At 61.7% G+C, this 229,561-nt stretch carries 198 protein-coding genes, 3 tRNA genes, 36 pseudogenes and 1 CRISPR repeat array; of the genes and pseudogenes, 113 read left to right on the top strand and 124 right to left on the bottom strand.

What is annotated here, in order from left to right; translation table 11 throughout:
- Nucleotides 1-353: 353 nt before the first annotated feature.
- Complete coding sequence (locus AC0L7P_RS09910; protein ID WP_473432668.1) at nt 354-623, top strand: hypothetical protein; 270 nt, start codon at nt 354-356, stop codon at nt 621-623.
- Between the two features lie 359 nt (nt 624-982).
- On the opposite strand, the pseudogene AC0L7P_RS09905 reads toward AC0L7P_RS09910, so the two are convergent.
- A pseudogene (locus AC0L7P_RS09905) lies at nt 983-1,228 on the bottom strand (transposase); the annotation flags it as partial.
- Between the two features lie 24 nt (nt 1,229-1,252).
- Here AC0L7P_RS09905 and AC0L7P_RS09900 point away from each other — a divergent pair.
- Nucleotides 1,253-2,098, top strand: a pseudogene (locus tag AC0L7P_RS09900) (IS5 family transposase).
- A 104-nt stretch (nt 2,099-2,202) separates the two neighbouring features.
- Here AC0L7P_RS09900 and AC0L7P_RS09895 read toward each other — a convergent pair.
- Together AC0L7P_RS09895 and AC0L7P_RS09890 are read right to left on the bottom strand one after the other, a co-directional pair.
- On the bottom strand, nt 2,203-2,952 hold the full coding sequence (locus AC0L7P_RS09895; protein WP_473432667.1) for a DUF5681 domain-containing protein: 750 nt from the start codon (nt 2,950-2,952) through the stop codon (nt 2,203-2,205).
- Complete coding sequence (locus AC0L7P_RS09890; RefSeq protein WP_473432666.1) at nt 2,949-4,256, bottom strand: site-specific DNA-methyltransferase; 1,308 nt, start codon at nt 4,254-4,256, stop codon at nt 2,949-2,951. The genes AC0L7P_RS09895 and AC0L7P_RS09890 overlap by 4 nt, the downstream gene beginning before the upstream one ends.
- A gap of 130 nt (nt 4,257-4,386) precedes the next feature.
- Here AC0L7P_RS09890 and AC0L7P_RS09885 point away from each other — a divergent pair, with 130 nt between their 5' ends.
- The 9 genes and pseudogenes from AC0L7P_RS09885 (at nt 4,387) to cas2 (ending at nt 13,479) form a co-directional block, all read left to right on the top strand.
- Nucleotides 4,387-4,716 carry a helix-turn-helix domain-containing protein gene (locus AC0L7P_RS09885; RefSeq protein WP_473432665.1) on the top strand — a complete coding sequence of 110 codons (330 nt, stop codon included), beginning with the start codon at nt 4,387-4,389 and terminating at the stop codon, nt 4,714-4,716.
- Nucleotides 4,717-4,719: 3 nt separating this feature from the next.
- Nucleotides 4,720-5,496, top strand: coding sequence for an ImmA/IrrE family metallo-endopeptidase (locus tag AC0L7P_RS09880; RefSeq protein ID WP_473432664.1), 777 nt, complete (start codon nt 4,720-4,722; stop codon nt 5,494-5,496).
- 682 nt (nt 5,497-6,178) lie between these two features.
- Entirely contained in the window at nt 6,179-6,493 is a 315-nt protein-coding gene (locus tag AC0L7P_RS09875) for a hypothetical protein (RefSeq protein WP_473432663.1), read from the top strand.
- Nucleotides 6,494-6,516: 23 nt separating this feature from the next.
- Nucleotides 6,517-7,570 (top strand): annotated as a pseudogene (locus tag AC0L7P_RS09870) (IS5 family transposase).
- A gap of 153 nt (nt 7,571-7,723) precedes the next feature.
- Nucleotides 7,724-10,921 (top strand): type II CRISPR RNA-guided endonuclease Cas9, encoded by a 3,198-nt coding sequence (gene cas9 / locus AC0L7P_RS09865; protein ID WP_473432662.1) that lies wholly within the window; start codon nt 7,724-7,726, stop codon nt 10,919-10,921.
- Nucleotides 10,869-11,579 (top strand): type II CRISPR-associated endonuclease Cas1, encoded by a 711-nt coding sequence (gene cas1 / locus AC0L7P_RS09860; RefSeq protein WP_473432661.1) that lies wholly within the window; start codon nt 10,869-10,871, stop codon nt 11,577-11,579. The genes cas9 and cas1 overlap by 53 nt, the downstream gene beginning before the upstream one ends.
- A 29-nt stretch (nt 11,580-11,608) precedes the next feature.
- A protein-coding gene (locus AC0L7P_RS09855) for an IS3 family transposase (protein ID WP_473432659.1) occupies nt 11,609-12,762 on the top strand; the annotation gives its coding sequence in 2 pieces (ribosomal slippage) (nt 11,609-11,858 and nt 11,858-12,762; 1,155 coding nt in all).
- A gap of 31 nt (nt 12,763-12,793) precedes the next feature.
- Nucleotides 12,794-13,138, top strand: a pseudogene (locus AC0L7P_RS09850) (CRISPR-associated endonuclease Cas1); the annotation flags it as partial.
- On the top strand, nt 13,135-13,479 hold the full coding sequence (gene cas2, locus AC0L7P_RS09845) for a CRISPR-associated endonuclease Cas2 (RefSeq protein WP_473432660.1): 345 nt from the start codon (nt 13,135-13,137) through the stop codon (nt 13,477-13,479). The pseudogene AC0L7P_RS09850 and the gene cas2, both read left to right, overlap by 4 nt.
- A 73-nt stretch (nt 13,480-13,552) precedes the next feature.
- Nucleotides 13,553-14,710: direct repeats of the CRISPR family, unit length 36 nt; unit sequence ATCATAGCTATTCAGAAACCGAGGTCCAGCCGCAAC.
- A 75-nt stretch (nt 14,711-14,785) separates the two neighbouring features.
- Here cas2 and AC0L7P_RS09840 read toward each other — a convergent pair.
- Both AC0L7P_RS09840 and AC0L7P_RS09835 read right to left on the bottom strand, forming a co-directional pair.
- A protein-coding gene (locus AC0L7P_RS09840; RefSeq protein ID WP_473432659.1) for an IS3 family transposase occupies nt 14,786-15,939 on the bottom strand; the annotation gives its coding sequence in 2 pieces (ribosomal slippage) (nt 14,786-15,690 and nt 15,690-15,939; 1,155 coding nt in all).
- A gap of 360 nt (nt 15,940-16,299) precedes the next feature.
- Nucleotides 16,300-17,351: pseudogene (locus tag AC0L7P_RS09835) on the bottom strand (IS5 family transposase).
- A 30-nt stretch (nt 17,352-17,381) separates the two neighbouring features.
- Here AC0L7P_RS09835 and AC0L7P_RS09830 point away from each other — a divergent pair.
- The 9 genes from AC0L7P_RS09830 to AC0L7P_RS09790 all read left to right on the top strand — a co-directional run bounded on the left by AC0L7P_RS09830 (nt 17,382) and on the right by AC0L7P_RS09790 (nt 26,270).
- Nucleotides 17,382-17,984 (top strand): ImmA/IrrE family metallo-endopeptidase, encoded by a 603-nt coding sequence (locus AC0L7P_RS09830; protein WP_473432658.1) that lies wholly within the window; start codon nt 17,382-17,384, stop codon nt 17,982-17,984.
- 1,018 nt (nt 17,985-19,002) lie between these two features.
- The gene (locus tag AC0L7P_RS09825; protein ID WP_473432657.1) at nt 19,003-20,277 is read left to right on the top strand and encodes a cobyrinate a,c-diamide synthase; all 1,275 of its coding nucleotides are present in this window, start codon (nt 19,003-19,005) and stop codon (nt 20,275-20,277) included.
- 27 nt (nt 20,278-20,304) lie between these two features.
- Nucleotides 20,305-21,522, top strand: a complete 1,218-nt coding sequence (locus tag AC0L7P_RS09820) for an MFS transporter (protein WP_473432656.1) — start codon at nt 20,305-20,307, stop codon at nt 21,520-21,522.
- A gap of 80 nt (nt 21,523-21,602) precedes the next feature.
- A tRNA-Val gene (locus AC0L7P_RS09815) sits at nt 21,603-21,677 on the top strand.
- A 178-nt stretch (nt 21,678-21,855) separates the two neighbouring features.
- A complete protein-coding gene (locus AC0L7P_RS09810) occupies nt 21,856-23,001 on the top strand; it encodes a DNA cytosine methyltransferase (RefSeq protein WP_473432655.1) in 1,146 nt (381 codons plus the stop codon).
- The gene (locus tag AC0L7P_RS09805; protein WP_473432654.1) at nt 22,998-23,204 is read left to right on the top strand and encodes a hypothetical protein; all 207 of its coding nucleotides are present in this window, start codon (nt 22,998-23,000) and stop codon (nt 23,202-23,204) included. Before AC0L7P_RS09810 ends, AC0L7P_RS09805 begins: the two co-directional genes overlap by 4 nt.
- 34 nt (nt 23,205-23,238) lie before the next feature.
- Nucleotides 23,239-23,922, top strand: a complete 684-nt coding sequence (locus AC0L7P_RS09800) for a hypothetical protein (RefSeq protein WP_473432653.1) — start codon at nt 23,239-23,241, stop codon at nt 23,920-23,922.
- A gap of 396 nt (nt 23,923-24,318) precedes the next feature.
- Nucleotides 24,319-24,879 (top strand): TRAP transporter small permease subunit, encoded by a 561-nt coding sequence (locus tag AC0L7P_RS09795; RefSeq protein WP_473435433.1) that lies wholly within the window; start codon nt 24,319-24,321, stop codon nt 24,877-24,879.
- Nucleotides 24,879-26,270 (top strand): TRAP transporter large permease, encoded by a 1,392-nt coding sequence (locus AC0L7P_RS09790; protein WP_473432652.1) that lies wholly within the window; start codon nt 24,879-24,881, stop codon nt 26,268-26,270. The genes AC0L7P_RS09795 and AC0L7P_RS09790 overlap by 1 nt, the downstream gene beginning before the upstream one ends.
- A 72-nt stretch (nt 26,271-26,342) precedes the next feature.
- On the opposite strand, the gene AC0L7P_RS09785 is transcribed toward AC0L7P_RS09790, so the two are convergent.
- The gene (locus AC0L7P_RS09785) at nt 26,343-27,437 is read right to left on the bottom strand and encodes a TRAP transporter substrate-binding protein (RefSeq protein WP_473432651.1); all 1,095 of its coding nucleotides are present in this window, start codon (nt 27,435-27,437) and stop codon (nt 26,343-26,345) included.
- 278 nt (nt 27,438-27,715) lie between these two features.
- Nucleotides 27,716-28,834, bottom strand: coding sequence for an ROK family protein (locus AC0L7P_RS09780; protein ID WP_473432650.1), 1,119 nt, complete (start codon nt 28,832-28,834; stop codon nt 27,716-27,718).
- Nucleotides 28,835-28,954: 120 nt separating this feature from the next.
- Here AC0L7P_RS09780 and AC0L7P_RS09775 point away from each other — a divergent pair, with 120 nt between their 5' ends.
- The 5 genes from AC0L7P_RS09775 (at nt 28,955) to AC0L7P_RS09755 (ending at nt 33,694) form a co-directional block, all read left to right on the top strand.
- The gene (locus tag AC0L7P_RS09775) at nt 28,955-29,938 is read left to right on the top strand and encodes an extracellular solute-binding protein (protein WP_473432649.1); all 984 of its coding nucleotides are present in this window, start codon (nt 28,955-28,957) and stop codon (nt 29,936-29,938) included.
- 84 nt (nt 29,939-30,022) lie between these two features.
- Nucleotides 30,023-31,105: an ABC transporter ATP-binding protein gene (locus AC0L7P_RS09770; RefSeq protein WP_473432648.1), complete on the top strand. Its 1,083-nt coding sequence runs from the start codon at nt 30,023-30,025 to the stop codon at nt 31,103-31,105.
- Nucleotides 31,102-32,376, top strand: coding sequence for an ABC transporter permease (locus tag AC0L7P_RS09765; RefSeq protein ID WP_473432647.1), 1,275 nt, complete (start codon nt 31,102-31,104; stop codon nt 32,374-32,376). Before AC0L7P_RS09770 ends, AC0L7P_RS09765 begins: the two co-directional genes overlap by 4 nt.
- Nucleotides 32,376-32,762, top strand: coding sequence for an ABC transporter permease (locus AC0L7P_RS09760; RefSeq protein ID WP_473435432.1), 387 nt, complete (start codon nt 32,376-32,378; stop codon nt 32,760-32,762). Before AC0L7P_RS09765 ends, AC0L7P_RS09760 begins: the two co-directional genes overlap by 1 nt.
- A 5-nt stretch (nt 32,763-32,767) precedes the next feature.
- The gene (locus AC0L7P_RS09755) at nt 32,768-33,694 is read left to right on the top strand and encodes a hypothetical protein (protein ID WP_473432646.1); all 927 of its coding nucleotides are present in this window, start codon (nt 32,768-32,770) and stop codon (nt 33,692-33,694) included.
- Between the two features lie 63 nt (nt 33,695-33,757).
- Here the strand turns inward: AC0L7P_RS09755 and AC0L7P_RS09750 are convergent, their stop codons facing one another.
- The 3 genes from AC0L7P_RS09750 to AC0L7P_RS09740 are packed head-to-tail and all read right to left on the bottom strand — an operon-like array spanning nt 33,758 to nt 35,908.
- Entirely contained in the window at nt 33,758-35,011 is a 1,254-nt protein-coding gene (locus AC0L7P_RS09750; protein ID WP_473432645.1) for a divergent polysaccharide deacetylase family protein, read from the bottom strand.
- Complete coding sequence (locus AC0L7P_RS09745; protein ID WP_473432644.1) at nt 34,944-35,249, bottom strand: hypothetical protein; 306 nt, start codon at nt 35,247-35,249, stop codon at nt 34,944-34,946. Before AC0L7P_RS09745 ends, AC0L7P_RS09750 begins: the two co-directional genes overlap by 68 nt.
- A complete protein-coding gene (locus AC0L7P_RS09740; protein ID WP_473432643.1) occupies nt 35,207-35,908 on the bottom strand; it encodes a hypothetical protein in 702 nt (233 codons plus the stop codon). The genes AC0L7P_RS09745 and AC0L7P_RS09740 overlap by 43 nt, the downstream gene beginning before the upstream one ends.
- Nucleotides 35,909-36,066: 158 nt before the next feature.
- Between AC0L7P_RS09740 and AC0L7P_RS09735 the strand changes: the two genes are divergently transcribed.
- Nucleotides 36,067-36,648 carry an anthranilate synthase component II gene (locus AC0L7P_RS09735; protein ID WP_473432642.1) on the top strand — a complete coding sequence of 194 codons (582 nt, stop codon included), beginning with the start codon at nt 36,067-36,069 and terminating at the stop codon, nt 36,646-36,648.
- Nucleotides 36,645-37,664, top strand: a complete 1,020-nt coding sequence (gene trpD / locus AC0L7P_RS09730) for an anthranilate phosphoribosyltransferase (RefSeq protein WP_473432641.1) — start codon at nt 36,645-36,647, stop codon at nt 37,662-37,664. Before AC0L7P_RS09735 ends, trpD begins: the two co-directional genes overlap by 4 nt.
- A gap of 69 nt (nt 37,665-37,733) precedes the next feature.
- Here the strand turns inward: trpD and AC0L7P_RS09725 are convergent, their stop codons facing one another.
- Both AC0L7P_RS09725 and AC0L7P_RS09720 read right to left on the bottom strand, forming a co-directional pair.
- Nucleotides 37,734-38,048 carry an ADP-dependent NAD(P)H-hydrate dehydratase gene (locus tag AC0L7P_RS09725; RefSeq protein ID WP_473432640.1) on the bottom strand — a complete coding sequence of 105 codons (315 nt, stop codon included), beginning with the start codon at nt 38,046-38,048 and terminating at the stop codon, nt 37,734-37,736.
- Nucleotides 38,045-39,274 (bottom strand): NAD(P)H-hydrate epimerase, encoded by a 1,230-nt coding sequence (locus tag AC0L7P_RS09720; protein WP_473432639.1) that lies wholly within the window; start codon nt 39,272-39,274, stop codon nt 38,045-38,047. The genes AC0L7P_RS09725 and AC0L7P_RS09720 overlap by 4 nt, the downstream gene beginning before the upstream one ends.
- A 153-nt stretch (nt 39,275-39,427) precedes the next feature.
- On the opposite strand from AC0L7P_RS09720, the gene AC0L7P_RS09715 reads away from it, so the two are divergent.
- Nucleotides 39,428-39,766 carry a P-II family nitrogen regulator gene (locus AC0L7P_RS09715; RefSeq protein WP_473432638.1) on the top strand — a complete coding sequence of 113 codons (339 nt, stop codon included), beginning with the start codon at nt 39,428-39,430 and terminating at the stop codon, nt 39,764-39,766.
- Between the two features lie 63 nt (nt 39,767-39,829).
- Nucleotides 39,830-41,236 (top strand): annotated as a pseudogene (gene glnA / locus AC0L7P_RS09710) (type I glutamate--ammonia ligase).
- A 56-nt stretch (nt 41,237-41,292) separates the two neighbouring features.
- Here the strand turns inward: glnA and AC0L7P_RS09705 are convergent.
- Nucleotides 41,293-42,240 carry an ADP-ribosylglycohydrolase family protein gene (locus AC0L7P_RS09705; RefSeq protein ID WP_473432637.1) on the bottom strand — a complete coding sequence of 316 codons (948 nt, stop codon included), beginning with the start codon at nt 42,238-42,240 and terminating at the stop codon, nt 41,293-41,295.
- Nucleotides 42,241-42,402: 162 nt separating this feature from the next.
- On the opposite strand from AC0L7P_RS09705, the pseudogene AC0L7P_RS09700 reads away from it, so the two are divergent.
- Nucleotides 42,403-43,637 (top strand): annotated as a pseudogene (locus AC0L7P_RS09700) (bifunctional alpha/beta hydrolase/OsmC family protein).
- On the opposite strand, the gene coaD reads toward AC0L7P_RS09700, so the two are convergent.
- The 3 genes from coaD to AC0L7P_RS09685 all read right to left on the bottom strand — a co-directional run bounded on the left by coaD (nt 43,634) and on the right by AC0L7P_RS09685 (nt 45,575).
- Nucleotides 43,634-44,128, bottom strand: coding sequence for a pantetheine-phosphate adenylyltransferase (gene coaD / locus AC0L7P_RS09695; protein ID WP_473432636.1), 495 nt, complete (start codon nt 44,126-44,128; stop codon nt 43,634-43,636). The pseudogene AC0L7P_RS09700 and the gene coaD sit on opposite strands and share 4 nt — an antisense overlap.
- Nucleotides 44,129-44,190: 62 nt before the next feature.
- The gene (locus AC0L7P_RS09690) at nt 44,191-44,622 is read right to left on the bottom strand and encodes a CBS domain-containing protein (protein ID WP_473432635.1); all 432 of its coding nucleotides are present in this window, start codon (nt 44,620-44,622) and stop codon (nt 44,191-44,193) included.
- Between the two features lie 62 nt (nt 44,623-44,684).
- A complete protein-coding gene (locus AC0L7P_RS09685; protein WP_473432634.1) occupies nt 44,685-45,575 on the bottom strand; it encodes a LysR family transcriptional regulator in 891 nt (296 codons plus the stop codon).
- A 108-nt stretch (nt 45,576-45,683) separates the two neighbouring features.
- Here AC0L7P_RS09685 and AC0L7P_RS09680 point away from each other — a divergent pair, with 108 nt between their 5' ends.
- The 4 genes and pseudogenes from AC0L7P_RS09680 (at nt 45,684) to mmsB (ending at nt 50,244) form a co-directional block, all read left to right on the top strand.
- Nucleotides 45,684-47,180 (top strand): CoA-acylating methylmalonate-semialdehyde dehydrogenase, encoded by a 1,497-nt coding sequence (locus tag AC0L7P_RS09680; protein WP_473432633.1) that lies wholly within the window; start codon nt 45,684-45,686, stop codon nt 47,178-47,180.
- 21 nt (nt 47,181-47,201) lie between these two features.
- Complete coding sequence (locus AC0L7P_RS09675; RefSeq protein ID WP_473432632.1) at nt 47,202-48,341, top strand: acyl-CoA dehydrogenase family protein; 1,140 nt, start codon at nt 47,202-47,204, stop codon at nt 48,339-48,341.
- A pseudogene (locus AC0L7P_RS09670) lies at nt 48,338-49,373 on the top strand (enoyl-CoA hydratase/isomerase family protein). The gene AC0L7P_RS09675 and the pseudogene AC0L7P_RS09670 overlap by 4 nt, the downstream one beginning before the upstream one ends.
- Nucleotides 49,370-50,244 (top strand): annotated as a pseudogene (gene mmsB, locus AC0L7P_RS09665) (3-hydroxyisobutyrate dehydrogenase). Before AC0L7P_RS09670 ends, mmsB begins: the two co-directional pseudogenes overlap by 4 nt.
- Nucleotides 50,245-50,354: 110 nt before the next feature.
- On the opposite strand, the gene AC0L7P_RS09660 reads toward mmsB, so the two are convergent.
- From AC0L7P_RS09660 to AC0L7P_RS09635, 6 genes and pseudogenes are all read right to left on the bottom strand, one after another.
- Nucleotides 50,355-50,954, bottom strand: a complete 600-nt coding sequence (locus AC0L7P_RS09660; protein ID WP_473432631.1) for a superoxide dismutase — start codon at nt 50,952-50,954, stop codon at nt 50,355-50,357.
- A gap of 115 nt (nt 50,955-51,069) precedes the next feature.
- Nucleotides 51,070-51,642 carry a sarcosine oxidase subunit gamma gene (locus AC0L7P_RS09655; protein WP_473432630.1) on the bottom strand — a complete coding sequence of 191 codons (573 nt, stop codon included), beginning with the start codon at nt 51,640-51,642 and terminating at the stop codon, nt 51,070-51,072.
- Nucleotides 51,635-54,621 (bottom strand): annotated as a pseudogene (locus AC0L7P_RS09650) (sarcosine oxidase subunit alpha family protein). Before AC0L7P_RS09650 ends, AC0L7P_RS09655 begins: the two are co-directional and overlap by 8 nt.
- Before the next feature lie 61 nt (nt 54,622-54,682).
- Nucleotides 54,683-55,003, bottom strand: a complete 321-nt coding sequence (locus AC0L7P_RS09645; RefSeq protein WP_473432629.1) for a sarcosine oxidase subunit delta — start codon at nt 55,001-55,003, stop codon at nt 54,683-54,685.
- A 78-nt stretch (nt 55,004-55,081) separates the two neighbouring features.
- Nucleotides 55,082-55,303 carry a hypothetical protein gene (locus tag AC0L7P_RS09640; RefSeq protein ID WP_473432628.1) on the bottom strand — a complete coding sequence of 74 codons (222 nt, stop codon included), beginning with the start codon at nt 55,301-55,303 and terminating at the stop codon, nt 55,082-55,084.
- Nucleotides 55,304-55,376: 73 nt separating this feature from the next.
- Nucleotides 55,377-56,624, bottom strand: a complete 1,248-nt coding sequence (locus tag AC0L7P_RS09635) for a sarcosine oxidase subunit beta family protein (RefSeq protein WP_473432627.1) — start codon at nt 56,622-56,624, stop codon at nt 55,377-55,379.
- A gap of 206 nt (nt 56,625-56,830) precedes the next feature.
- Between AC0L7P_RS09635 and ccmI the strand changes: the two genes are divergently transcribed.
- The 5 genes from ccmI to AC0L7P_RS09610 are packed head-to-tail and all read left to right on the top strand — an operon-like array spanning nt 56,831 to nt 58,766.
- Complete coding sequence (gene ccmI / locus AC0L7P_RS09630; RefSeq protein ID WP_473432626.1) at nt 56,831-57,667, top strand: c-type cytochrome biogenesis protein CcmI; 837 nt, start codon at nt 56,831-56,833, stop codon at nt 57,665-57,667.
- A 25-nt stretch (nt 57,668-57,692) separates the two neighbouring features.
- Nucleotides 57,693-57,920: a hypothetical protein gene (locus tag AC0L7P_RS09625; RefSeq protein WP_473432625.1), complete on the top strand. Its 228-nt coding sequence runs from the start codon at nt 57,693-57,695 to the stop codon at nt 57,918-57,920.
- A gap of 14 nt (nt 57,921-57,934) precedes the next feature.
- Nucleotides 57,935-58,057 carry a hypothetical protein gene (locus tag AC0L7P_RS09620; RefSeq protein WP_473432624.1) on the top strand — a complete coding sequence of 41 codons (123 nt, stop codon included), beginning with the start codon at nt 57,935-57,937 and terminating at the stop codon, nt 58,055-58,057.
- Nucleotides 58,054-58,530 carry a Holliday junction resolvase RuvX gene (ruvX, locus tag AC0L7P_RS09615; RefSeq protein WP_473432623.1) on the top strand — a complete coding sequence of 159 codons (477 nt, stop codon included), beginning with the start codon at nt 58,054-58,056 and terminating at the stop codon, nt 58,528-58,530. Before AC0L7P_RS09620 ends, ruvX begins: the two co-directional genes overlap by 4 nt.
- The gene (locus AC0L7P_RS09610) at nt 58,527-58,766 is read left to right on the top strand and encodes a DUF1289 domain-containing protein (RefSeq protein ID WP_473432622.1); all 240 of its coding nucleotides are present in this window, start codon (nt 58,527-58,529) and stop codon (nt 58,764-58,766) included. Before ruvX ends, AC0L7P_RS09610 begins: the two co-directional genes overlap by 4 nt.
- Nucleotides 58,767-58,839: 73 nt before the next feature.
- Here the strand turns inward: AC0L7P_RS09610 and dusA are convergent.
- Nucleotides 58,840-59,795, bottom strand: a pseudogene (dusA, locus tag AC0L7P_RS09605) (tRNA dihydrouridine(20/20a) synthase DusA).
- Nucleotides 59,796-60,147: 352 nt separating this feature from the next.
- Between dusA and AC0L7P_RS09600 the strand changes: the two are divergent.
- The 5 genes and pseudogenes from AC0L7P_RS09600 to aat all read left to right on the top strand — a co-directional run.
- Nucleotides 60,148-60,359: pseudogene (locus AC0L7P_RS09600) on the top strand (hypothetical protein); the annotation flags it as partial.
- 171 nt (nt 60,360-60,530) lie between these two features.
- Complete coding sequence (locus AC0L7P_RS09595; protein WP_473432621.1) at nt 60,531-60,875, top strand: hypothetical protein; 345 nt, start codon at nt 60,531-60,533, stop codon at nt 60,873-60,875.
- A 110-nt stretch (nt 60,876-60,985) separates the two neighbouring features.
- Nucleotides 60,986-61,476 (top strand): annotated as a pseudogene (gene accB / locus AC0L7P_RS09590) (acetyl-CoA carboxylase biotin carboxyl carrier protein).
- A gap of 12 nt (nt 61,477-61,488) precedes the next feature.
- Nucleotides 61,489-62,835: an acetyl-CoA carboxylase biotin carboxylase subunit gene (accC, locus tag AC0L7P_RS09585; RefSeq protein WP_473432620.1), complete on the top strand. Its 1,347-nt coding sequence runs from the start codon at nt 61,489-61,491 to the stop codon at nt 62,833-62,835.
- Nucleotides 62,836-62,838: 3 nt separating this feature from the next.
- Nucleotides 62,839-63,486, top strand: a complete 648-nt coding sequence (gene aat, locus AC0L7P_RS09580) for a leucyl/phenylalanyl-tRNA--protein transferase (RefSeq protein ID WP_473432619.1) — start codon at nt 62,839-62,841, stop codon at nt 63,484-63,486.
- Here aat and AC0L7P_RS09575 read toward each other — a convergent pair.
- The 7 genes and pseudogenes from AC0L7P_RS09575 to glpD all read right to left on the bottom strand — a co-directional run bounded on the left by AC0L7P_RS09575 (nt 63,453) and on the right by glpD (nt 70,051).
- Nucleotides 63,453-63,830, bottom strand: a complete 378-nt coding sequence (locus AC0L7P_RS09575) for a DUF2155 domain-containing protein (protein ID WP_473432618.1) — start codon at nt 63,828-63,830, stop codon at nt 63,453-63,455. The two genes, aat and AC0L7P_RS09575, sit on opposite strands and share 34 nt — an antisense overlap.
- Before the next feature lie 65 nt (nt 63,831-63,895).
- Complete coding sequence (locus tag AC0L7P_RS09570) at nt 63,896-64,279, bottom strand: NADH:ubiquinone oxidoreductase subunit NDUFA12 (protein WP_473432617.1); 384 nt, start codon at nt 64,277-64,279, stop codon at nt 63,896-63,898.
- A gap of 118 nt (nt 64,280-64,397) precedes the next feature.
- Nucleotides 64,398-64,784, bottom strand: coding sequence for a Rid family hydrolase (locus AC0L7P_RS09565; protein ID WP_473432616.1), 387 nt, complete (start codon nt 64,782-64,784; stop codon nt 64,398-64,400).
- Nucleotides 64,785-64,789: 5 nt separating this feature from the next.
- Nucleotides 64,790-66,054, bottom strand: a pseudogene (gene clpX / locus AC0L7P_RS09560) (ATP-dependent Clp protease ATP-binding subunit ClpX).
- 133 nt (nt 66,055-66,187) lie between these two features.
- Entirely contained in the window at nt 66,188-66,817 is a 630-nt protein-coding gene (locus tag AC0L7P_RS09555; protein WP_473432615.1) for an ATP-dependent Clp protease proteolytic subunit, read from the bottom strand.
- Between the two features lie 135 nt (nt 66,818-66,952).
- Complete coding sequence (glpK, locus tag AC0L7P_RS09550; RefSeq protein ID WP_473432614.1) at nt 66,953-68,437, bottom strand: glycerol kinase GlpK; 1,485 nt, start codon at nt 68,435-68,437, stop codon at nt 66,953-66,955.
- Nucleotides 68,434-70,051: pseudogene (gene glpD / locus AC0L7P_RS09545) on the bottom strand (glycerol-3-phosphate dehydrogenase). Before glpD ends, glpK begins: the two are co-directional and overlap by 4 nt.
- Before the next feature lie 162 nt (nt 70,052-70,213).
- Between glpD and AC0L7P_RS09540 the strand changes: the two are divergent.
- Both AC0L7P_RS09540 and AC0L7P_RS09535 read left to right on the top strand, forming a co-directional pair.
- Nucleotides 70,214-71,227 carry a glycosyltransferase family 2 protein gene (locus AC0L7P_RS09540; protein ID WP_473432613.1) on the top strand — a complete coding sequence of 338 codons (1,014 nt, stop codon included), beginning with the start codon at nt 70,214-70,216 and terminating at the stop codon, nt 71,225-71,227.
- Complete coding sequence (locus AC0L7P_RS09535) at nt 71,224-72,171, top strand: glycosyltransferase family 2 protein (protein ID WP_473432612.1); 948 nt, start codon at nt 71,224-71,226, stop codon at nt 72,169-72,171. The genes AC0L7P_RS09540 and AC0L7P_RS09535 overlap by 4 nt, the downstream gene beginning before the upstream one ends.
- Nucleotides 72,172-72,176: 5 nt before the next feature.
- On the opposite strand, the gene AC0L7P_RS09530 is transcribed toward AC0L7P_RS09535, so the two are convergent.
- The gene (locus AC0L7P_RS09530) at nt 72,177-72,929 is read right to left on the bottom strand and encodes a WecB/TagA/CpsF family glycosyltransferase (protein WP_473432611.1); all 753 of its coding nucleotides are present in this window, start codon (nt 72,927-72,929) and stop codon (nt 72,177-72,179) included.
- 161 nt (nt 72,930-73,090) lie between these two features.
- On the opposite strand from AC0L7P_RS09530, the gene AC0L7P_RS09525 reads away from it, so the two are divergent.
- The 9 genes and pseudogenes from AC0L7P_RS09525 (at nt 73,091) to AC0L7P_RS09485 (ending at nt 90,613) form a co-directional block, all read left to right on the top strand.
- The gene (locus AC0L7P_RS09525; protein ID WP_473432610.1) at nt 73,091-74,062 is read left to right on the top strand and encodes a hypothetical protein; all 972 of its coding nucleotides are present in this window, start codon (nt 73,091-73,093) and stop codon (nt 74,060-74,062) included.
- Complete coding sequence (locus tag AC0L7P_RS09520; RefSeq protein ID WP_473432609.1) at nt 74,025-74,543, top strand: hypothetical protein; 519 nt, start codon at nt 74,025-74,027, stop codon at nt 74,541-74,543. The genes AC0L7P_RS09525 and AC0L7P_RS09520 overlap by 38 nt, the downstream gene beginning before the upstream one ends.
- A 252-nt stretch (nt 74,544-74,795) precedes the next feature.
- A pseudogene (locus AC0L7P_RS09515) lies at nt 74,796-81,193 on the top strand (type I polyketide synthase).
- 2 nt (nt 81,194-81,195) lie between these two features.
- Nucleotides 81,196-82,194, top strand: a complete 999-nt coding sequence (locus AC0L7P_RS09510; RefSeq protein WP_473432608.1) for a glycosyltransferase family 2 protein — start codon at nt 81,196-81,198, stop codon at nt 82,192-82,194.
- A pseudogene (locus AC0L7P_RS09505) lies at nt 82,191-86,683 on the top strand (MupA/Atu3671 family FMN-dependent luciferase-like monooxygenase). Before AC0L7P_RS09510 ends, AC0L7P_RS09505 begins: the two are co-directional and overlap by 4 nt.
- The gene (locus AC0L7P_RS09500; protein WP_473432607.1) at nt 86,680-87,402 is read left to right on the top strand and encodes a 4'-phosphopantetheinyl transferase family protein; all 723 of its coding nucleotides are present in this window, start codon (nt 86,680-86,682) and stop codon (nt 87,400-87,402) included. The pseudogene AC0L7P_RS09505 and the gene AC0L7P_RS09500 overlap by 4 nt, the downstream one beginning before the upstream one ends.
- 7 nt (nt 87,403-87,409) lie before the next feature.
- A complete protein-coding gene (locus AC0L7P_RS09495) occupies nt 87,410-89,311 on the top strand; it encodes a hypothetical protein (protein ID WP_473432606.1) in 1,902 nt (633 codons plus the stop codon).
- Nucleotides 89,284-89,790 carry a hypothetical protein gene (locus AC0L7P_RS09490; RefSeq protein ID WP_473432605.1) on the top strand — a complete coding sequence of 169 codons (507 nt, stop codon included), beginning with the start codon at nt 89,284-89,286 and terminating at the stop codon, nt 89,788-89,790. Before AC0L7P_RS09495 ends, AC0L7P_RS09490 begins: the two co-directional genes overlap by 28 nt.
- Nucleotides 89,763-90,613: pseudogene (locus AC0L7P_RS09485) on the top strand (glycosyltransferase family 2 protein). Before AC0L7P_RS09490 ends, AC0L7P_RS09485 begins: the two are co-directional and overlap by 28 nt.
- On the opposite strand, the gene AC0L7P_RS09480 reads toward AC0L7P_RS09485, so the two are convergent.
- Nucleotides 90,610-91,818, bottom strand: coding sequence for a glycosyltransferase (locus AC0L7P_RS09480; RefSeq protein WP_473432604.1), 1,209 nt, complete (start codon nt 91,816-91,818; stop codon nt 90,610-90,612). The pseudogene AC0L7P_RS09485 and the gene AC0L7P_RS09480 overlap by 4 nt on opposite strands.
- A 201-nt stretch (nt 91,819-92,019) precedes the next feature.
- On the opposite strand from AC0L7P_RS09480, the gene AC0L7P_RS09475 reads away from it, so the two are divergent.
- The gene (locus tag AC0L7P_RS09475; protein ID WP_473432603.1) at nt 92,020-92,796 is read left to right on the top strand and encodes an oligosaccharide flippase family protein; all 777 of its coding nucleotides are present in this window, start codon (nt 92,020-92,022) and stop codon (nt 92,794-92,796) included.
- Complete coding sequence (locus AC0L7P_RS09470; protein ID WP_473435431.1) at nt 92,753-93,388, top strand: MATE family efflux transporter; 636 nt, start codon at nt 92,753-92,755, stop codon at nt 93,386-93,388. Before AC0L7P_RS09475 ends, AC0L7P_RS09470 begins: the two co-directional genes overlap by 44 nt.
- 11 nt (nt 93,389-93,399) lie before the next feature.
- Here the strand turns inward: AC0L7P_RS09470 and AC0L7P_RS09465 are convergent, their stop codons facing one another.
- From AC0L7P_RS09465 to AC0L7P_RS09450, 4 genes are all read right to left on the bottom strand, one after another.
- Nucleotides 93,400-94,704 (bottom strand): GumC domain-containing protein, encoded by a 1,305-nt coding sequence (locus AC0L7P_RS09465; protein ID WP_473432602.1) that lies wholly within the window; start codon nt 94,702-94,704, stop codon nt 93,400-93,402.
- A gap of 109 nt (nt 94,705-94,813) precedes the next feature.
- The gene (locus AC0L7P_RS09460; protein ID WP_473432601.1) at nt 94,814-95,167 is read right to left on the bottom strand and encodes a hypothetical protein; all 354 of its coding nucleotides are present in this window, start codon (nt 95,165-95,167) and stop codon (nt 94,814-94,816) included.
- The gene (locus AC0L7P_RS09455) at nt 95,119-95,778 is read right to left on the bottom strand and encodes a P-loop NTPase family protein (RefSeq protein ID WP_473432600.1); all 660 of its coding nucleotides are present in this window, start codon (nt 95,776-95,778) and stop codon (nt 95,119-95,121) included. Before AC0L7P_RS09455 ends, AC0L7P_RS09460 begins: the two co-directional genes overlap by 49 nt.
- A 132-nt stretch (nt 95,779-95,910) precedes the next feature.
- Nucleotides 95,911-96,549 (bottom strand): sugar transferase, encoded by a 639-nt coding sequence (locus AC0L7P_RS09450; protein ID WP_473435430.1) that lies wholly within the window; start codon nt 96,547-96,549, stop codon nt 95,911-95,913.
- Nucleotides 96,550-97,313: 764 nt separating this feature from the next.
- On the opposite strand from AC0L7P_RS09450, the gene AC0L7P_RS09445 reads away from it, so the two are divergent.
- Entirely contained in the window at nt 97,314-97,979 is a 666-nt protein-coding gene (locus AC0L7P_RS09445; RefSeq protein ID WP_473432599.1) for a D-lyxose/D-mannose family sugar isomerase, read from the top strand.
- Here AC0L7P_RS09445 and AC0L7P_RS09440 read toward each other — a convergent pair.
- Nucleotides 97,973-99,115 carry a pyridoxal phosphate-dependent aminotransferase gene (locus tag AC0L7P_RS09440; RefSeq protein WP_473432598.1) on the bottom strand — a complete coding sequence of 381 codons (1,143 nt, stop codon included), beginning with the start codon at nt 99,113-99,115 and terminating at the stop codon, nt 97,973-97,975. The genes AC0L7P_RS09445 and AC0L7P_RS09440 overlap by 7 nt on opposite strands.
- A gap of 218 nt (nt 99,116-99,333) precedes the next feature.
- Here AC0L7P_RS09440 and AC0L7P_RS09435 point away from each other — a divergent pair, with 218 nt between their 5' ends.
- A complete protein-coding gene (locus AC0L7P_RS09435; protein WP_473435429.1) occupies nt 99,334-100,005 on the top strand; it encodes a DsbA family protein in 672 nt (223 codons plus the stop codon).
- A gap of 60 nt (nt 100,006-100,065) precedes the next feature.
- On the opposite strand, the gene ispG is transcribed toward AC0L7P_RS09435, so the two are convergent.
- The 3 genes from ispG to AC0L7P_RS09420 all read right to left on the bottom strand — a co-directional run bounded on the left by ispG (nt 100,066) and on the right by AC0L7P_RS09420 (nt 103,403).
- Complete coding sequence (ispG, locus tag AC0L7P_RS09430) at nt 100,066-101,199, bottom strand: flavodoxin-dependent (E)-4-hydroxy-3-methylbut-2-enyl-diphosphate synthase (RefSeq protein ID WP_473432597.1); 1,134 nt, start codon at nt 101,197-101,199, stop codon at nt 100,066-100,068.
- A gap of 84 nt (nt 101,200-101,283) precedes the next feature.
- Nucleotides 101,284-102,516: a helix-turn-helix domain-containing protein gene (locus AC0L7P_RS09425; RefSeq protein ID WP_473432596.1), complete on the bottom strand. Its 1,233-nt coding sequence runs from the start codon at nt 102,514-102,516 to the stop codon at nt 101,284-101,286.
- A gap of 305 nt (nt 102,517-102,821) precedes the next feature.
- Nucleotides 102,822-103,403 (bottom strand): 5-aminolevulic acid synthase, encoded by a 582-nt coding sequence (locus AC0L7P_RS09420; protein WP_473432595.1) that lies wholly within the window; start codon nt 103,401-103,403, stop codon nt 102,822-102,824.
- Between the two features lie 134 nt (nt 103,404-103,537).
- On the opposite strand from AC0L7P_RS09420, the pseudogene AC0L7P_RS09415 reads away from it, so the two are divergent.
- The 4 genes and pseudogenes from AC0L7P_RS09415 to AC0L7P_RS09400 all read left to right on the top strand — a co-directional run bounded on the left by AC0L7P_RS09415 (nt 103,538) and on the right by AC0L7P_RS09400 (nt 107,966).
- A pseudogene (locus tag AC0L7P_RS09415) lies at nt 103,538-104,912 on the top strand (M20/M25/M40 family metallo-hydrolase).
- Between the two features lie 84 nt (nt 104,913-104,996).
- Nucleotides 104,997-105,938 carry a nucleoside hydrolase gene (locus AC0L7P_RS09410; protein WP_473432594.1) on the top strand — a complete coding sequence of 314 codons (942 nt, stop codon included), beginning with the start codon at nt 104,997-104,999 and terminating at the stop codon, nt 105,936-105,938.
- Nucleotides 105,935-106,378, top strand: a complete 444-nt coding sequence (locus AC0L7P_RS09405) for a GNAT family N-acetyltransferase (protein WP_473432593.1) — start codon at nt 105,935-105,937, stop codon at nt 106,376-106,378. Before AC0L7P_RS09410 ends, AC0L7P_RS09405 begins: the two co-directional genes overlap by 4 nt.
- A gap of 163 nt (nt 106,379-106,541) precedes the next feature.
- Nucleotides 106,542-107,966, top strand: coding sequence for a protein adenylyltransferase SelO (locus AC0L7P_RS09400; protein WP_473432592.1), 1,425 nt, complete (start codon nt 106,542-106,544; stop codon nt 107,964-107,966).
- Here AC0L7P_RS09400 and AC0L7P_RS09395 read toward each other — a convergent pair.
- The 3 genes from AC0L7P_RS09395 to AC0L7P_RS09385 form a co-directional block, all read right to left on the bottom strand.
- Entirely contained in the window at nt 107,941-108,936 is a 996-nt protein-coding gene (locus tag AC0L7P_RS09395) for a DMT family transporter (protein ID WP_473432591.1), read from the bottom strand. The two genes, AC0L7P_RS09400 and AC0L7P_RS09395, sit on opposite strands and share 26 nt — an antisense overlap.
- A 113-nt stretch (nt 108,937-109,049) precedes the next feature.
- Nucleotides 109,050-109,604, bottom strand: a complete 555-nt coding sequence (locus AC0L7P_RS09390; RefSeq protein ID WP_473432590.1) for a peptidylprolyl isomerase — start codon at nt 109,602-109,604, stop codon at nt 109,050-109,052.
- On the bottom strand, nt 109,597-110,103 hold the full coding sequence (locus AC0L7P_RS09385; protein WP_473432589.1) for a peptidylprolyl isomerase: 507 nt from the start codon (nt 110,101-110,103) through the stop codon (nt 109,597-109,599). Before AC0L7P_RS09385 ends, AC0L7P_RS09390 begins: the two co-directional genes overlap by 8 nt.
- Before the next feature lie 136 nt (nt 110,104-110,239).
- Between AC0L7P_RS09385 and AC0L7P_RS09380 the strand changes: the two genes are divergently transcribed.
- The 4 genes from AC0L7P_RS09380 (at nt 110,240) to yczE (ending at nt 115,025) form a co-directional block, all read left to right on the top strand.
- Nucleotides 110,240-111,427: a phosphoglycerate kinase gene (locus AC0L7P_RS09380; RefSeq protein ID WP_473432588.1), complete on the top strand. Its 1,188-nt coding sequence runs from the start codon at nt 110,240-110,242 to the stop codon at nt 111,425-111,427.
- Nucleotides 111,428-111,514: 87 nt separating this feature from the next.
- On the top strand, nt 111,515-113,146 hold the full coding sequence (locus AC0L7P_RS09375) for a hypothetical protein (protein ID WP_473432587.1): 1,632 nt from the start codon (nt 111,515-111,517) through the stop codon (nt 113,144-113,146).
- 164 nt (nt 113,147-113,310) lie between these two features.
- The gene (locus tag AC0L7P_RS09370; RefSeq protein ID WP_473432586.1) at nt 113,311-114,240 is read left to right on the top strand and encodes a class I fructose-bisphosphate aldolase; all 930 of its coding nucleotides are present in this window, start codon (nt 113,311-113,313) and stop codon (nt 114,238-114,240) included.
- Nucleotides 114,241-114,431: 191 nt separating this feature from the next.
- Nucleotides 114,432-115,025: a membrane protein YczE gene (gene yczE / locus AC0L7P_RS09365; protein ID WP_473432585.1), complete on the top strand. Its 594-nt coding sequence runs from the start codon at nt 114,432-114,434 to the stop codon at nt 115,023-115,025.
- Between the two features lie 95 nt (nt 115,026-115,120).
- Here yczE and AC0L7P_RS09360 read toward each other — a convergent pair whose 3' ends face one another.
- Nucleotides 115,121-115,444 carry a DMT family transporter gene (locus tag AC0L7P_RS09360; protein ID WP_473432584.1) on the bottom strand — a complete coding sequence of 108 codons (324 nt, stop codon included), beginning with the start codon at nt 115,442-115,444 and terminating at the stop codon, nt 115,121-115,123.
- Between the two features lie 338 nt (nt 115,445-115,782).
- Between AC0L7P_RS09360 and AC0L7P_RS09355 the strand changes: the two genes are divergently transcribed.
- The 5 genes and pseudogenes from AC0L7P_RS09355 to AC0L7P_RS09335 all read left to right on the top strand — a co-directional run bounded on the left by AC0L7P_RS09355 (nt 115,783) and on the right by AC0L7P_RS09335 (nt 120,258).
- The gene (locus tag AC0L7P_RS09355) at nt 115,783-116,085 is read left to right on the top strand and encodes an FtsB family cell division protein (protein WP_473432583.1); all 303 of its coding nucleotides are present in this window, start codon (nt 115,783-115,785) and stop codon (nt 116,083-116,085) included.
- Between the two features lie 85 nt (nt 116,086-116,170).
- The gene (gene pdhA / locus AC0L7P_RS09350) at nt 116,171-117,187 is read left to right on the top strand and encodes a pyruvate dehydrogenase (acetyl-transferring) E1 component subunit alpha (protein WP_473432582.1); all 1,017 of its coding nucleotides are present in this window, start codon (nt 116,171-116,173) and stop codon (nt 117,185-117,187) included.
- A complete protein-coding gene (locus AC0L7P_RS09345) occupies nt 117,187-117,570 on the top strand; it encodes a VOC family protein (protein ID WP_473432581.1) in 384 nt (127 codons plus the stop codon). The genes pdhA and AC0L7P_RS09345 overlap by 1 nt, the downstream gene beginning before the upstream one ends.
- Nucleotides 117,571-117,572: 2 nt before the next feature.
- Nucleotides 117,573-118,927: pseudogene (locus tag AC0L7P_RS09340) on the top strand (pyruvate dehydrogenase complex E1 component subunit beta).
- A gap of 56 nt (nt 118,928-118,983) precedes the next feature.
- On the top strand, nt 118,984-120,258 hold the full coding sequence (locus AC0L7P_RS09335; protein WP_473432580.1) for a pyruvate dehydrogenase complex dihydrolipoamide acetyltransferase: 1,275 nt from the start codon (nt 118,984-118,986) through the stop codon (nt 120,256-120,258).
- Nucleotides 120,259-120,268: 10 nt separating this feature from the next.
- Here the strand turns inward: AC0L7P_RS09335 and cysE are convergent, their stop codons facing one another.
- The 24 genes and pseudogenes from cysE to AC0L7P_RS09215 form a co-directional block, all read right to left on the bottom strand.
- Nucleotides 120,269-121,081 carry a serine O-acetyltransferase gene (gene cysE, locus AC0L7P_RS09330; RefSeq protein WP_473432579.1) on the bottom strand — a complete coding sequence of 271 codons (813 nt, stop codon included), beginning with the start codon at nt 121,079-121,081 and terminating at the stop codon, nt 120,269-120,271.
- 62 nt (nt 121,082-121,143) lie between these two features.
- Nucleotides 121,144-121,410 (bottom strand): DUF7742 family protein, encoded by a 267-nt coding sequence (locus AC0L7P_RS09325; protein ID WP_473432578.1) that lies wholly within the window; start codon nt 121,408-121,410, stop codon nt 121,144-121,146.
- A 13-nt stretch (nt 121,411-121,423) separates the two neighbouring features.
- Nucleotides 121,424-125,325: pseudogene (locus tag AC0L7P_RS09320) on the bottom strand (baseplate multidomain protein megatron).
- A complete protein-coding gene (locus AC0L7P_RS09315) occupies nt 125,325-125,771 on the bottom strand; it encodes an NlpC/P60 family protein (RefSeq protein WP_473432577.1) in 447 nt (148 codons plus the stop codon). Before AC0L7P_RS09315 ends, AC0L7P_RS09320 begins: the two are co-directional and overlap by 1 nt.
- A pseudogene (locus AC0L7P_RS09310) lies at nt 125,768-126,668 on the bottom strand (DUF2163 domain-containing protein). Before AC0L7P_RS09310 ends, AC0L7P_RS09315 begins: the two are co-directional and overlap by 4 nt.
- Nucleotides 126,668-127,300: a phage distal tail protein, Rcc01695 family gene (locus AC0L7P_RS09305; RefSeq protein WP_473432576.1), complete on the bottom strand. Its 633-nt coding sequence runs from the start codon at nt 127,298-127,300 to the stop codon at nt 126,668-126,670. The pseudogene AC0L7P_RS09310 and the gene AC0L7P_RS09305 overlap by 1 nt, the downstream one beginning before the upstream one ends.
- A 10-nt stretch (nt 127,301-127,310) precedes the next feature.
- Nucleotides 127,311-127,970, bottom strand: coding sequence for a phage tail tape measure protein (locus tag AC0L7P_RS09300; protein WP_473432575.1), 660 nt, complete (start codon nt 127,968-127,970; stop codon nt 127,311-127,313).
- Complete coding sequence (locus tag AC0L7P_RS09295) at nt 127,951-128,163, bottom strand: rcc01693 family protein (protein WP_473432574.1); 213 nt, start codon at nt 128,161-128,163, stop codon at nt 127,951-127,953. Before AC0L7P_RS09295 ends, AC0L7P_RS09300 begins: the two co-directional genes overlap by 20 nt.
- The gene (locus AC0L7P_RS09290; protein WP_473432573.1) at nt 128,153-128,461 is read right to left on the bottom strand and encodes a gene transfer agent family protein; all 309 of its coding nucleotides are present in this window, start codon (nt 128,459-128,461) and stop codon (nt 128,153-128,155) included. Before AC0L7P_RS09290 ends, AC0L7P_RS09295 begins: the two co-directional genes overlap by 11 nt.
- 23 nt (nt 128,462-128,484) lie before the next feature.
- Nucleotides 128,485-128,896, bottom strand: a pseudogene (locus tag AC0L7P_RS09285) (phage major tail protein, TP901-1 family).
- 24 nt (nt 128,897-128,920) lie between these two features.
- Complete coding sequence (locus AC0L7P_RS09280) at nt 128,921-129,331, bottom strand: DUF3168 domain-containing protein (protein WP_473432572.1); 411 nt, start codon at nt 129,329-129,331, stop codon at nt 128,921-128,923.
- A complete protein-coding gene (locus AC0L7P_RS09275) occupies nt 129,328-129,666 on the bottom strand; it encodes a head-tail adaptor protein (RefSeq protein ID WP_473432571.1) in 339 nt (112 codons plus the stop codon). The genes AC0L7P_RS09280 and AC0L7P_RS09275 overlap by 4 nt, the downstream gene beginning before the upstream one ends.
- The gene (locus tag AC0L7P_RS09270; RefSeq protein WP_473432570.1) at nt 129,663-130,253 is read right to left on the bottom strand and encodes a head-tail connector protein; all 591 of its coding nucleotides are present in this window, start codon (nt 130,251-130,253) and stop codon (nt 129,663-129,665) included. The genes AC0L7P_RS09275 and AC0L7P_RS09270 overlap by 4 nt, the downstream gene beginning before the upstream one ends.
- 174 nt (nt 130,254-130,427) lie before the next feature.
- Entirely contained in the window at nt 130,428-131,606 is a 1,179-nt protein-coding gene (locus AC0L7P_RS09265) for a phage major capsid protein (protein WP_473432569.1), read from the bottom strand.
- A gap of 55 nt (nt 131,607-131,661) precedes the next feature.
- A complete protein-coding gene (locus AC0L7P_RS09260) occupies nt 131,662-132,210 on the bottom strand; it encodes an HK97 family phage prohead protease (RefSeq protein ID WP_473432568.1) in 549 nt (182 codons plus the stop codon).
- Between the two features lie 2 nt (nt 132,211-132,212).
- Nucleotides 132,213-133,387, bottom strand: a pseudogene (locus AC0L7P_RS09255) (phage portal protein).
- A 168-nt stretch (nt 133,388-133,555) separates the two neighbouring features.
- Nucleotides 133,556-134,929: pseudogene (locus AC0L7P_RS09250) on the bottom strand (DNA-packaging protein).
- Nucleotides 134,850-135,179, bottom strand: coding sequence for a hypothetical protein (locus AC0L7P_RS09245; protein ID WP_473432567.1), 330 nt, complete (start codon nt 135,177-135,179; stop codon nt 134,850-134,852). The pseudogene AC0L7P_RS09250 and the gene AC0L7P_RS09245 overlap by 80 nt, the downstream one beginning before the upstream one ends.
- A 209-nt stretch (nt 135,180-135,388) precedes the next feature.
- Nucleotides 135,389-136,543: an endolytic transglycosylase MltG gene (mltG, locus tag AC0L7P_RS09240; RefSeq protein WP_473432566.1), complete on the bottom strand. Its 1,155-nt coding sequence runs from the start codon at nt 136,541-136,543 to the stop codon at nt 135,389-135,391.
- Nucleotides 136,543-137,803, bottom strand: a pseudogene (fabF, locus tag AC0L7P_RS09235) (beta-ketoacyl-ACP synthase II). Before fabF ends, mltG begins: the two are co-directional and overlap by 1 nt.
- A gap of 180 nt (nt 137,804-137,983) precedes the next feature.
- A complete protein-coding gene (locus AC0L7P_RS09230; RefSeq protein ID WP_066009325.1) occupies nt 137,984-138,217 on the bottom strand; it encodes an acyl carrier protein in 234 nt (77 codons plus the stop codon).
- Nucleotides 138,218-138,430: 213 nt separating this feature from the next.
- Nucleotides 138,431-139,168: a 3-oxoacyl-[acyl-carrier-protein] reductase gene (fabG, locus tag AC0L7P_RS09225; protein WP_473435428.1), complete on the bottom strand. Its 738-nt coding sequence runs from the start codon at nt 139,166-139,168 to the stop codon at nt 138,431-138,433.
- A gap of 22 nt (nt 139,169-139,190) precedes the next feature.
- Nucleotides 139,191-140,123 (bottom strand): ACP S-malonyltransferase, encoded by a 933-nt coding sequence (gene fabD, locus AC0L7P_RS09220; protein WP_473432565.1) that lies wholly within the window; start codon nt 140,121-140,123, stop codon nt 139,191-139,193.
- A gap of 213 nt (nt 140,124-140,336) precedes the next feature.
- Nucleotides 140,337-141,071 carry a hypothetical protein gene (locus tag AC0L7P_RS09215; RefSeq protein ID WP_473432564.1) on the bottom strand — a complete coding sequence of 245 codons (735 nt, stop codon included), beginning with the start codon at nt 141,069-141,071 and terminating at the stop codon, nt 140,337-140,339.
- A gap of 151 nt (nt 141,072-141,222) precedes the next feature.
- On the opposite strand from AC0L7P_RS09215, the gene rpsF reads away from it, so the two are divergent.
- Genes rpsF through rplI form a run of 3 tightly spaced genes read left to right on the top strand, consistent with a single transcriptional unit; the run spans nt 141,223 to nt 142,453 of the window.
- Nucleotides 141,223-141,576, top strand: a complete 354-nt coding sequence (gene rpsF, locus AC0L7P_RS09210) for a 30S ribosomal protein S6 (protein ID WP_473432563.1) — start codon at nt 141,223-141,225, stop codon at nt 141,574-141,576.
- 17 nt (nt 141,577-141,593) lie between these two features.
- Nucleotides 141,594-141,821 (top strand): 30S ribosomal protein S18, encoded by a 228-nt coding sequence (rpsR, locus tag AC0L7P_RS09205; RefSeq protein WP_099823931.1) that lies wholly within the window; start codon nt 141,594-141,596, stop codon nt 141,819-141,821.
- Nucleotides 141,822-141,832: 11 nt separating this feature from the next.
- Nucleotides 141,833-142,453, top strand: coding sequence for a 50S ribosomal protein L9 (rplI, locus tag AC0L7P_RS09200; RefSeq protein WP_473432562.1), 621 nt, complete (start codon nt 141,833-141,835; stop codon nt 142,451-142,453).
- A gap of 81 nt (nt 142,454-142,534) precedes the next feature.
- On the opposite strand, the gene AC0L7P_RS09195 is transcribed toward rplI, so the two are convergent.
- From AC0L7P_RS09195 to AC0L7P_RS09135, 13 genes and pseudogenes are all read right to left on the bottom strand, one after another.
- Nucleotides 142,535-142,810, bottom strand: a complete 276-nt coding sequence (locus AC0L7P_RS09195; RefSeq protein WP_473432561.1) for an FHA domain-containing protein — start codon at nt 142,808-142,810, stop codon at nt 142,535-142,537.
- Entirely contained in the window at nt 142,774-143,406 is a 633-nt protein-coding gene (locus AC0L7P_RS09190; protein ID WP_473432560.1) for an adenylate/guanylate cyclase domain-containing protein, read from the bottom strand. The genes AC0L7P_RS09195 and AC0L7P_RS09190 overlap by 37 nt, the downstream gene beginning before the upstream one ends.
- Nucleotides 143,407-143,552: 146 nt before the next feature.
- Nucleotides 143,553-144,881, bottom strand: coding sequence for a trigger factor (gene tig / locus AC0L7P_RS09185; RefSeq protein WP_473432559.1), 1,329 nt, complete (start codon nt 144,879-144,881; stop codon nt 143,553-143,555).
- Nucleotides 144,882-145,102: 221 nt separating this feature from the next.
- Entirely contained in the window at nt 145,103-145,435 is a 333-nt protein-coding gene (locus AC0L7P_RS09180) for an L-rhamnose mutarotase (RefSeq protein ID WP_473432558.1), read from the bottom strand.
- A gap of 185 nt (nt 145,436-145,620) precedes the next feature.
- Nucleotides 145,621-146,202, bottom strand: coding sequence for a peroxidase-related enzyme (locus AC0L7P_RS09175; protein ID WP_473432557.1), 582 nt, complete (start codon nt 146,200-146,202; stop codon nt 145,621-145,623).
- Entirely contained in the window at nt 146,195-146,680 is a 486-nt protein-coding gene (locus AC0L7P_RS09170) for a hypothetical protein (RefSeq protein WP_473432556.1), read from the bottom strand. The genes AC0L7P_RS09175 and AC0L7P_RS09170 overlap by 8 nt, the downstream gene beginning before the upstream one ends.
- A 191-nt stretch (nt 146,681-146,871) precedes the next feature.
- A pseudogene (locus AC0L7P_RS09165) lies at nt 146,872-147,651 on the bottom strand (SDR family oxidoreductase).
- The gene (locus AC0L7P_RS09160; protein ID WP_473432555.1) at nt 147,636-149,858 is read right to left on the bottom strand and encodes a molybdopterin-dependent oxidoreductase; all 2,223 of its coding nucleotides are present in this window, start codon (nt 149,856-149,858) and stop codon (nt 147,636-147,638) included. Before AC0L7P_RS09160 ends, AC0L7P_RS09165 begins: the two are co-directional and overlap by 16 nt.
- Nucleotides 149,859-150,794 carry a dihydrodipicolinate synthase family protein gene (locus tag AC0L7P_RS09155; protein ID WP_473432554.1) on the bottom strand — a complete coding sequence of 312 codons (936 nt, stop codon included), beginning with the start codon at nt 150,792-150,794 and terminating at the stop codon, nt 149,859-149,861.
- Between the two features lie 12 nt (nt 150,795-150,806).
- Nucleotides 150,807-152,096 (bottom strand): TRAP transporter large permease, encoded by a 1,290-nt coding sequence (locus AC0L7P_RS09150; protein ID WP_473432553.1) that lies wholly within the window; start codon nt 152,094-152,096, stop codon nt 150,807-150,809.
- Nucleotides 152,093-152,563, bottom strand: a complete 471-nt coding sequence (locus AC0L7P_RS09145; protein WP_473432552.1) for a TRAP transporter small permease — start codon at nt 152,561-152,563, stop codon at nt 152,093-152,095. Before AC0L7P_RS09145 ends, AC0L7P_RS09150 begins: the two co-directional genes overlap by 4 nt.
- Before the next feature lie 48 nt (nt 152,564-152,611).
- On the bottom strand, nt 152,612-153,199 hold the full coding sequence (locus AC0L7P_RS09140) for a TRAP transporter substrate-binding protein (RefSeq protein WP_473432551.1): 588 nt from the start codon (nt 153,197-153,199) through the stop codon (nt 152,612-152,614).
- A 116-nt stretch (nt 153,200-153,315) separates the two neighbouring features.
- Nucleotides 153,316-153,474: pseudogene (locus AC0L7P_RS09135) on the bottom strand (hypothetical protein); the annotation flags it as partial.
- 240 nt (nt 153,475-153,714) lie between these two features.
- Here AC0L7P_RS09135 and AC0L7P_RS09130 point away from each other — a divergent pair.
- Nucleotides 153,715-154,587 carry a LysR substrate-binding domain-containing protein gene (locus tag AC0L7P_RS09130; protein WP_473432550.1) on the top strand — a complete coding sequence of 291 codons (873 nt, stop codon included), beginning with the start codon at nt 153,715-153,717 and terminating at the stop codon, nt 154,585-154,587.
- 116 nt (nt 154,588-154,703) lie between these two features.
- Nucleotides 154,704-155,852, top strand: coding sequence for a lytic murein transglycosylase (locus AC0L7P_RS09125; RefSeq protein WP_473432549.1), 1,149 nt, complete (start codon nt 154,704-154,706; stop codon nt 155,850-155,852).
- Nucleotides 155,853-156,091: 239 nt separating this feature from the next.
- Here AC0L7P_RS09125 and AC0L7P_RS09120 read toward each other — a convergent pair.
- The 4 genes and pseudogenes from AC0L7P_RS09120 to pdxH all read right to left on the bottom strand — a co-directional run bounded on the left by AC0L7P_RS09120 (nt 156,092) and on the right by pdxH (nt 157,945).
- A tRNA-Pro gene (locus tag AC0L7P_RS09120) sits at nt 156,092-156,168 on the bottom strand.
- Nucleotides 156,169-156,208: 40 nt separating this feature from the next.
- Entirely contained in the window at nt 156,209-156,706 is a 498-nt protein-coding gene (locus AC0L7P_RS09115) for a DUF192 domain-containing protein (RefSeq protein ID WP_473432548.1), read from the bottom strand.
- Nucleotides 156,676-157,161 (bottom strand): cold-shock protein, encoded by a 486-nt coding sequence (locus AC0L7P_RS09110; protein ID WP_473432547.1) that lies wholly within the window; start codon nt 157,159-157,161, stop codon nt 156,676-156,678. Before AC0L7P_RS09110 ends, AC0L7P_RS09115 begins: the two co-directional genes overlap by 31 nt.
- Nucleotides 157,162-157,340: 179 nt before the next feature.
- Nucleotides 157,341-157,945 (bottom strand): annotated as a pseudogene (gene pdxH, locus AC0L7P_RS09105) (pyridoxamine 5'-phosphate oxidase).
- Nucleotides 157,946-158,040: 95 nt separating this feature from the next.
- On the opposite strand from pdxH, the gene fabI reads away from it, so the two are divergent.
- From fabI to AC0L7P_RS09070, 7 genes and pseudogenes are all read left to right on the top strand, one after another.
- On the top strand, nt 158,041-158,847 hold the full coding sequence (fabI, locus tag AC0L7P_RS09100; RefSeq protein ID WP_473432546.1) for an enoyl-ACP reductase FabI: 807 nt from the start codon (nt 158,041-158,043) through the stop codon (nt 158,845-158,847).
- A gap of 102 nt (nt 158,848-158,949) precedes the next feature.
- Complete coding sequence (locus AC0L7P_RS09095) at nt 158,950-159,336, top strand: hypothetical protein (protein WP_473432545.1); 387 nt, start codon at nt 158,950-158,952, stop codon at nt 159,334-159,336.
- Nucleotides 159,302-159,760, top strand: a pseudogene (locus tag AC0L7P_RS09090) (phospholipase D-like domain-containing protein); the annotation flags it as partial. The gene AC0L7P_RS09095 and the pseudogene AC0L7P_RS09090, both read left to right, overlap by 35 nt.
- Nucleotides 159,681-160,364, top strand: a complete 684-nt coding sequence (locus tag AC0L7P_RS09085) for a phospholipase D-like domain-containing protein (protein ID WP_473435427.1) — start codon at nt 159,681-159,683, stop codon at nt 160,362-160,364. The pseudogene AC0L7P_RS09090 and the gene AC0L7P_RS09085, both read left to right, overlap by 80 nt.
- Nucleotides 160,361-161,059 carry an endonuclease/exonuclease/phosphatase family protein gene (locus AC0L7P_RS09080; RefSeq protein WP_473432544.1) on the top strand — a complete coding sequence of 233 codons (699 nt, stop codon included), beginning with the start codon at nt 160,361-160,363 and terminating at the stop codon, nt 161,057-161,059. Before AC0L7P_RS09085 ends, AC0L7P_RS09080 begins: the two co-directional genes overlap by 4 nt.
- A 61-nt stretch (nt 161,060-161,120) precedes the next feature.
- The gene (gene gpt / locus AC0L7P_RS09075) at nt 161,121-161,627 is read left to right on the top strand and encodes a xanthine phosphoribosyltransferase (protein ID WP_473432543.1); all 507 of its coding nucleotides are present in this window, start codon (nt 161,121-161,123) and stop codon (nt 161,625-161,627) included.
- Between the two features lie 6 nt (nt 161,628-161,633).
- A complete protein-coding gene (locus AC0L7P_RS09070) occupies nt 161,634-163,085 on the top strand; it encodes a DarT ssDNA thymidine ADP-ribosyltransferase family protein (RefSeq protein ID WP_473432542.1) in 1,452 nt (483 codons plus the stop codon).
- On the opposite strand, the gene AC0L7P_RS09065 is transcribed toward AC0L7P_RS09070, so the two are convergent.
- A complete protein-coding gene (locus AC0L7P_RS09065; protein ID WP_473432541.1) occupies nt 163,082-164,050 on the bottom strand; it encodes an anhydro-N-acetylmuramic acid kinase in 969 nt (322 codons plus the stop codon). The genes AC0L7P_RS09070 and AC0L7P_RS09065 overlap by 4 nt on opposite strands.
- A 69-nt stretch (nt 164,051-164,119) precedes the next feature.
- Here AC0L7P_RS09065 and tyrS point away from each other — a divergent pair, with 69 nt between their 5' ends.
- Genes tyrS through AC0L7P_RS09045 form a run of 4 tightly spaced genes read left to right on the top strand, consistent with a single transcriptional unit; the run spans nt 164,120 to nt 167,836 of the window.
- Nucleotides 164,120-165,382 carry a tyrosine--tRNA ligase gene (tyrS, locus tag AC0L7P_RS09060; RefSeq protein ID WP_473435426.1) on the top strand — a complete coding sequence of 421 codons (1,263 nt, stop codon included), beginning with the start codon at nt 164,120-164,122 and terminating at the stop codon, nt 165,380-165,382.
- Nucleotides 165,379-166,185 carry an indole-3-glycerol phosphate synthase TrpC gene (gene trpC, locus AC0L7P_RS09055; RefSeq protein WP_473432540.1) on the top strand — a complete coding sequence of 269 codons (807 nt, stop codon included), beginning with the start codon at nt 165,379-165,381 and terminating at the stop codon, nt 166,183-166,185. Before tyrS ends, trpC begins: the two co-directional genes overlap by 4 nt.
- Nucleotides 166,185-166,658 carry a cyclic pyranopterin monophosphate synthase MoaC gene (moaC, locus tag AC0L7P_RS09050; RefSeq protein WP_473432539.1) on the top strand — a complete coding sequence of 158 codons (474 nt, stop codon included), beginning with the start codon at nt 166,185-166,187 and terminating at the stop codon, nt 166,656-166,658. The genes trpC and moaC overlap by 1 nt, the downstream gene beginning before the upstream one ends.
- Nucleotides 166,655-167,836 (top strand): molybdopterin molybdotransferase MoeA, encoded by a 1,182-nt coding sequence (locus AC0L7P_RS09045; protein WP_473432538.1) that lies wholly within the window; start codon nt 166,655-166,657, stop codon nt 167,834-167,836. The genes moaC and AC0L7P_RS09045 overlap by 4 nt, the downstream gene beginning before the upstream one ends.
- 50 nt (nt 167,837-167,886) lie before the next feature.
- On the opposite strand, the gene AC0L7P_RS09040 is transcribed toward AC0L7P_RS09045, so the two are convergent.
- From AC0L7P_RS09040 to dctP, 5 genes and pseudogenes are all read right to left on the bottom strand, one after another.
- Nucleotides 167,887-168,633 (bottom strand): DUF2264 C-terminal domain-containing protein, encoded by a 747-nt coding sequence (locus AC0L7P_RS09040; RefSeq protein ID WP_473435425.1) that lies wholly within the window; start codon nt 168,631-168,633, stop codon nt 167,887-167,889.
- A gap of 18 nt (nt 168,634-168,651) precedes the next feature.
- Nucleotides 168,652-169,583: pseudogene (locus AC0L7P_RS09035) on the bottom strand (DUF2264 domain-containing protein); the annotation flags it as partial.
- Nucleotides 169,584-169,676: 93 nt separating this feature from the next.
- On the bottom strand, nt 169,677-171,194 hold the full coding sequence (locus AC0L7P_RS09030; protein WP_473432537.1) for a TRAP transporter large permease: 1,518 nt from the start codon (nt 171,192-171,194) through the stop codon (nt 169,677-169,679).
- A gap of 11 nt (nt 171,195-171,205) precedes the next feature.
- Entirely contained in the window at nt 171,206-171,589 is a 384-nt protein-coding gene (locus AC0L7P_RS09025) for a TRAP transporter small permease (protein ID WP_473432536.1), read from the bottom strand.
- A gap of 58 nt (nt 171,590-171,647) precedes the next feature.
- Nucleotides 171,648-172,637: a TRAP transporter substrate-binding protein DctP gene (gene dctP, locus AC0L7P_RS09020; RefSeq protein WP_473432535.1), complete on the bottom strand. Its 990-nt coding sequence runs from the start codon at nt 172,635-172,637 to the stop codon at nt 171,648-171,650.
- Between the two features lie 223 nt (nt 172,638-172,860).
- Here dctP and AC0L7P_RS09015 point away from each other — a divergent pair, with 223 nt between their 5' ends.
- Together AC0L7P_RS09015 and AC0L7P_RS09010 are read left to right on the top strand one after the other, a co-directional pair.
- The gene (locus tag AC0L7P_RS09015; protein ID WP_473432534.1) at nt 172,861-173,703 is read left to right on the top strand and encodes a glycoside hydrolase family protein; all 843 of its coding nucleotides are present in this window, start codon (nt 172,861-172,863) and stop codon (nt 173,701-173,703) included.
- Nucleotides 173,696-175,195: a LacI family DNA-binding transcriptional regulator gene (locus AC0L7P_RS09010; protein ID WP_473432533.1), complete on the top strand. Its 1,500-nt coding sequence runs from the start codon at nt 173,696-173,698 to the stop codon at nt 175,193-175,195. The genes AC0L7P_RS09015 and AC0L7P_RS09010 overlap by 8 nt, the downstream gene beginning before the upstream one ends.
- Before the next feature lie 218 nt (nt 175,196-175,413).
- Here AC0L7P_RS09010 and AC0L7P_RS09005 read toward each other — a convergent pair.
- Nucleotides 175,414-175,501: transfer RNA gene (locus tag AC0L7P_RS09005), tRNA-Ser, on the bottom strand.
- Between the two features lie 251 nt (nt 175,502-175,752).
- Between AC0L7P_RS09005 and AC0L7P_RS09000 the strand changes: the two genes are divergently transcribed.
- From AC0L7P_RS09000 to gph, 9 genes are all read left to right on the top strand, one after another.
- Entirely contained in the window at nt 175,753-176,640 is an 888-nt protein-coding gene (locus tag AC0L7P_RS09000) for an SPOR domain-containing protein (RefSeq protein ID WP_473432532.1), read from the top strand.
- Between the two features lie 48 nt (nt 176,641-176,688).
- Nucleotides 176,689-177,858 (top strand): D-alanyl-D-alanine carboxypeptidase family protein, encoded by a 1,170-nt coding sequence (locus tag AC0L7P_RS08995; RefSeq protein ID WP_473432531.1) that lies wholly within the window; start codon nt 176,689-176,691, stop codon nt 177,856-177,858.
- Nucleotides 177,855-178,487 (top strand): dTMP kinase, encoded by a 633-nt coding sequence (gene tmk, locus AC0L7P_RS08990; protein WP_473432530.1) that lies wholly within the window; start codon nt 177,855-177,857, stop codon nt 178,485-178,487. The genes AC0L7P_RS08995 and tmk overlap by 4 nt, the downstream gene beginning before the upstream one ends.
- A complete protein-coding gene (locus AC0L7P_RS08985; RefSeq protein ID WP_473432529.1) occupies nt 178,480-179,604 on the top strand; it encodes a DNA polymerase III subunit delta' in 1,125 nt (374 codons plus the stop codon). The genes tmk and AC0L7P_RS08985 overlap by 8 nt, the downstream gene beginning before the upstream one ends.
- Nucleotides 179,605-179,611: 7 nt before the next feature.
- The gene (locus AC0L7P_RS08980) at nt 179,612-180,409 is read left to right on the top strand and encodes a TatD family hydrolase (RefSeq protein ID WP_473432528.1); all 798 of its coding nucleotides are present in this window, start codon (nt 179,612-179,614) and stop codon (nt 180,407-180,409) included.
- Nucleotides 180,406-181,206, top strand: a complete 801-nt coding sequence (locus AC0L7P_RS08975; protein WP_473435424.1) for an MBL fold metallo-hydrolase — start codon at nt 180,406-180,408, stop codon at nt 181,204-181,206. The genes AC0L7P_RS08980 and AC0L7P_RS08975 overlap by 4 nt, the downstream gene beginning before the upstream one ends.
- A gap of 30 nt (nt 181,207-181,236) precedes the next feature.
- Nucleotides 181,237-182,166 (top strand): AEC family transporter, encoded by a 930-nt coding sequence (locus AC0L7P_RS08970; protein ID WP_473432527.1) that lies wholly within the window; start codon nt 181,237-181,239, stop codon nt 182,164-182,166.
- 265 nt (nt 182,167-182,431) lie between these two features.
- Nucleotides 182,432-182,995 carry a thioredoxin family protein gene (locus AC0L7P_RS08965; RefSeq protein WP_473435387.1) on the top strand — a complete coding sequence of 188 codons (564 nt, stop codon included), beginning with the start codon at nt 182,432-182,434 and terminating at the stop codon, nt 182,993-182,995.
- On the top strand, nt 182,986-183,633 hold the full coding sequence (gene gph, locus AC0L7P_RS08960; RefSeq protein WP_473435386.1) for a phosphoglycolate phosphatase: 648 nt from the start codon (nt 182,986-182,988) through the stop codon (nt 183,631-183,633). The genes AC0L7P_RS08965 and gph overlap by 10 nt, the downstream gene beginning before the upstream one ends.
- Here the strand turns inward: gph and AC0L7P_RS08955 are convergent, their stop codons facing one another.
- Together AC0L7P_RS08955 and AC0L7P_RS08950 are read right to left on the bottom strand one after the other, a co-directional pair.
- A complete protein-coding gene (locus AC0L7P_RS08955) occupies nt 183,634-185,079 on the bottom strand; it encodes a caspase family protein (protein WP_473435385.1) in 1,446 nt (481 codons plus the stop codon).
- A 141-nt stretch (nt 185,080-185,220) separates the two neighbouring features.
- Nucleotides 185,221-186,111: a M15 family metallopeptidase gene (locus AC0L7P_RS08950; protein WP_473435384.1), complete on the bottom strand. Its 891-nt coding sequence runs from the start codon at nt 186,109-186,111 to the stop codon at nt 185,221-185,223.
- A 167-nt stretch (nt 186,112-186,278) separates the two neighbouring features.
- On the opposite strand from AC0L7P_RS08950, the gene AC0L7P_RS08945 reads away from it, so the two are divergent.
- Entirely contained in the window at nt 186,279-186,848 is a 570-nt protein-coding gene (locus tag AC0L7P_RS08945; RefSeq protein ID WP_473435383.1) for an OmpA family protein, read from the top strand.
- A 37-nt stretch (nt 186,849-186,885) separates the two neighbouring features.
- Nucleotides 186,886-189,006: a serine/threonine-protein kinase gene (locus tag AC0L7P_RS08940; RefSeq protein ID WP_473435382.1), complete on the top strand. Its 2,121-nt coding sequence runs from the start codon at nt 186,886-186,888 to the stop codon at nt 189,004-189,006.
- A 456-nt stretch (nt 189,007-189,462) separates the two neighbouring features.
- Here AC0L7P_RS08940 and AC0L7P_RS08935 read toward each other — a convergent pair whose 3' ends face one another.
- The 5 genes and pseudogenes from AC0L7P_RS08935 to tssK form a co-directional block, all read right to left on the bottom strand.
- The gene (locus AC0L7P_RS08935; RefSeq protein WP_473435381.1) at nt 189,463-190,176 is read right to left on the bottom strand and encodes a PP2C family protein-serine/threonine phosphatase; all 714 of its coding nucleotides are present in this window, start codon (nt 190,174-190,176) and stop codon (nt 189,463-189,465) included.
- A pseudogene (tagF, locus tag AC0L7P_RS08930) lies at nt 190,173-190,828 on the bottom strand (type VI secretion system-associated protein TagF). The gene AC0L7P_RS08935 and the pseudogene tagF overlap by 4 nt, the downstream one beginning before the upstream one ends.
- Nucleotides 190,810-194,388 carry a type VI secretion system membrane subunit TssM gene (gene tssM / locus AC0L7P_RS08925; RefSeq protein ID WP_473435380.1) on the bottom strand — a complete coding sequence of 1,193 codons (3,579 nt, stop codon included), beginning with the start codon at nt 194,386-194,388 and terminating at the stop codon, nt 190,810-190,812. Before tssM ends, tagF begins: the two are co-directional and overlap by 19 nt.
- Nucleotides 194,385-195,752 (bottom strand): type IVB secretion system protein IcmH/DotU, encoded by a 1,368-nt coding sequence (icmH, locus tag AC0L7P_RS08920; protein WP_473435379.1) that lies wholly within the window; start codon nt 195,750-195,752, stop codon nt 194,385-194,387. The genes tssM and icmH overlap by 4 nt, the downstream gene beginning before the upstream one ends.
- A 28-nt stretch (nt 195,753-195,780) precedes the next feature.
- A pseudogene (gene tssK / locus AC0L7P_RS08915) lies at nt 195,781-197,008 on the bottom strand (type VI secretion system baseplate subunit TssK).
- Between tssK and AC0L7P_RS08910 the strand changes: the two are divergent.
- Complete coding sequence (locus AC0L7P_RS08910) at nt 196,943-197,098, top strand: hypothetical protein (protein WP_473435549.1); 156 nt, start codon at nt 196,943-196,945, stop codon at nt 197,096-197,098. The pseudogene tssK and the gene AC0L7P_RS08910 sit on opposite strands and share 66 nt — an antisense overlap.
- Nucleotides 197,099-197,131: 33 nt before the next feature.
- Here AC0L7P_RS08910 and tagH read toward each other — a convergent pair whose 3' ends face one another.
- The 14 genes from tagH to tssA form a co-directional block, all read right to left on the bottom strand.
- A complete protein-coding gene (gene tagH, locus AC0L7P_RS08905; RefSeq protein ID WP_473435378.1) occupies nt 197,132-198,118 on the bottom strand; it encodes a type VI secretion system-associated FHA domain protein TagH in 987 nt (328 codons plus the stop codon).
- On the bottom strand, nt 198,097-198,591 hold the full coding sequence (locus AC0L7P_RS08900) for an FHA domain-containing protein (protein ID WP_473435377.1): 495 nt from the start codon (nt 198,589-198,591) through the stop codon (nt 198,097-198,099). The genes tagH and AC0L7P_RS08900 overlap by 22 nt, the downstream gene beginning before the upstream one ends.
- Before the next feature lie 7 nt (nt 198,592-198,598).
- Nucleotides 198,599-198,898 carry a PAAR domain-containing protein gene (locus tag AC0L7P_RS08895; protein ID WP_473435376.1) on the bottom strand — a complete coding sequence of 100 codons (300 nt, stop codon included), beginning with the start codon at nt 198,896-198,898 and terminating at the stop codon, nt 198,599-198,601.
- Complete coding sequence (locus AC0L7P_RS08890) at nt 198,895-199,503, bottom strand: DUF6931 family protein (protein ID WP_473435375.1); 609 nt, start codon at nt 199,501-199,503, stop codon at nt 198,895-198,897. The genes AC0L7P_RS08895 and AC0L7P_RS08890 overlap by 4 nt, the downstream gene beginning before the upstream one ends.
- A gap of 10 nt (nt 199,504-199,513) precedes the next feature.
- Nucleotides 199,514-201,658, bottom strand: a complete 2,145-nt coding sequence (locus AC0L7P_RS08885; protein ID WP_473435374.1) for a type VI secretion system Vgr family protein — start codon at nt 201,656-201,658, stop codon at nt 199,514-199,516.
- 79 nt (nt 201,659-201,737) lie between these two features.
- Nucleotides 201,738-204,449 (bottom strand): type VI secretion system ATPase TssH, encoded by a 2,712-nt coding sequence (gene tssH / locus AC0L7P_RS08880; protein ID WP_473435373.1) that lies wholly within the window; start codon nt 204,447-204,449, stop codon nt 201,738-201,740.
- Nucleotides 204,446-205,501 (bottom strand): type VI secretion system baseplate subunit TssG, encoded by a 1,056-nt coding sequence (gene tssG, locus AC0L7P_RS08875; RefSeq protein ID WP_473435372.1) that lies wholly within the window; start codon nt 205,499-205,501, stop codon nt 204,446-204,448. The genes tssH and tssG overlap by 4 nt, the downstream gene beginning before the upstream one ends.
- Nucleotides 205,465-207,342: a type VI secretion system baseplate subunit TssF gene (tssF, locus tag AC0L7P_RS08870; RefSeq protein WP_473435371.1), complete on the bottom strand. Its 1,878-nt coding sequence runs from the start codon at nt 207,340-207,342 to the stop codon at nt 205,465-205,467. Before tssF ends, tssG begins: the two co-directional genes overlap by 37 nt.
- Before the next feature lie 5 nt (nt 207,343-207,347).
- Nucleotides 207,348-207,845, bottom strand: coding sequence for a type VI secretion system baseplate subunit TssE (tssE, locus tag AC0L7P_RS08865; protein ID WP_473435370.1), 498 nt, complete (start codon nt 207,843-207,845; stop codon nt 207,348-207,350).
- Complete coding sequence (locus AC0L7P_RS08860; RefSeq protein ID WP_473435369.1) at nt 207,835-208,641, bottom strand: type VI secretion system accessory protein TagJ; 807 nt, start codon at nt 208,639-208,641, stop codon at nt 207,835-207,837. The genes tssE and AC0L7P_RS08860 overlap by 11 nt, the downstream gene beginning before the upstream one ends.
- A 75-nt stretch (nt 208,642-208,716) precedes the next feature.
- On the bottom strand, nt 208,717-209,205 hold the full coding sequence (locus tag AC0L7P_RS08855; RefSeq protein ID WP_473435368.1) for an Hcp family type VI secretion system effector: 489 nt from the start codon (nt 209,203-209,205) through the stop codon (nt 208,717-208,719).
- An 85-nt stretch (nt 209,206-209,290) separates the two neighbouring features.
- Entirely contained in the window at nt 209,291-210,784 is a 1,494-nt protein-coding gene (tssC, locus tag AC0L7P_RS08850; protein ID WP_473435367.1) for a type VI secretion system contractile sheath large subunit, read from the bottom strand.
- A 12-nt stretch (nt 210,785-210,796) separates the two neighbouring features.
- Nucleotides 210,797-211,309, bottom strand: coding sequence for a type VI secretion system contractile sheath small subunit (tssB, locus tag AC0L7P_RS08845; protein ID WP_473435366.1), 513 nt, complete (start codon nt 211,307-211,309; stop codon nt 210,797-210,799).
- Between the two features lie 68 nt (nt 211,310-211,377).
- Complete coding sequence (gene tssA / locus AC0L7P_RS08840; RefSeq protein WP_473435365.1) at nt 211,378-212,400, bottom strand: type VI secretion system protein TssA; 1,023 nt, start codon at nt 212,398-212,400, stop codon at nt 211,378-211,380.
- A 320-nt stretch (nt 212,401-212,720) separates the two neighbouring features.
- Here tssA and AC0L7P_RS08835 point away from each other — a divergent pair, with 320 nt between their 5' ends.
- From AC0L7P_RS08835 to AC0L7P_RS08820, 4 genes are all read left to right on the top strand, one after another.
- Nucleotides 212,721-213,485 carry a hypothetical protein gene (locus tag AC0L7P_RS08835; protein WP_473435364.1) on the top strand — a complete coding sequence of 255 codons (765 nt, stop codon included), beginning with the start codon at nt 212,721-212,723 and terminating at the stop codon, nt 213,483-213,485.
- Nucleotides 213,486-213,495: 10 nt separating this feature from the next.
- Nucleotides 213,496-214,263, top strand: coding sequence for a hypothetical protein (locus AC0L7P_RS08830; protein ID WP_473435363.1), 768 nt, complete (start codon nt 213,496-213,498; stop codon nt 214,261-214,263).
- A gap of 149 nt (nt 214,264-214,412) precedes the next feature.
- Nucleotides 214,413-215,444: an OmpA family protein gene (locus AC0L7P_RS08825; RefSeq protein WP_473435362.1), complete on the top strand. Its 1,032-nt coding sequence runs from the start codon at nt 214,413-214,415 to the stop codon at nt 215,442-215,444.
- A 1-nt stretch (nt 215,445) separates the two neighbouring features.
- Nucleotides 215,446-216,948, top strand: coding sequence for a caspase family protein (locus tag AC0L7P_RS08820; RefSeq protein ID WP_473435361.1), 1,503 nt, complete (start codon nt 215,446-215,448; stop codon nt 216,946-216,948).
- 7 nt (nt 216,949-216,955) lie between these two features.
- Here the strand turns inward: AC0L7P_RS08820 and AC0L7P_RS08815 are convergent, their stop codons facing one another.
- The 8 genes from AC0L7P_RS08815 to AC0L7P_RS08780 are packed head-to-tail and all read right to left on the bottom strand — an operon-like array spanning nt 216,956 to nt 220,863.
- The gene (locus tag AC0L7P_RS08815) at nt 216,956-218,467 is read right to left on the bottom strand and encodes a DUF4384 domain-containing protein (protein ID WP_473435360.1); all 1,512 of its coding nucleotides are present in this window, start codon (nt 218,465-218,467) and stop codon (nt 216,956-216,958) included.
- The gene (locus AC0L7P_RS08810; RefSeq protein ID WP_473435359.1) at nt 218,464-219,003 is read right to left on the bottom strand and encodes a hypothetical protein; all 540 of its coding nucleotides are present in this window, start codon (nt 219,001-219,003) and stop codon (nt 218,464-218,466) included. Before AC0L7P_RS08810 ends, AC0L7P_RS08815 begins: the two co-directional genes overlap by 4 nt.
- Nucleotides 219,000-219,404, bottom strand: a complete 405-nt coding sequence (locus AC0L7P_RS08805) for an ExbD/TolR family protein (protein WP_473435358.1) — start codon at nt 219,402-219,404, stop codon at nt 219,000-219,002. Before AC0L7P_RS08805 ends, AC0L7P_RS08810 begins: the two co-directional genes overlap by 4 nt.
- A complete protein-coding gene (locus tag AC0L7P_RS08800) occupies nt 219,401-219,583 on the bottom strand; it encodes a hypothetical protein (RefSeq protein ID WP_473435357.1) in 183 nt (60 codons plus the stop codon). Before AC0L7P_RS08800 ends, AC0L7P_RS08805 begins: the two co-directional genes overlap by 4 nt.
- A complete protein-coding gene (locus tag AC0L7P_RS08795; protein ID WP_473435356.1) occupies nt 219,520-219,804 on the bottom strand; it encodes an ExbD/TolR family protein in 285 nt (94 codons plus the stop codon). Before AC0L7P_RS08795 ends, AC0L7P_RS08800 begins: the two co-directional genes overlap by 64 nt.
- A gap of 12 nt (nt 219,805-219,816) precedes the next feature.
- Complete coding sequence (locus AC0L7P_RS08790; protein ID WP_473435355.1) at nt 219,817-220,203, bottom strand: MotA/TolQ/ExbB proton channel family protein; 387 nt, start codon at nt 220,201-220,203, stop codon at nt 219,817-219,819.
- Entirely contained in the window at nt 220,092-220,439 is a 348-nt protein-coding gene (locus AC0L7P_RS08785; protein WP_473435354.1) for a hypothetical protein, read from the bottom strand. The genes AC0L7P_RS08790 and AC0L7P_RS08785 overlap by 112 nt, the downstream gene beginning before the upstream one ends.
- A 4-nt stretch (nt 220,440-220,443) precedes the next feature.
- Nucleotides 220,444-220,863: a hypothetical protein gene (locus AC0L7P_RS08780; protein ID WP_473435353.1), complete on the bottom strand. Its 420-nt coding sequence runs from the start codon at nt 220,861-220,863 to the stop codon at nt 220,444-220,446.
- Nucleotides 220,864-221,002: 139 nt separating this feature from the next.
- Between AC0L7P_RS08780 and AC0L7P_RS08775 the strand changes: the two genes are divergently transcribed.
- The 4 genes and pseudogenes from AC0L7P_RS08775 to AC0L7P_RS08760 all read left to right on the top strand — a co-directional run bounded on the left by AC0L7P_RS08775 (nt 221,003) and on the right by AC0L7P_RS08760 (nt 224,318).
- Entirely contained in the window at nt 221,003-221,749 is a 747-nt protein-coding gene (locus tag AC0L7P_RS08775) for a glycoside hydrolase domain-containing protein (RefSeq protein WP_473435352.1), read from the top strand.
- Between the two features lie 130 nt (nt 221,750-221,879).
- Nucleotides 221,880-222,555 (top strand): annotated as a pseudogene (pth, locus tag AC0L7P_RS08770) (aminoacyl-tRNA hydrolase).
- A 23-nt stretch (nt 222,556-222,578) separates the two neighbouring features.
- Nucleotides 222,579-222,959 (top strand): DUF2237 family protein, encoded by a 381-nt coding sequence (locus AC0L7P_RS08765; protein ID WP_473435351.1) that lies wholly within the window; start codon nt 222,579-222,581, stop codon nt 222,957-222,959.
- A 64-nt stretch (nt 222,960-223,023) separates the two neighbouring features.
- Nucleotides 223,024-224,318 (top strand): annotated as a pseudogene (locus AC0L7P_RS08760) (O-acetylhomoserine aminocarboxypropyltransferase/cysteine synthase family protein).
- 43 nt (nt 224,319-224,361) lie between these two features.
- Here AC0L7P_RS08760 and AC0L7P_RS08755 read toward each other — a convergent pair.
- Together AC0L7P_RS08755 and AC0L7P_RS08750 are read right to left on the bottom strand one after the other, a co-directional pair.
- Complete coding sequence (locus tag AC0L7P_RS08755; RefSeq protein WP_473435350.1) at nt 224,362-224,727, bottom strand: SIMPL domain-containing protein; 366 nt, start codon at nt 224,725-224,727, stop codon at nt 224,362-224,364.
- A gap of 52 nt (nt 224,728-224,779) precedes the next feature.
- Nucleotides 224,780-224,932 (bottom strand): annotated as a pseudogene (locus AC0L7P_RS08750) (SIMPL domain-containing protein); the annotation flags it as partial.
- Between the two features lie 294 nt (nt 224,933-225,226).
- On the opposite strand from AC0L7P_RS08750, the gene AC0L7P_RS08745 reads away from it, so the two are divergent.
- The 3 genes from AC0L7P_RS08745 (at nt 225,227) to AC0L7P_RS08735 (ending at nt 228,300) form a co-directional block, all read left to right on the top strand.
- Entirely contained in the window at nt 225,227-225,424 is a 198-nt protein-coding gene (locus tag AC0L7P_RS08745; RefSeq protein WP_473435349.1) for a hypothetical protein, read from the top strand.
- An 819-nt stretch (nt 225,425-226,243) separates the two neighbouring features.
- Entirely contained in the window at nt 226,244-227,464 is a 1,221-nt protein-coding gene (locus tag AC0L7P_RS08740; RefSeq protein WP_473435348.1) for a hypothetical protein, read from the top strand.
- A complete protein-coding gene (locus tag AC0L7P_RS08735) occupies nt 227,422-228,300 on the top strand; it encodes a hypothetical protein (RefSeq protein WP_473435347.1) in 879 nt (292 codons plus the stop codon). Before AC0L7P_RS08740 ends, AC0L7P_RS08735 begins: the two co-directional genes overlap by 43 nt.
- A 56-nt stretch (nt 228,301-228,356) precedes the next feature.
- On the opposite strand, the gene hppD is transcribed toward AC0L7P_RS08735, so the two are convergent.
- The gene (gene hppD / locus AC0L7P_RS08730; RefSeq protein ID WP_473435346.1) at nt 228,357-229,451 is read right to left on the bottom strand and encodes a 4-hydroxyphenylpyruvate dioxygenase; all 1,095 of its coding nucleotides are present in this window, start codon (nt 229,449-229,451) and stop codon (nt 228,357-228,359) included.
- Nucleotides 229,452-229,561 lie beyond the last annotated feature (110 nt).

Below are 229,561 nucleotides of genomic sequence, written 5' to 3'. Positions count from 1 at the left end.
GAAGAAACACTGAAGACTACGACCATCAGTATAACGAGCAGCAGCCTCGAGCGCGCCGCCATGCTGCCGGACTTACTCAATCAGATTCCCCGGGACCATGCACTGCGGCCGGTCGGCTAGGGCCTAACGGGTTGGATCCACGGCGACGTCCTCGCCCCATATTCGCCGCAGGGAGGTATGCAAAGAACTGCCGACGTTAGCGTTGCAATTATTTCCCGGAAGCAGTGGAATACATACTTTAGTTTTAAAATATACATGCTATAGTAATTATCACATACTTTTGACGAAGGCGTCTGGAGCCCCTTTTGCAGAGGTTCTGGGGCAATGACATGCAATTCAAATGAGGTATTACAATGGCTGCAATTGATCGCTTCGAAACTGAAAATTTCATGCATCATGACGTCCCGGTTGCCGATATAGAGCGGGACTCAGCCCCTTTGATCGGCATTGTGTTGGTAGGCGCAATCAGTTCCTTTATTGTCGTTGTGACGGCGCTCCTGATGGGGGCAGGAATCGGAACGTTGGTACTTGTCTATCTTCTGTCCGGCGTATTTGCCATTGCATGTTTGGCCATTCTGTTCGTGCTTCGGTCAGCCATTCTGTGCATCCTCCGGTCGGATTGATGATTGAAGACAAGCGCAGAGTGTTGACTCAACCCGCAGGCCACCTCGATCCTACGTCAACGAAAGCAGATCGGCAAAATCCGACGCCCGCCTTTGCCCTTCATGTAGTTCATTCTGAACAACGACTTCGGGCGGTGATTTACAGTTTCTGATGGTGACCAACGCCCTGCGTGAAGCCATGCGGCAGTGTGATCAGCCAGATGAACTGGCACAAAAAGACCCACAGGTGACGCACCTTAGCATGTCGGTGCCGTAACAGATTAGCGGCTGTTGACGTTCAGGTTTCCCAAATCGGTTGTGTCTCAAGTCTGGTGGAAATTCTCTGGCGTAGTTCTCCGAGCATGTGGATTTGGGCCTGATCAGGCCGCGAGGTCAAGGCTGATCGGGGCGATGGGCTGAGCCAAGGTTTCCCCGCCATCGACTTTTCGCATTTGGATCTGGCCCGATGCCATCAGCGCCCAGAGGAGCATCGGCACGGTTTCAGCACAGGGCAGCACGGTCTGGGTCTTGATGCGGCGGCGGAATTCCTCGTTCAAGCGATCGATGGCATTTGTGGTTCGAGCGGACTTCCACTGCGACGGGTCCAGGGGTGTCCACATCATCAAGGTTGCAAACAGAGGAGAGCAGCCTTGACCCGAAGAGTTTTAACCGGCGCGCAATGGGCCACGATCGAACTGTATTGTCTTGGGAAGGTTGCCGATTCGGGACAGACTGGGCGTGATCCCCGCTTGTTCGTGGAAGCGGCCCTGTGGATCGTCCGCACCGGGGCGCAGTGGCGTGAATTACCGATCGAATTTGGCAAATGGAACAGCGTGTTCAAGCGGTTCCGCAGATGGGTTGGCGCGGCTGTTTTCCATCGGATGTTCAAAGAGTTATCTTCAGACGCCGACTTGGAACACGCGATAATCCCCTCTCATTGATTGCTCCGCAATCAACTGCCGGGCAACGGACGGAATGATCGTGAAGGTCCACCGCTCGGGTCAGGGCGCAAATGGGGGACTCTTTGCCAGGCCATCGGGCGTTCCCGCGGAGGCATAACGACGAAAATTCTGGCCCTGACCGATGCACTCGGCAATCTTGTTGATTTCTGCCTGATGCCCGGACAGGCACATGACTTGCGCGAAACCGATGAGTTGATCCGCAACCTTTCCGCCGGACATCTGCTGGCTGACCGGGCTTTCGACGCGGATTGGCTGCGAAATGACCTGCTGGAACGCGACATCATCCCGGTCATACCGCCGAAATCCAATCGAAAGTTTCCCGCAACCTTCGACAAGGAAACCTACAAATGGCGACACCTGATCGAAAACTACTTCGGCAAGTTGAAGGAAAACAGAGGTATAGCCATGCGCTCATGTAAGACCGACCAGAACTTCAAAGCCTTCATCTCAATTGCCGCAGCGATTATTCAAACCCGGGGAACGTCAACAGCCCCTAATTGCTGCACACACGAAAGATGTTCAAGCATTCATTAAAATGGTCTCTGCGGCGAGGGCAAACACAAGAACCATCCCGGCGCCCGGCGTTTAATATCAATTCCGACCCATCTTTTCGTATCGACGCCGTCAGGGGAATGTCATCAAAGCCCTGCGAAGCCGACGTCCACACCCTCGCTGAATGCCAGCTGTGCAAGCAGTTTACCGATGATATCAAGGACATCCGCGAACTCTTGCTTTTCGTTATTCAGAGCGGCGATACGCTCGGGTCTTCTGGCGCGTTTGAGGGCACGGCGCGTTCTGACAAGCTCGGCTTTAAACATGGCCTCACGCTCCCGCCACAGTTCGACCTGCGCGACTTGGTCTTTCGTGGCGGGCCCCACGATGTGGGCGACGCCCGTGTTCATGTCGATCTTCACTTGGTCTGGATGGGGCAACGGAGCGGGTAGATCGGTGATGCCCAATTTTTCGCGACGATGCAGTTCGCGATCCCATTCAACCTTGTATTCGATTGCGGTGTGCAGCCATTCATCGGCCAGCGCCTTGTTCTGACGTTCGGTGCTGGACAGCAGTTCCGCAAACAGGCGCTGTGCGCGGTGCTGGCCCTTAGCGGCATTCACAGCCATCGACCGGACGACGGCCTGTGCCATCGGGATAGAGATATTGCGATGGCCGTCACGCACGGTGATACTGCGGTAAGCCTCTTGCAGAATTATCCCCTTGAGCCGTTCCTCGTTCAACGCCGGGACCTTGTTTTTCGATCCACGCGGCCGACCCTTCGGATTGCCCGAGCGCCCCGGTACGAACTGGGTATGACTTGGTGGTTTGGCGTAACCGACATCATAATCCGGCTCCTGACGGCGGGCCGGAAGATCAAGCTTGCGATCCGTCACTCTGCGGCCTCCATCTGCTGGGCGCGCGCCGGGGGTGTCCAGCCACAGAGAATCTGCTCGGCGTCGTCCTTGGCGAAGACCTCATAGCGCCTCAGAATCCGATCGCAGTAAACGGTATCCAGTTCGCACAGATAGGCCCGGCGTCCAGTCTTCTCGGCCGCGATCAGGGTCGTTCCGGAACCTGCGAAGATATCGAGGACAATATCACCGCGCCCTGACACGTCGCGAATGGCATCGGCGATCATCTGCACCGGCTTGACCGTGGGATGCAGCGCCAGTTCCTCCATCCGCCCGGCCCGCATGGTGTTGACCCCGCGGTACTGCCAGACATTGGTGCGATAGCGCCCATGCTGACCCAGCTCGAACGTATTGATGTGAGCGGCCGTCCCCTTCTTGAACACGAAGATCAACTCGTGGCGCGAGCGATAGAATGTGCCCATGCCACCATTGTCCTTTGCCCAGACGATCAGGTTCTTCATCTCGTTATAGACCCCCTGCCCCGCCGCCAGCATTTCCGTCATATGGCGCCAATCCATGCACAGAAAATGAATCGAGCCGTCAGCGCTGTGGTTTGCGAGGTTCTGGAATGCCGCCGTGAAAAAATCCGTGAATTCGGCGGACGACATCTCACCCGATGCCATCGCGAACTCCCGGTGCTGGGTCTTGCCGGAATTGCCGACGTGGCCGTCGATCGGCACGTTGTACGGGGGATCCGAGAACACCATGCGGGCGACCGCGCCATCCATGAGGTCCGAAACCACAACAGGATCCAATGCATCACCACAGACCAGACGATGCCGCCCCAGCTGCCAGATGTCGCCGATATGGACCCTTACCGGCGCATCGGCGGGCAACTGGTCATCCTCAGGGTCGCCCAGATCTTCCGGTGCGACGGTTTCCATGAGAGTGTCGATCTCGGGAATGGAAAAGCCGGTCACCCCGATGTCGAATCTGAGGTCATCGCTCATCAGCGCGCCCAGTTCCGCGGCCAGGAGATCCTCGTCCCAGCCTGCGTTCAGCGCTAACTTGTTGTCGGCCAAGACATAGGCCCGCTTCTCTTGTTCGGACATGTGATCAAGCCGCAAACAGGGCACATCCGCCAATCCGAGCAGTTTCGCAGCTTCGACCCGTCCATGACCCGCAAGAATCGTCCGTTTCTCGTCGATCAATATAGGGTTGGTAAATCCAAATACCTCAATGCTGTCAGCGATCTGACGTATCTGCTTCTTCGAATGGCTCCGGGCGTTGCGTGCCCAAGGTGTCAGATCGCGAATTGCGATATGCTCGATATTCTGTCTGGCCATGATGGCCTCCTCTTTTGACCCACCGATGGGATGATATTAATCGGCCGCTTCTGTAAGATATATCTTACGTCTGGTCATCTGTCAAACGAAGGCGTACGCTGGCGTCAGACGCATCGGACAGGAGGCAAGCATGCAGATCGGAGAGAGGTTGTTCAGCCTGCGGCAAAAGAGCGGGGAGTCCCTTCAGGCAGTCGCTGACAAAGTCGGCGTATCAAAGGCCCACGTGTGGGATTTGGAGAAAGGCCGGACCAGCAATCCGTCTTTCGACTTAGTCCGCAAACTGGCAGGACACTACAATGTAAGTATTGCTGTGATTACAGGTGACATGGCTGAACCAAGTTCGCAAAATCTGCAAATCGAACGCATTGATCGCGGCCTTGATTCCCTCTCCGAACGCGACCGGTCGATCGTCGAGCAGATGATCAAGTCGATGGCGCAGAAGACACCCGGCCAGGACTAGACTTTGCAACTTGATCGCATCGAACTCGCAGACATTCATGCCCCGAAACGTTTGGCAAACGCCATTCACGCTCAACTGGGCCCGGTCGAGACAGCAATTCCAGTGGCTGAGATCGCTTTGGCACTGGGCGTCTCCAACGTAAAAGTGGATAAATTCGACGGCTTCGAGGGAATGCTGCTGACGGATCGTGTCCGCAGTCAGGGTATCATTCTGGCCAACGCCTCAAAAGGACACTATCGAGCACGGTTCACCGTTGCCCATGAACTTGGCCATTTTCTGATGGAACGACACCAATTGTCCGATACGACGGGCTTCCGGTGTTTGACGGGCGACATGAGAGAGTCCCGTGAGGGGCGCCAACATCTTCTTCAGGAAACACAGGCGAACACGTTTGCTATCGAATTGCTGGCACCCGGTTCGATGGTGGATCATCTATTGCGCAACGAACCTGATCTACGAGATGCACAGCGCTTGCGCAATTTACTCGATATCAGTCTCGAGGCCGCGGTTCGGCGGATGATAGAGCGCCGCATTGATTTGATAGCCGCAATCTGGTCCTTCAAAGGCCGTATACGATATGCTGTGAGGGGGGCGGCTTTCCCTTCATCACGTGCAAGACAGGCACGAAGTTCTCACAATCGACCGCCGCCTTTCGTGCCATCGCAACAGGAACTCGCGGATTTACGTCAGTCGTCGAAACCCCTGCCACTGCGTGGACATCAAATCCGGACCTGGAACTGTACGAACAGACAAAGCTGGCCGACAGCGGACACGCAGTGACCCTGCTTTGGGCAAAGCTTCCTGACGACGACAAAGCGCAGTGTCCAAGCGAACTTGGTCGGCCAACCTTTCGATAAGGTTGCCGCTCATTGCCACGGTCCCTGCTTTTGCTGAAAACTTCCCTGTTCTTCCGTGATCGTTCCCTGTTCGGTGCGAGAAGATTCCCTGTTCTTCGATAACAGGGGACTCTCACCTAACCATCTGTATTAATTAAATTATAGACGTCAAAAATAGGAGATTTCGGACCGTTTGGATCAGAAAATGCCGGATTTCCCTGATAATTCCCTGTAGACCGTCTTCAGAAAGTCCAGACCCGATAGCCCGGGACTGGCCGCACAGCCAGTTTTTCTGAATTATCGTTTTAGATCAAGCAGCCCGCCTTATTGGCTGGGATGATCTGAAGTTTTGCGGCGCAGGTGTTTGCACAGATGTTTACACAAGTGTTCACACAAAAAGCCTCCCGAGGCGCCTTGGGACCAAAATTTCCCTCCTGAACAGTGACCAGAATCGAGGTCACTATGGACAGATTTTTTTACCTTACCAGACGGCGAGAAACGTGGTTTTATCGCCGTCGCCTGCCTGGTTTGTCCACAGAAAAACGCCCGGTGATGCTGTCCTTAGGGACGACAGATCGCAAATTGGCCCTTAAATCCTGTCAAAGCTCACCGCGCACATGGACCAAATGCTGGACAACGATCTTCATATGACACTGCCCGAAACGGAGGTCGCCACCTTTTTCAAGGCCGAGCTACGCCGTATCCTGCGCGACCTTAGGGTTGAACGCATGGTCGAGCATGTCGACGGGCCCATGACAGCATGCAAGGCCCGCCAAAATCATCTGAAAGCAACCATTCTGTCCAGCATGGCCGAAGATGGCCTGTCTAAAGAGATGCCGCAGACGAGGCTGGCGCAAATTGATCCGTCCCTGCGCGATGAAGCACTGTCTTTGCACCGGGCGTTGTTGCAGAACTCAGACTGCCAAGGATTCACAACGTGAATCCATGCGGTTAGACGGGGTGGATGAACAAGCCAACACCCGCCCGCTACCGCACCACGAACTGGTCTGACTACAACGCTGCGCTCAGAAAGCGCGGATCGCTGCTGATCTGGGTGGACAAGGAGATGGCCTGGGCTCGCACCGCATGAGGGGCGCCTCGGGCGCCCGCCGGTCTTTTCGAACGCGGCGATCCAAGTCTGCCTGTCGATCAAGGTGCTGTTCAAGCTGCCGCTGAGACAGACCGCGGGAATGGTCGCCAGCCTCTTGCGACTGGCCGGGCTGGACTGGCCAGTCCCTGACTATTCTACCTTGTGCCGGAGGCAGAAGACCTTGGCCGTCCAAATCCCCTACCGCCGTGCCGACGGGCCGCTCAACCTGCTCGTCCCCTCTCGTGACATCACTGCGTGATGCACTGCCGGGCAGTGGACAGCACCGGGATCAAGTTCCTCGGCGATGGTGAGTGGCAGGTTCGCAAGCACGGGGTGCAGGGCCGACGGCGAGCCATGTCGCGCCATCGGTCCGAGCGACGATGGCGAGCGGCGCAAGGTCCATCTGGCCATGGATACTGCCACGTCCGACATCCGCGCCGTCGAATTCACTCCCAGCCGCGACGGCGACAGCCCAGTGCTGCCAGACCTGCTCGACCAGATCCCGGAGGGCGAACCGATCGGCACTGTAACCGCCCCCTCTCGGCCGATTGCTCCGCAATCGCCTGCCGGGCAATGGACGGGGCCTATGACACGCGCCGTTGCCATTCCGCCATCATCGAGCGAGATGCCGTTCCGATCATTCCGATCCGCAAGAACGGGCGGGAGTGGAAAGAAGACTGCCCGGCAGCAAGGTCTCGAAACGAGACCCTGCGAGCCCACCCGGCACTATGGCAGGGCGTTCTGGAAACGCTAGACTGGATACCACGCCCGCAGCCGGATCGAGGCAAAGATGCGCTGCCTCAAGGCATTCGGCGAACGCATCGCCGCACGAGATCCCGACCGACAGACCGCCGAAATCCACATCCGCATCGCCCTCATGAACCGCTTCAACGCCCTCGGTACCGCCGAGATCGTTCGCGTCGCATGACGTCAGTGGGGAAAGGGGAGGTCACGCCTCAAGCGTGAATGCTGCAACAACGCCCCCTACATCGCACCCCCTTGGACTTTCAGGCAACAATAACGTTCGACACAGGGACACACTCGCGACAATATCGCCCAGTATTATTTAAAGGATTTTCCCATGCTTCGTCTCGGCCTTGATATTGGCAGCAATTCCATCGGATGGTGGATATATGAAATTGCACAGGGCCGACCCGTCGCGGTTATTGATGGCGGTGTGCGAATATTCTCCAGTGGGCGGGATGCTAAAACCGGCGCATCACTGGCAGTGGATCGGCGCAATGCACGGGCGATGCGTCGGCGGCGGGATCGTTATTTGCAACGCCGCGCAACGTTAATGAAACGGCTGGCCGCCGCCGGTTTAATGCCCAGCAATCCGGAACTGGCCAACGCACTGACATCGCTAGATCCGTTCGCTTTGCGCGCTCAAGGGTTGGATCAGGCGCTACCGCTCACCCATTTGGGCCGCGCCTTTTTTCATATTAATCAGCGCCGGGGATTCAAATCCAACCGCAAGACCGATCGCGGCGATAATGAGGGTGGGAAGATCAAAGACGGCACCGCCCGGCTGGATATGGCGATGCTGGCGGCGAATGCCCGCACCTATGGTGAGTTTTTGCACAAACGCCGCGCCTCAGCTCAAAGTCTGCGTAAAATTCCGGCAGTGCGTACGCGCCTTACCCTGCGACTAGATGAATCCTCCCGCAAGTCCGAGCCGGGCTATGATTTCTACCCAGACCGCCGCCATCTGGAGGATGAGCTTCACGCGCTTTGGGATGCCCAAGAACCGCATCATCCGGTTCTGACCGAGACATTGCGCGACCAGTTGTTTGAAACCATTTTTTATCAGCGCCCATTGAAGGCGCCCAAGGTCGGCCGTTGTTCTTTCTACCCCGAAGATCGTCTGCCCAAAGCACATCCACTGACTCAGCAGCGTGTTTTATATGAAACAGTGAATAACCTGCGCATAACGGCCAATGGACGCGCAGCCAGAGCTTTGACCCTGGAGCAGCGCGATCAACTCATCACCCTGTTAAATGCCAAAGAGCCGTTAAAATCACCGGGTGGCACCAAACTGACCTTGGTGGCCTTGGCCAAGGCACTAAAGCTGAAAGACGAACGCTTCACATTAGAGACTGCGACGCGCGATGCAATCGCCTGCGACCCGGTACGCGCCAGCCTTGCGCATAAGGGCCGTTTTGGTTCGCGTTGGTCTATGCTAAGCTGGGAGCAACAATGGGAAGTGATCCAGCGCCGCCAGAACGCCGAAAGCGAGCAGGAGGCGCACGATTTGATTGACTGGCTCGTGGCAACATATCAGCTGCCTCTAGACAATGCCAAAGCCACCGCAGATGCCCCATTGCCCGAAGGATACGCCCGTCTTGGCATGACGGCGACCAAGGCGCTTTTGGCCGTGCTGAAATCCGACGTGCTGACCTATGACAAAGCGGTTGCGGCTATTGGGCTGCATCACTCAGATCAGCGCACGGGCGTGGTGCTGGATAAGCTTCCATATTACGGCCAAGTCCTAGAAAGCCACGTCATTCCCGGCACTTTAAATCCTGAACATGATGATATAACGCGCTATGGCCGCATCACAAACCCAACGGTGCATATCGGGCTCAACCAGATACGGCGGTTAATAAACAAGATTATCGAAGTTCACGGCAAACCCGAAGAAATCGTTGTGGAGCTGGCCCGCGAGCTGAAACAAAGCGCCGATCAAAAAGCCGAGACCGAACGCAGGATCAAGAAAAACACCGCTGCTGCCATTCAGCGCGGTGAAAAGCTGATTGAACTGCGGCAAGTCAATAATGGCGCAAACCGTGCGGTTTTGCGGATATGGGAAGAGATGAACCCCGATCCTATGAAACGGTTTTGTCCTTACACAGGTACGCTTATTTCACCTTCTATGCTGTTTGATGGCAGCTGCGACATCGACCATATCCTGCCTTATTCTCGCACGCTCGATGATGGGAACGCAAATAAAACACTATGCATGAAAGAAGCAAACCGGCTTAAACGCAATAAATCTCCGTCTGAAGCGGCGCATGATGGTATGGATATCTGGGCGTTGCAGGGCGAAAACCTGAAACACATTCCTACCAACAAAGCTTGGCGTTTTGCCCCCGACGCCATGACAAAATTCGAAGGAGAACGCGATTTTCTTGATCGCGCTTTAGTAGACACCCAATACCTTTCACGCATCGCCCGTGAATACCTGGACAAGCTGTATGATGGCGACGATGAAAAAAGCCACGTCTGGGTTGTTCCCGGTCGCCTGACAGAAATGCTCAGACGACACTGGGGGCTGAATAGACTGCTCCATGACGACCAGCGCGATGTCAACAAAGCCAAAAACCGTATGGATCACCGTCATCACGCGCTGGATGCTGCGGTGATTGCCGCCACTGATCGCAGCCTTATCCAAAGAATGGCTAATCAGTCAAAACGCGATGCTGGGCAGGGTCTTGATGACCTTGCTTCGCGCGTGCTGCCCCCATGGGAAGGGTTTCGTGACGCCGTAAAGGCTCAAATAAACCACATGACCGTCAGCCACCGTGCGGATCATGGAACACTCTCGCCCTCAATACGTGCTATGGGCAAGGATAGCACGACGGGCCGGCTACATAACGCCACAGCCTATGGCCTTACAGGGCAATCGCTAAAAGATGTGCCGCTGGTTGTGACGCGCAAACCCCTTGACGGCTTGACCCCCGCAATGATTGGTAAGCTGCGCGATGCCCCGCTGGCAGAAGCGCTAAGACAGGCCACCAAAGGCAAGGATGGCAAAGAGTTTCAAACCGCCCTGCAGCGATTTGCCGCCCAACCCGGCCCCTATCAGGGTATTCGCCGCGTCAGGATCATCGAACCGGTAGATATTATTGAAATAAAAGACAATAAAGGCGTATCTTACAAAGGCTACAAAGGCGACAGTAATCAACGCTATGAGGTGTGGCAAATGCCCGATGGGAGCCACAAACACGTTGTCATCTCGACCTTTGATGCACATAGGGACGTTGATCATCGCCCCCACCCGGCCGCCAAAAGGCTGATGCGCCTGCATAAAAATGACATGGTGCGATTAGAGGAAAGCAAATTTGGTCCTGTGACCGTGACTGTTGAGAAATTTAACGTCAATGGTCAGGTGTCTATGGTTGCCCACAATCAGGGAAATCCAGATCAACGCTATCGCAAGGACAAGGAAGACCTCTATATCCGTATGCAAGCCTCAGCGTTGATAAAAAGCGGCGCACGGCGCATCCATGTTGATGAAATGGGCCGCATCAAAGACCCTGGCCCACCTAAAAAAGCCTGAAATCCGCCCCAATCGTCCAATACAATATCCAATAAGGAACGTACTGGATGCTGTTTTGGATCAGGTTGTTGATATCACACAGGATGGCCGTCACCTTTCGCGAGATCGTGGCTTTCTGAAAGTTGAGGAAGGCGGCCAAACTATTGGCCGCGTCCCTCTCGATCAGATTGCCGCTGTGATCGTCCACGCTCATGGTGTGACTTGGACCAATTCCATTCTAGTCGAACTCGCTGAACGCGGAGCGCCTGTTGTGCTTTGCGCAGCCAATCATCAACCCCGTGGGGTGTTGATGCCACTTGAAGGACACCATGCACAAGGTGCTAGGATGCGGGCACAATGGGCCGCGCCCGAGCCATTGCGTAAGCAGGCTTGGAAGCAGGTCGTCATCGCCAAGATCAAGATGCAAGCGGGGGCATTGGCCGCTGTCGGCCAGCCCCATGCGCCGCTTGATTACTTGGCACGCTCTGTGCAATCAGGCGACAGGAGCAACACCGAAGCGCAAGCCGCACGTCTCTATTGGCCCATGTTCATGGGACCCGATTTTCGGCGCGACCCAAACCGTAATGATGTAAATGGATTGCTTAACTACGGTTATACCGTTTTGCGTGCGGTCACTGCCCGTGACCTGCCCCCCGGAAGTTCCCTCAATCTGATGTAGAGTCTGCCCAACCTGAAGGAGCAGACGAGATGAGGAAAAGCCGTTTTACCGATGCGCAGATAATCGGGATGATCAAAGAGCAGGAGGCTGGTTTGCCAACCGCTGATCTGTGCCGGAAGCATGGCCTGAGCCCTGCGACGTTCTACAAGCTGAAGGCCAAGTATGGCGGGATGGATTTGTCCGATGCTAAGCGGCTGAAGCAGCTCGAGGATGAGAACGCGAAGCTGAAACGCCTAGTGGCAGATGTCATGCTGGACAATGTTGTGCTGAAGGATCTCCTGGGAAAGCCCTGACGACGCCGATGCAACGGCGGGACGCAGCGCTGCGGGCGATGCGGGATCATCCGATCTCTCAACGCCGGGTCTGCGTCCTGATCGGTGTCGATCCCAAGACCGTGCGGCGCGAAAGATCGCCCGATAATCCGGAGGTCCGCCTGGAAATGAACAAGATTGCTGAGAAACGGCGCCGGTTCGGTTACCGGCGCATTGGCGTCCTGCTGGAGCGCGTGGGCATGATTATGAACGAAAAGAAACTTTACCGAATTTACCGGGAAGAGGGTCTGTCAGTGCGCCGCCGTAGAGGCCGGAAACGGGCGCGAGGCAGCCGCACACCGATGCCAGTGCCATTGCGCCCGAACCAGCGCTGGTCCTTGGACTTCCTGTCCGACACCTTCGGAGCCTGTCGCAAATTCCGCATCCTGGCTGTGAACGACGATTGCTGCCGCGAAAACCTATGCCTGGTCCCGGACACGAGCATCTCCGGGGCCAGGGTCGCACGGGAGTTGGATGCGCTGGTCCGGATCTATGGGAGGCCCGCCTGCATTGTCTCGGACAATGGCACCGAGTTTACCAGCAAAGCGATCCTGAAATGGGCAAACGACAACAAGGTCGAGTGGCATTACATCGATCCCGGCAAGCCGCAGCAGAACGGCTACATCGAGTCATTCAACGGCAGCCTCCGCGATGAATGCCTGAACGAAGAGATCTTCGACACCTTGGCAGATGCCCGCCGAACGCTGGCCCTCTGGCGCTACGATTACAACAACGTCAGGCCACACTCATCGCTCGGCAACAAGACCCCAGCAGAAGCGCGCCGGGCGCTTGACCTACATGATGGCACCGCGCCCGGCGCGCTTGCCACACCCGAAATCGACGACTATCAAACCCAAGGACTCTCGTTATGAATGAGGGACGACCGGGGGGCAGGTCACCCGCTCTATCGTCGCGTCAGGACTTAATCCGACCATAGGTATTTTTCACAGCAACCGTAGCAACGCCTTTGCTCTTGCCGATGACCTTATGGAGCCTTTCCGCCCCTTGGTCGACCTGACGGCACGCGCGATCATGGCTCAATCCGGGCCTGACGTTACATCGGCAGCTAAACAGTCTTTGACCCGCCTCATCTCTTTCGATCTGACACTGAATGGTGAGACCAGCCCCGTTTCCGTCGCGATATCGCGCCTCACGACATCGCTGGCCCAAAGCTTTGAAAACCAAAAGCTGGCATTGGCGCTGCCCGAGCCCCCTCCCCCCGACTTTCTAACGGCCCTTACACCATGAATGTGCCGATCACTCACCTCAGTGGATATAGGCTTATGTGGATTCTTGTCATGTTCGATTTGCCAACGGAAACCAAGCCGCAACGCAAAGCGGCGAGCGATTTCCGGAACTTCTTACTGGATCAAGGGTATGAGCGTTCACAATTCTCAGCTTACACCCGCTTCGCAAATGGGAAAGAAGCAGTGATAACCCGGATAAATCAAATAGAACGGGCTCTACCAGCTTGGGGGGATGTGCAAATACTCAACTTCACAGACCGCCAATTCCGCGATATAGTTCATTTCTCCGATCAAGGTCGCCGTAGCCCCAGAAAAAACCCAGAGCAGTTGGCGTTGTTTTGACCATGATTCGCACAGTTTTCAAAAATGGTGAGCCGGTAAAAATCGGCCAAAACAAAGCTCTACCAGTCCATCTATCATAGCTATTCAGAAACCGAGGTCCAGCCGCAACAAAGGCGAGAAGTAATGCTTCAAGGTGTCTATCATAGCTATTCAGAAACCGAGGTCCAGCCGCAACTCAAGACCGGAGTGACTTCTTCCAGCCAACATCATAGCTATTCAGAAACCGAGGTCCAGCCGCAACCGTCGCACGGAATCGCACAACAGCGCCGGGATCATAGCTATTCAGAAACCGAGGTCCAGCCGCAACCATTTCAGCAAGCGCGCAATCGTCATGCGTATCATAGCTATTCAGAAACCGAGGTCCAGCCGCAACTGAACCGCAGCTTCGTCCATATCGCGGTTTATCATAGCTATTCAGAAACCGAGGTCCAGCCGCAACCGCAGCGCGGACCTTGGGTGTGTTCACGCCATCATAGCTATTCAGAAACCGAGGTCCAGCCGCAACCGACAGCAAGTACGCTTATCCTGTTGCTTCATCATAGCTATTCAGAAACCGAGGTCCAGCCGCAACCCGGTGGAGCGGCCGCCTACGTCCCCAAAGATCATAGCTATTCAGAAACCGAGGTCCAGCCGCAACAGAGCGGTTCGCCGCCTGAGCGCCCACGGAATCATAGCTATTCAGAAACCGAGGTCCAGCCGCAACGAAAGCCTGCAAGGTGAGGACGTGCAATTCATCATAGCTATTCAGAAACCGAGGTCCAGCCGCAACTTTGCGTGGTCTGTGATCTTTTTAATGAGGATCATAGCTATTCAGAAACCGAGGTCCAGCCGCAACGGTTCGGCAACGGGGCCGTTTGGGGCGCAGATCATAGCTATTCAGAAACCGAGGTCCAGCCGCAACCTAAATAATGAGGTGACATTTGTCCCATCTGATCATAGCTATTCAGAAACCGAGGTCCAGCCGCAACTGGCGCGAACGCATCGCAACAGAGTTGCGGATCATAGCTATTCAGAAACCGAGGTCCAGCCGCAACCGCGCATACTTCCAATCCGTGACGTTCACAATCATAGCTATTCAGAAACCGAGGTCCAGCCGCAACCGTGCCGTTTGGTTTCAGGGTTCAGAGAAATCATAGCTATTCAGAAACCGAGGTCCAGCCGCAACTGTCCTGCCCGGTGTGTGGCCATGGGCGCGATCATAGCTATTCAGAAACCGAGGTCCAGCCGCAACTGCTGTCCGTCGCTGGCCCTTGTTTCCAAGATCATAGCTATTCAGAAACTGACCTGCCCCCCGGTCGTCCCTCATTCATAACGAGAGTCCTTGGGTTTGATAGTCGTCGATTTCGGGTGTGGCAAGCGCGCCGGGCGCGGTGCCATCATGTAGGTCAAGCGCCCGGCGCGCTTCTGCTGGGGTCTTGTTGCCGAGCGATGAGTGTGGCCTGACGTTGTTGTAATCGTAGCGCCAGAGGGCCAGCGTTCGGCGGGCATCTGCCAAGGTGTCGAAGATCTCTTCGTTCAGGCATTCATCGCGGAGGCTGCCGTTGAATGACTCGATGTAGCCGTTCTGCTGCGGCTTGCCGGGATCGATGTAATGCCACTCGACCTTGTTGTCGTTTGCCCATTTCAGGATCGCTTTGCTGGTAAACTCGGTGCCATTGTCCGAGACAATGCAGGCGGGCCTCCCATAGATCCGGACCAGCGCATCCAACTCCCGTGCGACCCTGGCCCCGGAGATGCTCGTGTCCGGGACCAGGCATAGGTTTTCGCGGCAGCAATCGTCGTTCACAGCCAGGATGCGGAATTTGCGACAGGCTCCGAAGGTGTCGGACAGGAAGTCCAAGGACCAGCGCTGGTTCGGGCGCAATGGCACTGGCATCGGTGTGCGGCTGCCTCGCGCCCGTTTCCGGCCTCTACGGCGGCGCACTGACAGACCCTCTTCCCGGTAAATTCGGTAAAGTTTCTTTTCGTTCATAATCATGCCCACGCGCTCCAGCAGGACGCCAATGCGCCGGTAACCGAACCGGCGCCGTTTCTCAGCAATCTTGTTCATTTCCAGGCGGACCTCCGGATTATCGGGCGATCTTTCGCGCCGCACGGTCTTGGGATCGACACCGATCAGGACGCAGACCCGGCGTTGAGAGATCGGATGATCCCGCATCGCCCGCAGCGCTGCGTCCCGCCGTTGCATCGGCGTCGTCAGGGCTTTCCCAGGAGATCCTTCAGCACAACATTGTCCAGCATGACATCTGCCACTAGGCGTTTCAGCTTCGCGTTCTCATCCTCGAGCTGCTTCAGCCGCTTAGCATCGGACAAATCCATCCCGCCATACTTGGCCTTCAGCTTGTAGAACGTCGCAGGGCTCAGGCCATGCTTCCGGCACAGATCAGCGGTTGGCAAACCAGCCTCCTGCTCTTTGATCATCCCGATTATCTGCGCATCGGTAAAACGGCTTTTCCTCATCTCGTCTGCTCCTTCAGGTTGGGCAGACTCTACATCAGATTGAGGGAACTTCCGGGGGGCAGGTCAGATTGAGTGTTCGCTTGCGCGTCTCGGGGATCATAGCTATTCAGAAACCGAGGTCCAGCCGCAACTTTGCCATTATCCGGTGCATGAATACCTTGATCATAGCTATTCAGAAACCGAGGTCCAGCCGCAACTCCAGAAGGCTTGCATCCAGTACCAGCGGGATCATAGCTATTCAGAAACCGAGGTGCAGCCGCAACCGCGGCCTCGCGCATGGCCGCTGCCGCCTCGATCATAGCTATTGGCGTTGTTGCAGAATTCACGCTTGAGGCGTGACCTCCCCTTTCCCCACTGACGTCATGCGACGCGAACGATCTCGGCGGTACCGAGGGCGTTGAAGCGGTTCATGAGGGCGATGCGGATGTGGATTTCGGCGGTCTGTCGGTCGGGATCTCGTGCGGCGATGCGTTCGCCGAATGCCTTGAGGCAGCGCATCTTTGCCTCGATCCGGCTGCGGGCGTGGTATCCAGTCCAGCGTTTCCAGAACGCCCTGCCATAGTGCCGGGTGGGCTCGCAGGGTCTCGTTTCGAGACCTTGCTGCCGGGCAGTCTTCTTTCCACTCCCGCCCGTTCTTGCGGATCGGAATGATCGGAACGGCATCTCGCTCGATGATGGCGGAATGGCAACGGCGCGTGTCATAGGCCCCGTCCATTGCCCGGCAGGCGATTGCGGAGCAATCGGCCGAGAGGGGCGGTTACAGTGCCGATCGGTTCGCCCTCCGGGATCTGGTCGAGCAGGTCTGGCAGCACTGGGCTGTCGCCGTCGCGGCTGGGAGTGAATTCGACGGCGCGGATGTCGGACGTGGCAGTATCCATGGCCAGATGGACCTTGCGCCGCTCGCCATCGTCGCTCGGACCGATGGCGCGACATGGCTCGCCGTCGGCCCTGCACCCCGTGCTTGCGAACCTGCCACTCACCATCGCCGAGGAACTTGATCCCGGTGCTGTCCACTGCCCGGCAGTGCATCACGCAGTGATGTCACGAGAGGGGACGAGCAGGTTGAGCGGCCCGTCGGCACGGCGGTAGGGGATTTGGACGGCCAAGGTCTTCTGCCTCCGGCACAAGGTAGAATAGTCAGGGACTGGCCAGTCCAGCCCGGCCAGTCGCAAGAGGCTGGCGACCATTCCCGCGGTCTGTCTCAGCGGCAGCTTGAACAGCACCTTGATCGACAGGCAGACTTGGATCGCCGCGTTCGAAAAGACCGGCGGGCGCCCGAGGCGCCCCTCATGCGGTGCGAGCCAGGCCATCTCCTTGTCCACCCAGATCAGCAGCGATCCGCGCTTTCTGAGCGCAGCGTTGTAGTCAGACCAGTTCGTGGTGCGGTAGCGGGCGGGTGTTGGCTTGTTCATCCACCCCGTCCAACCGCATGGATTCACGTTGTGAATCCTTGGCAGTCTGAGTTCTGCAACAACGCCGCCAACGCCTCAAAAGGACACTATCGAGCACGGTTCACCGTTGCCCATGAACTTGGCCATTTTCTGATGGAACGACACCAATTGTCCGATACGACGGGCTTCCGGTGTTTGACGGGCGACATGAGAGAGTCCCGTGAGGGGCGCCAACATCTTCTTCAGGAAACACAGGCGAACACGTTTGCTATCGAATTGCTGGCACCCGGTTCGATGGTGGATCATCTATTGCGCAACGAACCTGATCTACGAGATGCACAGCGCTTGCGCAATTTACTCGATATCAGTCTCGAGGCCGCGGTTCGGCGGATGATAGAGCGCCGCATTGATTTGATAGCCGCAATCTGGTCCTTCAAAGGCCGTATACGATATGCTGTGAGGGGGGCGGCTTTCCCTTCATCACGTGCAAGACAGGCACGAAGTTCTCACAATCGACCGCCGCCTTTCGTGCCATCGCAACAGGAACTCGCGGATTTACGTCAGTCGTCGAAACCCCTGCCACTGCGTGGACATCAAATCCGGACCTGGAACTGTACGAACAGACAAAGCTGGCCGACAGCGGACACGCAGTGACCCTGCTTTGGGCAAAGCTTCCTGACGACGACAAAGCGCAGTGTCCAAGCGAACTTGGTCGGCCAACCTTTCGATAAGGTTGCCGCTCATTGCCACGGTCCCTGCTTTTGCTGAAAACTTCCCTGTTCTTCCGTGATCGTTCCCTGTTCGGTGCGAGAAGATTCCTGTTCTTCGATAACAGGGGACTCTCACCTAACCATCTGTATTAATTAAATTATAGACGTCAAAAATAGGAGATTTCGGACCGTTTGGATCAGAAAATGCCGGATTTCCCTGATAATTCCCTGTAGACCGTCTTCAGAAAGTCCAGACCCGATAGCCCGGGACTGGCCGCACAGCCAGTTTTTCTGAATTATCGTTTGAACTCAGTGCCTACAGCAAGTTAGCTGGGGTGATCTGAGGATTTGGTCGCACAGGTGGTGACACGCGCCGCGCCGTGACCACCGCGCAACCGCCGCGTCGCCCGCCCGGAAGAACCGGTTCAAAGTGCTGGTCCCGGAAAGTCTGGCGGAGGACGGATTGCGCCAGGATTTCCCGAGTGCCCGCATCGAGGGTCTTGCGCCGGTCGAGCGCTGGCATGCGCATTGCCGGTTTCAACCTCCGATCCGCACGCCGGGCAGATTTTCGTTGGGCGACAGACTTCGAGAGGATCGGATGGCAGAAGCCTTCCATGTTGCTTGCGCTTGCGAGAGCCGGACGTAGCGCGTTTCAGATTGCGGGGCGGCTTGGTTATGGAAAAACAAGGCGTCATCGGTCGCGCGATCAAGATGTCCGGCGGAACCCGCCTGACCGCGTTCAAAACCTTGCTGGCCACTGGCTGACGGTTTATGACCGCGACGGGGGCGCCAGTGAACGGTTTTTCACCTCGCTATGGCGTTTGGAAATTTGCTTTGGATACCCCGGAAACGGATGATCTTGATGCAACGTGACGTGGTACGGGGAACCGAGACTTGATCGACAACGACCCGCAAAGACCGCCGGAGGCTCTCGCACTCTTCCCCCACGCCCCGATCCCGTGTTGAGCACGGGCATCATCGTCGCCGCCCCCCAGTCGGGCAGCGGCAAGACCACGATCACCCTCGGGTTGCTGCGCGCCCTGACACGGGCCGGGCACCATGTGCGCGGCGCCAAATCCGGCCCCGATTACATTGATCCAAGATTTCACGAGGCGGCGTGTGGCGCGCCCTGCCGCAATCTTGATGCCTGGGCCATGGCGCCCGCCCGCATCCGCGATCTGGCGCAGGGCGACGGCATGGTGATCGTCGAGGGCGCAATGGGGCTGTTCGATGGCGCGCCGCCTGACGGGCGCGGCGCCACTGCCGATCTGGCGCGCATTCTGGGGCTGCCCGTGGTGCTGGTGGTTGATGCCGGGCGGATGGCCCATTCCATCGCGCCGCTGGTTGCCGGGTTCGCCTGCCACGACAGTGCCGTCACCATCGCCGGTGTGATCCTGAACAACGTCGGATCTGACCGCCATGACCGGATGCTGCGCGCTGCTTTGGCCCCCGGCGGCATTCCCGTTCTGGGCACTTTGGCGCGCGCCCCGGCCCTTGGCCGTCCCGCCCGCCACCTGGGGCTGGTGCAGGCGGGCGAACACCCCGACCTTGACGCCTTTTTGAACACCGCCGCCGATGCCGTTGAGGCGGGAATCAATCTCTCTGCCCTTTTGGCCTGCGCCGCCCCATTGCCCCCCGGTTCAAACGCCCCGCGCCTGCCGCCCCCCGCCCAGAACATTGCCATCGCCCAGGACCACGCCTTTTCCTTTGCCTATCCGCATATGCGCGACGACTGGCATGCCGGTGGCGCTGCGATCACCACGTTTTCGCCCCTGGCAAATGATCCGGTGCCGCCTTGCGATCTGGTGATCCTTCCCGGCGGCTATCCCGAATTGTTCGCGGGTCGGCTGGCCGCAAACACCACATTCATGCACAGCCTGAGGAATGCCGCACAAACAACTGATATATATGGAGAGTGTGGCGGATACATGGTGTTGGGCGAAACCCTGACCGATGCTGATGGTCAAACCCATCCCATGGCGGGGCTTCTGCCCCTTGATACCAGCTTTGCCACCCGCCGCCTGCATCTTGGGTATCGCCACCTTGCCGCCGCCCATGGCCGGTTCGCGGGCAATTGGGGCGGTCATGAGTTTCACTATGCCACCACCCTGCGCGCCGAAGGGCCGGCCCTGTTCACCGCCCGCGACGCCGAAGGCACCGCCCTGCCCGACATGGGCCTGCGCCAAGGTCACGTCAGCGGCAGCTTTGCCCATCTGATTGATCGCCCTCTTCCCTAAACGCAAATGCCGGAGTATGGCAGAGCGATGACCCAAGCACTCCCCAAGAAAACCGCCGTCCGCAATGTCGGAATCCTCGTGGCCGCGCAGGCGCTTCTTGGCGCCCAGATGCCGATGCTGTTCACCATCGGCGGGCTGGCCGGGCAATCGCTTGCCACCAACCTGTGCTTTGCCACCCTGCCGATTTCAATGATCGTGCTGGGCAGCATGCTGTGCGCCACACCGATGTCGGGCTTCATGCAGCGGCACGGGCGGCGCGCGGGGTTCTGGCTGGGCACCTTTGGCGGTGCCATGGGCGCGGCGATCGGGGCATGGGCGCTGGCCATTGCCAGCTTTCCACTGTTTCTGGTCGGTTCGCTGTTTACCGGGATCTATATGTCGGCACAGGGGTTTTACCGCTTTGCCGCCTCTGACAGCGCCGACGAGGCGTTCCGCCCCAAGGCGATTTCCTATGTCATGGCAGGCGGTCTGTTTTCGGCTGTTATCGGGCCGCAACTGGTGAAGGTGACGGCCGATTCCATGGTGGTGCCGTTTTTGGGCAGCTATCTTACTGTGATCGGGCTGAACATGGTCGGCTCGCTGTTGTTCTTCGGCCTGAAAATCGCCAAACCGCCCGTCCCCAAGGCCGGCGATGATCTGGGCCGCAGCCGTTGGCAACTGCTCACCACGCCGCGCGTTGCGGTGGCGATCATATGCGCCATGGTGTCCTATGCGCTGATGAATCTGGTGATGACCTCCACCCCCCTTGCCGTCGTCGGCTGTGGGTTCACCAAGAACAACGCCGCCGATGTGGTGTCCGGTCATGTTCTGGCCATGTTCATCCCGTCGTTCTTTACCGGCCACCTGATCGCCCGGTTCGGAGTTGAACGGATTGTCGGCACAGGTCTGGTCATTCTGGCGGGGGCCGGGGTTGTTGCCCTGTCCGGCGTCGAGCTGGAGAACTTTTTCCTTGCCCTGATCCTGCTGGGGCTTGGCTGGAACTTTGGCTTTATCGGCGCCACCACCATGCTTGCGGGCGCCCATACCGCCGCCGAACGGGGCCGCGTACAGGGCATGAACGACATGATCGTGTTTGGCTGTGTCACCTTGGCCAGTCTTGCGTCGGGGGGATTGATGAATTGCTCCGGCGGCACCCCTCAGGCGGGCTGGCATGCGGTCAACTATGCGATGATCCCGTTCCTGATTCTTGCAGGTGGGTCGCTGATCTGGCTGGTGGCGCGTGGACGGCGGGGCCTGACGACCTGACCCGCCACCAACCGGCACGGGTGATTTTCATCAACCGCCCCACTTGCACCCCCGCCAACTGCCGCTAAACCCCCGCCAGCGGGTGATTAGCTCAGTGGTAGAGCGCTTCGTTCACATCGAAGATGTCAGGGGTTCAAATCCCTTATCACCCACCATCCCCCCGCACAGTGATGTCGTGATCGAAATCATCGGTTGGTGGATTACATGGTCAGGCGGGCCGGTTTTGTACGGTCGATGCATCGTGATGCCAATCGGGTGATGGATCGGCTGACTATTGATGCAGATGACTCCACGGTCTACTCTGCATTGTGTTCGGTTGAAGCGGAGAGCGGGATGATTCACGAAAGGCCAATTGCCATTGACCTCTTCGCCGGGTGCGGTGGCATGTCGCTCGGGTTCGAGCAGGCAGGCTTTGATGTGGTTGCCGCGATCGAGATCGACCCGGTTCATGCTGCTGTTCACAAGTTCAACTTTCCCGACTGTGCAATATTGCCCCAAAGCGTCGTCGGCCTGACCGGTGCGGCAATCAGGAAAGCAGCCGGGATAGGCGATCAACGTGTTGATGTGGTCTGTGGTGGCGCCCCCTGCCAAGGGTTCTCGCTGATCGGCCAGAGGGCCATCGACGACCCCCGGAACCTTTTGGTCAAGGAATTCGTGCGCATCGTGTGCGAACTCGATGCCCGGGCCTTTGTTTTCGAGAACGTGAAGGGGCTGACCCTTGGTCAGCATCGTCGTTTCCTCGATGAGCTGATCACGGAATTCGGCACTGCCGGATACGTGGTGGTCACGCCGACAAAGGTGTTGAACGCTGCCAATTTCGGTGTTCCGCAATCGCGCGAAAGGCTGTTCCTGATCGGGATGAAGGCGGGCGAGGCCGCTGCGCGGTATCCGGCGCCGATCACCGCCATACCGGGAAAACGTGACCAGCGCGATCTGCCGTTGGGACCGACGTGTGCTGACGCGCTGGACGATCTGCCCGACGCCGAGGACTTTGCGACCCTCATCACGACCGATCAGGTCCGCACGACGCGCTATGGCGCGCGCGGCGCAAGCCCGCTGAGCGCATATGCAACCGAGATGCGATGCCTGTCGAACGACGCGTGGCATTATGGCAAGGTGCGTTCCTGGGATCCTGCAATACTGACATCCAGCATCCGCACAGATCATACAGAAATCTCCAGACGGCGGTTTGCCGAGGCGAACCCCGGGTCCAATGAACCCATTTCACGGCTGTTCAAGCTGCCGCCTGATGGCGTGTCCAACACGTTGCGGGCGGGCACGGACGCGGCCCGTGGTGCATTCACCAGCCCACGTCCGATCCACTATGCCAGGGCCCGTTGCGTGACCGTGCGCGAGATGGCGCGACTTCATGGTTTCCCGGACTGGTTCCGGTTGCACAGGACAAAGTGGCACGGCGCACGCCAGATCGGCAATGCGGTTCCGCCCCCTTGGCACGGGCGGTCGCAGGAAGCGTCATGAAGGCGTTGGGCGACATTCCCGCAGGGGCCGAGGCTGTGCTTGCCCTGGGCGACCCTGCCCTTTTGCGAATGGATATGGGGCAGGCAGCGGCCTATTGGGGCGTTCAGGCTCCGTCGTCCAGACGGGACCGGAAAAGCGGCGCAACAAAGCGCAAGCAGGTCGATATCGAAGCAATGCGGCTGGCCGCGTTAGCCGCAGAGTAGAATATTGGCCGCACAGAACAGGTATCATGCGCTGGTGGAGAAGATTTTCTTCGACCGCTATTCCGACGGCGACACGGATCTGCCCTGGGCGCGAACGGATCTGGAACAAGCGGCGATCGATCTCGACATCGTCTTGCCAAAGAATCTGGGCGATGTGGTTTATTCGATCCGCTATCGCAGCCCGATGCCCCAAAGCATCCTCGATACCCAGCCCGAGGGCATGGAATGGATCATCTCGGGTGAAGGGCGCGCTCGCTACAGCTTTCGGCTGGTCCCGTTCAACCGCATCCGCCCAAACGAAAACCTGATCGCGATCAAGATACCCGATGCCACCCCCGAGATTATCGGCGCATATGCGGTCAGCGACGAACAGGCATTGCTGGCAAAGGTCCGCTATAACAGATTGATCGACATCTTTCTGGAACTGGCGGCGTATTCGTTGCAGAACCATTTGCGCACGACAGTTGCCGGTGTCGGGCAGATCGAGATCGACGAGATTTATGTCGGGGTGGACAAGCGTGGGCGGCAGTTCATCGTGCCGGTGCAGGCCAAGGGGGGAACGACCAGCTCAGCGTCGTTCAGACCGAACAAGACCTCAGGTGCTGCGCCGAAAAATACCCCAACCTCGTGGCGCGGGCGGTCTCGGCGCAGTTCATGGATGATGATCTTATTGCACTGTTCGAACTCGCGGTCGAAAACAGTCAGGTCAAGGTCGTAGAGGAACGGCACTACAGGCTGGTGCCCGCCGGCATGATCGAAGTGGCGGATTTGGAACGCTATAGCCGGGGCTGAGACATTGGGCCGACAGCAGCCCGGCAACGTCACTCTCATACCCTGCGGCGGCTTGGCGATCGGGCACTGGCGTGTTCCATGGGGCATGGGTTCCTCCGGCTACCGACCTCACCACAAGGGGCTCTGGGGCGCGCTGACCGCCCCCTTTGTCTGCGCCTCAGGTGTGCATTTGACAGCGGTGATCGGTGCGGGCGATGAACATCCGGCGCACATACAGGGCCACGCCGGGGTTTTCGCGGGGATTTCCAAACGGGCTGTATTGTAGAAACGTCACTTTCGTGGCAACAAACGCCACACTGTTTTATCCACAGGAGCGAGCATGATGCGCGTACTAGCGGCGGTGGTTCGGGCAATATGCGGACTGAATACACTTATCGGACAAGTCTTTTCCTGGCTTTCGCTGGGTATCGTGATCATCTGCTTTACCGTTGTGGTACAGCGCTATCTTTTCGCGATCAGTTACGTCTGGATGCAGGATCTTTATATCTGGCTGAACGGCGCGATGTTCACCGCTGTGGCGGGGTTTGCCATGATGCGCGGCGATCATGTGCGCGTTGACATTTTCTATCGCCCTGCCACCCCGCGCACCAAGGCGATCGTGGATCTGATCGGGTCGGTCCTGTTTCTGCTGCCGTTCTGTGCGGTGGTTTATACCTATTCAATGCCCTTTGTTCAGCGCGCCTGGGGCTATCACGAAGGGTCGGCCAATGTCGGGGGCATGCCGGGGCTGTATATTCTCAAGACGTTCATCCTCGCTTTCGTCGCCCTGCTTGCCCTTCAGGGCATAGCGATGATTGCGCGCTCTGTTCTGGTGCTGGCCAGCCGCGCCGATCTTTTGCCCCCTTCGCAACGTTATGACGCCGACAGCGAAGGAGCTGCGTAATGGATCCTGTCGCAATCGGAGAACTTCTCGCCGGGTTGATGTTCTTTGGCATTATCGGGTTTTTGCTGCTTGGCTTTCCGGTGGCGTTCACGCTGGCGGGTGTGTCGCTGATGTTTGGCGCCGTGGGCATGTCGTTCGGCGTGTTCGATCCGTCAAATTTCGGCGCCCTGCCCAACCGCTATATCGGGTTCATGACCAACGAAGTGTTGGTCGCCGTGCCGCTGTTCATCTTCATGGGCGTGATGCTGGAGCGATCCAACATCGCCGAGCAACTTCTGCTGACCATGGGCAAGCTGTTCGGCAATCTGCGCGGCGGTCTTGGCATGTCGGTGATTGTCGTGGGTGCGCTTCTTGCGGCCTCTACCGGTGTTGTCGGGGCCACGGTGGTGACCATGGGCCTGATTTCACTGCCGGCGATGCTGCGGGCCGGGTATGATCCGAAACTGGCCACCGGTGTGATCTGCGCCAGCGGCACCCTGGGGCAGATCATTCCGCCTTCGACCGTGCTGATTTTCATGGGCGATATGCTGTCGGGCATCAATTCGCAGGTTCAGATGGCCAAGGGCAATTTTGCCCCCACCGCCGTGTCTGTGGGTGATCTGTTTGCCGGGGCGTTGTTGCCGGGGTTCATGCTGGTCGGTCTGTACCTTGCCTATACCATCTTCAAGGCGATCACCGATCCTGAAAGCTGCCCCGCGACGCCGGTTCCTGCGGACGAGAAAAAGGATCTTTTGCGCGACGTCTTTGTGTCGCTGGTGCCGCCGCTTTTGCTGATCCTGTCGGTGCTCGGGTCGATCCTTGGCGGTATCGCCACCCCGACCGAGGCCGCCTCGGTGGGGGCGGTGGGCGCGATGATCCTGGCCGCCATACGCTGGCGGCTGTCATTCGCCATTCTGCGCGAAACGGTTATCGCCACGGCCACGATCACCTCGATGGTGTTTGTGATCCTGCTGGGGGCTTCGGTGTTCTCGGTCGTGTTCCGGCTGATGGGCGGTGACAATCTGGTGCATGAATTCCTGTCCAGCCTGCCCGGCGGTGTGTTGATGCCCGTTGCCGTCGTCATGGCGATCATGTTTGTGCTGGGTTTCATTCTTGACACCTTCGAGATCATTTTCATCGTCATTCCGATCACGGCGCCAATTCTGCTGGCGCTGGATGTCGATCCGGTCTGGCTTGGGGTATTGGTGGGGGTGAACCTGCAAACCTCGTTCCTGACCCCGCCCTTTGGCTTTGCGCTGTTTTATCTGCGCGGGGTCGCGCCCGCCGATTTGCCGACCTCGGCGATCTACAAGGGCATCCTGCCATTCGTCGTGCTTCAGATCATCGCCATCGCCATATTGTTCGCGTTCCCGGGCATCGTGACATGGCTGCCCCGCTTGATCGCGGGTTAACGCGACACCCGTGAAACCAAAAATGGCCCGGCGATGACGCCGGGCCATTTTCGTTTCGCCACGCGGGTGAAATCAGTACTTGAGATACTTTTGACGTGCGACCTGATAGGGCAGATCGATCATTTCGGTCCGCTCACGCACAAGGCTCAGACCGTCAAGGAAACTTTCGGTCACCTTCTTGACCAGCGGATCGTCGCTGTTGCGCAACTCCTCGATCACTTCTTTCGAAGCCACAGCACCCGCCTGCATGATGTCATCGGGGAACGCCCGCACCGTCACGCCGTGATCGTTCACCAATGTGCGCAGGGCGCGCGGATCGTTGGCATAGAAATCAGCCGCGACCTGATCGTATTCGGCCTGACAAACATCCCGGATGATGGCCTGCAAATCGTCCGGCAGCGCCTGATATTTGGCCTTGTCCACCACCAGTTCCGTCGCCAGCCCGGATTCAACAAAGCTGGGCATATAGTAGTTTTTGGCAACCTGATGGAACCCCAGCGCCAGATCGTTGTAAGGGCCAACGAATTCGGCGGCATCCAGCGTGCCGGACTGCAACGCCTGGAAGATTTCGCCAGCCGCCAGGTTTGTCACCGTGGCGCCCAGTTTTTCCCAAACGCGCCCGCCAAGGCCGGGCGTACGGAACCGAACGCCTTTCAGGTCATCGACGCTTTTGAGTTCATTCTTGAACCAACCGCCGGCCTGCGTGCCGGTGTTGCCCGACAGAAAGCCCTGAACGCCGAACTGGTCATACACCTCATCCCAGATTTCCTGACCACCAAGATAGCGCATCCACGCCGTCAGTTCGGGGGTCGTCATCCCGTAGGGAACGCCCGTAAAGAATGACAGGGCCGGTGATTTGTTCTGCCAGTAATAGGCGGCGCCATGGCTCATTTCGGCGGTGCCGTCGATGACAGCATCCAGCGATTGCAATGGCGGCACCAGTTCACCCGCAGAATAAACCTGTACGGTCAGGCGGCCACCCGACGCGGCGGTAACGCGATCGGCCAAACGCTGCGCGCCAACACCCAGACCCGGAAAATTCTTGGGCCAGGTGGTGACCATGCGCCAGGTGATGTTGCCCTGCGCGATGGCCGGGCTGGAAAGGCCCGCGGCAGTTGCCCCTACGCCCGCAACGCCTGCGCGCTTGATAAAAGAACGACGATCCATTCTTACCTCCCTAAACAATGGATAACACTCTGCCGGATTTCAAACCTGCCAAAGTGGCGACCTTAACGATCAACAACAACAGGTAAGTCGTTGTAGCGCCTGTTGTCCAGACAGCCCGCACCCGAAACGTGGTGATATTCACAGGCGATCAGAAAGGACCAAAGCATTTGCCGGGGGTGGCCGAACCAACCCGCACCGCAAACCACTGATCCCCCTATGTGCGCCGGGACGGGGTTAGCGGCTTTTGCTGACGTTGCCGGCAAATGTCGCCGGATTCATCAGGTAATGAATTGGCAGGGCCGCGGCGCCCATTTGCGGCAGGTCATCGCGCATGGCCCGCAGGATACGGGGGAAATCATGTAATCCTCTCCCAGGCGCGGCTGGTTCGCGATATGGGTGATGAAACCGTCGATCAGACTGGGGTGCAGCGTGCCCCCGAACACGATCGCATCGGGGGCAAAGGTACGGGCAATGACAAGGCACAGCCAGCGCAATTGTTCGGCCGCCCGGTCGCGCCACGCGCCGACCAATGGCTGTGACAGGTGGGCATCGGTGAAATCGGCCAAGCGGGCAATCCCGGCCCCTGCCCGTTCCAGCGTATCCAGCAAATCCTGCCCCGACGGGCGCGGCGCCGATTTGGGAAACATGCCGCCCCATTCCGCCGCGCCGTTGTTGCGCCCAAGATAGGGGCGATGATCAACCACTGCCGCCCCGCCGATGCCGTGGGACAGCCAGACATGGCAGAAATTCCCCACATCCTGACAGGCGCCGTGATAAAGTTCGCCAAGACAGGCGGCCTTGGCATCGTTCATGTGGCGCACGGGCATGCCGAAATATGGCGAAAGATCGCGCTCGACATCCACACTGGGCCAGTCGGCGAACTGGCGAATCCGCATCACGCGGGTCGGGTCTTCGCTGTATTGGCCCGGATAGCTGACGCCGCAACCCGCCATGCGCGCCTTTTCGATCCCGAGGGTCGCGATCTGGCGCGCAACACTTTCGGCGGCCACGGTCATGATGGCAACGAAAGACCGGTCAGGCACGGCCACCTCGTCGTGCGAGGCAACGCCGCCGGTCAGATCCGAAATGCAGGTCATGATGCGGTCAGGGTCGATATAGACCCCCGCCGTGAACAATCCGCCCGGGCGGATGAACAGCGCCCGCGCAGGATAGCCGCGCTGTTTTTCCCGCCGCTCGCCGTCGCGTTCACCAAGCAACCCGTAATCGATCAGCAGGCCGCACAGACGGGTGACAGTGGGCGGGGTAAGATCAAGCGCGCGGGCAAGATCGGCCCGCGATTGCGGCCCGCCAGCGCGCAATCGCGACAGGATTCGGCGGGCGTTAAAGCTGAGTTTGATATGATCCGCCATATTTTTCACCATAATATCAAATCCCATGGCGCCGATAGCCATCAAAACCGTTGACTCCGATTATATTTTGGAAAGTAATATAATGCGAGACTGTATGTGACGGGCCTGCGACTCTGCCCGGCACCGACACAACCCCCGGGAGGACACATGAAAAAACTTTTTGGAATGACCGCGCTGGCATCGACGATGGCCCTGACGGCAACCATGGCGCTGGCCGATGGCAAAGTGACGGTCTATACCGCCGTGCCGCAAAACTTTATCGACGCACTGGTGCCGGTCTTTGAGGAAGACACAGGAACCTCGGTCGAAATCATCAAGGCGGGGTCGGGCGAATTGCTCAACCGTCTGAACGCCGAAAAGGAAAGCCCCGCCGCCGATGTGCTGTGGAGCGTGGACGGCACCGTGATCGACTTTAACCCCGATCTGTTCGCGCCGTACAACACCGCCGGGTCCGATGCGCTGGCCCCCGGGATGAAGCAAAGCGACCTGTGGACACCCTTCACCGCCGTCGTGATGGTGTTTATCGTGAACGAAGGAAAGCTGAACGGCCTGCCCGTGCCCGACAGTTGGAAATCGCTGGCCGATCCGCAGTACAACGACATGATCTCGTCGGCCCGGGCCGAGGCATCGGGTTCTGCCTATATTCAGCTTGCCAACGTGCTTCAGGCCTTTGACACCGAGGAAGAAGGCTGGGACGTGTATAAGGGCATGTTGGGCAATTTCGTGCTGTCCGACAGTTCGGGCGCCGTGCCGCGTTTCGTGAACGACGGCGAACTGCCCATCGGTGTAACGCTGGAAGACGCGGCGCTTCGTTATGTCGAAGGCGGCGGTCCGGTTCAGATCGTCTATCCTGCCGAAGGCACGGCGATCGCCCCCGATGCGATGGCCCTGATCAAGGGCGCGCCGGACGAAGACAACGCCAAGGCGTTCCTTGATTTCATGCTGTCCGAAAAGGCACAGACCATCGTTGCCGAACAGGGCCGCCGCCCGGTGCGTGGCGATGTCGATTCAAATCCGGTTCTGACGCCCTTGGCCGAGGTGAACTCGGTCGGGTATGACGCCGCATGGGCCGCCGAAAACCGCGAACGCCTGGTCGACAAATGGAAAGATATGGTGCTGGACGTGCAATAAACGCACCCCTCACCCATCAGGCGTGCCGCCCATTCCGGCGGCCCGCCGTCTTTTGCGCCCAAGACACTTGCAAGGAATCCCCCCATGGCCTCAGTCGATATCACCGAGCTGCGAAAGCTTTACGGTGACGTGGTCGCCCTGTCCGACATTTCGATTTCGATTCCTTCGGGGTCGTTCTTTACGCTGCTTGGCCCGTCGGGCTGTGGCAAAACCACCCTGTTGCGCACCATTGCCGGGTTTCACGCACAGACGGCCGGAACGATACAGGTCGACGGAAACTCCATCGAAAACCTTCCCGCGCACCGGCGCGATGTGGCGATGGTGTTTCAGGATTACGCCGTGTTTCCCCATCTCAGCGTGCGCGACAACGTCGCCTTTGGGCTGAAACAGCGCCGGATCGCCAGCCGCGAAATCACCCAGCGGGTGAACGAGGTGCTGGAGGTTGTGCAGCTTGGCCATCTGGCCGAACGGATGCCCCACGAATTGTCGGGCGGACAACAACAGCGCGTCGGGCTTGCCCGCGCCATCGTGGTGCGCCCCAAGGTGTTGCTGATGGATGAACCCCTGTCCAACCTTGACGCCAAGCTGCGCGTCGATCTGCGCGCCGAACTGCGCCGCATTCAGCGCGATCTGGGGGTAACGACCGTCTATGTGACCCACGATCAGGAAGAAGCCCTGGCCATGTCTGACACGGTCTGTGTCATGTATCGCGGCGTGATTCAGCAAGCGGCAAGCCCGCTGGACATTTACCTGCGTCCCACCAACCGGTTTGTTGCCGCCTTTGTGGGGGCCAATAATTTTCTCAGGGTCAAACGCGACGGCGATCAGCATGTTCTGGCGGCCAATGGCGCGCCTGTCACCTTTGGCGGCGATGGCACGGTCGATGCAGTCTGCGCCCTGCGCCCCGAAGAATGCCGGGTTCTGACCGACGCCGCACAGGCGGGGCCAGACGATCTGGTGATCCCCGTGCGCACCACCCAAAGCAGTTTCATCGGGCGCGAGGTTGAAGTGTTCGCCGTCACCGACACCGATGAAGACATCAAGGCGGTGATCCGCCCCGACCCGGCGATCATCGCACTGGAACCGGGCAGCCGCGCCTTTTTCGCCGTCCCCCGCGCCGGGCTTTCATTTTTCGAGGATACGGAAACCGGAGGGCGCTTGTCATGACCATTGCCGGGCGCACCTTCCGCCCCGATTTCTGGACGGGTGTCACAGTTCTGGTCATCCTTGTGCTGGCGATCCTGCTGATCCTGCCCATCCTCAGCGTGGCGGCACTCAGCTTTGTGGATGACAAGACCGGGGACTTTACGCTGGGCAATTTCGTTCAGGTGTTCACCCGGAATTATTACCTCAACGGGTTGAAAAACACCCTGTTCGTCGGGGTACTTGGCACCGTGGGGGCCTGTCTGATCGGTATTCCGCTGGCGTTTTTCACTTCGCGGTTCGTGATCCGCGGGCGGGTCTGGATTTCGACCCTGGCGATCCTTGTTCTGGTCGCACCGCCGTTTATCGGTGCCTATGCCTGGATCATGATGTTGGGGTCTAACGGGTTTATCACCAACTTTTTCGGATATTTCGGCATTACGATCCCGACGATTTACGGCGCACACGGAATCATTCTGGTGTTCACTCTCAAATTCTTTCCGTTCATTTTTCTGATGACCCAGACGGCGTTGAACGGGTTGAACAAGTCCTATGAGGATGCGGCGTCAAACCTGGGCTGCACCCCCTGGCAACGGTTTACCAAGATCACCCTGCCGCTGGTGTTTCCGGCGGTCAGCACCGGCGCGATCATCTGTTTCGTGCTGTCGATTGCCGATTTCGGCACGCCCGCCATTCTGGGGCGTGGGTTTCGCACACTTTCGACCATCGCCCTGGCAGCCTATAAATCAGAGTTGGGCGGGCGGCCGACCATGGCTGTCACCGTATCGATGGTGATGATGGTTATTTCCATGCTGGCGCTTGTGGCGCAACGGCGCATTCTGGCCAAACGCCGCTATGCCAGCGCGCTGACCAATCCGCCGGTAAAGGTGAAACTGGACGGCTGGCGCAACATGGGCGTGCATGTTTTCAGCCATGGCATTGTTTTGCTGGCCATGCTGCCCATGGCGGTGGTTGTCTATACGTCGTTTCTGAAAACCAACGGGCCGGTTTTTGTGGGCGGTTTCGGGTTTGAAAGCTATCAGCGGATCTGGCGCGTCGCCCCCGAAGCGATCGGCAACAGTTTCCTGTTTTCGATCCTTGCTGTCATCCTGATCACGGTGTTTTCCGGGCTTATCAGCTATATCATCGTGCGGCGCGAAAATGCCGCCTCGGGGGCGATCGATTTTCTGATGATGGTGCCCTATCTTGTGCCGGGGGTTGTGATGGCCATCGGGTTTGTCACCTCGTTTCGGGGGGGCCTCTTGATATTTTCGGGGCGGCGGGGTTGTTGGTGATGGTCTATTTCATCCGCCGCATTCCTTACGGCGTGCGGTCAACCACCAACAGCCTGCGACAGATCAAACCCTCGGTCGAAGAGGCGGCGATCAACCTCGGCGCCTCACCCCTGCGCGCGTTTCTCAAGGTGACGGTGCCGCTGATCCTGCCGGGGCTGATCGTCGGATCATTGATGAGCTTCATCACCGCGATCAACGAATTGTCCAGCACCCTCATCATCTACAGTTCGGGAACAATCACCATGCCGGTCAAAATCTATCTGGCGGTTCTGGATGGCGAATTCGGGTTGGCCGCCGCCCTGTCCACGGTGCTGCTGGCCTGTACCGGGGCCTGCGTTTATGCCGTGTTCCGCTTTGCCGACAACCGCGATTCAGCGTTTATGTGAGTGCCATGAAAATCGAGCTGGAAAACCACGCAAAGTATCGCGCCCCCGGACAGCAAGGCGACGACGTGCCGCTGATCCTGCCCGGGGTTGTCTTTGGCATATTTGACGGCGCCACCGATGCCCACGGAACGGTGATGGACGGTGTCGGCATGGGGCGGATCGCGGCGCTGACCGTGGCGCAGGCCGCCACCTCTCTGTTGCTGGACCCGACGGCGCGGCGCCTGCCGCTGGCCCGGATTCTCGACCATCTGAGCGAGGCTCTCGCCGCACGCTGCGCGCCGCTGTCGGTGCCGATTTCACCATCGACAACGGTGGCAATGGCCATTGATTGTGGCGATTCCTGGCGGTTCATCACCCTGGGCGACACCGGGATCCGGGTAAACGGGGGCGAAATTCTGCGCCATGAAAAAATCATTGATGCCGTATCGGCCCACGCCCGTGTCGCGCTGTTTCATCACTTTGCAAGCACCACAACCGACCCTGACGCCATCGAAGCCGCGGCACGGCGCGGAATCCTTCTGGGGCTGGACAATGCCGTCACCGAGGGCCATCTGACCCCGCGACAGATGGATGACATCATCACCAAAGCCGCCTCTGCCAACGGGTTGGACCATGCCATCGACGACGTGCGCGCCTTTCTGCGCGGGGGCATTCGCGTTCAGCACCGGCTGGCCAACGGCACCGGCAACGCCCTGAACTTTGATCTCGATGAATGGTGTGACACCGGGCCTGAGCGAAGTCGCGGATCAAACCCGCGCAAAAGACGCCGTGCATTCGATCGAAATCTTTACCGACGGCTATCCCGACGTGCCGCGCGCCATTTCGGCTGCGGCGTGGGAACAGGCCTTTGCCGACGCCGAGAAAACCGATTTTCACAAGATCGGCGCCTTTGCCACGGTCAAGGGATCGACCAGCACCCAATATTTCGATGACCGGAGCGTGCTGGTGCTGGACGGGCTGACCGCCAACACCTGACCCCTACCGGCGCGGGTGCCCTATGGGGTTATCGTCGCCCTGAGCGCCGCCGATACCGGTGCAAGGGCCACGCTTGCCGCGCGGTTGCCAAGGGACCATTCCATCAGCGCGGCCAGGGTTTCGGGGCGGTTGTGGCCCACCAGAATCACCGCGTTCATTTGCCGTGCCCGGAACGCCGCCTGATCAAGGAACCGTTTCACCGCCTTCAGATCCTGCCCGTCACTGTCGATTTCACGAAACACCAATTCCGCCGCAACTCCGCCGCGCACCGCCACCTGCTGCGCCGTGTTCAACCCCTTGGGATAGGTAATCAGCCCATGGCCGGTGTCGGCCAACTCGCTCACCACCTGCCCCAGCGCCTCGCGATTGCCCAGGGTCGTTCCGTCGGGCGTATTGATCAACGCCACGGCATCGGGAATGCGGGCAAAGATATCCTCAAGCGCGACCGATACATCGCTGGCCCGCGCCCCTTGGGGAAAGGCCGGAATCAACACCACCTCGACCCCGGCCGCCCGATAGGCGGCCGCGCGCGCAGCGGCGTCCGGCGCCCCGGCATCAATGGCAACCGACACCGCAAACGGAAGCTTCACCACCGGCCCGCCCTGATCCAGCAGGATCACCGCCACGATGGGCCGCCCGTCGGGGTTGTCAAAGGCAACGGCGTTGCGGGTCAGCGCATCGGCTGCGATCACCTCGTCCGTGGCCTTTGGGGCCTCGGGTTCGGGGGCCGCCTCGGGGGTGTCGCCAATCCGGGGCAAACGGTCGGTGATGACGACAGGTTGCTCTGGCACCAGTTCAGGCGCCACCGGGGGCAACGTGCCATCGGCGGGCAAGGCGGGATCGGGTGCGACCCGCGCAATGGGGGCGTCAGGGGCCGCGGGCTGTGCCGGAACACTGTCACCGCTCGGTGCGTCTGATTGGGCTGGCGGCAGCACAGGCGTGGGCAACCCAGGGGCGGCAGAGGGGACAGTCGGCGCCGGAACCGGGTCGGGCTGCACCACCGCCACGGGGTCGCGCCCGGCTGCGGCGGGCACGCGGGGGGCGTCGCCCTGCAACGGCGCCTCGGCCACATCGACCGCCACCTCGGGTGCAGGTTCGGGCGCGGCAGTGGCATCAAGCGCCAGCGCCCCGCCGTCTGTCTGGGCCGGGGACATCGGGCCGGGGCCGTCCAGCGTGGCAGGCTCGGCGATCCGGCCCGGGACATCATCACCCGACGGCACACGGGGCGCCGCCCCCCGGCCCAGCGTCAGGCGCCAGCGGCGCGTCAGCCACAACCACCGGGCCGGGGCCGGGCGGCAAGGCCGTGGGCGGGCCGCCAACCAACGGCGGCTCTGCCCCCTGCCCCTGTCCCGGGGTCGGCAGCGCCGGTTGCATCACCCGCCCCGGTTCAGCGGTTTCATCGGTCACAAGGCCCGGCACAAGATCGGCGTTTTCCGCAACAGCCCGCAATCCACCCGGAGCCTCGGCGATCACAACAGGAATCGCCCCGGCACCATCGGAATCAGGCGCCACATCCCCCCGGCAGGCGGCACAAGCGGCGCAACGGTTTCAGGCGCCACCGGGTTTTCCCCAGCGTCACCAAATTCGGGCGCCCCTTCCGCTCCGTCCGGTGCCACAAGTGGTTCCACAGCATCGGGCGCCCTCGGGATCACCCCGGCGTCACCGGCATCAGGCACCGCATCCGCCCCGGCAGGCGGCGCAAGCGGCGCAACGGTATCGGGTGCCGCAGGGATCGCCCCGGCGTCACCGGATTCAGGCGCCGCATCCACCCCGGCAGGCGGCGCAAGCGGCGCAACGGTATCGGGTACCGCAGGGACCGCCCCGGCGTCACCGGCATCAGGCACCGCATCCGCCCCCGCAGGCGGCACGAGCGGCGCAACGGTATCGGGTGCCGCCGGTGCATCAGACGGCACCGCTTCATCATCGCCCGCCTTGCCGGCGGGAACCAATGGCGATTCGTCCGCAGGGGGCTGCGCATCCGGTGTTTCCGGTGCCACCACGGCAACCTCGGGTGTCGGGGTATCATCAACGCCGTCAACCGCCGTTTCAGGCACAACAACGGGTGGGACAGGCGCAATCGCCCGCCGCTCGGCCTGCTGACTGACCACCGCCAGAATCAGCCCCGAGACGAAAAGCCCCAAAAATCCACCAGAAACAAATGCGCGACCCACGTTCAAATACTCCGTTTCCGATGCGCCAACAGCGCTTGACCCCCGGGCGCGCCTGCGGCCATGTATAGCGCGACACTCCGGCAGGTTCACCCCCTTGCCACCGCACCCCCGGTCGCGGCACATCGTTGCCGCCCCACTTGCTCAAAGGAACCCGCCCCGTGCTCCTGCTGATCGACAACTACGACAGTTTTACCTACAACCTTGTGCACTATCTTGGCGAACTCGGCACCGACGTTCAGGTGCATCGCAATGACGCGCTGAATGTGCAAGAGGCGATCGCGCTTGCCCCCTCCGCAATTCTGCTGTCCCCCGGCCCCTGCGACCCCGACAAGGCCGGAATTTGCCTGCCGCTGATCCACGCCGCAGCCGCGCGGGGCATTCCGCTTTTGGGGGTATGTCTGGGCCATCAGGCGATCGGTCAGGCCTTTGGCGGCAAGGTGGTACGCGCCCCCGATATCGTGCATGGCAAGGCCGGGGTGATCCGCCACAACGGGCGCGGCGTTTTTGCCGGGCTGCCCACGCCGTTCTCGGCCACCCGCTATCACTCGCTGACGGTGGACCGGGCCAGCCTGCCCGATACGCTCGAAATCACCGCTGACCTGGAGGATGGCACGATCATGGGCCTGTCACACCGCACGCTTCCCGTTCACGGGGTGCAGTTCCACCCCGAATCCATCGCCTCGGAACATGGTCATGCCCTGTTGCGCAACTTTCTGGCCGATGTAACGGTGGCGGCATGACCTCGGAAATCAAACCGCTAATCGCTGCCGCTGTCACCCGCCCCCTGACCCGCGCCGAGGCCGAACAGGCGTTTTCGCTGCTGTTCACCGGCGAAGCCACGCCAAGCCAGATCGGCGGCTTTCTGATGACCCTGCGCACCCGGGGCGAAACGGTGGATGAATACGCCGCCGCCGCCGCCGTGATGCGCGCCAAATGCCGCCCCGTGCGCGCCCCCGAGGGCGCGATCGACATTGTCGGCACCGGGGGCGACGGCAAGGGAACCCTGAACATTTCCACCGCCACCGCCTTTGTGGTGGCCGGTGCCGGGGTGGTGGTGGCCAAACACGGCAACCGCAACCTCAGTTCCAAATCCGGCGCCGCCGATGCCCTGGGGCAGATGGGAATCGACGTGATGGTCGGTCCTGCCGTGGTGGAACAGGCCCTGCGCGACATCGGCATCGGCTTCATGATGGCCCCCATGCACCACCCGGCAACGGCCCATGTAATGCCCACCCGCTCGGAATTGGGAACGCGGACGATTTTCAACATCCTTGGCCCGCTGACCAACCCCGCTGGTGTGAAACGCCAGTTGACCGGCGCCTTTTCCGCCGATGTCATCCGCCCCATGGCCGAAACCCTCGGCGCGCTGGGGGCAGAAAAGGCGTGGCTGGTGCATGGCGGCGACGGCACAGATGAAATCTCGATCGCGGCCCCCACCCAGGTGGCCATTCTGGACAATGGGCAGATCACGGAAACCGAAATCAACCCCGAAGATGCGGCCCTGCCCGTCCACCCCTTCGAGGCGATCATGGGCGGCACCCCCGAGGACAACGGCCGCGCTTTCCGCGCGTTGCTGGACGGCGCACCGGGCGCCTACCGCGATGCTGTCCTGCTGAACGCCGCCGCTGCGCTGATCGTCGCTGACAAGGTGAAAACCTTGCCAGAAGGCGTTGAAATCGCAAAAGAAAGCATCGATTCCGGCGCCGCCCGTGATAAAATCACGGCGCTGGCCAAACTCACACCCATCAAACCCTGACCACCGCCAACTTTTTACTGATCATAAATACTCCCGCCGGAGGCTCCCGCCCCCACAGCCCGCGCCACATCAAAGATGGCGCAGCACCCGGGGCAGGGTTTCCGGCAAATCCTCGGCGATCAACCCCGGGCCAAAGGCCCGCGCGCATTCCACATGCAACCATGCGGCAGAACAGGCTGCCTCGAACGGGTCGTTGCCCCGGGCCAGCAGCCCGGCAATGAACCCGCTCAGAACATCACCCGCCCCGGCGGTGGCCAGCCAGGGCGCGGCGCGGCCATAACAGGCGCCGTTGATCACCACCCGCCCGTCCGGGGCCGCGATCACCGTATCCGGCCCCTTGAACAGCACACAACACCCGACACACGCCGCCGCCGCCCGTGTCACATCCACCTTTGACAGGGCCGCCCCGCCCCCGGTGGCGCCGCCAGATGGTCCGCCAGATCGGGGAACAACCGGGAAAATTCACCGCCATGGGGCGTCAGCACACAACCGGAATGCAGACCCGACAACAGATCGGGCGTGCGCGCCAGCAGGGTCAGCGCATCGGCGTCCAGCACGGCGCGCCGTCCCGTTGCCAGCGCCGCCCCGATCAGCCCCCGCGCCCGCTCACCGGTGCCAAGCCCCGGCCCAAGGGCCAGCGCGTTGATCCGCCCGTCCCCCTGCACCAGCGCGCCAAACTCCGCCCCGTCAGCAATGGGGCGCAGCATCACCGCATTCAACTGCGCCGCATTCTCGATCAGCGCCGCAGGCGGGCAGCCCAGCGTCACCAGTCCGGCACCGATCCGCAACGCCCCGCGCGCCGCCATCCGCGCGGCGCCGCCCTTGCCAACGCCCCCCGACAGAACAAAAGCGTGGCCGTGGCCAAACTTGTGCCCGCCGCGTTTGTTCATATCGCCCGGCCCCACCAGCAGAGACACCGGCGCCGCCGCAACGGCTTCGATTGGCGCGGCGGGCGGCAGGCCGATATCCACCACCGCCAGCGCCCCGCACAAGGCGGGACCATCGGCCAGATAATGCCCCGGCTTGGCGTGGTGAAAGGTGACGGTGAGGTCGTATCGGCATGGGTTGCCACGATTGCGCCCGCTGTCCGCACACAGCCCGCTGGGCATATCCACCGCCACAATGGCCGGATGCCCGCCGCGCTGGTCCTTGTCGTGCCGGATGCCCGACAACACCCTGGCAATGCCCGGATCAAGATCCCGGGTCAGCCCGATGCCAAAGATCGCATCAATGATCAGATCGGGCGGCCCGTCGCGACCCTCGCCGTTGCCCGTTTCATCTGCCGCCCAGGCAGCACGCGCCGTGCGGGCATCGGGTGGCAGGCGGTCCGGGTCGCCAAAGGCGCGGGCGGCCACCTGCCAGCCCAGCCCATGCAGCAGCCGCGCGATGACATAGCCGTCACCGCCGTTGTTTCCCGGCCCGCAATAAACCACCGCCCGCCCGGGGCGCTGCGCCAGCGCGGGCCAGCGCGCGTGGATGGCATCAACCACCCCCTGCCCGGCCCGTTCCATCAGAACGGCGCCGCTGACAGCGCCCGAACCGATGGCCGATTGGTCCAGCCGGCGCATTTCGGCGCTGGTCGGCAACGGGGTGGTCTGACCATGCTGCATATTCACAAACCGCTCAATTTACGCTCTATCTGCACAAAAAACAGGCAATACCCCATGAATCCTCCTTGCTCCCTCCGGCTGCAAACCTTACCCAATTGTGACCCCGGGTGAGACCTGATCTGACCCAATGTCAACACACCAAGGAGTCGGCCCATGAAGAAGATCGAAGCGATCATCAAGCCTTTCAAACTGGACGAGGTCAAGGAAGCCTTGCAAGAGATCGGCGTTCAGGGGCTGAGCGTTCTTGAGGTAAAGGGGTTTGGCCGCCAGAAAGGCCACACCGAACTTTACCGTGGCGCCGAATATGTGGTGGATTTCCTGCCCAAGGTGAAAATCGAGGTGGTACTGGACGACGATCAGGTCGATGCCGCCATCGAGGCCATCGTCAGCGCCGCCAAGACCGACAAGATCGGCGACGGCAAGATTTTCGTCGCCCCCGTTGAGCAGGCGATCCGCATCCGCACCGGCGAAACCGGCAGCGACGCGCTTTAACATCCGCCGGGCTGGCCCCGTGCGACCGGAACACCAACATCGAAACTCAAGGATAGGTTCATCATGAGCGCTTCTGACATGCTGAAAATGATCAAGGACGAGGATGTCGAATACGTCGACATCCGTTTCACCGACCCCCGCGGCAAGCTTCAGCATGTCACGGTCATGTCTGACCAGGTCGACGAGGATTTCATCGAGGAAGGCTTCATGTTCGATGGATCTTCCATCGCCGGGTGGAAGTCGATCGATCAATCCGACATGAAACTGATGCTCGACACCGACAGCATCTATCTTGATCCGTTCTATGCCGAAAAAACCCTGGCCGTTCATTGCACCGTCTGCGAACCCGACACCGGCGAACGCTATGACCGTGACCCGCGCGGCACCGCCCGCAACGCCGAGGAATACCTGAAATCGACCGGTATCGGTGACACCGCCTATATGGGCCCCGAGGCCGAATTCTTTCTGTTTGACGACGTGCGTTACAGCGTCGAGGTGAACAAGGTGTCCTATCAGGTGGATGCCGTTGACGGATCGTGGAACAGCGACACCGAATATGAAATGGGCAACATGGGCCACCGCCCGGGCCTCAAGGGGGGTATTTCCCCGTCAATCCCATCGATGACGGTCAGGATATCCGCAGCGAAATGCTCTCGACCATGAAGCGGATCGGCATGAAGGTCGACAAGCACCACCACGAGGTGGCCTCGTGCCAGCACGAGTTGGGCCTGCTGCACGGCACGCTGACCACGCAGGCTGACGAGATTCAGAAATACAAATACATCGTCCACAACGTGGCCCACGCCTATGGCAAATCGGCCACCTTCATGCCGAAACCGATTTCCGGCGACAACGGCACCGGGATGCATGTGAACATGTCGATCTGGAAAGACGGCAAGCCGATCTTTGCGGGCGACAAATACGCCGATCTGTCGGACGAGGCGCTGTTTTTCATCGGCGGCATCCTGAAACACGCCAAGGCGCTGAACGCCTTCACCAACCCGACGACCAACAGCTACAAGCGGCTGATCCCCGGGTTTGAGGCACCTGTGCTGCGCGCCTATTCCGCGCGCAACCGGTCGGGCTGTGTGCGTATTCCCTGGGCCGAGATCCCCCAAGGCGAAACGTGTCGAGGCCCGTTTTCCCGACCCCGCCGCCAACCCCTATCTGTGCTTTGCCGCCCTTCTGATGGCCGGGATCGACGGCATCAAGAACAAGATTCACCCGGGCGAAGCCATGGATAAGGATCTCTATGATCTGCCTGCCGAGGAACTGGCCGGCATTCCCACCGTCTGTGCGTCGCTGCGCGAAGCCATGGACGAGCTGGAAAAGGACATGGATTTCCTGACCGCCGGCGATGTGTTCACCAAGGACCAGATCGAAGGCTACATGGATCTCAAGTGGGAAGAGATTTACGCCTACGAACACACACCCCACCCGATGGAATTCAAGATGTATTACAGCTGCTGATCCAGACCGCAGCACTCTATCACGAAAGGGCGCCCCAACGGGCGCCCTTTTTGCGTTCACGCCATGTCGGGCGCTTGCTTTGTTGCGGCCAATTCTGCGCATTTGGCCCAGGTATCGGCGGCATTTTCCAGCTTGACGATCCAGTCAACCGGAATGCCCGCATCACCGCCCACCCCATGGGCCGCCCCCATAAGCGCGCCGATCACGATGGCGCGTCCGGCGCTATCGCCCCCGGCGTTGATGTTGCGCTCGATCGCGTCCCGGAAACTGCTGGCCCGGGCCATGATGTGAAAGGCCAAAGGCATGCCCATGGGCAGATGACAGGCCCGCCCCGTGATTTCACCATAGGCCGTTGAATCCGGTTCTTGCGCGCTCAGGGCATCGGTGAGGGTGGCGTCACCTGTCAGAGGGGCGGCATCCTGCAAGGCCTGTGTCAGGCGCGCGCCGCCCAGCACCGGCGTCAGCGCCGCCGCAAACACGGCGCCATGGGTCAGGGCCACCGGGTTGTCATTGGTGACGGTGATTGCCCGGCTCACCGCACCCGGGTCGGCCACGATGACGGCAGGCAGGGTTGCCATGGCCGGCAGTTGATCGTCGTCGATGCCCGAAGGGTCGCCTTGTTCGGCTGCAAGATTGGCCAGCGCCCCACGTGTGGGTCGGTCGATATACCCGACATAGCCGCCCCCGGCCCCGAAATACCCGGCAAAATCTGCCTGATAGGCGGCAACATCAAACCGACCATCCCGTGCAAGGGCCGCCATGGCAAGGGCCAGAACCGCGCCATATTGGGTTTGCATCCCGTTGCGGCGTGCGCCATGGGCGAAATACCCGACACCCCCCGCATAATGGGCCGCATCCACCGGCAGAAACGCGGCACTGCCCCCATGCGCCGCGCGCAGGTCGGCGATCCGGCTCACGTCGTAAATCCAATGGGCGCCGAGACTGGCCGCATCCGCCACCAGCGCGCCCAGCAGGGCCGCCTGTTTTCGCTGCATCATGTCCATGGTTGGCCTTTCCGTTGTTTCCCGAACCAGATCACGCCGCCCCCGGCCCGTCAACGCGCCCGGGTTACAGCCCCGTCACCATGGCGTGAGAGGGCCGACACAGGCGTTGCAGCCAGCCAGCACCGCGCGCACATTACCCTTAACGCCAATGCGGAGAAGACGATGGCCATGGAAAAGATCACCTTTCAGGGCCACGATGGCCATACTCTGGCGGCGCGGCTGGATCTGCCTGACGGGCCGCATCTGGGCACTGCGCTTTTTGCCCATTGCTTTACCTGCTCCAAGGATATTCCCGCCGCGCGCCGGATCGCGGCGCGGTTGGCGACAATGGGGCTGGCGGTGCTGCGGTTCGATTTCACGGGTTTGGGCCATTCCGAGGGTGAATTCGAAAACACCACCTTTTCCTCGAATGTGGCCGACCTGAAAACGGCCGCTGATTATCTGGCCACGCGTGGCATGGCGCCGGGGCTGTTGATCGGCCATTCCCTGGGCGGGGCGGCGGTGCTGCGCGCGGCGGGGCAAATCGTATCGGCCAAGGCGGTGGTCACCATTGGCGCCCCGGCTGATCCGTCCCATGTGACCCATAATTTCGGGGCCGCGCTGGAGCGGATCAAGACAGACGGCGTGGCCGAAGTTTCCCTTGGCGGGCGGCCGTTCCGCATTGCGCGTGCCTTTGTCGAGGACGTGTCGCAGGCCAAACTGGAACCCGCCATTCACAACCTGAAACGGGCGCTTTTGGTCATGCATGCCCCCCGCGACGCGGTGGTGGGGGTGGAAAATGCGACCCAGATCTTTACCGCCGCGCGGCACCCCAAAAGCTTTGTCACGCTGGACGATGCCGATCACCTGATCAGCCGCGCCGCCGATGCCGAATATGCCGCCGAGGTGATTGCCGCATGGTCGGCGCGCTACCTTGACCTGCGCCCACCTGCCCCGCCCCCGGCGCGCCCGAAGGCATAATCCGCGTGACCGAAGCCGACCCCGAAGGGTTTTTACAGGATGTCACCGCCGGGCAGAATATTCATGTTCTGGCGGATGAGCCTTTGGCCTATGGCGGCACCAACAAGGGCCTGTCGCCCTATGGGTTGGTTGCGGCCGGTCTGGGGGCCTGTACCTCGATGACGATCCGCATGTATGCCCGGCGCAAAGGCTGGCCGCTGGATGATGTGCGCGTCGATATCAGCCACAACAAGGTTCACGCCCAGGACGCCGGCAGCCGAAGCGACGAAAAAAACGATGAATTCACCCGCGCGGTGTATCTGACCGGCGATCTGGACGCCGAACAGCGGGCGCGCCTGATGGAAATCGCCAACCGCTGCCCGGTTCACCGCACGTTGGAGCGTTCGGCCAAGGTGGTGACCCGTCTGGTGGAAACCGAGCAGGTCTTATCCCGCTAGCGACCGTGTTTTTGCGCAAGGGCCGCATTCACCGCGTCCGTGACAAAATTTGAGGTGTCGCCCCCAAGGCGGGAAATTTCCTTGACCAGTTTACTGGCGATCGCCTGATGTCGGGCTTCGGCCATCAGGAACACCGTTTCAATGGAATCGTCCATCGCGCGATTCATGCCAACCATCTGATATTCATATTCAAAATCCGCCACGGCGCGCAGTCCGCGGATGATGACCCCGGCGCCCACATCCCGGGCGCAGTCGATCAACAGGTTTTCAAACGGATGGACGATCAACTCACAGCCCGTGGTTGCCGTGATATCGGCAAATTCCACCTCGACCATGGCCACCCGTTCTTCCAGCGAAAACAGCGGGCCTTTGTCGCGGTTGATCGCCACGCCGATCACCAGACGATCCACCAGGCTACAGGCCCGGCGGATTATATCTATGTGACCCAGGGTGATCGGATCGAACGTGCCGGGATAAAGACCGATGCGCATGGCAAACCTCATAATGCTGCACCGCAACGCAACATTATTGCGCCGCAAAAGGCAAGCCCGGTCTAGTGGCCCATCACCATTGATTCCAGCGCGTCGCGTTCCATGGACAGTTCAGACAGCCGTGATTGCACCACATCCCCGATGGAAATCAGGCCGATCATCACGTCGCCCTTCATCACCGGCATGTGGCGGAATCGCCCGTCGGTCATTTTCTGCAACACGGAAACCGCCTCATCCTCGGGGGTGCAACCGATCAGGTCGCGGGTCATCAGATCATCAACCTTGTCGCTCATGCAGGCCGCGCCGCGTTTGCCCAGTTCGCGCACGATGTCACGTTCGGACAGGATGCCAAGGGGGGCGTCACCTTTTGAAACGATCACGGCGCCGATTTTCCGGTCTGACAAAAGCTTTGCCGCGTCACCCACCGTGGTGCCCGGTGCAACCGTCACCACATCCGCAGCCGTTCTTCCGTGAAGGATTTGTTGAACCAACATAATTTGCGCCTTTCCACTGCCGGTTGACCTTGATGAAGGGTCGCCGCAATCGGGCCATGCTGTCAAGCCAAGGCTTCGAGGCGCTGAATTTCCGCGCGCAGGCCCGCCCCCAGTGCCTGTGCAAACCGGTTCACCCGGGCAACGCGGCGATCATCGGCATGGCGAATCAACCAAAACGTGCGTTGCAGCGACACCTGATCGCGCAACACCCGCACCAGCCCAGGCGCGGCAGGCAGCGTGAAATCATGGACAATCCCGACCCCACAGCCTTGGGCAAGCCATTGAAACTGAACCGCAACGGAATTTGACGACAGGGCGACGCGCTCAATCCCGACCTCTCCCAGATAATCCAGTTCCTTGTCGAAAATCATGTCAGGGATATAGCCGACAATCTGATGGGCGCTCAGATCGCCAACACTGGTCAAAGGCGGCGCCTTGGCCAGATAATCGCGGTGCGCCGCCAGATGCAGCCGGTAATCGGCAATCTTTTGCACCGTCAGCCGCCCGCCCGTGGGCAGCGACACGCCGATGGCCATGTCCGCCTCGCGGCGCGACAGGTTGAACACCCGGGGCAATGCAACGATCTGCACCTCAAGGCCGGGATGGTCGGCCATGATCGCCGCACAGACCTGCGGCAACAGGTAATTGGCACAGCCATCAGGCGCGCCCAGCCGGATTGGCCCGCTTAGCGGGTCGCCATCGCCGCGCAGTTCATCCGCAGCGGCCCCCATCGCCAGTTCCGCCTGCTCGGCATGGACAACAAAGCGTTGCCCGGCGTCGTTCAGCAGATACCCCTGCGGCGTTTTCACAAACAGCACCGCCCCCACCGCCGATTCCAGCCGCGCAATCCGCCGCCCCACCGTGGCCGCATCCAGTTTCAACGCCCGCGCGGCGCCGGAAATACTGTCATGGCGGGCCACGGACAGGAAAATTCGCATGTCATCCCAGTGCATATCAGCATTCATCCTTGCAAAAATGCAAAACACTTTTGGCAAACTGCCGCTTTTCCCGCCACGATGGCAACCCTAATGTAAGGTGAAACCAATTCTTCGGAGGATACGATGGAAACCCTGTCTCACTGGATCAACGGCAAACATGTCAAAGGCACCGGGCGCAGCGCCGATGTGTTCAACCCCGCCACCGGCGAAGTGCAGGCGCAGGTGCCCCTTGCCAGCAAGGCCGAACTTGACGCCGCCGTGGCCGATGCCGCAAAGGCGCAACCCAAATGGGAGGCCACCAACCCCCAGCGCCGCGCACGGGTGATGATGGAATTCGTCCGCCTGCTGAATCGCGACATGGATAAACTGGCCGAAGCGCTGAGCCGCGAACACGGTAAAACCCTGCCCGATGCACGGGGCGACGTGCAGCGCGGGCTTGAGGTTGTGGAATTCTGCATCGGTGCGCCGCATCTGCTCAAGGGCGAATATACCGATGGTGCCGGCCCGGGAATCGACATGTATTCCATGCGCCAGGCCCTTGGTGTTGTTGCCGGAATCACGCCGTTCAACTTTCCTGCCATGATCCCATTGTGGAAGATGGCCCCGGCTTTGGCCTGTGGCAACGCCTATATCCTGAAACCGTCCGAGCGTGACCCCTCTGTGCCGCTGATGCTGGCCGAACTTCTGCAAGAGGCCGGCCTGCCCGATGGCGTGCTTCAGGTCATCAACGGCGACAAGGAAGCCGTCGACGCCATCCTTGATAACGAAACGATCCAGGCGGTTGGCTTTGTCGGGTCCACCCCGATTGCCGAATATATCTATGGGCGCGGCTGTGCCAACGGCAAGCGGGTGCAGTGTTTCGGCGGCGCCAAGAACCACATGATCATCATGCCCGATGCCGATATGGACAAGGCCGCCGACGCCCTGATCGGGGCCGGTTACGGCGCGGCGGGCGAACGCTGCATGGCGATTTCGGTGGCGGTGCCCGTGGGCGATGCCACGGCCGATGCCCTGATCGAACGTCTGATTCCGCGGATCGAAAAGTTGAAGGTCGGGCCTTATACCGCTGGCGACGACATGGATTACGGCCCCGTTGTCACTGCCGCCGCCAAGGAAAACATCCTGCGTCTGGTGCAATCGGGCATCGATCAGGGGGCCAAACTGGTCGTGGACGGGCGCGATTTTTCGCTGCAAGGGTACGAAGACGGCTTTTTTGTCGGCCCGCATCTGTTTGATAACGTGACCACGGATATGGATATCTATCGTCAGGAAATCTTTGGCCCCGTTCTTTCCCAGGTGCGTGCCCAAACCTATGAAGAGGCGCTGGGATACGCGATGGACAATGAATATGGCAACGGCACCGCGATCTTTACCCGCGATGGCGATACGGCGCGCGATTTCGCCAGCCGGATCAACGTTGGCATGGTCGGCGTCAACGTGCCCATCCCCGTGCCGCTGGCCTATCACACCTTTGGCGGGTGGAAAAAATCAGGCTTTGGCGATCTGAATCAGCACGGGCCGGATTCCTTCCGCTTTTACACCCGGACGAAAACCGTGACCGCGCGCTGGCCTTCGGGTATCCGGGAAGGTGGCGAATTCAACTTCAAAGCCATGGACTGACCCATACCAAAGGAGATCGCGATGGATTTCGGCCTTAGCGACGAACAAACCGCAATCTTCGATATGGCCCATGATTTTGGCCAGACCCATATCGCGCCCCATGCGCGGGATTGGGAAAGCGCGGGGGATATCCCCCGCGCCCTCTGGCCAAAACTGGCCGAACTCGGCTTTGGCGGACTTTATGTTTCCGAAGAAAGCGGCGGCACGGGGCTTGGCCGCCTTGATGCGACATTGGTGTTCGAGGCCCTTTCGATGGCCTGCCCATCGGTGGCCGCTTTCCTTTCAATCCACAACATGTGCGCCGCGATGATCGACCGCTTCGCCAGTGCCGAAATGAAGGCAGATCGCCTGCCGTCAATCCTGTCCATGGAAACGGTCCTGTCCTATTGCCTGACCGAACCCGGATCAGGCAGCGATGCCGCCGCCCTGCGCACCCGGGCCGAACGCACCAACAGCGGGTATCGGCTGAACGGCACCAAGGCATTCATTTCCGGCGGCGGATATTCCGATGCTTATATCGTCATGTGCCGCACCGGCGAACCCGGCCCAAAGGGGGTGTCGACGGTGATCGTCGACGACGGCACCACGGGCCTTTCCTTTGGTGGGCTTGAGGAAAAAATGGGCTGGCGCAGCCAACCAACCCGTCAGGTGCAGTTGGACAATTGCGACATTCCGGCGGAAAATCTGCTGGGAGACGCAGGCAAAGGTTTCACTTATGCGATGTCGGGGCTGGATGGCGGGCGTTTGAACATCGCCGCCTGTTCCCTTGGCGCCGCGCAATCCGCAATGAACGCGACCCTCGCCTATATGTCAGAGCGCAAGGCCTTCGGGCGCAGCATTGATCAATTTCAGGCCCTGCAATTCCGTCTGGCAGATATGGAGACCGAGCTTCAGGCCGCCCGGGTTTTCCTGCGTCAGGCCGCCTGGAAATACGACACCGGCGCCCCCGACACGACCAAGGCCTGCGCCATGGCCAAGAAATTCGTCACCGAAGCAGGCAGCCGCATCGTCGATCAATGCCTGCAACTGCACGGTGGCTATGGCTATCTGGCGGATTACGGCATTGAAAAACTGGTGCGTGATCTGCGGGTGCACCAGATTTTGGAAGGCACCAATGAAATCATGCGCCTGATCGTGGCCCGTGAGATGCTGAAATCATGACCGAGGTCAACATCCGCGTCACCGGCAAGGTGGGCCGGATCACCCTGAACCGGCCCAAGGCCCTGAACGCCCTGACATGGGGCATGGTGCGCGCCATCGACACCGTCCTGATCGACTGGGCCGGCCGCGATGATGTGGCGATGCTGGTGATTGACGGCGCCGGGGATCGGGCCTTTTGCGCCGGGGGCGATCTGGCCGCCATGTACGAAACCGGCACGGCGGGCGATTACGAATACGGCCGCCGGTTCTGGCGCGAAGAATACGCCATGAACGCGCGATTGTTCAACTTTCCCAAACCCATAGCCAGTTTTCTTCATGGATTCACCATGGGCGGCGGTGTGGGTGTGGGATGCCACGCCAGCCACCGGATTGTCGGTGACAGCAGCCAGATGTCCATGCCCGAATGTGCCATCGGCCTGGTCCCCGACGTGGGCGGTTCGCTGCTTTTGGCCCGCGCGCCGGGGCGGCTGGGCGAATACCTCGGCACAACGGCACACCGGATGGCGGCAGGTGATGCCATCCATGCAGGATTTGCCGATCACTACCTGCCCGAACCGCAATGGCCCGCCCTGATCCGCGCTCTGGAACACACGGGCGACCCGGCCTTGATCACTGCCACAACACGTCCCCCCCAGAATCGGAACTTGCCGCCCAGGCCGATGAAATCGGCCACATCTTTGCCGCCGAAACCCTCGATGATCTGCACACCGCCCTCGCCGCCGCTGACAGCACTTTCGCCGCCAACAGCCGCAAGACACTGATGCGCGCCTCCCCCTGTCGGCGGCCTGCACAATTGACCTGGTGCGCCGGGTGCGCGGGCTTGATACCATCGAACAGGCCTTGCAGATGGAATACCGTTTTACTGCCCGCTCCATGGAACACGGCGATTTCATCGAAGGCATCCGCGCCAGCATCATCGACAAGGACCGCAATCCACAGTGGCGCCACGCCACCAACGGGATCGCCGCCCATGCCTGCGCCATGTTACAGCCATTGGGCAGGGACGAACTGCAATTGGAGGGAACAACATGAAGATCGGTTTCATCGGCCTGGGCAATATGGGCGCGCCCATGGCGCGAAATCTGGCAAAATCGGGCCACGCGGTACGCGGCTTTGACGTAAGCGGCGTCGTCCCCGATGGCGTCACCGCCGTCACAAGCGCCGCCGACGCCGCCGCAGATGCCGAACTGGTCGTCACCATGCTGCCCAATGGCGCCATCCTGCGCGACGTGGCAGGCGCCATTCATCCGGCCATGGCCAAAGGCACGGTGCATCTCGATTGCTCCACCGTGGATGTGGAAAGCGCGCAATCGGTGGCCCGCGACGCCAGCAAAACCGGCCTTCTGGCGCTGGATGCCCCGGTCTCGGGCGGCGTCGGCGGCGCGGCTGGCGGCACGCTGACCTTCATGGTGGGCGGCGAACCAACAGCATTCGCCCGCTGCAAACCCCTGTTCGACATCATGGGCCAAAAGGCGGTGCATTGCGGCACGGCAGGCATGGGCCAGGCCGCCAAGATCTGCAACAACATGATCCTTGGCGTGACGATGATCGCCACCTGCGAGGCTTTCGCGCTCGCTGATAAACTGGGTCTGGCCCGGGATGCGATGTTCGATGTGGTCTCCACGTCGTCAGGCTCGTCCTGGTCGATGAACACCTATTGCCCCGCCCCCGGCATCGGGCCGAAATCCCCCGCCGACAACGGCTATGCCCCGGGGTTCGCCGCTGATCTGATGCTCAAGGATCTGCGCCTGTCCCAACAGGCCGCCACGGTGGTTGACGCGGACACCCCCTTGGCCAGGCGGCCTGCGAACTCTATGCGCAATTCGTCGAAACCGAAGACGGCAAAGGCAAGGATTTTTCCGCCATGCTGCCCCGCTTCAGCACCCGCAAACGTGGGGCCTGAAACACCAACGCCCTGACTTTTTACTGATAAAAATACTCAAAAAAGCGACATCAAACAAAAACGGGCCGCCCGATCAGGGGCGGCCCGTCTGAATAAAATCAGAACTCACCTCACATCCGCGAGGCAACGTTTTCCCAGTTGACCAGATTATCAAGGAAGTTGGTCAGATAGGCAGGGCGCTTGTTGCGGAAATCGATGTAATAGGAATGCTCCCACACATCACAGCCCAACAGCGCGGTCTGCCCGAAACACACGGGGTTCACGCCGTTTTCGGTTTTCGTCACCTTCAGACTGCCATCGGCGTCCTTGACCAGCCAGGCCCAGCCAGAACCAAACTGCCCGCCACCTGCGGCGGAAAAATCTGACTTGAATTTATCAACCGACCCAAAGCTGTCGGTCAGGGCCTTTTCCAACTCGGACGGCATCGCCGATTTGCCCGGGCCCATCATTTCCCAGAATTGATTGTGGTTCCACAACTGGCTGATGTTGTTGAAAACACCGCTCTGGGCGACGGCGCCCTTGTCATAGGTGCCCTTGATGATCTCTTCGAGGGATTTTCCCTCCCACTCGGTGCCGGCAATCGCCTTGTTGCCGTTGTCGACATAGGCCTTGTGGTGCAGGTCGTGGTGGTATTCCAGAGTTTCCTTGCTCATGCCATTGTCGGCCAGCGCATCGTGCGCATAGGGAAGATCGGGAAGTTCAAAAGCCATAACAAGCCCCTTTCATTGATGTTTCGCTGCCTGATACCTGAGCCGCAGCGGCGCAGAGGTCAAGCCTTCTAATGACAAAGCCCACAAGGGGGCTGTGGTTCCCGGTTCCGCGCACTCAGCCGCGGAAAAGTTTCGGATCACTGCCCGCCCGGGCCGAGACCGACAACAGGTCAAACACATAATGCGCCACGGACCGGAAACAGATCAGATTGGCAGTTTCCCCATCCGCCAGCCAGAACGCCGCCGCCACCTGGGCAATACGGGTGCGCCGCAGGGTGTTTGCCGACAAGGCCGTGGGGGACACATCGGCAGGCGTCAGCTTTGCCAGAACATCGCGCACAGCGGCGCCTTTCAGGCGGAACATGGCCCGGGCATCCGACACATCGGCGGCCAGATGGTGGGTCTGTGCAAGATCCGCTGCAATCCGGGCCAATGCCCCGGGAACATCTGCCCGGGGCAGCAGGATCAGCGCCTCGTCCGGTGACATCCACGCCGCGCCACGTTCGCCGTTCATCACGATGCCGCCCGGGTCGGGCAGATCGGCGGCGGCGGTTTCCAGCACCACGTCGCGCAGGGCGGACGCGGATAGATCGCCGCGCAGGGTGATCATCCCTTGCGGGCCGATCTCGGAAACGGTGACAAAGCCCGCATAGGTCGCGCCATTCAAGGGGGTGACAGGATCAGACATTCTGTTTCGCGCCTTCCTTGTCGAAAAATACCGGGTCAACGATCCGCGCCTGCACGACTGTGCCATCAATGCGCGGAAAATCAAGAACCTCGCCCATCCGGTCGGGCCCGTGCAGCACCAGCCCCATGGCAATACCCTTGCCCAATGTGGGCGAATGATAGGTCGAGGTGACGCGCCCTTGGGTGTGTTTCTGACCATTGGCATTGGTGCCCGACGCGGTGGCATAGGCGCCATCGGGCAGGACCGAACCATCGGTGGTTTCAAGGCCAACCAGTTTCCAACGGTTTGGGTCGGTCATATGGCTGCGGCTTTGGGCACGTTTGCCGATAAAATCGGTCTTTTTCTTTGAAATCGCCCAGTTGAGGTTCAGATCCTGCGGGATCACCGTGCCGTCGGTTTCATCGCCGATCATGATGAACCCCTTTTCGGCACGCATGATATGCAACGCCTCGGTCCCATAGGGGGTGATGTTGAAGTCCGCCCCCGCCGCAAGCAGCCTGTCCCACAACGCGCGGCCATGGGCGGCGGGAACGGCGATCTCAAAGCTCAGCTCGCCGGAAAACGAAATGCGAAAAACGCGGGCCGGGATACCGGCAAGCGTGCCCTCGGTCCATTGCATGAATGGCAGGGTGTCCTTTGACAGGTCCATCCCGCCGAGGTTTTCCAGCACCTTGCGCGCGTTCGGGCCAACCACGGCAATCTGGGCGAATTGTTCGGTCACATTGGCGGTGAAAACCTGCCAATCCCACCATTCGGTTTGCAGGAATTCCTCCATATGGGCGTGAATACGATCCGCGCCGCCGGTGGTGGTGTGGCACAGCCACGTATCATCTGCGATCCGGGCCACGACGCCATCATCGGACAGGAATCCGTTTTCACTGCACATCAGGCCATAACGGCATTTGCCGGGGGCAAGGCTGGACATCATGTTGGTGTACATCATGTCAAGAAACCGGCCCGCATCCGGGCCTTTTACGATGATCTTGCCAAGGGTCGAGGCGTCCAACAGACCAAGGCTGTTGCGGGTGGCGTTCACCTCGCGCGCGACGGATTCCTCAATGGTTTCACCCGGGCGTTGGTAGGTATAGGGGCGGCGCCAATGGCCCACCGGCTCCCAAAAAGCATGGTTTTCGTCGTGCCAGTCGTGGATCGGGGTGCGGCGCAGGGGCTGAAAAAGTACGCCGCGCGCCTCGCCCGCGATGGCCCCCATGGAAATTGGCGTATAAGGGGGCGGAACGTGGTGGTGCCCACCTGTGGGATCGGCGTGTTGAGCGCCCCTGACAGAACGGCCAGGCCGTTGATGTTTGAGAGTTTCCCCTGATCCGTGGCCATCCCGAGGGTGGTATAGCGTTTGGCATGTTCAACGGATTCATAGCCTTCCTGCGCGGCCAGTTGCACGTCAGACACTTTTACATCGTTCTGGAAATCCAGCCACATTTTCGCGCGGAGTTTCACCCCCGCCCCCTGTGGCATGATCCAGACCGGCAGCACCGGCGCCTCATCGCTTGGCGTCGCTTGCGCGACGCCCGCGCTTTTCGGCGTGGCTGTGGCGGCGTAGGCATTTTCCAGCACTTCGGCCGTTGTCATCGCGCCGCTGGCGGCCCCTGCCGTGGCGACGAACGGCTGGCCATCGGCACCCGTGGGGGCGCGAGTGGGATCGGGTTTGAAACAGGCCTGCGCGTCATCCCACGTCAGTTTGCCGCCGCAGTGGGACCAGAGATGGACCACGGGTGACCAGCCACCGGACATGGCCACGACATCGCAGGGGATGGTGTCGATCACCGCGCCTTCGCCCGCGTGTTGGCACAGGGTCACGCCGGTGACGCGTTTACTGCCCTGCACGGTTGCGATGGCTTTGCCCGTTTCAATACGGATCCCCGATTGGCGGGCCTGTTCCATCAGCGCGCCGCCACCCATGGGGCGGGCGTCGATGATTGCGGGCACGTCGAGACCTGCGCGTTTCACGGCGATGGCAGTGCGGTAGGCATCGTCGTTGTTGGTGACCACAACCACCCGATCGCCCGGAGAGACAGCGAAGTTGGTGATGAAATCGCGTACCGCGCTGGCCAGCATCACGCCGGGAATATCGTTGCCCGCAAAGGACAGGGGGCGCTCAATCGCACCGGTGGCGGTGACGATCATTTTGGTGCGGATGCGCCAGAGGCGATGGCGGGGGCTGTCGGTTTCTGGCTGGTGATCGGCAAGGCGTTCATAGGCCAGAAGATAGCCGTGATCATACACCCCTGCCCCCATGCAGCGCAGGCGCAGGGTGACATTGGCCATTTCGCTGAGGGTTTTGACGGTCGCGTCGATCCAGGCTTGGGCCGGTTGGCCGTTTATCTCATCGCCGTCGACGGGGGCCCGCCCACCCCAATGGGCGGTTTGTTCCATCAGCATCAGGGTTTGGCCGCTGGCGGCGGCGCTCAGGGCGGCTTGCAATCCGGCAATACCGCCGCCGATAACGACCATATCGAAGTGGGCGTTCAGGTGGTCATAGCGATCTGCGTCGCGATCCTTGGGCGCCTGGCCCAGACCGGCGGATTTTCGGATGATCGGTTCATAAACGTGTTTCCAGAACGGGCGCGGATGGATGAACATCTTGTAATAAAACCCGGCGGGCAGGAACCGCGCCAGGTGGGTATTGATCGCGCCCACGTCGAATTCGAGGCTGGGCCAGTGGTTTTGCGATGTGGCGGTGAGGCCGTCGAACAATTCGGTTGTGGTGACACGTTGGTTCGGTTCGAACCGGGCATCCGTGCCCAGGTTGACCAACGCGTTGGGTTCTTCCGCGCCGCTGGCGATGATGCCCCGGGGACGGTGGTATTTGAACGACCGGCCCAGCAGCATCTGATCATTGGCCAGCAGGGCCGAAGCGAGGGTATCGCCTTTGACCCCACGCAGGGATTTGCCGTTGAAGGTGAAATTCTGCGGCGTGGAGCGGTCGATCAGGCGGCCACCGGTGGCGAGGCGGGTGCTCATGTTTCGGGCCTTTCGCGGGGGGCGGCGGGGGCAATTTGAGTATTTTTATCAGTAAAAAGCATCATTTGTGCTGCCAATCGGGGCGGCGGGCGGTGATCGCATCAAGGATGTGTTGCGGGGGTTTTGTTGTCTGGGCGCTGTAGGTGCCGAAAACTTCGAGGGTTACGGTGCAGCGGGCCGCGTGAAACCATTTGCCACAGCCCATGGCGTGGCGCCAGCGTTCGAAATGCACGCCCCGGGGGTTTTTGCGCAGGAACAGGTAGGTCTCAAAACTGTCGTCATCGCTGTCGGGGCCCGCGCGCTGGATATGGGCCTGACCGCCGGGGTGCAGTTCGGTTTCATCCGCTGCGATGTTGCAGCAGGGGCAGGTGAGGATCAGCATGGGCAGGGTCCGGATGCAAAAGGGCGAATGCCAACCGGCACCCGCCCTGTGAAATGTGGAAAATGGCGTTTGTGCAGCTTAGTTGCCCTTGTCGGCGGGTGCGCCTTCAAGCGTCGGAAGTTCGACGTTGATGTTGGTTTCACCGCCACCCCCGCCCGAAACATCGAGCCCGCCGTAGAGGATGAACCCCACAACGACCAAGGCGACGACAACGCCCCCGAGAATAAAGGCGAGCGTGGATGAGCTGCCTTTTTCGTGCACGTGGGTTTCGCGGATTCTGGTGTTGGAATCGTCAGACATTGGGCTGGCTCCTTGCGTTGATATGTTGGGCCATCAACGATCAGAGCCCGTGCGCGGTTCCGTTGCTGTTTCATCAATGGGCCACCCCTGCTGCCACGCTTTCATCGATGAAGCGGCCTTCGCGGAAGCGGTTCATGGTGAACGCCTCGGCCAGGGGGCCGGGTTCGCCCTGTGCCATGAGTTCGGCCATGGCCCAGCCGGAACCGGGGATTGCCTTGAACCCGCCCGTACCCCAGCCGCAGTTGACGAAACAGCCTGTCAGCGGCGTTTTGGAGATGATCGGCGAGCGGTCGCCGGTCATGTCGACGATGCCGCCCCATTGGCGCAGCATCTTGAGCCGCGAGATCATCGGGAAGGTTTCGATCAGCGCGCGCACGGTTTCCTCGATATGGTGGAAACTGCCCCGCTGGGTGTAATTGTTGTAGCCGTCGGCGCCGCCGCCGATCACCATTTCGCCCTTGTCCGATTGCGACATATAGCCATGCACCGTGTTGGCCATCACCACCACATCCATGCAGGGTTTGATCGGTTCGCTGACCAGCGCCTGAAGCGCCACGGATTCCAGCGGCAGGCGGAACCCGGCCATTTCGGCCAGAACCCCGGAATGGCCCGCCACGACGAGCCCGAGCTTGTCACAGTCGATCTCGCCCTTGGTGGTGGAAATCCCGCTGACCTTGCCGCCCTGTTGGCGCACGCCGGTCACTTCGCATTGCTGGATGATGTCCATGCCCATGTCGCTGCACGCCCGGGCATAGCCCCAGGCCACGGCATCATGGCGCGCGGTGCCGCCCCGGGCCTGCCAGAGCGCCCCAAGCACGGGATAGCGCGGCCCGTCGATGTTGATGATCGGGCAGAGGTCTTTCACCCGGTCCGGGCCGACAAATTCGGTTTCAACCCCTTGCAGGGCGTTGGCATGGGCGGTGCGTTGATAACCACGCACCTCGGCCTGGGTCTGGGCCAGCATCATCACACCACGGGGCGAGAACATGATGTTGTAATTCACATCCTGGCTCATGGTTTCATAGAGGCTGCGGGACTTTTCATAGATCGCCGCCGAGGGATCCTGGAGATAATTGGACCGGATGATCGTGGTGTTGCGCCCGGTGTTGCCACCGCCCAGCCAGCCCTTTTCGATCACCGCCACGTTGCGGATGCCATGATTCTTGCCCAGCCAATAGGCCGTTGCCAACCCGTGCCCCCCGGCCCCAACGATCACCACATCATATTTCTTTTTCGGCTGGGGCGAACGCCAGGCCCGCTCCCATCCGGTGTGAAAGCGCAGCGCCTCACGCGCGACGGCAAAGACGGAATAGCGTTTCAATGGCGGAATCCCCTATGGCTGGGCGGCGGTACGGCCCGCCCCTTATGGGGGGATTACCACGCCGCGCCCCCCTGTCAAACGGCACCTGTCTGGCAATTTGCGACATGGGCGCGGCCCCCGTGTCACAGGGCTGTGACCGAAGGTCGCGCATGGCTGGTGTTCCGCCCCCGAAGGCGGCACATAGGGGCGCAGAGATCGGAGGCGATATGTTCTGGGCGGTGGTCATAGGAATGGCAGGCATGACGGCGGCGGTGATCGCCCTGTCCTTGCTGCGCGGGGGCAACGGGGCGGCGCCCCGGGCATCCGACGTACAGGTTTACCGCGACCAGTTGGACGAGGTCGAGCGTGATCTTGCGCGTGGCACCCTGACGGCGGACGAGGCCGGGCGTGTGCGCACCGAAGTGGCCCGGCGTCTGCTGGAGGCGGACCGCGCGGCGCGTGGCGCGGTGCCCCCCGAGGCCGCGCCCCGTGGCATCACCCGCACCATGGCCGGGTTTTGCGCGCTGCTGGTGATTGGTGGCGGCGTGGGGGCCTATCTGTGGCTGGGGGCGCCCGGGTATCCCGATCAACCCATTCAGGCCCGCAAGGACCAGGCCGAGCGCGCCCGGGAAAACCGCCCGACCCAGGCCGAGGCCGAACAACAGGTTGCCGCGCTGACCACGCCGCTGCCCGCTGATCCGACCTATGCCAAAATGATGGAACAACTGCGCGCAACGGTAAAAAAGCGCCCCGACGATCTGCGCGGGCATCGGCTTTTGGCCCATAACGAAGCCGGGCTTGGCCGGTTCAACAGCGCGATCACCGCACAGAATCGGGTGATCGACCTGTTGGGGGACAAGGCAACAGCCGGTGATTATACCGATCTGGCCGAATATATGATCCTTGCTGCCGGGGGCTATGTTTCGCCCGGGGCCGAGGCCGCCCTGACCCGCGCCCTGAAGCTCGATCTCGAAATTTGGCGCGGCACTTTATTATGCCGGGCTGCTTTATGCACAGACCGGGCGCCCGGATCTGGCGTTTCAGATCTGGCGCGATCTGCTTGAGACAGGGCCGGACGATGCCCCGTGGATGACACCGATCCGCAGCCAGATCGCCGATCTGGCCGACCGTGCCGGGGTGCGATATGACGTTCCCGCCCCCAAAGGCCCCAGCATCAAAGGCCCCACCGCCGACGATGTGGCCGCCGCCTCGGACATGACCGCCGAAGACCGTGACGCGATGATCCGCACCATGGTGGCGGGCCTCGCCGACCGTCTGGCCAGTGATGGCGGCCCCCCGAAGACTGGGCGCGACTGATCGGCGCCTATGGCGTGCTGGGCGAAACCGATACCGCCGGCAAAATCTATGCCGAGGCGAAAGAAACCTTTGCCGAGGATCCCGCGGCGCTGGCCACGATCAGGGCCGCCGCCAACCGCGCGGGGTTGCCCGGATGATCTGTACCGACATCGAAACACTTGCCGCCGCCCTGCCCCGCCACGGCGCGCTGGCCGGGCTGGATCTGGGCACCGTCACCCTTGGCGTTGCTGTGTCCGATGTCATGCGTTCCATCGCCACGCCGCTGGAAACCATCCGGCGCAAGAAATTTGGCGTTGACGCCGCTCGCCTGCTGGATCTGACCACGAAGCGCCAGATTGTCGGAATCGTGCTGGGCCTGCCCCTGAACATGGACGGCAGCGAAGGCCCCCGCGCCCAGGCCACCCGCGCCTTTGCCCGCAATCTTGAACGCCTCACCGATCTGCCCATCACCTTTTGGGACGAACGCCTGTCCACCGTGGCCGCCGAACGCGCCCTGCTGGCGGCGGATACGTCACGCAAACGTCGCGCCGAGGTGATCGACCATGTGGCCGCCGGCTATATCCTGCAAGGGGCGCTCGACCGCCTGTCGCATCTGAAAGCCACGCAATGAGCGATATTCTCTGGAGCCGCGCCGAGGTTGAATCACCCTGCATCAAGATCTGCGTCGTCCACCCGGTCGAACGGATCTGTACCGGCTGCCTGCGCTCGCTCGATGAAATCGCCCAGTGGTCACGGCTCAGCGCACAAGAGCGTCAGGCCATCCTCGATGATCTGCCCGGTCGCGCCAACCGCCTGAAACAGCGGCGCGGCGGGCGGGCCGCGCGCCTGGCCCGCACGCAGGGGTGAACACCCCTGCCGCAGCGCCACAACAGCCGAAACAGGCCCCCTGAACAGCGTGCGCCGAAGGCGCTCCTTTGGGTCAGGCGTCAACACCTTCAACCGTCGCCAATGCGGCGTGCAAAACCTCGACACCCGCCCCCGGACGATGGGCGCCCTCCGACAGGATCCGCCGCCAGGCCCGCGCGCCCGGTCGCCCTGCAAACAGGCCCAGCATGTGGCGGGTGATCTGATTCAGCCGGCCACCGGCCGCCAGATGCGCGGCGATATACGGCTCCATCGCCGCCACAACCTCCGCCCGGTTCAGCCCCGGCCCCGCTTCTCCAAAAATATCACGATCCGCCGTGCCAAGAATATCAAAGGGCTGATGATAGGCGGCCCGTCCGATCATCACACCGTCCAGCCCCCGCGCCAGCACTGCCTTTGCCTGTGCCAGATCGCCAATTCCGCCGTTGATCGACAGATGCAGATCGGGAAACGCCGCCTTCATCGCCACAACCAGATCGTAATCCAAAGGCGGCACATCGCGGTTCTGCTTCGGGCTCAACCCCTGCAACCATGCCTTGCGCGCATGGATCTGCACCCGCCTCACCCCGGCCTGCTGCACCTGTTCCAGAAATCCCGGCAGCGCGTCTTCGGGGCGCTGATCATCAACTCCGATCCGGCATTTCACCGTGACCGCCACATCGCGCGGCACTGCCGCAATCATCGCCGCCACGCATTCAGCCACCAGCGCCGGACGCTCCATCAAAACCGCCCCGAAACAGCCCGATTGCACCCGGTCCGACGGGCAACCGACGTTAAGGTTAACCTCGCCATACCCCTCATCCGCCCCCATCACCGCCGCCTGTGCGAGTTCCGCCGGATCAGAACCGCCCAGTTGCAACGCCACCGGCTGTTCTGCTGGGTGGAACGCCAACAAATGCCGCGCGCCCCCCGCACCAACGCCGGCGCCGTCACCATCTCGGTATAAAGCAACGCCTGCCGCGACATGAGCCGATGAAAATACCGACAATGCCGATCCGTCCAATCCATCATGGGTGCAATGCTGAGCCGAGCGGATGATTCTATTTTTGAATTCAAACACATAACAGGAATTCCGTGGTTTCTTTACTTTGCCGCATTTCCTGTGATTCACCCCGATTTTCGGTGGTTTCCGTGGGTTTCCCGAGAACGCTTGCCAGCGAATAGCAGCTTTATACGCGGTCTGCATCCCCAAGTGAGGGGCCTCCAGGGACGCACTCTCCCCAATTTTCCGGCCCGAAAGCACGGCGCCCAGGGGCGACGGTGAGCCATGTCGCGCCATTGGTCCGAGCGAAAATGGCGAGCCGGCGCAAGGTGCACCTCGCGATGATACAGCCACCTCCGACATCCGTGCCATCCATTGCCGTCAGGTGATTGCAGGGCAATCACCGAGCGGGAGTTCACCCCGAGCCGCAACGGTGACAGCCCCGCGCTGCCTAACCTGCTCGGCCCCAGATCCCCGAGGACGAACAGATCGGCACCGTGACCGCTGACGGGGCTTGTGACACGCGCCGCTGCCGCACCGTCACCATCGCGCGTGGCGCTGTCCCGATCATTCCGATCCGCGAGACCGTTCGGCAGCCCCACAGGGCCATTTCTCAGGGTTCGTCCGATCACAATCCTTTGGCTATGCCACATTGATCCGATGCACTGCTGCGTTCTAAAATCCGGCGTTCGCCAAACCTGCATGGGCAAATGACAGCGGGCGCGCAAAATGGTATGTTGGGGCTTTCACCAGGAGATGTTTTCATGACCCGATATATTCTTGTCACCTTGCTTGCGTTCTGGGCCACATCCGCTGCGGCACAGAGCTGTTCCGAAATCAAATTCGCGCGCGGTGCGTCTTCGGGGGTGGTGTCGGGGCTGGTGTCGGATGGGCGGCCCCTGTGTTTCACCTTTGGTTCGGGCAACGGGCAAACGGCGCGGCTTCAGCTTTCGGGCAGCCGCAACACCTGTTTCACCATCCCCGGCGTGATCGATTGTCAGGACGATTTCAGCTTTCGCACCCGGCGCGCAACCTATGAAGTGAATGTGTTCCAGTTGTTTCGCAACACCGGATCCGAACAATTCTCCCTGCGTCTCAGCATCCGCTGAGGGCGGCGCGCGCCGCGCCGCGCACCTTTGGTTTTACGTCTTTCTTCCCCGGCAACGCTGACATATACCGAGGCCAGGCTGGCCGAGGGCCACACGGGAATGAGGATGGCATGACAGAAAAAACGCACAAGTCCGACGTCGCCTTTATCGAGGCACTGGCAAAACTGCTGCGCGAAAACGATTTGACCGAACTCAGCGTCAAACGGGAATACGGCGAAGACGACAGCCTGGATGTGCGCGTATCACGCAGCATCCCCGCACCCGCACCCGCCGCCGCCCCGATGGCCGCGCCTGTTGCGGCCCCCGCCGCCCCGCCAGCGGCCAGCGCCCCCCGGCCCCCGAACGCACCGCCGACCCGGCCGAACTCCCCGGTGCTGTGACCTCGCCCATGGTCGGCACCGCGTTCCTGTCGCCCGAACCGGGTGCCCCCGCCTTTGTCAAGATTGGTGATGCGGTAAGCGAGGGGCAAACCCTGCTGATCGTCGAGGCGATGAAAACCATGAACCAGATCCCGGCCCTGAATTCGGGCACCGTGAAACGGATCCTGATCGAAGACGGCACACCTGTCGAATTCGGCGCCCCCCTGATGATCATCGAATAAGGACACCCGCCCATGTTCGACAAGATCCTGATCGCCAACCGGGGCGAAATCGCCCTGCGTGTCATCCGGGCCTGCCGCGAGATGGGCATTGCATCCGTCGCTGTGCATTCCACCGCCGACGCCGACGCAATGCATGTGCGCATGGCCGACGAAAGCGTGTGCATCGGCCCGCCTTCCGGTTCGCAAAGCTATCTCTCGGTGCCGGCCATCATATCAGCCTGTGAAATCACCGGTGCGCAGGCGATTCACCCCGGCTATGGCTTTCTGTCGGAAAACGCGGCCTTTGTGCAGATCGTCGAAGACCATCAACTGACGTTCATCGGCCCCTCGGCCGAACACATCCGCATCATGGGCGACAAGATCACCGCCAAGGACACCATGAAGAATCTGGGTGTGCCCTGTGTTCCGGGCAGTGAGGGCGGCGTGCCCGATCTGGAAACGGCAAAAACCGTGGCCGCCGAAATCGGCTATCCGGTCATCATCAAGGCCACGGCAGGTGGCGGTGGGCGCGGTATGAAACTGGCCAAAACCGCCAAGGATCTGGAAACCGCCTTTCGCACGGCGCGCAGCGAATCCAAGGCCGCTTTCGGCAATGATGAGGTCTATATCGAAAAATACCTCACCACCCCGCGCCACATTGAAATTCAGGTGTTTGGCGATGGCAAGGGCCGCGCCGTGCATCTGGGCGAACGGGATTGTTCGCTGCAACGGCGCCACCAAAAGGTGCTGGAAGAGGCCCCCGGCCCCTCGATCACCCCCGAACAGCGCGCCCGCATTGGCAAGACCTGCGCCGATGCCGTGGCCAAGATCGGGTATTCCGGTGCCGGCACCATCGAATTTCTGTACGAGAACGATGAATTCTATTTCATCGAGATGAACACCCGCCTTCAGGTCGAACATCCGGTGACCGAGGCGGTGTTTGGCGTCGATCTGGTGCGCGAACAGATCCGCGTGGCCGCCGGCCTGCCCATGGAATTCAACCAGAGCACCCTGCGTCTGACCGGCCATGCCATCGAGGTGCGGATCAACGCCGAAAAGCTGCCCAGCTTTTCACCGTCCCCCGGCACGATCACCCAATATCACGCGCCCGGCGGGTTGGGCGTGCGGATGGATTCGGGGCTTTACGATGGCTATCGCATCCCGCCCTATTACGATTCCCTTATTGGCAAGCTGATCGTCCATGGTCGCGACCGCCCCGAAGCCCTGGCCCGCCTGTCACGCGCCCTGGGGGAATTGATCGTCGATGGGGTCGACACGACAATCCCCCTGTTCGACGCCCTTCTGCGCGAAGAGGCGGTGCAAACCGGCGGATACAACATTCACTGGCTTGAACACTGGCTGGAAACCAATCTGGGGTAATCCTTGACCGAAGGCCTGCTGACGCCTGAACTGCTGCTCCGGGGCTATGGGGCGGGGATATTTCCCATGGCCGACAGCCGTGATTCAACCGATATTCATTGGATTGATCCACGGCGTCGGGGGGTTTTTCCCCTGTCCGGGTTTCACATATCGCGCAGCCTGCGCCGCCGGTTGCGCAGCGCCCCCTTTGGGGTAAGTTTCGATCGTGATTTTACCGGCGTCGTCACCGGCTGTGCTGATCGCCCGGAAACCTGGATCAACGACACGATCTTTGATCTTTACCAGGCATTACACCGGGGCGGTTTTGCCCATTCCGTTGAATTGTGGGACGATGGCGCGCTGGTGGGTGGGGTTTACGGTGTGACCATCGGCGCCGCCTTTTTTGGCGAAAGCATGTTTTCCCGGCGTACGGATGCCTCAAAACTGGCGCTGGCCTATCTCGTTGACCGGTTGCGCGTTGGGGGGTTCACCCTGTTTGACACACAGTTCCTTACACCGCATCTGGCCCGTCTTGGTGCTGTGGAAATTTCCCGCGCCCAGTATCACCGGCACCTGGCCACAGCCATCACCCGCGCCGCCGATTTCAACCGCGCCGGGCCACTGGCCCCCGCCCCCGATCAGGTTTTACAGCGGATGACCCAGACGTCATAACGCGGATGTTCCATCGCGTTCAGCGCCGGACTGGAGGCAATCATCCAGCCCTGAAAGCGCGGCACTTCCACCCCCGCGTCCCGGATCACCAACCAGGCATAGGCATCGCCCGCCGGGTTGTTGGTGGGATAACGGCAATCGCCCAGCGTGATCTGCAATCGCCCCAGCGCGACGGTCTGTCCGACGGAAATGTCGATGTCAGACACCACCCCCGACACCTTATCAAGCCCCCGCAAAATCGCCCCCGGCGCGCTTTGCACCCGGGTTGTTGTGGTTTCGCTCTGGCCAAATGCCGGGGCAGCGGCCCCCAGAAGGGCAGCGCAAAAAGCAAGTCGTTTCAACATTATACCCGTCCGCCCTGCGGCAGCGCAGTGTTTGTTATCAGATCGCTAGAGATTGCCATCGCCGGTTATTCCGGCGTCCACGCCTCGTAATCGCTGCGCGGCGCCGGGTCGCTGCGCCGCAACGATCCTGCGGGCGCATAGGCCTGCGGCGTGCCGGTCATATTGGCCAGATGCGGCTTTTCCCAGGCACGGTGGCGCAGGGGCTTTTCCGTGGGCGGCTCATCCCAGGTGTGGTGCAACCAACCGTGCCAGTTGGCATCAACCCGCGACGCTTCGACCGCACCGTTAAAGATCACCCAACGGCGCGATTTGTCGGCGTTCTCGTAAAACACATTTCCGAGGTCATCTTCGCCCACACGAATGCCTTTGCGCCACGTCCAGAACTGGGTGTTCAGCGTCTGGCCGTTCCACCATGTCGCGGCGCGCAGAATCGATTTGAGAATGCCCATCTTGGCCTCCGGTTTCCTTGCGCCCAGATATGGACCAAGCGCGGCGCAACGTCCAGTGGTGGTATCCGGCTGCGCGGCATTTGACGGCGCCTGATGCGATGATCGACCGAAAACCGCCTCAGGCCTTGGCGGGGCGCCATGCGGTAAGTTCGATTTCAATGCGATATTCCGGTGCGATCAGCCTGGCTTCAATCATCGTCGCGGCAGGCGGGGACGCCCCAAAACCCGCGCGCAGGATCGGCCAGCAGGATTCGAATTCCGCAGCGTCGGGCAGGATATAGGTGACGCGCACCCCATCCGCGAGGGTTGCGCCCGCCTCATCCAAGGCGCGGATGATAACGGCCAGCGCCCCTTCGCATTGCGCCGCCGCCCCCAAAGGGACGGCGCCGGTGATCGGATCGGGCGGGCAGACCGTGCCGGACACATGAATCCAGCCATCGGCCACCACCGCCCGGCAATAGCCGACTTTGCCCTCATATGCGCCGCCCGAATGGATGCGGCGCATGGGCGTTAACCCGCCGAAGCCGGGGCCGCCGCTTTCTTGGCGTCGGAGTGGATCATCAGGGGCGCGGCACCGGTATTCACCGCCTCGTCGTTCACGACCACCTCTTCCACGCTGTCCATACCGGGCAGATCGAACATGGTATCCAAAAGAATATCCTCCATGATCGAGCGCAGCCCCCGCGCCCCCGTCTTGCGGGCAATGGCCCGTTTGGCGATGGATTGCAGGGCATCATCGGTGAAGGTCAGCTGCGCATCTTCCAGTTCGAACAACCGCTGATATTGCTTGACCAGCGCGTTTTTCGGTTGCGTCAGGATAGTCACCAGCGCCTCTTCATCCAGGTCGGTCAGGGTGGCAATCACCGGCAAGCGGCCAACAAATTCCGGGATCAACCCGAATTTCAACAGGTCTTCGGGTTCGAGTTCGCCAAGCTGTTCGCCAACGCCCTTGGTATCAGCATCCTTCACATCGGCACCAAACCCGATGCCCGACCCCTTGCCCCGCTGGGCGATGATCTTTTCCAGACCGGCAAAGGCACCGCCACAGATGAACAGGATGTTCGTGGTGTCCACTTGCAGGAATTCCTGCTGCGGATGCTTGCGCCCGCCCTGGGGGGCACCGATGCAACGGTGCCTTCCATGATCTTGAGCAATGCTTGCTGCACCCCCTCGCCCGACACGTCGCGGGTGATGCTGGGATTGTCGGATTTGCGGGTGATCTTGTCGACCTCATCGATATAGACGATGCCGCGCTGCGCCCGTTCAACATTGTATTCCGATGCCTGCAACAGCTTGAGAATGATGTTTTCCACATCCTCGCCCACATAACCAGCCTCGGTCAGGGTCGTGGCATCGGCCATGGTAAAGGGCACATCAAGGATGCGCGCCAAGGTCTGCGCCAGCAATGTTTTACCACAGCCGGTGGGCCCGATCAGCATGATGTTGGATTTCGCCAGCTCGATGTCGGATTTTCCGGCATGGTTCAGGCGTTTGTAATGGTTATGCACCGCCACCGACAGAACCCGCTTGGCGTGCATCTGGCCGATCACGTAATCGTCCAGCACCTGACAGATTTCCTTGGGTGTGGGCACGCCGTCGCTGGATTTCAGCGACGCCGATTTCGTTTCCTCGCGGATGATGTCCATGCACAGTTCGACGCATTCGTCGCAGATGAACACGGTTGGCCCCGCGATAAGTTTGCGCACCTCGTGCTGGCTCTTTCCGCAAAAAGAGCAGTAAAGGGTGTTCTTGCTGTCGCCTGAATTGTTCGCCATCGCTTACCTCTGGGCCTCTATCCGCCGTAAATTTAGCCAGCCTCCGCTGGTCCGTCCGCCCTGTGCCACCAGCCTAGGGCAGTCGTTTTTTGCCCGCAACGCCAAAGTGGCCCCACAGCCTTCACAAGCGGTTTCAGCTTGCAGGCTCGCCTTTCTCGCGGTTTTCGACGATTTCGTCGATATGGCCCCAATCCTTGGCCTCTTGCGGCGACATGAAATTGTCACGCTCCAGCGCCTTTTCAACCGCTTTCATGGTCTGGCCGGTGTGTTTGACATAAATCTTGTACAGTTGTTCGCGCACTTTCTGGGTTTCGGCGGCGTGAATCATGATATCGCTCGCCTGCCCCTGATACCCGCCCGAGGGCTGGTGCACCATGATCCGGGCGTTGGGCAGGGCAAACCGCATGCCCTTTTCGCCCGCTGCCGACAGAACCGACCCCATAGAGGCCGCCTGCCCGACCACGAGGGTCGATACCTTGGGTTTGATATATTGCATGGTATCATAGATCGACAGACCCGCCGTCACAACACCACCGGGGCTGTTGATATACATGCTGATGTCCTTGGTCGGGTTTTCCGCCTCAAGGTGCAAAAGCTGTGCAACGACAAGCTGGCTCATCCCGTCGTGAACCGGGCCGTTGACGAAAATGATCCGTTCTTTCAGCAGGCGGGAAAAAATATCATAGGCGCGTTCGCCCCTGCTGGTCTGTTCCACAACCATGGGAACCAGATTGTTGGTGAAATAATGTGCCGGGTCTTGCATGTGGGCCTGCCTGTTTTTCGGGTTGGGGCGGAATACCGCGAAACTGCTTTCAAGAGTCTTAGTGGCGCGTCCGGGGGGCTGCAAGGGCATGACGCATTTACCACGGGTTTGGTTACGGCATCGTTAACCTACGCCTCAGACGCTGAGGGTGGCCTGCACCGCCTTTTTCCAGGCGGCATATTTCGCCGCACGCTTGTCTTTGTCCATGTCCGGCTCGAACCGCCGCTCCAACGCCCAGCTTTTGGCGAATCCCGCCTGATCGGGGTAAACGCCTGCGCGCATGCCTGCCAGCCAGGCCGCGCCCAGCGCGGTGGTTTCCAACACCGCCGGGCGATCCACCGGGGCGCCGATGATGTCGGACAGGAATTGCATGGTCCAATCGCTCGCGCTCATCCCGCCGTCCACCCGCAGGGTCGCCTGGCCGGGCGCCGACCAATCGGCCTGCATCGCCTCTAACAGATCGCGGGTCTGATACCCGACAGATTCCAGCGCCGCACGGGCAAATTCCGCCGGTCCCGAATTGCGCGTCAGCCCATAAATCGCCCCCCGGCAGTCTGCATTCCAATAGGGTGCGCCAAGGCCCACAAAGGCCGGCACCAAAATCACCCCCTGCCCCGCATCGGCCTTGTCAGCCAGGGGTTGGGTTTCCTTTGCCTCGTCAATAATCTTCAACCCGTCGCGCAGCCATTGCACCACGGCCCCGGCAATGAAAATCGATCCCTCAAGGGCATAGGTCGGTTTGCCATCAAACTGATAGGCGATAGTCGTTAACAAACGGTTGTTCGAATCCACCGGCGTGTCGCCCGTGTTCAGCAGGGCAAAACACCCCGTGCCATAGGTGGATTTCAACATCCCCGGTTCAAAACACGCCTGGCCCACGGTCGCCGCCTGCTGATCGCCCGCAACCCCCAGAATCGGAATTTCAGCGCCCAGCAGATCGCGCTGTGCAACGCCGAAATCGGCGGCACAATCCTTGACCTCGGGCAGCATCTCCATGGGAATGCCCAGAAGATCGCAGATGGTGGACGACCAGCGCCCCTTGCGAATGTCGTAAAGCAGGGTGCGCGCGGCATTGGTGGCGTCGGTCACATGGGCGGCACCGCCGGTCAGTTTCCAGATCAGAAAGGAATCCACCGTTCCGAACAACAGCTTGCCCTGTTTCGCCTTTTCGCGCGCCCCATCGACGTTATCGAGCAGCCATTTCAGCTTGGTCCCCGAAAAATACGGGTCCAGCAACAATCCGGTGCGCGCCGTCACCATCGCCTCGTGGCCCTCGGCCTTGAGCGTCTGGCAAATCCCGGAGGTGCGCCGGTCCTGCCAGACAATCGCGCGGTGGACAGGCCTGCCGGTGTCCTTGTCCCAGACAACGACGGTTTCGCGTTGGTTGGTGATGCCGATGGCCGCGATATCACCGGCGGCAACGCCGGTTTTTTCAATCACCGCGCGGCAGCTGCGCTGGGTCGTAGCCCACAGATCGTCAACCTCATGCTCGACCCAACCCGACGCGGGGTAATGCTGTTCGAATTCCTCCTGCACCACGCCGGCAATCTGTAATTCTCCGTCAAACAGGATCGCCCTGCTAGAGGTGGTTCCCTGGTCGATGGCCAGAATATGGGTCATTTGCTTTCCTCCCGCTGATTGCGCCGTGTTGCCATAAAGACATCAAGGGCGGCAATCTCATCTTTGCCCATCCGCAGGCCCAACTTGCTGCGCCGCCAGACCACATCGTCCGCCGTGCGGGCATATTCCCGCGCCATCAGCCACTCAACCTCGCGCGCCGTCAAGGTGCCGCCAAAGGCCTGTCCCAGGTCTTCGGCGCTGCGCGCACCATCCAGCATCACCGCCGCCTCGGTGCCATAGGCCCGGATCAGCCGCCCCGCCCAGTAAGGATCAAGGAACGGATAATCCGCGCTTAACCTTTCGGTCAGCGCCGTCACCCCATCCACCGGGAAATCCCCGCCGGGCAAGGCCACGCCCGCCGTCCAGTCACCGGTGGCCCCGGGAAAGAACGGGCGCAGCCGCGCGAACGCCTGTTCGGCCAGTTTGCGATAGGTGGTGATCTTGCCGCCAAACACGTTCAACAACGGCGGCTCGCTTCCCCTGCCGCCATCTGTGGTTGGGCCTGCATCAAGGGACAGCACATAATCGCGCGTCGCAGCCGTGGCCGATTTTGCCCCGTCATCATAAAGAGGGCGCACGCCGGAATAGCTCCAGACCACATCATCGCCAGTGATACGCCGTTTGAAATACCCCGATGCAAAGCGGCACAGATAATCCGCCTCTTCCGACGTACAAACCGCCGGTTTGTTGGGATCGCCCCCGTGATCCTTGTCGGTGGTGCCGATCAGGGTGAAATCGGTCTCATAGGGAATCGCAAAGATGATCCGCCCGTCCTCGCCCTGAAAGAAATAAGCCTTGGCATGATCAAACAGGCGGCGCGTCACGATATGGCTGCCGCGCACCAACCGCACCCCTTCGGTTGCGTTCACATGCACCCGGTTGCGGATGATGTTTTCCACCCATGGCCCCCCGGCATTGACCAACCCGCGCGCTGTCACGTTCTGTTGTGCGCCGTTTTCATCCTCAAGGGTGATCTGCCACAATCCCTCGTCCCGGTGGGCCGCGATCACCTTGGTGCGCACCATGATCGTGGCGCCCCGCGCCTCGGCATCCCGGGCGTTCAGCGCCACAAGGCGCGAGATCCTCGACCCAGCAATCGGAATATTCAAAGGCCCTGGCGAATTTATCGTTCAGGGGCGCGCCCTCGGGTCCAGTGGTCAGATCCAGGGTTTTCGTGCCGGGCAGATATTTCCGCCCGCCCAAATTGTCATACAGAAACAACCCGAAGCGGATCAGCCAGGCAGGCCGCCGGCCCCGCATCCAGGGCATGACGACATTCAACAGGCGGCTGGTCGGGGTTTCCCCCTCAAACCGCATATCAGGGGAATAAGGCAGGACAAACCGCATGGGCCAACTGATGTGGGGCATGGCGCTTAGCAACACTTCGCGTTCGATCAACGCCTTGCGCACAAGGCCCACCTCGAAAAATTCAAGATACCGCAACCCGCCGTGAAACAGCTTGGTACTCGCGCTGGATGTGGCGCTGGCAAGATCGTTCATCTCGGCCAGCCCCACCCGCAGGCCCCGCCCCTGTGCATCGCGGGCAATGCCCGTGCCATTGATCCCGCCGCCAATCACAAAAAGATCGAACGGCGCCTGTTCCGTTTCACTCATCCAAAGGCCTTTCCGGCGTACCAGTTCCCTGCATCCCGGCGTAATGGTAAGGCGGGCCAACAGATGTGCAACCCCCGCCCCGCCCTTTGCGCGGTGCGGTCCCGTCGCCATAACTATGCCACAGCGCACCTCTAAAACCGGGGCAGACATTAGGGAGTTTCAATGCCAGCCACAGGCAAACGGCGCAGCATTCGTGAAAGGATGCGCAACAGGCTGACCGGTCTGGGGCGGCGTTTGCGCCTGTGGCACAGCCTGCGCCATGTGCAGGGGCCGAAACGTTTCGATCTGGCGCAAGACGATGTGGTCGTCGTGGCGCTGGTGCGCAATGGCGCTTATTACCTTGATGAATTTCTACGCCATTACCGCGCCGTCGGGGCGCGGCATTTCGTGTTTGTCGACAACGGCTCTGACGATGCCACCCTTTCGCGCCTTCGCGGCGAACCGGGCTGTGCCGTGATGCAATCCACCCTGCCCTGGGGGGCTTACGAAAACGATTTCCGCGCCCGCGCCGCGCGGCGCTTTGCCAACGGTCACTGGTGCCTCTTTGCCGATATGGATGAAATGTTCGACCCGCCCGGTGCCCTGCCTCTGCCCGATCTGGCCGCACGGTTGCATGCGCAGGGCGCAACCGCGCTGGTGGCGCAGATGTTGGAGATGTTCCCTGATGCTCCGCTTAGCACGGTCGCCACCCTGCCCTATGATCAGGTGCTTGAGCGTTTTGATCATTGCGACACGGGCAATATCACCGCCCATGCCTATCACGACCCCGCCATCGGCTTTGCCTGGTGGCTGGCGCAGAACACCGCACCGCCGGGGGTGCAGGTGATGTTTGGGGGCGTGCGCCGTCGGGTGTTTGGTGAAAACTGCTGTCTGACCAAACACCCCATGGTGTTTCTGGCCCCCGGCGTGCTGTCCGGCGTTCACCCCCATTGTTCCGCCCATGTGACCTGTTCTGATGTTACCGCCTTGATCCGTCACTATAAATTTGCCAATCAACCCGCCCTGCGTGATGCGCAAACCGTGCAAAATGCCGCCATCCCCCATGGCGAAGACCGCCTGCGTCTGGTGCGGATGCAGAACGATCCGGCCCTTACCCTCATGGGGCCAAACGCCTGCCGCTACACCGGCCAGGCGATGCTGCGCGACAGTGGCTTTCTGATCGGAGAGCCCCCATGACAGGCATCGCCGCCGTGGTCATCGGGCGCAATGAGGGTGCGCGCCTTGTCACCTGTCTGGATGCGTTGCAAGGACAGGTGGCGCGGATCGTCTATGTTGATTCCGGCTCGACCGACGACAGCGCCGCGGCAGCCCGCGCCCGCAGGGCCGAGGTGGTGGCGCTGGACATGGCACGGCCCTTTACCGCCGCGCGGGCGCGCAACGCCGGGCTGGCGCGGCTTGATCCTGACGACACGCCGCTGGTGCAACTGCTGGATGGCGATTGCGAATTGCGCGCGGGCTGGCTCGACGCCGCCAGCGCCTTTCTGGCCGATCACCCGCAGGTGGCGGTGGTCTGTGGGCGGCGGCGCGAACGTCACCCCGATGCGTCACTTTATAACGCCCTGTGCGATGCGGAATGGAACACGCCGATCGGCCCCGCGCTGGCCTGTGGCGGCGACGCCCTGATCCGGCTGGCGGCCCTGCGGCAAGTGGGCGGTTACCGCGATGATCTGATCGCGGGCGAGGAACCCGAGCTGTGTGTGCGCCTGCGCGATGCCGGTTGGCTGGTGCATCGGCTGGACGTGGAAATGACATGGCATGACGCGGCCATCACCCGCCTGTCGCAATGGTGGCGGCGCAGCCGCCGCGCAGGCCATGCCTTTGCCGAAGGCGCCGCCCTGCACGGCGCTGCGCCCGAACGCCACTGGGTGCGCGAACACCGCCGCGCCCTGCTCTGGGGGGCGGCCCTTCCTGCCGTCGCCCTGCTGGGCGCGCTGGTCACCCCTTGGGCGTTGCTGATGCTATTGCTTTGGCCGGTGCAGATCGTCCGCCTTGCGCGAACCATGGGGCTTAGCCGCGCCTTTTTCACCGTGTTGGGCAAATTGCCCGAGGCGCAAGGCGCGCTGACTTTTCATGTCAACCGCCTGCGCCAGCGCAAGACGGGGATCGTGGAATATAAATGAACCGCTCAGCCAAATCTTGCGCGCAGCGCCGCGATCACCTGCCCCGGCAAAACCGCGAAACAGGCGGCATAGCGCGGTATCATGCGCGCCGGGCTTTCGATCAGGCGCCACAGCCATTCCATGGCAATGGCCCGCACCCAGCGGGGCGCGCGCACCTGCCGCCCGGCCAGAAAATCCAACCCCGCCCCGATCGACGCAAACCCCACGGTGGGCGCATCCCGTCGGCCCCGGGCGGCCAGCAATTCCTGTTTGGGCGCCCCGAGGGCCAGAAAACACAGCCGCGCACCGCTGGCGTTCAATTCGGCCAGAATCGCCGCCGCCTCGGCGCCGCCCGGATCAAACACCCCCGAGGGCGCGTGGCGCAGCGCGATGTTTACCCCCGGCACCTGCGCCTCGAGGGCGACAGCGGCACGATCCAGGGTTTCGTGAGTGCTGCCCACCAGCGCCACAGACACCCCCACATCGCGCGCCAACCCGCACAGGGGCACGATCAGCTCGCTTCCGGGCATCAATTCTACCGGCGTGCCCGCCAGCCGCGACAGCCACACGATGGGGTTGCCATCGGCCACCACCAGATCCTGCCGGCAGTAAGCATCGACAAAATCGCCCGAGCGCCGCATCTTGACGATGTGATCAAGGTTGATCGTGGCCAGCGCAAAGCCTTCGCCACCGGTGAAACGCCCGCGGATCGCGGCAAACAATTCATCACGCGTGGCCATGTTAATTGTCACCCGGCGGCGACCGAACGCAAAATACACAGAATTTCCCCAGTCGGTTCAGCACCGCGCAAAGGTGCAAAGGCAGCGGTGCCATTGTGCAACAGCAGGGCGGGCACGCAAACATATATGCCCACGACACTGCGCAACGCCCCTGCTAGTGTTGCCGGATCAACACCCCCGCCCCTGCGGAGCGCCTGAGCATGCCAAACCCCGTCGCCTATCTGATGCTGGTCATCTGGCCGTTTGCATGCCTGTTCATGTTTCGCCGGATGCCGCTGGAACGCGCCCTGATCTGGAGCCTGCTGGGCGGTTATCTGATCCTGCCCGAACTGACCGGTTTCAACCTGCCGCTGGTTCCGGTCATGGACAAGACATCGATCCCGACGCTTTCAACGGCGGTGATCCTTGTCTTTGTCCTGAAACACCGGATTGCGCTGCTTCCGGGGTTCTGGCCGGCCAAGGTGCTGGTGCTGCTGTTTCTTCTGGGCACGATCCCCACGGTTCTGAACAATGCCGATCCGATTCTGTTTCGCGTGCTGGAAGACGCCGCACCGATTCAGTTCATCACCGGGAGCCAGCCGGGCCTGTCGATCCGCGATGTTCTGGCGCTGGGGATGCTCAAGGTGCTGGCAGTGCTTCCTTTTCTCATGGGGCGACAGTTTCTGGGCAGCGAAAAGGGCATGCAGGAAATGCTCAGGGCGCTGATGATCGGCGGGCTGATCTATTCCGTTCCGTCATTTTTCGAGATCCGCTTTTCCCCGCAGTTGCACATCTGGATCTATGGGTTCTTTCAGCACAGTTTCGAACAGACCATGCGTGACGGCGGCTATCGGCCCATCGTGTTTCTGCCCCATGGATTGTGGCTGGCGTTTTTCATCATGACCACGCTGTTGGCCTCGGCGTTCCTGTATAAACAGGCGCCAGCCGAACAGAAACTCAAATACATCGCCATCACTGTCTATCTCGCGGTGTTGCTGGTGGCCTGCAAAAGCCTCGCCTCGCTGGCCTACGGTGTGGTGCTGACGCCGCTGATCCTGTTCACCTCGGCCAGGATGCAGATACGCTTTGCCCTTGCCTGTGCGTTTGTCGCGGTGCTGTATCCCATGCTGCGCAATGGCCATCTTGTGCCGCTGGATGCCATCCTGTCCCAGGCCGATCTCGATCAGCAGTGACCGGGCCGCCTCGCTCGATTACCGGTTCAATAACGAAGAATTGTTGTTGGGCCGCGCCGCCGAGAAACCCTGGTTTGGCTGGGGCGGATGGGGGCGCAATCTGATCCGCGACGGGGAAACCGGCGAAATCCTGTCAATTCCCGACGGGCGCTGGATCATCGTTTTCGGCACCTTCGGCTGGGTCGGGTATATCGCGGAATTCGGCCTGCTGGCCCTGCCCGTCTTTCTGACCGGCTGGCAAATGCGGGCAAACCGGGCTGTACAGGTCTCGCCCTATGTGATGCCGCTGGTGTTGATGCTGGCGATTACCATGATCGATCTGTTGCTGAATGCCACGCTGATCCCGTTCACCTGGCTGATGGCGGGCGCCATTCTCGGCCATCTGGAGCAGGTCCGCCGCGACAATCGCGCCCCGGCCCTGTTTCCCGAAGGCACCGCCATCGGGCGCGCCCCGCCCGCTGGGCCACGCACAATCCTTTAGGGTCAGCCCTGTTCACCCATGGCAGGCCACGGTATTGTCGTTGAAATGGAAACGAACGGCCCGCGCGACTCCTTAAAAATGCCCCTTTCTGCCGCTAGGTCAGGGCACAGGAGCCTGCCCTGTGAGGTCGTTCTGCGCATTTTGACGGGGTATGCCCCGATGTGGCACGACAACAACGGTTCCTGAACCAGTTGCGCCCATATTGCGGGCGCAGCACCAGCGTATGGAACGATCCGGCTTAGGGGGCCTGAGATGAGCAAGGCGCGCGCGATCAAAGGCGAAGACATCGCCATTGTCGGTCTGGCACTGACAGTACCGGGCGCCGATACCCCGGCGCAATTCTGGCAGAACCTGCGCAGCGGCACCGAATCCATCCGCCGTCTTTCCCACGACGATCTGCTTGCCGCTGGCGAATCCGAATCCAACATCCGCCGCAAGAATTACGTCCCCGCCGCCGCCGTGCTGGAGGGATTCGATACGTTTGACGCCGATTTTTTCGGCTTTTCCCCGAAGGAAGCGGCGATCCTTGATCCGCAACACCGCAAATTCCTTGAAACCGCGTGGGAGGCAATGGAAAGCGCCGGCCACACCCCCGAATCCCTGAATGGCAATGTCGGGGTGTTCGCGGGCTGCGGCATGGGCAGCTATTTTTACTTCAACATCTGTTCGAACCCCGATCTGGTGAACGACACCGGCATGTTCCTGCTGCGCCACACCGGCAACGACAAAGATTTCATGTCCACCCGTGTGTCCCATGTGTTTGATCTGAAAGGCCCGTCGATCAACCTGCAAACCGCCTGCTCCACCTCGCTGGTGGCGGTGCATTACGCCTGCAAGGCGCTGAGTGATGGTGATTGCGACATGGCGCTGGCGGGGGTCACCATCGAACTGCCCCACGGGCGCGGATACGAATTCAAGGAAAACGAAATCCTGTCCCCCGATGGCCATTGCCACGCCTTCGATCACCGCGCCCAGGGCACCGTATTTGGCAGCGGTGCAGGCACAGTGACCCTGCGCCGCCTCTCCGATGCCATCAAGGACGGCGATCATATCTGGGCCGTAATCAAGGGCAGCGCGATCAACAACGATGGCGCCGCCAAGGCCGGCTATCTTGCACCATCCGTCGATGGTCAGGCCGCCGCGATCGAAAAGGCGCTGTGCGCCGCGCAGGTTGACCCCGAAACCATTGATTATGTCGAATGCCACGGCACCGGCACCTATCTCGGCGACCCGATCGAAGTCACCGCCCTGAGCGAAGCCTGGCGCAGCCACACCGACGCCACCGGATTTGCCCGCATCGGCAGCGTGAAAACCAACATTGGCCATCTTGATACCGCCGCCGGGGTTGCCGGACTGATCAAGGCGACGCTGGGCCTGCACCACGGTGAAATTCCGCCCTCTCTGGGCTATGAACACCCCAACCCGGCGATTGATTTTGACCATTCGCCGTTTCGCGTGGCCGACCGTCTGATCCCCTGGGTCAGCCACAAAGGCCCGCGCCGCGCCGCGATCAACGCGCTGGGGGTTGGCGGCACCAATGCCCACACCATCATCGAGGAACCGCCCCTTCGCGCCCGCTCTGAGGAAAGCGATTTCCCGTTCCAGATCCTTACGTTATCGGCCCGCAGCAAAGCCGCGCTCGATGCGCAGGCCGCGCAACTGGCGGCCCACCTGCGCGCCCACCCGGAACAGGATCTGGCCGATGTCGCCTTTACCCTGAAAACCGGGCGCCGCGCCTTTGAAAAGCGCCGCACGTTGGTGGCCGAAACCCACGAACAGGCGATTTCCCTGCTGGAGCAGGGCGATATGCGCCGCGTGTTCACCCACGACAAGGTGACCGATACCCCCGACGTCACCTTCATGTTTCCCGGTGGCGGCGCGCAATATCCCGACATGGCGCGCGATCTTTATGAGACTGAACCGGTGTTCGCCGAATGGATGGATCGTGGCCTTGATCACCTCCAACCCCAGCTTGATTACGACATCCGCGCCCTGTGGCTCCCCCCCGAGGCGCGCGAGGCGGCAGAAAAAACCCTGCAAAAACCCTCGGTGCAACTGCCGCTGATCATGATCGTAGAATATGCGTTGGCGCAACTCTGGCTGTCGTGGGGGTGAAACCCACGGCGATGATCGGCCATTCCATGGGCGAAAACACCGCCGCCTGCCTTGCCGGCGTGATGAGCTTTGAGAATTGCATCGACCTCGTGCTGCTGCGCGGGCGGTTGTTTGATACGGTGGCGCCGGGCGGGATGCTGTCCATCGCCCTGCCCCTGACCGAAGTGCAGCCGCTGCTTGGCGACGATCTGGACATCGCCAGCGTAAATGCCCCGGCGCTGACGGCGGTGTCCGGCCCGCAATCAGCCCTTGATGCCCTTGAAACGACCCTGAAATCCCGCGAGGTAGAGTGTCAGCGGATCGCCATCGACATCGCCGCCCATTCGCGCATGCTTGACGCAATCCTGCCCCGATATCGCGCCTTTCTTGCCAGCCTTGATCTGGCGCCGCCGACATTGCCCGTGATTTCCAATCGCACCGGCACCCCCCTTACCGCAGAACAGGCCACCGACCCCGATTATTGGGTCGCGCAACTGCGCAATACCGTGTTGTTCGCCGATGGCATCGCCCATCTGGGGCAAAACCCGCGCCGTGTGTATCTTGAGGTTGGCCCCGGCAAGGCCCTGTCGTCACTGGCGCAAATGGGCAAAGGTGTTTCCCCCAATCAGGTGATTTCCGCCCTGCGCCATGCAAATCAGGATATGGCCGACGATACCTATTTCCTCCAAACCATCGGCCGCCTCTGGGCCACGGGGGTTGAGGCGGACTGGCAACAGATCTGGGGTGAATCCCGGCGCAACCGCGTGGTTTTGCCCACCTATCCGTTCCAACGCAGCCGCTATTTCATCGAACCGGGCAAAAACGTTGAAAATCATGATATTACCCTGCCCACCCGCCACGATGACCTGTCAGAATGGGCCTATCGCCCGGTGTGGCGGCAACGGTTAAGCGAACTTGATGCAGAGGTTGAAGATTGCATTACAAACACCTGTAATTGGGTTATTTTCAGGGATGATACAGGCGTTGCTGATGCTCTGATCAGCCGGCTGCGCACCGCGGGCCATCGCGTGATCTCGGTTGTATCCGGCGATACCTATGCCCATCTGTCGGGCGACGATTATACCCTGTCGCCCGAGCGGGGCCGCGAAGGCTATGACAGTCTCATGGCCGATCTGGCCGGGCGCGATGCCCTGCCACGCCGGATCGCCCATTTCTGGCTGTTGACCGAGCGTGAAACCTTCCGCCCCGGCAGCAGCTTTTTCGATAGAAATCAGGAACATGGGTTCTATTCCCTCATGTTTCTGGCCCAAGCCATTTCCGACCATGACATGGGCGATATACATATCACCTGCATCACCAACGATGCGGCGCAAGTCGCAAACGAACCGCTATCCTATCCCGAAAAGGCAATGGTTTCAGGCCCCTTGGGCGTGATCCCCCGGGAATTGCCCGGCGTCACCTGCGCCCATCTCGATATCGAACTGCCGCGCAAAAGCGCCCGCGCCACCCTGACTGACCGCCTGCTGGAAGACCTGCTCGCGCCTCCCGCCAACACCACCGCCGCCTGGCGCGGCGACAAACGGTTCGCCCCATCCATGCGCCCGGTCAAACTGCCCGAGGCCCAGCAAAGCCCTTGGCGCGATGGCGCCACCTATCTGATAACAGGCGGTTTTGGCGGCATCGGGCTGACCATTGCCGCCGATCTGATCACGCAGCACAATGCCAATATCGTCCTGCTCAGCCGCACGGCACTGCCCGACCGCGAAGAATGGGACAGGCACCTGCGCACCCACAGCCCCGCCGATAAAACCGTCCGCGCCATTACCGCGCTGCGCGCTCTTGAGGCGGCAGGTGGTCAGGTGATGGTCTGTCAGGCCGATGTCTGCGATGTCGATCAGATGCGCGATGCCATCGCCCAAGCCACGGAAAAGTTTGGAAAAATCAGCGGTGTCATCCACGCAGCCGGCATGATTGACGATGGCCCCCTTCTGGCCAAATCACGGTTTGAGGTCGAGGCGGTTTTCGCACCAAAAATCAACGGCTTGCGTGTAATTGACGCGCTGTTCCCCGATGGCGCGCTTGACTGCCTCGTGCTGTTTTCGTCCACGTCCACCGCGATACGGGCGGCGGGGCAGATCGATTATGTGGCCGCGAACGACTATCTCAACGCCTTTGCCAAATCCCGCCGGACCGCAAAAACCCGCGTGATTTCAATAAATTGGGGTGTCTGGTCCGAGGTTGGAATGGCAGCCGAAGCAACCGCCACCAATACGCCAGCCGATTTCACGACGACAAATCAACCCCTGCTGCGCCGGGCCGGGTTTGACACAACCGGCAACCGGGTTTTCCAGAGCGATCTGTCAGCAACCACCGATTGGGTGCTGAACGACCACCGCACCAATGCGGGTGATGCCCTTCTGCCCGGCACCGGATACATTCAGATCGCCGCAGAAACAATTGCAATACAACAAGAAAAATCCACGTTTGAATTGCAGGATCTGACATTCTTCAGCCCCTTTGACGTGGGCGCGCAGGGGCGTGAACTTAAGGTTCGGCTTTCTCGGGCGGATGACGGGCAAACCCTTGAAATCCTTGGTGGCGTCACCGTCGATGGCAGGCAGGGTCATGTGCTGAATGCCCAAGCCACGCTGCTGCCCCTGTGCGACGATCCGGGAAAGGTGGATCTTGCGGAAATCGCCGCCCGCTGCCCAAATGTGGCAAGCGAATTGAAGTCACCGCAAGAGGCACAGCTTGCCTTTGGCCCCCGCTGGCAAGTTATTGAAAAGATGTCGTTCGGCACGGGCGAAGGACTGGCCGAACTTGCGCTGCCCGACGGGTTTCGCAACGACCTGGGCGACGGATACACGGCGCACCCGGGCCTGCTCGACCTTGCCACCGGCTGGGCGATTTCGCTGGCCCCGGGCTATGCGCCCGATCACCTTTGGGTGCCGTTGTCCTATGGCACGATCCGGGTGTTCGCGCCGCTGCCAGCCGAAATCACCAGTTGGATGCGCCTTGCCCCCGGGGGCGACACGCAGGATGGCTATGCCAATTTCGATGTAACGATCACCGATCGTGATGGCAACATCGTGATAGAAGTCTTTGATTTTGCAATGAAACGAATTCAATCCGCCGCATTTGCAAAAGCCACGCCCGTGCCCGCCTCTGAGGTGGAATTCGCCGATAGAACCGCGCGGCCCCCCTCGCCCGAGGAAGAGCGGCTGGCCGAGATCGTCGCCCTTGGCATCCGCCCGACCGAGGGCGCCGAGGCATTGCGCCGGGCGCTGGCGCTGGCCATCAAAACCGACACGGCGCAGATCGCCCTTTCGCCTCTTGATCTGCCCACCCTCATCGCCCGCGCGGCGGCACCGGCCCGGAAACCCACCGCCGACAGTCAGACCTTTGAACGCCCGCAACTGGACGGCGCCTTCATCGCCCCGCGCAACGGAATCGAGGAAACGCTGGCCGGGTTCTGGCAAAACCTTCTGGGCATTTCACAGGTCGGGGTCGAGGACAGCTTTTTCGACCTCGGCGGTCATTCCCTGATCGCGGTGCGACTGTTTGCCCAGATAAACAAGGCGTTTGGCGTGCAATTTCCGATCTCGACCCTGTTTGAGGCCCCGACCATCGCCGCCTGCGCCGATCTGATCGCGGCGCGCGTCGGCCATGTCACGGGCGCCGCCGCCGATGCCGGCAGCAGCGCCGCAGGTGGCCCGGGTTTCGACCATCTGGTCGCTTTGCATCAGGGCAGTGGCGGCGCGAAAACCCCCATGTTCATCGTCGCCGGCATGTTCGGCAATGTGATGAACCTGCGCCATCTTGGCCTGTCTCTGGGGCAGGATCGCCCGGTTTACGGGCTTCAGGCGCGGGGCCTTGTGGGCGATATTGAACCGCACCGCACCATCACCGATGCCGCGACCGCCTATCTGGCCGAACTGCGGCAGGTGCAGCCCCACGGCCCCTATATGCTGGGCGGGTTTTCCGGTGGCGGAATAACCGCTTATGAGATGGCACACCAATTGCGCGCCGAGGGTGAACAGGTGTCGGTTCTGGCCCTGCTTGACACACCATTGCCCGTGCGCCCACCGCTTAACCGGCGGGACAAGGCGATGATAAAAACACAAGAGATAAGACGCAAGGGTCTGAAGTACCTCGGCGAATGGGCACGCAACCGGATCGCGTGGGAGTTTGAAAAACGCCGCGCCCCCGATGCGCCCACCGGCGACAACGCCTTTGACAACGCCAAGATCGAAGCGGCGTTTCGCCGTGCCGTCGAAACCTATGATCTGCGCCCCTGGGATGGCCCGTTGACCCTGTTCCGTCCGCCTCTTGACCGCCATTGGCAGGTGTCGAATGGCAACTGGGTAAGCGCGGCGCGCGAATATGTTTTCGACGACAACGATTGGACAGGCACCGCCCCCCATATCGACGTGATCGAGGTGCCGGGCGATCACGACAGCATGGTTTTGGTGCCTAATGTCAACGTGTTGGCCGCGCGTCTTAAACAGGTAATCCGCGCCGCCGAACGGGCACAGCGGGTGCCGCGGCGCAATCGCACGCCCGATCATTCGCCCCGGCTCCAGGCGGCGGAGTAACCATGACAACCCTTCTCACCGTCTTGCTGAACTATCGCACCGCGCCCATGACCCTGCGCGCCGCCGAGGCCGCGCTGGCCGATATGACGGGGATCGCGAGCGAATTGGTGATCGTCGACAATGCCTCGGGCGATGGCAGCTTTGAAATGCTGCGCGACACCGCCGAGGCGCGGGGATGGGGCGCGCAGGGCCGCGTTCGGGTGATTCAGGCGGGGCGCAATGGCGGCTTTGGCGCGGGCAACAATGTGGGCATCCGCGCGGGGCTGTCGGATGGCAGCGCGCCGGATTATATCTATATCCTCAATTCCGATGCCTTCCCCGATCCGGGCTGTATCGCCACGCTGATCAGGTTCCTCGACAGCCACCCCAGGGCAGGGTTTGCAGGCAGCCATGTGCGCGGCGAAGACGATGTAACCCATTGCACCGCCTTTCGTTTTCCCTCGATCGCCGGCGAATTTGAGGGCGCGGTGCGCACCGGCATCTTTTCGCGCTTGTTGAAAAACGCCATCGTCGCCCTGCCAATCCCCGAGCAGGCACAGCGCGTCGATTGGGTGGCGGGGGCCAGCCTGATGGTGCGCCGCAGCGCGCTTGACGACATCGGGCTGTTTGACGAAACTTTCTTTCTTTATTTCGAGGAAACCGATCTGGCCCGCCGCGCCGCCAACGCGGGGTGGGAGACATGGTATATCCCCGACAGCCGGGTCGTGCATATCGGATCGGTTTCGACGGGCATGAAAACATGGCGCCGGATGCCCCGCTATTGGTTTGAGTCCCGCCAACATTATTTCCGTAAAAACCACGGACGCGCATATGGCGCACTGGCCACGACATCGCTGATCGCCGGGGCCGCCCTGTGGCGGCTGCGCTGCGCGATTCAGCGCCGCCCCCTGCGCGACCCCGCCCATTTCCTGCGCGATCTGATTGCCCATTCCATTGGCCGGTCGCCGCGCCCTGTTGAACCATCCCTGCCCACACAGACCCTCAGTGAGGACCGCAAATGACCCATTTCAGCACTGTCTTGATCGGGGACGAATCCCTGTTGATCGGCTGTGGCGACATGCTGCGCGCGCGCGGGCATGACATTGCCGCCGTGGTATCGCGCGACGGCGCGATCACCGCCTGGGCCAATGAAAACGGCCTTCCTTTGGTGGCCCGGGCGGATGATCTGGCGGTGCCGGTCGACTGGCTGCTGTCCATCGCCAACCTGTCGGTGATCCCCGATGCCGTGCTGGCACAGGCGGGCAAGGGGGCGGTGAATTTTCACGATGGCCCCCTGCCGCAGATGGCCGGGCTGAACACCCCCGCATGGGCGCGCATTCTGGGCCACACCAGCCACGGTATCACCTGGCACATGATCGAAGGCGGCATTGATGAAGGCGACATTCTGGAACAACGCCTGTTTGATATTGCCCCGGAAGACACGGCATTTTCCCTGAATTCGAAATGTTACGCTGCGGCGATGGACAGTTTCCCGGCGTTGATCGATCAGTTGGAAACCGGGCTGAACCGGCAGGCACAGGATTTGTCACAAAGGCGTTATTTTGCCCGCAACGCGCGGCCCGAAAATGCCGGGATGCTGGATTTTTCGCAAGGCAGCGATCACCTGATCGCACTGGTGCGCGGCCTTGATTTCAACGGCTATAAAAACCCCCTGAGCCGGGCGAAAATCGCCACCACCGGCCTGCCGCTTTTGGTGCGCGGCATTGAAACCACCGACGACACCGGCGCCCCCGGCACGATTATCGCCGCAACCCGCGACAGCGCAACAATCGCCACCCTTGACGGTGCGGTGCGCCTGACCGGGCTGACCAACCCCTTGGGCCAATCGGTGGACGCTGCCGCGCTGCTGCCCGTGGGCCATGTGATCGCACCGCCCGCCCCGGGCGACACCGCCGCGCTGATCCCCGGTGAGGGATACTGGCGCGCGCAACTGAAAACCGCCACCCCCTTTCCCCTGCCCCTTGCCGGGCCACTGGGCATCGAACAGGATTGGCACAGCCGCAGATTGGACCTGCCCGCGCTGGAGCGTGAGGCGCTGATCGCGCTGATTGCCCAGTGGGCGCGTCTGTCCTGCGGCGCGGCATCAGGCGACATTGGTTTCACCAGCGCCGCCCTGGCCCGCCATGTAAAACAGGCCCCGGGTCTTGTGGCGACCACCGCGTTCTTGCGCATCCCCGAGGGGGATCAGGCAACGATCCGCGCCGCCATCGCACCGCAGCTTGCCAAAATCGCCAAACACCCCGGGTTTCTGCGTGATCTGTTCACCCGCGACCCCGACATCGCGCTGGCCCGCCCGGGCATCTGCATCTCGGAGGCCGGCACGGTTTTCGGCACCGCCATCACCGTGACGCTGGATGATGCCACGCTGCATTGGGACGCGAACCGTCTGAGCGAGGCGGCCATCGACCTGCTGATCGCGCGCCTCACCGCTCTGGCCAACGGCGATACCCTGCCCGAGGCCGAGTGGAGCGCGTTGATCGAATCCCGCAATGCCACCGCCACCGACCATGACCGCAGCCTGACCACCCACGCCGCGTTCGAGGCGCAGGTGGCCCGCACCCCCGAAGCATTGGCGCTGGTGTTTGAGGGCGAAACCCTCACCTATGGCCAACTGAATACCGCAGCCAACCGCATGGCCCATACCCTGCGCGCCATGGGCGTTGGGCCGGGGGCCCACGTGGGGATCTGCGTCAACCGCTCGCCCGATCTGCTGATCGGAACACTGGCGATCATGAAGGCCGGGGGCGCCTATGTGCCCCTTGATCCGGCCTATCCGACAGATCGCATCGCCCATTATGTGAGTGACAGTCAGGCCAGCGTGATCATCGCCCAACCCGGGTTGATCGCCACCCTGCCCGCCAGCGGCGCACAGGTTCTGGTCAGTGATGATCCGCGCCTTGCCACCGCCTCCGACACGAACCCCGAGGGCGGCGCCGGGCCGGGTGATCTGGCTTATCTGATTTACACCTCCGGCTCCACCGGCCTGCCCAAGGGCGTGATGATCGAACACCGCAACGTGGTGAATTTCTTTGCCGGGATGGATCAGCGGATCGACCATGAACAGGGCGCGGTCTGGCTTGCCGTTACCTCGCTTTCCTTCGATATTTCGGTGCTGGAGCTGTTCTGGACCCTGGCGCGGGGGTTCAAGCTGGTGCTGTCATCGGACGAAAACCGCGCGCTGATTGCCGGTGACACCCCGGCGCGCAGTGACCGGCACATGGATTTCAACCTGTTTTACTGGGGCAACGACGACGGTGTCGGGCCAAAGAAATATGAACTGCTGTTGGAGGGGGCAAAATTTGCCGATGCCAACGGGTTCAACGCCGTCTGGACGCCCGAGCGGCATTTTCACGCCTTTGGCGGCCCCTATCCCAACCCATCGGTGACGGGCGCCGCCGTGGCGGCGGTGACGCAAAACCTGTCGGTGCGCGCCGGGTCTTGCGTGGCCCCCTGCACCATCCGGCCCGGATTGCCGAGGAATGGGCGGTGATCGACAACCTGACCAACGGGCGCGCCGGGCTGGCCATCGCCAGCGGATGGCAGCCCGATGATTTTGTGCTGCGCCCCGAAAATACCCCCGCCAACAAACCGGCGATGTTTGCCGCGATCGACACCCTGCGCAAACTCTGGCGCGGTGACGCGGTGGAATTCCCCACCAAAGACGGCACGCCCTTTGCCGTAATCACCCAACCCCGCCCCGTGTCAGCCGACCTGCCCATCTGGGTGACGACTGCGGGCAACCCCGACACATGGCGCGAAGCAGGCAGCATCGGTGCCAACGTATTGACCCACCTGTTGGGCCAAAGCGTGGATGAGGTGGCGGGCAAGATCGCCATCTATCACGACGCCCTGCGCGCGGCGGGCCATGATCCGGCAGATCACAAAGTCACGCTGATGCTGCACACCTATCTGGCGCAGGATCGTGAAACCGCGCGCGACATCGCCCGCGACCCGATGAAGGATTATCTGCGCAGCGCGGCGGGCCTGATCAAACAATACGCCTGGGCCTTTCCGGCCTTCAAACGCCCCAAAGGTGTCACCAACCCGTTTCAGGTGGATCTGGGCGGGTTGGCCGATGAGGAAATGGAAGCGATCCTTGATTTCGCCTTCCTGCGGTATTTCGAGGATTCCGGCCTGTTCGGCACCATTGACGATGCCGTCGCCCGCGCCGAACAGTTGAAGCGCATCGGCGTCGATGAAATCGCCTGTCTGATTGATTACGGTATCGCGCCCGATCTGGTGCTTGAGGGGCTGAAACCCCTGGCCGAGGCATTGCACCGAACGAACACCACCACCGCCCCCGCCGAGGATGATTTTTCCATCGCCGCACAGATCCGCCGCCACGGGGTGACGCATCTGCAATGCACCCCGTCCATGGCGCGGATGATCGCCATGAACGACGACGCGCGCCTGGCCCTTGGCCGGATAAAAACCCTGATGATCGGCGGCGAGGCATTGCCGGGCGATCTGGTGACATCTCTGCGCGGCTGCACCGGCGCGCAGATCCTCAACATGTATGGACCGACGGAAACCACCATCTGGTCCACCGTCCAATCGGTGACAGAGGCGCCCGATATTCAGCCCATCGGCACGCCCATCGCCAATACACAGGTTTATGTCCTTGATCCCCATGGCACCCCGGCCCCCATTGGCGTGGCAGGCGAATTGTTCATCGGCGGCGAGGGTGTAACGCGCGGCTATTGGCAGCGGGATGAGTTGACCGCCGAACGCTTTCCGCCCAACCCGTTCCATGGGGGGCGCATGTACAACACCGGCGATCTGGTGCGGTGGCGGATGGATGGCGCCCTCGATTTTCTGGGGCGCAGCGATCATCAGGTGAAAATCCGCGGCCACCGGATTGAACTGGGCGAGATCGAGGCGCGGCTGGCCGAACATCCCGCCGTCAAACAGGCGGTGGTCATTGCGCGCGATATGGGCGGCGATACGCGGCTGGTGGCCTATGTCACCGCCGGTGCGCCCCTGACGGAACCCGCCATGCGCGCCCATCTGGCCATTCTGCCCGACATCATGATCCCGGCACATCTGGTCACGCTCGATCACTTTCCGCTGACCCCGAACAAAAAGGTGGATCGGGGCGCCCTGCCCGAACCGCAACCCGAACGCGCCCCAAGGCCCGCAAATCTGGGGGCCGCAGCGGAAAACCCGGCCGAAGCGGCGATTGCCGCGATCTGGGCGCGTATCCTTGGGGTGGGTGATATTCGCGGCGATGACAATTTTTTCGCCCTTGGCGGTCATTCCCTGCTGGCGGTGCAGGCGCACCGCGAAATCCGCGCGGCGCTGAATGCCCCGCGCCTGTCGATCACCGATATTTTCCGTTTTCCCACTTTGGCGGCGCTGGCGGCGCATCTGACCAAGGGGCAATCCCCCACCACAGACGCTGCGCAAAGGGTTGACGACAGCCCGGCGCGCGCCGAAACCATATCCCGGCGGCGCGCCATGCGGGCGGGTCGCGGGAGCAAAACAGGGTGATCGCCATTTCCGACTTTCCCATTTCCGACACCGCCTTTTCCGGGGCGATGGTTGAACCCTTTGTGCGCCGGTTGTTCGACAGTGACGTGGCGATTGCCCTGTGTGATCCACGTGCGCCCATGGGCAACCTGCTGCGCCCCGAACGGGCGGGGATGACGCGGATGGTGGCCAAGCGACAGTTGGAATTCACCGCCGGGCGCATTGCCGCCCAGCGGGCCATGGCCGCCCTTGGCCATCCGGCCCAGCCGGTTCTGCCCGGGCCAGACCGTGCCCCGATCTGGCCCGGTGGCCTTGTCGGAAGTCTGAGCCATTGCGACAGCCTGTGCCTGTGCGCCATGGCCCGCGCCCGCGATGTGCAATCCCTTGGGGTGGATGTGGAAGAGGATGAACCGCTTGATCCCGACATGATCGACATGATCTGCACCACGCCCGAGCAGAACTGGCTGAACGACCAGCCTCGGGGCGATATGGCGCGATTGGCCAAGCTGATCTTCAGCGCCAAGGAAACCGCCTATAAGGCGCAATACCCCCTGTCGCGCGAGGTGCTGGATTTTCAAGCCATCGCCATTCTGCCCGATCTTGACCATGGCACCTATCGCGCCACATTTACCCGTGCGGTTGGCCCCTTTGCCAGCGGCACGGTTCTGGCGGGGCGGTTTGCCCGCGCCCATGGGTTGATCCTGACGGGGCTGACCCTGCACCACCCCGGCCAAAGGTGACCAAGGCATGAGCCTGCTGTCCACCCTTTCCACCGTTCTGATGATCGGCCATTCCCTGATCGGCCCGGATCAGCCGGGCATGCTGGAACAGCTTTTGCAGGCGGGGGGCGGCGATGCCCATGTCGAGGCGCAGATCATCAACGGCGCGCCCCTGAAATGGAACTGGGACAATCCCGAGGTTCGCTTTGGGGTGAATGCCCGCGCCGCATTGCCCAATGGCTATGACGCGCTGATCCTGACCGAGGCGATTCCGCTGGCCAATCATGTGCAGTGGAGCGACAGCGCCGGATATGCCGCGCGCTTTGGCGACCTGGCGCGCCAGGGCAACCCCGATGTGCGGGTGTTCATGCTGGAAACCTGGCATTCCCTGAACAGTGGCACCGGCACCGCCGTGGAATTTGACGATGGCGCCGAAGTGCCCTGGCGCCAGCGGATCACCGAGGATCTGCCGATCTGGCAGCGGCTGGCGGATGCGGCAAACGGCACCCTTATTCCGGCAGGGCAGGCCATGGGCCGGCTGGCCGATGCCATCGACGCGGGCGATGTGCCGGGGTTGAACGACATCCACGCTCTGTTTGACGATGATATTCACCCCAACGCATTGGGCCATTATTTCGTGGCACTGGTCAGCTATGCCATGCTCAGCGGCCAAGACCCGAAAGGCCTGCCCCACGCGATGCGCGGGCGATACGACCGCAGCCTTGCAACCGCCGATCCGGCGCTGATTGCGCGCTTACAGGCGATTGCCGGGGAAACCGCCCGCGCATTCGCCAGTGCATCCCCGCCGGAAACCACGCCGGTGCAACCAAACGCGCCTGCCCCCGTAACGGTGCCGCCCGTGGCCCCTGAAACGGCGCCTGTTTCCGCCCATGTCACGGATATGGCGATCAACCTTGCCGCCATCAACGATTGGGGTGTGCAACTGCCGTTTCTTGATCTGATGAAAACCGCCCGCCCGTGGATTGGCCACAAACCCCGGCAATGGGGCGGGGTCGAGGTGGGCGATCTGCGCGCCGACGGGGTGCTGGGCGGTGATGGCTGGCCCCTTCGCCTGCCCCACAGTCTGAGCAGTATCGGCACCCTGATCCTGACCGATCTGCCCGAAAACACCGGGGGTGTTACGGGCCAGTATGTGTTGCGGTTTCAAGGCAAGGGCATTGTCGAGGTCGCGGGGCGCGGGCGCAACCAACGCTATGGCAAGACCAGCGTGACGTTCGATTACACCCCCGGCCCCGGCGGGGTGGACATTCGCATTCAACGCACCGACCCGGCCGATCCGGTGCGCGCGATCACCGTGGTGCGCGCCGACCGGGTGGCGGATTTCGACAATGGCGCGGTGTTCAACCCGGACTGGATTTCGCTATTGCACGGCTTTGGCGCGCTGCGGTTCATGGATTGGATGGCCACCAACAATTCCACCCAATCCACATGGGCCAACCGCCCGAAACCCGGTGATTATACCTATGCCGAAAAAGGTGTGCCGGTCGAAGTGATGCTGCGGCTGGCCAATAGGGTGGGCGCCGATCCGTGGTTCAACATGCCCCATCTGGCGGATGATGCCTATGTCACCGGTTTTGCCAGTGTCGTGCGCGACGGTCTGAACCCTGAACACCGCGCCTATGTGGAGTTTTCAAACGAGGTGTGGAATTGGCAGTTCGCCCAAACCAAATGGGCCGATGAACAGGCCAAAGCGCGCTGGAACACCGACAATGCCGGGGTGCAATATTACGCCATGCGCGCCGCCGAGGTGGCTGGCCTGTGGTCCGCCATCCTGCCCGCTGACCGGCTGGTCAATGTGATTTCCACCCAAACCGGATGGCTGGGTCTGGAAGACGCGATCCTGACCGCGCCCCTTTCGGTGGCCGAGGGCCACGCCCCCCGGTGGATGCCTTTGATGCCTATGCCGTGACCGGGTATTTCGGCGGCATTCTTGGCACCGAGGCCCGGGCAGATATTGTGCGCGGCTGGTTGGCACAGGGTGTGGACCACGCCACTGCCATGGCGGCGCAGGAATTGCGCGACGGGTCAATCACCGGCGATACCACCGATACGCTGGCCGATCTTCTGGGCCGGGTTCTGCCCTATCACAAGGGGGTGGCCGATCAATACGGCCTGCGCCTGATCATGTATGAGGGCGGCACCCATCTGACCGGAATCGGCCCCATGGTGGATGATGCCGCGCTTACGGATTTCTTCATACATTTCAATTACACCCCTGAAATGGGCGCGCTTTATACGACGTTAATTGCGGGCTGGTATGCATTGGGCGGACAGATGTTCAACGCCTATGACGATGTGTATGCGCCCAGCAAATGGGGCAGTTGGGGCGCGCGGCGGCACTTGGACGATGACAATCCTCGCTGGCGGGCGCTGAAGGCCGCTCAGTGACGGTAAGCGTGATCCTCCCCGCCCATAATGAGGCGGGGTATCTTGGCACCTGTCTTGGGGCGCTGCTGCGCTCTGACGGGCCGGGGATGCAGATCATCGTCGTGGCCAATGGCTGTAGCGATGATACCGCCGCAGTGGCCCGTGGTTTTGCCCCCGCGGCGGCGCAGCGGTGCAGCACCCTTGCAGTGATCGAAACGCCCGAGGGGGGCAAGCTGAACGCGCTCAATCTGGGGGATGCTGCGGCATCGGGCAATATTCGACTCTATCTCGATGCCGATGTGGTGGTAACCCCGCCCCTGATCGCCCAGATCGCCGGGGCGTTGGATGGCCCCGCGCCCGGATATGCCTGTGGCAGCCCCCATGTCAGCCGGGCGCACAGTTGGATCACCCGCGCCTATGCACGGTTTTGGGTCACCCTGCCCTTTGTCACCCAGGGCGCGCCGGGGTTCGGGGTGTTTGCTGTCAATGCCGCCGGGCGCGCCCGCTGGGGGCCTTTCCCCATATTATTTCGGACGACACCTTTGTGCGGCTGCAATTTGCGCCCGGTGAACGGCACCGGGTTGGCGCCGGTTATGACTGGCCCATGGTCGAAGGTTTTGGCAATCTGGTGCGGGTCCGGCGGCGCCAGAACGCGGGGGTTGATGAAATCGCCCGACGCTTTCCCGCCCTGCTGCGCAACGACGATCCCCCCGGCGTGACGCCCGGGGGATTGCTGCGCCGGATGCTGCGCGATCCGGTCGGGTTTGCGGTGTATGTCGCCGTGGCGCTGGCGGTGAAATCACCGCTGTTTGCCAGCACCTCGCCCTGGGCGCGCGGGCGTTAACCCACGGCGGCGCGGATGTGTTCGGCCAGTTTGGCCGCCTCAACATCGACATCATGACGCGTCAGCACCCGTTTGCGCCCGGCCAGGCCCATTTCAACCATCCGTTCGGGCGAGGTGTTGAACAATTCGATCAGCACATCCGCCAGCGCCGCGTCATCGCCCGCAGGCACCAGCCAGCCGGCATCGGGGGTGACCAGTTCGGGAATCCCGGCGATATAGGTGGAAATCACCGGGCGGCCCGTGGCCATCGCCTCCATCATCACCATGGGCAGGCCTTCGGCAAAGCTGGGCATCAACAGCGCGTGGGAATTGGCAAGTTCAGCGTTTACCCGTTCTTCATCGACCCAGCCGGTGAGGGTGACGCGGTCCTCGATCCCGGCCTCCCGGAGCGCCCTTTCCACATCCGGGCGCATATGGCCATCACCCACCAGCGTCAGGTGAATGTTGGGGTGGCTGTCTTTCAGGCGGGCCATGGCGCGCACCAGAAACATCTGGCCCTTTTGTTCCACGAACCGCCCGATCAGCACCACGCGCAGCACATCGCCCCGTTCGGGCAGCGGCGTGACCTCGGGGAACACCTCGGGTTCGATCCCGCATTGCACGACCTTGATCCGGTCCCAGACATCAAACCCGGCCCAGCGAAAAAGCTGCGAGCGGCCAAACTGGCTGACCCCGACGGCAAAGGCCGAATGGCGCATCTTTTCGCCCAGCGACAGCGCCTCGGGCGTGTCGAATTCTTCGGGACCGTGCACGGTAAAGCTGAACTGCGGGCCGCCCATGGCCCGGGCCAGCATGGCAACGGCGGGGGCGTTGGTGCCGAAATGGCAATGCACATGCTGCACCCCCTCATCGGCGCAGCGTTGCACCACATAGGCCGCCTCGACCACATAGCCAAGATGGCTGAGCAGATGCCCCCGCGCCCGGCGCGCCAGCCCCATGGTCAGCTTGAACGCCCGCAACACCCCACCCGGATTGCGCAACAGATGGCGGCCAAAATTGCCAAGCAATTTGCCCATCCCCTGCTGTAACACATATTCCGAACGCTGCCGTTCGGCCTCATTCGCGGGATCGACCAGCACATCATTGAAACGCCGCATGGGCAGGCGCAGCACCTCGAACCCCTGTCGTTCCATCGCGTGAATTTCCCGTCGGATGAAACTTTGCGACGGCTGCGGATAGGTGTTCATCACATATGCGATCTTCACGGCTGGCGGTCCTTAATATTGATTTTATCACGCCCTTGAATAGCGGCCGAAGGACAACGGCACCGATTGCGATTTCCTACACCCGGACAGTGCGCAATTCACGGCACGACTGTGGCGGAAACAGGGAAAATCTTAGGGATTAACGCTGGCCAATGTCCAGCCTTCCCCCATAAACAGGCTTAACAAGTGAAGGGGCGAGTGATGGCTATGAAACGGTTGCTGAATGCAATGCAGGATAACCGGCTGATGGCCCGGGCCATGCGCAGTTCATCGCTGATTATTATCGGTTATTCCGGCAGTCAGGGGATGCGGCTTGTCTCGAACCTGATCCTGACCCGCCTGTTGTTTCCCGAAGCGTTCGGGATGATGGCGCTGGTCGGGGTGGTGTCGGTCGGGTTGGCGATGTTTTCCGATGTGGGCATCAGCCCGTCGATTTCCCATTCCAAACGTGGCGATGACCCGGATTTCCTGAACACGGCCTGGACGATTCAGGTGATGCGTGGATTCGGCCTGTGGGTGGCGGCCTGTCTTTTGGCGTGGCCCGTCGCCATGTTTTACGGCGCGCCCGAATTGATGACATATCTGCCGGTGGCGGGCATTTCCCTGGCGATTGCGGGGTTCCTGCCCACCCGGATCGAAACCGCCCACCGTCACCTGTTGATGGGGCGGCTGACGATGCTGGATCTGGCCAGTCAGGCCATCGGCATCCTTTCCATGGTTGTTCTGGCGATGCTTTTGCAGTCGGTGCTGGCGCTGGTGCTTGGTGGTGTGATCGGGGCGTTGGCCAAACTGGTTCTGACCCATTTCGGCCTGCCCGGAATGCGCAACCGGTTTCGCTGGGAACCCACCGCCGCAACCGAACTGGTCACGTTCGGCAAGTGGATTTTCCTCTCCACCGCCTCGTGGTTTCTCAGGCTCGCAGGGCGACAAGGCAATTCTGGGCAAATTTCTGTCGCTCAATATCCTTGGGGTTTATAACATCGGGTTTTTCCTTGCGGCCTTTCCCCTTGCGCTGGGTCAGGCGATCACCGGTAAGGTTCTGATTCCGATCTATCGTGATACACCGCCCACCCAATCGCCCGAGAACGCGCGCAAGCTGCGCAAGATGCGCTATACTCTGGCTGTGCCGATCATGGCCCTGTTAACCATCGCGGCGTTTCTCGGCCCCGAAATTGTCGATCTGCTGTATGATACCCGGTATCTTCACGCCGGGGCCATTCTGGTGCTGCTGGCCACGGCGCAAATCCCTCAGGTGATCGGCCTGCCCTATGATCAGGCGGCGCTGGCCTATGGGGATCTGCGGCGGTTTTTCGTGTTCACCTGTGCGCGTGCGGTGTTGCAGGTCGGGTTGCTGCTGATCGGGGTGTCGTTCTTTGGGTTGATCGGTGCGCTGGTTGCCTGGGGCATTTCCAGCCTGCTGACCCACCCGTTTGCCATCTGGCTCGCCCGCCATCACAAGGTGTGGGATCCGGTCTATGATCTGGTGTTTTTCACCTATGGCACTGTCGTGGCGGTGGCTGCGATCTGGGTGCATTGGCCGCAAATCGCGGCAATGATCGCCGCCACCTGAGCGGCCTTACATCAGGCGTTGTCGGGCGGTTCGATCGCCCGGCTGCGCCGCGTCGCAAGCCAATCGTGCAGGCGATGGCGCAGGCTTGCAAAGCGTGAGGCGCGGATCGGTTTCGCCGCCAGAAACGGAATGGCCACGACGGGCGTAAGGCCGGTTTCCCGCTTCATCTGGGTGGGGGTGCGCAACACGGGTTTGCGCAGATCCAGGGCAAAGGCCACGGCCAGCGCCGCCAGAACCGCCGCCACCCCGCCCATCACTGCGCGGCGTTTTTTCGAACCGGTATAGGGATATTCGGGCAGCGGCGCCGCCTCTAGCACGGTCAGTTGTTCGGCGTCGTTGCGCGCCTCAAGGCGCGCGCCCACCTCGGCCTCGGTGCGGCGGGTGCTGATCACGTCAAGCTGGCCCTGCAACTGGCGCAACTGGCGTTCAAACGCCGATACCTGCCGTTCAATCTCGGGGCTGGTGTCGATGCTGGCGCGCAGGTTGGCCACCCGTTCGCGCAGCATATCACGCTGTTTGTCCAGCCCGGCCAGTTCTGCCTCGAATTCATCGACCTCGCGTTTCACCGTGGCGCGTCGGCCGTTGCGGTCCACCTGATCCAACTGGCGTTGGACGGAAATGCGACTGCGTTCAATATCAAGGATCGCCTGATTGATCGTCGAAATCTCGCCCCGGCGAAATTCCAGCGACCCCGGAATCGCCAGATCATTGGCGGCGCGAAAATCGGCGATCTTGTCCTGAAGCGCGGTCACTTCGCTGGTCAGCTTGTCCTCTTGTGCGGTAAAGAATTCCAGCGTCGCTTTGGTCTGTTCGGCGCGGGACCTGGCGCTGAGCGCGATGGTCCGCTGGGCCATGTCGTGGGCAACGTCCTGGGCCTGTTGGGCGGTGGGCATATTGGCCGAAATCGTCACGACCGAAATCGTGCCATCGTCGGCAAACCCTTCGCGCACGGCGGCCACACCATCAATTGAAACCCCTTCGCGCAGGCGGTTCACCTTTTCGGTCAGGGTGATGCCCGGCAGATCCGCGAACAGATCGAATTTTTCAATCACGTCAATCAGGCTGCCCCGCGCCATGATCTGTTGTTCGATCAGTTGCAGCCGCCGGGCCGATGATCCGGCCACGGTCGAGGGCGCCAGATCATTGGCGATTTTCGGGGCTTCGATCTGAATCACTTCGGCGCTGTGATACATATGCTGTTGGTTTTCGGCATAGATCAGCGCGCCGATACAGCCAAGCAGGGTCAACCCGATGATCAGGCGCAGGTGCCGCCACACCATATCCAGAAAATCGTCCAGCGAATAAATCGGACCCATCGTGTTTCATCCCAGTCTTGAAGGCATAGCGACGTAGAAATAATATGCGTGCCCCCGAGAAACCAGATCAACGGGGCGAAACTGTGGCCATCGCGGGGACAATTGACCGTTATCGGCTGTATTTTCGCACGGAGGACGGGCGCGCCCGGTTCAGGATCACCCCAAGCAGCGGCGCCTGCCCGGCCAATATCCGTTCGCATTCGGCGATATGACGGGCGGTTGTGCGCGTCGCATCCGAGATCAAAAGCACCCCATCGACCTGCGGCAGGAACGCCCCCAGATCGTCATGGGTCAGAATGGCCGGCATGTCATAGATCACCACATCCGGGGTCAGCGCAGTGTGCATCGCCTCAAGGGTTTCGGCGGTGCGCCGGTCGTGCAGAATGTCGGCACTGTCCTGAAACGGCACGGTATTCAGCCCCAGCGCAAGGGTATCGGACAGGCGCACCAGATGGTGTGACATCGGCACGCGCCCGGCCAGAAAATGGCGGATTTCCCCCCGCCGTGAACATCCAGCGCATCGGCCACACCGGGATTGCGTTGATTCAGATCCATCAGAATGCTGCGGCTGCCCGGCACCCGGGCCATGGACATGGCCAGATTGACGGCGGTAAAGGTGGCGCCACAACCGGGCGTGGGGGCGGCAATCGCGATCCGGGTCCAACCGTTCTGGCGCAGGGTGTGCATCAGTTGGGTGCGCAGCAGATCGACCGCCCGCGACACATCGCTTTCGCGGTAATGATTGGCCAGCGGCGCGCCACCCAGTTCATATTTGCGCGCGCGGGGCTGGATCACCCGCAGGCCGACCCAGGTTTCACTGCGTTGCGGCGTTTCCACCCCGTTTTCATGGGGAAACAACACCGACCGCCCCGCCCCCCGCGACGTGGGCGTGAACACCGAGGTATCGGCACGGGCGACAACCTCGCTCAGGCGTTGCGCCCAACCGCTGTCGCGTTTCAATCGCTCCCTTGGTTTGCGCGATTGGTTCATCTTGCGCCCACCTTCGACATCTTCCCAATCCTCCGGCCCAAACAGGGCATCCAGCGGATCAGGTGGTAATGACACATCATTCATCGCATGACCAATCTTGTTTGGACCAACACCGGATCACCCGGATTTACGGGCGCGGGCATCGGTTTACCAACCGGGATCGCAAATCAAAGGGGCGGTGATGTGGCGCCCGCGCGGCCAGTATGGGGCCGCCTGTCAGTATCCGGTGCGCCGCAACATAACACCGACCGTGCGCATCATCACGCCCAGATCCCCCAACAACGACATTCTGGCATGGTATTGCGCATCGATTTCGGCGCGGAACGAAAAGTGGTTCTCGTTGCGGGCCGACACCTGCCAATATCCGGTCACACCGGGGCGCATGGCGAAATAGGCATAGGGATCGCCATACAATGCCAGTTGGTCAGGCATCATCGGACGCGGGCCGACCAGGCTCATATCGCCTTTCAGCACATTCCAGAACTGTGGCAGTTCATCCAGCGAACTGGTGCGCAGGAATTCCCCCACCCGGGTGATGCGCGGATCATGCTTGAGCTTTTGGGTCTGCGCCCATTCCCGCGCCATGGCCGGATCGGCATCCAGATAGCGTTGCAGGCATTCGTCGGCATCGCGCACCATCGTGCGCAGTTTGAGGATCGAAAACCGCCGCCCGCCAACACCCAGACGGTCCTGCCGGTAAAACGGCGATCCGCCCTCGATCCACAGGGCCAGCGCGCACAGCGCCACGATGGTGAGCGTCAGCGGCGCCGACAGCAGAACAAAAATGATATCGACAATCCGCTTGCCCAACGCGCGATACCGCATTGATCCGGGCAACGGCCCCCGTGGCACCATCGGAGCGCGACGCCGTGAAAACACGAGCCCGGATGACAGGGCCGAGACCACCGGGTGGTGGTCGTCCGGGCCTTCGGTGACGCGCGCAAACCCGAAGGCGTCGCTGTCGTAAATTTGTTCTCTCAAACCCCTGGCTCCCCAAAAGGATGCCGCACATCAATAGCAGCAGCTGTGTGGTCGCATTGAAACCCGGCGGCAATCCGCCCCGGATTCCAGTCGTCGTATACCCCGCGGCATGCAGAACCCTGCACACCGTAAACTCAGAATTGGCACCCCACGCACCGTCCGTTACAAATACAGTCTTTTTTGAACCGACTTTTAGTGACTTGGCCCAAAACACACTGTTTCCACTCAAAGAGGCGCGAAACTGGCAACAATCCCCCTGTGGACGAGGCACCTTTCACAAAACAGCAACACCGCGCAGATTACCGTGCCACCGTCTTTCCCAACCACGGCAATCAGCAGGAATAGTTTCAGCCGTTGAAGGGTTTAGCGTTGGGCCGCGCCAACGTGGCCAATTTATGCTGCGGGCGCGAAAATCAAAAGTGGGGAAACCCCTACTCCACAGATAACGCTACGGAACTTGACGTTACGGGAAACGGGACATCCAACGAAACTGTGTTCACTGTCTTTGCTGGCGCTGACCTGCCGCGAAACGGGCGGCAGATCGTATTTCCCGCACATCTGTTAGCGCTCACTCTTGAGACTTTGCGCAAAACCGCGTTCAGTCGCGGGAATGATTCGTTAGGGAAAGGGACCACCGGATGAAACGCTCGCAAGTGAACGAAATTCTGCGTGCGGGCGATGATTTCATCCGCAGTTTCGGATTTATCCTGCCCCCCTTTGCCTATTGGACGCCGGACCAGATGCGCGCCGCCGTAGGCAGTGATATTCACACCCGCGGCCTTGGCTGGGACATCACCGATTACGGTGCGGGCAAATTTGATGACATGGGCCTGTTCCTGTTCACCACCCGCAACGGCGACAACGCCGATCTGGGCAAGGATACGGGCATGCTCTACGCCGAAAAGATCATGATCAGCCGCGAAAATCAGCTCTCGCCGATGCACCGCCACAACATCAAGGCCGAAGACATCATCAACCGGGGCGGTGGCGATCTGATTATCGAATTGTTTGCCCCCGACGGAAATGGCGGGATTGATCGCAAGGCAGACGTGACTGTGCCCTCGGACGGAATGCCCGTCACCCTGCCTGCCGGTGGCAAGCTGCGCCTGAAACCCGGCGAAAGCGTAACCCTGATGCCCGGCATCTGGCACGCATTCTGGGCCGAAAAGGGCGATTGCCTGATCGGTGAGGTCAGCACTGTCAACGACGACAAGACCGATAACGTGTTCGAACAACCCATCGGACGGTTTGCCGACATCGACGAAGATGTCGCGCCGGTTCACCTGTTGGTGGCCGATTACTGACGGTTCGCCATAAAGGCGGTCAGGCGGGCCAACCCCTCGATAATATCCGCCGTGGCGCGGGCATAGGAAAACCTGAGCGTGGTTGCCCCGCGCTCGGGGTCGAAATCCAGCCCCGGCGTGACGGCAACCCCGGCCTTGTCCAGAATTTCAGCGGCAAAGGCCAGGCTGTCATCGGTCATCGCGGATACATCGGCATAGATGTAAAACGCCCCGTCCGGCGGCGCAAAGGTGGGGAACCCCGCCTTGGGCAACCCGTCCATCAACACCTGCCGGTTGGTGGCATAGACCGCCAGATTGGCCTGCAATTCATCGTCACAATCCATCGCCGCCAATGCCGCGATCTGGCTGGCGTGGGGCGCGCAGATGAACATGTTTTGCGCCAGCCGTTCGATCATCCGCACATGGCCCTCGGGGACCACCATCCAGCCGATGCGCCAGCCGGTCATGGAGAAATACTTGGAAAATGAATTTATGACATAAACGTCGTCACTGATTTCCAGCGCGCTGACCAGGCGCTTTTCGTAATTCACCCCGTGATAGATTTCATCCGACACGAACGCCGCGCCCCTGGCTTGTGCCGCCGCGATCAGCGCGGCAAGGTCGGGTTTGTCCAGCATGGTGCCCGAAGGGTTCGCCGGTGAGGCCACGATCAGCCCGGCAATATCGTCGGGCAAAGTTTCGGGTGTTGGTTGAAACCGCGACTCGGGCGTGGTGGTAATATCCAGCGGCTCAAGGCTCAGCGCGCTGAGGATCTGACGATAGGACGGATAGCCGGGGTTGCCCAATGCCACGCGATCACCAGCATCAAACAACGCCGTAAAGGCCAGCAAAAACCCCGCCGATGACCCCGATGTGACAATCACCCGCTCGGGGTTCAGATCAACCCCGTACCAATCGTGATACAGCCGCGCGATCCGCGCCCGTAATTCCGGCAGGCCCAGGGCCACGGTGTATCCCAGCGGCCCCGCCTCCATCGCGGCGGCCAATGCGGCGCGTGCGCCTGCGGGGGCCGGGGTGCCGGGCTGGCCCACTTCCATGTGGATGATGTGGCGCCCTTCGGATTCGGCGCGCCGGGCGCGTTCCATGACATCCATCACGATGAAAGGGGCCACCTGCCCCCGGTTGCTTTGTTTCATGGCATGTTCCGCTGTTGTTTGCGCCTTGGTCGCGCGGCGGATCGTCGCCGTCAATGGCCAGCGCGCACAAACCCGCGTGAGAATGCCATCCCCCCTTTGCCACCCCGCCGCGCTGTGTCATTGTATCCGTCAACCCGATCACAGGAGACGCCGATGTTGCGCACCCCCTGACCGCCCTTGCCCTGACTGCCGCTTTGGCCCTGCCCGCAGCCGCCGAAATGACAGATGCCGAGCGGGCGGATTTCCGCGCCGAAGTGCGCGCCTATCTTCTGGACAACCCCGAAGTTCTGATGGAAGCCATCGCCGTTCTGGATCAACGGCAAGCCGATCAGCAGGTCGCAGGCGACAAAGAGCTTCTCAGCACCCATGCCGATGCGATCTTTGACGATGGCCATAGCTGGGTCGGCGGCAACCCCGATGGCGATGTCACCATCGTTGAATTCATGGATTACCGCTGTGGGTACTGCAAAAAGGCCCAGCCCGAAGTGGCCGAACTGTTGGCGCGCGATGGCAATATCCGCCTGATCGTCAAGGAATTCCCGATTCTGGGCGAAGACTCGGTGGTCGGATCACGTTTTGCCATCGCGACCAAAATGGTCGCGGGGGATGAGGCCTATGGCGTCATCCACGACGCCCTGATGACATTGCGCGGCGATATGTCCCCCGACACCCTCAAGGCGCTGGCCGATGACAACGGGTTTGACGGTGCGGCCATTGTCGCGCAGATGTCCGACCCCGAGGTCACAAGGATCATCGCCGCCAACCGCGCCCTGGGGCAGCAGTTGAAAATCAACGGCACCCCCAGCTTTGTGTTCGGTGATCAGATGGTGCGCGGCTATGTGCCACTCGACGCCATGCAACAGATCGTTACCGCCCTGCGCGAGGGATAAATACGCGCCCCCCGGTCGGCGCGGCTGACCGGGGGTTTTGCGAATTCCCATTCAGGTGGGCTATTCTGCGGCCTGATCGGCGGCGGCGGTTTCGGCTTCCAGCGCTTCGGCGCGTTTTTCCACCTGTTCAACGATGTGATCGACCATTTCGGCATTGCTCAGCTTGTGGGTTTGTTTACCGGCCAGATACACCATGCCCGCCCCGGCACCGCCACCGGTGAACCCCACGTCGGTCATCAATGCCTCGCCGGGGCCGTTGACGACACAGCCGATGATGCTCAGGCTCATGGGGGTTTTGATATGTTCCAGCCGCTTTTCCAGCGCCTCGACGGTTTTGATCACGTCAAACCCCTGCCGCGCGCAAGACGGGCAGGAAATGATATTCACCCCGCGATGGCGCAGCCCGAGGGATTTCAGGATCTCGAACCCCACCTTCACCTCTTCCACCGGATCGGCGGACAGGGATACGCGGATCGTATCACCGATCCCCATCCACAGCAGATTGCCAAGGCCAATGGCCGATTTGATCGTGCCGCTGGTCAGCCCGCCCGCCTCGGTGATGCCAAGGTGAATCGGCGCATCCGTCGCCTCGGCCAATTGTTGATAGGCGGCGGCGGCCATGAACACGTCTGACGCCTTGCAGCTTATCTTGAAGTCGTGAAAATCGTTGTCCTGCAATATCTTGATATGGTCCAACCCCGATTCAACCATGGCATCGGGGCAGGGTTCGCCGTATTTTTCCAGCAGATGCCGTTCCAGTGATCCGGCGTTCACGCCGATACGGATCGAACAATTATTGTCACGTGCCGCGCGGATCACTTCCTTGACCCGCTTTTCATCCCCGATATTGCCCGGATTGATCCGCAGACAGGCCGCGCCCGCCTCGGCCGCCTCGATCCCGCGTTTATAGTGGAAATGAATATCGGCCACCAAGGGCACCGGGCTTTCGCGCACGATTTCGCGCATCGCGCGGGCGCTGTCCTCATCCGGGACAGAAACGCGCACGATATCGGCCCCCACATCTGCGGCGGCCTGAATCTGGGCGATGGTGGCTTTTACATCGGTGGTCAGGGTGTTGGTCATCGTCTGCACCGTGATCGGCGCATCGCCCCCCACCGGCACGTTGCCCACCATGATCTGGCGGGATTTCCGGCGATAGATATTGCGCCACGGGCGGACGTGATTAAGCGACATGGGATTGGCCCTTTTGCCTGAGGGGTTCACACCACCAGATAGGGCATCACAGGGCGCAGGGCAACGTCGGCGCCGAACCTGTGATCACTCCTCGACCGGTGCCAAAAGCGAGGCATCGGCCACGACCGTCGCCAGATCGCCATCATTTTCCAGATCGGCCACCTGATATTGATCTTGCAGGTTATCCGCAGCCAGGCTCAGGTTTTTGGTAACCTGTCCGTTGCGCCCTGCGGGGCCATAGGTTGCACCGTTCACGGCGAAATAAACGGCGCCGGATTCCCCGGTCAGCAGGGTTGCCGCCTCTTCGGTTTTGGGCAAAACGAAACGGTCGCCCTTGTGCATGGTTTTTTCATAGATCACCGTGCCATCGGCGGCCCGCACCCGGACCCAACTGTCACGCACGGCAAACATCACCACTTCGGGGACATTCTCGGCCACCACGCGGATCACTTCTCCGGCGTCTATTGCCGGGGAAAGCGCGCCAGTGTCAGAGGGTGTTGCGGTGGTGATGGCGGCCATTTCGCTGGCGCGGCGCGACAACACGGTGTCCGACGCGATCGGCCCTCCGGCACGGGGGTCAAGCGTGGCAATGGCGGCGTCCCGCGCCACCATCACCGGCACATCCAGCGCCTGCGGTCGGTAAAGCCGGTCAAAACCATCGGCCTCGCGCGGTTCCACCCCGGCGACGGCTGCGTCGCCCACGGGCATTTCCGCCCCGGCCCCCAACAGCGGATCAAGCTCGGACACGACACCGGGGGCCTGATCAACCGGGACAAATTCAACCTTCTGCATCTCGCTCAGAAAGGAATACCCGCCATAGCTGATGCCACAGATCAACGCGAGCAACACCGCGCTTGACCCGATGGCGCCGGGTTCGATCCGCGACAGCAAACCGGGGGCGGGCGGCGAAAACATGATCGAAGACTCGGAAAACGGATCGCGACGGCCCTTGTCGGCGCTGCGCGTTTCGGATCGTTTGGCAGACGCGGCAGAAGACATGCCATGGGCGGTTTCAAACCCACCCTCGGCACAGAACGCCTTGTAAGCCCATTCAGGATCAAGCCCAAGATACCGCGCATAAGACCGCACATAACCGGCAATGAACCCGGGGGTTTCAAACGCGGCGGGATCGGCATTTTCGATGGCGGCGATATAGGTTGCCTTGATCTTCAGCTCGCGCTGAACATCCAGCAGGGATTTCCCCAGCGTGGCCCGTTCGCCCCGCATGACATCCCCCAGCCGCAGATCGAAATCATCAAAGCCGCGCGGCTTTTCAACTTCTTCCACAACATCGGGTGCCCGAAAACGACGGATCATTCTGCCCACCAACCTATCACTGCCTCATGTCCCCAACGCCCCACGATTCTGACTCCGGGGTGATTTGCCTGACAGGGTAACATAGGGTTGATCACGATGCACCGCCAGAATGGTCGCCCTTGCCGAAAATGGGCGTTTTTCTGCGCAAAACCGGGTGTTTGATGGCGCTTCCTGCATTGCAACATATTGTGTCACATTTGCACGGAAAGCCTTCATGTTGGGCGGCGGCGCGGAATGTTCAGCTAAAAACATTTACTTTCCGCACCTTGCAACGCGAAGTTTATCCACAACGCCAATGCGCCGCGCTATTCAGCGATCGCGATTGTACAATCCCCGGCTCCGCGGGCCTTTTTATTGCAATCGGCCAAAGCCAGGGCATTGGCCCCCTGCCCCCTGGCCAGCGCCCAATCGCCGGTGGATGGCGAAACCGCCAGCGCCTTTGGCCCGCCCCCTTTCCACGATTTGCGAAATCCTGCCGTGGCATCCACGGAAAGTTGCAGCGCCTTGGGGGTGTAATTTGCCGGGCGGATCTGGGCCGCAATCAGGCAACCCGCACTGCCCCGCTTGCGCGCCTTGTTGCACGCGGCCAGCGCCGCCGCCTCGGCCGGGGGGATGGCGTGATAATTCGCGGCGGCAAGGGTCGGTTCGGCCATCAGGCCCTCATCCGGTGAAAGGGCGATGGCGCCGTAGTATTTCTGCTGTTTGGCCAGTTCCGCCAAAACCAGTTTATCCTGCTGCGACAACATCGGCAGGTTGAACACCGTCACCGAAACGCCCTTGGTGGAAAACAAGGTTGTATCCGCCATGCGCCCGTCCACGGGCTGGGCCAGCGCCGGGGCGGCAAGGCTGATGGCCAGAGCAATGGGCAAAAGTCGGGTCAGGCGCATGGTGGTATTCTCCGTCGCAGATCTGTTTCCCGCAACCCTAAGGCCCAGAGGCGCCACTGGCCAGCCCGCAGCGCTGGACAGTGCGCGCCCGGCTGATACTGTCACGCCAACATCCAATCAGCCGGAGCCACGCCATGAGCCTTGACGCAGTCCTTTCCCGCATCGACGACGACTTGCCCCAGGCCACCGAACGCCTGCTCAACCTGCTGCGGATCAAATCGATTTCCACCGATCCGGCGTTCAAATCCGAATGTGACCGCGCCGCCGACTGGCTGACCGACGATCTGCGCAGTCTTGGGATTGACGCCGGCAAACGCGCCACACCGGGCCATCCCATGGTGGTGGGGCATCATCCGGGCGAGGGGCGCCATCTGCTGTTTTATGGCCATTATGATGTGCAACCCGTCGATCCCCTGAACCTGTGGGATCGTGATCCCTTTGATCCGCAGATTGAAGAAACCGCAAAGGGCAAAGTGATTCGCGGACGCGGCAGCAGTGATGACAAAGGCCAGTTGATGACCTTCATCGAGGCCTGTCGCGCCTGGAAAGCAGTGCATGGCACCCTGCCCGGCAACCTGACGTTCTTTTTCGAGGGCGAAGAGGAAAGCGGCTCGCCCTCGCTGGTGCCGTTCATGAAGGAAAACGCCGATGAGCTGCGCGCTGATGTGGCGCTGATCTGTGATACCGGGCTGTTTGGCGACAACACCCCGGCCATCGTCACCATGCTGCGCGGTCTGCTGGGCGAAGAGCTGACCATCACCGGGCCAAGCAAGGATCTGCATTCGGGGCTTTATGGTGGCCCGTCGATCAACCCGGTCCGTGTGCTGACCCGCATCATTGCCGGGCTGCACGATGACATGGGGCACATCACCGTGCCGGGGTTCTATGACGGGGTGCCGGAATTGCCCGGACAGTTGCGCAGCCAGTGGGACAACCTGAATTTCGATGCCGGTGCCTTTTTGGGCCAGGTGGGCCTGTCCACCCCGGCAGGCGAACAGGACCGCACCGCGCTGGAAATGCTGTGGTCGCGCCCCACCTGCGAAGTGAACGGCATCTGGGGCGGCTATCAGGGCGACGGGTTCAAAACCGTGCTGCCCGCCCAGGCCCATGCCAAGATCAGTTTTCGTCTGGTGGGCACCCAGGACCCCTATGAGATCTCGCAAGAATTTCCGCAAGATGGTCGAGGCGCAACTGCCCCCGGATTGCACGGTTGAATGGAAAAGCCACGGCGCCTCAGCGGCCAGCCAGATGAGCATCGACAACCCCGCCTTCGATCTGGCCCGCCACGCGCTGTCGTCTGAGTGGCCCAATCCGGCGGCCTATGTGGGCAGCGGTGGGTCGATCCCGATTGCGGGATATTTCAAATCCATCCTCGATACGGATTCGATGTTGATCGGGTTCAGCAAGGATGACGACCAGATCCACTCACCCAACGAAAAATACGACCTGAGCAGCTTTCACCGGGGCATTCGCAGTTGGGCGCGGGTGCTGGACGCCCTCACCCGTTGACCGCGCGCTCATCGCTCCCTTGCGGTCGCTCTTCGCGAGAAGCGACCGCAAGGGAGCGCCGAGCGCCCCCCGAAAGGAGCCATCATGGCCGCAACGAAAATCATCATCGACACCGACCCGGGACAGGACGACGCTGTTGCCATCCTTCTGGCACTGGCCAGCCCCGACGACATCGAGGTGCTGGGAATCACTGCGGTGGCAGGCAACGTGCCACTTGCCTTGACCCAGAAAAACGCCCGCATCGTCTGTGAACTGGCTGGTCGGGTGGATATTCCGGTGTTTGCGGGCTGCGACACGCCGTTGAAACGCCCGCTGGTCACCGCTGAACATGTCCACGGCAAAACCGGGCTGGACGGCCCCACCCTGCCCGATCCGAAAATGCCGTTACAGGATCGCCACGCCGTCGATTTCCTCATCGATACCCTGCGCGCCCACCCTTCCGGCAGCATCACCCTCTGCCCTCTCGGCCCGCTGACCAACATCGCCACGGCCTTGCAACGGGCGCCCGATATTGCCGGGCGCATTCAGCGGATCGTGTTGATGGGGGGCGCCTATTTCGAGGTGGGCAACATCACACCGGCGGCGGAATTCAACATCTATGTCGATCCCGAGGCCGCCGATATCGTGTTCCGCTCTGGCGTCGATCTGGTGGTGATGCCGCTGGATGTGACCCACAAGGCGCTGGTCACCGGGCCGCGCAACGCCGCGTTCCGCGCGATTGGCACCCCCGCTGCTGTGGCAGTGGCGGAAATGACCGATTTCTTTGAACGGTTCGACAAGGCGAAATACGGGTCAAACGGTGCGCCCCTGCACGACCCCTGCGTCACCGCGTACCTGATCGCGCCTGAATTGTTCACCGGGCGCCATATCAACGTCGAAATCGAAACCACCTCTGACCTGACCCTGGGCATGACCGTGGCCGATTGGTGGGGTGTCACCGACCGCGCCCCCAACGCCACTTTTATCGGCAATCTTGACGCCGACGGCTTTTTTGCCCTGCTGACCGAGCGTCTGGCCCGGTTGTGAGCGTCACCCTGCGCATTGCAACCATAGAGGATCGCGACCGCGCGCTGGCACTGGTCGCGGCATTTCACCGGGAACACGCCAGCGACACCGATGGTCTGGACGCAGCACTCGATCCATTGCTGGAGGGGGTGCCGAACGCCGTTCTTTACCTGATCGGCCCACCGAAATCGCCGGTGGGCTATGCAGTGATCTCGTTTGGCTATGCCCTTGATCTGGGCGGGGCGACGGCAACCATCGCGGAATTGTTCATCCGCCCACCGGTGCGCGGGCGCGGCATGGGCAGTGAAGCGGTGGCGGCATTGGCCAAAGCCCTGTCGCACCACGGCATCCGCGCGTTGCACATGGACGCCGCCGCCGCCAACCCGCGTGCCCTGGTGTTCTGCCGGCGGCTGGGGTTTGTGCCACGTGACAGCCACACGGTAATGACCCGCCCGTTGTGACACGGCGCGTGATCCAAAGGCGCGGGCTGCGCCCGCATTCCATATTATGTCTGGCGCCTGTGGCGGGCGGCACCGTGCTCTGTCCGGCGTGTCACCGGAATGTGACCCGGGGGTGGCACTGACCGCTCCGGGTGCCTAGGTATCAGGCAACTCCGGAGGCCCCATGACCCTGCACCTGCCCTTCAACAACACCTATTCGCGACTGCCCGCGCGGTTTTTCACATCGATGGCCCCCACCCCGGTGAACAATCCCGGGTTGGTGCGGCTGAATCGCGGTTTGGCATGTGATCTCGGGCTGGACCCGGACGCATTGGCCGGGCCTGAGGGCATCGCCATGCTGGCAGGCAACCATGTGCCCCAGAGTGCCGCTCCGCTGGCGCAGGTTTATGCGGGGCATCAATTCGGCGGCTGGGCGCCGCAACTGGGCGATGGGCGCGCCCTGCTGCTCGGAGAAATCGACAGCCCCCTTGGCCATGTGGATCTGCAACTGAAAGGGTCCGGGCCGACGCCCTATTCGCGCAACGGCGACGGGCGGGCCTGGCTGGGTCCGGTGCTGCGCGAATATGTGGTGAGCGAGGCGATGCATGCCCTTGGCCTGCCCACCACCCGGGCGCTGGCCGCCGTCACCACCGGCGAGGCGGTGCTGCGCGAACGCCGCTATCCGGGGGCGGTTCTGACCCGGGTGGCCCAAAGCCATATCCGCGTCGGCACCTTTCAGTATTTCGCCGCTAGGCAGGATACCGAGGCATTGAGCGCCCTTTGCCAGCATGCCATCGCGCGCCATTATCCCGGGGCGGATGGCCCTTTGGGGCTGCTGAACGCGGTGATTGACGCGCAGGCGGCCCTGATTGCCGGGTGGATGTCTGTGGGGTTTGTCCACGGCGTGATGAACACTGATAACATGAGCATTGCGGGCGAAACCATTGATTATGGCCCCTGCGCCTTTCTCGATGCCTATCACCCGGACAAGGTGTTTTCCTCGATCGACCAGTTCGGGCGCTATGCCTTTGCCCGCCAGCCCGACATCGCCATCTGGAATCTGGCGCAACTGGCCACGGCCCTGTTGCCGCTGATGGGCGAACGCGAGGCCGCGATCGAACAGGCCACCGAGGCCGTGCATCGCTTTCCGGTGGTGTTCGGGCAGCACTGGCTGGCGCGGTTCCGCGCCAAGCTGGGGCTGGCCACCTCCGAGGACGATGACGCCGATCTGATCCAATCCCTGCTTGACCGGATGGCCCACGGGCAGGCGGATTTCACCAACAGTTTTCGCCAACTGGGCCAGCCCGGCGCGCGGGATCAATTCAGTGATCCGACTGCATATGATACCTGGGCCGGGGTCTGGCAGGCGCGCCTTGCCCGGGACGGCGCAGACCCGGAAACGGTGCAGGCGCGCATTGCCGCGACCAACCCCGCCATCATCCCGCGCAACCACCGGGTGGAACAGGCCATCACAGCCGCACTCGACGGCGATCTGGCGCCGTTCCAGCGGTTGACCGACGCGCTGCAAACCCCGTTTGCCGACAACGCCGATCTGGCCCGCGCCCCGGCCCCGGACGAAATCGTCAGCCAGACGTTCTGCGGAACCTGAACCCCGTTTCGGGCCGGTTGATCAGCGCCAGCCCAACGGCCACCAGGGCCAGCGCGGCAAACAGCGGCGTGCTCAGGGGTTCGTCCAGGAGCGCCCAGCCCATGAAGGCACCGAAAACCGGCGACAAAAACCCAAAGGCCGCCACCTGCCCGGCACGATACCGGCCCAGCAGCCAGAACCACAAAAGAAATCCGGCGCTGGCAACCATGACAATCTGAAATCCCATGCTGATCACATAGATCGGCGCAAATGCCCGTATCCATGGCCCAAAGGCCAGCGACGCGATCAGCAACACGACCGTTGAAATCACCGACTGCCACAAAAGCTGCATTTCGGGGCTGACGCCGTTCATCCCGCGTGCACGGGTGGCCAGCGCAATTCCCGCCCAGCAAAACGCCGCACCAAGGGCACAAAGATCACCCACAAGCGATGATGCCCCTCCGGGCGCGCGTGCCGACAGCGCCAGAACCACACCGACAAAGGCCAGCGCCAGCCCGGCTGCCCTGAGGCGCGATAATCGTTCGCCGGGCAGCAGGAAATGCGCAGCAAGGGTCAGCCAGACCGGCATGGAATAAAAAATCACCGAGGTGCGCGTTACCGTCGTCAGGTCCAGCGCAATGAACAACAACAGAAATTCAAGGCTGAACAACACCCCCAGAACCAGCCCGGCCCGGGCGGAACGCGGCACGATCACCACCGCAACCCCGCGCCACCGCATCCACGCCAACAGACAAAACGTCGCCCCAAGCGAACGAACCCCCGCAGCAAACACCGGCTGCAAGCCACCGTTGGTCAGCTTGATCACCACCTGATTGAGGCCCAGCAACAGCGCGAACCCGATCAGCCAGGCCGCCCCGAATCCATCCATATCCTTGCGTTGATCCATCGCGCCACAGAGGGGCAGCAACAGCAGGGTGTCAAGGGGGCCATCGGGGCGCAACAGCCGCCAAACGCGCCCGCAAAACATCATGTGCGGGCGAACGCCCGCTCCTTTTGGTCAGACCATCGCCAGACATGAAAACGCCCGCCCCGGCATCCCGGAGCGGGCGTCAACACTGCGATGTCGGGGTGATGCAGGGCGCGTCAGTTGATGATTGTCGCCGATTTGATCACGTCCGGCTTGCCCGACACGGCGCCCGATTGGCCCGAGCCGCGCTTGATCTGGTCGATCACGTCCATCCCGCTCGTCACTTTGCCGACCACCGTGTAATCGCCGTTCAGATGCGGCGCCGGGGCGAACATGATGAAAAACTGCGAATTGGCGCTGTCGGGGTCCGCCGCGCGGGCCATGCCGACGCTGCCCCGCTCGAACGGTTTATCGGAAAATTCAGCCTTGAGATCGGGCATGTCCGAACCACCCGTGCCGGCGCGGCGCAGATCGCCCCCCACCTTGCCGTATTGCACATCGCCGGTCTGGGCCATGAACCCGTCAATCACCCGGTGAAACACCACGTTGTCATAGGCCCCGGCCCGGGCCAGTTCGGTGATCCGCGCCACATGGGCGGGGGCCACGTCATCGAACAGGTCAATCACGACCGTGCCGTTGGCCTGACCGGCCACCTCAAGCTTCAGCTCGGTTGCGACGGCGGGTGCCGCCGTCAACAGGGCCAAGGCAACGGAAAGGGCAAGTTTACGCATCTGCGGCCACCTTCATGCTGATCATCCGGTCGGGGCTTGCGGGCGGCTCACCCCGGGTAAGGGCATCGACATGGTCCATTCCCTCGATCACCCGACCATATACCGTATATTGGCCATTGAGGAAATTATTGTCGGAAAAGTTGATGAAGAACTGCGAATTGGCGCTGTTCGGGTTTGACGACCGGGCCGCGCCGATGGTGCCGCGATCGTGGGGCAGCTTGGAAAACTCGGCCGGCAGATCGGGCATGTCCGACCCGCCCGTCCCTGCCGAACGCAGGTTGAAATCCCTTTCCATGTTGCCGTTGGCCACATCGCCGGTCTGGGCCATGAAGCCGTCGATCACCCGGTGAAAGGCAACGTTGTCATAAGCGCCGCTGCGGGCCAGTTCCTTCATCCGCGCGCAATGCTGGGGGGCGACGTCGGGCAACAGTTCGATGGTGACGGTGCCGCCTTTGAGTTCCAGCAGGATGGTGTTTTCGGGGTCTTTGATCTCGGCCATGTTCAGGCTCCTTCGCTCTGGTTGTGGGGGTTCTAATGCACCGGCGGCTCCGGGAAAAGGTGAAACAGGCACCCGGCGGTTGACGATCGCGCGACGGGACGCAACAAGGGGGTAACCCGAAAAAGGAGCCGCCACCATGGCCTGGAACACCCTCGACGACCTGGATCTTGTGGGCAAGATCGTGCTGACCCGCGTTGACATCAACGTGCCGATGAAAGACGGCGTGGTCACCGACAGCACCCGCATCGACAGGATCGTGCCAACGGTGCGCGATATTCTCGCCCTTGGGGGCAAGCCGGTGCTGATGGCCCATTACGGCCGGCCCAAGGGCAAGGTGGTGCCGGATATGTCGCTGAAACCATTGGTGCCCGCCCTGGAGCAGGCGCTGGGGGTGGTGGTGAAATTCGCGCCCGATTGCATTGGCGGCCCGGCGAAAACGGCGGTGGGCGATTTGCAGACGGGCGAGGTTTTGTTGCTGGAAAACACCCGCTTTCACGCCGGAGAAGAACAGAACGATCCAAAATTCGCCGCCTCGCTTGCCGCATTGGGCGATGTCTATTGCAATGATGCCTTTTCAGCCGCCCACCGCGCCCATGGCTCGACCGAGGCCATCGCAAGGCTGCTGCCCAATTGCGCCGGGCGCGGCATGGCGGCGGAACTGGGCGCGCTGGAACAGGCCTTGGGCCAGCCCCGGCGCCCGGTTGTCGCCGTGGTCGGGGGCGCCAAGGTTTCAACCAAGCTGGATCTGTTGGGAAATCTGGTACGCAAGGTCGATCATCTGGTGATCGGCGGCGGCATGGCCAACACGTTTCTGGCCGCTCAGGGTATCGACGTCGGCACATCCCTGGCCGAACATGACATGACCGACACCGCCCGCGATATCATGGCCAAGGCCGATGAGGTGGCCTGTGAAATCATCCTGCCCACCGATATCGTGGTCGCCCGCGAATTCAAGGCAGGTGCCGAAAATGAAACCCTGCCCGCCGATGCCTGCCCCGCCGACGCGATGATCCTTGATGCCGGTCCCGAAACGGTAAACCGGATCGCGGCCACCTTTGCCAACAGCAAGACCCTGATCTGGAACGGCCCTCTTGGTGCGTTTGAAATCGCGCCCTTTGACGCCGCCACCAACGCCGCCGCCGCAAAGGCCGCCGCGCTGACCACGGACGGCGTGCTGATTTCCGTGGCCGGGGGCGATACCGTCGCCGCCCTGAACAAGGCGGGGGCAGCCGGGGCGTTCACCTATATTTCGACCGCGGGCGGTGCGTTTCTTGAGTGGATGGAGGGCAAGACCCTGCCCGGTGTTGCCGCCCTGACCGATTGACCGGCGCGCCCCGTTCAGGGCAACAGGCTTGATTTTCGCGCCCGCAAGGCGTCTGATCCTTTTCATATTTGAGCGAAAGGATTTGCCATGCTGCCCGCATCACCCCTGCCCCGCCTGCTCGGGGCCACTGCCCTTGCCGTGTTACCCCTTTCCGTCAGCGCCCAGAGCGCGCCCAGTCTTTGGGATCTGCTGAACCCTCAATATCTGGTGCAACGTATGGTGCAGGGCGGTATCATGGCCCTGCGCACCCAGGTCGATATAAAATACGGTGAGATGAGCGTCGACCTGGCCCAGGGCAACATGACCCTGAGCGATGTCACCGTCTGGCCGAACTTTGACTGGGACGCGAACGGCGCCTGCACGATCACCTTTGATCGCCTTACCATTCGCGCCGCCCCCCTGAACCGCCCCGATCTGATCCGGCTCAAGGTGCAGGCGCAGGGCGCTGCCGCCCCCGACATCTGTTTTCCCGCGCAACCACGGCAGGCCTTTGGGGTTGTCGGGCTGGACAGGCTGACGGTGCCGCGCCTGACGCTGGATGTGGAATATGACATCGCCCAGGCCGAGGCCGACATTCACGCCTATACCCAGGTTGACGGGGTGGCCGCGCTGGATGTGACGGCGGATTTTTCGTACCTCTGGATGAACGGGCGCAAGGACATGGAAAACCCCGAGCCCGTGGCCTATCTGCGGCGCGCGGCGGTGACGCTGGAAAATCTTGGCGGGTTCGAGGCGGTCAAGGGCATGATCCCGCCGCCCTTTACCGACCCGGCACAGGCCCCCATGGTGCTTGACGGAATGCTGGGCACTGTCATTGGCGGGATGAACCGGCAAGGGGCGTCAGACGCTGCATCAGGCGATGCCAGCGCGCTGAACGAGGCGCAAACAGCGTTTATCGACTCGGCCAAAACCATCTGGCCCGCGTTTCTGGAAAACCCCGGCAGGATCGTTCTGGAAACCGGAATCGCTCCGGGGTATGACACGCTCGTCGATTTCATCGCCTATGAGAAGAACCCCGGCAAAGCCTTCAGCGACCTGAAACCACGCCTGACGCTGGCCCCTGCCGCGGCCCGCGCGACCCTGCCTGCTGCGCTGATCAAACAGGCATTGGCCGATGATCCGGGGGATCTGTCCGATGATGACCGGTATCGTGTGGGTGTGGCCCTGGTGACCGGCGTTGGCGCCCCGCGCGCCATCGCGCAAGGCACCCGGTTGCTGACAACGCTGGCAAATGCCGGGGATGGCGTCGCGGCGCTGCAACTGTCGGCGGCCCTGGAACAGCGTGATCCGCCCGCCGCCTATCGCTGGGCGCTGATTGCCGGGGGCAGCGGGCAAAGCGGGGCTGCGGCGCGCCTTGACCGGCTGGAACAGGTTTTACCCTTTGCGCAGGTTCTGGCGATACAGTCCGATGTCTTGGGCGATATTCAGCACCCCCTCAGCGTGCTGGAAAAGGTGTCGCTGATCCGCAACGAGGCGATGTTCCGCCTGTCAGGCATCGGGCGGGTCCGGTCCTATTCGGTCGCGGCCCTTTGGGCGATCATGGGCGCGGCTGCCGGGGACGGCGAAAGTCTCGACATTCTGAACCAGTTGGATGAGCGGGTGGCGAACGTCGATGCCGAGGGCAAGGCCGCCTGGGCCGAGGCCGAAACCGCCGCCAGTGATCTGGCCATGCAGGCCTGGCTGGGCCGCGATCTGCCCGCGCAATTCGGCGGCCAATAACCGGCCCCGCCCCTGCCATCGGCCCCGCCCACCGTGGCCGATGGCACCCTCTTTCGGAAAAAACAATGGAGCGGCAAGTTGTTAGCGCCATCAAAGTTGCGTGATGACGCCCCGCAACTTATGGCACTGCCATAACGTCAATCCCTTTACCCACGGAGCCGCCCATGAAAGCCTCGAACACCGTCCGCAAGATCCTTGCCAATTACGAAGGCGAAACGCCGGGCGTTAAGGGAAAGCTGTGCCAGATCCTGATGCACGGGAAACTCAAGGGCAGCGGCAAGATGATCATCCTGCCCGTCGATCAGGGGTTCGAACATGGCCCCGCGCGCAGCTTTGCTCCGAACCCGCCAGCCTATGACCCGCATTATCATTATCAACTGGCCATTGATGCGGGGCTGAACGCCTATGCCGCGCCCCTTGGCCCGCTTGAGGCGGGGGCCGATACGTTCGCCGGGCAAATCCCGACGATCCTCAAGGTGAACAGCGCCAATTCCCTGATGTCGGGCACGGCGGGCAAAAATCAGGCCGTAACGGCCAGCGTTGACGATGCCCTGCGCCTTGGCTGTGCCGCGATCGGGTTCACCATCTATCCCGGGTCCGACATGGCCGTGGACATGATGGAAGAAATCGTCGCCATGCGCAAAGAGGCCGCGGCCAAGGGTGTGGCGACCGTGATCTGGTCCTATCCGCGCGGCGAAGGCATCACCAAGGACGGCGAAACCGCCATCGACGTGGCTGCCTATGCCGCCCATATGGCGGCGCTGCTGGGGGCGCATATCATCAAGATCAAACTGGGCACCGATCATCTGATGCTGCCCGAGGCGAAAAAGGTGTATGAGGAACAGAAGATCGACGTGTCCACCCAGGCGGCCCGGGTGGCCCATTGCGTGCAATCCTCCTTTAACGGGCGGCGGCTGATCGTGTTCTCGGGTGGCGCGAAAAAGGGCGCGGATTCGGTCTATGACGACGCCCGCGCGATCCGCGATGGCGGCGGCAACGGCAGCATCATCGGGCGCAATTCGTTCCAGCGCGACCGCGACGATGCCCTGGCCATGCTGGAAAAGCTGGTCAATATCTACAAGGGCGCCGAATAAGCCCGGACAACGCAAAAGCCGGGGCGGGTTGATCGCCCGCCCCGCGCAATACGCAAATGCGGCCTTGCTCCGGGCCAGCCAAACTGGCACAGATCCTGAACGCTTGACGCTTTTATCTGGATACGGCTTTGAGTTTTCTTTCGGTTACCTCTGTTCCGACGCTGCGCTGGAGTTCGCCAAAGGCGTTCACCATGAAACCGCCATTGGCGTCGGTCGTGTTCCTGGTCATTGGCCTGTTGGTCTTTGGCCTGGGCGAGGCGTTGCTGGTCACGGCTGGTGTCGGCGTAAGCCCCTGGACCGTGTTCGCGCAAGGGGTGACCAACATCACCGGCTGGAGCCTGGGGTTTGCAACCTTTGCCATCAGCGCCTGCGTCTTGTTTCTGTGGATCCCTCTCAAACGCACGCCGGGCATGGGAACGATCCTGAACGCAGTCATCATCGCGCTGGTTCTGGAATACGTGTTGCCATGGTTGCCGGTCTTTGACTCTTATGCAGCAAACGCCGCGCTGGCCCTGACCGGGGTGTTCGTGACCGGGTTCGGCGGGGCGATTTATCTGGTCGCGAACCTTGGCCCCGGCCCCCGCGATGGCCTGATGACCGGGCTTCAGAACGTGACACATCAACCCATCGCCCTTGTGCGCATGGGGCTTGAGCTGACGGTCGTGATGATCGGGTGGGCCTTGGGCGGCACGCTTGGGCTTGGCACGGTGTTCTTTGCCCTGGGCATCGGACCGGCCGTGGCAATCGGCATGCAAATCCTGCAATTTCGCAACACCGCACCTTAAAATTTGCCGGAAAAACAGGAAATCCGGTGGCGGTTAATGTCGGGCAGAAAAGCGGATCGAACATTCATCTGTAGCTGATTTCAGACGTGTCGGCTTTAACTGGCAGAGGACGACAATTTCATAAGCACGATGCCCGCGACGATCAAAAGTGCCGCGATCAGACGCATCGGCGTTGCCGCTTCCCCCAGCACAATGACCCCCACGGCGAACGCCCCGACGGCGCCGATGCCGGTCCAGATGGTGTATGCGGTGCCAAGAGGAAGCGACCGCATCGCAAGCGAGAGAAGCGTGAAGCTTGCCATCATTGTGATGATCGTGACGGTACTGGGCACAAGCAGCGTGAATCCTGCGGACTTCTTCATGAAGAACGCCCAGACAATTTCAAGAATTCCAGCAATAATAAGATAGGACCAAGCCATGACACAGCCATCCGTTTCAGTGTCGGGTCGTCCCAAAATAGGTGTCACAGGCGCGGGCCGTCCCGAACGACACCTCAAATAACAACGACGTTGCGGTCAATCAATACTCTGCTGCATGCTGCTCGGCAGCTCCTTGCGCACAGCAACCACGGGGAAGATCCGCGGCATTCTTGCGTTTCGCGATGGCGGCGCCCTGCCGTGATACAAATCCACCAGGGTATTTTGGTGCGGGGTCGTGACCTGTCGCTGTTCACGTCTGCGATTCGGGGATTCACAACCGATTCGCCCTGTGCCATACTGCCCCCACCCGCCCGGCAGAGGCGGTAATGAGGCAGCGCATGACACATAACAGCAACCGCCCCGCGCTTGGGGTTGTACTCTATTTTTCTCTGGCCTTTGTGTTGGGCATGTATTTCACCTTTGCCAGCGTGCAGGGCGATTACGGGGTGTTCCAACGGGTTCAGATCGACGCCGAGGCGCATGAACTGACCGCCGAACTGGCCGAACTTGACAGCGAACTCGATGCATTGCGCAATCGCACGCGGCGCATGTCCGATGCCTATCTCGACCTTGATTTGCTGGACGAACAGGCCCGCGACATTCTGGGCCTCGTGCGCTCGGACGAGGTGGTCTTGCGGTAAGGGACGAAAACGGGGCTTTCGTTTTCGGCGCGGGCGTGGAATAGTTTAATACTGAACTATCGCCCATCCGCGAGGAGCCAGCCAAATGGCCACCAAGAAATCAGCCGCAAAACCCAACGTCAGCAAGGATGAATTGCTGCATTTCTATCGTGAAATGCTGTTGATTCGCCGGTTCGAGGAAAAGGCCGGCCAGCTTTATGGCATGGGCCTGATCGGCGGGTTCTGCCACCTTTACATCGGCCAGGAGGCGGTTGTCGTCGGATTGGAAGCCGCCGCCGAGGACGGCGACAAACGGGTGACATCCTACCGCGACCACGGCCATATGCTGGCCTGCGGCATGGACCCGCGCGGCGTGATGGCCGAACTGACCGGCCGCGAAGGCGGGTATTCGGGCGGCAAGGGCGGCTCGATGCACATGTTTTCAAAGGAAAAACACTTTTACGGCGGCCACGGCATTGTCGGCGCGCAGGTGCCCATCGGCGCGGGCCTTGCCTTTGCCGATAAATATCTGGGCAACGACCGGGTGACATTCACCTATTTCGGTGACGGGGCGGCCAACCAGGGGCAGGTCTATGAAACCTATAACATGGCCGAACTGTGGGATCTGCCGGTGGTGTTCGTGATTGAAAACAACCAATACGCCATGGGCACCTCAACCAAACGGTCAACCAAATCGCCCAGCTATTGGGAACGCGGCGCGTCCTATGGCATCCCCGGCGAAGAGGTGGACGGCATGGATGTTCTGGCCGTCAAGGCGGCGGGGCAAAAGGCCGTGGCCCACTGTCGCGCAGGCAATGGCCCCTATATCCTTGAGATCAAAACCTATCGGTATCGTGGTCACTCCATGTCAGACCCGGCCAAATACCGCACCCGCGATGAAGTGCAGAAGATGCGCGAAGAACGCGACGCCATCGAACATATCCGCCAGATGTTGCTGAGTGGTAAACACGCCACCGAAGATGAGCTGAAGGCGATCGACAAGGAGATCAAGGCCGTGGTCAACGACAGCGCCGAGTTCGCCAAGGACAGCCCCGAACCCTCGGTCGATGAGCTTTACACTGACATCTACAGCAACAAAGTTCCGCAAGAGGGGGCCGTGTAATGCCACATTTCGAAATACATGCCACCGACAATGCCCGGGCCCGCCAGTTCTATAGCGGCCTTCTGGGGTGGCGTTTCGATCCGATGGAAGGCGGTGAAGCGGCCGATTATCACCTTATTTCGGGCGACGGCATCGGCATGGATCATGGGCTGACTGCGGCAATCATGACCCGCATGGACGCAAAACCCAAACCCGGAAGCCCCATTCGCGGCGGCACCATGGTGTTTGAGGTGGCGGATGTTGACGAACGCTATGACTGGGCGCTGGCCAACGGCGGGGCCGAGGCCCTTGCCCCCACCGATTACCCCGGCGCCGGGCGCTGTGCCTATGTCGAGGATGGCGAAGGCAACGTTGTGGGGATGATCACCCCGGTGGAGGGTTAACCATGGCCGAAATCCTGATGCCCGCCCTGTCGCCCACCATGGAGGAAGGTACCCTCGCCAAATGGCTGGTCAAGGAAGGCGACACCGTGAACGCCGGCGATATTCTGGCCGAGATCGAAACCGACAAGGCCACGATGGAATTCGAGGCCGTGGATGAAGGCGTGATCGGTAAAATCCTGGTGACTGAGGGCACCGAAGGCGTGGCCGTGAACAGCCCCATCGCGACCTTGGTGATCGAGGGTGAACCCGACGACGACACCCCCGCGCAACCGCAACCCGCCCCGGCAGAAGCGCGCAAAGAGGATGCACCCGCCGCACCGGCGCCACAAACACCCCCGCCCCGGTCGAATCTGAACTGCCCGAGGGCACAGTGATGAAAAAGACCACGGTGCGCGAGGCCCTGCGCGATGCCATGGCCGAGGAAATGCGCCGCAGCGACAAGGTGTTTCTGATGGGCGAAGAGGTGGCCGAATATCAGGGCGCCTACAAGATTTCCCAAGGGTTGCTGGATGAATTCGGCGCGCGCCGGGTGATTGACACGCCGATCACGGAACACGGGTTTGCCGGTATCGGCGTGGGCGCCGCCTTTGGCGGGCTGAGCCCGATCGTTGAATTCATGACTTTCAACTTCGCCATGCAGGCCATGGATCAGATCATCAATTCCGCCGCAAAAACCCTCTATATGTCGGGCGGGCAAATGGGCTGTCCCATCGTGTTTCGCGGCCCGAACGGTGCTGCGGCCCGGGTTGGCGCACAGCATTCCCATGATTACGCCGCGTGGTATTCGCAAATTCCGGGGCTGAAAGTGGTGATGCCCTATTCTGCCGATGACGCCAAAGGCCTGTTGAAAACCGCGATCCGCGACCCGAACCCGGTGATTTTCCTCGAAAATGAAATCCTGTACGGGCGCAGTTTCGATGTGCCGGATATTGAGGATCACACCGTGCCATTCGGCAAGGCGCGCATCTGGCGTGAAGGCGGTGACGTGACCATCGTATCCTTTGGGATCGGGGTCAGCTATGCCTTGGAAGCGGCTGAAATATTGGCAAAAGACGGAATCGAGGCCGAGGTGATCGACCTGCGCACCCTGCGCCCCATGGACACCGGCGCGATCATAGAAAGCGTGAAGAAAACCAACCGCTGCGTGACCGTCGAAGAGGGTTTTCCACAAGGTTCCGTCGGCAATTACATCTCATCGGTGCTGATGCAACAGGCGTTCGATTATCTTGACGCGCCGGTCATCAACTGCACGGGCAAGGATGTCCCGATGCCATATGCGGCGAACCTGGAAAAACTGGCGCTGATCACCACCGATGAAGTGGTCGAGGCCGTGCGCACAGTCACCTACAGCGGGTGATTGCCGCGCACACTTACGAATGATTTCGCAGGCCCGCCTGCAAAATGGAGACTGACATGCCAACCGAAATCCTCATGCCCGCCCTGTCGCCCACCATGGAGGAAGGCACCCTCGCCAAATGGCTGGTCAAAGAGGGTGATACCGTGGCATCCGGTGATTTGCTGGCCGAAATCGAAACCGACAAGGCAACCATGGAATTCGAAGCCGTCGATGAAGGCGTGATCGGCAAAATTCTGGTGGCCGAGGGCAGCGAGGGCGTGAAGGTCAACAGCCCCATCGCGGTGCTGTTGGGCGATGGTGAAAACGCCGATGACCTGGCGCAGGGTGATGAAACGCCCAAAGCCACTCCGGCGAAAACGGCTGAGCCGGAAAAGGCGCCAGAACCGGCACCGACGGCGGCTGCGGCACCCGTTGCCAACAGTGGCGAGCGTATTTTCGCCTCGCCCCTCGCGCGGCGTCTGGCGGCGGACAAAGGGCTGGATCTGAGCACGCTGAAAGGAACAGGCCCGAAGGGACGGATTGTCAAATCCGACGTGGAAGCCGCAGAAAAACCAGCGGCCCCCATCGCGGCTACCGCCAGCACCGACACGGCGCCGGCAGCGTCGGGAGACAACAAGGTTGCCGCACTTTATGCCGACCGTGCGCACAGCGAAATCACCCTGAACGGGATGCGCAAAACCATTGCGGCCCGTCTTTCCGAGGCGAAACAAACGATTCCGCATTTCTATCTGCGCCGCGATATTCATCTCGACGCCCTGCTGGCCTTCCGCGCCGACCTTAACAAACAATTATCAGGGCGCGGCGTTAAGCTTTCGGTCAATGATTTCATCATCAAGGCCTGTGCGCTGGCCCTGCAACAGGTGCCAACGGCCAATGCCGTCTGGGCCGGTGACCGGATTCTGGAGCTGAAGCCGTCGGATGTTGCCGTTGCCGTCGCAATCGAGGGTGGGTTGTTCACACCGGTTCTGAAAGACGCCGAGGTCAAAACCCTCAGCGCGCTGTCTGCTGAAATGAAGGATCTGGCCAGTCGCGCGCGCGACCGAAAACTGGCGCCCCATGAATATCAGGGCGGCAGTTTTGCCATTTCAAACCTCGGGATGTTCGGGGTCGATAATTTTGACGCGGTGATCAACCCGCCCCACGGGGCGATCCTGGCCGTGGGCGCCGGGGTCAAGAAACCCGTGGTTGATGGTGAAGGAAACCTTGCCGTGGCCACCGTGATGTCGGTGACCCTGTCCGTCGATCACCGGGTGATCGACGGTGCGCTGGGGGCTGAATTGTTGGCCGCGATCAAGGATAACCTTGAAAACCCGATGGCCATGCTCGCCTGAGCATCTCTGTTCAGGCGTCCGGCCCGTTCAGCAGGTGATTCATGCTGACGGCGGGCTGGGCACAACCGGCCTCGCCTACGATGCGCGCGGGCACCCCCGCCACGGTTTTCATCGGTGGCACATCCTCAAGCACCACCGAACCGGCGGCGATGCGGGTGCAATGGCCGATGTGGATATTGCCCAGCACCTTGGCCCCTGCCCCGATCAACACGCCGTCACCGATCTTGGGGTGGCGATCATCGTCTTCCTTGCCTGTACCGCCCAGCGTCACGGAATGCAGCATCGACACATTGTCACCCACCACCGCCGTTTCGCCAATCACGATGGAATGGGCATGGTCGATCATGATGCCACGCCCGATCTTTGCGCCGGGGTGAATATCAATCCCGAACACCTCACTGTTGCGCATTTGCAGGAAATAAGCCAGATCGCGCCGCCCCTGCTGCCACAGCCAGTGGCCCAGCCGATACGCCTGAACCGCCTGATAGCCCTTGAAATACAACAGAGGCTGCAACAACCGATGACTGGCCGGGTCACGATCCAGAACAGCCACCAGATCGGCCCGCGCCGCCGCCCCCAGCCATGGATCGGCGGCATAGCCCTCATCCGCGATCTCGCGCAGGAACTGCTCTGACATCTCGCCCGAGGCAAGCTTGAGCGACACGCGATAGGCGAGCGCCTTTTCCAGACTGCGATGATGCAGGATACTGGAATGGATCAGACCGCCCAAAAGCGGCTCATCGGCAATCGCCGCGCGCGCTTCGCTGGTGATCTGCGACCAGACCGGGTCAATCTGCGAAAGGTGTTCCTTGGCATCGGGCATGGCGTGTCCTTTTTGTCGCGCACCGACTATACCACATAGGGCCGATATTCCACCGTCAAACCCTAGTTCTCGCTTAATCGTAACAAAATGTGGGCCAGACAGAGGCAGAAATCCCTGTCCGACAGGGGCGGCTCCCCCGCCGGTGCGCGCCGCAGTGCCACCGCCATCAGGCTGCCATCGCCCCAGATACAATGGGCGCGGCCGGTTCGGGCAACATGAGAGTGGGCGCGCGCCGCTTCGCGCAACATTCGCTCCTGCACCCAGAGGCGCCGATGTACGGGGACGCGGCACATAACCCGCGCCGCCGCACTGGCATCGCCCAGCCACATCTGCCCGCCCGGCCTAGCCAACAAAGACCGCCCGCCTATACAGCCCCGGCCCGAACCGGTCAGACACCTGCGCAACCTCAATGGCAAAGGGCGCCACCGCCCCGTCCGCCGCCTGTTGTGCGGCGTCATAGGTCCATTGTGGCGCGGTGACAGTGGCTTGTCGCAACACCGTGCCATTCTGCACCACCCGCAAGGCATAGACCTCGCTCGCTTCGCCCAAAGGCACATCGGTTTCTCCCCATGGATCACCGTCGATCCGCGTGCGTCTGATCCACGTCGCGGTGATGTCGCCCGCCACCTTGCGCAGCCGCAGATGCACCGGCGCATAGGGGCGCAACCCGACCCCATCAAAGGCACGCACCTGTTCGGCAAAGATCGGATCGTCCAACGGACGCCCCGCCGGGCCGATCCGGTAATGGCGCGCCAACCCGCGATTGGAGGAGTCGAGGCTGATCTGATTCACGGCGGTATTCAACAGAACAACCCGGCTGCCCACTGGCCACTCAAAGGGGATCAAGGCATCGGTCCCCGCCTGCCCCCGCAGCCGCTGGCTCAGGTCATACTTACGATCGCCGACCAGATCGGCCTGCCCAAACTGGAACACTTCCCAAGCGTCATCCTCGCCGGTTCCAATCGCCATGGCGTTATGGCCCGCAAGAAGCCGGTTCATGGTGATCGATTCCAGCGCCCCGCTCAGCAAACGCACCCGCAAGGGCGCGCCATTGTCCAACAGCCCCGTTTGGGCCGCCGTCATCACGCTTTCGGTCACGCCCATGGTGGCTTGCGCCGAAATCAGCCTGTTCAGCGTAAACCCATCCTCAAGCGCGGAATCGTATACTGCAACCGATCCCGGCCAAGGCCGCCCCGTCACCGCGATATGGGGGGCGTGCGGCACCTCGTTGCCGCTTAACAGGGGCAGATCCAGAAACACCGGCAACACCGGCACCGGGGCCACAAAGGGCGCAAGGCGCACTGCCGTATCCACAGCATCGCTTGGCTCATACAGCTCGGGTTCAATCCGCACCGCCTCGATCATCTGTTGTCCGGCCTGTTCGATATGATCCAGCCGATACAGCGCGCCCCGCACCTTCAGGACATCGCCAGCACCAAAGCCCAGTTGCGACAGCGGCAGCGCAAAGCGCAACTTGTCGCGCGCCACCCGGGATTCCGCCAACCAGCGTTCAACGATCCCCGTCGCCTCGGCCCGGGTCAGGACCAGCGGAAATTCCGATTGCGCCACGCCAAAACTGCGCTCGTCGGGGAAAATCGCCTCGGCAGCCTGAACCTCAAAATCACCATCCGCCGCAACGAAATTCAACCGCAGCCGCCCCACGGTATCAGCCTCGGGGTTGCGTACGGCGTCAATGTCGCCGTCCAATTCGCCGGTCACCACCACGCGCTCGGGGTCAACCTGCCCGATTTCACGCCCGTCCCGGGATTGAAACAGCAGCTTTCCCTCGCGCTCGATGGCGTCAAACCCATAGGCCATCATCAGCGGCTGAAGCCGCGCGCGCGCCCCGCTGACATCGCCAATCACGAACCCACGGACCACATCATACAGGCGGCTGACATCCACATCGCGCACACCAGATTGCGCGCAAATCTCGCGCACCACCGAAGACAACGCCCGCGCTGTCGCCCGCCCGGCGATCCAATGCCCCCGGGCGTAATTCTCACCGTCGCTCCACAGGTCAGCATTCCCGGGAAAAAACGGATAGGGCCGCGCATCCCATGCCCAGACATGGCCGCGCGACATATCCACCATCGGCCCGCCATATTGCTCGGACACCGGGTTATTTGCCGGGTCGGACCAATAGCATTGCATCGCCCGCAGATATTGCATCTGCATCAAGTCATCGCGCCGCCCGGTGGAATATTTCGGCAGATCGCTTTCGCTTGATTTCGGGTCCAGAAACTTGTTGGGCTGGTTGGCCCCCTTGTCGATGGCGGCACACCCGTATTCGGTGAACCAGATCGGCTTGCTGCCCGGTTCCCAATTCGTTGGGGTTTGATCGCGCACACCGCCGCTGCGGTTGTAATGCTCGTTGCTCCACCAGCCTTTCAAATCCTTATACCGAAACACCCATGGTTCATCATAAGCCCCATCGGTGATCGGCGTGCGCAGTTGAATCGCCTCGGCCTCGGGGGCGTGGTAATACCAATCATACCCTTCACCACCCGCGATATTGGACTTGAGATAGTCGAGATTATAGACCGCGCCCCAATCCGCATCGGCATGATCAAACCCGTCACGCCAATCGGCCAATGGCATATAATTGTCGATTCCGATGAAATCGGTTTCCGAATCTGCCCACAACGGATCGAGATGAAAGAATACATCACCCGATCCATCCTGCGGATGATAGCCGAAATATTCCGACCAATCAGCGGCATAGCCGATCTTGCAATCCGACCCGACGATGGCACGAACATCCTGCACCAACTGACGCATGGCCTCGACCGCCGGAAAACTGCCCCCAGCACCCCGGATCTGGGTCAGCGCCCGCATCTCTGTGCCAACGCAGAATGAATCAACCCCCCCGCAGCCGCACACAGGTGGGCGTAATGCAGGATGAACCGGCGGTAAGAAAACTCAGCCGGACCGGTGTAATCAACGCCATCGTCTGTCACCGTGAAATCAGCCCCCGACGCCACACCGAAAAACGCCGCGACCTCGGCCTCGGCCTGCGCCGTTTTATCGGGCGAACCATCCCGCCCCGGGGCCACCGAAAGCGTGATCCGCCCGCGCCATGGCAGAATGGGCTGATCATCCGCACCGGAATAAGGGTCAGGCAACCCGTTGTCCGCCAACTGCTCCATCAGGATAAACGGATAAAACATCACCGCCTGACCGGCATCGCACAGGGCCGTGATCGCCTCTTTCACCGATTGATCAGTCGGGGTGCCGCCATAAATCACCTTGCCGTCCACCTTGGCCAACGGCACTGCCGAAGAGCGGGTCAGGCCCGAAACCGTCCAGGGCATTTCAACCCCTTCGAATTCCCCCTGCTCCACCTTCGGCGCAATCTCACAACTGCCACACCGCAGGTCATTGCCGAACCACGACACGACCAGCGATGTCGCGCCACAATTCGGCAGTTCCTCTCTCAAAGCATCCACCGACGCCGCGAAATCGGTTTTCCCCAAGGGCGAATTGATGTTGATAAAACTCGAAACCCCCGGTTCCTGCTGAAACCGCACCGGCGTGGTGGCCAGGGCATATTCCCCGGTTCCGGGCATCAACGCCACGCCCTGCACGCTGCGCGCCAGATCCGGCATACCGCCCTGCGCGGTCGGTTCCGGGCGCATCACCTCAAAGCTGAATTGCGGCACACGGTTGCCATAGGGCGCAAGATCCAGATCCTCGAACACCACATAGGCGATGCCGCGATAGGCCGGCACATTGCCAGCCCCCTCGACGGCCTCGATCTTGGGGTCGGGCAGTTGGTTCTGCGATCCCGGATAAACCCGGATATTCAGATCGTCCAGACTGGCCTCGGCCCCGTCGATCCACACCCGACCCACGCGTGAAATCTCACCGGCGCACAGGGCTATGGCAAGCGACACACAATAACTATAGCTGGTCGTGCTTGGCCCGCTGGGCGCACCCTTGCCCCCGCCGCTGGTCGCGGTTTTTTCCAGGAACTTCGACGCCCAGATCACCTGCCCCGAAATCCGGCTGCGACCAAACACCTGATTGACCGGCGCGCCCTCGCTGGCCCCCGTCAGCCGAAACCGTTCCACCTTACCGGTTTCCACCGCCTGTGACCCTGCCCCAAGGATCGACTGGTCAATTACACGGCCCAGAGTGGCCCCCACCGCCCTGCCGATCACAACAGACGACAACCCCAGAACGCCGCCACCAAGGCTCGCGCCCGCCGCCGCACCAATTGCGGAAAGAACAATCGTGGCCATCAAAGCCTCCTGTCAGGAAATGCAAAGCGCGCCACGATGCGGCGCCGCCAAGGGGCGCTCAGCGGGCTTTCGATCACCCCATGCCCGGAATAAGCATGGATGAACGACGCCCGCGCACCAGTCTCCGAAATCACACCCAGATGTTTGGCAACGCCGCTGTCGCGCATCCGAAACAACACCACATCGCCAGCGGCCAAATCGCCCAATGGCTGTTCCGCCAAATGCGCCCGCGCCGCCTGCCACAGCCGCTCTTGTCGCTGCGGTTCCGACCAATCTGGCGTATAGGCAGGCACCGCCGCCGGTTCATGCCCGTTCAACCCTCGCCAAATGCCCCGGATCAGGCCCAGACAATCGGCCCCGGCCCCAAGGCAGGACGCCTGATGCAAATAAGGTGTGCCGATCCACTGGCGCGCAATGGTGACGGCCCCGGGGTTCCCCACGCTCATCCGTCCCACCTCCTTGTTGACAGCGAACCACCCGAATTGTCATCACCGCTTGACGGATAGGCCATAAGCCAGTCTTCACCGGGGATGTCGGGAAAGCCGCGAAAATTCAGGATGTTGTTGAATTTCAACCGGCAGGTTTTCACCCGCTTGTCGCACCCCGCCTCCAGCCGGATCATATCGCCTGGCGCAATCTCCAGCCGCAGTGCCTCCCACACCTCAATGGTGCGCCCCTTCGCGCTCAGCCGGTCGTTTTTGATGATTGCGACAATGCCCTTGGCCACTCCGCTTTCGACAATCAGCCGCCCGCGCTCAAACCAGCGGTCATCAAATCCATCCAGTGCCGCGAAGCGAAAAATTTGCGCCCCTCCACCACCTCCACCGCCCGGGTTTCCACATAGCCGGGCGTGGACAAATCGAACCCGCAGTCGCCATCGCCCAGAACCGCCGAACAAGGTGCCTGATACACGCGCCCCTGCGGCTGGTTCAGCGCCTCGGTCAACCCGCGCAGCTCGGCGCGAAAGGCCCCCCTGCACGCTGGATTTCTCCCAGGGTGCCGCGAAACTGCAAAACCTGCTGCTCTGGCGCGGCCCAGTTCACCAGCCAGGCCAAAACCTCGGCGCCGTCGAACAGACCGGCGCGAATATCCTCCTCGCTGACCGACGCATCGCTCAGCACGCCCATCGCCTCGGAGTTGTCCACCGCCAGCCCGGTCGTCTGCTCCAATGCCCGCGCCGACATACCTTCCGAGGCCAGAAACACCTGTCCATCGAACCGCAATGTATCATCATGATCGGTAAACCCGAACCGCTCGCCATCCCGGCGCAGCACCTGCCAGCAACGGCACACACTCGTGGTGCCACTTTCCAGATGCGCCTGAAACTCCTCGGAAATTCCCATCAGATCCGCACCTCTACGATTGGCACGTTCGGCACATTGCCCGCCTTGAAACTGGCCACCGACACCTGAACAAGATCGGTATCAAACCGCACCGGCACGTCGAATTCAAACCCGGCCGTAATCTCGGCCCCCGCAGGTGGAACCTCGTAAAGCGTGACCAAACCCGTTGTCACATCCAGATCGAAATGCACCGCCTCGCGCAAAAGATCGCCCTCAAGGCCCAACGTCACGCTCCCCGCCAAGGGCTTGCGCACGGGGCGCACATAGGGGTTCACCCCCGCCTGATAGGTCTTGCTCAACTGAAAATCGGCAGACACACCATCCCCGTGGCCGATGATCTGATCGTTGTAATCCACGCTGCGCGACGCCGCGCAGGATTTGAAATCGGCCCAATCCTTCCAGCGAAACCCGTGCAACTGCCCGCGCCGCGCCTCGAAAAACGCCAACAGCAGCTCAACATCGTCCAGCGACCGCATCCCCAGCCCGGCGTCATACCGGCGGCGCGAATGGGACCACGGCGTGTTGCGCTCTTCAAACCCGTTGGCCAGCGTCACAACCTCGGTGCGCCGTTCCGGCCCACCGACCGATCCGAAGGACAGGTTCGCCGGAAACCGTATTTCATGGAATGACATGCTATTCTCCTCAGCGGTTGCGTTGGCCCTGCCCCAAGGCGCGGCCCATTCTTGCGGCGATCTGGCTTTGACTGCGTTGAAATCCCTGCACATCCGGCGTCGTGATATTCATCACCACCGTCACCGGGCCGCCCCCGCCAGCCGACCGCACGCCCAACCGCCCGTCAGCCCCGCGTGCCAGCGGCATGATCGCCTCTGGCCCCGCTTCGCCCATCAACCCGGTGCCACCGCGCATGGGAAAGGTCGTCGGCCCCGAAACAACACCGCCCTTGGCGAATGGCATGACGCGCCCCTGGGAAAAACTGCCGCCCTTCTCAAACGGCAACAGCCCGTTCACCAACCCCTCCACTCCGGTGGCCAACAGCCCGCCAAAATGCTTGCTCACCGGGCGCATGGCGGCGTTATAGGCGGAATCCACCATGGATTGCGCCACGCCCTTCAACGCATCCGACAGCTTCATCCCGTCAAAGATCAGCCCGTCGAAACTCTTGCGCAGCCCCCGAGAAATACCGCTCGACAGCACGCTCACCTCGCGCCCGGTATCCGAGATTGTCGATTGCATCCGCCGCAACTCACCGTCAAACGCGGCGGCCATGGTGCTTGCCCCGCCAAGGGTTTGCTCCAACGTGATGATCTGATCCTCCAGATCGTCAATCTGTGCCGTTTCCATCGTGATCTCCTCCGTCATTGTCGGGATAACGCGCCGCCAGCGCGTTCAGACCCGCGCGGCCCATGGGGGCAGCACCGCCCCCGCGCCCCAACATCAGCATCAGCTCGGCTGGGGTCAGCGCCCAGAAATCGCGCGGCAACAGGCCCCGTTCACCAATCCCCGCGCGCATCAATCCGGGCCAGTCAAACCCCATGGTCCGCATCCCCCGGCAGGGCAAAGGCCCGCGCCAACAATGCGCCCGCCACCCGCGCCGCCTCAACCGGGCCGCCGCCGATCTTGGCACTCAGCAAATCGGCAGTACCGCCCCGCCAACCACCCCCGCGCAGGCCCGCCACGACCAGTGCCAGAACATCGCGCGTGGAAAACCGCCCCGCCTCGAACCGCTCCACCAGATCGACCAAGGTATCGACGCCCAACGACTCCTCAAGCTCGGCCAGCGCCCCAAGGGTCAGCCTGGCCTGCCTCACCTCACCATCCAGCGTCAGGGCCACCTCCCCGGCCCATGGGTTCCCGCTCACAGCGCGACAAAGTCCAGCGCGCCGGCCGAGGCGAGCGAGATTTCATAACTCGCCTCGCCATTATGCGCCCCGGCATATTCCAGCGATGTCACCTGAAACGCGCCCGACACGATGCCGAAATCCGGGATGATTACCTGAAAATCCGGGGTCAGCCCGTCAAAGAAAATCTGCCGCGCCCTTGCGTCGGTATCACTGTCCTTGAACACCCCCGACCCCGATATCGAGGCCGATTTCACCCCGGCCCCCGACAGCAATTCACGCCACCCCCTGGGATTCCAGCGATGTCACATCCACGCTTTCCGCGTTAAAGGAAATCCGCGTAGCGCGCAGCCCCGCGATGGTTTCAAATTGTCCGGCCCCGGTCAGGTCCAGCTTGATCAACAGGTCTTTGCCGTTTTGCGCAGCCATATCATTCACTCCGTTCGGTTAGATTCAGTTGTCTTGTGTCTGGGCGCGAAACCGCAGATCGATACGGCGTTGATCGCCGCTGCCCACCCGGCGCGCCCGGGCTTTCAGAAACCACAGCCCCACAATGCGCCCCCGGCTCAGCACCGGCGTGGCCCCCAGAAGGGCATCCGAAACCGCACCCGCCGCCGCCTTTGCCGTGGAAAACCCGGGCACATCCGCGATCACGCTGATCGTCAGATCATGCAGCGCGCCGCCCGCGTCCTTGTCGGACCGGTCGCGCACATCCTCATCGCCCAAAACCACATAGATCGCGGGCAAGGCCCCCGCCGGAACAGCATCGTAAATATCGCTGCCCACAATCGCCCCAAGGGCCGTATCACCCTGCAATGTTTGAAAAACAGCCGCCTGCAACGGGCCGGAAATACCATAGCTCACAGCGCCACCTCCTCATGGGCATAGCAGATCAGATAGGTGCCGCCCGGCACCACCTCGCTGACCGCATCAATCACAAAGAACCGCGCGCCATCACGAAACCGCTGGCCCGGAACAGGCCGCGCCGCCGCGCCCTGTGGTGCACCGCGCACCGTGATGCGATAGGTGATCCGCGACATCGCAACCTCTTCGCCCCCGGTACTGCGCCCGGACCGGATCCGCAAATCAGCCCATAACGTGCCCAGCGCCTGCCAGCTTTGCGTGAATCCCCCGGCACCGTCCGCCACCCCAACCGCGCCTTCCAGCACCAGCTTGCGGCTCAACTGCACGCCGCTCATACCCGCACCCCGCCCGAAATCCGCAACCGGCGATACCGGCTCAGCAGCCCTGAAACCATGACAGGCAGCACGTCAGACTCCTCCGCATCACGCGTTTCGTAATACCGCGCCGCCAGCATCAGCACCGCCTGCGCCATATCGCCCGGAACATCGGCCCATGCCCCGTATCCGGCAGTGAATGAAACCTCGGCCTGCCCAGCCAAGGGAATGCGCGGCAGGGTATATCCGGCAGAAATCAGCAACGGCGCATGGTCATCCCGGATCAACCGATACCGCGCCCCATCAATCACCACCTGCGCCCCGCTCCGGTCTGAAATCGCCAGTTGCGTAACCGCAACCACCGGGGCAACCGGCAGCACCAACCGCGACAGATCGCGCCATTCTCCAAGGCGCAGCGTGAAATCCCGCACCAGAATTGCCTTGCTGCAATGCCCCTCGATCCGGGCCAGCGCGGCCCGCAGACAGATTTCCAGCACACCGTCCTGCAAACTGTCGTCACCAAATCCGGTCCCCAGGCGAAGATGGTCACGGAACTGCGCAACCGGCAGTGCAGCACTCGCCACGGATGTCACTTCGACTATATTCATGGAAAAACTCCGAAATTCCGAACCCTGCCGATCCGAGAAGGCCCGAAACGGTCGAATGATGGACGCGCACCTCCGCGCCGCACAGACGGAGGGAAGGCAGCTTTACGACGCGAAATCCTGCGGCACGCGCCCATGCAGGGCCGGACAGGCGAAACCGCCCGGCCCCCCCGGCCCTTACGAGACCGAGAACTTCAACAGCTTGATCGCGGCAAAATCGCTCACGTCGCCGCCCACGCGTTTGGTGGCATAGAACAACACATGAGGCTTGGCGCTGAACGGGTCGCGCAGGATGCGCAGGTCCGGGCGTTCGGCAATGGTATAGCCCGCACCAAAATCGCCAAAGGCAATCGCATGGGCATCGCTGGCAATGTCGGGCATATCCTCGGCGATCAGCACGGGATAGCCCAACAGCCGCGCAGGCTCACCCGCGGCCAGACCGTCGGACCACAGGAACCGCCCGTCGTTGTCCTTCAGCTTGCGCACCACCCCGGCGGTCTTGCTGTTCATCACAAACGACCCGTTGGCGCGATACTGCGCGCCCAGCGCATAGACCAGATCAACCAGCGAATCCGCGCCGTCAAACGCCCCATCAGCGCCCGTGGCGACATAGCCCAGCTTATCCCAGGCCCAGACCGCATCGTCCACGATGGTATGGGTCAGAAACCCCGTGGGCTTGTCCACACCGTCACCGCTTACAAACGCCGCAGCCTCGGCACGGGCGAATTTGTCGGCGATCCGCCCGGCCAGCCAGCCCTCGATGTCAAACGCCGCATCGTCCAGCAAACGCTGGCTTGCCTTGGGCAGCGCCGAAAGCTCGTGCAAAGGAATGACGATGCGGTCGATCGCCGGCGTACCGGTTTCACTGGCCGATCCGGTTTCACTGGCCCAACCGGCACCAATATCGCTGGTGTCGATCAGCACATCATAAGATGTCGCCTCGACATTCAGCACATTCGCCACCGCCCGGATCGACGCCGTGGCCCGCAGCACCGATTGCACACTGGCCGAGGTCACCGGATCAACGAGATACCCACCATCCCCGTTCACCGCCGTGTTGAGCGACTTTCCGTCCAGCTCCAGCCCGCGAAATCCGTCATCATCGCCCGACCGCACATAGGCCTCAAACGCCTTTTGATGTGGCGCTTCGGTTTCGGCACTGCGCGCCAATGCGGGGCGGCCCGCCATCAATGTCTTACGATCCAGCATGTTCACTCGCTCTTCGGTTTGTTTAAGTTTGATCTCAACGCCGTCCTGAAAACGCTTCAGGTCGCCCACCAGCCCGTTCAACGCCCGGGCCACATCCTGTTCGGGCAGATCTTCTCTGACCCCAGACTTCGTCTCGGTTTTCTGCATTGCAGTTCCTTTTCAATAAGCGGGGTCAGCCCCGCATCTTGCTGATTGCGCGGGGTCAGTCCCGCGACAGCAGCCCGCGCGCGCCCTCAAGGGCCGCCGCCAGACCGCGCAGGGTGTCGGCCCCGGGGCTATCGCCCTTCGCCCCCACCCGCGCCTCGGGAAGCATGGGAAATGTCACCAAAGACACCTCCCACAGCTCCAATTCATGCAGATGCCGCTTGCCGCCCGCATCCTTGCTTGCCTTTTTGGTGCGGTATCCGATCGACAGCCCGTCAATCGCCCCCGCATTGATCAGCGCGATCGCCTCGCGCCCCTTGTCCACATCGGCCAGTATACGGCCCCTGACGAACAGGCCCCGCGCATCTTCGCGCACCTCGTCCCAGACGCCGATGGGTTGCGCCGGGTCATGCTGCCACAACATTTTCACCCGCCCGCCCTTGGCGTTCAGCCCGGCCAGTGATGCCGCATAGGCGCCCGCTGCCACCACATCGCCCCCCTGATCGCAGGCGCCAAACAGGCTGGCATACCCTTCAATCACCGATCCATCCGTGATCGACACATCCCCGCCAATCCGGCAGAACTTACGCTCCAAATCAAACTCCATCTTCACTCCTCACCCTCCAACGCAGGCAGGCCCAGCAGCGCCCGCTTTTCCACATCGCTCAGGAAACCGGCCCCCGCCACCCGCGCCCATTGCGCATCCCGCTCGCCACTCAGGGCGCTCACCTGATCCAGATCGTATTTCAGCTCCACCGCCTCACCGCTGAACCCGGCCAGCCAGTGAGACACCGCCGCACAAACCCTTGCCGCCAGGGGCAAAACCGTCAGCCGGTAAAACGCCCGGTGCGCCTCGGCGTAATTCGCATAGGTCGCATCGCCGGGGATGCCCAACAGCATCGGCGGCACCCCGAACGCCAGGGCAATTTCCCGCGCTGCCGCTTCCTTGGTTTTCTGAAATTCCATGTCCGATGGTGAAAACCCCATGGGTTTCCAATCCAGTCCGCCCTCCAGCAACATCGGCCGCCCGGCATTGCGCGCCCCCTGATGATGCGCCTCCATCTCGGCCACCAGCCGGTCATATTGATCCGTGCCCAACTGCCCCTGTCCATCGGCCCCGCGATATACAATCGCCCCAGACGGGCGCGCCGCATTGTCCAGCAACGCCTTGCTCCAGCGTGACGCCGCCGTGTGAACATCCAGCGCCTGCGCCGCCGCCTGCATGGGCGACAACCCGTAATGGTCATCCTGCGGATGGAACGATTTGATATGGCAGACCGGGCTTATCCCATCTTCCACCGAGAACCGATGCGCCTTGCCTCCCACGGAATACTCATACCCAACAGGCCAGCCATCCGCCCCGGGGATCAGCGTCATGCGATCAGACCGCAGCACATGCAGTTCCAGCGGCACGCCCCCCGCGCCCACCGCCTCAAGATACCCGTTCCCCGACAGCAACACCTGTCCGTAAAGCGCCTCGAACAATTCCGCCCGCCCCTGCCCGCCATTGGGCCGGTTGATCAGCGACAACACCGGATGCGCCCCGTACCGCGTTTCGGCATCCTGCAACACCAACGGCAAAGCCGCCGCCGCCTCGGAAATCAGCCGCACACAGCGAAACCCCACCGGATTGCCCACAAACCCCGACCGCGTCAGCGAAGCGGTGTCGCGCGCACTCCAGGCCACGCGCCCCGATCCCCCCAGGCCACGACCTTGCCCGTGGCCGATGCCTTGGCCTCGGGGGCCGCTGCCGGGGCTGATCGCTTCAGAAAATCAAACACCATGTTCCGCTCCTATGTGCGGACAACAGAAAACCGGGCCAGCGCCCCACATCGGGCGCAACCTGTTCTCATGCTGTCACTGTTCGGGGTCTTCCGGCCCCCTGGCCAGATGCCGCAGGGGGGCCACATCAACTTGTGCGATCACTTTCCCACAAAGGGTTAACCATCACACTAACGCAGCGTACGCACCTTCGGGGCCATCCGCGCAACAGAGGGCGCAAGAATCAGATCGTGCAGCGCCCAGACCAGGGCATCCACACGGTCCGGGCTGCCCGCGCCCTCAAATCCGGCGGTGGTCATGCGGCACATCTGTTCTTCCAGCGCACCCAGCCCCGGCATATGCGTCACCCGGCCCTGTTCATACAGCGCCGCCACAGGCTCGGCCCGGGCCACCTTGCCCCGCGTTGCATGGACCGCACGATAGGCGATCAGCGGGTCCACCTGGCGCACCACGGTTTCCACCAGATCGCCCCCCTGATTCACCTCAGCCACCAGCCGGTCGGCGTTCCACCGCTTCGCCGCCGCCACCGCCGCCTCGGCCCATTGCATGGGCGACGCCGCCGAAACGCTGGCATCCTCCAACACCACGGCGCGCCAGTCCTTCGGGCTCGCCTGTGGTGATCGCGCCAACCACGACGATGCCGCAATCATCCGATGATTTCCCGCCCGTCACCGGCGGGTCAACCGCCACAACGATGCGCGAAACCTCGGGCCGTTCAGACACCTTGCAGGCCTCCAAAGCGCCGATATTCCACAGCGCCCCTTCGGCATCTTCCAACAACTGTCCCTCCAGTTCCTGCCGCCCCAGCCGCGTGTCGTGATACCGCGCCACCACCTCATCCAGAAACGAACCCGCCAGATTGGCCCGGTTCGCGCTGGTCGGCGCCTGGGCCAGCACCGTCGACGGGTTGGCCAAAATCGACTTCAATACCGACACATTGCGCGGCGTCGTGGTCACGCACTGGCGCGGATCATCCCCCAGCCGCAAGGCAAACTGCAACATATCCCACGCCTCGTCCCCCTTCTTCCACTTGGCCAACTCGTCCACCCAGGCCGCATCAAACTGCGGCCCGCGCAGCCCCTCGGGTTCGTGCGCGGAAAACACCTGCGCCACCGCCCCGTTGGGCCAGACCAGCCGCTTGCGCCCCGCCTCCCACACCGGGCGACGGTCGGGGGCGAACAGGCCAGAATACCCGATTCTCCAAAAATCATCACCTCGCGCACCTGATCCTGGGTTTCCCCGATCAGCGCCACGCGCCGGGAACGCCCGGGATCAAGGGGCATGTTCCCCTCAACCTCGGCGCGCACCCATTCGGCCCCGGCGCGCGTCTTGCCCGCACCCCGGCCCCCCATGATCACCCATGTACGCCAATCGCCCCCGGGGGGCAGTTGATGCTCCATCGCCCAGAATTCAAACAGATAGGGAAGGCCCAGAAGGGCCTCCTCGCTTAATCCATCCAGAAACTCAGACTGGGCCGCGATGGGCGCGGAGGCGATCAAGCGCGCCCCCGATCTCACCGCGCACGGCGTCAAAGTCGATGGCATAGTCGTTAACGATTCCGCGGTTGCGCCGCTTAAGCTCTTCAACTTTTTTCCTTTCGTCAAAAAGGGTCTGCGTGGCGCGGGCATAATTGCCGGTGACACGCTTGATTTCAGCTTCGGAAATCTCCGTACATTCCCGAAAATAAAGGCGCATGGCGATCAGTTCTTCCAATGCACCGGCATAGTGTTCCTCGGCCTCCCGCAGCAAAAGCTGGGATGGTTCGGTCTCTCTCATCGTGTCGGCGTTCGCCATTATGTGGGCACCCATTTGCTAAGGAACCCCCGTCCGATCGCGCATAAAAAAAGCGACACAAGGCCGTCAGGCCAAGGTCGCTCTCATCATGTCGCGTCACTGCTTGATGGGTGTACCCCAACAGCGCGCAAAAGTCAATGTTTTCGTTTTATATCAGCAACCTAGCGTTCGGTCCCGTTAACAAATTCCTAACGGGACCGCCCAATCGCTCACTCGTTGGCGCGCTCGGCCTCGATCTCGCGCCAGCGCGCCACGTTGGCGTTATGCTCGGCCAGGGTCGTCGAAAACGCATGGCCGCCACTGCCATCGGCCACAAAGAACAGATAATCACTCTGCGCCGGGTTCACCGCCGCCTGAATGCTGGCCAGCCCCGGATTGGCGATGGGCGTCGGCGGCAACCCGTCGATCCGATAGGTGTTATACGGCGTGTCGCGGTCCAACTCGCTGCGCCGCAAACCCCGGCCCAGAACGCCCTGCCCCTTGGTGATGCCATAAATCACCGCCGGATCAGTCTGAAGCCGCATTCCCTTACGCAGGCGGTTCACAAACACCGCTGCAACCTCTTTGCGCTCAGACGGAACACCGGTTTCTTTCTCGATCAGCGATGCCAGAATCAACGCCTGTTCCGGCGTGCGCACCGGCAGATCATCGTCGCGGTTGCGCCAGGCTTCGGCCAACCGTTCATCCTGCGCCGCCCTCATCTGGGCGATCAACTCGGCCCGGTCCGCCCCCGGGCGCACCTCGTAACTGTCGGGCGCCAGAACGCCCTCATCGGGCACGGTCTCCACCTCACCGGTCAGGAATTCGGCGGCCTTCAGCCCCTCGACCACCTGCCAGCTTGTCACGCCTTCGGCCATGGAAATGCTGAACCGGGTGTCGGCCTGATCGCGCACCTTCAGATATTCGTCCGGGGCATCACCGGAAACCGGGTCAAACTCGGCCTTGCTGACAAAACGGTTTGTCACCGGATCCAGCTCGCGCACCCGCATTTGCAGGGCCGTCACCCCGATGTTCAGCACCACCGCCACCCCGCAGGTCGACGCCCCGCCACGGGTGATGATATCGACGATCTGCTCCATCGACGCTGCCTCAGGCACCAGAAAGCTCCCGGCCTTGAGCGCGCCCGACCGGTCGGAATAATCCGCCCCGATACGAAAGATGTAAGGGCTGGAAACAGCCCCCTGTTCGGCCAGATCCTCGGACACCCGCGGGATGGTGGACCCGCTTTCAACCTTCAGACAGATCGCCTGCGCCAGCGGCCCCTCGTTGGTGTATTGGGCCTTGCCCCAGGCCACCAGTGCACCGGCAGCAATCAGCAAAACAATGAAAAACGACAGGAAATTAGAAGCAATGTGACGCCACATCAGTCGGTAACCCGTCGCATGATCAGCGCGGCGTTGGTTCCGCCAAACCCGAACGAATTGGACAGCACCACGTCAATATCCCGCTCGACCTTGTGGTTTGCGGCCAGATCAATCACCGTTTCGGCGTCGGGATTTTCAAGGTTGATCGTCGGCGGTGCCACCTGATCGCGCATGGCCAGAATACAGAAGATCGCCTCGATCGCGCCCGCAGCGCCCAACAGATGCCCGGTCGAGGATTTGGTGGATGACATGGTCACCCCCCGCCGCATCGCCCAACAGCCGCTCGACCGCGCCCAACTCGATCGTGTCGGCCATGGTGCTGGTGCCGTGGGCGTTGACATAATCGATATCTGCCACGTCGATCCCGGCCCGGGCCACGGCGGCCCTCATCGCCCGCTCGGCGCCCTCGTGGTTGGGGGGCGGTGCGGTGATGTGATGGGCATCGCCCGACAGGCCATAGCCGATCACCTCGGCATAGATTTTCGCCCCCCGCGCCACCGCGTGTTCGTATTCCTCCAGCACCACAACCCCCGCGCCTTCGCCCATGACAAACCCGTCACGGTCGCGGTCCCAGGGGCGGCTGGCCTTGGTCGGATCATCGCCGCGCCCCGTGCTCAGGGCCTTGCAGGCGTTGAATCCGGCGATTCCGATCTCGGAAATCGGGCTTTCGGTTCCCCCCGCGATCATCACGTCAGCATCGCCCCATTGGATCAGGCGCGCGGCATCGCCGATGGCATGGGCGCCGGTAGAACAGGCCGTAACCACAGCGTGGTTCGGCCCCTTGAACCCATAACGGATGGAAACCTGACCACTCACCAGATTGATCAAAGCGCCGGGAATGAAAAACGGCGACACCCGCCGTGGCCCGCGCTCTTTCAGCAAAACGGCGGTTTCGGCAATGGATTGCAGCCCGCCGATTCCCGAACCGATCATCACACCGGTGCGAATGCGGTCTTCCTCGTCTTCGGGCATCCAGCCGGAATCTTCCACGGCCTGTTGCGCGGCGGCCATGCCATAAAGAATGAAATCGTCAACCTTGCGCTGCTCTTTCGGCTCCATGAATGCGTTGGCGTCAAACGTGCCGTCGCTGCCGTCGCCAACCGGAACTTCGCAGGCATATCCGGTGGCCAGGTGTCCGGCGTCGAATCGCTTGATCATACCGGCCCCCGATTGCCCGGCCAGAAGCCGGGTCCAGGTTGCATCGACACCGCTGGCCAGAGGGCTGACCATGCCCAATCCCGTGACAACAACTCGCCGCATATGCTTCTCCTCGCTAACGTCTTTTGCCGAAGTAATACACCGCCCCTCGCGGCGACGAAAGAGGCGGCGCACAGGCGGGCATCACGCCGCCGGGCCACCCCCGAAAATGGAAAAAGCGGCGCATCCAACCGGAAACACCGCTTTACAGTCTTGCCCCCGGACATTTCCGGGACGCCCCCCTCAGGAGGCTTCGGTGATGAACTTCACAGCATCGCCAAAGGTCTGGATGGTTTCGGCGGCGTCGTCGGGGATTTCGATCCCGAACTCTTCCTCAAAAGCCATGACCAATTCGACCGTATCCAGGCTGTCAGCGCCCAGGTCGTCGATGAACGAAGCGTTCTCGGTCACTTTATCTTCTTCAACGCCCAGATGCTCGACGACGATCTTCTTAACGCGATCTGCGATGTCGCTCATGTCACTTCCTCTTAGGTTCCTCGGGGAATTATGGCCCCGCTGTCAGTCCGACCCGTGGGCCACTCGTCCTACCATATGGCAGTCTTCTGCGGGTTCGCCAAGCGCTCCCGCGAAATTCGTGCGCCGCCTATATCATATCGTCTGGATAAGGCAATCGCTTTCACCTGCGGCCAAAACGCGGCCCCCACGGCCCGCCAATGGCCCGTGTTCCCGTCAATACATCGCCATGCCGCCGTTCACATGCAGGGTTGCGCCGGTGACATAACCGGCCTCGGAACTGGCCAGATAGAGCACCGCCGCGGCGATCTCATCCGCGTCCCCCATGCGCCCCGCCGGCACCTGTGTCAGCAGCGATTTCTTCTGATCTTCGGTTAAAACAGCCGTCATATCGGTCGTGATGAACCCGGGTGCGACAGCGTTCACCGTCACCCCCCGGCTGGCCACTTCCTGGGCCAGAGATTTCGCCATTCCGATCATTCCCGCCTTGCTGGCCGCATAATTGGCCTGCCCCGGATTTCCCGTGGTGCCGACAATGGACGAGATATTGATGACCCGCCCCCAACGGGCCTTCATCATGCCCCGCAACACCCCGCGCGTCAGCTTCATCGCGGCGGTCAGGTTGATTTCCAGCACCTTGTCCCACTGCTCATCGCTCATCCGCAGCATCAGGCCATCGGCGGTGATTCCCGCGTTGTTCACCAGAATATCCACTGCCCCCATCGCCTCTGTCGCCTGTTTTGGCAGGGCATCGACGGCCGCGCGATCCGACAGGTTGCAGGGCAGAACATGCGCCCGTTCGCCAAGGGATTGCGCCAATTCCTGCAAGGGGGCCTCGCGCGTGCCCGACAGGCCCACCGTGGCGCCCGCGCCGTGCAAGGTGCGCGCGACTGCGCCGCCCAGACCGCCCGAAGCCCCTGTAATCAGCGCGCATTTTCCCGTCAGATCAAACATCATTTTTCCGCTTTCGTCCCAATTAAGCCTCTCGCCGCGCCGCAACATCGTCTGGCGTGGCAACATTCACCACCTCCACATCCCTGGCGATGCGGCGAATCATACCCGACAGCGCCTTACCGGCGCCGATTTCCCAAAAACTGTTCACCCCCGCCCCGGCCATATTCGCCACGCTTTCACGCCAGCGCACAGCGCCGGTGATCTGCTGCACCAACAGGCCGCGAATCTCGTCCGGGTCGGAAACGGGCGCGGCGGTGACATTGCTGACCACCGGCACCTGTGGCGCAGCAATCGCCACATCCGCCAGGGCCGCCTCCATCGCCGTGGCTGCCGGGGCCATCAATGCACAGTGGAACGGCGCCGAGACCGGCAACAAGATCGCACGTTTCGCCCCTTTGCCCTTGGCCATCTCCACAGCCCGCTGCACCGCCGCCGTTTCGCCGGAAATAACCACCTGTGCCGGGTCATTGTCATTGGCCGCCTGACACACCTGGCCCTCCGCTGCCTCGGCCGCCAGTTCGGTTACCGCCGCCAGATCCAGGCCCAGAACCGCCGCCATGGCACCTTGTCCCACGGGCACGGCTGCCTGCATCGCCTCGCCGCGCAGGCGCAACAATCGCGCCGTATCGCCCAGGGTCAGCGCCCCGGCAGCCGTCAGCGCCGAATATTCGCCCAGGGAATGGCCCGCCACAAAAGCCGCCGTTGCAACGGTTATCCCCTCGGCTTCCAGCGCCCGCATGGCCGCGATCGAGGTTGCCATCAACGCCGGTTGGGCATTCGCGGTCAGGGTCAGGTCCTCGGCTGTTCCGTCCCAGATCAGCGCCGACAGCTTTTCACCAAGCGCGTCGTCCACCTCATCAAAAACGGCACGGGCCGCAGGATAGGCATCGGCCAGCGCCCGCCCCATCCCGACAGATTGGGCGCCCTGGCCCGGAAATACAAATGCACGGCTCATCCCATGGCGCTCCCTGTAAAATAGCGGCCTCTTTCAATGGTTAACGGATACAGTGCAATGGATGGGCGTGCAACTCGCACGGCAAGAGGGCGCAAGAACGCCCCAAAACTCAGCCGATTGTTCCGATCTGACGCAGGCGCATCATCAGAACAACGGGTCATGCCATACCGTTCAAGGTCAAATCGCGAATGCGCCCATCGGGATGGACGCCGGTCAGGCCGCTTGCATTCCGGCAACCGCAGCACCCTTTGCGGCATCGCTGCGGGGGATGGGGCGTTCACGTTGTGCGATGCTGCGCGCCTTGGCCAGATCAACGCTCATCCGGCGATGGACCGCTTCCAGCGCCTCGTTGTGGCTGACGCCCAGCAAAACAGCCTCATCTGCCCCGCGAATCCGCATGTAAAGGCAGGATGCCGCAGGTTCGGCCCGATTGCGTCGGATAAACAGGCTTTCCACTTCCGAGAAGGGGATACACATCATTTGCCGTTCGATACCGCTCGCCGCGCGCATGACCTGGCGAAATTCACAATGGATCAGATCAATCTGGCTTTCATATTGCGGGCGGGCCCGGGCGGCCCAGAACAGCATGATGGCCAGCGCTGCCAAGGCCATCGTCAGAATCAGTTTCAGGGGAAGAACATCGCCAGCATTGGCCGTACCGGGCAAAAGCCAGAACGCCCCCAAAGCCACCAGCGCCGCAATCGCAACAAACCGCATGACCCTTTCCCACATAACCACATATATCAGGGCATTATACCCCTGCGTAAGAACATAACCGCTGTACACATCGAACATCGACAATGTCGGTTGCGGGCCAGCGGGCGAAAGGGGCGAGCGTTTGGTCATGATTTCTACTACCAAGGTCCGGTTAACAAATCGGTAAAGGCCAATCTGGGCAGAAATGCGGCACGCCGATGCCGATTTGGCGACCCGACGTTTGCAGTCCAACGGTATTACCGGGGTTGCATCACCGCCCCGCCCCGCCTAAAAGCGCCCATCCTTCCGTGAGTATTTGCACCCTGCGCAGCCTCTCGTGACCGGCAACGGAAGGATTACCGCCGGGCTTTGAAGTGCGCTTGAACACAGAACAGGAGAGCACATGCCGCTTTATGAGCATGTCTTCATTTCCCGTCAGGATCTGAGCAACACTCAGGCCGAGGGATTGATCGAACATTTCAGCACGGTCCTTGCCGACAATGGCGGCAAGGTGGTTGATCACGAATATTGGGGCGTCAAAACGATGGCCTACAAGATCAACAAGAACCGCAAGGGCCACTATGCCTATCTGCGCACCGATGCCCCCGCCGCCGCAATTCAGGAAATGGAGCGACTGATGCGCCTCCATGACGACGTGATGCGCGTGCTGACCATCAAGATGGACGTGCTGCCCGAAGGCCCGTCGATCCAGATGCAAAAGCGCGACGAGCGTGAAACCCGCCGCGAACGCCGCTGAGCTAGAGGAGCTAACCCATGGCAACGAAACCATTTTTCCGCCGCCGCAAGGTCTGCCCGTTCTCTGGCGACAATGCACCGAAAATTGATTACAAGGACACGCGCCTTTTGCAACGCTACATCTCTGAGCGTGGCAAGATCGTGCCGTCCCGCATCACGGCCGTATCGGCGAAAAAGCAGCGTGAACTGGCCCGGGCCATCAAGCGCGCCCGCTTCCTCGCCCTGCTGCCCTATGCCGTGAACTGAGGAGCAAGCACATGCAAGTCATCCTTTTGGAACGTGTGGCCAAGCTGGGCCAGATGGGCGAAGTCGTCGATGTAAAATCCGGCTATGCCCGCAACTTTCTGCTGCCGCTGAAAAAGGCGATGTGGGCCTCGCAGGCCAATATCGCCGCATTCGACGCGCAAAAAGCCCAGCTTGAGGCCAACAACCTCGAAACCAAAAAAGAAGCTGCGGCATTGGCCGAAAAACTCGATGGACAACAGTTCGTCGTGATTCGTTCGGCATCGGACTCCGGCGCGCTTTATGGCTCTGTCACCACCCGTGACGCCGCCGAATCCGCCACCGAAGCAGGCTTCACCATTGATCGCAAGCAGGTCGCGCTGACCGCCCCGATCAAGGATCTGGGCATTCACACCGTGCTGGTCACCCTGCACCCCGAAGTGGAAGCCAAGATCGAACTGAACGTCGCCCGTTCGCCCGAAGAGGCCGAATTGCAGGCCTCGGGCAAGTCGATTCAGGAATTGGCCGCGGAAGAAGAAGCCGCCGCCGAATTCGAGATTCAGGAATTGTTCGATGATATCGGTGGCGCCGCTGCCGATGATTTCGGCGGCGACGACGATGGCCCCTCGCCGGTGGCTACCGACGACGACAACTGATCGTCGCTCACTGGAAAACTATAAAGGCCGCGCAATATCTTGCGCGGCCTTTTTCATGTATCGCATGAACTGCATTCCGGCTTAACGGCGATCCAGAATTCCCGTCCGAAATCCGATCACATTGCCCCTTGCCGGCGCGGCCACCGTCCCCATCACGATCTCGCCTTCGCCACTCAGCAGAGTCGTGCGCCGATGCACCATCAGATCCTGCCCGTTGGCCAGGCGCACGGCACTCCCGCCCGAACTGTGATCCGTAAACTCCAACTCCCCACTTGTGATCGTCAGGGCCGCGTGGCTGCGCGACACCGAAGGCAGGTTGATCAGAATATCGCTATCCGGCGCCCGCCCGATCGACACCCGCCCCCCGGCACCAATTGCCAATGGGCATCACCCAAAGAAATATCCGCAATGGCGGTGCGGCTCGGCGCCAGATGTTTGCCCGGAATCACCGTGGTCTGTGTGCCCAGCGTTGCGACAGCGCAGGAATACACCTGCGTCGCCGCCTCTTTGCCGCGCAGGGGAATCGCCCCGATGGCCAGAAACCGCGCTTTGTGCGCAGCGTCCAGATCATCGTGGCATGCATCGCCAAACAAGATTTCACCAGCCTTGGCCAGAGATGCCAACCGCGAGGCGGTGTTCACCGCATTGCCAAATATGTCATTGGCATGGTTTAGAATTTCGCCGAAATAGGCCCCCGCGTGAATGGCCAGTCCTTCTGGCCAAGGTTCGTTGATCATCGCCCAGGCGGCCTCAAACGCGGCATCAGGATCGGGAAAGAACGACAGAACGTCGTCCCCCTTGGATTTCACACAATGCCCGCCAGCGGCGCCGATCAACGCCCGCATCCGTGCCAGAACACCGTCGATCCGGGCCAAGGCATCGGCATTTCCCATGCGGTCGAACAGGCCCGTGCTTCCGGCCACATCAGACACAAGGACACAGGCCAGGGACATTTCAAATTGCCTTCGGAAAACGGGGGAAACCGGGTGAAAAATATGCCGTAACATATCCTGCAACATCGCCACGGCGCAACCGGGCGCAAACAAAAAGGACCGCCCCAAACGAGGCGGCCCTTTGCGAAACGCAGTCTTGGGTTGCGTCAGTCGTCTGCGTCCAACGCCTCGACAGCAGCCTCAAGATCGGCCTTGGTTGCGGGCTTTTCGGCAACCGTGGCCAGTTCAAACACGTAATCCACAACCTTATCTTCAAAGATCGGCGCCTGAAGCTGCTGACGCATCTGCGGGTTTTGCTGAACGAATTCAAAGAACTGGCGTTCCTGCCCGGGATATTGACGGGCCTGATTCATCACGGCTTGGGTCATTTCGGCGTCGGTCACGCTGATTTCGTTCTTGCGGCCCAGCTCGGCCAGCAGAAGGCCCAGACGCACCCGGCGTTCGGCCAGCTTCTGATGCTCGTCCGTTGGCGTGATCTCGGGGTGATCATGGCCCTCGACCTCGGGGTTTTCCTCATGCCAGAGCTGATGGGCAATCTGATCGGCTTCGGCCTTGACCAGGCTCGGCGGCAGATCAAAGCTCACCTTCTCGTCCAGTTGGTCCAGAAGGCTGCGCTTCATCACGGCGCGGGCCGCGCCAGAATATTCCGACGTCAGACGCTCACTGATCTGCTCTTTCAGGGCGTCCAGGCTCTCGGCGCCGAAACCCTTGGCCAATTCATCGTCGATGGCGGTTTCGCCCGGCTTTTTCACCTCTTTGACGGTGACGGCAAAAACGGCCTCTTTGCCTTTCAGATGCTCGGCCTGATAATCGTCGGGGAAATTCACCGTCACATCAAGCGTATCGTCGGCTTTCACGCCGACAAGCTGCTCTTCAAAACCGGGAATGAACGACCCGGACCCCAGAACCAGCGGATAATCCTCGGCGGCGCCACCTTCGAAGTTCTCGCCATCGATCGAACCGACGAAATCGATCACAACCTGATCGTCGTTCTTGGATTTGCCCTTCTTGGTTTCATAGGACTTTCGGCTGTCGGCCAGAGATTTCAGCGCCTCATCAACCGCCTCTTCGTCGGGCGTAACCACCAGCTTTTCCAGGTTCAGGGATGTGGCATCCAGATCAGGGATTTCTGGCAGTGCTTCATAGGACATCGATACCTCGATATCGTCGCCCTCTTTCCAGTCGTCATTGGTCATTTTGACTTCGGGTTGCATGGCCGGGCGATCGCCGCTGTCCTCAAAATGCTTGGACATGGCGCCATCGACAGTTTCCTGCATGGCTTCGCCCAACAGACGGGGGCCGAACTGCTTTTTCAGCAGGGCCATGGGAACCTTGCCCTTGCGAAAGCCCTTCATCTCGACCTCGGGCTGGGCCTCGGCCAGTTTTTCATTCACCTTCGCGTCCAGCTCCGAGCCGGGAACGGTGATCTGATAGGCGCGTTTGAGGCCCTCATTCAGGGTTTCAGTGACCTGCATCTCAATTCCTTTCATGGTCCGCCGCCCTGCGGCGCGCCCCATGGCACGCCCAACCCGGGACAACCGGAAACAACCTTTGGCGCCAACCCAACCGCGCTGCCGCATCCCGGATCGCATAACAAAAGAAAAAAGGGGGTTCTAGGAGAAAATGCCCCCCGGCGCCCCCTCAGTCGTCACATCGAAAGCGGCGCGCGCCTTATGCGGCCGAATCTGCCGCGCCCCTACTCCTCCATCAGGAAAACCGATGGCATCCTGGCCCACCATTCGCCAGGTTCGCGACTGTCCAACGGATTCTGCATGGGGCCACAAAGCGCCCACCACTCCCTGGTCACCGGGTCCTGGCTCATCGCGGCCATATCAGCGTCAAAATCAGTGCCATGGTATTCATAATATGAAAACAGCAGGTTTTCCGGTTCGCGCAAAAAGATCGAATAATTGCGAATATTGGATTTCCGAATGCGGGCCAGAACATCAGGCCAGACATCGGCGTGAACCCGTTTATATTCTTCCAGAGTTTCGGGTTTGACCCCGATCACAGATCCATAGCGTTGCATAGGCTTTCCTTCCCGTTCATTCTTTGGGTTTCGCGCCCAGTTTATCAGATCACGGCGCATGCACCAGATCGCTGAACCACGTGAAACCCCATTGGTTGCCGCCCATGCTGCAGCGGCCTTATCGCTGTCGGGTTTACGCGCACCAATGTCTCTACACGGTCATGATGGCCTGCAAATACAGTCGGTTACTCCGTCTTGCGGACCGGATCACCCAAAACGTGCATCAACCGGTTCGCCCAGCCAAACAACGCTGTGGACAACACGAGATCCAGCACCTCCAGATCGTCGAGCCCAGCCTTGCCCAGGTTTTCCACATCCGCCCGGTCCGCCCTTGGCGGGGCATCGGAAAGGTGGCGGGTGAAGTCAAAGATCGCCCGGTCCCGCAGGCCCAACGGGGCATCGGGACCGTGACGGAATATGTCCTCGACCACCTGATCGCCCCCGGTCAGTTTCATGTGACGGTCCGCGTGGGTCGCGGCGCAAAACACACATCCGTTAACCATGGATGCTCCAATCGCGCCCAGCTCACGCGATGCACGGTCCAATCCGCCCGCATCATACATGATACCGTTGAAAAGGGACGAGCGGACCTTGAGAGTTTCCGGATCATGCGCCAACACCAAAACATAGTCGCTGACCTTGGTGTTGGATGGCGTCACCTGCAAGGCTTGCATCTGCTCTTCACTCGCCATGCTTAAATCGACAGGCGTGATCCGTGGCCGCCACGCGGGCACTGTCTTGGTGAACTTTCGGATGACATCATTCATGCCCTGCCCCCGCCAACAATCTCAACCCCGCGACGAGGCGCAATTGATAGGACATGAACGCGCCCAATTCCGACAGGCGCACAATATCAGCATCTTCGACACCTGCGGCTTGCAGGTCGGCAACATCGCGCTGTTCCATTTCACGCGGTGCCTGGCTCATCGCATCAAGGAAGGCAAGAACAGCTTTCATCCGCGGCCCCTCGCCCGCAAAGGCCGGGTCCGCCAGCGCGGTTTCCTTACCCACACCGGTGGCATAGTGATCGGCCAAAGGAAAATCCCGATTCAACCGGGCCACGCGCGCGGCAAGGGCTGCGCGAACCTCGTGGCCCCACGCCCCACGCGCCCGAGGGCGCAGGACGGCATCCTCGGCAGCCTGGGTCATGGCCAAAACTTCAGCCCGCTGTGCCAGCGCCTCAACCAGATTCGGTGCGCTTGCCGCCCCTGACACCAAAACTGCCGTAGACGTTTGCATCACCATGGCTGAACCCTGCGCAGACGTGGAACTTTCTCGCGCAAACATCCCTTCCTCCATGACACGTTGCTCCCTGAAGTATGCCCGTTGGTCTTCTCAACGACCCTATGGTCAGTTTGTGAACAAAAAGTGAACAATATTCCATTCCAAAATGCAGGAATCCTCATGCCACACCACTGGCTTGCGTTAACGTCATCTCAATATGTACCAGGATAACTTCCGCCATCTATTAAAAGATTCTGTCCCGTAATGAACCCGGCGTGGGTACTGCACAGAAAGGCAAAATATGCGGCAATCTCCTCGACCTGTCCAAAACGACCCGCCGGGTTACCCTTTGCACGCGCAGCCCAGACCTCGTCGAAACTCTTGCCCATCTGGTCCAGCATACCTTCGATATGTTCACGCTGACCGTCACTGTCGAATATTCCCGGCAACAGATTGTTGATGGTCACCCCCCGCGCCACGGTCTGGCGGGCCAAACCGGCCGTAAACCCCACCAGCCCCGAGCGCGCGCCGTTGCTCAGGCCCAATTCTGGCTGTGCAATTTTCACGCTGCGCGAGGCGATATTGATGATCTCGCCCGAAGCCCCGCTCCATCATTCCGTCCACGGTGGCACGCATCATCAAAATCGGCGGCAGCATCATCTGTTCCACGGCCGCCACCCACACCTCTGGCCCCCAGTCGCGGAAATCCCCTGGCGCGGCCCCCCGGCATTGTTCAACAGGATATCCGGCGCCGGACAGGCCGCCAGCGCAGCGGCGCGGCCTGCGTCGGTGGTGATGTCCGCAACGACCGTGGTCACGCTGCCGCGTGTTTCGGCACGGATCGCCGCCGCTGTCGCCGCCAGCGTGTCGGCATTGCGTGCAACGATGGTCACGGCCACGCCCTCCTGGGCCAAGCGGTGGGCACAGGCCCGGCCCATACCTTTGCTTGCCCCCGTCAACAGCGCACGCTTTCCCGTCAATCCAAGGTCCATTTTTCCTCCTGTTCCACCCGAACGAGCGTGCTCAGCGCGGCACAGGCCTGCGCAAGCGAAGATGTCTGACGCCATGCTGTCAAAACATTCGGGTTCCCGTTCCGCTCAATGCCTTCGCCAGGGTCAAACCACGCGCCGGTGGCCATTACCGCCACACCGCGCCGAACCCCCGGATCAATCCGCACCCGCGCCCGACAGGCCCCCCGATGGTTAAACAAGCGCACCCGGGCATCATCAGACAAACCACGGGCGGCGGCATCCTCCGGGTGCATTTGCACCGTCTGTGGGCCATCCTGGCTGACCTGCCAAAGTTGGCTGTGCAACTGGCGGGCCGGTTGATTTGTTATCAGGTGCAATTCATCGTCTTCTGCCGTACCCAGCCATTCGGCCGGTGCAAGCCAGGCAGGATGACCCGGGCAATCTGGCAGATCAAAGCCCGCAATCACCGAAGACGTCAGTTCGATCCGTCCCGATGGGGTGGCCAACGGAAAGGCCTCGGGATCTGTGCGAAAGTCGTGCAAAAGCACCTCTGGTTGCGCGGTCGGTGGCAACGGCCATGGACCGCCGGAAAAAAGAAAATCGAAATCAGGCACTTGCACACCTGTCGCCAGCGCCCGGGCCTCGGTTTGCGCCCAGAGGTGGCGCAGCCAACCCATTTCATCGCGCCCTTCATCAAAGGACGCGCGGCAATTCAGACGCCCGGCCAGTGCGCTGAAGGTATCGAAATCGTCCCGCGCCTGCCCCACGGGGGCAATAACACGGGGCATCGGTATCACAAAAAGATCACGGGATGTGCCGCCGATATCGTTGCGCTCCAGCGTCGTGGTCGAGGGAAAAACAATATCCGCGCGCCGGGCCGTCGGGGTCCACCATGGATCGTGGACAATCACGGTTTCCGGGCGCTTCCAGGCTTGCTCAAGCCTGTTGAGGTTCTGGGAATGATGAAACGGATTGCCCCCTGCCCACCAAATCAGGCGAATGTCCGGGGCGGTGACCGTCGTGCCGTTAAAGGCAAACTGCCGGCCGGGATGGGCAAGCGCCTCGGGGAAACACGCCACGGGAATGGCCTCGGGCACCGGATTTTCCACTTTTCCCAGCACCGGCACGAAACCGCGCCGCCCCGCCGCGCCAACCCCGTTCATCGAACCATAGCCAAAGGTAAACCCACCCCCGGGCAGACCGATCTGCCCCAAAAGTGCCGCCAGCGCGATCAGCGCCCAATAGGGTTGTTCCCCATGATCGGCGCGCTGCAACGACCAACTGGCGCTGAGCATCACGCGCCCGGTTTCGATCTGTCCCCAAAGCGCGCGGAGGTCGGCCACGGGCACATCCGCCAGCCCCGCCGCCCAGTCGAGCGTTTTTTCGGTGCCGTCGCTCCCCTCCAGATAGGCGATGAATTGATCGGCGCCAGTGGTATAACGGTGCAGAAAGGCGCGGTCGGCGCGTCCGGTGATCACCGCCTGATGGCACAGGGCCAGCAGAATCGCCGTATCGCTGCCCGGGCGCGCATGAATTCTCGTGGCGTCGAGGCCCGGCGGCACGTCCTCGGTCAGGGGCGACACCACGGTAAAGCGCACGCCGCGTGCCGCCGCGCGGGCTACCGCCTGTGGCAAATGGTGCGCGCCAGCCCCGCCAGAGGTGACGCGCCAATTTTTCGGGTTCAGCCCGCCAAATGCAACGACCGTATCGGCATGTTCGGCCACTGTGGCCCAATCGGTGGCTGCGGACGATACCGCGCTGTCATCGCCCAGAACGTGGGGCAACAGAAATTGCGCCGCCCCCCAGGAATAATTTCCAGTGACATCGGTAAACCCGCCCGCAGCGGCCAGAAACCGGCGAACCTGCGTGCGGGCGTGGTGGAATCGTCCGGCGCTGGACCAGCCGTAAGAGCCCCCGAACACGGCCCGTGCCCCGTGGGTGCGATGCACCCGTGCCAGCTCATCCGCGGCAAGATCCAGCGCCATGTCCCAATCGACGGGCACCATTTCCTCTTGGCCACGCCCTGCGCCACCGGCCCGATGCCCGTGATCAAGAAAGCCGCGCCTGATATGGGGCTGGCTGATCCGCGTGTCGGAATAGACCAACTCTGGCCATTTTCCGATCATCACCGGGTCCGCACCGCTGCCCGGCCAGGGGTGCGCAGCCACAAGGCGGCCGTTATCCACGACCGCTTCGAACGCCCCCCAATGACAAAGCGAGACCACCATTTATTCGGCGGCAAGCGCCGGGCGGTTCAACCCGTACTTCTTGGCCAGGCCCAATTTATCAAACGCCGCCAATCCCTTGGCGAGAACCGCAGGCGATGCAGGTTGCAACGGCTTGCGCAGTGGTCCGGCCGGCAGCCCAACCGCCTGCATCAGGGTTTTGATGCTGACCGGATTGACCGCCGCATAGGCAAAATGCAGCATGTCAAGGTTGTCCAGCCAGGCTTCGCGGTGATTGAACGCATCCTCGCCATTTTCCCACGGCTTGGAAATCACCGCCATTTCACGCGGAATGATATTGCCGGTCATGTTCGCGGTCCCATGCCCCCCCAACGCCATGGTCGGCACCACAAGGCCAAGATTGGGCGAACAGCAACACATGATCGACATGTCCGGTTTTGCCGCGCAGATCTGCGCCACCTGCCCCACACGGGTCGTGCTTTCTTTCAGGACCACCATATTATCGTGCGGTGCGAGTTTCAGCAGATCGTCCCAGTGCATGTCGGTTTTCACGCGCGGCGGGTTGTTGTAAAACCCCATGGCCAGATCGGCGCTGTCCAAGACCTCCAGCATGTAATCGGTGATCGCCGCGTTGTCGGCACAGATATAGGCAGGCGCGGCGATGATCGCGCCATCGGCGCCCTCGCCCTTGGCATACCGGACATAATCAATCGTGGTTTCCGTGTTATTGCCCGTACAGCCGTAATACATCAGCATCTTGCCCGGCTTCATTTTCGCCGTTTCACGAATGATGGCGCGGCGCTCTTCAGGGCTCAGCATCGACACCTCGCCGGTCGATCCCATGATCAGCACCGCCTCGGTGCCGTTTTCAGCGTGCCAGTTCAGCAGCGTGCGAAACCCTTCGAAATCGATGGAACCATCGGCATTCATCGGGGTGACAAGGGCCACGAAAGACCCTTTTGGTTTGATATGAGACATTTACGGTCCTCCTTAAAAGAGTTGCGGAACAAGAAGTTTGGGCAGCCACAGCATGATTCCCGGCACCCAGAGCGACAGCACGCCAACGGAAACCGTCAGCAGACAGATCGGCGCAGCGGCCCACATGGCCCGGCCCAGTGGCACCTCGCCGATGCGCGCCGCGATCAACAGACATATACCATAGGGCGGCGTGATCAGGCCCACGGACAGCGTGACAGTGGACAACACCCCCAGATGCACCGAGTTTATCCCCGCCGTATCGCCAAGCCCTTGAATGATTGGCAGAAAAATCAGCGTGGCGGAAATCGGATTCAGCACCATACCGACCAGCAGCAGAAACCCCATGAGCAGCAACATGATACCAAAGGCGTTGGCCGTAACCCCGAGGATGAAATCCACCACGATCTGCGCAGCACCAAGATAGGCAATCATCCAGCCGAAAATCCCGGCCGATGCGACCGTGAACATGGGAATGGCAAAATCCACCACCGCCGCCTGAAGAATACCCGGAAGCAGGCGCAATGGGATGTCGCGATAGACGATGAACGTCAGGAACAACGCCCAGAGAACCGCGATGATCCCGCCTTCGGTCGGGGTAAAGAAACCGCCGACAATCCCTCCCAACACCAGCACCGGGATCATCAGCGGCGCCGATCCGCGCACGATGGCCACGCTCATACCGCGCACGCCGGGAAACGGATTGGCCGGGTATCCATGGCGCAGGGCCAGGACATACGTGTACCCCATCATGAACAGCCCCACGAGCAGGCCCGGCCCAACGCCCCCCAGAAACAGCGCGCCGATACTGACGTTGCCAAAGGCGCCATAGACGATCAGGATGATGCTGGGCGGGATGATGACACCAAGAGTGGAACTGGCTGCAGTCAGGGCCACGGCAAAGGCCGGGGCGTAACCTGCCTGCTTCATTGCCGGAATCAGGATACTGCCGACACTCGCGGTATCCGCAGCGGCCGAGCCGGAGAGCGAGGCAAAGATCATCGAAACGAACACATTCACATGGCCCAGCCCGCCGCGCACATGGCCCACGGTGGCATCGGCGACCGCCAACAGGCGTGTGGTGATGCTCCCGGCGTTCAGAATGCGGCCAAGCAGCATGAAGAACGGCACCGCGAGCAAGGTAAAACTGTCGATTCCCGCATACATCTGATTGACCACCGAGGTCAGCGGCAAATCCTCGATCCACATCACCAGAACCGACGACAGGATCAGCGAAAATCCGATGTTCACCCGCAGGGCGATCAGGGCGAAAAAGCTGCCCAAAAGAATGACCAGAGGGTTCAAAACGTCTCTCCCCGCCATTGTTTCATGGCGATTTCCACCAAGAACAGCGCCATCATCACACCGCTGACCGGGATCGGCAGATATAACCACATGCGCGAAATGCCGATGCTCTGTATTTCGCCCCGCGCCCGCGCCATGGCCAGCTCCCAGCCGTTGACGGCAAGGATGAACACCACCACCACGCTGGTCGCGATACCAAACCAAGTGACGGCACGGCGCCAGGCGCTATTGCCTTCGGGCCAGAGATCGACGAAATAATGTGCCCCCTGGCGCAGCCCGATGGCCGCGCCCACAAAGATCAGCCAGGAGAACAACAATTGCGCCACGTCACTGGTCCAGAGCATGGGCAGCGACAGGATATTGCGCGCGACCACCTGCAAGGCAACCGCACCGATAAGCGCAAGGAACAGCGCACCCGAGATCACCTCGGCGATGCGCATCACCCGATGGCACAGACGTTCATACATGGCAAACCAATGTGACGGCGCCCCCGGATTGCCCCGGAGGCTGCACAATCACTTACCTTTCAACAGCTTGTATTCCGGCTCAAGGCTCAGCTCGGCGGCAAGGCTGGTCTGGATCGGCTCCAGCTTGGCGATGAAGGCGGCCTTGTCAGGTGTGGACACGGTGACGCCATGTTCGGACTTCAGGGTTTCCACCAGGTTGTTGTCATATTCCTTGGCCTTTTCAACGCCCAACAGGTTGGCCTCGGTCGCGGTTTTCACCACCAGCGCCTGAAGATCCTCGGGCATCTTGTCAAAGCTGCGCTGGGAAATCGAGATGTGGTTGATCTGGATCTGATGCTGGGTCAGGGCCAGATTGGGCGCAACTTCGTAAAGCTTGGAGCCGCTGTACCCGGGAGGCGAGCTTTCCATGGCGTCGGCCACGCCAGTTTGCATGGCGGCATAAAGTTCGCCCCAGGCCACCGACACCGGCAACATCCCCAATGCCGACCAAGACGCCGAATCCATGGGCGATTGCGTGGTGCGCATCCGCAAGCCTTCAAGCTGCTCGGGCGAGGTGATCGAGACATCGACCGCAGCCATGTTGCGCGCACCAGACGCGCCAAGGGCCAACAGTTTGATCCCGGTTCCACGGTCCACAAAGGCAGCGGCAAAATGATCATGCGCGGGGTGCCCGGCCCGATCTGCGCGACCGCCTCATCCATACCGCCAAAAAGATAAGGCATGGTAAAGATCGACAGTTCCGGCACTTCGCCGCTGGCGTTGCTGGCCGTGGACACCATCATGTCGATGGTGCCAAGGCCGACCTCACCGATCACCGCCGGATCCTGGCCCAACTGGCCGGAATCGAACACTTTGACCGCGATCCGCCCGCCGCTTTCCGCTTCGAGTTTTTCCTTAAGATAGGCCGCCATGTCATTGTAAGGATGCGGAGATTTCACCAAAGTGTGAATTCGCAGATTAACTTCGGCAGCCATGGCGCCTTTGGTTCCGACCATCAGTGTCGCGGCGGCAAGGGCCAGGGTGGCCCGTCGATTGATCATCATCTTACGTCTCCCCGTTTGGTGGCGATATGGCCTATTGGGACTCGGGCTTGCGATAAAATCAAATAGAATTATCGTGGCACCCTATTCAGTTTTGTTATGAGGACCACAATGAACGACCGGCAGATCAACGCATTTCGGCAGGTCATGCGCCTCGGGTCAATCACCGCCGCCGCGCGGGCGCTCAGCGTGTCGCAACCTGCGGTCAGCCGCCTGATTGCGGATCTTGAGGCCGATCTTGGCTTTGCCCTGTTCGACAGGCGCGCGGGCAAGCTGTTTCCGACACCCGAGGCGCGCAGCCTTGCATCAGAGGTCGAGCGGATGTTTTACGGGCTCGCCCGGCTGAAACGTTTCGCCCACGACATGCAAAATCTGCAAACCGGCAGCCTGACCGTGGCCACCCAGCCCATGGCCAGCTTTCATATCCTGCCCCGCGCCTTGTCTATCTTTTTAAGCAAACACAAAGGATTGCGCGTCACTCATAATGTTCACACCTCGCCCCGCGTCGCCGATCTTGTCGCCGCGGGTCAGGCCGATCTTGGCATTGCCCAAACCGCGCCGGGGCGCAGCGATGTGCGCCATCTGCAGTCATGGCGCACCGAATGCGTCGTCGCGCTGCCTGCCGGGCATCCACTGGCGCGGCATACCGAACTGACCCCGCGCGATCTGGCCGGTGTTGCGATGGTGGCGCTGTCGTTTCAAACGGTTACGGCGGGCTATGTGACCGAACGCTTTGCCGAGGCGGGCGTGGCCCCGAACGTGGTGGTCGAAAGCCAGCCGTCCTATTCGGCCTGCGCGTTGGTGGCGCAGGGGCTGGGCGTGGCGATTGTCGATCCGCTCACCCCCGGATTTTTCCTGAAACGGCGCTTTGCACGGTGCCGTTCGCCCCGGCGGTGCCGTTCGATCTGCACCTTCTGGCGCATGGGGAACAGCCCCTGTCACGCCCCGCCGCCGCCCTGGCCGAAATGTTGGTGGAAACCATGAACACCACCCCGGGCGTGCGGCCCCTGCATGATCCCGCCGGTTGAGCGAACGGGCCTTTGCCCATGGTCCGCCATCCGCTAGACTGGCCCAAATGGCCTAAAAAAACAGGTGGGCAAATGCAGGCAACCAGACGCAATTTCACATTCGGCGCCACGGCGGCGCTTCTTTCGGGCTGTGGCGCGGGGGCGTCGGGCGGGTTTTCCGCCCCGGTGCGACGCGACGAAACCACCCTGCCCTCGGTCCCGAATGCGGGCTGGGATGCCTGGGTCGCCGGGTTCAAAACCCGGGCAACCGCACAGGGAATTTCGCCCGCCGTGGTCAACAGCGCCTTTCGCAACGCGGGTTTTCTGCCCGGCGTGATCGAACGGGACCGCAACCAGACCGAATTCAAACGCAGCCTCGAAGATTACCTGTCCATCGCCGCTTCGGATGAACGGGTGAGCAAGGGACGCATCCATTTTGCCGACCAGCGCGCCACCCTGTCGCGCATCGAAAACCATTACGGGGTCGAGGCAAACGTGGTGGCCGCCGTCTGGGGCCTTGAAAGCTTTTATGGCGAGCGGCGGGGCAACATCCCCGTGGTTTCGGCGCTGTCCACCCTTGCCTATGAAGGGCGGCGCGGCGCGTTCTTTGAAAAGCAACTGATCGCGGCGCTGAAAATCCTGCAAAACGGCGATACCACCCCCGCCCGAATGACCGGGAGCTGGGCCGGCGCCATGGGCCACACCCAGTTTATCCCGACGTCCTATGAAATATTCGCCGTCGATTTCACCGGCGACGGACGGCGCGACATCTGGTCAGACGACCCGACCGATGCTTTGGCCAGCACCGCCGCCTATCTGGCGAAATCCGGCTGGCAACGGGGGCAGCCCTGGGGCGGCGTGGTCGGATCGCCCGGCGCCAACGTCGCCGGACGGCAGCTTCAGCCCGAGGTCGGCGGGCCGGTGTTTGTCGTCGGGCACAACTTTGATGTGATCAAACGCTATAACAACTCTGACAGCTATGCGATCGGGGTTGGCCATCTGTCGGATCGGATCGTGGGCGGCGCGCCAATCACCGGCCCATTTCCGCCCGACCAATACGGCATGCGCAAGGATGACCGGATCGCGCTGCAAGAACGCCTGACCGCTGCCGGGTACGATACCCAGGGCAGCGACGGCGTGATCGGGCCAAACTCACGCGCCGCGATTTCCGCCTATCAGCAGCGCAACGGTCTGGCGGCAACAGGTGATCCGTCATTGGCCCTTCTGGCGCGACTGGGCTGAACCTTGCGGCGGCTGGATCGGCAACGCGATGGTTCGGGTGCGACATCCCGTCATTTGCGCCCGAGTCTTCCTGGTGAACTCGCCGAAAAAGGGCCGTGTGTTTCACAAGCGGGCGACATCGGCATGTCAGCCAGGGGCAAATCACCGCCGCCCGCCGGTCATGTCGTCGTCTTGTCCAAAACGGTGATTCGTTCACTCAAACGAATACACGGGCCTGCTTTCAAGTGATTTAAAGAAAATGGTCGGGGCGATAGGATTCGAACCTACGACCCTCTGTTCCCAAAACAGATGCGCTACCAGGCTGCGCTACGCCCCGACGCCGCCCTCATAGCGGCCTGCGACGGGGAAGAAAAGCCTTAAGGTGCGGTGCAGGGCCAAACGGCGTTCGATTGCGGCACGGCGGGGTTGCGCATCTGGCTGCCCGGCGCAATGCCCAGCCGCCCGGCCAGCCCGCCGTTCACCTCAAGGACGAACAAAACGTCATTTCCACCCGGGATCGGCGTTTCGTCCAGCGGGCGCGCGTTTTCATGCACGCGGGTCACGGTGCCACTGGCATCCATAAAGATCATATCAAGGGGAATCAGCGTGTTACGCATCCAGAACGAGGCGCGCTGAGGGTGATCATAGACAAACAACATGCCACTGCTGGCGGGCATTTCCGGCCGGTTCATCAACCCCTGCGCCCGTTCGCCGGCATCATCGGCCACTTCAACCGTGAACCGGGCGCGCCCCCAATCGCCGCGCAGCTCTGCCACGGTATCGCGGCAGGCCGTCGCCTGCCCCTGCGCCGCCATCGCCGCCAGCGACAGCGCCGTACAGACGATCAGCCTTGCGGTTCCAGAACCGATTCCCATGGCGCCACCTCCATTGCCAGCTTGCCGCGTTTGCCGTCTGCCACACGCACGACCACCGCCTCACCCGTTTGCAGATCCGCCAGCCCGGAGCGACGCAGAATCTCGATGTGGACGAAAACATCATCAGCCCTGCCAAAGACATTGGCAAACCCGAATCCCTTCCCCTTGTCGAACCATTTCACCCGCGCCGGTTCGAATGGCCCGCCCACCAGATCGGGATCGAACAATTCGCCATGGCATGCATCCGAGTCAGGGAATTCTGGTGGTGTGATCGACAAGACCTCAACCGCCTGTGCGCCGCGCTCGGTGGATTGCACGCTCACCCGGATCAGCGACCCATCGGCAACCGAACTTTGGCCGAAATTGCGCAAGACATTCGCGTGCAGCAGGATGTCACTGTCGAGGCCCGGCGCAATGATGAATCCAAAGCCTTTGCCCGGATCGAACCATTTCACCACCCCATCCAGGGATCTCGCCTTGTTTTTCGTCCTCGTCCTGCAAAATCCGTCCCGCGCTCTACGGCCCCTCAACGGGACCAATACAGATAAAGCCGCTTTCCCCTTGGCGAAAGCAGCCCAGTTCAGCTCACCAAACACTACAAGCCCGGCGCACCTGCCGGGGAAACAACGGACGATCAAGGATACAGTCGCGTCACCGTCCAGTCCTGATCGAGGCCAGAACGTAACCACCGTTCGCGGTCATGCAAGCGGAATGCGCCATCTGCCCAAAATTCACATTCAAGGGGCCGGATACGAAAGCCCCCCAATGGGGCGGGCGGGGCGGATTGGCCCCATGGCGCACACCTGCGGCGGCCACCTCTGCCATCAGCGTGGCCCGGCTTTTCAACGGGCGCGATTGTTGCGAGGCCCAGGCGCCCAGGCGACTGTCGAGCGCCCGGCTCTGGTAATAGGCATCGGCCTTTGGCCCGTCCTCTTTTTCCACCAGGCCGCGCACGCGCACCTGTCGCGCCAGGGATTTCCAGTGCAGCACGAACGCCGCCTTGCCGCTGGCAATCAGTTCCTGCCCCTTTTTGCCCTCATAATTGGTGTAAAAGACAAAGGCATCGGGTTCGATTTCTTTCAACAACACGATCCGCACATTCGGCATTCCGTCAGCATCGACCGTGGCCAGCGCCATGGCATTGGCATCGGCAATCTCTTTGGGCGTCGCCTCGGCCATCCAGCTTTGGGTCAGCGCAAAGGGGTCGTCGGCCCCGAATATGCTGTCAACTGTGGTCATTGCCTGTCCTTTCCCGTTCGCGGCCACCCTTGATGGCAGCGAAACAATGACCTAAAGGAACACCAATTGTAAGATCGCGCAAAGGGCTTTGTGACATGGGTAATGAACTGATGGCAGGCAAGCGGGGTCTTATCATGGGGCTTGCCAATGACAAATCGATCGCCTGGGGCATTGCCAAGGCCTGCGGCGATGCCGGGGCTGAACTGTGTTTTTCGTATCAGGGGGATGCGCTGAAAAAGCGGGTCGAGCCGCTGGCGGCTCAGGTTGGATCGGATTTCGTCTTTCCCTGCGATGTGGGCGACGCCGCCTCGCTGGATGCGCTGTTCGCCGAGATCAAACAGCGGTGGGGGGGCCTTGATTTTGTCGTCCACGCCATCGGATTTTCCGACAAGAACGAATTGCGCGGTCGTTATGTGGACACCAGCCGGGAAAATTTCCGCATGTCCATGGATATTTCCGTCTATTCCTTCACTGCCGTCATGCAGCGGGCCGAAAAACTGATGGGTCCGGGATCATCGGCCCTGACGCTCACCTATTACGGCGCGGAAAAGGTGATGCCGCATTATAACGTCATGGGCGTCGCCAAGGCCGCGCTTGAGGCCTCGGTGAAATATCTGGCCGAGGATCTGGGCAAGGACGGCATCCGCGTCAACGCCATTTCCGCCGGTACGATCAAAACCCTCGCGGCCAGTGGCATCGGCGATTTCCGCTACATCATGAAGTGGAATGAATATAATTCCCCCCTGCGCCGCAATGTTACCCAGGATGAGGTGGGCAAGGCCGCGCTTTACCTGTTGTCCGATCTCGGGTCGGGCACCACCGGGGAAAATCTGCATGTGGATGCCGGGTATCACGTGGTGGGCATGAAAGCGGTGGACGCGCCGGATATCACCAAAGGCTAGGCCCGGACTGCCCCGTGGCCGCGTATTTGCAGGACGGATGGCACGGGGTGTAAATTTCATATGCTTGACCACAGTTTGCACTATATCAGTAAGACCCGGGCCATGCCCCTTCTGAAAACCGCTGAGCGTGCCGTCGATGACGCCAATCCACGCCCCCCGATCATGACCTGGTTGCCCCTTTGGGCTCAGGGCCTTCTGATTCTTGTCGGTCTTGTCGTGGCGCGGGCCGCGCTCAGCACGGCGCGCACACCCCAGGGGGCCTCGGCCTGGGTGGTGTTTCTGATTTCATTCCCGCTGATTGCCCTGCCCGCCTTTGCCCTGTTCGGAAGCGTCTCTCGGATCAATGCCCGCATTGACGACAGGCACCGCTCGCGCTTGTCGGACCACAAGCTCGATCTCGCGGCTGGGTCTGCTTGGCCCGATCACCCGAACCACCCTGCACGATGGCAACAGCTTGCGCCTGCTGATCGACGGCCGGGCCACCTTTGATGCCATTTTCCAGGCAATCGACAACGCAAAGCAGGATATCGCGGTGCAATATTACCTGATCGGCGACGATCCGTTGGGCCATGAACTCCGTGATCGCCTGATCGCGGCGGCCGGGCGAGGGGTAAAGGTGCGGGTTTTGTGCGATCTGGTCGGCTCGCTGTTTCTGGGCGGGCGTTACAGCCGTCAGTTGCGCAAGGCCGGGGTCGAACTGCGGGGCATTCCCGGCCCGCACCGGGCGCTGGGGCGGATCGGGCTGAACTTTCGCAACCATCGCAAGGCGGTGATCGTCGACGGGCGGATCGGCTTTACGGGCGGCATCAACGCGGCCCAGGAATATATCGACGGTGGCAAATCCTTCGAAAGCTGGCGTGACACCCACCTGCGCATGGAAGGCCCGATGGCCGCGCAGTTGCGCCATCTGTTTGCCGCCGATTGGAAGGCGGTCACCGAGACCGAGCTTGACGATATTCCGGTGCATATGCCGGGCGGTCAGGTACGCGGCCTTGTCACCGGTTTCGGCCCGACCGATCTCGCTGGAGCGGGGCAGCCTGCTGCTTTGCGGTCTCGTGGGATTGGCGCAGCGGCGGCTGTGGATTGCAACGCCCTATCTCATTCCGCACGCCGACCTGATCACCGCGCTGCAACTGGCCGCCCTGCGCGGGGTCGACGTGAAAATACTGATCCCGCGCGAATCCGACAATATCCTGGCCTGGTACGCCACGCGCAATTTTGCCCTGTCACAAACCGGTGTGGGGATTGAGGTGCATGAATATCTGCCCGGGTTCATGCACCAGAAAATCATCCTGATCGACGATGACATCGCCTCTGTCGGGACGATCAATCTCGACATTCGCTCGGCGCTGCTGAACTTTGAACAAACCGCGCTGATCGAGGACCGCGATTTTGCCCGCGACGTCGAAACCATGCTGGATGCCGATTTCGCCCGCGCCGCATTGCTGAATTCGCCCGGCCCCTGGCACGTCCGCCTGTTGGGCCCGGTCGCGCGGCTGTTCGGGCCGCTGCTGTGAGCGGGCTGAAAATCGTCAGTTGGAACATCCGCAAGGCGGTCGGGCTGGATTGGCGCCGCGATCCGGCCCGGGTTCTGCATGTGTTGCGCGCCATGGCCCCCGACATCGTGCTGCTGCAAGAAGCCGACCGCCGCCTGCCCCCGCGCCACCCGGCCCTGCCCCTTGATGCGGTGCGCGCGGCGGGGTGGAACACCGTCGATGCCGACCCGAACACCGTGTCGATCGGCCATCATGGCAATGCCATCCTGCTACACCCCGATTTCGCCACCACCCAGATCGAGGGCCTGGACCTGCCCGGCCTTGAACCACGGGGCGCCGTTTTGGCACGGATCGAAGGGCGCGGCATCGCGCTCACCCTTGGTGCGCTGCATCTGGGGCTGAAACGCCGCGACCGGCAACGGCAGGTGGCCCATGTCATCAAGGCCAGCCAGCGGATCGGCGGCAATATCCTGTTGGGCGGCGATCTGAACGAATGGCGCCCCGGGGGCGATGTGTTTGACCTGCCCGCCGGTTGGCAGTTGCTTGCCCCCGGCAAATCCTTTCACGCCACGGCACCTGTTCTGGCCCTTGACCGGTTTCTGGTGGGGGGCGGTATCACCGTCCTGGGCCATGGTGTGCTGGCGCGCCATCTGGCGGCGCGGGCCTCGGATCATCTGCCGGTCTGGGCCGAGCTGTCGGTTGCCCCGCGCTACTGACTTCCCATCCCGGCCCTTGCCCGCTACAACATCCGCAACCAGAGCAGCACGAGAGTCTCGTATGACCGACCGCCTCCCCCATGAAAAAGGGTTCCACATCAGTTGGGATCAGATCCACCGCGACAGCCGGGCACTGGCCTGGCGGCTTGACGGCCACGGCCCCGATGACACCGATGGCGCCTGGAAGGCCGTCGTCGCCATCACCCGTGGCGGCATGGCCCCGGCCATGATCGTGGCGCGCGAGCTGGATATCCGCACCGTCGATACCATCAGCGTGAAATCCTATGACAATCAAACCCAATCCGAAGCGCGCGTGCTGAAATCCCCCGATCACGAATTGATGGGCGACGGCACCGGCATTCTGATTGTGGACGATCTGGTGGATTCCGGGCGCACGCTGGAATTGGTCCGCGCGCTGTATCCCAAGGCGCATTTCGCCACGGTCTATGCCAAACCCAAGGGCCGGCCCATGGTGCATACCTTTATCACCGAGGTCAGTCAGGACACCTGGATTTTCTTTCCCTGGGACATGGCCCTGCAATACGTCGAACCCTATCGCGGCACATAACACCCCATGTCCGAAGCGGTTCTGGGGTTTCAACTGGCGATCATCCTTACCGTTCTTGTGGCGCGCATATGGGGAAAAGACGCCATGTTCTTTGTGGCGGGCGGCTGGACTGTCTTTACCGTTATGGCGGTCTTCGCCACGCCGCTGATCCTGCTGCAACTGACAACGATCTGGGGAACGCACTGGGCGGTTTCTGCACTGGGCGGGCTGGGAAAGGCCGCGCCACAAGCGCAATCCGCACCTCTGCCCGCAAAAGATACGGAACCTGTCACAGCGCCCGCCGAAATTTCCCCGAAACCCTCCGCTGCCCTGCAAAGCGCTGACACCGCATCAACCACCCCTCTCAGCGGCTTTGCCGAAAGCGCCGAGCGTTTTGAGACAGCGATTAAAGAGCTTGATGCACGCCATGCAGAGACATCGCAGATGCATGCCGCCCTGCGCCCGGTCCGAAATCTCTTTGCGTTGCAAAAGGCGGTGATCGACGCTGGCCTGCGCGACGCGCACAAATGGGTGGGAATGAACGTCGAAACCGGACGCCCGACCCCAGAGGATCTGGCGCGGCTGAACGCCCCACGAAACGACATACATTCAACCGCCCGGCAGGAAACCATTGATATTTTCGGCGTCGGGGGCTGCCCAGTGCCGCCCTCAAATGCCCCAGATGCACAGACCGCCGCCAACTGGCACGCTGCTTATGGCGAACTGGTTCTGGCGCAGGACATCTGTTTCGAAAACGCCCGCCAAGAGGTTTCCGCCACCCCCGAGCTGACGCACCGTTTCCGCGAGGCCATGCTCAAAAACGGCCCGCGCGGCGACAGAGCCTTTCGCCAATGGCTGCATTCCCGCATCATGACGCCAGAAACCGACAAGGATTGGACCAGACAACTGATCCTGGCCGAAACCCATCACCGCGCCATCACCCGTCTTGTCCATTTCACCCGTGCCTCGAACCTGCCCTCGATTATGGCCCACGGGCTGCAATCCGTCGAATCCTGCACCCGCCTTGGGCTGCACCCCCAGATCAACGACCGTCAAAGGCTGGATGGGCACCCCGGCGCGATTTCCCTGTCGGTCGGTCATCCAAACGACCGAATGTTTTATAAGTACCGGATGGAAAATCCCGCGACCGATTGGGTCGTTCTGCTGATTGATCCTTCGGTCCTGTGGACCCTTCCCTGCACATTCTGCCCGACGAATGCCGCCGACAAGCGGATTCGCCACCGCCCGCCGGGCGAGCTGCAAAACCATCGTGCCTTTCGGGCGATGTTCGCGCAGGAGGGCGGCATTCCTGCTGACGTGCAGGCCGAGGTGCTGGCGTTTGCGCCGGTACCCCCTGAGGCGATCACCAGCGTGGTGTTCCGGTCTGACACGGCGCGCACGACCTATCGCGCCAATCTGGACGGGCGTATTGGCGCCGTCAGACGCGATGGCACAGGTCTGTTCGGTGCCCGCCGCTAACGCAGTTCGCGCCCGTCACCGCCGGCTCCCGGTTGGCTGATCTGCCCGCCGCCCACTGTGGCGGCCACGCCGGTTGTCGTCGGGCAGGTGGTTGGCATGCCCCGCGCCACCCGCACGGCCAGATGGGCAATCGCCTGTGGCCCGATCATGTCACCGTTCAGGCCCGCCGCCTCGCAGCAGGCCACCGGACAATCGAGAGATCCGGCAATCATCGCCACCAGAGGGGCCACATTGCGCCCCGGCCCGGTCAGCAAGACCTGCATCGGCGGTTCGGGCAGATATGCCATTGCATCGGCCAATGTCAGGGCGACACAGGCATCGCGCGTGGCGCTGGCATCGGCCGCACTCATCCCTGACAGGGCATCGTCCAGCCACGCAAATTCATCAGGATTCAACAGTTTGGGCGGAATTCGTGCAAAATGCGCCTGCCCCAAAAGCCGCAGCAAAACCGCCTCATCCGGGGTGCCATCGCCATCTGTCGCACCGCCCCCCGGCCCGGCATCAAATGCCAGACAGCCACCGGGCAATTCCGGCGCAGCACACCGGGGATCGACCCAGCAAACCCGCACCACGGGGCCAAGATCGACAAACATCACTGGCCCCTTGGCCGCGATCCACACGGCGCAGGCGAACAAAAAGAACGGCGTCAGGGGCGCGCCCGCCCCGCCCAACTCCCGGTCGGCGCTGGCAAAATCCGAAACGACCGGCACGCCAAGGGCCTCGGCCAGAACCTGTGGATCAAACGGTTCGCGATCCTGCATCCCGATCAGATCAACGCCCGTGAAACCCGCGATCACCGCGCCATGGCGCATCTCGGGGGCGTCCTGCGCCAGATCGCGCTGCGCCACCGGGCCAAGGGCGAAAATCCGCGCTCCGTCGCTTTGAACCGTCGCCGCATGAACGGCGGCACCCTGTGCAACCGACCCCAGCGCCCAGACCGGCCCGCCCTTGCCCCCCGCTGCCATCTTGGCTTTCCCTTCTGCACCGGTCCCGATATAGATTGGCCCGCAAGCGCCAAGATGGACAATACCCCAATGACCTACCACCCGAAATCCGATTTCCTGCATGTAATGATGTCACGCGGTTTTCTGGCCGATTGCACCGATTATCAGGCCCTGGACGAGGTGATGCTGACCCCCGGCACGCCCGCCTATATCGGGTTTGATGCCACGGCAAAATCGCTGCATGTGGGGTCGCTTATTCAGATCATGATGTTGCGCTGGTTGCAGAAAACCGGCGGCAAACCGATTACCCTGATGGGTGGCGGCACCACCAAGGTGGGCGATCCCAGCTTTCGCGCCGATGAACGCCCCCTGCTTGGCCCCGACCAGATCGGTGAAAATATCGACGGCATTCAGCGGGTGTTCGCCAAATACCTTACCTATGGCGATGGCCCGTCAGATGCGATGATGATCAACAACGCCGAATGGCTGGATGGGCTGAATTACCTTGATTTTCTGCGTGACATCGGGCGGCATTTTTCCATCAACCGGATGCTGGCCTTTGAATCGGTAAAATCCCGTCTGGACCGGGAACAAAGCCTGTCGTTCCTTGAATTCAACTATATGATCCTGCAAGCCTATGATTTTCTTGAACTGAACCGCCGCTATGGCTGTGTTCTGCAAATGGGCGGGTCGGATCAATGGGGCAATATCGTCAACGGGATCGACCTGACCCGCCGGGTGCTGGATCACGAAATCTTTGGCCTCACCTCGCCGTTGCTGACCACCAGCGATGGCAAGAAAATGGGCAAAAGTCAGGATGGCGCCGTCTGGTTGAATGCCGACATGCGGTCACCCTATGAATTCTGGCAGTTCTGGCGCAACACCACCGATGCCGATGTGAGCCGGTTTTGCAGGCTTTACACCGAACTGCCGCTAGAGGAATGCGACCGGCTTGGCGCGCTGGCGGGGGCGGAAATCAACGCTGCAAAAATCATTCTGGCGAACGAAGTGACAACTCTGTGCCACGGCGCCGAGGCGGCCCGCACCGCCGAGGCTACAGCGCGCGAAGTGTTTGAGAAGGGCGGCGTGGGCGATGACCTGCCCACCCTGTCGCTGACCCCCGAGGACGTGGGCGGCGGCATTTCCATCGTGCAACTGATCGTGCGCGCGGGTCTGGCCAAGACGGGCAAAGAGGCCAAGCGCCTGATTGCCGAAAACGGCGCGCGGATCGACGACGCCCCGCTGAGCGATGCCGGCCTCATGCTTGACGCAGCGGCACTTTCCAGCCCTGTCAAACTCAGCGCGGGCAAGAAACGCCACGCGCTGATCACCCTCACGCAAGAGGCAACATGATGACAGTTCTGGACAGGATCAAGGCGTATAAGCTGGAAGAAATCGCCGCCCGCAAGGCCGCGAAATCCCTTGCCGATGTCGAAACCGCAGCCCGCGCCGCAGGCACGCCGCGCGGGTTTGCCCGGGCGCTGACCGACGCCGCCCGCGAAGGCTATGGCCTGATTGCCGAGGTGAAAAAGGCCAGCCCGTCCAAGGGGTTGATACGCGCCGATTTTGATCCGCCCAGTTTGGCACAGGCGTATGAGGCGGGGGGCGCCACCTGTCTTTCGGTGCTGACAGACACGCCCAGTTTTCAGGGCGACGACAGTTTCCTGACCGCCGCGCGCAACGCCACATCCCTGCCCGCCCTGCGCAAGGATTTCATCTATGACCCCTATCAGGTGGCCGAATCCCGCGCCCTTGGGGCCGATTGCATCCTGATCATCATGGCCAGTGTCAGCGATGCTCAGGCGCAGGAACTTGAATCCGCCGCAACCGGTTGGGGCATGGATGTTCTGATCGAGGTTCACGACGAAGCGGAACTGGAACGTGCAGGTGTGCTGAAATCGCCGCTTATGGGGATCAACAACCGCAACCTGAAAACCTTTGATGTGACACTCGACACCACCCGCCGGTTGGCGAAACTGGTTGATCCCGGGCGCACCATCGTCGCGGAATCCGGCCTGTCCTCGCCCGAAAATCTGGCTGATCTGGCCCGTTATGGCGCGCGCTGTTTCCTGATTGGTGAATCGCTCATGCGGCAGGATGACGTCACCGCCGCCACCCGCACGATCCTTGCCAATCCGCTAAGCGGGCATTTGTGATGGCGCTCACGCATTTTGACAGCGCGGGAAATGCCCATATGGTCGATGTGTCGGACAAGGCCACAACCGCGCGCATCGCCATCGCCACGGGCTATGTGCAAATGTTGCCCGAAACCCTGACCCTGATCACCGAGGGGCGGGCGAAAAAGGGCGATGTTCTGGGCGTGGCCCGTTTGGCGGGCATCATGGGCGCCAAGAAAACCGCCGATCTGATCCCCCTGTGCCACCCGCTGCCCGTCACCTCGGTCAGTGTCGATCTGGAGCCTGACCCCGCATTGCCCGGTGTCCGCGTCACCGCGCGGGTCAAAACCACCGGCCAGACCGGGGTGGAAATGGAGGCGCTGACCGCCGTTTCAACCGCCTGCCTTACCGTCTATGACATGGTGAAAGCGGTGGAAAAAACCATGGTGATCGGTGACATTCGGGTCACGTTGAAAGACGGCGGAAAATCCGGCCGCTTTGAGGCCCCATGATTACCGTCGATCAGGCGCTGGCGCAGATTTTCGGCCTGCTTTCGCCTCTTTCCGCTGAATCCGTGCCCCTGCGCGCCGCCGCTGGCCGGGTGCTGGCCACACCAGTGCTGGCCGCACGCGATCAGCCGCCTTTTGCCGCCTCTGCCATGGATGGCTATGCGGTGCAAAACAGCGCCGTGCGCCCCGGTGCCACGTTCACCATCATCGGGGAATCCGCCGCCGGGCGTGCCAGCGACAGCAGCGTCGGCCCCGATCAGGCGGTGCGCATTTTCACCGGCGCCCCGGTGCCAAAGGGCGCCGATCGGGTGATTATTCAAGAGGATGTAATCCGCGACGGCGATCAGATCACCTTGCGCGAAGGTATTGATCCGGCACGTTATATCCGCGATTCCGGGGCCGATTTCACCGTCGGTGATACATGGTTTCCCCGACGCGCCCTTGGCCCGTCTGACGTTGTTCTGATGGCGGCGATGAATTGCGCCGCACCCAAGGTTGCCCGCAAACCCATTGTTGCCCTGATTGCCACGGGGGACGAATTGGTCATGCCCGGCGAAACTCCGCGCGCCGATCAAATCATCGCCTCCAACACCTTTGGCCTTGCCGCGATGGTCGAACGCGAAGGCGGCATTGCCCGGATTTTGCCCATCGCCCGGGACACCGAAAGCGCCCTGCGCACCGCTTTTGCCCTGACGGAAGGGGCCGATCTGGTGGTGACCATAGGCGGTGCATCGGTGGGCGATCATGATCTGGTGGGCAAGGTCGCGGGCGATCTGGGAATGAAGCGCGCCTTTTACAAGGTCGCCATGCGCCCCGGAAAACCGCTTATGGCCGGGCGGTTGAACGGCATCCCGATGATCGGCCTGCCCGGAAATCCTGTTTCATCCATGGTCTGCGGGTATGTGTTCCTGTTGCCTGCCTTGCGCGTGCTGCTTGGCCTGCCCGCTGCGCCGGCGCCGGTTCTGACGGCCCCCCTTGCCGCCGCCCTGCCCGCCAACGGACCTCGCGAACATTACATGCGCGCCACGTTGCAGGATGGGCAGTTGCAGGCCGCCGAACGGCAGGACAGCGCCCTGACCGGCGTTCTGGCCACGGCAAATGCCCTGATCCTGCGCCCGGTGAACGACCCCGCCCGCGCCGCAGGGGATCGTGTGAGCTTTGTGGCGTTGTCGACCAACTGAAAATGGCGCATCCGGTGATCTGACGCGAAACCTTGCGCGCGATCTCTATCTCATACCTTTGATTTCAGATGCGACATAGCGGCGTGAATTTCGGTCCCGGACGCCCCATGCAGTGGGCCACAGAAACTTGCGAAACATGTGGCACCGGCATCCACGCCGGTTTCCAGCCTCGGGATCGCAACATGTGGGTGAAACAAGCCCACATTGGCGGCAGGCCGATGCAGCACGCCTTGGCGTGGATGATCTGACAGGTCGATCAAAACACGGCCATTCACAAACCCGACCACCGGCTGGTTCCGGGCGTTGGTGTCGCACAGCGCGGTCTGGCTGGCGGCTTCGGCAAATCCGCTTTCGATCATCTCGAACGGCACATCGCTCTGGATCGAATGCAGCCGCACATGCCCCGTGCCACAAAAACACATGAACGTGTCGATCTGAATACCCTGAAAGGGCGTCCAGCGTGAATGGATATAATCGTTTGTCAGCGTCACAAGCGCCGCCCCCTGGCGCGCATGCCAGCGCCCGCCCGTCACCTTGATGGCAAGGTTATTGTCGAATGCGGCCTCTTTGGGGGTGGCATCGCGGGCCTCGACGCAAAACCCATTGTCGCTGGAATAGCAGAGTTTCGCATATTTTTCACCGCCGTGCCGAAACATCGGCGCCACCTGCCCGCCGCTCAACGCGACCACGGCGCCATTTTGCCGCGCAATCAGAAAACGTGGCGCAGGTTGGGCGGTGGCGGCATGGGGTGGCAAGGGCAGTTCCTCGCAGCCCCAGAATGGGTGATTTTCAGGCATGGCCAGCATGATAAACGCCTTCATCGCCCAATAGGGCGACCCGGGCGAATTATAATCTTCGGCCATCTGCGGGTTGGGATAGGCATAGCCGATAGACAAAACCCCGTCCCGGTCTGCGATCGGCTGATTGGCCCACCACCGCAGATTGCGCAGCACGATGCCTTTCAACACGCCCATGGGCAAAACCGGATCAGGATCAGCCAGAGCATAGGCGGCGAAAAAGGCAACCATGCCAAACCGATAGGTCATGGAGCGGCCAAAGGGCAAACCGCGACCGGTATCGTCAAACCAGCGCGCGAACTGCGGCGCAAAAAGACGGGCACGGGCCAGATGATCGCCACGGTCCGTTTCCGGTGCGAAATGATGCAGCAGCAAACCATAGGTATGAAAGGCAAAGCCGTTATAGTGATCAACCCGGTGACCCGGGCCGTCGCGATACCATCCATCCCCAAGATAAAGCGCATCCAGCGCCGCGCGCATCCCGTCACCGCTTTGTGGTGCCGGGCCATCGCCTGTGGCCCGCAACCCCGCATCAATCAACAGGCGAAAGAACATCCAGTTGTTGGGCGAAAATGTCTTGCCCGCCGCCGCTGTCAGGTATCGGCGGACATTCCTTTTTGCTTTGGGCGAAAGGGGGCAAAAATCCGCGGCGTCGCAACCAGCAGGGCAAATCCGATGGCCGCCAGTTCCACAAGCCGCTGATCGGTGTTTTGCACATCCCCCCAATATTCGGGATGGTCCGGGTTGGTGCCATTCGCCAAACCATCACGATAGGGCTGCCAGTCTATCGCGCTCCCGCCCAGTTCCGCCGGGGCAATCGCCCAAAGTGGGCGCGCAAAACCTTCGATTTCTGCGGCAACCGGGTCAAACACCGCACCATATGGCGACAGTTGCACACGGGCGCCACCGGCCGAGCGGTGGCGATCCAGCGGCGCCAGGAGCCGCGCCATCGCGTGTTCCAGATCGGCCCTGCTTTCCAGCGCCAGCCCATACAACGGGTTCGCCGCGAGGTAGGGTTGAAATTCCGTATTCCCCATTCTGCCCTAAAGCCCGAACAGATGCGGAATGGCCAGGGCGACCGCCGGCGCAAAGGTCACAACCAACAATCCCAACGTCTGCAACGCAAAGATCGGCAGCAACGGGCCAATCACCCGCCCGATCCGTTCGCCGCTGATCGAACAGGCAACGAAAAGAACCGTGCCAACGGGCGGCGTCACGACCCCAAGCGCGAGGTTGTAAACCAGAATGACCCCGAAATGCACCGGATCAACCCCAAGATCCGTCACCACCGGAAAGAAGATCGGCGTAAAGATCAGCATCGCGGGCGACATGTCCATGAACACCCCGACGACCAGCAAAACCACGTTGATCATCAGCAGGATGATAATCTTGTTGTCGCTGACAGAGGTGAGAAGCATCCCGATCGTGTCGGGGATCGAGGCAAAGGTCATCGACCAGCTCATCATCGTGGAGGCCGAAATCAGAAACAGGATTGATCCCGTGATAATCGTCGTCTCCAGCAGGATCGCAAACAGCCGGCGTGGCGTCAGGGCGCGGTACACCAGCGCCAGTATCAGACTGTAAACCACAGCAATGCCCGAGCCTTCGATCGCGGTGAACGCACCGCCAAGAATGCCCGCGATCACGATAACCACCAACAGCAGGCTGGGCGCCGCACGCAGGAACAGGCGCAGCGCCTCGGGCCAGCCGCCCTGGGTCTTTTCCGTTTCATAGCCGTGTTTGCGGGCATACCACCATGCCACGACCATGACCGAAAGCCCCATGATCATCCCCGGCAGATAGCCCGCCATGAACAACGCGATGATTGACGCGCTGCCCCCGGTGATCAGCGAATAAACGATCAGCGCCCCCGACGGCGGGATCAGCATACCCGACGGCGCCGATGCCGCATTCACGGCAGTGGTCATTGCCATGTCGTAACCCTTTTCACGGGCAACCGGCGTTATGATACCGCCAATGGCCGTGGCGGCGGCAATCCCGGACCCCGACAATGTGCCAAACAGCATATTGGCCAATACATTCGTTTGCCACAAACTGCCCGGAATACGCCCCCCCAGCAGCATGGCGAAATCAATCAGCCGCCGCGCCAGCCCCGTCGCGTTCATGATATTGCCCGCAAGGATAAAGAATGGCAGCGCCAGAAAGCCGAAACTGTCCAACCCGTTGAACATCGTTTCGCCCACGGTTGGCATGACCGAGGGCAGATCCAGTTGCAGCCCCAGCGTCAGCACCCCGGCAAACGCCAGACCGACGGCGATCGGACTGCCCATGACCAGAAACAGCGCGAACGTCGCAAACAACACGATGGTCGAGGTCAGCTCCAGATGATCGGCAACCTTGTCCAGCATCCAGGCGGATTGCCACAGCGTCGTCACGGCGGTTACCGCCAGGATCACGATCAAGGTCGCCACGCCACATTGCCCGAGGCGCGCTTCGCCCCGGCGGATCAGGGATGTCATGGCGATCAGTTCTGCGATCACGATCATCGCACCGCAGACTGCCAGAACCGATTGCAGCCACCCGACAGGAATCTGCGTCATTGCGGTTTTCATCAGCGAATTTGAAAGGACGCTTGTGCAGCCCCCCAGATCAGGATCAGCCCGAAGACAAGCGACAGTTGTGAATTGATGAATTGCAGAACGCGCTGCGCCGAGGGCGGCAGCATTTCGATCAGCAGCGGCAGGTTCATGTGCCGCCCGAGGATAAAACAATAGCCTGCGGACAGCAGGCCAAGCCAGATCAGAGAGAACCGCAAGAATTCTTCCGAATACATGCTGGGCGAAGAAAGCACATAGCGCGCCAGGACTTGCCAGGCGATGGCCACGACCATCAGCGCCAGAAGACCGGCAAGGAAAACCTCAAGCGCCCGCAACGCAAGGATGCCAAGCCGTGCAAACGCCCCCGTCGGGCGCATGGTTTCCTGTCGTTCGATCATGATGCCGCCTCCCCCGTCGGACGTGATCCCGGCCGCGACAGACGCGACCGGGAGATGTTCAGAAATCGCGGCCTTCCAGTTTGAAGATGGCCTCGATCAACGGTTTCTTTTCGTCATCCGCAAGGGCGGCCTGATACATCGGCTTGACCGCTTCGATGAATGGCGCGGTGTCCACATCGACAACTTCAACGCCCATCTCATCCACGGCCTTTTGCAGATCGCGCGCTTCGCTGTTGTCAGAGAATTCGATGGATTTCAGGCTGACCTTTTCAAACTCATCCTGAACGATCTTGAGATCGGCCGGGTCCAGTTTATCGACAAAGCGGGTTGAGGTGACGACGAAATCGGTCAGGCGCGTCTGATTGGTGCGCAGGGCATATTTCGCCACTTCACCGAATTTCGCAACGTAAAGCCCCGCAAGGCCGCCTTCGGCGCCATCAACGATGCCCTGCTGAAGACCGGCGTAAAGTTCGCCAAATGGCAGCGGTGTCGGCACGGCGCCGAACAATTGCAGCATTTCCGTATAGGTCGGGCTGGCGATCGAGCGCAGCTTGAGCCCTTTCAGATCCGCAAAGCTGCTGGCGGGCTTTGTCGTATAGATTGACCGGAAACCGGACGAGATGAACCCGAGCGGCACAACCTTGTGCGCGGATGTCGCGGCCGTCAGCGCGTCGCGAACGCCGGCATCTGTCATCACTTTCCCGTATTCTTCGGAGGTGCGGAACACATAGGGCAAATTCATCACGCCAATGGCAGGTGCGACATTTTCCAGCGTGCCAGAGTTCACCAGACCGGCATCAATCACGCCCTTCTGGATCTGTTGAAAATACTGAAGCTGTTCGCCCAACACACCGTTGTTGAACATCTTGAACTCGACACGGCCATCGGTGCGTTCGGCCACTGCCTTGGCAAAGTCAGAAAGCAGCTGACCGGCGGTGCTGTCTTCGGACACGTTGGTGGCCATCCGATATGTGGCCGCTGTGGCAGATGTGGCCGCCAGGGCCATCAGAACAGCGGCACTCGCTGCCAGGCGTGAAAATACTGTCATGATCGTTTTCTCCTATGATTGCGGCGCGAACGAAACTTTCGTCATGTTTCGCTCACACTCCGCGCCTCCCAAAACGCCGCCCATGGTCTGTATCTGTGTTTTACAGGTCCACCGCGCCCGTAATTCCATAGTTTCATGGCTCCGAATCGTCAAGAAATAGTTTCATATTGACGAAACTTTCGTAATTTGCGAAACATACCCCACTGACAGAGAGAGCGGCACCATGCAAAAAACATCCTACTTCAGCGGCGACACAGATATTGGCGGCAATGAACACTATCAACACGCCCTGACCCGCTGTCTGGCGCGGTTGCGGGGGCTGTTGCCCATTGCCGGATTGCGCAACCCCAAGATCGGAACGCCGACCAATCAATGGATCTGGTGTGATGGCCCCGATTGGGTCATGGGATTTTTGTCCGGTCAGCTTTGGCTGGCCCATCAGTTGACCGGCGATCCGGTTTTTGCCGCTGCGGCACGGGCGCGTCGCCCACAGTTCCGCGCGGTACTGGATGACCGCAAGGCCCGCGATCACGATCTGGGGTTCATCTATTCTCTGCATTCGGTGGCCGAATGGCGTGGCACTGGCGATGAGGTTGCCCGCGCAATGGGACTCGAGGCCGCCCGTGCCCTGGTTGCCCGGTTTCGCGAAGACGGCGGCTATATTCAGGCCTGGAACCCCGTGGGGCCGGATAACCGCGAACAGGCGCGCTTTGCCAATGGCCGCATGATTGCCGATACCATTCAGAACCTTGCCCTGTTGCATTGGGCGCACCGCGAAACCGGCGTGGCCGATTTCCGCGAGGTCGCGGACCTGCACGAGGCAACATCCCTGCGGCATCTGGTGCGCGCGGATGACACGACCTTTCACACCTTCCTGTTCGATCCGGCCACAGGCGAACCCCTGCACGGTCAGACCCATCAGGGCTTTGCCGACGATCTCGTGCTGGGCGCGCGGTCAGGCCTGGCTTATTCACGGGTTTGCAAATTGTCACCGGGTCACCGGCAACCCCGTATCGCTGGACGCGGCCCGCCGTCTGGCCACCAGGGCAAAGGCGTTGATGGGTGACACGCGCCTGCCCGTCTGGGATTACGCGCTGCCCGCCGACGGCACCCACCCCATCGACAGTTCTGCCGCCGCGGTCATGGCTGCGGGTGTGTTTATGCTGGCCGATCTGGTCGCCGGCGCCGAGGCGGAACACTGGCGTGCCTTTGGGCATCACCTGCTCGACGCACTGTTGGCTGAATGTGATCTGACCGGCGACCCTGACGCACAGGGTTTGCTTGCCCATGGCGCGGCCCATGTTCCGGCGGGCCGCAGCGACGGGATGCTGCCCTATGGCGATTACTATTTCATGGAGGCGCTGATGCGCGCCCAGGGCCACACTGAATTCTTTGGTGACGGCCGCGATGGCAACCCGCAACTTTCGTTTGCGGGCTCATGTTTCGCGCCGCTATGGAGGACGGACAAACCGCAGGCCTGTATATTCCACTCGAAAGGACGGACCGACATGAGCATGTCAAGCAACGTCACCCTGAAAGACATCGCCCAAGCGGCCGGTGTTTCTGTTGCTGCGGTCTCAAAGGTCCTGAACAACCGCCAGGGCGTCGGCGAGGCGACACGCACCCGCGTGCTGCGGATGATGGATGATCTGGGCTATCGCGGGCGGTCCGGGCGCCCCGGCCAGATCGAAGCGGCCCAACTGTTGACGCTTGAACAATACGTAACCAACGACGCCTTTTACGGTGAAATCCTCGGCGCGATCACCGCCGCAAGCAAACCCGCCGGTTTCGATATCGAACTGACCGTGCATCGCACCGTCGCCGAAATTGCCGCGGCCATCCGCGACACAGAGATCAACCGGCCCGCGCTGCTGATGGGCGTCGCGCATCCCGACATCGTGGATGCCCTGTGCGCGCGCAACATTCCCGCGGCCATCGTCAATGGCATGGATCGGACGATGCGCCTGCCCAGCGTCTCACCCGACTATCATTTCGGGGCCTGGATCGCGACGCGGCACCTGATTGAACTTGGCCATCGCCACATTCTGCACGTCACCCACCCGTACCGCGAATCGATCCGCCGCCGCATCGACGGGTTTCGCAACGCAATGGAGGAACAGGGCCTTGGGTTTTCCCCCGAGCGGAATTTGCTGGATCTTGGCAATCCTGCGAATATCTCGCTGGCGGCAAAGGACGTGGTACTGGCCCGTTTGCAACAGGGCGACCTGCCCACAGCATTGTTTTGCATGAATGATATGGTTGCCCTCGGCGCCATGCAGGCGGTGCAGTCGATGGGGCTTTCGGTGCCGGGTGATATGTCGATTGTCGGGTTCGACGGCCTGCCGCTCGGGGCTTATGCAACACCGCAGCTCAGCTCGGTGCGCTCTGACCGCGTGGCATTGGGGCGCATTGGTGTCACGTTGCTGGCCGACCGGCTCGCTGATCCGACCTGCTCGACCCAACGGGTCATTGTTGGCGTCGAATATCTGAACCGCCGCTCGACCGCGGCCCCCTCAACCCAAGAGGGCATGGCGCCACCGCAGTTGCATCGGGCCTAACACGCGCCACAACATTCACGGCTTTGCACCTCAAGCGATTGTTTTTTCGATATCCCCCAAAGACTGGACAGTATTCGACGCAACCGCACGATGAAAACGTTACCCGGTAACCGGCCTTTGGGCGCCGCTTCGGACGCGCCCAGGCCAAGGGGCTCGAACCCCGGAATTGTCATTTCTGTTCAGGGCATTATTGGGCAACAATGGTGGTGGTTACACTATGGCGGAAGCGGTGGGATTCGAACCCACGGAACCTTGCGGTTCGCTGGTTTTCAAGACCAGTGCCTTCGACCACTCGGCCACGCTTCCGTTACGCGTCCCCCTTGTGATCGGTTATGGGCGACGTGTTTGGTGATCAGGGCTTAGCGTTACCTTTATGATCTCGAAAAGGGTGCTGTGACGACGGATTTCAGCCGAACCGTTCCGACGCACTTTCATTGCCGTGCGTCAGGCGTTAGAGTGCGCGCCAGACAGGTGCAAAAAAGCACCGGGGATGAGCAGCAACGCCGGAGACCGGCATTTGGCGCGGCAACGTCTGCGCAGCGATATAGGGGCAAGAGATGACATCCAATGTGGTCAGACTGGCCGTTCTGGCAGGCGCGCTAACGGCTCTTTCGGCCTGCGAGGACGGGTTCAAGTTTCCCGGACAGGGCAGCACCGGCGATCCGGCGACAGAAACCGCGCAGGACAGCGGCGAAGCGCCCCAGACCTCGCGTCTGGTCGAACGCGATGTCGAGGTGCCCGAAGTGTTTCAGAAAACCGAATCCGGCTTGTGGGACGGGCGCCCGTCCCTTGGCGGGGTCTGGGTGGCGCATCCCGATGTAAAAGACCCCGAGCGCGTCATCATCCGCAACGAAGTAAACAAGAAATTCGTCATCGGAGCCCTGTTTCGGCGCGAGCGTGACAACCCCGGACCCCGGCTTCAGGTATCGTCAGACGCCGCCGAGGCGCTGGGGCTGTTGGCGGGGCAACCTGCCAAGCTGAACGTCACCGCCCTGCGCCGCGAGGAAGTGGCCGAAACGCCCCCCGCCCCCGCCCCTGCCGACTCGGTCGCGCTGGAGGAACCCGACATGATCGAGGCGCTGTCGCTGGACAGCCCCGACAAAGGTAAGGATGCAAAGGCAATCGGCGCGGCTGCAACCGCCGCCATCGCCCCCGTGGCCGCCGCACCGAAACCTGTGCCGGCGCCCGTCCCCCCAACAAAGAAATCTTCGCTGAGCAAGCCGCACATCCAGATCGGCATTTTCAGCGTCAAGGCAAACGCCGACAATACCGCCACCGCCCTGCGCGGCGCCGGGATGATTCCGACTGTGAAAAAGCAATCGTCCAAGGGCAAAACATTCTATAGTGTCACGGTCGGCCCCGCCACCACGACCGCCGAGCGCGCCGCTCTTCTCAAGAAAGTGAAGGGTCTGGGCTTTAATGACGCCTATTTCACCTCGAACTGATCGCCATCCCGTGTCACCGTGCACCGCCGCCACAGCAGGACCGCAGACATGACCAGACGTTTCATCACCCGCATTTTCCTTGCGCTGACCCTTGCGATCACCGCCGCCCTGCCTGCCCGGGCCGCGTTTGAAACGCTGGCCACAGCCGCCTATGTCTATGACCTGACCACTGATACCGTTCTGCTGAGCAAAAAGGCCGACCTGCCCCTGCCCCCGGCCTCGATGTCCAAACTTATGACGGTCAACATGCTGTTTGAGGCATTGCGCGACGGGCGTGTGGATATGGACACCCGGTTTGGTGTGTCCACACGGGCCAAGAACATGGGCGGTTCAACCATGTTCCTGAACGAACGGGACCGCCCCACCGTCGAAGAGCTGATTCAGGGGATCGTGGTGAATTCGGGCAATGATGCCTGCGTCGTGGTCGCCGAGGGGCTGGCCGGAACAGAAGATGCCTTTGCCCGGATGATGACCGAACGCGCCAAGGCCCTTGGCATGACCCATTCGACCTTTGCCAACGCCAGCGGCTGGCCCGATCCGCAGCACCGGATGAGCATGAAGGATCTGGGCATTCTGGCCACCCGGCTGATCACTGAATTCCCCGAATATTATGGCTATTTCTCGGAAAAGGAATTTCCCTATGACGGGCGCGCGCCGCAGAACCGTTTCAACCGCAACCCGCTGTTGAAACTGGGTCTTGGCGCCGACGGGTTGAAAACCGGCCATACCTCCGAGGCGGGCTATGGTCTTGTCGGGTCGGCCAGTCAGGGCGCGCGGCGGATCGTCTTTGTCATCACCGGCCTGCAAAGTGAAACCGCCCGCGCCCAAGAGGCAGAGCGGATCATGAACTGGGCCTTTCGCCAGTTTGTTCAGAAAACCATCGTGAAAAAGGGTCAGGAAGTGACCCGCGCCGATGTCTGGCTGGGGCTTGACGATCAGGTCGGGCTTGTTGCCGCCGAAGATATCGACGTGCTGGTCCCGGCCCTGCATCAGGAAGGGCTGAGCGGCAAGGCCATCTATACCGGCCCGTTCGAGGCGCCGATCATCGCCGGTCAGGAAATGGGCGAACTGGTTGTCACGCTGGATGGGTTGCCCGATGCGACGGTCGCGCTTTTGGCGGACAAATCCGTCAGCAAGGCCGGCTTTCTGCCCCGGCTCAAGCTTGCGGCGCAGACCCTGTTTCGCAAATTCGCCAGCGAGGCGGCAGAGCTTCGGTGACAGGGCGCGGTCTGTTCGTCACGTTCGAGGGGATCGACGGGTCCGGCAAATCCACGCAGGCGCGGCTGCTGGCCGATGCCCTGCGCGCCGAGGGGCGCGATGTGGTGCTGACCCGCGAACCGGGCGGCAGCCCGGGGGCCGAGGACATCCGCGCGCTGGTGCTTGAGGGGGCGACCGACCGCTGGTCACCGGAATCCGAAATCCTGTTGTTCACCGCCGCCCGGCGCGACCATCTGGAACGCACGATCACCCCGGCGCTGGACGCGGGCAAGGTGGTAATTTCCGACCGCTTCGCCGACAGCACCCGCATGTATCAGGGCCTGTCACGGGGCGATCTGCGCGGTGTTGTCGACCAGTTGCACGACCTGATGATCGGGGTTGAACCCGACGTGACCATCCTGATCGACATGGACCCCGACACGGGGCTGTCCCGCGCCCTGTCGCGCCAGACCGCCGAGGAAAGATTTGAATCCTTCGGCGCCAGTCTTCAGGCCAGAATGCGGGCCGGTTTTCTGGCCCTGGCCGCAGAATTCCCCGATCGGTTCATCACCATATCAGGGGTCGGCACCCCCGATCAGGTGGCCGCCCGAGTCCGGGCCGCCCTCAGCCCGCGTTTGCCCCATGACTGACGATATCATCCCCGAACCGGACCGGATCGAAGGCATCGCGCACCCCCGCGAAACCCTCGCCCTGATCGGCCACGATGCGGCCGAGGCCGCGTTTCTGGACGCCTGGAACAGCGGGCGCGCGCATCACGCCTGGCTGATTGCCGGGCCGCGCGGGGTGGGCAAGGCCACGCTGGCATGGCGGATCGCACGTTTTTTGTTGTCGCAACCGCCCCGCGACGAAGGCGGCATGTTCGCCCCCGAACTGCCGCAAGACCTGAACACCCCCGCCGATCACCCGGTCACCCGGCGCACCATGGCCATGGGCGAACCCGGGCTGTTTTTGCTGCGCCGGGCGTGGGATGTGAAAAAGAAGGCCCTGAAAACCGTCATCACGGTGGACGAGGCCCGCAAGCTCAGGGATTTCTTTGGCATGTCGGCCCCGGGCGGCGGGCACCGGGTGGTGATTATCGACAGCGCCGATGAAATGAACACCAGCACCGCCAACGCCATCCTGAAACTGCTTGAGGAACCGCCCGCCAACTGCACCCTTCTGCTGATCAGCCACGCCCCCGCACGCCTGTTGCCCACGATCCGGTCCCGCTGTCGCACCCTGCGCTGTACGCCCCTTGGGGCCGATGATCTGACCCGGGCACTGGCGGAAACCGGCGAACAGATCGACGCCCCCGAGGCCCTGGGCGAACTGGCCAACGGTTCGGTGGGCGAGGCCCTGCGCCTGCTGCACAGTGACGGGATGAAACTGTATCACACCCTTTTCACCCTGCTGGACGGGGCGCCGAACATGGATCGCCCCCGCCTGTTGGCGCTGGCAGGTACAATGGTGGGCCGCGCGGCAGCCGAGCGGCTGGACCTGACCTTGCGGCTGATCGACACGCTGCTGGCGCGGTTGGCGCGCACCGGCACCGGCCTGCCCCCCGATACTGAAATCACCAGAGGCGAATTTGCCATGCTGCACCGCCTGTCCCCCGACCCTTGGGCCGCGCGGGAATGGGCCGACCTGCAACAGGCCCTGTCGGCCCGGGCGGCCCATGGGCGGGCGGTCAACCTTGACCCTTCCGCGCTCATCCTTGATATGGGGTTGACCATCAATCAGACAGCGGCCCGCATCGCCGGGCGCTAGAGGCGCCATGACCAACCCCGCGATCACCGACAGCCATTGCCATCTGGATTTCCCCGATTTCGAGGGGCAGTTGCCCGACATCCTTGAACGGGCCGCCGAGGCAGGCGTGACGCGGATGGTCACCATCTGCACCAAGCTGCATCAGGAACCGACCGTGCGCGCGATTGCGGAGGCGAATGCGGCGGTGTTCTATGCCCTGGGCACCCACCCGATGAGCGTGGCAAGCGAACCCATGGCCACCACCGAACAATTGATCGAACTGGCCAGCCACCCGAAATGCGTTGGCATCGGGGAAACCGGGCTGGACTATCATTACACGTCTGATTCTGCCGCGGCGCAGCAGCGCAGCCTGCGCATTCATATCGACGCCGCCCGCCAAACCGGCCTGCCGCTGATCATCCATGCCCGGGCTGCGGATGAGGATATGGCAAACATCCTGCGCGAGGAACACGCCAAGGGTGCCTATAGCTGCGTCATGCATTGTTTTTCCAGCGGCGCCGCGCTGGCCCATGCCGCGCTTGATCTGGGGTTTTACCTGTCGATGTCGGGCATTGCCGCATTTCCGAAATCGCAGGAGTTGCGCGATATATTCGCCGCCGCGCCGCTGAACCGTATTCTGGTGGAAACCGACAGCCCCTATCTGGCCCCCCCGCCCCATCGCGGCAAACGAAACGAACCGGCCTTTACCGCCCATACCGCCCGCGTCGGGGCCGAGGTGTTCGGGTTGGACTACGCCGAATTCGCCGCCGCCACCCAGGATAATTTTGACCGGTTGTTCGCCAAGGCCGCCGCGTGGCGCCCATGAGCGGCTATCGCTTTACCATCCTTGGGTGCGGGTCATCCGGCGGGGTGCCGCGCCTTGGCGGGCATTGGGGCGATTGTGACCCGGGCAATCCGAAAAACGCCCGCCGCCGGTGTTCCATGTTGGTCGAACGGGACGGGCCGGACGGCACCACCCGGGTGCTGATCGACACCTCGCCCGATCTGCGCGCGCAACTTCTGGGCGCGGGGATCGGCGCGTTGGACGCCGTGGTTTACACCCACGCCCATGCGGACCACACCCATGGGCTGGATGATCTGCGGATGATCGTGTTCAACATGCGCAGCCGCCTGCCCGTCTGGGCCGATGCCCCCACCCAGGCCGATCTGCTGGTGCGCTTTCGCTATGCCTTTGTGCAAGCCGAAGGGTCAACCTATCCGCCGATCTGCGAGATGAACACCATCGACGGGCCGGTCACGATCACCGGCAAGGGCGGCACAATCACCCTGACGCCATTCCTCGTCAACCACGGCGCCATCGACGCGCTGGGGTTTCGCATTGCCGGGCTTGCCTATCTGCCCGACGTTGCCGAAATTCCCGATCCGGCATGGGAACATCTGCGCGATCTCGATATCTGGGTGGTCGATGCCCTGCGCCGCACGCCCCACCCCACCCACGCCCATCTGGCCCGCACGCTGGAGTGGATCACCCGCGCCGCGCCCAAACGCGCCATCCTGACCAATATGCACATCGATCTGGATCACGATACGGTGGACGCCGAAACCCCGCCCCATATCAGCCCCGCCCATGACGGCATGGTCCTGACCCTGCCGATCGCCTGAGCCAAGGCCCCCAAGCCCGAAGGGACAATCATGCAGGCCCTGCTTGACGTCATCCTGCCCGTCTTTCTGGTGATCGGGTTCGGCTATGTTGCGGTCTGGAAGGGGCTGTTCAGCGACGCAGGCGTTGATGGGTTGATGAAATTCACCCAGCAGTTCGCCATCCCCTGCCTGTTGTTCCGGGCCATTGCCGGGCTGGATCTGGGGCAGCAGTTCGATCTGTCGCTGTTGCTCTCATTCTATCTTGGGGCGCTGGCGGGGTTTGGCGCCGGGTTCCTTGGCGCGCGGTTTCTGTTCAACCGCCCCTGGGCTGATTGCGTCGCCATCGGGTTTTGCGGGCTGTTCTCGAACTCGGTTCTTCTGGGCCTGCCGATTGCAGAGCGCGCCTTCGGGGCCGGATCCCTGCATTTCAACTTTGCGATCATCGCGATCCATGCACCGTTCTGTTATGGCCTTGGGGTGACCACCATGGAAATCGTGCGCAATCCGGGCGGCAGCCCTGTGGCGATCACGCGCAAGGTGTTTCGCGCCATGTTCCGCAATGCGCTGGTGATCGGGATCAGCCTGGGGTTTGTCGCCAACCTTACCGGTCTGGCCATTCCGGGCGTGTTGCAAAGCGCGCTGGACATGATGGTGCGCGCGGCCCTGCCCGCCGCATTGTTTGGCCTGGGCGGGGCGCTGGTGCGTTATCGCCCCGAGGGGGACATGCTGACCATCCTGTGGGTGTGTGGCTGTTCTCTGGTGTTGCACCCTGCGGTGGCCCTTGGGGTGGGCACCGCCCTTGGCCTGTCGACCGAGGCCCTGCGCGCGGCCGTCATCACCGCCGCCATGGCGCCCGGGGTCAACACCTATATCTTTGCCGACATGTATGGATCGGCCAGACGGGTGGCCGCATCGGGCGTCTTGATCGGAACCGGGCTGAGCCTGATCAGCATCTGGCTCTGGCTGTTGATCCTGCCGTGACCCGAAGGGGTATTTACGCACGTTCTGCGAAGCTGCAAATCCGCTGCCGCAGCGCGCCTCGCAGACGACGTATTTGAGTATTTTTATCAGTAAAAAGCTCATGGGCGTCATCCCCGCGATGGGCGGATCGGACGATAGCGGACCATGATCTGCCGGAAAGCGATCTGAGTGATCGCACTTCCGTGAGATGATCTGTATAGGTGGGGGAACAGGATTTCGCCGGGTTTCCGACAAGCATTTTCCGGCAATATCAAAGGAACACCACATGGCATCGACACCCCCGGTTTGTGAATTTGGATGGAACGCCCCGGCGTTTGCCCTGCCTGCCACCGACGGCCGGGTGCTGTCGCTTGCGGACATTCAGGGCGAGAATGGCACGCTGATCATGTTTATCTGCAATCATTGCCCCTATGTTTTGGCGGTGCTGGATCGGATCAAACGCGATGCGGCCGATCTGGCCGCGCTGGGTGTCGGGGTGGCGGCGATTTGTTCGAACGATGCCACATCCCACCCCGATGACAGTTTCGACAACATGAAGGCCATGGCCACCCGCGAAAACCTGCCGTTTCCGTATCTGCATGATGAGGACCAATCGGTTGCCCGGGCCTGGGGCGCGGCCTGCACGCCTGATTTCTTTGGTCTGGATGACAAAGGCGGGCTGCAATATCGTGGGCGGCTTGATGCCTCGGGCGCCCGCCCCGGCCCAACCGATCTGCGCCGCGATCTGTATGAGGCGATGAAACAGGTGGCGCAGACCGGCCATGGCCCCGCCGATCAGACCCCCAGCATGGGGTGTTCGATCAAATGGAAGGATGGCGGATGGGCCTGATTGTTTTCGACCTGGACGGCACGCTGATCGACAGCGCCCCCGACATCTGTGCGGCGGGCAATGTGGTGCTGGTCGAAAGGGGCGCCGCGCCCATGGACCTTCCTGAGGCGCGCTCGTTCATCGGCTCTGGCGTGCCGGTTCTGATCGAGCGGATGATCGCGGCGCGCGGGCTTGATCCGGCGCACCGTGGTGACATGTTGGCGCGGTTCATGGTGCTTTATGAGGATGCCGTGCATCTGACCACCCTTTACCCCGGGGTTGTCGACGCCCTCGATCGACTTGCGCAGCAGGGCCACACCTTTGGCATCTGCACCAACAAACCCGAGGCGCCGACCCGCGCCGTTCTGGCCCATTTCGGGCTGGGCAACCGGTTTGTCGCGATTCTGGGCGGTGATACATTGCCCACCCGCAAACCCGATCCGGCCCCCCTGCGCGCCTGTATTGCCGCCATGGGGGATGGCCCGGTTCTGTATGTGGGTGACAGCGAGGTGGACAGCGAAACCGCGCAAAACGCGCGCGTTCCCTTTGCCCTGTTCACCCAAGGATATCGCAAGACGCCGGTGGATGAGATTGCCCACGCCCACAGCTTTGACGATTTCACCGCCCTGCCCGGCATCGTCGCCCGGCAATTTGCCTGATTATTCGCTCAGCCCATAGGCCGTGCGGATCGCGCGCTGGGTGCCTTTGCCGAAATCACCATCAATGGCCGAGGTGTAAAACCCGAATTTCTTAAGCTGTTCCTGAAGCGCCTTGCGCGTTGCCAGTTTGAACATCGTCGGGTTGTCGCGCACCACGTCGAACACATCCTGCGCCCCGGTGCGCAGGGCACGATACAGGTATTTCGCCGCATCCTGCGGCCCCTTGCCCGACACTTTGCCGTCATCGATCAGGGCGGCAAAGTTATACATCGCCTGGGGTTGGCGCAGGTTTGCCGCCTGTTCGAAATATTTCAGCCCCAGCTTTGGGTCACGGACAACCCCCAGCCCGCCCTGAAAATGGATGAACCCCAGATCGTTCAGGGCATCGGCAAACCCCATGTCAGCCGAGCTTTGATACAGTTCCAGCGCCCGGGCGTTGTCTTGTTTCACCCCCAGACCTTTTTCGTAAAGCTGTGCCAGTTCAAACTGCGCCTCGGCGGACCCGGCCCTGGCCGCGCGTTCCAAAAGCGTGGCAGCGTCGTTGGGCGCATAGCGCGGATCGGCGGCGTTCAGGCGCATATAGGCCAGCCCGACCATCGACCGGGTATCGCCCTGTTCGGCCAGCGAGGCCAGTTGCGTTTCCTGATCGCGCGGAATTTCCGACCAGGCGGTGTCGGGGTCATAACTGACCGTCTGCACCGCATTATCGGCAAGGAAAAACGGTGTGCCGGACAGTGAACCATAGGTGTGCGGCTCTTGCAGGTTGCCGGTGGCTTTCAGCACCTCGTCGCGCACCTGACGAAACATCAGCGAAATTTCAACGGTGTGGGGCAGTGAATCAATCAACGCCTGGGCAAAGGGGCTGTGGTCGCCGGTGCCATCCAGCGCCACCTGCCCATCACGCGCCGCAAAGGCCACCAACGTGCCACGGTCGGGCGATGGCGGCGCCAGCCCGCCCCCGGCGCCCCGCGTGCCGGGCGTCGGGGTTTGATTTTGCGCCAGCGCGTCAAGGTCAAGCGCCCCGCCAAAAGGATTGTTGCGGCAGGAATCAAGAATAACCACCCGCATCTTGCGCGCCCCATCCACCGCCTTGAGCAAATCATCGAGCGACAGGGACACGCGCTGAATATCAAGGTTCGAGGCGACCTTGGCATCGACGGGAATCAGGAAATTCTGCCCCTGCACCTCAACCCCGTGACCGGCGTAATAGATCAGCGCCAGGTCCGATGTTTCCGCGCGAAACTGAAAATCATCGACCGCCTCGCGCAGCTTTTCGCCCGGGGTGTCGATCAGGGTGGTGACGTCAAACCCGATCCTGCTCAGGGTTTCACCGATCGCCCGGGCATCGTTCACCGGATTGTCCAACGCCTGCACATTCTGATAGGCGCCCATGCCAATGACCAGCGCGATCTTGTCAGACGCCCGGGCGGTCAGGGGGAAATACATATCAGTATGGCAATCAGCAAACGCACGGCAAACCTCCGATCAGCAACTGGTTCAACATAAATCACAGCCATGGCCACACCGCCACCCTGCGGCGCATGGGTTGCAAAGGCCACTCAATTTTCCGGCAATCGCGCGCCTGCGTCAGATTTTTCCCTCGCCGCGCCATTGTTCAAGCATCTGGCGGCTTACCTCAAAGTGCATGGAATCTTCGCGGCTGAACCCCGCCCCCCAGACCCAGCCTTCGGCGTGAAAGAAATCGGCAAGGATGGTCAGGCCAAGCTGGGTCTTGCCATCGCCAAGGGTATCAAGTTTGCCATCAATGTTCAGATCCACGGCAAGACCAAAGGAATGGGTGCTGGTGCGCCCCCGGGTGCCGCGAATCTGGCGCACACACAGCGACCCGGCGGTGTTGATCCGGGCATAAAGATCGGGATCGGTGGATTTCACGTTCTCGAACACCCGTGTCAGGCTGTCGACGGCAGGTTGCAACATCGACACCCGGATCGGCCCGACGCTTTCGGTTTTCAGCATCGCGCGCAGTTTCGGGTTGGTCATCGGGTCGCATTTGTCCGACAGGTTTTCACGGGGACGGCCCAGAAATTTTTCCAGAAAGCTGGGTCCGGCGACGTTGATCTTGCCGTTCACCTTGCGCCGGTTGGCGATCAGCACAACCTTGGCATAGGCATCAATGATCGTGTTGGGGCCAATATTTTCGGGCGCATCATTGGCGCCGTCACTGTTCGGCTGGCCGCCCAGCATCGGCGGCGGCGCAAACCCCTGTGCCGGGCGCTGTTCCAGCGTCTGAATCCGGCTGTCGAGGGTGGCAATATCATCCTGCATGGTTTCAATCTGCTGGCGCAGGGATTCGATTTCGATCCGTGCGGCGCTGTCCACCGCGCTGCCCGCGATGGTGCCACCGCCAAATCCGTCACCCTCAGCGCTGCCCAGATCCATGGACGACACGGCAAACCAGATCAGCCCCGCCGCCAAAAGGACGATCAGGGCGGCAATGGCAATGATGGTAGCGCGCATGACAGATCCGGCCCAGTTTCCCGCAAACTTTGCGGCACCCGCCGCCCCGTGTCAAACATGACAGCAAACGTCAGGATTTCCCCACCATATTCAGCAGCCAAGATCATTGGCATGGCCATACAAAACGGCTAACCTTGCGTCATCGCATCCGCTGAAAGGGAATTACAATGAACCGCACCACCCTTGCCCTGATCTGCGGCCTTGCGGGTCTTGCCCCACTGGCCCAGACGGCATTCGCACAAACCACAGAAATGACACAGCAAGAGATCGAAAGCAGGTTTCTTGCCCAAAAAACCCGCGGCCTGACCATTGCCCCGGTCACCACCGAACAGCAACCCGCCGCCGCGCAGACCGCAACCCCCACAACCGTGGCCCCGGCAAACATGACGATCATGCCCAAGGATCAGCAGGTCAACATCAACATTTCGTTTGATTTCGACAGTGCCGCCCTGCGCGCCGACCAGAAACCGAAACTGACCGCCCTGTGTGGCGCGATGAAGGCCGTGTCCGGCGAATCTTTCCGCATTCTCGGCCATACCGATGCCTCGGGGTCGGATGCCTATAACCAGCGGCTGTCAAAACTGCGTGCCGAAGAGGTAAAGCGTTTCCTGGTGTCCGATTGCGGCATCGCCCCCGAACGGCTCGAGGCGCAGGGCGTGGGGGAAAAGTTCCTGTTTGATCCCAACGATCCGCGCGCCGATGTGAACCGCCGCGTTGAATTCCAGGTGCTTGGCTAATCGTGAATCGCCTGCCGCACCGCCCGGTGGCCCGGTCATGACCGGGCAACGTTCCGACGCCATCTTTCAGATTGGCGATCTGCTGAACAACACCTATCGCATCGAGGCGGTCCTGGGGCGTGGCGGCACCTCTGAGGTGTATCGCGCAAGGTCCGAGATTTCCGGGCAGCCCGTGGCGCTCAAGGCGCTGCGCTCTGAATTTTCGGGCAACGACGATTTTCTCACCCTGATGACCCGCGAAGAGGCGATCCGCGAGGTGCGCCACGACGCCATCGTGCGGTATTTCCACAATCAGCGCACCGATACCGGCGTTGTCTTTCTGGTCATGGATTACGTCGAAGGCGTCGGGCTGGACCGCAAGCTGAAAGACGGCGGCATGTCGGCCCCCGATCTTTTGACCATCGCCGCCCGGGTGGCCGAGGGTCTGGCCGTGGCCCACGCCAAAAACATCACCCACCGCGATCTTTCCCCCGACAACATCATCCTGCGCGGCGGTGATCCGGCCGAGGCGGTCATCATTGATTTCGGCATCGCCAAAGACAGCAATCCGGGGGCCGAAACCATCGTCGGCAACGAATTCGCCGGAAAATACGCCTATGCCGCCCCTGAACAGCTCAGCGGGAACGCCGATTCCCGGTCCGATATCTATGCCCTTGGGGCGCTGTTGCTGGCCACCTTCCGGGGCAAGGCCCCCGATGTGGGCGCCAACCCCATGGAGGTGATCCAGAACAAGGCCAAACCGCTCGACACCAGCGGCGTGCCCGACCCCCTGCGCAGCCTGATCGACCGGATGACAGCCCCCAACCCCGCCGACCGCCTGCCCGATGCAGCGGCGGTTCTGGCCATGGCCCGGGGCGAAAATGCCGATGATGAAAGCGACCAAACCATTATCGCCCCGATCCCCCTGCCGCGCACTGTGCCGCCCCCGGCAGCCCCCGTGGCCAAACCGGCGAAATCGGGCGGGCGCGGTGGGCTGATCGCGGCTTTGGTGCTGGGCCTTGCCGTTCTGGCGGGGGCCGGGGCCTATTTTGGCGGGCTGTTCGGCACCAGTCTGCCCATGGCCGATCCCTTCGTGCTGCGCGTGGCACAGACCGAAAACGCCGCCCCCACGGCCCAGGGCAACGTGCCGTCGAAATCCGTGGCCGATGCCCTGACGGCCCGCCTGGCCGAAATGGGCGGCACCGCAGATCTGACCCTTGCCCAGGGCAATATCGCGGATGATTGGGGCCCGGGTGTCATGACCCTGCTGAACCTGCTGGCCCCGCTGGACAGTTTTTCGCTGGAAACCGCAAACGACACGGCCAGCGTCAGCGGCATCACCGAAAGCCGCCCGTTGTTCGACCAGCTTTCAGCCGCGCTGAACAATCCCGACATCGCGCCGGGGCTGAATGTTGAACCGGCGCTGGAACTGGGGCCGCGCATCCTTGCCACCGCCCGGGTGCAGCAAATTCTGACCACACAGGCCGATTGCGGCGAGCTGACCCTGCTCAACCCGCCGGCCACCGGTTTCGGGATGGATGCCAGCATCGTTGTTCTGGGCCGTGTCGCCCTGCCCGAAACCCGCGCCGCCCTGCGCGACCGGATCAGCGCCATCGCGGGCAACCGCGAGGTGCAGATTGAAACCGATGTGCTGAATCCCGCTCTCTGCGTGATCGACGCGGCCCTGCCCCGCGCCCCCGCCGCCGGGTTTGACATCGGATTTTCCGACGGGGCCACAGGGGCCGAAAATTCGACGGGGCGGTTTTTCGTGGGTGAAAACCCGGTGATCGACGTCACCATCCCCGCCGATATCACCGATGGCTATCTCATTGTGTCGGCGCTGGATGTATCGGGCAATGTGTTTCACCTGCTGCCCAACAACAACCGCCCCGACAACGCCGTGGCCGACCTGCGCGATGGCGCCACCGGCCCCGTCACCGTGCGCGTTGCCTTTTCCCTGAAGGATTCACAGGACAGCGGCGGCAAAAAGCTCGCCTTTATGGTCGATGATTCTTCACTGGGCAAAACCAAGATCATGGTCATCCACTCCGAGGCGCAAATCCTTGACGGGCTGCGCCCCACCACCGAAAGCGCCGAAGGCTTCGCCGCCGCCCTCGCCGAACGCAGCGGCCCGGTCCGCTCGCTCGACAGCCGGATTTTGACCACGGCCCGCCCCTGAGCATTGAATTGTCGGGCATGCCTCGCTTTTGCGCCCCGATTGCCCTTTCCCTGACACTTTCCTGAATAATATCTTTCGACATATGGTCTGCTGGTACGGGGGGTATTTCGTGGGAAAGAGAAAGAGCTAGCTCATGGCGCCCGTTGATTGGCTATTGTTGTTCGTCCTCGGCGTCGTACCGCTCTGGTCGCTCGTGAACTCAGCTTGGGCCTTTTTTGTCGGGCGGCGTCGACGCCCCTTTATCAGAGCTCAATGGGAGGCAGCGCGCCTGCAACGCCGTGTTGGCGTGCCAAATCCACGAGATCGAAGACAATAACGGCCAAGCACGAGCTTCGTCCCCCGCAGCCATCATTGATCTAACCGGCACATGTCGCCTGACCGTTGGATTTTTGGTCGGTTGGAAAACAGCACGCCTCAACGTTTCACTTCAATCATCTGCGACCTTCCAAACTGCAATTACAGCGCGTCGACCACCACGATTGAGATGTTGTCCTGGCCGCCGCCGTCCAGTGCGATTTGCAGCAATTTGTCAGCCAGGGTTTCAATCGGGGCGCCGATCACCGCGTGGCGGAGGGTCTGGAATCCGGCGTATTTGTTCAGCCCGTCCGAGCAAAGCAAGAACCGATCACCCGGGCGCACCTCTCCGCGGATTTTCTCCAGCCCTGGCGCGTCGCCCACACCGATGGCGCGGGTGATGGCGTTGGATTGGGGGTGCTGCTCGGCCTCGTCCCAGGTCATCTGCCCGGCCTTCACGAATTCGGCCACGACCGAGTGATCCGAGGTCAGCAGTTCGATATCGCCATCGCGAAACCGGTAAAGGCGGCTGTCCCCGGCCCAGAAGGCGGCGAAATGGCCGTTGGCGATAATCAGCGCCACAACCGCCGCGCCAACGGTCGCCCCGCCCCGCCGCCCGCTTTCGGCGCAGATCGCGTGGTGCGCGGCCTCAAGCGCTGCGCGCAGGGCCTGCATCCGTTCCGCCGGGGGCAGATCGGGCGGCAGGGCGGCAACACATTCAACCACCGTTTGCGAGGCGAAATCCCCGGCGGCATGTCCGCCCATGCCATCGGCCACCAGCCAGATCTGTTGATCCGGGAGCGACAGGATACTGTCCTCATTCACCTTGCGCACCCGGCCCACATGGGTCACGGCGGAATGGCGCAGGCGGCTCATGCGGCGACCTGCCAGATTGGCGCATCCAGATCGAACAGCGCGCTGAACTGCGCGCCACGCGGCAGGGTTTCGCAGCGCATCAGCCGCATTCCATCTTCGCTGCGCGCCGACCACAGGGTGGTGGCATCAAGGTGCGGGGCGGCCATGGCCGGTGCGATATCATCATCCCCGGCGATCACGCTCAGCATGCCTGTGGTTGTCATGAGGCCCGGCGCGCGGGCCTCGGGCAGATCGGCAATGCGGGTTTTCAGCACATCGAGGGGCATGTCATCCAATGCGGCCAGCGCAATATCCTCAAGGGTTTCGAACAGGGCGCGGCTGTTCAGATGCGCGGCGGCGTGGGGCGCGGTCAGCGGCGTGGCCAGCATCAGCGGAAACTGCCGCCCAACCCGATCAACCGAGGCCATCATGATACCCAGCATCCCCTGCCCCCCGCCACACCGGGCGCCAGCGAAAACCGCCAGATCGGCGCCGACATGTAACACCCCTGCCAGCGCGCGCCCAAGGCATCGCGCGACGCGGCAATCCCGGCCTGCATCCATCTGTCCCAGGGGTCGATCACCCCGGCCCCCATACCATGACGGATAAAATCGCCGGTGGCGGGCAGTTTGCCATAAAACCCCCAGCCCACGGTCAAAACGACTTCGGGCATTTGAACGCGCTCAGCGCCGGGAGCGCAAAGGGGTTCAGCACCGATCCAAACTGCATTCGGAACATGGCCAGCCGCCCTCCCACATTGAAAATCACCAGTTTTCGGTCCGGCACGCTGGTCTTGCGCAACTGGGCCGCGTCCAGCAGGCGGAACCACGCCCATGGCCCATCACGCACCAGCCCGCTTTCCGATCCGGGCGACGGGGGCAGATAATTCACCCGCGCCGATCCCACCTGCCCCGGCCAGGTAAACGCCGAGGGGCGCGGTTGCCCGGTGCCTTGCTGAAACCCGATCTGTTGACCGTCGATTTCCAGCACCACCGCCTGCGCGGCAGGGTCAAGCGAATGAGGCGTGATCTGAAATTTCACTGTTGGCGTCGGATTACCCGCAAAGAACGCATCGCGGATCGCGGCGGCGTTTTCGAATTGCTCCAACACCGCGTTTGAAATGCCCAGATCGGTGTCGTTCACCTGTTTAAAGGTCCAGGGCCGGGTGCGGATATCGACGAACTGCGCCAGATTTTCCTTGAAGAACGTATCCAGCATGCCGTTCGGGGCGAACAGCCGGGTGAAATCCTGCATCGCAATATCATTCTTGGCGTTGCGGTTGAACGGATAGGCGCTGCCTGTTGCCTGAGTGCAGAACGGCAGGACATTGGCCTGCCACAACCCGTCAATCCCGGCGCGGGTATTGCCCGCCGCGATCCCGGATGACCCGACGGCAATCTGCTGGCTCCAGCGTTCCATCGGGCCCGGCAGGCCCTTGGCCGCCTGTTGGAACCGGGCCAGCGCGCTGCTGTCCCCCTGTGGCGTGCCCTGCCCGCCACCGATGTTCAGCTTGTTCAGCTCTTGATACACTTCGGTCAGGCTGGTGATCAGCGCGTCAAGCTGGCTGGGCTGGCCATCCTTGCCGGTGACCAGATCGTGCAGCCATGCAAACCGTTCGGTCACATAGGCACCCGGGGGCGGTGGCGGGGCGTTGCCGCTGGCGGTTTCGGCATTGCTCATCGCCTCAAGAAACAACCGCCCCGATGGCGTCAGCTTGCGCCGGGCCAACACGCCGCCCACGGCGCCCGCGCCAGCGGCGGCACCTTCGACGTTCGGATCGGCCTCTGGCACCGCCAGAAGATCGGTTTCCCTGGCCACCGCTTTCAGAATGTTGACGATGGGCGATGTGGGGCCGGACAGCACATTGGTGACTTCCACGGCGTGCGACAGGCTTTGCATCGGGATAATGTCGATATCTCCCAACAGCTTGTCATATTGCGCCACGAAATCGTTGTAATACAGATCAAGCACATCGCGCGACAGGGCCAGAAGGGCAGTGTCGGAATTCTCGATCTCGCCGCGCGGACCAAGAACCCAACTGTCACGCTGAATCCGCGTCGCCACGCCCATGGCTTCGTTCAGGAACACATCGTTGAACCCGTCATAGGTATAGATGCCCGCAATCCCATCGCTCAGATCCGCGCCCGACGATCGCACGATGGCGCGCGCCAGATTGGGGCCGCCGATATCGCTCAGCCGGAACTGCGGCAGGGCGGTGGCCTGTGCGCTGTTGACGATTCCGTTATAGACCCGCTGGGCCTGTGGCATTGACGTGAGGATACCACGCACCTGTTCCACCAGATCGCCGTTCAACTCGATCTTGTCCATCGGTTGATCCAGCATCGCGCTTAGGTGCCCCGCCAGATCGGCCCGCAGATCGGCCCGTTGCGGACCGGGATAGGCAAGCGACCAATCCACCTCCATCCATTCGCTGACCAGATCGGCGCTCATCGGGCCGACAAGCCCCAGCATCAGATAGATTTTCAGCGCCTCATAGAGCAGTTCGGGATTGTTGATATTGCCCTGCATCTGTTCTTCCAACCGATACAAAAGCCGGGGCAGAAAGATGTGATTCAGCGCCTCGCGATAGGTAATCGCCGCCTCGTTGCCCACCACATCACCCTGATACAGCCCCCAAGTCAGGCCCGTGGGCACATCAACGCGCCCCGCCACCGGGTTGACCGGCACATCGCGCAGGATGTTCAGGGCCGGCACCACCGAGGGCAGATCGCTGTCACTGATCGGGCTGCCCGGAATCTGCGCCGCTGCGCTCTGATATGCGCTGACCTGGGTTTCGATCTGGGCAATCATGTCGCGATTGCCGGTAAAACTGCGCGTCCACAGCAGACCGGCGGCAATGGCCACAATCACCGTGGCCGCAATCGCCCCGCGCATGGACCAACGATAGCGGCGTTCCACCTTGTCATCGGCGCTGACCAGCCCGCTTTCGCGGAAAATCACCTGATCAAACAGCCGGGTCAGGAAATACGATCGCCCCGCCCCCGCGCCCGTGCCGATGGCCTGACGGCCAATGCCAAAGGTGCGCGCCATGCCCATCATCAGCCGGTCGATCGGCGTGCCTTCCTGGGTGCCCGAGGTGAAATAAACACCGCGCAACATCTGGCGATGTTCAAACCTATTGTCCTGAAACAGCTCGTTCAGGAAAGATTCCGCCACGGACCGGACCGAGGCCACCTGTGACGGGAACCCGGAAATCAGCGCCCGGCGCGCCGGGTCGGTTTCGGCCTGCATCCGCTCCAGCGCCTGTTGGTTCAAGCGGTCGATCAGGCCCTGATATTCCTCGCCGAACTTGGCCATGGGCGATGCTTCGCCCTTGCCCGACACCAGTGGCAGGGTGAACCCCCAGACCTGACCGCGATCTTCCTTGCCGAGATTTTCAAACATCTGCGAAAATCCGGCCAGCAGATCGGCCTTGGTGAACAACACATAAACCGGAAATCGCACCCCCAGACGTTCGCGCAATTCATGCAACCGGCGGCGGATCGCGGCTGCGTGGGCGGTTTGGGTCTGTTCGTCCTGCATCGACAGATCGGACAGGGAAATCGCCACGATGGCGCCATTGATCGGCTGGCGCTTGCGGTGTTTCTTGAGGATGCCCAGAAACCCCAGCCAGGCGGCATTATCGGCCACGGCATCGCTTTCCTGGGTGGTATAGCGCCCCGCCGTATCCACCAGAACCGCGCCATCGGTGAACCACCAATCGCAATTCCGCGTCCCGCCCACGCCGCCAATGGCGCCCTTGCCCAACTCATCGGCCAGCGGGAATTGCAGGCCCGAATTGACAATGGCGGTGGTTTTCCCCGCCCCCGGCGGGCCGATCAGAATGTACCACGGCAGTTCGTATAATGACCGTTTGCCCAGTTTCGATTTGCGCAGCCGCAGCATTGCCGCCTTCAGCTTGTCGCGCATTTCGCCCAGTTCCGAGGTCACGATTTCACTGTCGTCATCGGCGCTTGCCGGTTCGACAGAGGCGACGATATCCTGTGCAAGTTCCTTGTCGCGGGTCTGACGGCGCAGCAGGATGATCAGAATGGTGACCAGCGCCACGATCCAGATCACGCCAAGCCCGACAATCCGCCCGGTCAGGGAATCAAATGGCCGCGCCTCGCCAAAGCCAAGGTATCCGCCAAGAAACCACAGGCACAGGGACAGCACCACAGACAGCATCAGCGTGATGCCAATCCCCGAAAATATCGCGCGCAGCACCTTCATTGCTCAACCCCCGTGCGCACCAACAGGATTTCGATGCGTCGGTTTGCGGCGCGCCCGTCCTTGGTGTCGTTGCTGGCGATGGGTTCCTTGTCGGCGCGGCCTTCGGCGCGCAACCTGTCGGGATCATCCATCTTGGCGGCGATCATTTTCGACACCGATTCCGCCCGCGCCAGCGACAGGGCCTTGTTGGTGGGAAACCGCGATCCGGCGCTGGGGGCGATGTTGTCGGCGTGGCCCGCCACGATCACCGGCCCCTTGGTGGCATTCAGCGCCTCGGCCACCCGGCCCAGTGCGGTGTCGAATTCGGACTTTACGGTGGGCGAGCCGCTGGGAAACATCCCCGCGCCCTTCATCCGCACGGTGATGGTATTGGCGTCCTGAAACACCGTCACAAGGCCGTCTTTGATTTCGGCGGTCAGGAACCCGGCCACCTGTTTCAACTGTTCTTCGTCATCCACGATCGGCGCGGCAATCACCGGCGGTGCCGTGCGCCCAAGCGAGGCGACGCCAGCGGGGTTCAGCACCGAAAACTGCCCGATCACCCGCTCCGTATCGCGTGACAACGCATGTGACAGGCCGATAAACCCGCCGCCCAGCAAGGCGGCGGTCACACCAACGGCGATCCACACCGGTTTCCAGGCGGACAGACGTTTGTGGGGTTTGTCCAACCCCTGCCAATGGGGCGACAGATCGTGTTCCACCTCGCCACGCTGGGTGCGGATGATCCGCGCCAGCCCGGCGCGAATGTTCAGATGCCGTTCCGATCCGTTCTGTTCCACCCTGAGCCGCCCCTCGAACCCCAGCGCAAGGCAGGTGTAAAGAAATTCGAGAAGTTCGATATTGGTGGCCGGGTCTTGCTCCAAGCGGGTCAGCAGATCGTAAAACCGATCCCCCCCAACCGTTTCGCGATGGAACGTGCCAACCATGCTTTGCTGTGCCCAGATGGATTGCCCGCCCCAGGGGGTGTTCAGCACCACATCATCCAGCGTGGCGCAAATGGCATAGCGCGCCACCTTTACCTTTTGCGGGTCCACATGGGCGGAAATGGCGCGGGATTCAAACGCTCGCACCTCGGCCACCACCGAGCGGCGCAAGGCGTCGGGGTCGGGGTGCTGGGCGCGGTTGCGGATGCGGCTGACCAGCGCAAACAGGGTGGCGGCGGCGGCATTCAACGGGTTTGGCCCGGTCATTGACCCGGCCATGGTATCGGGACCGGGGGCCGGTGCAGATGCCGGGGCAGCAGGCTGCGCAGCGACGGGGGCCGCAGGCGCAGGCGTGGCCACCCCGCGCCGGCCGCCCGGATTGGGCCGGATCACCGTGCGGTCGGTGTCGTCAGGTTCGGCGAAGGGATCTTCGTCGGCCATGTCCCAAATCCTTTCAACCCCGTTCCTGTCAACCTTGGCGAATTGCCCAAAGCTCCATCTTCAAACCGGGATAATCCCCCGATACATGCACCGCGATGCCACCCGAGGTTGTCATCTTGCCCCAGTATTTGCTGGCAGGATCAACCTCGAAATACACGACGCCGGAATGATAGGGAATCTGGCGCGGCGCCACGGGCAGCGGGCGCAGATCAATCCCCGGCAGGGCGGAATTGACCAGTTGGCGAATTTCCTCGACCGGGCCGATTTTCGCCTGCCCCGCAAAGTGACGGCGCAGCTTTTCGCCCGGCATATCGGCAGTCACCGCCAGCACGAATTGCGCGTTGCCGATCAGTTTGCGATCCGCGATCACGCCCACCGAAATACCGTATTTGCGCGGCTCGATGGGAATCGCCACAGCCGTTTGTTCCAGCACCGCCGACAGATAGCGGCGCAGATCACGGATCACCGGTTGAAAGCTCGCCGTCAGGTCGTGGTGCTGATAGCTGGGATATTGCGCCGGTTTCTTGTCGGGCGCCATGAAGGTGGCAAGGGCACCCGCCAGCGACACCGCCTCGCGGTACAGGGTGATCGGGTGCAGATGGTCGCAGCCGGTGAAATGGCGAAACAGCGGCAAAGCGCGGTTGATCGTCATCAGCAACAGGAAATCCTGAATCTCGGCGGCGCCCTTGGCCCCTGCCCCGGCGGTCATCCGCCCGGCCAGCGCGGTGATGCGATGGTTCAACAGCCCCTCAAGTTCGCCCAGAAACCCCGACAGCGGCGCGGCGGCGCGGATATCAAGGCAGGACGGGATGAAACCATCGTCAAGGATCACCTCCCGATCGGCGCGCACCTCGATGATACGGGCAATGGGGATGGTCAGCCGGTCGGCCAGATCGTCAACCTCCAACGCGAATTGCAGGCGCAGCTTGCCCACCGCAAGGCGCGCCTCCTTGCCGCCCCGCTGGGTGTTGTCGGTCACGTCGATTTCAGCCGGGCGCAGACGGGCGGCGGACAATTCGCTGCCGGTCATGTCCACCTCGGGCGCGCCCTGACGGCGTTGGGGGACCGACAGGTAAACGATGCAATCCTTCACCGCCTCGGGCACATCCAGCGCGGGGGTGTTCATCAGAATCGGGCACCCGGAACACGGTGCCGTCCTGGGTCAGACCGCTGGCCGAACGGATCGCAAATTGGCCGATTTTCAGAACGTCGCGGTCAATCTCAATATCGCTGATGCCCCAGCCATAGGGCGTCAGCCGCCCCGCCAGCCCGGCAATCAGCGCCTCGGTGTGGCGGTCGGCCTGTTGAAAATGGTGGGGTTGCAGAAACAGCCCCTCGTTCCATAAAACCTTGGCATCCCATGACATCAGCGCGCCCCCTCATTTCAGCCGGTCCAGTTGCGCCTGATAGGCGCGGGCAAATTCGCGGCTGAACAAGTCGTGGAAATCGGTTTCGGCCTGATCCGAAATCCGCGCATACATGGTTTCGTAAACGTCCCAATAGCGTGCCTTCTTGCCTTGCAGCAGGCCGCTCAGCCCGCTGCCCTTGGTGATCTGCCCCTCAAGAACCTCGGGGGACAATTGTTTGAGAATGCCTTTCAGCGCCGCCTCCATGGCGGCCATCACGGCCACCTCGTGGGCCTTGATATCATCCAGCGCCTGTTGCGTGGCCTGATCGGGCGCAAGGTATCCCTTGGCCCTGGGGCGCACCATTGCCTCGATCGCCTGTTCGGGGGAGATCGAGAATTTCAACGGGTTGTTGCCCCCGGCGCTGATCATCGTTTGCTGAATGCGGAATTCGGATTTGATGCTGGCGCGGGTCATCAGGATTTCGCGCAACCCGGTGATCATGGTCTGCATCACCCCGCCAAGGCGCGCCATGGTTTCACCCAGTTCGGCATCGGGAATATCCACATCCCCCGCCCCGGCTGCGTCAAGAAACGCGCGGGCGGCGTCGGTGTTGGTGGGCGGGGCGGGCGCGGTTGTTTCGGCGCGCGGGGCTGGTTCTGGCTCTGGCTGCGGCGTTGGGTCCGGCACTGGTGCAGGCGCGGCCACGTCGACCCGGGCAGCCGGTGGCGCCTGGGGTGGTTCCTCGGGGATCGGCGCAGGAGGCGCGGCGGCGGGCGGTTCTGCGAAGGGGTCACTGTCATCCCCGCCGCCCAACAGATCATCACCCCAATCGTCGGGGATCAGCGGCGTGGAGGGGCGAAAGGCATCCGAGGTGGCGGCGGAATGCTGACTGTCGCTGGCGCCCTGCCCATCGTCGGGCGCGGCAGGATCAAGCAAACCACCCTCATCCTCGCCCAGGGGCGGAAGCAACCCGTCTTCGCCCAACTCGGGGCGGTTCACGGCGGCGGGGCCACGCACCGGGCCACCATCGCCCAGAAGATCATCAAGGAAATCCGCATCATTGCCGCCCCCCGCCGGATCGCCCCCCAGCAGATCGTCAAGATCGGGGTCGGGCGGCAGATAGGCAGGCGTATCGGCATCGGCAGGGGGTAAAGGTGCCTGCGCAGGGGGCGCGCATGAACGATTTCCACCAGCAATTCATATGACCCCATGGTCAGGATATCGCCGTCGTTCAGGGGTGTCGCCACCGGGCCAAGGGGCGCCTTGCCATAGTTCAGAAAGGTGCCGTTGGTCGAAAGATCGGTGATGACGATATTGCCGGAATGATCCTCGATCGTGCAGTGGGTTTTCGAAATCACCTTGCCCGGATCAGGCAGGCAGACATCGTTTTCGGCACCGCGCCCAATGGTCAGCGATGGCCCGGCCATGGCGACGGGCGCGCCATTTCCCGGCACTGTCCCGGTGGATTGAAAATGCAGCGTAACGCCCATAAAACCCCTAACCGCCGACCAAAACCGTGGGCATCCCCACAACGATCGTCCCTCCATGGGCTGTCATATCACCCATCCGCGCCTGCGGCATCCCCATTGTAATCACTGTGGCACTGCCTTTGGCAACCACATCGGGCGGACCGACGCAAACCGCCATGTCGCTGATCCGGGCGGCCGGCATGCCGCCGATCAGAACCGTGGGCGCGCAGGGGCCGGAAATCGGCCCGCCCACATGGGGAATCGGCGGAACCCCTGGTGTGACCATCGGGCAGACATGCATATCCGCAATACGGGCGGCGGGCGTCATGGCGCGATCCCCTTATCGGCGACGCCCTTGTCGAGCTTGCCCGATCCACCCCGCGCAATATCCAGCGCCCGGTCGATCAGAAGGTTGGCATGGGCCTCGACGGTTTCGGCATCGCAATTCCCAAGGGATTTGACGTTTTGCCCAAAAATGAAGGTGCCCAGCGCCCCGGCCGGCGCCTCAAGTTTCGCCAGATCCCCCAGCCCCAGATTGCCATCGCACATCACCACGGCGTTGGCGCACAGGGTGGTGTCGTCGTCCGGGTCTGCTGTTTCCAGCGCGGATTGCGCGGCGGCGCGGGTTTCGTCGGTGGGTTTGAACACCCATGCACGGGCCGCGTTCAAAGGCGGCGGAATGGCATCATCCGGCACCAGATCACCCGCCGCAAGACAGCCCCACCAGATACATTCCCGCGCCGGCAGCGACGCCGCAAGCAGGCGCAGCATATCCCCATGGGCGCCCTTTTCGGCCAGTTCCGCAAGCACAACGCCAACGGGGGCCGCCGTCGGCGCCTCCAGCGGCGTGGAAAGTTTGGCATTGGCCAGCGCCAGCAACCGGCGCGCCGGGCCTTTGGGTATCTTTTTCAGGTTGGCAAATCGTTCGTCCATCCGCCCTCTCCTAGTTGATCATGGTCAGGCCGCCCTTGAGGGTCAGCATGCCAGAGCCTTTCACCTCGGTCATCACGCCTTCGACACTTGCCTGAAGGCCCGCCTTCATCTTGGTGGTCATCGCGCCGGTGATTGTCACTCCCATCTGGTCAATCTTGATCGAGCTGCCGCCCACCTTCAGTTCGATGGATTGCATCGCCTCCATGGTGATTTTGCCCGCGTTGCATTTGACCGAATAATTGCCGACGCCAAGGGTGGTGCTTTCGTTGCCCAGATCCACCTTGCGCGTGACGTTGCCCATCTTGATGGCCTCGGACACGTCGCCCTTTTCAACCGTGTCACTGACATTGCCCATCTTGACCGTGCGCGTCACATCCTTGGTGATTGTCTGGGTGGATTTCCCCTCGATGGTTTCATCCACATCCTTTTTCACCTTGATCGTCTGTTTCCCGCTGGCCACGGTAAAGGCGTGATCGCCGGTCTTGACTGTTTCGCTCAGGTGCCGGTGGACCGTCATTTTCATGTCGCCCTTGTCTTTATGTTCCAGCCCCACGGTGATTTCGGCGTCGTTCTTGACGATCTGCCTGTAATCCCGCTCGGCCTGAAAGCGGACCAGTTCGGCGTCTTTCTTGTCTTCGAACATCAGTTCGTTAAAACCGCCGCCGCCCTTGGTGCTGTTGGTCTTGACCCCGCTCTGGGTCATGTTCGCGGGCAGTTCCCAGGGCGGCATGGTGTCGGCGTTATACAACATCCCGATCACCATAGGCCGGTCAGGATCGCCCTCTTCGAATTGCACGACGACCTCCTGGCCGATGCGCGGCACCGCCATCATGCCCCAATTCTTGCCGGTCCAGGGCATCATGCAGCGCACCCAGCATGACGAATTATCGTCGCGCTTGCCCTGCCTGTCCCAGTGAAACTGAACCTTGATGCGGCCATATTTATCAGTGTGAATTTCCTCGCCCTTGGGGCCGGTGACCATGGCAGTGTGAACCCCCGAAATCTCGGGCCACGGGGTAATCAGCGGGGCGCGGTATTGCTCGCCCTTGGGCAGAACCTCGAACAGGATGCGATAAGGATCGTCACCCGCCGTATCCAGCCCCATATCGCTCGACAATGGCGCCTGTACATTCAGGGGCGGTTGATCACGGTTGGTCAGGCGCATGATGTGGGTGGCGCGCGACAGCATCCAGTCGCGGTTTTCGCTGTCGCGCGGATGCCCCTTGAGCGTAAATGTATCGCCCATGGTCAACACCGGAATCGTCCCCGCCCCCTTGGCCGCATGATAGCGCGCCGCCTCGGATTCCATCCGCACCCGCACCCGGCGTTCGCCTGTATCAACGTCGCGGAAATGCCCGGGATAGCTGTATCCCTCATGATCCTTGCCCGCATGTTTCCCTTTGGGGATGGCATTGCTGGTGCGCAATTTCGCGCTGGGGTTTTCGAAATCATAATCCACCAGCGTCATCTTGCCCGTGGTCGCGGCCAGCCCGGTTTCCCAACTGAACACATGATCGCCCATGCGGTGCCCCGCGGAATCAAGCGGCACAAATTCGACCGGATCGTTCGGTTCGATCGGTTGATGGCAGCCCGGGCCATCGGCCAGCACCAGCTTTTCCCGCTCGCCCTCGACCAGAAAGAAGAAATAGATCCCCTCTTCCTCCATCAGCCGGCGGATGAAATCCAGATCGGTTTCACGGTATTGGATGGTGTATTCGCGCGCCGGGTATTCGCCGCTCAGCCGTTTATCGACGTCGCCCCAAGCGCCATATTCCGACAGGATCTCTTGCAGGATGTCCGGCGTTGACTTGTCCTGAAACACCCGGTTTTCGCGGGTCCGCCCCAGAAACCACAACCAGGGCCGCAGCAGGGCGCGGTAATGGGCCGGCCCCATGGGATTGCCCAGAAACTCGATGGAAATGCAGGTGCCGGGGAAAATCCGTTTGCTGTCGTCAGTGGGTTCGATCACCACGCGCAGCGGGCTGCCCAATAGCGGTTCAAGATCGACCTCGCGGTCGGTACAGACGAATTCGATCGTCGTTTCGGTCAGAAAATTCATCCCCTCCTCAACCCGCGCCCCCAAGAGGTAAAGCGCATCGGAGAAATCGCCCTCCATGCGGAGGGGGAAGTTTTCGGGATTAACGGGTCTGGCCATGATCTGTCCTGACTTGGTTTGCACGTGGTGGCGCGGATGCGGCCCGGGCGGTTGCTCTTACCGCCCGGGCCGAAAAACCCTATTCAAAACGATAGGCGAATTCACCATCCTCGACAATGATTTCAACCTTTTCCACCACTTCGCCCTGCATCATCCGTTTCAGGAATTCCGCTGAAATGTCGGGCAGCATGGTGTTGGTCACGATGGCGTCAATCATCCGCCCGCCTGATTCCAGCTCCTGGCAGCGTTCGGTGATCAGATTGACCACATCATCGGTATAGCTGAACGGCACCTTATGGGCCGCCTCGACGCGTTTCTTGATGCGGTTCAGTTGCAGGCGGGTGATCTGGCCAATCATGTCGGGTGACAGCGGATAATAAGGGATCGTCACCAACCGGCCCAACAGGGCAGCGGGAAAGATTTTCAGCAGCGGATCGCGCAGCGCCGTTGTGATGCCTTCGGGTTCGGGCATCAGATCGGGATCGGAACACATATCCATGATCATGTCGCTGCCCGCGTTGGACGTCAGCAGGATCACGGTGTTCTTGAAATCAATCACCCGGCCTTCGCCGTCTTCCATCACGCCCTTGTCGAACACCTGAAAGAACACCTCATGCACGTCGGGGTGGGCCTTTTCGACCTCATCCAGCAGCACGACGGAATAGGGTTTGCGCCGGACCGCCTCGGTCAGAACGCCGCCTTCGCCATATCCGACATAGCCCGGGGGCGCGCCTTTCAGCGAACTGACAGTGTGGGCCTCTTGATACTCGCTCATGTTGATGGTGATGACGTTCTGTTCGCCGCCATACATCACCTCGGCCAGCGCCAGCGCGGTTTCGGTTTTACCGACACCCGAGGTGCCCGCCAGCAGGAACACACCGATCGGTTTATTGGGGTTATCAAGGCCCGCGCGGGATGTCTGGATGCGCTTGGCGATCATCTTCATTGCGTGATCCTGCCCGATCACCCGCTTGGCCAGATGGGTTTCGAGGTTCAGCACCGTGTCGATTTCATCGCGCACCATGCGCCCCACGGGGATGCCTGTCCAATCGCCCACGACGCTGGCCACGGCCTGGGCATCGACAATGGGCAGGATCAGGGGGTTTTCGCCCTGAAGCGTTGTCAGCTCTTCGTTTTTGCTGCGCAATTGGCTGAGCAGGTCTTCGCGCTCCGGGCCGCTCATCGGACTCGCTTGCGCGGCCTCTTCGCTGGCGGCATCGGGGGCATCGACCGGTGCGCCCCCCTCGCGCAATTTTGCGCGCAGGTCGAGGATGTCAGCGACGATGGCCTTTTCCGCGTCCCATTTGCCGGTCAGCTCCTCCAGCCGCGCCTCTTCGCTCGCTTTCAGCTCGCTTATCAGCATCTTGCGGTCACTGGCATCGTATCCGGCGGTTTCATCGCGGCTGATGATCTCCAACTCGGTCTCCAGCGATTCAATCCGCCGCCGGGCGTCATCCACCTCGGCGGGCACCGCGTGTTGCGAAACGGCCACCCGGGCGCAGGCCGTATCCAGCACCGACACCGATTTATCGGGCAGTTGGCGTGCCGGGATATAACGCGCCGAAAGCGACACCGCCGCCTCGATCCCTTCGTCCAGCACCTGCACCTTGTGGTGGCTTTCCAGCATCGAGGCGATGCCGCGCATCATCAGCGTGGCTTTTTCGACGCTGGGTTCTTCCACCGCGACCACCTGAAAACGCCGGGTCAGGGCCGGGTCTTTTTCGATGTGTTTCTTGTATTCCGCCCATGTTGTGGCGCCGATGGTGCGCAGGGTGCCGCGCGCAAGGGCCGGTTTCAGCAGGTTGGCCGCATCGCCGGTGCCCGCCGCGCCGCCTGCCCCGACCAGAGTGTGGGTTTCATCGATGAACATGACGATGGGGGTGGTTGAGGCCTGCACCTCGTCTATCACGCTGCGCAGGCGGTTTTCGAATTCGCCTTTCATGCTGGCCCCGGCCTGCAACAGGCCCACGTCCAGCGCCAAAAGGCGCGCATCCTTCAACGCAGGCGGCACATCACCGCGCGCAATGCGCAGGGCGAACCCTTCGACAACGGCGGTTTTACCCACGCCCGCCTCGCCGGTCAGGATCGGGTTGTTCTGGCGACGGCGCATCAGCACATCGACGATCTGGCGGATTTCCTCATCCCGCCCGACGATCGGGTCGATCTTGCCGTCGCGCGCCTGTTGCGTGAGATCGGTGCAGAACTGCTGCAACGCTTCCTCTTTGCCCATGGCGGCAGGCGAACGGGCGCCCGACGCCTCGCCCGGTTCTGCGCCGCCGCCGGTGGTGGAGCCATCCTGGGGCGACAGGCGATCTTCGGGCGATCCATCGGTAATGTGGTGGAAATTGTCGGACAGATCGTCAGGTTTCACCTTGCCGAATTCGCCCGAAATGTTCAGCAACCCACCCCGCAACCCCGGCGTTTTCAGCAGGCCCAGCAACAGATGCCCGGTGCGCACCTGATTTGAGGAATAGAGCAGCGAGCCATAGACCCAGGCCCGCTCCATCGCCTCTTCCAGGTGCGCGGACAGGTCGGAAATGCTGGTGGCGCCGCGCGGCAGGGCATCGAGCGCCTTTTGCATGTCGGCGGAAATGCGCGCCGGATCCAGATCGTAATGTTTGATGATTTTCAGAATGTCGTTGTCCTGACCCTGCAATATCTGGGCCAGCCAATGAACGATTTCCACATAGGGGTTTCCGCGCATCTTGCAGAACACCGTGGCGCCCTCAACCGCCTGATACCCCACCTTGTTCAGCTTTCCGAAAAGCGCGACCCGGCTGATTTCCGTCATGTTACCATCCCCTTTTGCGGCTCTGTGGCCATTGTTTCACGGCACAGAGGTTCGAGATACAGATCATCCGCATCCTGCCCCGGCGCCCGCGTGCCGATCCAGCTGGTCTGACCCAGCCGCGTGGTTCCCCCAAGGGTTGCGGCAGGCACATCGCCCGCCCGCAACACCAGATTCACATCCCAATCCAGCGCGTCGCCCACATAGTTGCGCACGATGGCGGTAAGCCGGGCCAGGGCATCGCCCCCGGGCAGCAGCGCCCCGTATTCCGCCGCCGACAAAGGCCCGATGTGCAGGCGAAACTTGGCGCTGCGCGACCAGACCCGATCACCGATGCTGGTGGTTTGCCCAAGACCGGCAGGCGCGCCCAACTGCCAGCGGTCACCCGGTTCCAGCGAGAGCCAACTGCCCACGAATTGCTGCACCCTGACCGGCGCATGAAAGAACGCCGACACCATGGCGCCCAGCCCCGCCGCACTGCGCGGACCACGGGCCAGATGGCCGGTGAAATATCGCTTGGCCATGTCGGGCATGGCGTCGCGGTTCTGAAACGCGGCGCCCTGCATGCCCGACAGCGCCGCCACCTTGCGCGCCATCCGCCCGCGCGGCCCCCGGTCAAGATCGGTGGCAGGTTGCCCGGTGGCCCAGGCGCGGTAAAGCACGCTCATCACCCGGTGGGTCAGCATGTTGGCAAAGGCCACAAAGGTGGGATCGCGGAAATTTCGCTGTCGTTCGCGCGCATATTCGGTCAGGTGCGGCGGCAGGGGGCCGTGGGGGCCGAACAACCCGAAAAACAGGTTTTGCAATCGCCCCGGCCCCGCCCCGCCGGGCCGTGTGACGGACGTGATCGTGGTGCGCGCGAACGCCATCGACGGGTCCTGGCCAAGGCGCATCTTGTCTTGCGACGGGCGGCGGCTCTGGCCAAGGCGGGGCGCGTCGGGGAATGCGGCTTCGATCACGCGCAGGGCGTGAAAAATGTGATGCGTGGTGGGTTGATCGATCAGGCGGTCAAAATGGCCTAAAGGATCTGACCCAGGCCTTTCTCGGGGCGCCATCGGGCCACCTCTCCGCGTTGGGGGGTTTTCAAAACCGTTTCGGTGAATGAATTGAGCGAGACGTAATTCGCAAAAAACCGTTGCAGCACCGTGGCCAAAAGGAATGGTCCCGAGCCTTCAAAGTAGTCCTCGTCGCAGATGATCGCGATTTCCAGCCCGCGCACGGCGGTTGACAGCATCCCGTCGGACATTCGCCGCACGATGGCGCGACTTTCGATGCCGGTGATCCCCTCAAGCTGCTTTTGCACGGCGCGGTCATTTGTCGGGGCATAAAGCCCGATCAATTCGCGGATCGCCTCGGCGCCGCTGCCCTGTTCGGTATCGACCAGCGACAGGTAATTCAGCGACAGGTTCGAAATCAGCTTCCACGCGCTTTCGCCCTGGGCCAGCGTCGGGCGCGGGCGGGTTGGCGGCACCGGCGTGGTGATCGCGGCGACCGGCCCGCCACCCGGCAGGTGAAACACATCGCGCCCCCCCGTGGGCAGCAGCATCGGCAGATCGCGGTTTGACACCATCGCCTTGACCGCCAGTTGCGTCAGCCCCTCGGGCCATGGCGCCTGTGCCATATCCACCAGCGTGAGATACATTTCCGAGCCAAGGTAATTGGTGCGCGTCGCCTTGAGCCGCTCGCGTTCCGTGCGCTGGCGCATCTTGCGCGCCTGGCTGTAAAACGCACTGGCCCCGCCCCCGGCGGCGGTGAATTCGGTGGCGGAATAAAACGCGCGGAACGGCACGTCATCTTCGCCTTTGCCGCTGATTCCGGTGACCGACAGCAGGGTGATCAGTTCATAATCCAGCGGCGCCGTACGATCGACAACCACATGTTGTTCACTGTCTGCGGGGGTAATCAGCACCCGGTCACAGCGTTTTTCAAACAGGTTGATGGCGGGCACACAGTTCAGCCTGAATGCCTCAAGGATGACATTGGCGGCCACATCGGGGTTGCCGTTTTTCAGCAGGATATAAAGATCAATCTCATCGCCGTCGCTGCGCGCCATTGCCCTGTCCAGCCCGCAAATATCAGCGAAATAAAACCGGTCCGGCAGGGCGAAATATTCCTGCAACAACCGATAGGCATCCAACGAGCGGCGCGGCGTGGGCAGCAGGGCATCGGCGCGCGACAGCCCGCGCTGTTCGATCCCGCCCTGCAAGGGCAGCACCCAATCCGCCCGCCGGTCGGTGCCCCGCGCCACGACACCGGAACAATCACCACAGAACAATTCATGCAGCTTCCAACCAACCGCCGGATTGCCACCCAGAAACACCGTCAGCCGTTCCAGCGGCAGTTCATCAAGGGGCGCACCGCCGGGGCGGCGCAGGCGCAGGCGGATTGCGGCGCGCGCCTCTACCCCGGTGCCGACAACACCCGCCGCCACCAATTCGCCCCGCCCGTCGATATATTCCGCCTCGCTGAATTCAACCGGCCACATGGTCAGATCATGGGCGGTGGTGAAAACACAGGCGGTTTGCGTGCCTTCAGCCGCGACCGAGCGCAGTTGCGTGCCGCGTGGCAATGCCGCCCCGGCGGCCAATGCGCCGCTGGCCATATCCGGTGCAAGCTGGGCAATCATCATCGACGGGGTGGGCGCCATCAGGTGCGGATAGACAATATCCAGCAGGTGATTGGTAAAGGCCGGGTATTGCAGTTCAAGCTCAAGCTGGACGCGCGCGGTCAGAAACGCCACGCCCTCAAGCAGGCGTTCGACGTAAGGGTCCAGAACCTCGGTGCCGTCCATGCCCAGCCGCGCGGCGATCTTGGGGTAACTCTGGGCGAATTCGCCGCCCATTTCCCGCAGGAACGACAGTTCGGTTTCATAGTGGCGCAGCAGGCGGGTATCCATCGCTGCTACCTCTTTTCTTCCAAGGCGACCTCACCCGTGGTGATATCCACTTCCGAGCGCAGGTAGAGTTCCAGCGGGATCGGCTCTGCCCACATGTCGGCCACGATGTCGAACACGACAATCGCCTTGCCCCGCTCGTCATCCTTGCGCAGCACGATATCAAGCGTGCCTTCGTTGATCCGCGGTTCAAACCGGCGAATGGCCGCCTGCATGGATTTGCGGATTTCGATCACCCGCTGCCCGGTGGAAAATTCGCCCGACACCTCGCGCAGGCCAAAATTTAGCACCGACTGCGCCGCATGGGGATAATGCGCCGCGTCGATTTCACTGTCGAGATTGTTGGCGTTCAACAGCCACGCCAGATCACGGCGCACGATGTCGCGCAGACGGTTGATGTCAATCACCCGGCTGTCACGGGTTTCCGTGGCCTTTTCGGGCTGAAGGTCTGTCAACCGGTCCAACAGGGAGGGTTGCAGACGTTCGATGATATTTCTATCCGCCACTTGGCCCGTCCATCGTCAGGGTCCGCACATCCAGCAGGGCCGTGTCACCTTCGCCCGTGGTCAACAGGCGTTGGCCGGTGCCGATCCATGTGTCGGCCCCCGCATCGGCCCAATGGGTGGCGCGCGACAGGCGGGCGGAATCATCGCCGGTTTCGGCGGTTCCGGCATAGCGGGTGGGGATCAGCGCCACCGTATCGCCGCCATTGTGCAGGGTCAGATGGGCCGCGCTCCAGACGCAATCGCGCAGGTCGGTGGGTTCTTCCACGGTCAGCGTGGCGATCGAGGTGAACGGCATCCAGAAATAGCGCCCGTTCACGATGATTTCCAACACCGGGCCAAGGCGCATATCGGCATCGGCCACCCATTCAAACGGCGCGCCGTTCAGGGTGCCGGCCCCCGCAGGGGCCATGTCAAACGCCTTGGCGCGCAGATCGGCGGCGCGTTCCGCCTGCCCGCCTGCCAGCGCCTTGAGAGATTGCCCCAAAAGCGCGATCCATTCGGCCGGTTCGCCAAAGACCAATGGTTCCTTTTCGCCCGAAAACACCTTTTCGCGGAACACTTCGCAAATGATCGCCTCGCGGTATGTCTGCGCCATGGGCAGGGCCATGGTATCAAGCTCGGCGCACAGCTTCAGCTGGGTGATGGCGCGCTTCCAGTCGCCCAGCACACACAGCAGTTGAAACAGGAAAATTCGCAGTTTGGCATTGGCCGGATCGGCCCGCACCTGCCCTTGCAGGGTTGCAAGGGCGCCGGACAGATCGCCCTGTTTCAACAGATCGGTTGCATCGCTGTTCACGGGGAAATCTCCGGTTTGAAAACAGGGGCGGTCCGCCGAGACGCGCCCGGCGGACCCTTGCGCAGTGGCGGACGGTTACTTTGCGTCCATGGCTGCAATGTCGTATTTGAACGGCACCTGACCGGCCTCGCCACCTTTCTTGTCCTGCTCTTTGTACAGGATGTCGAACTCACCGAAATTGATCGAAAAGTTCACAGTCAGGCGATCTTCGCCCCCCGAACCGCCGGTGCTGACGCTGGTGATGATGCAGTCGCTCAGCTTGTAGGTAATATATTCCAGCGGCGAGTCACCAGCCTTGCGGCAGGTCAGCGTGATCGTTTCGTGGTGTGTGCCCTTGGTCGACGATTTGATCAATTCGTGGGTCGACTTTTCGTAATATGTCGTGACGCTCAGATCCTGGAAATTCGCCTTGCCCGCGCCGGAACCACCGCCCAAGTGGGTTGTGCCGCTGTTGGACACACCCCAGGACCACGCCAGAACGTCCAGTTCCTTACCGTGCACCTTGTCCTGGCTTTCGCCTCCGATATTCGGACCTTCAATCTTCATAAACATGTCGACAGCCATGTCGAACTCTCCTTCTTTGAAATGCGGCCACATGGGCCGACTGGGTTAATATCTCCGGGCGCGGGGGATGCGCCCGGAGTCGAAATCAGCCTTTTTCCGACGGCAGCTTGGACACAAGGCGGAGCGAAACGCTCAGCCCTTCAAGCTGATAATGGGGCCGCAGGAAAAATTTGGAGGTGTAATAGCCGGGGTTGCCCTCGACCTCTTCGACGACGACCTCGGCGGCCGAAAGCGGACGGCGGGCCTTGGTGCCTTCTGACGATGTTTCGGCCTGACCATCGACATAGTTCAGGATCCAGCTATTGAGCCATTTTTCCATGTCAGCGCGGGATTTGAACGATCCCACCTTGTCGCGCACCATGCATTTGAGGAAATGCGCAAACCGGCAGGTGGCGAACAGATAGGGCAGCCGCGCCGCCAGATTGGCGTTGGCGGTGGCGTCCGGATCGTCGTATTCCGCCGGTTTGTGCAACGACTGGGCACCGATAAAGGCAGCCATATCGGTGTTCTTGCGGTGGATCAGCGGCATCATGCCCAGATTGGCCAATTCCGCCTCGCGCCGGTCGGAAATGCCGATTTCGGTGGGGCATTTCATATCCACGCCGCCATCGTCGGTGGGGAAGGTGTGGGTGGGAAGGTTATCGACCGTGCCGCCGCTTTCCACACCCCGGATCCGCGAACACCAGCCGTATTCCTTGAAGCTGCGGTTGATGTTGGTCGCCATGCCATAGGCGGCATTGACCCAGGCGAATTTATCGCTTTCGGCGTTGCCGGTGTCTTCCTCGAAGGCAAATTCCTCGACCGGGTTGTTCTTGGCGCCGTAGGGCTGGCGACCAAGGAAACGCGGCATGGTGAGGCCCAGATATTTGGAATCTTCGCTGTCGCGCAGGGATTTCCACGCGGCATATTCCGGGGTGCTCTGGATCTTGGCCAGATCCCGGGGATTTGCCAGTTCCTGCCAGGATTCAAAGTTCATCAGCGACGGATCGGCACCGGTGATGAAGGGCGCGTGACAGGCGGCGGCCACCTTGGCCATTTCGCCCAGAAGTTCCACATCGGGGGCAGAGTGGTTGAAGTGGTAATCCCCCACCAGACAGCCGTAAGGTTCACCACCGAACTGGCCGAATTCCTCTTCGTACAGCTTTTTGAAGATCGGCGATTGATCCCAGGCCGCGCCTTTGAATTTGCGCAGGGTCTTGTGCAGATCCTTTTTGGAGATGTTCATCACCCGGATCTTCAGCATCTCATCGGTTTCGGTGTTGTTCACCAGATGATGCAGACCGCGCCAGGCGCTTTCCAACTGCTGATATTCGGCATGGTGGATGATTTCATTCACCTGCGTGGTCAGCTTTTTGTCGATCTCGGCGATCATGGATTCCAGCGAATGCAGCACATCGTCGGAAATCAGGCTGGCGTTTTCCAGGGCCTGCGCGGCCAGGGTGCTGACTGCCTTTTCCACGGCGGATTTGGCATTGTCGCTGCGGGGTTTGAAACTTTTCTGCAAAAGGGATGCAAAATCGCCTTCTGCGGTTTCCGTTGCGCCCTCGGCGGCGTCGGCTTGGGTTGCTTCTTCGGCCATCTTTGCGCCTCCTTATTCTTCGGGCTTGTCTTCGTCAGCGGGTGCCGGGGCAGCCGCGAGCGATTTCAGCAATTCAGGGTTGTTCATGGTTTCGGCGATCAGCTCTTCTGCGTCGGGCTTGCCGTCCATGTAACTCATGAGGTTGCTCAGCTCCTGACGCGCCTCAAGCAGTTTACGCAGGGGCTCTACCTTCTGGGCGACGGCAGCGGGCGAAAAATCATCCATGCTTTCAAAGCTCAGATCGACCGAAAGGTTACCTTCACCGGTCAGGGTGTTGGGCACCGAAAAGGCCGCGCGGGGTTTCATCGCCTTCATCCGGTTGTCGAAGTTATCAACGTCGATTTCCAGAAACTTGCGATCGGCGATTCCCGGTTGGGGCACCTCGGATTTACCGGCCAGATCCGACATGACCCCCATGACGAACGGCAGTTGCACCTTTTTCTCGGCGCCATAAAGTTCAACGTCGTATTCGATCTGCACCCGTGGGGCGCGATTGCGGGCAATGAATTTCTGCGAACTGGACATTTCTGTCTCCCTGGAAGTCGGGTTGTTGGGTTTGTTGGTCGCACTTTAGGCACGACGTTGACGTAGTGTCACTCCGGGTTTTCCATACCTCCGATCAGTTTGACATTGTCGAGCCCGAGGGGCGCGATGTCTTCGATGATGGTCATGAAATCGGCCCCCACCAGACGGCGTGCGCGTTCCAGAAGAATCGGCAGCGGGCTGGAGGGCTCGTGTTTGGCGTAATAGTCGATGATCCGGCCAAGGGCCTTTTCCACATCACCGGGCGACGCGATGGTGCCCGGCGGGGCCGCCGCCGGTTTGGCCACGGCGACCACGCCGTCACCCGGTTCGCCGCCCTCATCGGTCGCTTCGCTCGCCTCTTCGGGGGCACCGACCAGGGGCGCCAGAATGCTGACCGCCTTTTTCAGCATCACCTGCATCGGGCCAAGGTTCGGCCCCTGCCCCGGCAGTTTTTCATCGAACACGGCATTGATCGCGGCCACATCCTCCAGCGCGGTTTGCGCCGCTGCAAGGGTCGCCGTCAGAACCTCGGGGTCGGTATCCTGAAACGCCGCCGACACGGTCTGGGCGGTGGGCGGGTTTTCCATGCCTTCGGGGGTTGCGATTTCGCCGTCAGCGATGGCCATATCGCGCAGGGACATGCGCCCGAACGCCGGGCTGAGCGTGAGGGGCGCCGCCCGCAATGCCCGCAGAACGGTGTTCGTGTCGACCAGCCCCAGCATGGAGTTCACGCGCATTGTCGGATCGTCGTCATCCTCGGCGTCAAGCTGGGGATGGCAAGTGTCCCAGAAATCCTCAAGCGAACTGCGCAAAAAAGTCGTGGCCTCGGCCAGGCCGGGCAGGCCCGTCAGCCGCAGTTGTGCATAGCCGTAAAGGATCGCCGCACGCAGATCGTTGGACAAGTCCAGCACCGCCTCGGCGCGTTCGACGATGGCCTTTGCATCAGGTTCCTGGGCCGCGATTATTTCGTTTCCGGCCTGGCGTTCCTCTTCGGGTTGGGCCGCAAGCAGCAGATCGGTAAACACTTTCTCATATTCAAGATTTTCGCCGCTTGGGGCGTCATCGTCGCGGTGGATGGCAGCAATCGGCACGCGATCTTCTCCGGTTCTGGCCTCATTGTTTTGGTCGCTTTTCCGACCAAACCCATTCGGCGGATCCTTCCCTTTGGGCGTAAACATTGGCCCACAGGGCTTTGTTGTTCCTCAAACAAACGCTCAGAGGCGCAGAAACTGATGCCCGCCCCCTGCAAGTGACGTTAGGTCAGAGCCTGTCGCAAAGCAACTGTTTGTCACGGGCGATAATCCGTCGCATTGCGACAACAGGACGAAGGCAATCCACAATAAATTCCATTGCAAGTTGACCCGGTGTCACGCGACCCTCAATATTCGGAAGAAATGAAAGAGGACTGGTGATGAGACTACGCAATCGCGCAACAGGCGCTGCCGCCGCGCTGACGTTCACGCTGGGCATCGGGTTACCTGTCGGCGGTGCGGCCCATGCCCAGGCCAGCGACGGCGCAAACAAGAACGTAACCCTTCTGGGCATTCAGTCGGCCACGGTCGCGCCGGGCGGGCTGGCCTTTGCCGCCCTGTCAGGAACGACCAACCGGGTGGGCCCGGGGGACAAGATCGACGGGTCGCTGGCGTTCGGCGTCGGGGTCGGAAACGCCGAAACCGGTATCGGGTTCCAGTTTACCGGCTTTGTCACTTCGCTGACCGATTCCTTTGGGGATTCCGGTTATTTCGAGGTCAAGGCATCACACCAGATTTCCGCCGGGCGCGCCCCGACCTTCGTGGGTATTTCCGTCGATGGCGGCGGCTTTGGCGATTCGTCAAACCGCGATACCGGGGGCAAGATCGCGGTCACTTCGTTTCGGCGGGTGCAGTTTTCGCAGGGTGGCGAATATTTTCCCATCATGTTCACACTGGGGGCCGGCACGAACATTCGCAACAACGAGCGTGATCCAGGAATATTCGGCGGCATCGGTATTGGCCTGAACGAAAACCTCGGGGTATCGGCCGCCTGGAGCGGCGAATACGTCAACCTGGGCGCTTCGTTCCGGTCCGACGCCGCCAAGAACTTTGGCCTGTCGGCCACGCTTTACGATGCATTCGACCAGGAAAACAGCAGGCGCCTGGGTATTTCGGTGTCGTATTTCATAGCAGACCTCTTCTAAGGACTTTCCGATGACATTCTCGCTTTACGCCCGTTCCGGCCTGACAGTCGTTATAACGGCCGCCCTGTCGTCAACCGCCTGGAGCGGTTCGGAAGCGGTCGATCCCAGCGGCCCGGTGTTTGTGCCGCCCGTTTTCATCGCACCGGCCCCCGCCCCCACCATCACGCCCGGACCGACCACCGGCGGCGGCGCATCGGGCGCGGCAGCCCAGGGCAGCGGCTCGGGCACATCCAAAGACGGCGCCGCCGCCACATCAAAGGAAGGTGGCGCAAAAGAAGGCGCCGCTGCGTCTGCAAGCGAAACCGCCAAGGCCGAACGGCTTGCTCAACAAACAGCCAGCGCAACCAATTCCTACAATGATGCGCAGCTTTTGTGCCTGCGGATTTCCGATGTCGTCTATGGGGTCGATTGCCTTGCCGATCAGATGGCGCAATATGCCACCGACCTGCCGCAAGACCCGGAATATGCCGAAGCCCGCAAGATCGTCGAACAGACGGCAGGCAAACTGCGTTCGGTCGCGCGGCGCAACGCATCGAAAACCAAACGCCCCGCCCGCCTGCGCGAAGCGACAGGCAACAATCCACACCGCAGTTCGCGCCCGATCGTACCCGTGGCCCCTGAACGCCTGAACAGCGCCAACGCCGAGGCGACCGCAATCATCCGCGAGGCGCAAACCATGCTCTTGCGTGCCGCAGAACGGTCAGAGCGGCGCAAGGTGGCATTCAACCAGATTGCCGAGGCTGTCGGTTCATCGACGATCCTGCTGCGGTCGAGCTAAGCAAAAGGTAACGTATCCCGGTATATGAAAGCGGTGCATACTTTGGTAGAGTTCGCCATATATTTTGATTTGCCGGAAGGGACGTCTTGATCATGGGCTATTTGACGGTATTCAGATCTTTGATACGCAGGGGTGTTCTGGCTGGCGGAATGGCCACGCTGTGCGCCGCTGCCGCCATGGCGCAGGACAATCCCTTTGCCGGGGGCTGGACCCTGAAACCCGACAGTTCCGCCCTGCGGTTCCAGTCGGTCAAGAACGAAACCAAGGTTGAATCCAGCACCTTCGCGGCGATCGACGGCAGCATTTCCGAGGATGGCACCGCAACGATCAACGTCAAACTCGATTCCGTCGATACCAAGGTTGACCTGCGCAATGTGCGGATGCGGTTCCTGTTCTTTGAAACGTTCCAGTTCCCCCAGGCGGTCATCACCGCCCATATCGACCCTGCCGATCTGGTTGATCTGCCCCAGGTGCGGCGCAAGCTGATCACCCTGCCCTATACCCTCGATCTGCACGGCGTCACCACCAAGGGCGAGGCCGAGGTTACCGTCACCCTGATCAGCGACACTCTGGTCGCCGTCGCCTCCAGCACGCCGATTTCCGTCGCCACCGCCGATCACAACCTCGACAATGGTATCCGCAAGCTGGAAGAGGCGGCAAACGTCAAGATCGTGCCCTCGGCCACGGTCAGTTTCGACATGATCTTTGGCCGCGCCGCCCCCGATGCGCCCACTGCCCCGGTGGTTGCGGCGGCCCCGGCCAAACCGGCCCCTGCCGCCAGTGCTGCGGTGGAAACCACCGGTGATTTCGATCTGGCCGCCTGCAAGGGCCGGTTCGAGATTCTGTCGCGCACCGACAATATCAATTTCCGCTCGGGTTCCGCCACGCTGGACAGTTCCAGCTCGTTTCTGCTCGACAGTATCGTAGACATCGTGCGCCGCTGCCCCGGCCTGTTGGTTGAGGTGAGCGGCCACACCGACAACGTCGGCAGCGCGGCAAGCAATCAGCGCCTGTCCGAACGGCGCGCCGCCTCCGTGACCGAATATCTGGTGACCAAAGGCGTTGACCGCGCCCAGATCACCAGCAAAGGCTATGGCGAAAGCCGCCCTGTTGTTGACAATAATACAGCCGAAAATCAGCGCAGGAACCGGCGTATCGAATTTACAGTACTGAATGGATAACATGTTTGAGCGCACACGCATCCTGGCCCTAGGTGCCGTTTTGTCTCTGGCGACATTGGCCGCCCAGGCCCAGGAGCGGCTTGCCCTGGTGGTGGGCAACGGCGCTTACGGCGCGGTGCCATCGCTCGACAATCCGGCCTCCGACTCCCGGCTGATGGCCAGTGCGCTGGAAAAATCCGGGTTCACTGTAACCCTGCTCACCGATGCCAATCATCTGGCCATGAACCGCGCCATCGCCCAGTTCGGACGCGAATTGCGCGCGGCGGGCGAAGGAACGACCGGGCTGTTTTACTATGCCGGCCACGGGGTGCAATCCTTTGGAACCAACTATCTTTTGCCAACTGACGTCAGCCTGACCGATGCCGCCGACCTGCCCCTTGTGGGGATTGAGGCGCAAGCGGTACTGCGCCAGATGGCCTCGGCGCGCAACCGCACCAACATTGTCATTCTCGATGCCTGCCGTGACAATCCGTTTGAAACGATCCCGTCGATGGATGACAACGGTTTGGCCGAAATGAAGGCGCCAACCGGCACCTTTCTGTCCTATTCCACCGCGCCCGGGGCCGTTGCCCTTGACGGGCTGGACGGCAACAGCCCGTTCACCGCCGCCCTGGCCAAACACCTGAGCGACCGGGGCCAAGCCATTGAACAGATGTTCAAATCCGTTCGGGTCGATGTGTTGCGCGCCACCAACGGGCGGCAGGTGCCATGGGACACGTCATCGCTTACCGGTGATTTTCAATTCACCCCGGCCCTGCCCGTCGACCCCGAAGAACAGGCCGCAGAGGCGCTTTGGGCGTCGGTCCGAAACAGCGGCGATCCGGTGCAGATCCTGCTGTTTCTGCGCGCCCACCCCGAAAGCGCCCGCGCCGACGAGGCCCGCGCCCTGCTGAACCGCCTGATTGCCGCCGAGGCCAATCCCGTCCCCCCCAGTCAAGAGATCGCGGCCCTGCCCGAAGCCTCGCGCGCCACCCCGGCCCCAACCCCGATGCCGGCCGCAAGCGAACAGGACATGATCGAACGCGCCCGCACGACAGGCACCATGGAAGATTATCAGGCCTATCTCGATGCCTATCCCGATGGCACCTATGCCGAACTGGCCGCCTTTGAAATCTCGATCCTTCGGGAAAAAGCCGCGAAATCCGCACCACAGCCGCCGGTCGAAACCGCCGCTGTGCCAACACCGGCCACCAAGGCCGAACCCGCCCCCACATTGGTGACCTTCAACGCGCCGCTGACCACAGGTGGCCCGGCGGTTGAGGGAAAAACCCTGGAACAACTGGTCACCGGATCGCCATTGTTCCCCCCGATCGAGGGCCTGCCCGAGGCGGTGTGGAAAGGGAAACACTGCTCCAACTGTCACGAATGGCACCGTGATAACCTTTGTACCCAGGCCAAGACCTATCTCAAGGAAAACGGTGAACGGGCGTTGAAAAAGGAACACCCCTATGGCGGCGGGCTGAAAGCCAACCTGCGCCGCTGGGCAACCAACGATTGCCGCTGAACAGCGGTCACGGTTTCGGCGCGGTCGAGACGAAGAAATAAAACCATTCTCCCTGAAAATCGGACGTTTCGGCCCGTGCGGCGGCAACGGCGGATTTCAGGAACGCCAGATAGGGCGCCGCCGGTTCAACCGTGGGGCGCACGCCATCATAAAGAGGCTCTGAACTGGCGAAGGTCACCATGATCTCTTGGCCAAAGGGCGGCGAGACGATGAGCTTCATCGCGGGCGCCCCATCCGCCCCCTGCCCGATCACCATCCGCTCTTTCGGGGCAATCTGGCGCAAAGGCACCAGATCGTTGGGTTGCAGATGAATGACCTGTCCGTCAGCATCGAAATAATCGACATAGATATACGCCGGATAATCCGGCCCCTTCACCTCAAAGGCCAACAGATCACCTTCGGCAAAACGTGACACGGCGGCAAAGGGTTGATCCCCCACAACGCGCGGATCGCCTTCCTGTTCGTCCGATTGGGCCAGCCCCACCGCCGCAATCCCGGCCAGCGCCCCACATTGCGGGCGGGGCAGGATCAGCAGATTGTCGGTCAATGGAATCGACGGGCCAACCTGCGCCCCCAACGCCGCAAGGACCGGCGCGCGCAAACCGTTGTCGGGGATATGGCCGCGCAGTTCCAACTGGCCGCTGTCCGGGTCGAACACCGTTTGCAGCCGCGCGCAGGGCACCTGCGCCAGCAATGCGCCGATGGCATCGCGCACCTTCGGGCCATCGCCCGAAGGATCGCCCGCCCGGCTGAATGCCTGAATCGCGGCCAGAGACACATCATTCAGCGCGGCATCACCGCCGCCGCTCCAGGCCAGGGCGGCGGTCTGGCGCGCCCCTACGGTCGTGATCGCAGCGGCAGCGGGGGCATCAGGCGTTGCGACCGGCAGGGTGCCACCACCAGTGGGGGCATCGGGCAAAGCTGCACCTTCCGGGGCCGATTGGGCCAGGGGCGCACCGGGGGCGGCCAGTGCCGCAAAGCGGGCGGCGGGTGCGGGTTCTGGCTCCTTTCGCTCGGATGCGGGACGCCGACCGGCAAGCGCTGCCGCGCCCGGCATCGCCTCGGGCAGGCGGGCGGTGGGCAACGGCGCGGCAGTGTTCAGCGCGACGGGAATCACCCTGGCCGTGATGGCAACAGGTGCCGCCACTGGTGGCGCGGCAGCAACCACCGCGCCCGGTGCCGTTTGTGCGCGCAGGGTCGGCGGGGCGGCGGCAAAGGTGGCCAACTTGGGCGCGGGTGGCACTTCGGGTGGGTGATCCGCAACAACCGCAATGGCCGCCGCGGTCGGTGCGAGGGTGGCCAAGGAAGGCACAGGCGGCGCCGGGTCCGCCTTCTGAGACAGTGGCGCGACGCGGTTGGCCGGTGGTGCGACAGCGGCAATCCCGGGCGCAGATGGCACATCGGGCGGGCGTTCCGCAACAACCGGCGTCGTGACAGCGACAGGAGCCAGCGGGCGCACGGGCCGCGTCACCGGTGCGGTTTGGGCCAATGACGCCACCCGATCCGCCGGTGTTGTCACCGGTGCAATCGTGGGGGCCGCCGGCGCCTGCGGCAGACGATCTGCAACAATGGGTGTGGTCGATGTAATCGACGCCGATGCTGCCACAGATTGCAGGGGGGCGCCGACACCGCTTTGGAGGGCAGTGACGTGACGCGATCAGGCGTGGGTGTTGCAGGGGAAAGGGCCGGTGCAGGTGGGGCTTCGCTCAACCGGTCTGCCACAACCGGCGTGGCGGCGACAGGGGCCGGGGTGGCCAGCGGCGCGGCGCGCTGCCCGGTCAATGGCACCGCGGCGGCGCGCGATTGCGGCACGGCGTGGCCCGTGGTGCGGGTGCCGTTTGTGGCGTCTTCGCTCAGGGCTGTCGCGTCGGCCTTTTCCTCGGGGGCGGTGGAATGGGGCACCTGATAGCTGGAGATGTCGAATTCCGCCTCGGGCGTTTGCCCTTCGGGGGGCGGATCGGGGGCGATCGCGCTGGCCAGCACCGCCACCAACCCGCCGTGCAGCAGAACCGAGGCCACCGCCCCGCCCCCCCAGAGCGCCGCCCCCCGGATCATGGGGCGCCCGGGGTCAGCACCAGAACCACCTCGCGCGCGCCCAGCGCCTCGATCTCCGAGGCCAGCGGCAAGACATCGCGCAGGGCCGCGCCCCGGTCGGCGTTGAGCCGCACAAGGGTGTCGGGCGCCGCCTGCACCCGCTCGCCCAGGCGTTGCAGAACATCGGCGCGCGGCAGGATTGCGCCATCCAGCGCCAGCGCACCATCGACGGCCACCGACACCGTAACCCCGCCGCCGGGCATATCTGCCCCCGTCTGGGCGGTGGGGGGCAGCACGGCAAAGGGCGCGGTGGCGTCCATCCGCCCCACCAGCATGAAGAATATCAACAGGAAAAACACCACGTCGATCAGGGCGATGATGGTTTCGGGCGGGGTGCGCCGGATCGGGCGTGCCAGCTTCATGGTTGTGCCTCCAGCCGGACAATGCGCAACCGCTGCGCCCCGGCCCCGACCAGCACATCCATCAGCCCCGCCAGCGCCTGCACATTGGCCTGCCCCGAGGGCAGCACCAGAATATCTAGGCCCGGGGTATCGGCCAGCCGCGCCGCCAGCGCCGCCGGGTCGAGCGGCTGCCCCCGCACATAAGCGGCCCCCTCCGACGAAAGCCGCACCAGCAGGCGATCGGGGGCGCGCCACCGGCGCTGCCTGCCCCCGCTGGCCCATCCGCCCCGGCCAGCGGAACCATATCGAGGTCAAGATAGGTCGAGGTGACCATGAAGAACACCAGCAGGATCATCAGCACGTCGATCATCGACACCAGCGAAATCACCATGCCAAAGCCTTTGGGGCGGGATATTTGCATCAGCGCGCTCCCCTAGGGTTCAAGCCGGTCCTCGATGGCGTAAAGACGGCCCACGGCCGCCTCGGCCAACTGCCCCGCGCGTTCCACCCGCGCGCCCAGAAGGCCCGCCGCGATGGCCGCCGGAATGGCCACGATCAGCCCCGCCGCCGTGGTCAGCAGCGCCTGCCAGATCCCGGCGGCCAACAGCGCGGCGTTTGCCGACCCCTCGGCCAGGGCCAGCTCGCGGAACGCCTCTATCATGCCCAGAACCGTGCCAAGAAGGCCCAAAAGCGGGCTGACCATGGCGATCAGTTCCAACAGGCGCAGCCCGGTGGACAGATCCGAAAGTTCGGCATTGCCGCGCCATTCCAGATCACCGTCCAGCAGCTTGCGCTGGGTGCCGCCATCCAGCCCGGCCATGGCCTGGGCCAACAGACGGTCTGCCGGGGCCTGCCCGCCCTTGAGCGCGGCGCGCGCGCCGCCCGGTCACGCCCCGCCCACAGATCAAGGGCGCGGGCGCGCCGGGCCTGCCCCGACAGGGCCGCGCGCAGGCCAACAACCTTGACCACGATCAGGGCCAGCGAAAACAGCGACAGAACAACGAGAAGCCAGACAATCGGCCCCCCGTCGTGCATCAGATCAAGCGCGCCCTGCATCGGATCAGTCGGTCAACCGGGCCGAGGCGCGGCTGACCAGATCCAGATTGGCGAAACAATCCACCTCGGCCCCGCCCGCCGCCACGCAGGACGGGATGTCGTGCAACAGGATTTCGGAAATATCGCCGCACCCGATTTCGGGAACTTCGAACAGTTTCAGGGTTGTCCGCCCCACCGGGAGCGGCGCCGCGTCGATGGTCAGCAGACGGTCGATCACACCATTTCCGTCAAGGATCGCCAGTGACATTTCAAACCCCTCAAGGGTGGCGGCGGTGTGATTTCGGAACAGGAAAAACGCGCGGCACCCGCCGTTTTCGCCCGGTTCGATCTTGTTCAACTCGACCGTCAGCTTACCGGTGTCGGCAAGGGCCGGAGCCGCCGCCGCGATCAGAACCGCGCATGTTGCAAGAAGTGTCTGTCGCATCTTTTCCTTACCCCTGATGTTTGCCCCATGGAACGGCGAAGCGGGCGGTCACGTCAAGGCATGATTTCCCAACCTTTTCCTTGGCCCGGGTCCGGGGTTGCGCAATGATGGGGCAAATCCGCGACACCGGAGACCTGCCATGATCCGCGCCTTTTCCCTGCCCCTGTGCATCGCCTGTCTGGCCCTGCCCGCCCAGGGGCAGGTCAATAAATCCGATGATTTCTGCCACGCCGCCAGCGGGGTGAACATGGTCGATACCTCGGCCATCGTGACGCGTGAATTCCTTGATGAAATGCGCGAGGTGGGGGTGACAACCATCGGGCGATATTACGATTACCCCGATGAAACGATCACCGGAAAGCGGCTGCGGGCCGAGGAACTTTCGCTGATTGCATCCTTTGGCATGTCGCTGGTGGTGGTGTTTCAGCACAACAACAACAAGCCCGAAACCTTTCAGGATTGGCGCAACCGTGGCCCGGCAGATGCGCGCGAGGCGTTGAAGCTGGCGGCGGAATTCAACCAACCGCCCAATGGCGCGGTGTTTTTCGGGGTCGATGGCGATTTCGTGGGCAATGGCGCGATTTTTCACACCGAAGATGTGATCGGATATTTCCAGGAGGTGAACCGGGTGTTCGACGAGGCGGATGTATCATATCCGGTCGGGGTGTATGGATCGGGGGAAACCTGTTTCACGTTGATTGGCGAGGGGTTGGCGGGGTTCTGCTGGCTGTCGCATTCTCACGGGTTTACCGGCACCAAAGAGGCGCTGGCCGGTGGGGTATTCGATATCGAGCAATACCTGCACGGCACCTGTGGTGGGCGTGCTGTGGATTTCAACAAGGTGCGCGACGGGGTGACGGCCTTTGGTCAGTTCACGCCCCAATAGCGGGTGGCGCATCTGTGGTGGTGTTGGGATTTGAGTATTTTCATCAGTAAAAAGCGCAAAATGCGGGATTTGACCCGGAGCGGGCGCGCCATTAGGTGAGGGGCATCTGCGCTGACGAAAGGAAGTGATCGTGCGTCTGTTTGTAGGGCTGGGCAATCCCGGTGCCAAATATGCCGGGAACCGGCATAATATCGGGTTCATGGCGGTTGACCGGATCGCCGGGGATCACGGGTTTGCGCCCTGGCGGAGCAAGTTTCAGGGCCGGGTGAGCGAGGGCAGCCTTGGCGGCGAAAAGGTGATTTTGCTGAAACCCGAAACCTTCATGAACCTTTCGGGGCAATCGGTGGGCGAGGCGCTGCGGTTTTACAAGCTGACCCCTGCCGATGTCATCGTGTTTCATGACGAGATCGATCTTGCCCCCGGCAAGCTGAAAGTCAAAACCGGGGGGGCATGCGGGGCATAACGGGCTGCGCTCACTCCATGCGCATATCGGTGCCGATTATGGCCGGGTGCGCCTGGGGGTTGGTCATCCGGGGCACAAGGATGCGGTGCCGGGGTTTGTGCTGCGGGATTTTGCCAAGGCGGATCAGGAATGGCTGGACGATATTCTGCGCGGGGTTTCCGATGGGGCGGGTGATCTGGCGCGGGGTGATGGCGGGGCGTTCACCAATGCCGTCGGCCTGCGCATGGCGCCACAGCGCACCGCGACCGGGAAGAAACCGCCTGCGCCGCGTGCCCCCACACCGGAGCCTTTGCCCGAAGATGGGCGCAGCCCGCTGCAAAAACTGGCGGACCGGTTTCGCTGACCCCATGAAGGAGCGCGTGTGTGATGGAAAAAGACAGCCCTGTGAACGTGTTGGGCGGCGATCTTGCGCCGTGTTCGACCGCGCCCCTGACCGGGTTTTTTCGGGATGGCGCCTGCAACACCTGTGCCGGGGATCAGGGGAGCCATACGGTTTGCGCCGTCATGACGGCCGAGTTTCTGGCGTTTTCGAAATACCTTGGCAACGATCTTTCGACACCGCGGCCCGGGTTCGGGTTTGCCGGTCTTGCCCCCGGTGATCGCTGGTGCCTGTGCGCGGGGCGGTTTCTTCAGGCCCATGATGAGGGCTGCGCGCCGCAGATCGTGTTACAGGCCACGCACATCCGCGCGCTTGATATTATCCCGCTTGAGGTGCTGCGCGGCTATGCTGTTCCTGCCCCGCGTTGACGCGAGGGCAGTTGTCTGTGCTGGTCAGATCACCTAGACCCAAGGCGACTCAATCGCTCGGAGAATGACGATGTCTGACAAGACCCATGGCTTTGAAACGCTGCAAATCCACGCCGGCTCCCGGCCCGACCCGGCCACCGGGGCACGGCAGACGCCGATTTACCAGACCACCGCCTATGAATTCCGCGATGCGGATCACGCGGCGGCGCTGTTCAACCTGCAAGAGGTGGGGTTCATCTATTCCCGCCTGACCAACCCCACTGTTGCCGTGCTTCAGGAACGGATCGCAACCCTTGAGGGGGCGCGGGCGCTGTGTGTTGTTCGTCGGGCCATGCGGCACAGATCATGTCGCTGTTTCCCCTGATGGGTCCGGGCAGGAATGTGGTTGCCTCGACCCGGCTTTACGGCGGCACGGTCACGCAGTTTTCCCAGACGATCAAGCGGTTCGGATGGTCGGCCACCTTTGTGGATTTCGACGATACCGACGCGGTAAAGGCCGCGATCAACGACGACACCCGCGCGGTGTTCTGCGAAGCCATCGCCAACCCGGGCGGTTATATCACCGATCTGGACGCCATCAGCGCCATCACCAAGGCCGCCGGTGTGCCGCTGATCGTGGATAACACCAGCGCCACGCCATATCTGTGCCGCCCAATTGAACATGGCGCCGATATTGTGGTGCATTCGACCACCAAATATCTGACGGGCAACGGCACCGTGACCGGCGGTTGCGTGGTGGATTCGGGCACGTTTGACTGGTCGGCCTCGGACAAGTTTCCGTCGCTGTCCCAGCCGGAACCCGCCTATCACGGGCTGAATTTCCACGAAACATTCGGACCGATGGCCCTGACGTTCCACGGTATTGCCATTGGCCTGCGTGATCTGGGCATGACGATGAACCCCCAGGCGGCGCATTACACCCTGTGCGGCATTGAAACCCTGTCCTTGCGGATGGAGCGGCACGTTGCGAATGCGGTGAAGGTCGCCAAGTGGCTGGAGGCCGATCCCCGGGTCGATTACGTCACCTATGCCGGGCTGGAAAGTTCGCCCTATTTCGACCGGGTTGCCAAGATTTGCCCCAAGGGGGCCGGCGGGCTGTTCACCTTTGCGGTCAAGGGCGGCTATGACGCCTGTGTGAAACTGATCGATGCGGTTGAAATCTTCAGCCATGTGGCCAATCTGGGCGATGCCCGTTCGCTGATCATTCACCCGGCCAGCACGACCCACCGCCAGTTGAAGGAAGATCAGCTGCGCGCGGCGGGTGCGGCGCCTGAATCTGTGCGCCTTTCCATCGGTATCGAATGCGCCGACGATCTGATTGCCGATCTGGATCAGGCGCTGACCAAGGCCACCGCCTGAGGATACGAAACCGGGGCGCGTTATGTTGCGCCCCGGTCCCCGGTCATCGGGTGATGGCAAACACCATCGTCACGCTGGCCGACACGTCAATTTCACCGGCGGCAACGGGCATTGAACGCAAACCGGCGCTTTCCATCATTGCGACGGGGCGCGGGAAACTGCCCCCGGTTTCGGTAATCTCAACCACTGGCCCCAGGGTCAGCCCGGCCGCATCGGCATAAAGCGTGGCCTTGGCCATGGCATCGGCCACGGCGGCACGGCGCGCATCGTTCGACAGCGGTTCGCGATCCTGCACATCGAACGCCACCCCCGACAGCCGGTTTCCGCCCGCCTTTGACACCACATCGATCAGATCGCCCAAACCTGCCAGATCCTGCACCCGCACCGTCAGATCTCGACGCCGCGACATAGCCGCTGATCGTCGGGGGCGCATCCCGTTCGCCCTGATCGCGGTATTGCGGGCGCACCGACAGGGTGCTGGTCTGCACATCGGCGGGGGCAATCCCTGCGCCGTTCAACGCATCCATCACGCCGTTCATCTGCTCGGACGCCTTGGCCAAAGCCCCCGCTGCCACGGCATCGCTTGCCTCTACGCCAAGGGTCAGGTGTGCCATGTCGGGAACGGCGGTGATCCGCCCCTCTCCCGAAACCGTGATCCGTGGCTCTTGTGCCTGTGCCGATGCTGTGCCAGCTACGATAGCCAAAAGCAGCCCCCAGGCCACAACAGAAAATTTGCTCGAACGCATTGCGCACTCCTTTTGATTGTTTGCTCTCATGTACCGCGCACCCTGTTCCGGCGTTGAGGTTTCGGAAACCTCTTTTTGTTTTCCTCGGCGGAAAGCTGCTATAGAACATCGAAAGCCGCGCAGAAGACTCCTGCGCGCGCGGCAACATGGTAGAGCATTGATATGAAGCCGAACTTTATACTGCAATTGTCTCACTCGGGGATCTGTCTGCGCCAGGTGGCCGACGGCAAGACAAAGATGGTCGGCGAGGTATCCCTGAGCGACCCCGAGTTCGATTCCAAGGTTGCGGCGCTGCGCAATACCGTGGCGGAAAAATCCGATGCGCCCATGGCGACCGAACTGCGAGATCCCCGATTCTGAAATCCTGTTCACCACCCTGGATGACCCCGAGTTTGACGCCAAAACCGCCAAGGGCAGCCGTGCCGATTTGCGGGAAAAGGCGGTGCGCGACGCGTTGGAGGGCATGACGCCCTATGCCTTGAATGATCTGAATTTCATTTGGAAAATCAAAGGCAAGACAGAGATATCCGTTGCGGCGGTGGCCCGCGAAACCCTGGCCGAAGCCGAGGAATTTGCCGCCAGCCGGGGGTTCAACCCGGTGCAGTTTGCGGCCCGCCCCGGCAAGGCCAAGTTTCCGGGCACCGCACAATTCGGGGCAACCGCGATTCAACGCAAACGCGAGGCTGCGGAAGCGGCCAAAGCGGCTGCGCTGAAAGAAGCGCAAGCCGCCGCCAAGGCCGCCGCAGCCTTGGAAAAATCCAGAACGCCGCCTGCCCCCAAGCCCGACCCTGCCCCCAAGGCCGCCCCCGCAGGCCCAAAACCCGGCACGGACACGCCGAACACGCCCGCCGCCGATTCGGCCCCGGACACCGCAAAGGCCGACACAGCCCCCGCCAAGGTGAAACCAGCCAGCCCCGCCGCGGTTGCCCCCACAAACAATGCCACCGACAAACCCAAACCCGAGGCGCAGAACGCCGCAAAACCGCCCCCCGGGCAAATACGCCCGAAAAGGCGCCCCCGCCCGCCTCTGAAAAACCACAGGCAAAGGCACAACCGGACGCAACGCCGAAAACGCCAGAGGCGCCTGCCGATGCGCCCCGGGTCGGGTTTTCACAGCCACGGATCAACGATCCGCTGCCGCCGCTCGATGATGACGCGCCGCTTGATGATGTGCCTGCGATGCCCGTGTCTTTTGCGACCCGGCGCAAGCAACAGGCAGACATCAAACGGCCCGCAACGGGCAAGCCGGCCACAGGGCCGCTCAGCCCCGGCGCCGCAGCCGATCCGCTGGACAGGGACAGCCGTTTTGGACGGATCGCCGCGCGTTTTGCCGTAACGCCGGAAAACACGGTTGCGGCCAAGGGCAGCGTGCCGCCCCCGCCACCGCGCCGCACGCCACCGGGCACCGCAAAGCCGGCCGTATCCCCCGTTTTGCGCGGGTCGGCCAACAAAAGCACCGCCAAGGCCCGGGTGACGCCCGTTGTTGGCCTGCCCGACACCACCGAAGCGGCGGCCAGCCTGACGCCGGTGTCCGATTCCAACGGCAAACTGCTAAGCGAACCTGACCGCGAGGCGGTGTCGGCACGCATGGCCTCGGGGCGCAAATTGGCCGAGGCCGAGGCGATGACCGTCTTTGGCGCCCGCGACACTGGCCCTGCCCGCTCGGTCAAACCGCTGATCATCGGAATCGCCATCGCGGCGGTTCTCGCCATAAGCGTCTGGGCCGCCTTCCTGCTGTTTGGCAGCGCGCAGATCTCGGACAATGGCGATCCGGTGCCAGCCGATACAGCCAACGCTCTTGTCGCTCCGGCGCCCGTCGAACAGACCGCGCCCGAACCGGCGGTGGATCAGGCGGCTGTCGTTCCCGCCCCCGCAGACCCGGTAACACAGCCCCCCACGGCGGGCACCGATATTGCCAGCCTGCCCGACGACACTGGCACGACAACGCCGGGTGACGCCCCGTCCGACCGGGCCAGCGCGCCGGATTCCACTGTGGCGATGCTTGATCCACAGGCACCCGTGCCCCCCGCCCCGGAAACGCTCCCGGTCAGCCCCACCGCCCCCGAGCCGATTTCGCGCGATCCTCTGCAACGCCCCCTACTGAGGGCGGCGACGAAAACATCGTCGGGCGCTATGCCACCACCGGTATCTGGGTCGCATCGCCCACGCCGCCCGAAGTGCCCGGCACCGACCGGATTGATAAGATTTATGTCGCCTCTGCCGATCCCACGATCAACCTCGAAAGCGAGGTCAGCCGCCCCCCGCTGCCCGACACCGCCACGCCCACCCCGCTGGAACAGCAGTTGCCACCGGCGCCACAGGGCCAGGGGTTCACACTGGATGATCGCGGGCTGGTGGTGGCAACCCCCGACGGCACCCTGTCGCCCGATGGTATTCTGATCACCGCCGGGCGCCCGGCGCGCGTGCCGCCGACCATGCCCGAACGCCCCGCCACCCTTGCGCCCGACCCCGCCACCCAGCCCGATCTGCCGCGCACCCGGCCACGCACCCGCCCCGGCGGCGACGATGGCGATCAAGCGCAATTGAACACCGCCGCCGTCGCCACAACCCAAGAGGCCGGGCTGCAACCGCGCCCCCGCCCGGACGCCGCCACCGCCACAGCAGCCGAAACCGCTCCGGGCACGCCGGAAACCATTCAGGATCGCGCAGTGACCGCCGCCCTGGATGCGGCCGGGGCCTCGACCGCCGAACCGCAGGCGCCCACCAGCACCCGCGCCCCCCGCGCCCCGCCTGCCGAACTGATCGCCCTGCGCCGCGCCGCGCCCGATACCCCCGTGGAGGAAGCCGACGCAGAACCCGACGAACCCATCAGCCCCTATGCCGTCGCCCGCTCGCGCCTGCCCAAGACCAAGCCCGGAAATTTCGCACAGACTGTGGAAACGGCGCGCGCCAAAGCCGCCGCCGCGCCGAAACAACAGGCCGTCACCCGCGTTGCCGCCGCGTCTGCCGTTGTCACACCACGCCTGCCGTCAAGCGCCTCGGTGGCAAAACAGGCCACGGTCAAGAATGCAATCAACCTTGGAAAAGTAAACCTGATCGGCGTCTACGGCAGTTCGTCGAACCGCCGCGCATTGGTGCGCCTGCCCTCGGGCAAATTCGTCAAGGTAAAAGTGGGGGATCGGGTGGATGGTGGCCGGGTGGCCGCGATTAGCCAAAGCAAGCTCAGCTATACAAAGCGGGGGCGCAGCGTCACCCTGTCAATGCCAAACGGCTGACCATCGGGGCCAAGGGGCGCCAACGCGCCCCCGGGCATATCATATTATGGGCCACCTCAGCCGGTTTTCAGAACACCGCGTTCGATCTGATCCTGTTCGATGCTTTCGAACAATGCCTTGAAGTTCCCTTCGCCAAAGCCATCATCGCCCTTGCGCTGAATGAATTCGAAAAAGATCGGGCCGATCACTGTTTTGCTGAATATCTGAAGCAAGATCCGGGTTTCCCCACCATCCACCACACCTTCGCCGTCGATCAGGATGCCGTATTTCATCATCTTGTCTTTCGGCTCATCATGGCCCACCACACGGTCATAGGACATGTCGTAATAGGTGGCCGGCGGTTTGGGCATGAATGTCACCCCCCGGTCAGCGATTTCATCCACCGACGCATAAAGATCGCGGGCACCGACCGCGATATGCTGAATCCCCTCGCCGTTATAGCGTTTGAGGTATTCCACGATCTGCCCGGTTTCGCCCCGATCTTCGTTGATCGGAATGCGAATCCGTTCGCAAGGCGAGGTGAGAGCGCGGGAATACAGGCCCGTATGTTTGCCCTGAATGTCGAAAAACCGGATTTCACGGAAGTTGAAAATCTTGCCGTAGAAATCAAACCACTTGTCCATATTGCCGCGATGAACGTTGTGGGTCAGATGATCGAGGTAATAAAACCCAACGCCTTCGGGGTGTGCCTTGTCGACCCAGTTGAATTCATCGTTATAGGGGTTCTTGTCGTAATATTGGTCAATGAAATAGATCAACGACCCGCCAATCCCCAGAATCGCCGGCACATTCATGGTCTTGCCCGGGCCGGTATATTCCTTTGCGCCCTTGCTCAGGGCGTGGCGCAGGGCATGTTCGGCATCCACCACCCGCCACGCCATGGACGGCGCGCAGGGGCCATGTTCGGCCACAAACCCGGCGGCATGGCTGTCGGGGTCGGCGTTGATCACATAGGTGATATCGCCCTGCTGCCACAGTTCAACCGGGCGGTCCTTGTGGGTGGCGGTGTGGATGTACCCCATGCGGGTAAACGCCTCGCGCAGCTTTTCCGGCTCGGGGTGGGCAAATTCGACAAATTCGAATCCATCTGTCCCGGCGGGATTTTTATCGCTGATGGTCGCCTTGGGGGCGTCGTGGGGAAAAGGGCCCATGGTGCGTTCTCCTGTTCGTTCGATTTGTTTCAGGCTATCACGCGAACCGGCGGCATTTTGCGCATTTTACCGCATAGCGGACCTGTGAAATGCGTATTTTCCGCGCTATC

It is taken from the genome of Oceaniglobus sp. K40-3 (assembly GCF_055808395.1).
Note: the sequence above shows the minus strand (reverse complement) of the source record. Positions and strands in the feature narration are given on the sequence as shown.

Excerpts from the sequence above, each read along its gene's own strand:
- AC0L7P_RS08955 (WP_473435385.1), bottom strand. The coding sequence starts at position 185,079 with ATGTATTTCCCCCTGACCGCCCGGGCGTCTGACAAGATCGCGCTGGTC.
- AC0L7P_RS08795 (WP_473435356.1), bottom strand. The coding sequence starts at position 219,804 with ATGCAAATATCCCGCCCCAAAGGCTTTGGCATGGTGATTTCGCTGGTG.
- fabD (WP_473432565.1), bottom strand. The coding sequence starts at position 140,123 with ATGAGCCGTGCATTTGTATTTCCGGGCCAGGGCGCCCAATCTGTCGGG.
- AC0L7P_RS09755 (WP_473432646.1), top strand. The coding sequence starts at position 32,768 with ATGAAAATCGAGCTGGAAAACCACGCAAAGTATCGCGCCCCCGGACAG.
- gph (WP_473435386.1), top strand. The coding sequence starts at position 182,986 with ATGGGCCTGATTGTTTTCGACCTGGACGGCACGCTGATCGACAGCGCC.
- yczE (WP_473432585.1), top strand. The coding sequence starts at position 114,432 with ATGAAACCGCCATTGGCGTCGGTCGTGTTCCTGGTCATTGGCCTGTTG.
- trpD (WP_473432641.1), top strand. The coding sequence starts at position 36,645 with ATGACCTCGGAAATCAAACCGCTAATCGCTGCCGCTGTCACCCGCCCC.
- rplI (WP_473432562.1), top strand. The coding sequence starts at position 141,833 with ATGCAAGTCATCCTTTTGGAACGTGTGGCCAAGCTGGGCCAGATGGGC.
- AC0L7P_RS09335 (WP_473432580.1), top strand. The coding sequence starts at position 118,984 with ATGCCAACCGAAATCCTCATGCCCGCCCTGTCGCCCACCATGGAGGAA.
- AC0L7P_RS09300 (WP_473432575.1), bottom strand. The coding sequence starts at position 127,970 with ATGGAAACGGCACAGATTGACGATCTGGAGGATCAGATCATCACGTTG.
- gpt (WP_473432543.1), top strand. The coding sequence starts at position 161,121 with ATGACCGACCGCCTCCCCCATGAAAAAGGGTTCCACATCAGTTGGGAT.
- AC0L7P_RS09440 (WP_473432598.1), bottom strand. The coding sequence starts at position 99,115 with ATGAAACAAAGCAACCGGGGGCAGGTGGCCCCTTTCATCGTGATGGAT.
- AC0L7P_RS09910 (WP_473432668.1), top strand. The coding sequence starts at position 354 with ATGGCTGCAATTGATCGCTTCGAAACTGAAAATTTCATGCATCATGAC.
- AC0L7P_RS09180 (WP_473432558.1), bottom strand. The coding sequence starts at position 145,435 with ATGCAACGCTATGGATCTGTGATCGGGGTCAAACCCGAAACTCTGGAA.
- AC0L7P_RS09520 (WP_473432609.1), top strand. The coding sequence starts at position 74,025 with ATGCCATCCTGTCCCAGGCCGATCTCGATCAGCAGTGACCGGGCCGCC.
- AC0L7P_RS09170 (WP_473432556.1), bottom strand. The coding sequence starts at position 146,680 with ATGGTGATGCAAACGTCTACGGCAGTTTTGGTGTCAGGGGCGGCAAGC.
- AC0L7P_RS09705 (WP_473432637.1), bottom strand. The coding sequence starts at position 42,240 with ATGGACATGATGCAGCGAAAACAGGCGGCCCTGCTGGGCGCGCTGGTG.
- AC0L7P_RS09395 (WP_473432591.1), bottom strand. The coding sequence starts at position 108,936 with ATGATGTTTTGCGGGCGCGTTTGGCGGCTGTTGCGCCCCGATGGCCCC.
- AC0L7P_RS09465 (WP_473432602.1), bottom strand. The coding sequence starts at position 94,704 with ATGGGTCCGATTTATTCGCTGGACGATTTTCTGGATATGGTGTGGCGG.
- AC0L7P_RS09570 (WP_473432617.1), bottom strand. The coding sequence starts at position 64,279 with ATGGGCATTCTCAAATCGATTCTGCGCGCCGCGACATGGTGGAACGGC.
- rpsR (WP_099823931.1), top strand. The coding sequence starts at position 141,594 with ATGGCAACGAAACCATTTTTCCGCCGCCGCAAGGTCTGCCCGTTCTCT.
- AC0L7P_RS09510 (WP_473432608.1), top strand. The coding sequence starts at position 81,196 with ATGACAACCCTTCTCACCGTCTTGCTGAACTATCGCACCGCGCCCATG.
- AC0L7P_RS09690 (WP_473432635.1), bottom strand. The coding sequence starts at position 44,622 with ATGTTGGTTCAACAAATCCTTCACGGAAGAACGGCTGCGGATGTGGTG.
- AC0L7P_RS09885 (WP_473432665.1), top strand. The coding sequence starts at position 4,387 with ATGCAGATCGGAGAGAGGTTGTTCAGCCTGCGGCAAAAGAGCGGGGAG.
- AC0L7P_RS08900 (WP_473435377.1), bottom strand. The coding sequence starts at position 198,591 with ATGGGCGTTACGCTGCATTTTCAATCCACCGGGACAGTGCCGGGAAAT.
- tyrS (WP_473435426.1), top strand. The coding sequence starts at position 164,120 with ATGACCTACCACCCGAAATCCGATTTCCTGCATGTAATGATGTCACGC.
- AC0L7P_RS08775 (WP_473435352.1), top strand. The coding sequence starts at position 221,003 with ATGATCCGCGCCTTTTCCCTGCCCCTGTGCATCGCCTGTCTGGCCCTG.
- AC0L7P_RS09145 (WP_473432552.1), bottom strand. The coding sequence starts at position 152,563 with ATGTATGAACGTCTGTGCCATCGGGTGATGCGCATCGCCGAGGTGATC.
- AC0L7P_RS08780 (WP_473435353.1), bottom strand. The coding sequence starts at position 220,863 with ATGCGACAGACACTTCTTGCAACATGCGCGGTTCTGATCGCGGCGGCG.
- AC0L7P_RS09890 (WP_473432666.1), bottom strand. The coding sequence starts at position 4,256 with ATGGCCAGACAGAATATCGAGCATATCGCAATTCGCGATCTGACACCT.
- AC0L7P_RS09390 (WP_473432590.1), bottom strand. The coding sequence starts at position 109,604 with ATGCGTAAACTTGCCCTTTCCGTTGCCTTGGCCCTGTTGACGGCGGCA.
- AC0L7P_RS09385 (WP_473432589.1), bottom strand. The coding sequence starts at position 110,103 with ATGGCCGAGATCAAAGACCCCGAAAACACCATCCTGCTGGAACTCAAA.
- AC0L7P_RS08820 (WP_473435361.1), top strand. The coding sequence starts at position 215,446 with ATGTTTGAGCGCACACGCATCCTGGCCCTAGGTGCCGTTTTGTCTCTG.
- AC0L7P_RS08790 (WP_473435355.1), bottom strand. The coding sequence starts at position 220,203 with ATGGCCGGGCTGGATGGCGGCACCCAGCGCAAGCTGCTGGACGGTGAT.
- AC0L7P_RS09155 (WP_473432554.1), bottom strand. The coding sequence starts at position 150,794 with ATGTCTCATATCAAACCAAAAGGGTCTTTCGTGGCCCTTGTCACCCCG.
- AC0L7P_RS09810 (WP_473432655.1), top strand. The coding sequence starts at position 21,856 with ATGATTCACGAAAGGCCAATTGCCATTGACCTCTTCGCCGGGTGCGGT.
- AC0L7P_RS09420 (WP_473432595.1), bottom strand. The coding sequence starts at position 103,403 with ATGCGCCTGACCCGACTTTTGCCCATTGCTCTGGCCATCAGCCTTGCC.
- AC0L7P_RS09040 (WP_473435425.1), bottom strand. The coding sequence starts at position 168,633 with ATGCCTGAAAATCACCCATTCTGGGGCTGCGAGGAACTGCCCTTGCCA.
- AC0L7P_RS09820 (WP_473432656.1), top strand. The coding sequence starts at position 20,305 with ATGACCCAAGCACTCCCCAAGAAAACCGCCGTCCGCAATGTCGGAATC.
- AC0L7P_RS09190 (WP_473432560.1), bottom strand. The coding sequence starts at position 143,406 with ATGTCCCTGGCCTGTGTCCTTGTGTCTGATGTGGCCGGAAGCACGGGC.
- AC0L7P_RS09790 (WP_473432652.1), top strand. The coding sequence starts at position 24,879 with ATGGATCCTGTCGCAATCGGAGAACTTCTCGCCGGGTTGATGTTCTTT.
- tssC (WP_473435367.1), bottom strand. The coding sequence starts at position 210,784 with ATGGCCGAAGAAGCAACCCAAGCCGACGCCGCCGAGGGCGCAACGGAA.
- tssG (WP_473435372.1), bottom strand. The coding sequence starts at position 205,501 with ATGGCGCCCCGAGAAAGGCCTGGGTCAGATCCTTTAGGCCATTTTGAC.
- AC0L7P_RS09345 (WP_473432581.1), top strand. The coding sequence starts at position 117,187 with ATGCCACATTTCGAAATACATGCCACCGACAATGCCCGGGCCCGCCAG.
- tssF (WP_473435371.1), bottom strand. The coding sequence starts at position 207,342 with ATGGATACCCGCCTGCTGCGCCACTATGAAACCGAACTGTCGTTCCTG.
- AC0L7P_RS09275 (WP_473432571.1), bottom strand. The coding sequence starts at position 129,666 with ATGAGCGGCGTGCAGTTGAGCCGCAAGCTGGTGCTGGAAGGCGCGGTT.
- trpC (WP_473432540.1), top strand. The coding sequence starts at position 165,379 with ATGATGACAGTTCTGGACAGGATCAAGGCGTATAAGCTGGAAGAAATC.
- AC0L7P_RS09325 (WP_473432578.1), bottom strand. The coding sequence starts at position 121,410 with ATGTGGCTGGGCGATGCCAGTGCGGCGGCGCGGGTTATGTGCCGCGTC.
- AC0L7P_RS09425 (WP_473432596.1), bottom strand. The coding sequence starts at position 102,516 with ATGATCCGTCGTTTTCGGGCACCCGATGTTGTGGAAGAAGTTGAAAAG.
- AC0L7P_RS08985 (WP_473432529.1), top strand. The coding sequence starts at position 178,480 with ATGACTGACGATATCATCCCCGAACCGGACCGGATCGAAGGCATCGCG.
- AC0L7P_RS08970 (WP_473432527.1), top strand. The coding sequence starts at position 181,237 with ATGCAGGCCCTGCTTGACGTCATCCTGCCCGTCTTTCTGGTGATCGGG.
- AC0L7P_RS08935 (WP_473435381.1), bottom strand. The coding sequence starts at position 190,176 with ATGAGCCGCCTGCGCCATTCCGCCGTGACCCATGTGGGCCGGGTGCGC.
- ruvX (WP_473432623.1), top strand. The coding sequence starts at position 58,054 with ATGATCTGTACCGACATCGAAACACTTGCCGCCGCCCTGCCCCGCCAC.
- AC0L7P_RS09130 (WP_473432550.1), top strand. The coding sequence starts at position 153,715 with ATGAACGACCGGCAGATCAACGCATTTCGGCAGGTCATGCGCCTCGGG.
- AC0L7P_RS09525 (WP_473432610.1), top strand. The coding sequence starts at position 73,091 with ATGCCAAACCCCGTCGCCTATCTGATGCTGGTCATCTGGCCGTTTGCA.
- dctP (WP_473432535.1), bottom strand. The coding sequence starts at position 172,637 with ATGACAGTATTTTCACGCCTGGCAGCGAGTGCCGCTGTTCTGATGGCC.
- AC0L7P_RS09795 (WP_473435433.1), top strand. The coding sequence starts at position 24,319 with ATGCGCGTACTAGCGGCGGTGGTTCGGGCAATATGCGGACTGAATACA.
- AC0L7P_RS09450 (WP_473435430.1), bottom strand. The coding sequence starts at position 96,549 with ATGGTGCCACGGGGGCCGTTGCCCGGATCAATGCGGTATCGCGCGTTG.
- AC0L7P_RS09400 (WP_473432592.1), top strand. The coding sequence starts at position 106,542 with ATGACCCTGCACCTGCCCTTCAACAACACCTATTCGCGACTGCCCGCG.
- AC0L7P_RS08995 (WP_473432531.1), top strand. The coding sequence starts at position 176,689 with ATGACCAGACGTTTCATCACCCGCATTTTCCTTGCGCTGACCCTTGCG.
- AC0L7P_RS09535 (WP_473432612.1), top strand. The coding sequence starts at position 71,224 with ATGACAGGCATCGCCGCCGTGGTCATCGGGCGCAATGAGGGTGCGCGC.
- AC0L7P_RS09675 (WP_473432632.1), top strand. The coding sequence starts at position 47,202 with ATGGATTTCGGCCTTAGCGACGAACAAACCGCAATCTTCGATATGGCC.
- AC0L7P_RS09000 (WP_473432532.1), top strand. The coding sequence starts at position 175,753 with ATGACATCCAATGTGGTCAGACTGGCCGTTCTGGCAGGCGCGCTAACG.
- AC0L7P_RS08965 (WP_473435387.1), top strand. The coding sequence starts at position 182,432 with ATGGCATCGACACCCCCGGTTTGTGAATTTGGATGGAACGCCCCGGCG.
- AC0L7P_RS08950 (WP_473435384.1), bottom strand. The coding sequence starts at position 186,111 with ATGCGCGCTACCATCATTGCCATTGCCGCCCTGATCGTCCTTTTGGCG.
- AC0L7P_RS09760 (WP_473435432.1), top strand. The coding sequence starts at position 32,376 with ATGGTCTATTTCATCCGCCGCATTCCTTACGGCGTGCGGTCAACCACC.
- AC0L7P_RS09475 (WP_473432603.1), top strand. The coding sequence starts at position 92,020 with ATGGCTATGAAACGGTTGCTGAATGCAATGCAGGATAACCGGCTGATG.
- moaC (WP_473432539.1), top strand. The coding sequence starts at position 166,185 with ATGGCGCTCACGCATTTTGACAGCGCGGGAAATGCCCATATGGTCGAT.
- AC0L7P_RS09680 (WP_473432633.1), top strand. The coding sequence starts at position 45,684 with ATGGAAACCCTGTCTCACTGGATCAACGGCAAACATGTCAAAGGCACC.
- tssH (WP_473435373.1), bottom strand. The coding sequence starts at position 204,449 with ATGACGGAAATCAGCCGGGTCGCGCTTTTCGGAAAGCTGAACAAGGTG.
- AC0L7P_RS09160 (WP_473432555.1), bottom strand. The coding sequence starts at position 149,858 with ATGGTGGTCTCGCTTTGTCATTGGGGGGCGTTCGAAGCGGTCGTGGAT.
- AC0L7P_RS09370 (WP_473432586.1), top strand. The coding sequence starts at position 113,311 with ATGAAAGCCTCGAACACCGTCCGCAAGATCCTTGCCAATTACGAAGGC.
- AC0L7P_RS08740 (WP_473435348.1), top strand. The coding sequence starts at position 226,244 with ATGCCCGTGTCTTTTGCGACCCGGCGCAAGCAACAGGCAGACATCAAA.
- tssB (WP_473435366.1), bottom strand. The coding sequence starts at position 211,309 with ATGTCCAGTTCGCAGAAATTCATTGCCCGCAATCGCGCCCCACGGGTG.
- AC0L7P_RS09115 (WP_473432548.1), bottom strand. The coding sequence starts at position 156,706 with ATGGGAATCGGTTCTGGAACCGCAAGGCTGATCGTCTGTACGGCGCTG.
- AC0L7P_RS08755 (WP_473435350.1), bottom strand. The coding sequence starts at position 224,727 with ATGTCGCGGCGTCGAGATCTGACGGTGCGGGTGCAGGATCTGGCAGGT.
- AC0L7P_RS08830 (WP_473435363.1), top strand. The coding sequence starts at position 213,496 with ATGACATTCTCGCTTTACGCCCGTTCCGGCCTGACAGTCGTTATAACG.
- AC0L7P_RS09270 (WP_473432570.1), bottom strand. The coding sequence starts at position 130,253 with ATGAATATAGTCGAAGTGACATCCGTGGCGAGTGCTGCACTGCCGGTT.
- AC0L7P_RS09445 (WP_473432599.1), top strand. The coding sequence starts at position 97,314 with ATGAAACGCTCGCAAGTGAACGAAATTCTGCGTGCGGGCGATGATTTC.
- AC0L7P_RS09565 (WP_473432616.1), bottom strand. The coding sequence starts at position 64,784 with ATGCGCCGCATCCATTCGGGCGGCGCATATGAGGGCAAAGTCGGCTAT.
- cas9 (WP_473432662.1), top strand. The coding sequence starts at position 7,724 with ATGCTTCGTCTCGGCCTTGATATTGGCAGCAATTCCATCGGATGGTGG.
- AC0L7P_RS09720 (WP_473432639.1), bottom strand. The coding sequence starts at position 39,274 with ATGCAGCATGGTCAGACCACCCCGTTGCCGACCAGCGCCGAAATGCGC.
- hppD (WP_473435346.1), bottom strand. The coding sequence starts at position 229,451 with ATGGGCCCTTTTCCCCACGACGCCCCCAAGGCGACCATCAGCGATAAA.
- AC0L7P_RS09025 (WP_473432536.1), bottom strand. The coding sequence starts at position 171,589 with ATGATCGAACGACAGGAAACCATGCGCCCGACGGGGGCGTTTGCACGG.
- AC0L7P_RS09640 (WP_473432628.1), bottom strand. The coding sequence starts at position 55,303 with ATGTCTGACGATTCCAACACCAGAATCCGCGAAACCCACGTGCACGAA.
- icmH (WP_473435379.1), bottom strand. The coding sequence starts at position 195,752 with ATGGCCGACGAAGATCCCTTCGCCGAACCTGACGACACCGACCGCACG.
- AC0L7P_RS08825 (WP_473435362.1), top strand. The coding sequence starts at position 214,413 with ATGGCCACGCTGTGCGCCGCTGCCGCCATGGCGCAGGACAATCCCTTT.
- AC0L7P_RS09770 (WP_473432648.1), top strand. The coding sequence starts at position 30,023 with ATGGCCTCAGTCGATATCACCGAGCTGCGAAAGCTTTACGGTGACGTG.
- AC0L7P_RS09555 (WP_473432615.1), bottom strand. The coding sequence starts at position 66,817 with ATGCAAGACCCGGCACATTATTTCACCAACAATCTGGTTCCCATGGTT.
- ccmI (WP_473432626.1), top strand. The coding sequence starts at position 56,831 with ATGTTCTGGGCGGTGGTCATAGGAATGGCAGGCATGACGGCGGCGGTG.
- AC0L7P_RS09655 (WP_473432630.1), bottom strand. The coding sequence starts at position 51,642 with ATGTCTGATCCTGTCACCCCCTTGAATGGCGCGACCTATGCGGGCTTT.
- fabI (WP_473432546.1), top strand. The coding sequence starts at position 158,041 with ATGGGTAATGAACTGATGGCAGGCAAGCGGGGTCTTATCATGGGGCTT.
- AC0L7P_RS09010 (WP_473432533.1), top strand. The coding sequence starts at position 173,696 with ATGGGTGACACGCGCCTGCCCGTCTGGGATTACGCGCTGCCCGCCGAC.
- AC0L7P_RS09595 (WP_473432621.1), top strand. The coding sequence starts at position 60,531 with ATGACCCGATATATTCTTGTCACCTTGCTTGCGTTCTGGGCCACATCC.
- AC0L7P_RS09540 (WP_473432613.1), top strand. The coding sequence starts at position 70,214 with ATGCCAGCCACAGGCAAACGGCGCAGCATTCGTGAAAGGATGCGCAAC.
- AC0L7P_RS09685 (WP_473432634.1), bottom strand. The coding sequence starts at position 45,575 with ATGCACTGGGATGACATGCGAATTTTCCTGTCCGTGGCCCGCCATGAC.
- AC0L7P_RS08940 (WP_473435382.1), top strand. The coding sequence starts at position 186,886 with ATGACCGGGCAACGTTCCGACGCCATCTTTCAGATTGGCGATCTGCTG.
- ispG (WP_473432597.1), bottom strand. The coding sequence starts at position 101,199 with ATGTCGCTTAATCACGTCCGCCCGTGGCGCAATATCTATCGCCGGAAA.
- rpsF (WP_473432563.1), top strand. The coding sequence starts at position 141,223 with ATGCCGCTTTATGAGCATGTCTTCATTTCCCGTCAGGATCTGAGCAAC.
- AC0L7P_RS09265 (WP_473432569.1), bottom strand. The coding sequence starts at position 131,606 with ATGCAGAAAACCGAGACGAAGTCTGGGGTCAGAGAAGATCTGCCCGAA.
- AC0L7P_RS09460 (WP_473432601.1), bottom strand. The coding sequence starts at position 95,167 with ATGTCACACCATCTGGTGCGCCTGTCCGATACCCTTGCGCTGGGGCTG.
- mltG (WP_473432566.1), bottom strand. The coding sequence starts at position 136,543 with ATGTGGCGTCACATTGCTTCTAATTTCCTGTCGTTTTTCATTGTTTTG.
- AC0L7P_RS09375 (WP_473432587.1), top strand. The coding sequence starts at position 111,515 with ATGCTGCCCGCATCACCCCTGCCCCGCCTGCTCGGGGCCACTGCCCTT.
- AC0L7P_RS09315 (WP_473432577.1), bottom strand. The coding sequence starts at position 125,771 with ATGAGCGTGGGGAACCCCGGGGCCGTCACCATTGCGCGCCAGTGGATC.
- AC0L7P_RS08810 (WP_473435359.1), bottom strand. The coding sequence starts at position 219,003 with ATGATCCGGGGGGCGGCGCTCTGGGGGGGCGGGGCGGTGGCCTCGGTT.
- glpK (WP_473432614.1), bottom strand. The coding sequence starts at position 68,437 with ATGACCCATATTCTGGCCATCGACCAGGGAACCACCTCTAGCAGGGCG.
- AC0L7P_RS09645 (WP_473432629.1), bottom strand. The coding sequence starts at position 55,003 with ATGCTGATCCTCACCTGCCCCTGCTGCAACATCGCAGCGGATGAAACC.
- AC0L7P_RS09435 (WP_473435429.1), top strand. The coding sequence starts at position 99,334 with ATGACAGATGCCGAGCGGGCGGATTTCCGCGCCGAAGTGCGCGCCTAT.
- AC0L7P_RS09260 (WP_473432568.1), bottom strand. The coding sequence starts at position 132,210 with ATGGAGTTTGATTTGGAGCGTAAGTTCTGCCGGATTGGCGGGGATGTG.
- AC0L7P_RS09030 (WP_473432537.1), bottom strand. The coding sequence starts at position 171,194 with ATGACGCAGATTCCTGTCGGGTGGCTGCAATCGGTTCTGGCAGTCTGC.
- AC0L7P_RS09660 (WP_473432631.1), bottom strand. The coding sequence starts at position 50,954 with ATGGCTTTTGAACTTCCCGATCTTCCCTATGCGCACGATGCGCTGGCC.
- AC0L7P_RS08805 (WP_473435358.1), bottom strand. The coding sequence starts at position 219,404 with ATGAAGCTGGCACGCCCGATCCGGCGCACCCCGCCCGAAACCATCATC.
- AC0L7P_RS08890 (WP_473435375.1), bottom strand. The coding sequence starts at position 199,503 with ATGGACGAACGATTTGCCAACCTGAAAAAGATACCCAAAGGCCCGGCG.
- AC0L7P_RS08895 (WP_473435376.1), bottom strand. The coding sequence starts at position 198,898 with ATGACGCCCGCCGCCCGTATTGCGGATATGCATGTCTGCCCGATGGTC.
- AC0L7P_RS08835 (WP_473435364.1), top strand. The coding sequence starts at position 212,721 with ATGAGACTACGCAATCGCGCAACAGGCGCTGCCGCCGCGCTGACGTTC.
- AC0L7P_RS09045 (WP_473432538.1), top strand. The coding sequence starts at position 166,655 with ATGATTACCGTCGATCAGGCGCTGGCGCAGATTTTCGGCCTGCTTTCG.
- AC0L7P_RS08765 (WP_473435351.1), top strand. The coding sequence starts at position 222,579 with ATGGAAAAAGACAGCCCTGTGAACGTGTTGGGCGGCGATCTTGCGCCG.
- AC0L7P_RS09175 (WP_473432557.1), bottom strand. The coding sequence starts at position 146,202 with ATGAATGATGTCATCCGAAAGTTCACCAAGACAGTGCCCGCGTGGCGG.
- AC0L7P_RS09455 (WP_473432600.1), bottom strand. The coding sequence starts at position 95,778 with ATGAATGATGTGTCATTACCACCTGATCCGCTGGATGCCCTGTTTGGG.
- AC0L7P_RS09610 (WP_473432622.1), top strand. The coding sequence starts at position 58,527 with ATGAGCGATATTCTCTGGAGCCGCGCCGAGGTTGAATCACCCTGCATC.
- AC0L7P_RS09805 (WP_473432654.1), top strand. The coding sequence starts at position 22,998 with ATGAAGGCGTTGGGCGACATTCCCGCAGGGGCCGAGGCTGTGCTTGCC.
- tig (WP_473432559.1), bottom strand. The coding sequence starts at position 144,881 with ATGCAGGTCACTGAAACCCTGAATGAGGGCCTCAAACGCGCCTATCAG.
- AC0L7P_RS09380 (WP_473432588.1), top strand. The coding sequence starts at position 110,240 with ATGGCCTGGAACACCCTCGACGACCTGGATCTTGTGGGCAAGATCGTG.
- AC0L7P_RS08785 (WP_473435354.1), bottom strand. The coding sequence starts at position 220,439 with ATGCAGGGCGCGCTTGATCTGATGCACGACGGGGGGCCGATTGTCTGG.
- pdhA (WP_473432582.1), top strand. The coding sequence starts at position 116,171 with ATGGCCACCAAGAAATCAGCCGCAAAACCCAACGTCAGCAAGGATGAA.
- AC0L7P_RS09785 (WP_473432651.1), bottom strand. The coding sequence starts at position 27,437 with ATGGATCGTCGTTCTTTTATCAAGCGCGCAGGCGTTGCGGGCGTAGGG.
- coaD (WP_473432636.1), bottom strand. The coding sequence starts at position 44,128 with ATGCGCATCGGTCTTTATCCCGGCACGTTCGATCCGATCACCCTGGGT.
- AC0L7P_RS09125 (WP_473432549.1), top strand. The coding sequence starts at position 154,704 with ATGCAGGCAACCAGACGCAATTTCACATTCGGCGCCACGGCGGCGCTT.
- AC0L7P_RS09410 (WP_473432594.1), top strand. The coding sequence starts at position 104,997 with ATGGCCGCAACGAAAATCATCATCGACACCGACCCGGGACAGGACGAC.
- AC0L7P_RS09305 (WP_473432576.1), bottom strand. The coding sequence starts at position 127,300 with ATGTCATTCCATGAAATACGGTTTCCGGCGAACCTGTCCTTCGGATCG.
- cas2 (WP_473432660.1), top strand. The coding sequence starts at position 13,135 with ATGAATGTGCCGATCACTCACCTCAGTGGATATAGGCTTATGTGGATT.
- AC0L7P_RS09355 (WP_473432583.1), top strand. The coding sequence starts at position 115,783 with ATGACACATAACAGCAACCGCCCCGCGCTTGGGGTTGTACTCTATTTT.
- AC0L7P_RS09495 (WP_473432606.1), top strand. The coding sequence starts at position 87,410 with ATGAGCCTGCTGTCCACCCTTTCCACCGTTCTGATGATCGGCCATTCC.
- AC0L7P_RS09715 (WP_473432638.1), top strand. The coding sequence starts at position 39,428 with ATGAAGAAGATCGAAGCGATCATCAAGCCTTTCAAACTGGACGAGGTC.
- AC0L7P_RS08945 (WP_473435383.1), top strand. The coding sequence starts at position 186,279 with ATGAACCGCACCACCCTTGCCCTGATCTGCGGCCTTGCGGGTCTTGCC.
- AC0L7P_RS08855 (WP_473435368.1), bottom strand. The coding sequence starts at position 209,205 with ATGGCTGTCGACATGTTTATGAAGATTGAAGGTCCGAATATCGGAGGC.
- AC0L7P_RS09780 (WP_473432650.1), bottom strand. The coding sequence starts at position 28,834 with ATGGGATTTGATATTATGGTGAAAAATATGGCGGATCATATCAAACTC.
- AC0L7P_RS09360 (WP_473432584.1), bottom strand. The coding sequence starts at position 115,444 with ATGGCTTGGTCCTATCTTATTATTGCTGGAATTCTTGAAATTGTCTGG.
- AC0L7P_RS08745 (WP_473435349.1), top strand. The coding sequence starts at position 225,227 with ATGAAGCCGAACTTTATACTGCAATTGTCTCACTCGGGGATCTGTCTG.
- AC0L7P_RS09065 (WP_473432541.1), bottom strand. The coding sequence starts at position 164,050 with ATGGCAGCGGGGGGCAAGGGCGGGCCGGTCTGGGCGCTGGGGTCGGTT.
- AC0L7P_RS09245 (WP_473432567.1), bottom strand. The coding sequence starts at position 135,179 with ATGGCGAACGCCGACACGATGAGAGAGACCGAACCATCCCAGCTTTTG.
- AC0L7P_RS08980 (WP_473432528.1), top strand. The coding sequence starts at position 179,612 with ATGACCAACCCCGCGATCACCGACAGCCATTGCCATCTGGATTTCCCC.
- AC0L7P_RS09095 (WP_473432545.1), top strand. The coding sequence starts at position 158,950 with ATGCCCCTTCTGAAAACCGCTGAGCGTGCCGTCGATGACGCCAATCCA.
- AC0L7P_RS09775 (WP_473432649.1), top strand. The coding sequence starts at position 28,955 with ATGAAAAAACTTTTTGGAATGACCGCGCTGGCATCGACGATGGCCCTG.
- cas1 (WP_473432661.1), top strand. The coding sequence starts at position 10,869 with ATGTTGATGAAATGGGCCGCATCAAAGACCCTGGCCCACCTAAAAAAG.
- AC0L7P_RS09295 (WP_473432574.1), bottom strand. The coding sequence starts at position 128,163 with ATGGGGTTTGACTGGCCCGGATTGATGCGCGCGGGGATTGGTGAACGG.
- AC0L7P_RS09070 (WP_473432542.1), top strand. The coding sequence starts at position 161,634 with ATGTCCGAAGCGGTTCTGGGGTTTCAACTGGCGATCATCCTTACCGTT.
- AC0L7P_RS09015 (WP_473432534.1), top strand. The coding sequence starts at position 172,861 with ATGCAAAAAACATCCTACTTCAGCGGCGACACAGATATTGGCGGCAAT.
- AC0L7P_RS09765 (WP_473432647.1), top strand. The coding sequence starts at position 31,102 with ATGACCATTGCCGGGCGCACCTTCCGCCCCGATTTCTGGACGGGTGTC.
- accC (WP_473432620.1), top strand. The coding sequence starts at position 61,489 with ATGTTCGACAAGATCCTGATCGCCAACCGGGGCGAAATCGCCCTGCGT.
- AC0L7P_RS09625 (WP_473432625.1), top strand. The coding sequence starts at position 57,693 with ATGACACCGATCCGCAGCCAGATCGCCGATCTGGCCGACCGTGCCGGG.
- AC0L7P_RS09230 (WP_066009325.1), bottom strand. The coding sequence starts at position 138,217 with ATGAGCGACATCGCAGATCGCGTTAAGAAGATCGTCGTCGAGCATCTG.
- AC0L7P_RS09575 (WP_473432618.1), bottom strand. The coding sequence starts at position 63,830 with ATGTTGAAACGACTTGCTTTTTGCGCTGCCCTTCTGGGGGCCGCTGCC.
- cysE (WP_473432579.1), bottom strand. The coding sequence starts at position 121,081 with ATGCCCGATGCCAAGGAACACCTTTCGCAGATTGACCCGGTCTGGTCG.
- AC0L7P_RS09875 (WP_473432663.1), top strand. The coding sequence starts at position 6,179 with ATGCTGGACAACGATCTTCATATGACACTGCCCGAAACGGAGGTCGCC.
- fabG (WP_473435428.1), bottom strand. The coding sequence starts at position 139,168 with ATGTTTGATCTGACGGGAAAATGCGCGCTGATTACAGGGGCTTCGGGC.
- tssM (WP_473435380.1), bottom strand. The coding sequence starts at position 194,388 with ATGAAGGTGCTGCGCGCGATATTTTCGGGGATTGGCATCACGCTGATG.
- AC0L7P_RS08975 (WP_473435424.1), top strand. The coding sequence starts at position 180,406 with ATGAGCGGCTATCGCTTTACCATCCTTGGGTGCGGGTCATCCGGCGGG.
- AC0L7P_RS08885 (WP_473435374.1), bottom strand. The coding sequence starts at position 201,658 with ATGGCCAGACCCGTTAATCCCGAAAACTTCCCCCTCCGCATGGAGGGC.